Origin of the sequence: Luteimonas sp. 9C, assembly GCF_902506295.1 — a bacterium.
Classification (GTDB): Bacteria; Pseudomonadota; Gammaproteobacteria; order Xanthomonadales; family Xanthomonadaceae; genus Luteimonas.
This window is the reverse complement of sequence record NZ_LR733313.1, coordinates 170534-395231: the sequence shown is the minus strand read 5'-3', so window position 1 is coordinate 395231 and position 224698 is coordinate 170534. Positions and strand designations below refer to the sequence as shown.

At 68.4% G+C, this 224698-nt stretch carries 206 protein-coding genes, 3 tRNA genes, 1 other RNA gene, 2 pseudogenes and 2 riboswitches (2 of these 214 cut by a window edge); of the genes and pseudogenes, 106 read left to right on the top strand and 106 right to left on the bottom strand.

Going from position 1 to position 224698, the window contains the following annotated elements:
• On the bottom strand, positions 1 to 56 hold the 5' end (the start) of the coding sequence (locus tag CURTO8I2_RS14845) for a DNA topoisomerase IB (protein WP_343161360.1). The gene continues 1021 nt to the left of window position 1, outside the view; the window shows 56 of its 1077 coding nt (coding positions 1-56); it begins with the start codon at positions 54 to 56; its stop codon lies off the left edge, out of view.
• Positions 57 to 190: 134 nt separating this feature from the next.
• Between CURTO8I2_RS14845 and CURTO8I2_RS14840 the strand changes: the two genes are divergently transcribed.
• Entirely contained in the window at positions 191 to 544 is a 354-nt protein-coding gene (locus CURTO8I2_RS14840) for a BON domain-containing protein (protein WP_159682012.1), read from the top strand.
• Between the two features lie 207 nt (positions 545 to 751).
• Here CURTO8I2_RS14840 and CURTO8I2_RS14835 read toward each other — a convergent pair whose 3' ends face one another.
• From CURTO8I2_RS14835 to thrA, 5 genes are all read right to left on the bottom strand, one after another.
• Positions 752 to 3901 (bottom strand): efflux RND transporter permease subunit, encoded by a 3150-nt coding sequence (locus CURTO8I2_RS14835; protein ID WP_159682011.1) that lies wholly within the window; start codon positions 3899 to 3901, stop codon positions 752 to 754.
• Positions 3902 to 3904: 3 nt separating this feature from the next.
• On the bottom strand, positions 3905 to 5116 hold the full coding sequence (locus tag CURTO8I2_RS14830) for an efflux RND transporter periplasmic adaptor subunit (protein WP_159682010.1): 1212 nt from the start codon (positions 5114 to 5116) through the stop codon (positions 3905 to 3907).
• Positions 5117 to 5341: 225 nt separating this feature from the next.
• Entirely contained in the window at positions 5342 to 6628 is a 1287-nt protein-coding gene (thrC, locus tag CURTO8I2_RS14825) for a threonine synthase (protein ID WP_159682009.1), read from the bottom strand.
• A complete protein-coding gene (locus CURTO8I2_RS14820) occupies positions 6625 to 7590 on the bottom strand; it encodes a homoserine kinase (RefSeq protein ID WP_159682008.1) in 966 nt (321 codons plus the stop codon). Before CURTO8I2_RS14820 ends, thrC begins: the two co-directional genes overlap by 4 nt.
• Positions 7587 to 10106, bottom strand: a complete 2520-nt coding sequence (gene thrA, locus CURTO8I2_RS14815; RefSeq protein ID WP_159682007.1) for a bifunctional aspartate kinase/homoserine dehydrogenase I — start codon at positions 10104 to 10106, stop codon at positions 7587 to 7589. Before thrA ends, CURTO8I2_RS14820 begins: the two co-directional genes overlap by 4 nt.
• Before the next feature lie 382 nt (positions 10107 to 10488).
• Positions 10489 to 10584, top strand: a riboswitch (TPP riboswitch).
• Positions 10585 to 10699: 115 nt separating this feature from the next.
• On the opposite strand from thrA, the gene thiC reads away from it, so the two are divergent.
• From thiC to CURTO8I2_RS14790, 5 genes are all read left to right on the top strand, one after another.
• The gene (gene thiC / locus CURTO8I2_RS14810; RefSeq protein WP_159682006.1) at positions 10700 to 12577 is read left to right on the top strand and encodes a phosphomethylpyrimidine synthase ThiC; all 1878 of its coding nucleotides are present in this window, start codon (positions 10700 to 10702) and stop codon (positions 12575 to 12577) included.
• Between the two features lie 124 nt (positions 12578 to 12701).
• Positions 12702 to 13298 carry a DUF4136 domain-containing protein gene (locus CURTO8I2_RS14805; protein WP_159682005.1) on the top strand — a complete coding sequence of 199 codons (597 nt, stop codon included), beginning with the start codon at positions 12702 to 12704 and terminating at the stop codon, positions 13296 to 13298.
• Positions 13299 to 13464: 166 nt separating this feature from the next.
• A complete protein-coding gene (locus CURTO8I2_RS14800; RefSeq protein ID WP_236551177.1) occupies positions 13465 to 16089 on the top strand; it encodes a winged helix-turn-helix domain-containing protein in 2625 nt (874 codons plus the stop codon).
• Between the two features lie 113 nt (positions 16090 to 16202).
• Positions 16203 to 17072, top strand: a complete 870-nt coding sequence (locus CURTO8I2_RS14795; RefSeq protein WP_159682004.1) for an AraC family transcriptional regulator — start codon at positions 16203 to 16205, stop codon at positions 17070 to 17072.
• A gap of 230 nt (positions 17073 to 17302) precedes the next feature.
• Positions 17303 to 20143 carry a TonB-dependent receptor gene (locus CURTO8I2_RS14790; protein ID WP_236551193.1) on the top strand — a complete coding sequence of 947 codons (2841 nt, stop codon included), beginning with the start codon at positions 17303 to 17305 and terminating at the stop codon, positions 20141 to 20143.
• Between the two features lie 365 nt (positions 20144 to 20508).
• Here CURTO8I2_RS14790 and CURTO8I2_RS14785 read toward each other — a convergent pair whose 3' ends face one another.
• Entirely contained in the window at positions 20509 to 21654 is a 1146-nt protein-coding gene (locus CURTO8I2_RS14785) for an HDOD domain-containing protein (RefSeq protein ID WP_201295567.1), read from the bottom strand.
• Between the two features lie 85 nt (positions 21655 to 21739).
• On the bottom strand, positions 21740 to 22270 hold the full coding sequence (gene ppa, locus CURTO8I2_RS14780; protein ID WP_159682002.1) for an inorganic diphosphatase: 531 nt from the start codon (positions 22268 to 22270) through the stop codon (positions 21740 to 21742).
• 193 nt (positions 22271 to 22463) lie between these two features.
• On the opposite strand from ppa, the gene CURTO8I2_RS14775 reads away from it, so the two are divergent.
• Together CURTO8I2_RS14775 and CURTO8I2_RS14770 are read left to right on the top strand one after the other, a co-directional pair.
• On the top strand, positions 22464 to 24023 hold the full coding sequence (locus CURTO8I2_RS14775) for a M91 family zinc metallopeptidase (protein ID WP_159682001.1): 1560 nt from the start codon (positions 22464 to 22466) through the stop codon (positions 24021 to 24023).
• Positions 24024 to 24288: 265 nt separating this feature from the next.
• Complete coding sequence (locus CURTO8I2_RS14770; RefSeq protein ID WP_159682000.1) at positions 24289 to 24867, top strand: hypothetical protein; 579 nt, start codon at positions 24289 to 24291, stop codon at positions 24865 to 24867.
• Between the two features lie 231 nt (positions 24868 to 25098).
• On the opposite strand, the gene CURTO8I2_RS14765 is transcribed toward CURTO8I2_RS14770, so the two are convergent.
• Positions 25099 to 27150 carry a sodium-translocating pyrophosphatase gene (locus CURTO8I2_RS14765; protein WP_159681999.1) on the bottom strand — a complete coding sequence of 684 codons (2052 nt, stop codon included), beginning with the start codon at positions 27148 to 27150 and terminating at the stop codon, positions 25099 to 25101.
• Positions 27151 to 27554: 404 nt separating this feature from the next.
• Here CURTO8I2_RS14765 and CURTO8I2_RS14760 point away from each other — a divergent pair, with 404 nt between their 5' ends.
• From CURTO8I2_RS14760 to CURTO8I2_RS14750, 3 genes are all read left to right on the top strand, one after another.
• Entirely contained in the window at positions 27555 to 28790 is a 1236-nt protein-coding gene (locus tag CURTO8I2_RS14760) for a fatty acid desaturase (protein ID WP_201295566.1), read from the top strand.
• A 35-nt stretch (positions 28791 to 28825) separates the two neighbouring features.
• On the top strand, positions 28826 to 29179 hold the full coding sequence (locus CURTO8I2_RS14755) for an EF-hand domain-containing protein (protein WP_159682143.1): 354 nt from the start codon (positions 28826 to 28828) through the stop codon (positions 29177 to 29179).
• Positions 29180 to 29301: 122 nt separating this feature from the next.
• The gene (locus CURTO8I2_RS14750; protein WP_159681997.1) at positions 29302 to 29757 is read left to right on the top strand and encodes a hypothetical protein; all 456 of its coding nucleotides are present in this window, start codon (positions 29302 to 29304) and stop codon (positions 29755 to 29757) included.
• 260 nt (positions 29758 to 30017) lie between these two features.
• Here the strand turns inward: CURTO8I2_RS14750 and CURTO8I2_RS14745 are convergent, their stop codons facing one another.
• From CURTO8I2_RS14745 to CURTO8I2_RS14730, 4 genes are all read right to left on the bottom strand, one after another.
• A complete protein-coding gene (locus tag CURTO8I2_RS14745; RefSeq protein ID WP_159681996.1) occupies positions 30018 to 30536 on the bottom strand; it encodes a hypothetical protein in 519 nt (172 codons plus the stop codon).
• Between the two features lie 138 nt (positions 30537 to 30674).
• A complete protein-coding gene (locus tag CURTO8I2_RS14740; protein ID WP_159681995.1) occupies positions 30675 to 32447 on the bottom strand; it encodes a sodium:solute symporter family protein in 1773 nt (590 codons plus the stop codon).
• Between the two features lie 9 nt (positions 32448 to 32456).
• The gene (locus CURTO8I2_RS14735) at positions 32457 to 32714 is read right to left on the bottom strand and encodes a DUF4212 domain-containing protein (RefSeq protein ID WP_159681994.1); all 258 of its coding nucleotides are present in this window, start codon (positions 32712 to 32714) and stop codon (positions 32457 to 32459) included.
• 203 nt (positions 32715 to 32917) lie between these two features.
• Positions 32918 to 34288: a DcaP family trimeric outer membrane transporter gene (locus tag CURTO8I2_RS14730; protein ID WP_159681993.1), complete on the bottom strand. Its 1371-nt coding sequence runs from the start codon at positions 34286 to 34288 to the stop codon at positions 32918 to 32920.
• 209 nt (positions 34289 to 34497) lie between these two features.
• On the opposite strand from CURTO8I2_RS14730, the pseudogene acs reads away from it, so the two are divergent.
• Positions 34498 to 36426: pseudogene (acs, locus tag CURTO8I2_RS14725) on the top strand (acetate--CoA ligase); the annotation flags it as partial.
• A gap of 217 nt (positions 36427 to 36643) precedes the next feature.
• Positions 36644 to 37309, top strand: a complete 666-nt coding sequence (locus tag CURTO8I2_RS14720) for a response regulator transcription factor (RefSeq protein ID WP_159681991.1) — start codon at positions 36644 to 36646, stop codon at positions 37307 to 37309.
• A gap of 255 nt (positions 37310 to 37564) precedes the next feature.
• Here the strand turns inward: CURTO8I2_RS14720 and CURTO8I2_RS14715 are convergent, their stop codons facing one another.
• Positions 37565 to 38863 (bottom strand): amidohydrolase family protein, encoded by a 1299-nt coding sequence (locus CURTO8I2_RS14715; protein WP_159681990.1) that lies wholly within the window; start codon positions 38861 to 38863, stop codon positions 37565 to 37567.
• Complete coding sequence (locus CURTO8I2_RS14710; RefSeq protein ID WP_159681989.1) at positions 38860 to 40245, bottom strand: amidohydrolase; 1386 nt, start codon at positions 40243 to 40245, stop codon at positions 38860 to 38862. Before CURTO8I2_RS14710 ends, CURTO8I2_RS14715 begins: the two co-directional genes overlap by 4 nt.
• Before the next feature lie 166 nt (positions 40246 to 40411).
• On the opposite strand from CURTO8I2_RS14710, the gene CURTO8I2_RS14705 reads away from it, so the two are divergent.
• Complete coding sequence (locus CURTO8I2_RS14705) at positions 40412 to 41188, top strand: AMP nucleosidase (RefSeq protein WP_159681988.1); 777 nt, start codon at positions 40412 to 40414, stop codon at positions 41186 to 41188.
• Between the two features lie 174 nt (positions 41189 to 41362).
• Here CURTO8I2_RS14705 and CURTO8I2_RS14700 read toward each other — a convergent pair whose 3' ends face one another.
• The gene (locus CURTO8I2_RS14700) at positions 41363 to 41782 is read right to left on the bottom strand and encodes a hypothetical protein (protein WP_159681987.1); all 420 of its coding nucleotides are present in this window, start codon (positions 41780 to 41782) and stop codon (positions 41363 to 41365) included.
• Between the two features lie 104 nt (positions 41783 to 41886).
• Between CURTO8I2_RS14700 and CURTO8I2_RS14695 the strand changes: the two genes are divergently transcribed.
• Positions 41887 to 42429 (top strand): DUF924 family protein, encoded by a 543-nt coding sequence (locus tag CURTO8I2_RS14695; protein ID WP_159681986.1) that lies wholly within the window; start codon positions 41887 to 41889, stop codon positions 42427 to 42429.
• Between the two features lie 28 nt (positions 42430 to 42457).
• Here the strand turns inward: CURTO8I2_RS14695 and cls are convergent, their stop codons facing one another.
• The 7 genes from cls to CURTO8I2_RS14660 form a co-directional block, all read right to left on the bottom strand.
• Positions 42458 to 43882: a cardiolipin synthase gene (gene cls, locus CURTO8I2_RS14690; protein WP_159681985.1), complete on the bottom strand. Its 1425-nt coding sequence runs from the start codon at positions 43880 to 43882 to the stop codon at positions 42458 to 42460.
• 422 nt (positions 43883 to 44304) lie between these two features.
• Positions 44305 to 44469, bottom strand: a complete 165-nt coding sequence (rpmG, locus tag CURTO8I2_RS14685; protein ID WP_096296520.1) for a 50S ribosomal protein L33 — start codon at positions 44467 to 44469, stop codon at positions 44305 to 44307.
• 11 nt (positions 44470 to 44480) lie between these two features.
• Positions 44481 to 44717: a 50S ribosomal protein L28 gene (gene rpmB, locus CURTO8I2_RS14680; RefSeq protein WP_096209782.1), complete on the bottom strand. Its 237-nt coding sequence runs from the start codon at positions 44715 to 44717 to the stop codon at positions 44481 to 44483.
• Positions 44718 to 45034: 317 nt separating this feature from the next.
• The gene (locus CURTO8I2_RS14675; RefSeq protein ID WP_159681984.1) at positions 45035 to 45646 is read right to left on the bottom strand and encodes a DUF2894 domain-containing protein; all 612 of its coding nucleotides are present in this window, start codon (positions 45644 to 45646) and stop codon (positions 45035 to 45037) included.
• Positions 45636 to 46280, bottom strand: coding sequence for an OmpA family protein (locus CURTO8I2_RS14670; RefSeq protein ID WP_159681983.1), 645 nt, complete (start codon positions 46278 to 46280; stop codon positions 45636 to 45638). Before CURTO8I2_RS14670 ends, CURTO8I2_RS14675 begins: the two co-directional genes overlap by 11 nt.
• On the bottom strand, positions 46277 to 48625 hold the full coding sequence (locus tag CURTO8I2_RS14665; RefSeq protein WP_236551176.1) for a DUF802 domain-containing protein: 2349 nt from the start codon (positions 48623 to 48625) through the stop codon (positions 46277 to 46279). Before CURTO8I2_RS14665 ends, CURTO8I2_RS14670 begins: the two co-directional genes overlap by 4 nt.
• A 10-nt stretch (positions 48626 to 48635) precedes the next feature.
• Positions 48636 to 49343, bottom strand: coding sequence for a DUF3348 domain-containing protein (locus CURTO8I2_RS14660; RefSeq protein ID WP_159681981.1), 708 nt, complete (start codon positions 49341 to 49343; stop codon positions 48636 to 48638).
• Positions 49344 to 49640: 297 nt separating this feature from the next.
• Here CURTO8I2_RS14660 and CURTO8I2_RS14655 point away from each other — a divergent pair, with 297 nt between their 5' ends.
• The 5 genes from CURTO8I2_RS14655 to CURTO8I2_RS14635 all read left to right on the top strand — a co-directional run bounded on the left by CURTO8I2_RS14655 (position 49641) and on the right by CURTO8I2_RS14635 (position 55064).
• A complete protein-coding gene (locus tag CURTO8I2_RS14655; protein ID WP_159681980.1) occupies positions 49641 to 50375 on the top strand; it encodes a hypothetical protein in 735 nt (244 codons plus the stop codon).
• Positions 50372 to 51220: a hypothetical protein gene (locus CURTO8I2_RS14650; RefSeq protein WP_159681979.1), complete on the top strand. Its 849-nt coding sequence runs from the start codon at positions 50372 to 50374 to the stop codon at positions 51218 to 51220. Before CURTO8I2_RS14655 ends, CURTO8I2_RS14650 begins: the two co-directional genes overlap by 4 nt.
• A 365-nt stretch (positions 51221 to 51585) precedes the next feature.
• Complete coding sequence (locus CURTO8I2_RS14645; RefSeq protein ID WP_159681978.1) at positions 51586 to 51996, top strand: hypothetical protein; 411 nt, start codon at positions 51586 to 51588, stop codon at positions 51994 to 51996.
• A gap of 271 nt (positions 51997 to 52267) precedes the next feature.
• Positions 52268 to 54100, top strand: a complete 1833-nt coding sequence (locus CURTO8I2_RS14640; RefSeq protein ID WP_159681977.1) for a DUF2207 domain-containing protein — start codon at positions 52268 to 52270, stop codon at positions 54098 to 54100.
• Between the two features lie 160 nt (positions 54101 to 54260).
• Complete coding sequence (locus CURTO8I2_RS14635; protein ID WP_159681976.1) at positions 54261 to 55064, top strand: tRNA threonylcarbamoyladenosine dehydratase; 804 nt, start codon at positions 54261 to 54263, stop codon at positions 55062 to 55064.
• A 9-nt stretch (positions 55065 to 55073) separates the two neighbouring features.
• Here CURTO8I2_RS14635 and CURTO8I2_RS14630 read toward each other — a convergent pair whose 3' ends face one another.
• Together CURTO8I2_RS14630 and CURTO8I2_RS14625 are read right to left on the bottom strand one after the other, a co-directional pair.
• A complete protein-coding gene (locus CURTO8I2_RS14630) occupies positions 55074 to 55841 on the bottom strand; it encodes a TatD family hydrolase (protein WP_236551175.1) in 768 nt (255 codons plus the stop codon).
• Between the two features lie 8 nt (positions 55842 to 55849).
• Positions 55850 to 56089 (bottom strand): DUF6116 family protein, encoded by a 240-nt coding sequence (locus CURTO8I2_RS14625; protein WP_159681975.1) that lies wholly within the window; start codon positions 56087 to 56089, stop codon positions 55850 to 55852.
• A gap of 173 nt (positions 56090 to 56262) precedes the next feature.
• Between CURTO8I2_RS14625 and CURTO8I2_RS14620 the strand changes: the two genes are divergently transcribed.
• The 4 genes from CURTO8I2_RS14620 (at position 56263) to CURTO8I2_RS14605 (ending at position 61306) form a co-directional block, all read left to right on the top strand.
• Complete coding sequence (locus CURTO8I2_RS14620; protein ID WP_159681974.1) at positions 56263 to 57054, top strand: glycine zipper 2TM domain-containing protein; 792 nt, start codon at positions 56263 to 56265, stop codon at positions 57052 to 57054.
• A 126-nt stretch (positions 57055 to 57180) separates the two neighbouring features.
• Positions 57181 to 58344, top strand: coding sequence for an acyl-CoA dehydrogenase family protein (locus CURTO8I2_RS14615; protein WP_159681973.1), 1164 nt, complete (start codon positions 57181 to 57183; stop codon positions 58342 to 58344).
• Positions 58345 to 58413: 69 nt separating this feature from the next.
• Positions 58414 to 59025 (top strand): GNAT family N-acetyltransferase, encoded by a 612-nt coding sequence (locus tag CURTO8I2_RS14610; RefSeq protein WP_159681972.1) that lies wholly within the window; start codon positions 58414 to 58416, stop codon positions 59023 to 59025.
• A 10-nt stretch (positions 59026 to 59035) separates the two neighbouring features.
• Positions 59036 to 61306 carry a thiamine pyrophosphate-dependent enzyme gene (locus CURTO8I2_RS14605; protein ID WP_159681971.1) on the top strand — a complete coding sequence of 757 codons (2271 nt, stop codon included), beginning with the start codon at positions 59036 to 59038 and terminating at the stop codon, positions 61304 to 61306.
• Positions 61307 to 61399: 93 nt separating this feature from the next.
• On the opposite strand, the gene CURTO8I2_RS14600 is transcribed toward CURTO8I2_RS14605, so the two are convergent.
• Together CURTO8I2_RS14600 and CURTO8I2_RS14595 are read right to left on the bottom strand one after the other, a co-directional pair.
• Positions 61400 to 61897 (bottom strand): OmpA family protein, encoded by a 498-nt coding sequence (locus tag CURTO8I2_RS14600; protein ID WP_159681970.1) that lies wholly within the window; start codon positions 61895 to 61897, stop codon positions 61400 to 61402.
• Positions 61898 to 62064: 167 nt separating this feature from the next.
• Positions 62065 to 62817, bottom strand: a complete 753-nt coding sequence (locus CURTO8I2_RS14595) for a folate-binding protein (RefSeq protein ID WP_236551174.1) — start codon at positions 62815 to 62817, stop codon at positions 62065 to 62067.
• On the opposite strand from CURTO8I2_RS14595, the gene CURTO8I2_RS15505 reads away from it, so the two are divergent.
• The 9 genes from CURTO8I2_RS15505 to lolD all read left to right on the top strand — a co-directional run bounded on the left by CURTO8I2_RS15505 (position 62807) and on the right by lolD (position 69369).
• Positions 62807 to 63118 (top strand): succinate dehydrogenase assembly factor 4, encoded by a 312-nt coding sequence (locus CURTO8I2_RS15505; RefSeq protein ID WP_236551173.1) that lies wholly within the window; start codon positions 62807 to 62809, stop codon positions 63116 to 63118. The genes CURTO8I2_RS14595 and CURTO8I2_RS15505 overlap by 11 nt on opposite strands.
• An 81-nt stretch (positions 63119 to 63199) precedes the next feature.
• Complete coding sequence (sdhC, locus tag CURTO8I2_RS14585) at positions 63200 to 63595, top strand: succinate dehydrogenase, cytochrome b556 subunit (protein ID WP_159681968.1); 396 nt, start codon at positions 63200 to 63202, stop codon at positions 63593 to 63595.
• Positions 63592 to 64011 carry a succinate dehydrogenase, hydrophobic membrane anchor protein gene (sdhD, locus tag CURTO8I2_RS14580; RefSeq protein ID WP_159681967.1) on the top strand — a complete coding sequence of 140 codons (420 nt, stop codon included), beginning with the start codon at positions 63592 to 63594 and terminating at the stop codon, positions 64009 to 64011. Before sdhC ends, sdhD begins: the two co-directional genes overlap by 4 nt.
• Positions 64012 to 64018: 7 nt before the next feature.
• Entirely contained in the window at positions 64019 to 65809 is a 1791-nt protein-coding gene (gene sdhA / locus CURTO8I2_RS14575; RefSeq protein ID WP_159681966.1) for a succinate dehydrogenase flavoprotein subunit, read from the top strand.
• Positions 65810 to 65823: 14 nt separating this feature from the next.
• Positions 65824 to 66606 (top strand): succinate dehydrogenase iron-sulfur subunit, encoded by a 783-nt coding sequence (locus CURTO8I2_RS14570; RefSeq protein ID WP_159681965.1) that lies wholly within the window; start codon positions 65824 to 65826, stop codon positions 66604 to 66606.
• A gap of 52 nt (positions 66607 to 66658) precedes the next feature.
• Positions 66659 to 66916, top strand: a complete 258-nt coding sequence (locus tag CURTO8I2_RS14565) for a succinate dehydrogenase assembly factor 2 (RefSeq protein ID WP_159681964.1) — start codon at positions 66659 to 66661, stop codon at positions 66914 to 66916.
• Between the two features lie 40 nt (positions 66917 to 66956).
• Positions 66957 to 67334 (top strand): hypothetical protein, encoded by a 378-nt coding sequence (locus tag CURTO8I2_RS14560; protein ID WP_236551172.1) that lies wholly within the window; start codon positions 66957 to 66959, stop codon positions 67332 to 67334.
• A 69-nt stretch (positions 67335 to 67403) separates the two neighbouring features.
• The gene (locus CURTO8I2_RS14555) at positions 67404 to 68645 is read left to right on the top strand and encodes a lipoprotein-releasing ABC transporter permease subunit (protein WP_159681962.1); all 1242 of its coding nucleotides are present in this window, start codon (positions 67404 to 67406) and stop codon (positions 68643 to 68645) included.
• Between the two features lies 1 nt (position 68646).
• A complete protein-coding gene (lolD, locus tag CURTO8I2_RS14550; protein WP_159681961.1) occupies positions 68647 to 69369 on the top strand; it encodes a lipoprotein-releasing ABC transporter ATP-binding protein LolD in 723 nt (240 codons plus the stop codon).
• Between the two features lie 73 nt (positions 69370 to 69442).
• On the opposite strand, the gene CURTO8I2_RS14545 is transcribed toward lolD, so the two are convergent.
• The 7 genes from CURTO8I2_RS14545 to CURTO8I2_RS15550 all read right to left on the bottom strand — a co-directional run bounded on the left by CURTO8I2_RS14545 (position 69443) and on the right by CURTO8I2_RS15550 (position 76557).
• Entirely contained in the window at positions 69443 to 70309 is an 867-nt protein-coding gene (locus CURTO8I2_RS14545) for a DMT family transporter (protein ID WP_159682140.1), read from the bottom strand.
• Positions 70310 to 70368: 59 nt separating this feature from the next.
• Positions 70369 to 71400 carry a UDP-N-acetylmuramate dehydrogenase gene (gene murB, locus CURTO8I2_RS14540; RefSeq protein WP_159681960.1) on the bottom strand — a complete coding sequence of 344 codons (1032 nt, stop codon included), beginning with the start codon at positions 71398 to 71400 and terminating at the stop codon, positions 70369 to 70371.
• Between the two features lie 8 nt (positions 71401 to 71408).
• Positions 71409 to 72461, bottom strand: coding sequence for a quinone-dependent dihydroorotate dehydrogenase (locus CURTO8I2_RS14535; RefSeq protein WP_159681959.1), 1053 nt, complete (start codon positions 72459 to 72461; stop codon positions 71409 to 71411).
• Positions 72461 to 72751 carry a DUF4190 domain-containing protein gene (locus CURTO8I2_RS14530; protein WP_159681958.1) on the bottom strand — a complete coding sequence of 97 codons (291 nt, stop codon included), beginning with the start codon at positions 72749 to 72751 and terminating at the stop codon, positions 72461 to 72463. Before CURTO8I2_RS14530 ends, CURTO8I2_RS14535 begins: the two co-directional genes overlap by 1 nt.
• A 204-nt stretch (positions 72752 to 72955) precedes the next feature.
• Positions 72956 to 74491, bottom strand: coding sequence for an aldehyde dehydrogenase family protein (locus tag CURTO8I2_RS14525; protein WP_159681957.1), 1536 nt, complete (start codon positions 74489 to 74491; stop codon positions 72956 to 72958).
• Positions 74492 to 74593: 102 nt separating this feature from the next.
• A tRNA-Arg gene (locus CURTO8I2_RS14520) sits at positions 74594 to 74670 on the bottom strand.
• 72 nt (positions 74671 to 74742) lie between these two features.
• On the bottom strand, positions 74743 to 76557 hold the full coding sequence (locus tag CURTO8I2_RS15550; RefSeq protein WP_159681956.1) for a diguanylate cyclase: 1815 nt from the start codon (positions 76555 to 76557) through the stop codon (positions 74743 to 74745).
• A 157-nt stretch (positions 76558 to 76714) separates the two neighbouring features.
• Between CURTO8I2_RS15550 and CURTO8I2_RS14510 the strand changes: the two genes are divergently transcribed.
• Both CURTO8I2_RS14510 and CURTO8I2_RS14505 read left to right on the top strand, forming a co-directional pair.
• A complete protein-coding gene (locus tag CURTO8I2_RS14510) occupies positions 76715 to 78271 on the top strand; it encodes a calcineurin-like phosphoesterase family protein (protein WP_159681955.1) in 1557 nt (518 codons plus the stop codon).
• Complete coding sequence (locus CURTO8I2_RS14505) at positions 78268 to 78852, top strand: YdeI/OmpD-associated family protein (protein WP_159681954.1); 585 nt, start codon at positions 78268 to 78270, stop codon at positions 78850 to 78852. Before CURTO8I2_RS14510 ends, CURTO8I2_RS14505 begins: the two co-directional genes overlap by 4 nt.
• A 363-nt stretch (positions 78853 to 79215) precedes the next feature.
• Here CURTO8I2_RS14505 and CURTO8I2_RS14500 read toward each other — a convergent pair whose 3' ends face one another.
• The 7 genes from CURTO8I2_RS14500 to CURTO8I2_RS14470 form a co-directional block, all read right to left on the bottom strand.
• Positions 79216 to 80109 (bottom strand): C13 family peptidase, encoded by an 894-nt coding sequence (locus CURTO8I2_RS14500; protein WP_159681953.1) that lies wholly within the window; start codon positions 80107 to 80109, stop codon positions 79216 to 79218.
• A gap of 1 nt (position 80110) precedes the next feature.
• Positions 80111 to 80800 (bottom strand): acireductone synthase, encoded by a 690-nt coding sequence (gene mtnC, locus CURTO8I2_RS14495; RefSeq protein ID WP_159681952.1) that lies wholly within the window; start codon positions 80798 to 80800, stop codon positions 80111 to 80113.
• Between the two features lie 88 nt (positions 80801 to 80888).
• Positions 80889 to 81443, bottom strand: coding sequence for an acireductone dioxygenase (locus CURTO8I2_RS14490; RefSeq protein ID WP_159681951.1), 555 nt, complete (start codon positions 81441 to 81443; stop codon positions 80889 to 80891).
• A gap of 109 nt (positions 81444 to 81552) precedes the next feature.
• Entirely contained in the window at positions 81553 to 82200 is a 648-nt protein-coding gene (locus tag CURTO8I2_RS14485) for a methylthioribulose 1-phosphate dehydratase (RefSeq protein WP_159681950.1), read from the bottom strand.
• A gap of 29 nt (positions 82201 to 82229) precedes the next feature.
• On the bottom strand, positions 82230 to 82475 hold the full coding sequence (locus CURTO8I2_RS14480) for a hypothetical protein (protein WP_159681949.1): 246 nt from the start codon (positions 82473 to 82475) through the stop codon (positions 82230 to 82232).
• Positions 82472 to 83779 carry an amino acid permease gene (locus tag CURTO8I2_RS14475; protein WP_159681948.1) on the bottom strand — a complete coding sequence of 436 codons (1308 nt, stop codon included), beginning with the start codon at positions 83777 to 83779 and terminating at the stop codon, positions 82472 to 82474. Before CURTO8I2_RS14475 ends, CURTO8I2_RS14480 begins: the two co-directional genes overlap by 4 nt.
• Positions 83780 to 83871: 92 nt before the next feature.
• Entirely contained in the window at positions 83872 to 85383 is a 1512-nt protein-coding gene (locus CURTO8I2_RS14470; RefSeq protein ID WP_159681947.1) for an amino acid permease, read from the bottom strand.
• A 197-nt stretch (positions 85384 to 85580) separates the two neighbouring features.
• Here CURTO8I2_RS14470 and CURTO8I2_RS14465 point away from each other — a divergent pair, with 197 nt between their 5' ends.
• Positions 85581 to 86177, top strand: a complete 597-nt coding sequence (locus tag CURTO8I2_RS14465) for an NUDIX hydrolase (protein WP_159681946.1) — start codon at positions 85581 to 85583, stop codon at positions 86175 to 86177.
• 63 nt (positions 86178 to 86240) lie between these two features.
• Here the strand turns inward: CURTO8I2_RS14465 and serA are convergent, their stop codons facing one another.
• Positions 86241 to 87482, bottom strand: coding sequence for a phosphoglycerate dehydrogenase (gene serA, locus CURTO8I2_RS14460; protein WP_159682139.1), 1242 nt, complete (start codon positions 87480 to 87482; stop codon positions 86241 to 86243).
• 122 nt (positions 87483 to 87604) lie between these two features.
• On the opposite strand from serA, the gene CURTO8I2_RS14455 reads away from it, so the two are divergent.
• From CURTO8I2_RS14455 to CURTO8I2_RS14445, 3 genes are all read left to right on the top strand, one after another.
• Positions 87605 to 88990 carry an FAD-binding oxidoreductase gene (locus CURTO8I2_RS14455; protein ID WP_159681945.1) on the top strand — a complete coding sequence of 462 codons (1386 nt, stop codon included), beginning with the start codon at positions 87605 to 87607 and terminating at the stop codon, positions 88988 to 88990.
• A 65-nt stretch (positions 88991 to 89055) separates the two neighbouring features.
• Complete coding sequence (locus CURTO8I2_RS14450) at positions 89056 to 89367, top strand: DUF2388 domain-containing protein (RefSeq protein WP_159681944.1); 312 nt, start codon at positions 89056 to 89058, stop codon at positions 89365 to 89367.
• Positions 89368 to 89387: 20 nt separating this feature from the next.
• A complete protein-coding gene (locus tag CURTO8I2_RS14445) occupies positions 89388 to 91178 on the top strand; it encodes a DUF4105 domain-containing protein (RefSeq protein ID WP_159681943.1) in 1791 nt (596 codons plus the stop codon).
• A gap of 156 nt (positions 91179 to 91334) precedes the next feature.
• Here CURTO8I2_RS14445 and yeiP read toward each other — a convergent pair whose 3' ends face one another.
• The 4 genes from yeiP to CURTO8I2_RS14425 all read right to left on the bottom strand — a co-directional run bounded on the left by yeiP (position 91335) and on the right by CURTO8I2_RS14425 (position 95890).
• Entirely contained in the window at positions 91335 to 91901 is a 567-nt protein-coding gene (gene yeiP, locus CURTO8I2_RS14440; RefSeq protein ID WP_159681942.1) for an elongation factor P-like protein YeiP, read from the bottom strand.
• Positions 91898 to 92479, bottom strand: a complete 582-nt coding sequence (locus tag CURTO8I2_RS14435) for a retropepsin-like aspartic protease (RefSeq protein WP_159681941.1) — start codon at positions 92477 to 92479, stop codon at positions 91898 to 91900. Before CURTO8I2_RS14435 ends, yeiP begins: the two co-directional genes overlap by 4 nt.
• Positions 92479 to 93249 (bottom strand): SDR family NAD(P)-dependent oxidoreductase, encoded by a 771-nt coding sequence (locus CURTO8I2_RS14430; protein WP_159681940.1) that lies wholly within the window; start codon positions 93247 to 93249, stop codon positions 92479 to 92481. The genes CURTO8I2_RS14435 and CURTO8I2_RS14430 overlap by 1 nt, the downstream gene beginning before the upstream one ends.
• Positions 93250 to 93313: 64 nt before the next feature.
• The gene (locus tag CURTO8I2_RS14425; protein ID WP_201295564.1) at positions 93314 to 95890 is read right to left on the bottom strand and encodes a bifunctional diguanylate cyclase/phosphodiesterase; all 2577 of its coding nucleotides are present in this window, start codon (positions 95888 to 95890) and stop codon (positions 93314 to 93316) included.
• A gap of 292 nt (positions 95891 to 96182) precedes the next feature.
• On the opposite strand from CURTO8I2_RS14425, the gene CURTO8I2_RS14420 reads away from it, so the two are divergent.
• The 3 genes from CURTO8I2_RS14420 to CURTO8I2_RS14410 are packed head-to-tail and all read left to right on the top strand — an operon-like array spanning position 96183 to position 98534.
• The gene (locus CURTO8I2_RS14420; RefSeq protein ID WP_159681939.1) at positions 96183 to 96428 is read left to right on the top strand and encodes a FeoA family protein; all 246 of its coding nucleotides are present in this window, start codon (positions 96183 to 96185) and stop codon (positions 96426 to 96428) included.
• Positions 96425 to 98281, top strand: coding sequence for a ferrous iron transporter B (locus tag CURTO8I2_RS14415; RefSeq protein WP_159681938.1), 1857 nt, complete (start codon positions 96425 to 96427; stop codon positions 98279 to 98281). The genes CURTO8I2_RS14420 and CURTO8I2_RS14415 overlap by 4 nt, the downstream gene beginning before the upstream one ends.
• A gap of 10 nt (positions 98282 to 98291) precedes the next feature.
• A complete protein-coding gene (locus CURTO8I2_RS14410) occupies positions 98292 to 98534 on the top strand; it encodes a DUF6587 family protein (protein ID WP_159681937.1) in 243 nt (80 codons plus the stop codon).
• 16 nt (positions 98535 to 98550) lie between these two features.
• Here CURTO8I2_RS14410 and CURTO8I2_RS14405 read toward each other — a convergent pair whose 3' ends face one another.
• The 6 genes from CURTO8I2_RS14405 to CURTO8I2_RS14380 form a co-directional block, all read right to left on the bottom strand.
• Entirely contained in the window at positions 98551 to 98850 is a 300-nt protein-coding gene (locus tag CURTO8I2_RS14405; protein ID WP_159681936.1) for a hypothetical protein, read from the bottom strand.
• 318 nt (positions 98851 to 99168) lie between these two features.
• Positions 99169 to 99579: a hypothetical protein gene (locus CURTO8I2_RS14400; RefSeq protein WP_159682137.1), complete on the bottom strand. Its 411-nt coding sequence runs from the start codon at positions 99577 to 99579 to the stop codon at positions 99169 to 99171.
• Positions 99576 to 100154 carry a polymer-forming cytoskeletal protein gene (locus tag CURTO8I2_RS14395; RefSeq protein ID WP_159681935.1) on the bottom strand — a complete coding sequence of 193 codons (579 nt, stop codon included), beginning with the start codon at positions 100152 to 100154 and terminating at the stop codon, positions 99576 to 99578. The genes CURTO8I2_RS14400 and CURTO8I2_RS14395 overlap by 4 nt, the downstream gene beginning before the upstream one ends.
• Before the next feature lie 539 nt (positions 100155 to 100693).
• Complete coding sequence (locus tag CURTO8I2_RS14390; RefSeq protein WP_159681934.1) at positions 100694 to 101053, bottom strand: hypothetical protein; 360 nt, start codon at positions 101051 to 101053, stop codon at positions 100694 to 100696.
• Between the two features lie 204 nt (positions 101054 to 101257).
• Positions 101258 to 101593, bottom strand: a complete 336-nt coding sequence (locus CURTO8I2_RS14385) for a hypothetical protein (RefSeq protein ID WP_159681933.1) — start codon at positions 101591 to 101593, stop codon at positions 101258 to 101260.
• A 126-nt stretch (positions 101594 to 101719) separates the two neighbouring features.
• Positions 101720 to 102895, bottom strand: coding sequence for a thiolase family protein (locus CURTO8I2_RS14380; protein ID WP_159681932.1), 1176 nt, complete (start codon positions 102893 to 102895; stop codon positions 101720 to 101722).
• 173 nt (positions 102896 to 103068) lie between these two features.
• Here CURTO8I2_RS14380 and CURTO8I2_RS14375 point away from each other — a divergent pair, with 173 nt between their 5' ends.
• Entirely contained in the window at positions 103069 to 105906 is a 2838-nt protein-coding gene (locus tag CURTO8I2_RS14375; protein ID WP_159681931.1) for a S8 family serine peptidase, read from the top strand.
• A gap of 154 nt (positions 105907 to 106060) precedes the next feature.
• On the opposite strand, the gene CURTO8I2_RS14370 is transcribed toward CURTO8I2_RS14375, so the two are convergent.
• The 3 genes from CURTO8I2_RS14370 to CURTO8I2_RS14360 all read right to left on the bottom strand — a co-directional run bounded on the left by CURTO8I2_RS14370 (position 106061) and on the right by CURTO8I2_RS14360 (position 110084).
• Positions 106061 to 106783 carry a carbonic anhydrase family protein gene (locus tag CURTO8I2_RS14370; RefSeq protein WP_159681930.1) on the bottom strand — a complete coding sequence of 241 codons (723 nt, stop codon included), beginning with the start codon at positions 106781 to 106783 and terminating at the stop codon, positions 106061 to 106063.
• Positions 106784 to 106955: 172 nt separating this feature from the next.
• Entirely contained in the window at positions 106956 to 108056 is a 1101-nt protein-coding gene (locus CURTO8I2_RS14365; protein ID WP_159681929.1) for a Glu/Leu/Phe/Val dehydrogenase dimerization domain-containing protein, read from the bottom strand.
• A 465-nt stretch (positions 108057 to 108521) separates the two neighbouring features.
• A complete protein-coding gene (locus CURTO8I2_RS14360) occupies positions 108522 to 110084 on the bottom strand; it encodes a phospholipase D family protein (protein ID WP_159681928.1) in 1563 nt (520 codons plus the stop codon).
• 208 nt (positions 110085 to 110292) lie between these two features.
• On the opposite strand from CURTO8I2_RS14360, the gene CURTO8I2_RS14355 reads away from it, so the two are divergent.
• Positions 110293 to 112362 (top strand): C1 family peptidase, encoded by a 2070-nt coding sequence (locus tag CURTO8I2_RS14355; protein ID WP_159681927.1) that lies wholly within the window; start codon positions 110293 to 110295, stop codon positions 112360 to 112362.
• A 112-nt stretch (positions 112363 to 112474) separates the two neighbouring features.
• On the opposite strand, the gene CURTO8I2_RS14350 is transcribed toward CURTO8I2_RS14355, so the two are convergent.
• On the bottom strand, positions 112475 to 112669 hold the full coding sequence (locus CURTO8I2_RS14350; RefSeq protein WP_159681926.1) for a hypothetical protein: 195 nt from the start codon (positions 112667 to 112669) through the stop codon (positions 112475 to 112477).
• A gap of 204 nt (positions 112670 to 112873) precedes the next feature.
• Between CURTO8I2_RS14350 and CURTO8I2_RS14345 the strand changes: the two genes are divergently transcribed.
• The 4 genes and pseudogenes from CURTO8I2_RS14345 to CURTO8I2_RS14330 form a co-directional block, all read left to right on the top strand.
• The gene (locus tag CURTO8I2_RS14345) at positions 112874 to 116632 is read left to right on the top strand and encodes a methylmalonyl-CoA mutase family protein (RefSeq protein WP_159681925.1); all 3759 of its coding nucleotides are present in this window, start codon (positions 112874 to 112876) and stop codon (positions 116630 to 116632) included.
• A gap of 125 nt (positions 116633 to 116757) precedes the next feature.
• On the top strand, positions 116758 to 118320 hold the full coding sequence (locus CURTO8I2_RS14340) for a hypothetical protein (protein ID WP_159681924.1): 1563 nt from the start codon (positions 116758 to 116760) through the stop codon (positions 118318 to 118320).
• A gap of 393 nt (positions 118321 to 118713) precedes the next feature.
• Positions 118714 to 119046, top strand: a complete 333-nt coding sequence (locus CURTO8I2_RS14335) for a ribonuclease E inhibitor RraB (RefSeq protein WP_159681923.1) — start codon at positions 118714 to 118716, stop codon at positions 119044 to 119046.
• An 80-nt stretch (positions 119047 to 119126) separates the two neighbouring features.
• Positions 119127 to 119309: pseudogene (locus CURTO8I2_RS14330) on the top strand (integrase core domain-containing protein); the annotation flags it as partial.
• Between the two features lie 249 nt (positions 119310 to 119558).
• Here CURTO8I2_RS14330 and CURTO8I2_RS14325 read toward each other — a convergent pair.
• On the bottom strand, positions 119559 to 120251 hold the full coding sequence (locus CURTO8I2_RS14325) for a transposase (RefSeq protein ID WP_159681922.1): 693 nt from the start codon (positions 120249 to 120251) through the stop codon (positions 119559 to 119561).
• 538 nt (positions 120252 to 120789) lie between these two features.
• Between CURTO8I2_RS14325 and CURTO8I2_RS14320 the strand changes: the two genes are divergently transcribed.
• Entirely contained in the window at positions 120790 to 121059 is a 270-nt protein-coding gene (locus CURTO8I2_RS14320) for a hypothetical protein (protein WP_159681921.1), read from the top strand.
• 127 nt (positions 121060 to 121186) lie between these two features.
• Positions 121187 to 121840, top strand: a complete 654-nt coding sequence (locus CURTO8I2_RS14315) for a hypothetical protein (protein WP_159682136.1) — start codon at positions 121187 to 121189, stop codon at positions 121838 to 121840.
• A gap of 48 nt (positions 121841 to 121888) precedes the next feature.
• Here CURTO8I2_RS14315 and CURTO8I2_RS14310 read toward each other — a convergent pair whose 3' ends face one another.
• Positions 121889 to 122218: a hypothetical protein gene (locus CURTO8I2_RS14310; RefSeq protein ID WP_159681920.1), complete on the bottom strand. Its 330-nt coding sequence runs from the start codon at positions 122216 to 122218 to the stop codon at positions 121889 to 121891.
• Between the two features lie 529 nt (positions 122219 to 122747).
• On the opposite strand from CURTO8I2_RS14310, the gene CURTO8I2_RS14305 reads away from it, so the two are divergent.
• The 8 genes from CURTO8I2_RS14305 to CURTO8I2_RS14270 all read left to right on the top strand — a co-directional run bounded on the left by CURTO8I2_RS14305 (position 122748) and on the right by CURTO8I2_RS14270 (position 130170).
• Positions 122748 to 123476: a hypothetical protein gene (locus tag CURTO8I2_RS14305; RefSeq protein ID WP_159681919.1), complete on the top strand. Its 729-nt coding sequence runs from the start codon at positions 122748 to 122750 to the stop codon at positions 123474 to 123476.
• A gap of 175 nt (positions 123477 to 123651) precedes the next feature.
• Positions 123652 to 125307 (top strand): sensor domain-containing diguanylate cyclase, encoded by a 1656-nt coding sequence (locus tag CURTO8I2_RS14300; RefSeq protein ID WP_159681918.1) that lies wholly within the window; start codon positions 123652 to 123654, stop codon positions 125305 to 125307.
• Positions 125308 to 125633: 326 nt separating this feature from the next.
• Positions 125634 to 126077, top strand: a complete 444-nt coding sequence (locus tag CURTO8I2_RS14295; protein WP_159681917.1) for a FecR family protein — start codon at positions 125634 to 125636, stop codon at positions 126075 to 126077.
• A 2-nt stretch (positions 126078 to 126079) separates the two neighbouring features.
• Positions 126080 to 126691, top strand: a complete 612-nt coding sequence (locus CURTO8I2_RS14290; protein WP_159681916.1) for an OmpA family protein — start codon at positions 126080 to 126082, stop codon at positions 126689 to 126691.
• 43 nt (positions 126692 to 126734) lie between these two features.
• A complete protein-coding gene (locus CURTO8I2_RS14285) occupies positions 126735 to 128846 on the top strand; it encodes a CHASE2 domain-containing protein (RefSeq protein ID WP_201295563.1) in 2112 nt (703 codons plus the stop codon).
• Between the two features lie 71 nt (positions 128847 to 128917).
• The gene (locus tag CURTO8I2_RS14280) at positions 128918 to 129289 is read left to right on the top strand and encodes a YajD family HNH nuclease (protein WP_159681915.1); all 372 of its coding nucleotides are present in this window, start codon (positions 128918 to 128920) and stop codon (positions 129287 to 129289) included.
• Positions 129290 to 129300: 11 nt separating this feature from the next.
• Complete coding sequence (locus CURTO8I2_RS14275; RefSeq protein ID WP_159681914.1) at positions 129301 to 129702, top strand: hypothetical protein; 402 nt, start codon at positions 129301 to 129303, stop codon at positions 129700 to 129702.
• Positions 129703 to 129891: 189 nt separating this feature from the next.
• Positions 129892 to 130170 (top strand): hypothetical protein, encoded by a 279-nt coding sequence (locus CURTO8I2_RS14270; protein WP_159681913.1) that lies wholly within the window; start codon positions 129892 to 129894, stop codon positions 130168 to 130170.
• 151 nt (positions 130171 to 130321) lie between these two features.
• Here the strand turns inward: CURTO8I2_RS14270 and CURTO8I2_RS14265 are convergent, their stop codons facing one another.
• The 4 genes from CURTO8I2_RS14265 to CURTO8I2_RS14250 all read right to left on the bottom strand — a co-directional run bounded on the left by CURTO8I2_RS14265 (position 130322) and on the right by CURTO8I2_RS14250 (position 135030).
• Positions 130322 to 131467 (bottom strand): DUF1501 domain-containing protein, encoded by a 1146-nt coding sequence (locus tag CURTO8I2_RS14265; protein ID WP_159681912.1) that lies wholly within the window; start codon positions 131465 to 131467, stop codon positions 130322 to 130324.
• 1 nt (position 131468) lies between these two features.
• The gene (locus tag CURTO8I2_RS14260; RefSeq protein ID WP_159681911.1) at positions 131469 to 132890 is read right to left on the bottom strand and encodes a DUF1800 domain-containing protein; all 1422 of its coding nucleotides are present in this window, start codon (positions 132888 to 132890) and stop codon (positions 131469 to 131471) included.
• Positions 132891 to 133079: 189 nt separating this feature from the next.
• Positions 133080 to 133859, bottom strand: a complete 780-nt coding sequence (locus CURTO8I2_RS14255) for an FHA domain-containing protein (protein ID WP_159681910.1) — start codon at positions 133857 to 133859, stop codon at positions 133080 to 133082.
• Positions 133860 to 133992: 133 nt separating this feature from the next.
• Positions 133993 to 135030 (bottom strand): hypothetical protein, encoded by a 1038-nt coding sequence (locus tag CURTO8I2_RS14250; RefSeq protein WP_159681909.1) that lies wholly within the window; start codon positions 135028 to 135030, stop codon positions 133993 to 133995.
• A gap of 218 nt (positions 135031 to 135248) precedes the next feature.
• Here CURTO8I2_RS14250 and CURTO8I2_RS14245 point away from each other — a divergent pair, with 218 nt between their 5' ends.
• Together CURTO8I2_RS14245 and CURTO8I2_RS14240 are read left to right on the top strand one after the other, a co-directional pair.
• Positions 135249 to 136007, top strand: coding sequence for a class I SAM-dependent methyltransferase (locus CURTO8I2_RS14245; protein WP_201295562.1), 759 nt, complete (start codon positions 135249 to 135251; stop codon positions 136005 to 136007).
• Between the two features lie 187 nt (positions 136008 to 136194).
• Positions 136195 to 136785, top strand: a complete 591-nt coding sequence (locus CURTO8I2_RS14240) for an NAD(P)H-dependent oxidoreductase (RefSeq protein WP_159681908.1) — start codon at positions 136195 to 136197, stop codon at positions 136783 to 136785.
• A gap of 91 nt (positions 136786 to 136876) precedes the next feature.
• On the opposite strand, the gene CURTO8I2_RS14235 is transcribed toward CURTO8I2_RS14240, so the two are convergent.
• Positions 136877 to 137317 carry an FKBP-type peptidyl-prolyl cis-trans isomerase gene (locus CURTO8I2_RS14235; RefSeq protein ID WP_159681907.1) on the bottom strand — a complete coding sequence of 147 codons (441 nt, stop codon included), beginning with the start codon at positions 137315 to 137317 and terminating at the stop codon, positions 136877 to 136879.
• Positions 137318 to 137473: 156 nt separating this feature from the next.
• Between CURTO8I2_RS14235 and CURTO8I2_RS14230 the strand changes: the two genes are divergently transcribed.
• Entirely contained in the window at positions 137474 to 138082 is a 609-nt protein-coding gene (locus tag CURTO8I2_RS14230) for a LysE family translocator (RefSeq protein ID WP_159681906.1), read from the top strand.
• 52 nt (positions 138083 to 138134) lie between these two features.
• On the opposite strand, the gene CURTO8I2_RS14225 is transcribed toward CURTO8I2_RS14230, so the two are convergent.
• Entirely contained in the window at positions 138135 to 138998 is an 864-nt protein-coding gene (locus CURTO8I2_RS14225) for a sensor domain-containing diguanylate cyclase (RefSeq protein WP_159681905.1), read from the bottom strand.
• Positions 138999 to 139195: 197 nt separating this feature from the next.
• Here CURTO8I2_RS14225 and CURTO8I2_RS14220 point away from each other — a divergent pair, with 197 nt between their 5' ends.
• The 3 genes from CURTO8I2_RS14220 (at position 139196) to CURTO8I2_RS14210 (ending at position 141751) form a co-directional block, all read left to right on the top strand.
• The gene (locus CURTO8I2_RS14220) at positions 139196 to 139396 is read left to right on the top strand and encodes a hypothetical protein (RefSeq protein ID WP_159681904.1); all 201 of its coding nucleotides are present in this window, start codon (positions 139196 to 139198) and stop codon (positions 139394 to 139396) included.
• A complete protein-coding gene (locus CURTO8I2_RS14215) occupies positions 139396 to 140763 on the top strand; it encodes a PQQ-dependent sugar dehydrogenase (RefSeq protein ID WP_201295561.1) in 1368 nt (455 codons plus the stop codon). Before CURTO8I2_RS14220 ends, CURTO8I2_RS14215 begins: the two co-directional genes overlap by 1 nt.
• Before the next feature lie 112 nt (positions 140764 to 140875).
• On the top strand, positions 140876 to 141751 hold the full coding sequence (locus CURTO8I2_RS14210) for an ABC transporter substrate-binding protein (RefSeq protein ID WP_159681903.1): 876 nt from the start codon (positions 140876 to 140878) through the stop codon (positions 141749 to 141751).
• A 146-nt stretch (positions 141752 to 141897) separates the two neighbouring features.
• Here the strand turns inward: CURTO8I2_RS14210 and CURTO8I2_RS14205 are convergent, their stop codons facing one another.
• The 6 genes from CURTO8I2_RS14205 to CURTO8I2_RS14180 form a co-directional block, all read right to left on the bottom strand.
• Positions 141898 to 142788 (bottom strand): CHAD domain-containing protein, encoded by an 891-nt coding sequence (locus tag CURTO8I2_RS14205; protein ID WP_159681902.1) that lies wholly within the window; start codon positions 142786 to 142788, stop codon positions 141898 to 141900.
• Positions 142789 to 142862: 74 nt separating this feature from the next.
• A complete protein-coding gene (locus CURTO8I2_RS14200) occupies positions 142863 to 143147 on the bottom strand; it encodes a hypothetical protein (RefSeq protein WP_159681901.1) in 285 nt (94 codons plus the stop codon).
• A complete protein-coding gene (locus tag CURTO8I2_RS14195; RefSeq protein WP_159681900.1) occupies positions 143144 to 144460 on the bottom strand; it encodes a TFIIB-type zinc ribbon-containing protein in 1317 nt (438 codons plus the stop codon). Before CURTO8I2_RS14195 ends, CURTO8I2_RS14200 begins: the two co-directional genes overlap by 4 nt.
• A gap of 21 nt (positions 144461 to 144481) precedes the next feature.
• Positions 144482 to 145633 (bottom strand): SPFH domain-containing protein, encoded by a 1152-nt coding sequence (locus CURTO8I2_RS14190; RefSeq protein WP_159682132.1) that lies wholly within the window; start codon positions 145631 to 145633, stop codon positions 144482 to 144484.
• A 130-nt stretch (positions 145634 to 145763) separates the two neighbouring features.
• A complete protein-coding gene (locus tag CURTO8I2_RS14185) occupies positions 145764 to 146444 on the bottom strand; it encodes a hypothetical protein (protein WP_159681899.1) in 681 nt (226 codons plus the stop codon).
• A gap of 354 nt (positions 146445 to 146798) precedes the next feature.
• Positions 146799 to 147278, bottom strand: a complete 480-nt coding sequence (locus tag CURTO8I2_RS14180) for a VOC family protein (protein WP_159681898.1) — start codon at positions 147276 to 147278, stop codon at positions 146799 to 146801.
• Positions 147279 to 147472: 194 nt separating this feature from the next.
• On the opposite strand from CURTO8I2_RS14180, the gene CURTO8I2_RS14175 reads away from it, so the two are divergent.
• Together CURTO8I2_RS14175 and CURTO8I2_RS14170 are read left to right on the top strand one after the other, a co-directional pair.
• Positions 147473 to 148039, top strand: coding sequence for a lipocalin family protein (locus CURTO8I2_RS14175; RefSeq protein WP_159681897.1), 567 nt, complete (start codon positions 147473 to 147475; stop codon positions 148037 to 148039).
• A 52-nt stretch (positions 148040 to 148091) separates the two neighbouring features.
• The gene (locus CURTO8I2_RS14170) at positions 148092 to 148691 is read left to right on the top strand and encodes a hypothetical protein (RefSeq protein WP_236551171.1); all 600 of its coding nucleotides are present in this window, start codon (positions 148092 to 148094) and stop codon (positions 148689 to 148691) included.
• 19 nt (positions 148692 to 148710) lie between these two features.
• On the opposite strand, the gene CURTO8I2_RS14165 is transcribed toward CURTO8I2_RS14170, so the two are convergent.
• Both CURTO8I2_RS14165 and CURTO8I2_RS14160 read right to left on the bottom strand, forming a co-directional pair.
• Positions 148711 to 149052 (bottom strand): nuclear transport factor 2 family protein, encoded by a 342-nt coding sequence (locus CURTO8I2_RS14165; RefSeq protein WP_159681896.1) that lies wholly within the window; start codon positions 149050 to 149052, stop codon positions 148711 to 148713.
• 246 nt (positions 149053 to 149298) lie between these two features.
• The gene (locus CURTO8I2_RS14160; RefSeq protein ID WP_159681895.1) at positions 149299 to 150021 is read right to left on the bottom strand and encodes an rRNA pseudouridine synthase; all 723 of its coding nucleotides are present in this window, start codon (positions 150019 to 150021) and stop codon (positions 149299 to 149301) included.
• 168 nt (positions 150022 to 150189) lie between these two features.
• Between CURTO8I2_RS14160 and CURTO8I2_RS14155 the strand changes: the two genes are divergently transcribed.
• Positions 150190 to 150660 carry a DUF1456 family protein gene (locus tag CURTO8I2_RS14155; protein ID WP_159681894.1) on the top strand — a complete coding sequence of 157 codons (471 nt, stop codon included), beginning with the start codon at positions 150190 to 150192 and terminating at the stop codon, positions 150658 to 150660.
• A 261-nt stretch (positions 150661 to 150921) separates the two neighbouring features.
• Here CURTO8I2_RS14155 and trmY read toward each other — a convergent pair whose 3' ends face one another.
• The 7 genes from trmY to CURTO8I2_RS14120 all read right to left on the bottom strand — a co-directional run bounded on the left by trmY (position 150922) and on the right by CURTO8I2_RS14120 (position 155570).
• The gene (trmY, locus tag CURTO8I2_RS14150) at positions 150922 to 151515 is read right to left on the bottom strand and encodes a tRNA (pseudouridine(54)-N(1))-methyltransferase TrmY (RefSeq protein ID WP_159681893.1); all 594 of its coding nucleotides are present in this window, start codon (positions 151513 to 151515) and stop codon (positions 150922 to 150924) included.
• Positions 151516 to 151691: 176 nt separating this feature from the next.
• On the bottom strand, positions 151692 to 151844 hold the full coding sequence (locus CURTO8I2_RS14145) for a hypothetical protein (RefSeq protein WP_201295560.1): 153 nt from the start codon (positions 151842 to 151844) through the stop codon (positions 151692 to 151694).
• A gap of 119 nt (positions 151845 to 151963) precedes the next feature.
• Complete coding sequence (locus tag CURTO8I2_RS14140; protein ID WP_159681892.1) at positions 151964 to 152791, bottom strand: plasmid replication/partition related protein; 828 nt, start codon at positions 152789 to 152791, stop codon at positions 151964 to 151966.
• A gap of 166 nt (positions 152792 to 152957) precedes the next feature.
• The gene (locus CURTO8I2_RS14135) at positions 152958 to 153437 is read right to left on the bottom strand and encodes a DUF4126 family protein (protein ID WP_159681891.1); all 480 of its coding nucleotides are present in this window, start codon (positions 153435 to 153437) and stop codon (positions 152958 to 152960) included.
• A gap of 98 nt (positions 153438 to 153535) precedes the next feature.
• Complete coding sequence (locus tag CURTO8I2_RS14130; protein WP_159681890.1) at positions 153536 to 153907, bottom strand: hypothetical protein; 372 nt, start codon at positions 153905 to 153907, stop codon at positions 153536 to 153538.
• A gap of 81 nt (positions 153908 to 153988) precedes the next feature.
• A complete protein-coding gene (rlmF, locus tag CURTO8I2_RS14125) occupies positions 153989 to 154951 on the bottom strand; it encodes a 23S rRNA (adenine(1618)-N(6))-methyltransferase RlmF (protein ID WP_201295559.1) in 963 nt (320 codons plus the stop codon).
• A 133-nt stretch (positions 154952 to 155084) separates the two neighbouring features.
• A complete protein-coding gene (locus CURTO8I2_RS14120; RefSeq protein ID WP_159681888.1) occupies positions 155085 to 155570 on the bottom strand; it encodes a YaiI/YqxD family protein in 486 nt (161 codons plus the stop codon).
• Positions 155571 to 155773: 203 nt separating this feature from the next.
• Here CURTO8I2_RS14120 and CURTO8I2_RS14115 point away from each other — a divergent pair, with 203 nt between their 5' ends.
• Together CURTO8I2_RS14115 and CURTO8I2_RS14110 are read left to right on the top strand one after the other, a co-directional pair.
• Positions 155774 to 156247: a peptidylprolyl isomerase gene (locus CURTO8I2_RS14115; protein ID WP_159681887.1), complete on the top strand. Its 474-nt coding sequence runs from the start codon at positions 155774 to 155776 to the stop codon at positions 156245 to 156247.
• 187 nt (positions 156248 to 156434) lie between these two features.
• A complete protein-coding gene (locus tag CURTO8I2_RS14110; protein WP_159681886.1) occupies positions 156435 to 157124 on the top strand; it encodes a glutathione S-transferase family protein in 690 nt (229 codons plus the stop codon).
• A gap of 31 nt (positions 157125 to 157155) precedes the next feature.
• Here the strand turns inward: CURTO8I2_RS14110 and CURTO8I2_RS14105 are convergent, their stop codons facing one another.
• The 8 genes from CURTO8I2_RS14105 to CURTO8I2_RS14070 form a co-directional block, all read right to left on the bottom strand.
• Positions 157156 to 157824 (bottom strand): TenA family protein, encoded by a 669-nt coding sequence (locus CURTO8I2_RS14105; RefSeq protein WP_159681885.1) that lies wholly within the window; start codon positions 157822 to 157824, stop codon positions 157156 to 157158.
• A complete protein-coding gene (locus CURTO8I2_RS14100; RefSeq protein ID WP_159681884.1) occupies positions 157824 to 158474 on the bottom strand; it encodes a TenA family protein in 651 nt (216 codons plus the stop codon). The genes CURTO8I2_RS14105 and CURTO8I2_RS14100 overlap by 1 nt, the downstream gene beginning before the upstream one ends.
• A gap of 130 nt (positions 158475 to 158604) precedes the next feature.
• Positions 158605 to 159702 carry a putative zinc-binding peptidase gene (locus tag CURTO8I2_RS14095; protein WP_159681883.1) on the bottom strand — a complete coding sequence of 366 codons (1098 nt, stop codon included), beginning with the start codon at positions 159700 to 159702 and terminating at the stop codon, positions 158605 to 158607.
• Positions 159703 to 159720: 18 nt separating this feature from the next.
• The gene (locus CURTO8I2_RS14090; RefSeq protein ID WP_159681882.1) at positions 159721 to 160551 is read right to left on the bottom strand and encodes a transglutaminase family protein; all 831 of its coding nucleotides are present in this window, start codon (positions 160549 to 160551) and stop codon (positions 159721 to 159723) included.
• A gap of 210 nt (positions 160552 to 160761) precedes the next feature.
• Positions 160762 to 160836: transfer RNA gene (locus tag CURTO8I2_RS14085), tRNA-Val, on the bottom strand.
• 342 nt (positions 160837 to 161178) lie between these two features.
• Entirely contained in the window at positions 161179 to 162030 is an 852-nt protein-coding gene (locus CURTO8I2_RS14080; RefSeq protein WP_159681881.1) for a hypothetical protein, read from the bottom strand.
• Between the two features lie 31 nt (positions 162031 to 162061).
• Positions 162062 to 162688, bottom strand: coding sequence for a TetR/AcrR family transcriptional regulator (locus CURTO8I2_RS14075; protein ID WP_159681880.1), 627 nt, complete (start codon positions 162686 to 162688; stop codon positions 162062 to 162064).
• Positions 162689 to 162699: 11 nt separating this feature from the next.
• The gene (locus CURTO8I2_RS14070; RefSeq protein ID WP_159681879.1) at positions 162700 to 162957 is read right to left on the bottom strand and encodes an acyl-CoA-binding protein; all 258 of its coding nucleotides are present in this window, start codon (positions 162955 to 162957) and stop codon (positions 162700 to 162702) included.
• 141 nt (positions 162958 to 163098) lie between these two features.
• Between CURTO8I2_RS14070 and CURTO8I2_RS14065 the strand changes: the two genes are divergently transcribed.
• Entirely contained in the window at positions 163099 to 165087 is a 1989-nt protein-coding gene (locus CURTO8I2_RS14065; protein ID WP_159681878.1) for an SDR family oxidoreductase, read from the top strand.
• A 20-nt stretch (positions 165088 to 165107) separates the two neighbouring features.
• Here CURTO8I2_RS14065 and CURTO8I2_RS14060 read toward each other — a convergent pair whose 3' ends face one another.
• The 3 genes from CURTO8I2_RS14060 to CURTO8I2_RS14050 form a co-directional block, all read right to left on the bottom strand.
• Entirely contained in the window at positions 165108 to 166025 is a 918-nt protein-coding gene (locus tag CURTO8I2_RS14060; RefSeq protein ID WP_159681877.1) for a restriction endonuclease, read from the bottom strand.
• A gap of 203 nt (positions 166026 to 166228) precedes the next feature.
• The gene (locus CURTO8I2_RS14055) at positions 166229 to 166816 is read right to left on the bottom strand and encodes a phasin family protein (RefSeq protein ID WP_159681876.1); all 588 of its coding nucleotides are present in this window, start codon (positions 166814 to 166816) and stop codon (positions 166229 to 166231) included.
• 71 nt (positions 166817 to 166887) lie between these two features.
• A complete protein-coding gene (locus CURTO8I2_RS14050; RefSeq protein WP_159681875.1) occupies positions 166888 to 168117 on the bottom strand; it encodes a patatin-like phospholipase family protein in 1230 nt (409 codons plus the stop codon).
• A gap of 86 nt (positions 168118 to 168203) precedes the next feature.
• Here CURTO8I2_RS14050 and CURTO8I2_RS14045 point away from each other — a divergent pair, with 86 nt between their 5' ends.
• Positions 168204 to 168923, top strand: coding sequence for a hypothetical protein (locus tag CURTO8I2_RS14045; protein WP_159681874.1), 720 nt, complete (start codon positions 168204 to 168206; stop codon positions 168921 to 168923).
• Between the two features lies 1 nt (position 168924).
• Here the strand turns inward: CURTO8I2_RS14045 and CURTO8I2_RS14040 are convergent, their stop codons facing one another.
• Complete coding sequence (locus CURTO8I2_RS14040) at positions 168925 to 169197, bottom strand: polyhydroxyalkanoic acid system family protein (RefSeq protein WP_159681873.1); 273 nt, start codon at positions 169195 to 169197, stop codon at positions 168925 to 168927.
• Positions 169198 to 169302: 105 nt separating this feature from the next.
• On the opposite strand from CURTO8I2_RS14040, the gene CURTO8I2_RS14035 reads away from it, so the two are divergent.
• Positions 169303 to 170103 carry an FHA domain-containing protein gene (locus tag CURTO8I2_RS14035; protein ID WP_159681872.1) on the top strand — a complete coding sequence of 267 codons (801 nt, stop codon included), beginning with the start codon at positions 169303 to 169305 and terminating at the stop codon, positions 170101 to 170103.
• Between the two features lie 102 nt (positions 170104 to 170205).
• Here CURTO8I2_RS14035 and CURTO8I2_RS14030 read toward each other — a convergent pair whose 3' ends face one another.
• Both CURTO8I2_RS14030 and msrP read right to left on the bottom strand, forming a co-directional pair.
• Positions 170206 to 170892, bottom strand: coding sequence for a protein-methionine-sulfoxide reductase heme-binding subunit MsrQ (locus tag CURTO8I2_RS14030; RefSeq protein WP_236551190.1), 687 nt, complete (start codon positions 170890 to 170892; stop codon positions 170206 to 170208).
• Positions 170889 to 171857 carry a protein-methionine-sulfoxide reductase catalytic subunit MsrP gene (msrP, locus tag CURTO8I2_RS14025; RefSeq protein ID WP_159681870.1) on the bottom strand — a complete coding sequence of 323 codons (969 nt, stop codon included), beginning with the start codon at positions 171855 to 171857 and terminating at the stop codon, positions 170889 to 170891. Before msrP ends, CURTO8I2_RS14030 begins: the two co-directional genes overlap by 4 nt.
• 134 nt (positions 171858 to 171991) lie before the next feature.
• On the opposite strand from msrP, the gene serC reads away from it, so the two are divergent.
• The 3 genes from serC (at position 171992) to aroA (ending at position 175570) form a co-directional block, all read left to right on the top strand.
• Positions 171992 to 173092, top strand: a complete 1101-nt coding sequence (gene serC / locus CURTO8I2_RS14020; RefSeq protein WP_159681869.1) for a 3-phosphoserine/phosphohydroxythreonine transaminase — start codon at positions 171992 to 171994, stop codon at positions 173090 to 173092.
• 61 nt (positions 173093 to 173153) lie between these two features.
• On the top strand, positions 173154 to 174260 hold the full coding sequence (gene pheA, locus CURTO8I2_RS14015) for a prephenate dehydratase (RefSeq protein ID WP_236551189.1): 1107 nt from the start codon (positions 173154 to 173156) through the stop codon (positions 174258 to 174260).
• Positions 174257 to 175570, top strand: a complete 1314-nt coding sequence (gene aroA / locus CURTO8I2_RS14010; protein WP_159681867.1) for a 3-phosphoshikimate 1-carboxyvinyltransferase — start codon at positions 174257 to 174259, stop codon at positions 175568 to 175570. Before pheA ends, aroA begins: the two co-directional genes overlap by 4 nt.
• Positions 175571 to 175667: 97 nt before the next feature.
• Here the strand turns inward: aroA and CURTO8I2_RS14005 are convergent, their stop codons facing one another.
• Both CURTO8I2_RS14005 and CURTO8I2_RS14000 read right to left on the bottom strand, forming a co-directional pair.
• On the bottom strand, positions 175668 to 176219 hold the full coding sequence (locus tag CURTO8I2_RS14005; protein WP_159681866.1) for an energy transducer TonB: 552 nt from the start codon (positions 176217 to 176219) through the stop codon (positions 175668 to 175670).
• Between the two features lie 78 nt (positions 176220 to 176297).
• Positions 176298 to 176972 carry an energy transducer TonB gene (locus CURTO8I2_RS14000; protein WP_236551169.1) on the bottom strand — a complete coding sequence of 225 codons (675 nt, stop codon included), beginning with the start codon at positions 176970 to 176972 and terminating at the stop codon, positions 176298 to 176300.
• 137 nt (positions 176973 to 177109) lie between these two features.
• Here CURTO8I2_RS14000 and serS point away from each other — a divergent pair, with 137 nt between their 5' ends.
• The 3 genes from serS (at position 177110) to CURTO8I2_RS13985 (ending at position 179742) form a co-directional block, all read left to right on the top strand.
• Complete coding sequence (serS, locus tag CURTO8I2_RS13995; RefSeq protein ID WP_159681865.1) at positions 177110 to 178390, top strand: serine--tRNA ligase; 1281 nt, start codon at positions 177110 to 177112, stop codon at positions 178388 to 178390.
• Positions 178391 to 178535: 145 nt separating this feature from the next.
• Positions 178536 to 179540, top strand: a complete 1005-nt coding sequence (locus tag CURTO8I2_RS13990) for a LysR family transcriptional regulator (RefSeq protein WP_159681864.1) — start codon at positions 178536 to 178538, stop codon at positions 179538 to 179540.
• Between the two features lie 112 nt (positions 179541 to 179652).
• Positions 179653 to 179742 (top strand) — tRNA-Ser (locus tag CURTO8I2_RS13985).
• A 57-nt stretch (positions 179743 to 179799) separates the two neighbouring features.
• Here CURTO8I2_RS13985 and CURTO8I2_RS13980 read toward each other — a convergent pair.
• Both CURTO8I2_RS13980 and mntP read right to left on the bottom strand, forming a co-directional pair.
• Complete coding sequence (locus CURTO8I2_RS13980) at positions 179800 to 180297, bottom strand: hypothetical protein (RefSeq protein ID WP_159681863.1); 498 nt, start codon at positions 180295 to 180297, stop codon at positions 179800 to 179802.
• A gap of 74 nt (positions 180298 to 180371) precedes the next feature.
• A complete protein-coding gene (gene mntP, locus CURTO8I2_RS13975; protein WP_159682130.1) occupies positions 180372 to 180965 on the bottom strand; it encodes a manganese efflux pump MntP in 594 nt (197 codons plus the stop codon).
• A 12-nt stretch (positions 180966 to 180977) separates the two neighbouring features.
• A riboswitch (yybP-ykoY riboswitch) is annotated at positions 180978 to 181148 on the bottom strand.
• A 203-nt stretch (positions 181149 to 181351) separates the two neighbouring features.
• On the opposite strand from mntP, the gene ssrA reads away from it, so the two are divergent.
• Together ssrA and CURTO8I2_RS13965 are read left to right on the top strand one after the other, a co-directional pair.
• Positions 181352 to 181705: a transfer-messenger RNA gene (gene ssrA / locus CURTO8I2_RS13970) on the top strand.
• A 148-nt stretch (positions 181706 to 181853) separates the two neighbouring features.
• Positions 181854 to 183980, top strand: coding sequence for a CHASE domain-containing protein (locus CURTO8I2_RS13965; RefSeq protein WP_236551168.1), 2127 nt, complete (start codon positions 181854 to 181856; stop codon positions 183978 to 183980).
• Between the two features lie 39 nt (positions 183981 to 184019).
• Here the strand turns inward: CURTO8I2_RS13965 and smpB are convergent, their stop codons facing one another.
• Positions 184020 to 184520: an SsrA-binding protein SmpB gene (gene smpB, locus CURTO8I2_RS13960; RefSeq protein ID WP_159681861.1), complete on the bottom strand. Its 501-nt coding sequence runs from the start codon at positions 184518 to 184520 to the stop codon at positions 184020 to 184022.
• A 38-nt stretch (positions 184521 to 184558) separates the two neighbouring features.
• Between smpB and CURTO8I2_RS13955 the strand changes: the two genes are divergently transcribed.
• Positions 184559 to 184993, top strand: coding sequence for a type II toxin-antitoxin system RatA family toxin (locus CURTO8I2_RS13955; RefSeq protein WP_159681860.1), 435 nt, complete (start codon positions 184559 to 184561; stop codon positions 184991 to 184993).
• Entirely contained in the window at positions 184990 to 185268 is a 279-nt protein-coding gene (locus CURTO8I2_RS13950) for an RnfH family protein (protein WP_236551167.1), read from the top strand. The genes CURTO8I2_RS13955 and CURTO8I2_RS13950 overlap by 4 nt, the downstream gene beginning before the upstream one ends.
• 9 nt (positions 185269 to 185277) lie before the next feature.
• Here CURTO8I2_RS13950 and bamE read toward each other — a convergent pair whose 3' ends face one another.
• Positions 185278 to 185664 (bottom strand): outer membrane protein assembly factor BamE, encoded by a 387-nt coding sequence (gene bamE / locus CURTO8I2_RS13945; RefSeq protein WP_159681859.1) that lies wholly within the window; start codon positions 185662 to 185664, stop codon positions 185278 to 185280.
• Positions 185665 to 185783: 119 nt separating this feature from the next.
• Here bamE and fur point away from each other — a divergent pair, with 119 nt between their 5' ends.
• Positions 185784 to 186188, top strand: coding sequence for a ferric iron uptake transcriptional regulator (gene fur / locus CURTO8I2_RS13940; protein WP_159681858.1), 405 nt, complete (start codon positions 185784 to 185786; stop codon positions 186186 to 186188).
• Between the two features lie 121 nt (positions 186189 to 186309).
• Here the strand turns inward: fur and recN are convergent, their stop codons facing one another.
• On the bottom strand, positions 186310 to 187977 hold the full coding sequence (recN, locus tag CURTO8I2_RS13935; protein ID WP_159681857.1) for a DNA repair protein RecN: 1668 nt from the start codon (positions 187975 to 187977) through the stop codon (positions 186310 to 186312).
• A gap of 146 nt (positions 187978 to 188123) precedes the next feature.
• Here recN and hrcA point away from each other — a divergent pair, with 146 nt between their 5' ends.
• From hrcA to CURTO8I2_RS13880, 11 genes are all read left to right on the top strand, one after another.
• Positions 188124 to 189164 carry a heat-inducible transcriptional repressor HrcA gene (hrcA, locus tag CURTO8I2_RS13930; RefSeq protein WP_159681856.1) on the top strand — a complete coding sequence of 347 codons (1041 nt, stop codon included), beginning with the start codon at positions 188124 to 188126 and terminating at the stop codon, positions 189162 to 189164.
• 64 nt (positions 189165 to 189228) lie between these two features.
• The gene (grpE, locus tag CURTO8I2_RS13925) at positions 189229 to 189759 is read left to right on the top strand and encodes a nucleotide exchange factor GrpE (RefSeq protein WP_159681855.1); all 531 of its coding nucleotides are present in this window, start codon (positions 189229 to 189231) and stop codon (positions 189757 to 189759) included.
• Between the two features lie 135 nt (positions 189760 to 189894).
• Positions 189895 to 191811: a molecular chaperone DnaK gene (dnaK, locus tag CURTO8I2_RS13920; protein WP_159681854.1), complete on the top strand. Its 1917-nt coding sequence runs from the start codon at positions 189895 to 189897 to the stop codon at positions 191809 to 191811.
• A gap of 139 nt (positions 191812 to 191950) precedes the next feature.
• Positions 191951 to 193087, top strand: a complete 1137-nt coding sequence (gene dnaJ, locus CURTO8I2_RS13915; protein WP_159681853.1) for a molecular chaperone DnaJ — start codon at positions 191951 to 191953, stop codon at positions 193085 to 193087.
• Positions 193088 to 193818: 731 nt separating this feature from the next.
• Positions 193819 to 194538 carry a 4-hydroxy-tetrahydrodipicolinate reductase gene (gene dapB / locus CURTO8I2_RS13910; RefSeq protein ID WP_159681852.1) on the top strand — a complete coding sequence of 240 codons (720 nt, stop codon included), beginning with the start codon at positions 193819 to 193821 and terminating at the stop codon, positions 194536 to 194538.
• A gap of 156 nt (positions 194539 to 194694) precedes the next feature.
• Entirely contained in the window at positions 194695 to 195831 is a 1137-nt protein-coding gene (gene carA, locus CURTO8I2_RS13905) for a glutamine-hydrolyzing carbamoyl-phosphate synthase small subunit (RefSeq protein ID WP_159681851.1), read from the top strand.
• Between the two features lies 1 nt (position 195832).
• On the top strand, positions 195833 to 199102 hold the full coding sequence (gene carB, locus CURTO8I2_RS13900; RefSeq protein ID WP_159681850.1) for a carbamoyl-phosphate synthase large subunit: 3270 nt from the start codon (positions 195833 to 195835) through the stop codon (positions 199100 to 199102).
• 13 nt (positions 199103 to 199115) lie between these two features.
• Entirely contained in the window at positions 199116 to 199592 is a 477-nt protein-coding gene (gene greA / locus CURTO8I2_RS13895; RefSeq protein WP_159681849.1) for a transcription elongation factor GreA, read from the top strand.
• Positions 199593 to 199609: 17 nt separating this feature from the next.
• The gene (locus CURTO8I2_RS13890; RefSeq protein WP_159681848.1) at positions 199610 to 200569 is read left to right on the top strand and encodes a phosphoglycerate mutase; all 960 of its coding nucleotides are present in this window, start codon (positions 199610 to 199612) and stop codon (positions 200567 to 200569) included.
• Between the two features lie 14 nt (positions 200570 to 200583).
• Positions 200584 to 202296, top strand: coding sequence for a single-stranded-DNA-specific exonuclease RecJ (recJ, locus tag CURTO8I2_RS13885; protein ID WP_236551166.1), 1713 nt, complete (start codon positions 200584 to 200586; stop codon positions 202294 to 202296).
• A 118-nt stretch (positions 202297 to 202414) separates the two neighbouring features.
• Complete coding sequence (locus tag CURTO8I2_RS13880; RefSeq protein ID WP_159681846.1) at positions 202415 to 203758, top strand: hypothetical protein; 1344 nt, start codon at positions 202415 to 202417, stop codon at positions 203756 to 203758.
• A 19-nt stretch (positions 203759 to 203777) separates the two neighbouring features.
• On the opposite strand, the gene CURTO8I2_RS13875 is transcribed toward CURTO8I2_RS13880, so the two are convergent.
• Complete coding sequence (locus tag CURTO8I2_RS13875; RefSeq protein ID WP_159681845.1) at positions 203778 to 205733, bottom strand: GGDEF domain-containing protein; 1956 nt, start codon at positions 205731 to 205733, stop codon at positions 203778 to 203780.
• A gap of 135 nt (positions 205734 to 205868) precedes the next feature.
• Between CURTO8I2_RS13875 and prfB the strand changes: the two genes are divergently transcribed.
• The 4 genes from prfB to CURTO8I2_RS13855 all read left to right on the top strand — a co-directional run bounded on the left by prfB (position 205869) and on the right by CURTO8I2_RS13855 (position 211999).
• Positions 205869 to 206997 (top strand): peptide chain release factor 2 gene (gene prfB / locus CURTO8I2_RS13870; RefSeq protein ID WP_159681844.1). Its coding sequence is split into 2 segments (ribosomal slippage): positions 205869 to 205943 and positions 205945 to 206997, totalling 1128 coding nucleotides; the frame shifts between segments, so codons are not numbered across the junction.
• A gap of 93 nt (positions 206998 to 207090) precedes the next feature.
• Positions 207091 to 208611 (top strand): lysine--tRNA ligase, encoded by a 1521-nt coding sequence (gene lysS, locus CURTO8I2_RS13865; protein WP_159681843.1) that lies wholly within the window; start codon positions 207091 to 207093, stop codon positions 208609 to 208611.
• Positions 208612 to 208773: 162 nt separating this feature from the next.
• A complete protein-coding gene (locus CURTO8I2_RS13860; protein WP_159681842.1) occupies positions 208774 to 209829 on the top strand; it encodes a two-component system response regulator in 1056 nt (351 codons plus the stop codon).
• A 10-nt stretch (positions 209830 to 209839) separates the two neighbouring features.
• Entirely contained in the window at positions 209840 to 211999 is a 2160-nt protein-coding gene (locus CURTO8I2_RS13855; protein ID WP_159681841.1) for an ATP-binding protein, read from the top strand.
• Between the two features lie 19 nt (positions 212000 to 212018).
• Here CURTO8I2_RS13855 and CURTO8I2_RS13850 read toward each other — a convergent pair whose 3' ends face one another.
• Positions 212019 to 212933 carry a crotonase/enoyl-CoA hydratase family protein gene (locus CURTO8I2_RS13850; protein WP_159681840.1) on the bottom strand — a complete coding sequence of 305 codons (915 nt, stop codon included), beginning with the start codon at positions 212931 to 212933 and terminating at the stop codon, positions 212019 to 212021.
• A gap of 164 nt (positions 212934 to 213097) precedes the next feature.
• Positions 213098 to 214777, bottom strand: a complete 1680-nt coding sequence (locus CURTO8I2_RS13845) for a long-chain fatty acid--CoA ligase (protein WP_159681839.1) — start codon at positions 214775 to 214777, stop codon at positions 213098 to 213100.
• 200 nt (positions 214778 to 214977) lie between these two features.
• Between CURTO8I2_RS13845 and CURTO8I2_RS13840 the strand changes: the two genes are divergently transcribed.
• Entirely contained in the window at positions 214978 to 215406 is a 429-nt protein-coding gene (locus CURTO8I2_RS13840) for a nuclear transport factor 2 family protein (RefSeq protein ID WP_159681838.1), read from the top strand.
• 30 nt (positions 215407 to 215436) lie between these two features.
• On the opposite strand, the gene CURTO8I2_RS13835 is transcribed toward CURTO8I2_RS13840, so the two are convergent.
• Complete coding sequence (locus tag CURTO8I2_RS13835) at positions 215437 to 217518, bottom strand: EAL domain-containing protein (RefSeq protein ID WP_159681837.1); 2082 nt, start codon at positions 217516 to 217518, stop codon at positions 215437 to 215439.
• 23 nt (positions 217519 to 217541) lie between these two features.
• On the bottom strand, positions 217542 to 218585 hold the full coding sequence (gene epmB, locus CURTO8I2_RS13830) for an EF-P beta-lysylation protein EpmB (RefSeq protein ID WP_159681836.1): 1044 nt from the start codon (positions 218583 to 218585) through the stop codon (positions 217542 to 217544).
• A gap of 93 nt (positions 218586 to 218678) precedes the next feature.
• Here epmB and efp point away from each other — a divergent pair, with 93 nt between their 5' ends.
• The 7 genes from efp to folE2 all read left to right on the top strand — a co-directional run bounded on the left by efp (position 218679) and on the right by folE2 (position 224548).
• Complete coding sequence (gene efp / locus CURTO8I2_RS13825) at positions 218679 to 219245, top strand: elongation factor P (protein WP_159681835.1); 567 nt, start codon at positions 218679 to 218681, stop codon at positions 219243 to 219245.
• A 2-nt stretch (positions 219246 to 219247) separates the two neighbouring features.
• Positions 219248 to 220078, top strand: coding sequence for a hypothetical protein (locus tag CURTO8I2_RS13820; RefSeq protein ID WP_236551165.1), 831 nt, complete (start codon positions 219248 to 219250; stop codon positions 220076 to 220078).
• A gap of 2 nt (positions 220079 to 220080) precedes the next feature.
• The gene (locus CURTO8I2_RS13815; RefSeq protein WP_159681834.1) at positions 220081 to 221424 is read left to right on the top strand and encodes a TRZ/ATZ family hydrolase; all 1344 of its coding nucleotides are present in this window, start codon (positions 220081 to 220083) and stop codon (positions 221422 to 221424) included.
• Between the two features lie 10 nt (positions 221425 to 221434).
• Positions 221435 to 222145, top strand: a complete 711-nt coding sequence (gene ubiG / locus CURTO8I2_RS13810) for a bifunctional 2-polyprenyl-6-hydroxyphenol methylase/3-demethylubiquinol 3-O-methyltransferase UbiG (RefSeq protein WP_159681833.1) — start codon at positions 221435 to 221437, stop codon at positions 222143 to 222145.
• Complete coding sequence (locus CURTO8I2_RS13805; RefSeq protein WP_159681832.1) at positions 222142 to 222828, top strand: phosphoglycolate phosphatase; 687 nt, start codon at positions 222142 to 222144, stop codon at positions 222826 to 222828. Before ubiG ends, CURTO8I2_RS13805 begins: the two co-directional genes overlap by 4 nt.
• Positions 222825 to 223499: a phytoene/squalene synthase family protein gene (locus CURTO8I2_RS13800; protein WP_159681831.1), complete on the top strand. Its 675-nt coding sequence runs from the start codon at positions 222825 to 222827 to the stop codon at positions 223497 to 223499. Before CURTO8I2_RS13805 ends, CURTO8I2_RS13800 begins: the two co-directional genes overlap by 4 nt.
• Positions 223500 to 223636: 137 nt before the next feature.
• Positions 223637 to 224548 (top strand): GTP cyclohydrolase FolE2, encoded by a 912-nt coding sequence (gene folE2 / locus CURTO8I2_RS13795; RefSeq protein ID WP_159681830.1) that lies wholly within the window; start codon positions 223637 to 223639, stop codon positions 224546 to 224548.
• A gap of 149 nt (positions 224549 to 224697) precedes the next feature.
• Here the strand turns inward: folE2 and CURTO8I2_RS13790 are convergent, their stop codons facing one another.
• Position 224698 carries a 1-nt sliver of a M23 family metallopeptidase gene (locus CURTO8I2_RS13790; RefSeq protein ID WP_159681829.1) on the bottom strand. Its footprint extends 833 nt past the window's final position, so a 1-nt sliver of its 834-nt coding sequence is all that appears in the window; its start codon lies beyond the right edge, outside the window; its stop codon straddles the right edge of the window (only 1 of its three bases is visible, at position 224698).

Below are 224698 nucleotides of genomic sequence, written 5' to 3'. Positions count from 1 at the left end.
CTGACCCAGCGCAAGCCGGCCAGGCGCGCAGCGCGCACGTTGTCGTCGTCGTTCACGGATCTACCCTGCAATGCCATGAGCGGCTGATAACAAGCGCGGGATCAGCGGATCGTGAACGGAACGCGTTTCACCCGTCGGGCACGCGCGGGTTCGCACACTCGCGCCACATCACCGCACGAGGAACACCGCCATGACGATGCACAGGACCCTGTTGGGCGCCGCGATTGCCGGTACGTTGCTGATCTCGGGCACGGCTGTCGCGCAGCAGATGCAGGAACGCGGCGATCGCACCGTCGCTGCGCAGTCCGATTCGAACCAGCCGGTGTCCGATACGTGGATCACGACCAAGGTCAAGGCCGACCTGCTCGCATCGAGCGATGTCGCCGGGCTGGATATCGGCGTCGAAACCACCAACGGCACCGTGAGCCTGTCGGGCGACGTCGAGTCGCAGGCGCAGATCGAGCGCGCCAAGGCGATCGCCGGCGAGATCGAAGGCGTCACCAGCGTCGATGCCAAGCAGTTGAAGCTGAAGCCAGGCATGTAACGCGCTCGCAGCATGCGATGCGTCCCTGACGCCTCCCGCGCCGCAAGGATCGGGGGGCGTCTTCGCGTGTGTGATCGTCGTCGACATGGTCTGCGGAAACGCGTTGGTGATCCGGTGCGATCTGACGCGCTCACAGCAGGGATGGCGCGCGGCGACGCGGGCAGTCTCGGCAGAGCGCACGGGCGCGGCGCACAGGCGCGCCTGCGGCTAACGTGACAGGCGCTTGCCCATCCGCCCGCGCAGGCCGAGTGTCGTCACCAGCAGGCACGGCAGGAAGGTCAGCGTCACCACGGTGGAGCAGGCGAGCCCTGCGAGCACGATCACGCCTAGGCCGCGATACAGCTCGGTGCCGGCGCCGGGGATCAGCACCAGCGGCGCCAGGCCGAAGATCGTGGTGCATGTGGACATCAGGATCGGACGCAGCCGGATGCGCACCGCGTCGACGACGGCCTGCACCGCGTCAACGCCGTCCTCCTCGATCCGCGCAAATGCTTCCGACACGACGAGGATCGGGTTGTTCACCACCGTGCCCAGCAGCACCAGGAAACCCAGCAGCGTGATCATGTCGAACGGTTGCGAGATCCCGCGCAGGCCCAGCATCCCGAGGACGCCGCCGACGCCGTTGAGCAGCGCCAGCCCGAGGATGCCGCCGGCGATGCCCAGCGGCACCGTCGCCATGACGTACAGCGGCCTGCCCCAGTGACGGAAGATCGCGACCAGCAGCAGGTACGACAGCAGCAGCGCGATCGCGAAATTGCCGGCGACGGCCTCGCGGGTCGCGGTCAGCTGGTCGCTGGCACCGGAGATCTCCATCGACACGTCGGGCGGCAGATCGCCGTCGGCGGCCATCGCCTCCAGCAGGTCGCGGGTGACGGTGGCGACGCCGGTCTCCAGCGCGACCTCGCGTGGTGGCACGATATTGAGCGTCACCGTGCGCCGGCCGTCGAGCCGGCGGATGCTGTCGGTGTTGGCGGTCTCGTTGAAATCGGCGAGCGCCGACACCGGCAGCACGGCGCCCGACGGCGTCGCCACCGGCAGGTCGCGCAGGCGCTCCAGCCGCTGGTCGCTGCCGGCGCTGCTGAACAGGTACACGTCGACCTTGTCGTCGCCGAGGATCAGCTCGTCGACGTAGGCGCCGTCGCTGAGCGCGGCGACCGAGAAGCCGAAGCTGTCAGCGTCGAGTCCGGTCTCCGCCAGCCGGTCCCAACGCGGTTCCAGTTCCACCAGCGGCAGGTCGAGGCTCAGCGAGGTCGGGTCGGAGTTGATGCGCGCACCCTCGAACAGCCCTTGGGCGCGCTCGTAGGCGACGCCCGCGACCGCGTACAGCTCGTCGAGGTCGACGCCGGAGATGTCGACATTGATGCTGCGCGTGCCGCCATCGTTGCTGGAGATGATCGAGCCGCGCGACGAGAACGCACGCATGCCGGGATACGCCTGGAAACGCGCGTCGAGCGCGTCCATCACCGCGTCGATGTCGGCGGGTTCCTTGGGCTCGGTGATGATGCGCAGGCCCTGCGGGTTCACCGACAGGTTGAAGTACGCCAGCGCCGGCATGTCGGTGTCGCCGTCGGCGAACTTCTCCGGCGGCTCGTCGAGGTGCGGCAGCAGACCGTCGCTGATCTCGCGTGCGATGCCTTCCATCTCGGTGAGGTTGTAGCCGGCCGGCGCGATCAGCTGCGAAAACGTCTTCGGCTCCTCGCCTTCGGGCAGGTACTCGGCCGGCGGCGTCAGCAGCCACAGCACGAGTCCGGCCGCGACGACCGTGCCGGCGAGCACCACGGTCCGCCGCGCGGGCGCCGCGGTGAGCGACGAGATCCGCGCCGCCCAGCGGTCGAAGAACGCGGCGCCCGGGACCTCGGCATCGTGGTCCGCGGTCGCCAGCCGTGCGCCCAGCGCCGGCACCACGGTGACCGCGATCAGCATCGAGGCGAAGATGGACGCCGAGATCGCGATCGCGATGTCGGAGTACAGCTGGCCGGCTTCTTCCTCGATCAGCAGGATCGGCGCGAACACCAGGATCGTGGTCAGCGTCGAGGCCAGCACCGCCTTCCACACGCGCTGCACGCCCTCGACCGCGGCCTCGAAGCGCTCCAGCCCGCGTCGCCGCGCCTGGTCGATGCTCTCCAGCACCACGATGGTGTTGTCGACGGTCATGCCGATCGCGAACGCGACGCCGGCCATGGAGATCACGTTGAGCGTGCGCCCGGCCAGCAGCAGGCCGACGAACGCGGCGATGGTGCAGATCGGGATCGCGATGACGCCGGTCAGTGTGGCCCGGCCCGAGCGCAGGAACGCGAACATCACCAGCGTCGCCAGCAGGGCGCCGAGCGCGAGGTTGGTCCAGACGTTGGCCACGGAATCCTCGACGTAGCGCACGTCGTCGCTGGACAGCGTCATTTCCAGCCCCAGCGGCGCCAGCAGCTCGGCGTTGATGCGCTCGACCTCGGGCAGCGCGGCGTATTTGATGTCGATGACGTTGGAGCCCGGCTCGCGCCGGATCGACAGGCTCAGCGCGGGCTGGCCGTTGTTGAACGACAGGTCGCGGCGTTCAAAATGATCGAGCGAGACGGTGCCCACGTCGCGCAGCCGCACCAGCGCGCCGTCGCGCTCGGCGATCACCAACTGGTCGACGGCGTCGACCTCGGTGAAGCGGCCCACCGTGCGCACCAGGTAGCGGCGCTTGCCGGCATCGAGGTCGCCGGCGGAGCTGTCGACGTTGCGCAGCCGCATCGCGTCGCGCACGTCGGCCATCGACAGGCCGCGCGCCGCGAGCCGCGCGGGGTCGAGTTCGATGCGCACCTGGCGCTCGCTGCCGCCGCCGACCTCGACCAGCGCCACGCCGTCGACGCGTTCCATCCGCGGGCGGACGTAGTCCTCGACGTAGTCGCGCATCATGTCGAGGTCGAGGTCGAGCGCGCTGTCGGCGCTGCGGCCGATGCGGAAGTACATGAAGGCGTTGTCGGAGAACGAGCTGGTGGTCAACGCCGGGTCGTCGACGTTTTCCGGATAGCCCGAGACCTGGCTGAGCGCGTTGTTGGTGCGCACCAGCGCTTCGTTGATGTCGACCCCGAACGGGAACTCGAGTTCGATCGTCGCGCGTCCGGTCGTGGCCGTGGACACCATGCGTGCGAGGTTGGGCAGCGTGCGCAGCACCTGCTCCTGCTCGATCACGATCTCCTTCTCGACGTCCTGCGGCGTCGCGCCGGCCCAGCGGGTGTCGACCGAGATCGTGCGCACCTCGAGGTCGGGGATCATCTGCACCGGCACGCGCAGCGCCGAGGCGATGCCCATCACGCAGACGATCAGCACCGCGACCGTGATCAGCGTGCCCTGGCGCAGGACCGGCGCGAACCCCACCGGTCAGCGCTCCGGCGCCACGCGCACCGGCTGGCCGTCGACCAGCGCCTCGTTGCCGCGGACCACCACGCGCTCGCCCGGGGAGAGGCCTTCGCTGATCGCGACCTCGTCGCCCTGGTCGCGCAGGACGCGCACCGTGCGCTGACGGGCGACCAGCGTGTCGGGCGTGACTGGCGGTGCTGTGTCGGCGGCATCGCCATCGCCATTGCCGCTCCGCGATGGCTGCGCGTCCGCCGTCGTCTCGTCGTCATCCGGCGTGTCCGTCGTCGCACCGCCGGCGCGGGCGCCGGCCGCCTCGACCACGAACAGGCTGTAGCTGCCGTCGGGCTGGCGCAGCAACGCGTCGCGCGACACCGCCAGCGCGGGTTCGCGCGCCGGCAGCGCGATCTCCGCGCGCGCCGAGGTGCCCGGCAGCAGCCGGTCCTGCGGATCGTCGACCAGTAGCCGCAGCAGGAACGTGCGGGCGCCGGCGTCGGTGACCGGCACGCGCGCGCCGATCGTTGCGCGCAACGGCTCGCCACCCAGCGCATCGGCGTGCACCTGCACGTCCGCGTCGTCGCCGAGATCGGTGTAGCGCTCCTGCGGCACCTGCACATCCAGGCGCACCCGGTCGGTCGCCACCAGCGACAGGACGGGCGTGCCGCGCTGCACCCATTCGCCGGCTTCGGCCAGCTTCTCGGCGACCACGCCGTCGAACGGGGCGGGCAGGACGTGGCGTTCGACCAGTTCGGCCTGCTCGCGTTCGCTGGCGCGTGCGGAATCCAGCGCGGCCCGCGCCAGCCGCAGCTCGGACTCGCGCGCATCGATCTGGCTGGCCGCGATGAACTGGCCTTCGCCCAGCCGTTTCGCCTCGGTGAACAGGCGTTCGGCCTCCTGCGCGGCGGCGGCGGCCTCGGCGGCCTGCGCGCGGACGCGCGCCAGCGCCTGACGGCCCACGGCCGGGTCGAGTTCGACCAGCGCCTGGCCGGCGGTCACGCGGTCGCCCGCATCGACATGGACACGTGCCACCAGTCCGTCGACGCGCGGGGAGAGGCGGGCATCGCGTTCCGCGGTAAGCGTGCCGGTCAGGGAAAAGCGTTCACCGAACGTTGCGGGTTGCGCCACGGCCACGGAGACCTGGGCCGCTGCGTCATCGTCGGATGCGTCGTCGGCACCGGTGTCGCAGGCGGTGAGCAGCAGGAAGGCGGCGGAGAGAATCCCGGTTCTGGCAGTCATGACATCCTGATCGTGGCGGTCGGGCGCGTTACACGAGGTCCGCCTTCACCATACGTGGAGAGGCGGCGTCCGGATCCCCGGCGCGCGCTGCGCCCCTGGCCCTGCAGCGTGAATGCGCCGCGTTGGACAGGCCGGCAATGTGGCGTGCGAGCGCCGTGCGTCCGCCGGCGTCGCCATCCGCCGACGGAGCGCATGCGGCGTGAACGCCACGCCCGCGCGGGCGTCTCAAGCCAGCAGGCGCGCCCGCAGGACGGCGTCGTCGACCGGCAACCTCTCGGATTCGGCCGGTCGCGCCAGGCAGGCCGCCAGTGCATCCGGCAACGGGATCGCGTGGCCGACCAGGGGCTCGACGATCGACTCGAACTTCGCCGCGTGCGCGGTCGCGACGATCGCCCAGTCGTCCGTGTCGCCTGCGGCGCGGCGGGTGTCGAGCACGTGCAACGCAGTGGCGGTGTGGGGGCAGGCGACGATGCCGTGACGAACAGGCGCCGCTGCAATCGTGTCGCGGATCGTCGCATCGTCGATGGTGGTGGCCTGCACCGCGGCGCGCAACGCGGCATCGTCGTCGAACCAGTGGCGCAGGCGCTCGATATTGCTCGGCGCCCCTACATCCATCGCGTTCGCCAGCGTGGCGCGCGTCGCCTGCGGTGCGTAGTCCGCGCCGGCGAGGAAACGCGTCAGGGTGTCGTTGGCATTGCAGGCCAGATGCAGGTCGCCGAGTGGCGCGCCCATGCGTCTGGCGACAAGCGCCGCGCAGGCGTTGCCGAGGTTGCCGGTCGGCACGATCACATTGAGTCGCCGGCCGGTCGCCGCGTGGTGCCGCGCGGCGGCATGCGCGTAGTACGCCGCCTGCGGCAGCAGTCGTCCGAGACTGATGCTGTTGGCCGAGCCCAACGGCCGCGCCGCACGCAGGGACGCATCGGACAACGCCTGCTTGGCGAGGCGCTGGCAGTCGTCGAAGGTTCCCGTGACGCGGAAGGCGCGCACGTTGTCGCCCCAGCATTCGAGACCGTGTGCCTGCAGCGGCGACACCTTGCCGTCCGGGTACAGGATCACGACGCGGAAGCCCGGTCGCCGATGGAAGGCGGCGGCGACCGCGGCGCCGGTGTCGCCCGAGGTCGCGACGAGGATGGTCGTATCCGGCGCATCCGGTGCGCGCAGTGCGCCGAGGGCACCGGCCAGGAAGCGCGCGGCGTAATCCTTGAACGCGGCGGTGGGGCCATGGAACAGCTCGAGCACGTGGTCGCCGGCGCCGCGCAAGGGGCGCAGGGGCGCGTCGAACGCGAACGCCTCGTCGCACAGCGCGGGCAGTTGCGCACGCAGCGCGGAGTCGGCGAGATACGGTGCAAGTACCGCATGGGCGGTGTCTGCCAGGGTGGCGCGCGGCGTCACCAGATCGACCTGCGGCAGGTCGACCGGCACGTACAGCCCCCCGTCGGGCGCGAGACCCGCGACCAGCGCCGCGTCGAAGGCGGTGGGCGGCACGCCGCCCCGGGTGCTGACGAACTTCATGCGACCGCGCCGGGCGCGACCGCGTCGATGACGTCGGCGCGGGGGCCTGCGACCGGCGACACGTAGGCCTGCGCCTCGATGCCGGCCGCAGTGAAGCCGGCACGCATCGCTGGCGCCGCCCGTTCGGCGGCCGCGCGCGATGCAAACCAGGCGAACACGCTGGGGCCGCCGCCGGAAATGCTGGCGCCGATCGCGTCGTGGGCAAGCGCGGCAGCCTTGACGGCTTCGAAGCCGGGAATCAGGGGGGCGCGTCGCGGCTCGACCAGTACGTCGTGCAGGCCGGCGCGGATCAGGTCGCGATCGCCGCGCTGCAGGCCGGTGAGGAACAGGGCGAGATGGGTGCTGTGGGTCACCACGTCGTGCAAGGCATACGGGTTCGCCAGCACGGCGCGCGAGCGGCGCGTTTCCAGTATCTGGTCCGGATGCACGACGACCGCATGCAGCCAGTCGGGCACGTCGAGCGCGATGAGCCGATCGGCGGTCGACAGCGTCACGCCGCCGAGCAGCATCGGCGCGACGTTGTCACCATGGCGACTGCCGCTGGCGACCGCTTCGCCGTCGAGCGCGAAGGGATACAGCGCCTCGCGCGGCAACGGCGCATCGAGCAGTGCATTGGCCGCGACCAGCGCCGCGACGCAGGACGCAGCCGAGCCCCCCAGCCCCGAACCGAGCGGTATGCCCTTCTCCAGCGTCAGCGCGAAGCCGAACGGCAGCGACAACGCCGCGCGCAACGACTGCAATGCGCGACCCGCGGTGTTGTCGTCCGCGGTCAGCGGCAACCGGTCCGCGCCCGCGACCGCGCCGCCGATCGACTCGATACGTACCTCGGGCGTCTCGATGCGGCTGACGTGGGCGATATCGCGCGGCCCGTCGATGACGTGGCCGAGGATGTCGAACCCGACGCCGATGTTGCCGACGCTCGCAGGCGCGAATGCGCGAGCGGATGGCAGACGACCACTCATGCGTGACGCCAGCCGGTGCGCGCACCGAGTGCGTGGGCGATCGCCAGCACGTCGCCGAACACGCCGGCGGCGGTGACCTGCGGGCCGGCGCCGGGGCCCTGCACGACCAGCGGATTCTCGGCGTAGCGGGCCGTGGTGAACTGGACGAGGTTGTCGGTGAGGCGTGTATGCATGCAAGCATGATCGGCGGGAAGTGCGCGCACGCCAACACTGGCGTCGCTGCCGGCACCGAGCCTTGCGATATGGCGCAGCCCGCACCCGTCGGCGCGCGCGGCGTCCAGTCGGGCCTGCATCGGCGCATCGAGCTCGGACAGGCGCGCGAGGAACACGTCGAGCGGCACCTCGCGCAGCGCTTCGGGCACCAGACTTTCGACGTCGACATCCGCCAGCGACAGCGGCCGGCCGGCTTCACGGGCGAGGATCACCAGTTTGCGGGCGACGTCGAGCCCCGACAGGTCGTCGCGCGGATCGGGCTCGGTGTAGCCGAGCGCGCGCGCTTCGCGCACGAGTTCGGAGAACGGCCGGCTGCCGTCGAAGCTGTTGAACAGCCACGCCAGCGTGCCCGACAGCATGCCGTCAATCGCATGCAGTGTGTCGCCGGTATCGAGCAGATTGCGCAGCGTCACGATCACCGGCAGGCCGGCGCCGACCGTGGCTTCGTAGAGGAACCGGCTGTGACCCGAGGCGCGCGCCTCGGCGATCCGTGCATAGCGCTGCCAGTCGCCGCTGCCGGCGTGCTTGTTCGGGGTGACGACGTGGATGCCGGCGGCGAGCCAGTCCGCGTATCTCGCCGCGACCGCGTCGCTGGCACTGCAGTCGACGATCATCGCGTGCGGCAGATGGTCGGCGCGGACGTGGGCGGCGAAGGCGTCGAGATCGCAGGCATCGGCCTCGTCGTCGAGCAACGCACCTGCGGCCTCCGGATCGAGCGCGGCGTCGCTCAGGTGCATGCGCCGGCTGCTGGCGACCGCGCGCAGGCGCAGATCGACACCAGCGCGTGCACGCAGCGCCGGGATCACCTCTGCCAGTTGCGTCAGCAGCGCGCGGCCGACGTTGCCGGGGCCGATGACGCCCACCGACACCGTCTGCGGTGACAGCCAGAACGCGGCGTGCGCGGCCCGCAGGGCGCGGGTGGCGTCTTCCTGCGCGATCGCGACGGAGATGTTGCGCTCGCTCGCGCCCTGGGCGATCGCGCGGATGTTCACCCGGGCCTGCGCCAGGCCGTCGAGCAGGCGCGCCGCGACGCCCTGGGTGCCGACCATGCCGTCGCCGACCGCCGCGAGCACGCACAGATCCCGGGTCACCGCGACGCCCTGCGCCTGGCCTTCGGCGATCGCATCGGCGAAGGCTGCGGTGATCGCGTCGTGTCCGCGCGTCGCCTGCCCGGCGCGCACCACGCAGCAGATCGAGTGCTCGGACGAGCCCTGCGAGATCATCGTCACCGACACGCCGGCGCCGTGCAGCGCGGCGAACATGCGCTCGGCCATGCCGGGCACGCCGACCAGGCCATTGCCGACGAGTTCGAGCACCGCGACGTCGCGCACCAGGCTCAGGCCCTTGACCGGTGACGCCGCGGGCGCTGTGTCCATCGCGATCAGCGTGCCGGGTGCGGCCGGGTTGCGACTGTTGCGGATGCGCACCGGCGTGCCGCGCGCCTGCACCGGCGCCAGCGTCTGCGGATGCAGCACGTCGGCCCCGAAATAGGCGAGTTCGCAGGCCTCGGCATACGACATCGACGCCAGGCAGACGGCGTCGGGCACGAGGCGCGGATCCGCGGACAGCACGCCGTCGACGTCGGTCCAGATCGTCAGGGCATCGGCGTCGAACAGCTGGGCGAAGATCGCCGCGGAATAGTCGCTGCCGTTGCGACCCAGCGTGGTGTCGTGGCCGTCTGCGTCGCGTGCGACGAAGCCGGTGATCACGACATCGCGTGCGCCGTGGGCGAGGCGCCAACTGGCGAGCCGCGCGCGGCTGGCATCCCAGTCGACGACGGCGCCCATTTCGGCGGCGTGGACCACCAGCACCTCGCGCGCGTCGAGACGGCGCCAGTCCGGGCCGAGCGCGGCCTGGACGAGCCGCGACGACAGCTGTTCGCCGCAGCCGTGGATGCGCGCGAGGCGCGCGTCATGCGCGTGCGGATCGACACCGGAGGCGTGGTCCCGCAGATCGCGCGCCAGCGCAGCGAACTCCGCCTCGAGCGCGACGTGCAGCGGTCCACCCGCTTCCGGTTCGAACGCATCCGCTGTCTCGAGGTGGCGCTGGCGCAGCGCGTCCCAGCCGGGCTTCCAGTCTTCGCCGGCAGCGGCCGCATCGCCGAGTGCGACCAGCGCGTTGGTGGTGCCGGCCATGGCCGAGACCACGACCGGTCGCAGGCGTGCATCGGCAGGCACGAGGGCGGCGAGCCGGTCGATGTGCGCGGCATCGGCCAGGCTGCTGCCGCCGAACTTGTGCACGTGGCAGGCGAGCGCGGGCGATGCCGGGGAGACGGGTGAAGCGAGCGGCGCAACGGCGGACATCGGAGAACTCCTCATGGAGCTCCGCAGCCGGCAGGGTCGGGACGTGGCGTCCGCACCCCGGGTCGGGATGCGGAGCGGGCGGTCAGATCAACTGGCGGCGCGCGTCCACATCCCGTGGCCGGTGGTACCGGTGCCGGTCAGGGTGCCGCGCGTGGTAATGGACGCTGCGCCAGCGCGCGCGCCGAGGGTCGCCGGAGCGACGATCGGGCGGAGAGTGCGATGGTTGTTGCGCTGCGTCATTGAGGCAGGGAATCACGGCGTCGCGCGGGGTGTCAACGGTTTTCGCGGTAACGATCCGGCAGCGCGGGCGGGGCGCTGCATGCATGACCGGTCGCGGCGCGGCGCGCGGAGTTGGGCGCGCGCGCGCTTCATGCTCTAATCCGCGCCGAAGCGGGGGTACCGGCATGAGCCGGTTGAGACAGTCCCTTCGAACCTGATCCGGTTGATACCGGCGTAGGGAAGCTTCGCAGAACCTGCCGCAGCACCGTCGTCCGCATTGCATGCGGCGTGGTCGCGTCGGGTCCGCGCCGCCGCTTCGTCCGCGAGAAGGGGAACCCGCTTCGGGTGCCCGTCGCCACCACAGGACGAATGCAATGAATGCCGTGCCCTCCACGCTGCTGCAGCAGACCGACCAGCTCTCCGGATCGGTGACGCGTCCGATCCCGGGCTCGCGCAAGATCCATGTCGAGGGCTCTCGCCCGGACCTGCGCGTGGCGATGCGCGAGATCGTGCAGACGCGCACGCCCACGCTGTTCGGCGGTGAGGAGAATCCACCGGTGACGGTCTACGACCCTTCGGGTCCGTACACCGATCCGGACGTCATGATCGATCTCGCCGCGGGCCTGGCGCCGCTGCGCGCGCGCTGGATCGAGGAACGCGGCGATACCGAAGCGCTGCCGGCATTGAGTTCGGCATTCGGCCGCGGCCGCGAACACGACCCGAAGCTCGCGCACGTGCGCTTTCCGTCGCGCACGCTGCCGCGCGTGGCGAAGGCCGGCGCCAACGTGACCCAGATGCATTACGCGCGCCGCGGCATCGTCACGCCGGAGATGGAATACGTCGCGATCCGCGAGAACCAGCGCCTCGAACTCGTGCGCGATGCGCTGCTGCGCCAGCAGCATCCGGGCGAGGCCTTCGGCGCCAACATCCAGCAGGTGATCACACCGGAATTCGTGCGCGACGAGATCGCCCGCGGCCGCGCGATCCTGCCCAACAACATCAACCATCCGGAAAGCGAGCCGATGATCATCGGCCGCAACTTCCTGACCAAGATCAACGCCAACATCGGCAACAGCGCCGTGTCGTCGGGCATCGCCGAGGAAGTGGAAAAGCTGGTGTGGTCGATCCGCTGGGGCGGCGACACGGTGATGGATCTCTCGACCGGCAAGCACATCCATGAAACGCGCGAGTGGATCATCCGCAACTCGCCGGTGCCGATCGGCACGGTGCCGATCTACCAGGCGCTGGAGAAGGTCGACGGCCGCGCCGAGGAACTGACCTGGGAGATCTTCCGCGACACGCTGATCGAGCAGGCCGAGCAGGGCGTCGACTACTTCACCATCCACGCAGGCGTGCTGCTGCGATACGTGCCGCTGACCGCGAAGCGGGTGACCGGCATCGTCTCGCGCGGCGGCTCGATCATGGCCAAGTGGTGTCTGGCGCATCATCGCGAGAGCTTCCTCTACACGCACTTCGAGGACATCTGCGACATCATGAAAGCCTACGACGTGGCCTTCTCGCTCGGCGACGGGCTGCGCCCGGGCTGCATCGCCGACGCCAATGACGCTGCGCAGTTCGGCGAGCTGGAGACGCTGGGCGAGCTGACCAAGATCGCGTGGAAGCACGACATCCAGACCATGATCGAAGGCCCCGGCCACGTGCCGATGCAGCTGATCAAGGAGAACATGGACAAGCAGCTGCGCGAGTGCGGCGAAGCGCCGTTCTACACGCTCGGGCCACTGACCACCGACATCGCCCCGGGCTACGACCACATCACCAGCGCGATCGGCGCGGCGATGATCGGCTGGTACGGCTGCGCGATGCTCTGCTACGTCACGCCGAAGGAGCATCTCGGCCTGCCGAACCGCGAGGACGTGCGCGACGGGATCATGGCCTACAAGATCGCCGCGCACGCGGCCGATCTCGCCAAGGGCCATCCGGGCGCGCAGGTGCGTGACAACGCGCTCAGCAAGGCACGCTTCGAGTTCCGTTGGCAGGACCAGTTCCATCTCGGCCTGGACCCGGAAAAGGCCGAGGCCTTCCACGACGAGACCCTGCCCAAGGACGCGCACAAGGCCGCGCATTTCTGCTCGATGTGCGGCCCGCACTTCTGCTCGATGAAGATCACCCAGGACGTACGCGACTATGCGGCCGAGCATGGCGTCGGGGCCGAGGACGCGCTGACGGCGGGCATGGCGGAAAAGTCGCTCGAGTTCCGGGCACAGGGCGCGGAGGTCTACCGGCCGGAATGAGGGTGCCGGCCGCCGGATGAACCGTTGCGCGGGCCGTCGCATCCGCGCGACGCTGGGCCGCGTATGTTCAGTATCGGTATCGGGACAGCGCGTCACGATCCGCCAGACAACAGGGAGATCCGACATGAACACTTCGACGTCCCGCGTCGCCGCCTGGCTCGTGGCGCTGTGCGGCATCGCACTGCTCGCCGGCTGTGCCACGGGACCGCGCATCACGACCGAGGCCGATCCGCGCGCGGACTTCTCGGCCTACCGCACCTGGTCCTTCTACACGCCGCTGGCGATCGAGAAGGAGGGCTACGAAACCCAGAGCAGCGAGATCGCCAAGGCGGCCGTACGCGCCGAGATGGAGCGCCGTGGCTACCGCTACGCCGAAACCAATCCCGACCTGTGGGTCAACATCAACGCTTACATGGAACGTCGTACCGACGTCAGCAGCTATCCGACCGTCGACTATGCGTACTACTACAGCTACCGCGCCCGCGGCTACTTCGCGGTGCCGTACTGGAACGAGCGCACCAGCGTCTATCGCTACACCGAGGGCACGATGAATGTGGATCTCGTGGATGCGCGGCAGAAGCGGCTGGTGTGGGAAGGCATTGCAGTGGGGCGCGTGTCCAACCTGAAGCCGGAGCAGCGGGCGCAGCGGATCAACTCGACGATCGCGGAAATCTTCGCGAACTATCCGCACCAGGCAGGCGCACGCGCGCAGGCGATGTGATTCCGAACTGCGAAGCGATGATCAGAAACGGGCCGAAAGGCCCGTTTTTTTTGGCCTTGGACAAGCGGCCGGGACTCGGCCGTCGGCTTGGCCGGTCACGCAGCAGGGTCTTGCCCGGCCGTATGCGGATATCGCACGCAGGATCCCGCAATGTTTCGAAAACATCGTGCGTACCGGACAGGTGCTCTGTCTGCCAGTTCAGCGTTCGCCGAACGCGCGCGCGCGCCTGAGTCGCGGGGATGAAACGCAGACCTGTGGTTGGGCCGCACTCCGCCCGAACGCAAGCGCTCTGTCACACAAGCGTCTTATCCTCTCGCGACGCTCGAACCTGAACAGCTATGGAGCGTTTGGGGTCCCGGCTGATGGCCATGACCTGTGTCACGCGCGCTGTGCTGAGTTCGGCGTCAGGCTGCGCTTCATTCAGCCGGTCTTGGCTAATCTCCCCCGCCTGTCTTTAGGTGCCCCGATGCCAGATTCCTCCCTCTCCGACGCGCCGACGCCGATGCGTCTCCGCGTGGGCGACGGGACGGTCGATCTCGCCACGCGCGAGATCCTGATGCCCGGGGCGCGTGGTCCTCGCCGTGTCACGCCCAAGGCGATCGGCGTGCTCAGGATGCTGGCACGTGCGCCAGGGGCGGTGGTCGGACGCACCGAATTGCTCGCCGAGGTCTGGCCCGACACCCTGCCGACCGACGACGTGCTCACGCAGGCGATCACCCAGCTGCGCAAGGCCTTCGGCGCGGGCAGCGTCGGCGCCGAGGAAGGCAAGCGCTACATCGAGACGATCGCCAAGGGCGGCTACCGTCTGAACGTGCCGGTCGAGGTGCTGGCATCCGGGCCCGCCCCGATGCCGCAGCCCACCGGTGGCTTGACGACCGATCCCGCATTCGCGGCAACGCCGTTGACGCCGATCGCGTCGCAGGTCGATGCCCGCCCGCGCAGCGTCGTATTGCAGCGTGGACTCTGGCTGCTTGCGACGGCAGTGCTGGCGCTCGTATCCCTGGTCGTGGGTGGACTCTGGGCGACATTCGAATCGGCGGGCGGTTCGGAGCCGGCCATGGCGATCGCACCGGGCCCTGCGCCGGTGAGCCGGCCGTACCGTCTGATCACCAGTGCGACCGGCTTCGCGCTGTCGCCGTCGCTGTCGCCGGATGCCTCCATGGTGGCGTACTCCGCATCGGGCCGGGGCGGCGCCGCGCAGCAGTCGGCGATCCTGGTCCAGACCACGTCGAGCGCCGCGCCCCGCGCCTTGTCCCGGCCTCCGCAGGGCGCCCTCGACGACCTGCCGGCGTGGTCGCCGGATGGCCGCGAGATCGCGTTTGCCCGCTGGGAAGTCGACGGCGCCTGCCGCGTGCTGCTGGTATCGGCCAATGGCGTCGGCGACGAGCGTGAGATCGCGCGGTGCGACGGCAGCGATCTCCTGAGCTTCGACTGGCTGCCCGACGGTAGCGGTCTGCTGTTCGGCACCATGACGGGCGAGGGCGACCGGACGCGCCTGCGGATCCTCGATCCGGTGGGCGGGCGCTGGCGGAACATCGATTACGCAGGCGCGCCCGGCGATATCGACTACGCGCCGCAGGTCTCACCCGACGGGCGCTGGATCGGCTTCATCCGGAATCCGCAGATGGGCGACCTGTGGCGGGTGTCGGTCGCCGGCGGTGTGCCGCAGCAGGTGACCCATCTCAATGCCGAAATGCGCGGCTGGTCGTGGGCGCCCGACAGTCGGTCGATGGTGTTCGGATTGCGCGTCGACAGCGAGGCGCGGCTGTACCGCGCCGATGTCGACAGCGGCACGGTCGTCGACCTGGGCATCGAGGATGCGCAGACGCCCTCGGTGTCCGCACGCACCGGGATGATGGCGTTCGTGCATCGCCGCCCGCAGTTCGGCATCTATCGCGTGGACTGGTCCAGCGGCGACTGGGAGCGCCTGTTCATGTCGTCGGGGCGCGATTCGCAGCCGACGCTCGCCCCGGACGGTGCGCAGATGGTGTTCACATCCGATCGCGCCGGGCGTTTCGAACTGTGGTGGGGACGGCTCGGTGCGCCCGACTCGCTACGACCGATCGAGGGCGTACGGCCGGACACCCGGCAGGCACCCGCCTGGTCGCCCGATGCACGCCGCTTCCTGGTGACCGCGCTGGATGCCGCCAACGAACCCATGATCCTCGAGGTCGAGCCCGCGAGCGGTCGCACCGAACGGCTGGCTGTGCCGGGTCTCCGGCCCGCGCAGGCCGTCTATGGGCCGCCTGGCATTCTTTACCTGGTGGAGGAGGACCGCGCCACCGGCGGGACCTCGCTCGTCGCCTACGATCGTGCGACCTGGCAGGCCAAAGGCCGTATCGAAGATGTTTCGCAGGTCCGGTACGACCCGGTGCGTGATCGCGTGCTTTACACCCGGCTCGATGCCAACGGTTTGTGGGATGCGGCACCGTCCCTGGACAGCGCCAGCATCATCCGCTTGAGCGAAGCGGTGCCGTCCCGATGGCGTTACCGCAGCTGGTCCCTCGCCGCCAATGGTCGCCTTGCCTATCTCGATGCCACGCCGGCCTGCTGGACCAGGCTGTCCCGCTACCAGATTGAGAATAGTGCGCTGGTCGAAAGCGGCGTCGAGTGCGTTGATCCGCTCACGCGCAGTACGACGAACGGGTTCTCGGTCGGCGGAACCTATTCCTACGTGTCGCTCGCTTCGGACGACGGCAGTGGCATCGGGTTCATGCCGATGCCGGCCTCACCTGCCGCGCACGACGGAATCGTCAAGTGGTTGATATCCCTTAGAAAAAAGTTTTCGTAAAATCTTCGGAACTCTATTCGCCACGATTTCGGCAAACTCTACGACCGACTTCGGGTAATGCCGGGCCAGACCCGGCACAACAGTCGCCTTCTTGTATTCAAGCGGGTGGCGGAATGTCGAACTGGCTGTGGTCTGCGCGTGGTCAGATGCTTGCGCTCGAGGCGATCGAGACGGCTGCGAAGTGTGTCGGCGTGACGCGCCTCGGGGGTATGCAGGTCTCCGCGCCCGTATTCAACCTTTGGATCCAGGTGCGCGGTGACGGGTGGATCGAGTCGCGGGAAGGGCGGTTCCGGATGCGTCGCGGTGACTGGATGGCGTTCGAGAAAGAGTCCACGCCCTTGATCCAGAGCGGCGCTCAGGGGCTGTGCATCGGTATTGCGCTGGACGGGCACGCGCTCGATTCGCTGCAGTCCTTGAATGACGGCAGCCTGTACGCCGGCCGCGGACGGTTGCCGAAACGGGAGCTGCGTACGCTGCTGCGGCTCTGGCGCGCCGCGGCGCAGGGCGTCGGGGATGCGTTGTCGGTGCGTCCGCTGCTGTTGCAGCTCGCACATGTCCAGCGCGATCTGGCGGCTACCGTGCGCCGGTGTCCTGGTCGCTCACGCAGCCGCAAGCGCCAGGTCTTCGGTCGCATGCAGCGCGCTCGGCTGTATCTGGAAGGCAACTCCGACCGGGTCGTCCGGATCAGTGAGCTTGCAGATCTCACCAGCTTCTCGAGCTGGTACTTCTCCAAGGCGTTCCACGCGCTCTACGACGAAAGCCCGCAGGCACTGTCGGTCCGGTTGCGCCTGGAGCGTGCCGCACAACTGCTGAGCACCACGTCCATGATGGTCGGCGAAGTGGCGGCTGCCAGCGGCTTCGACAATTGCTGCAGTTTTGCCCGGGCCTTCAAGAACCACCATGGCATACCTGCGAGCCGGTATCGCAGCAACCTGCGTCAGAACGCGGTGAGCGAAGCCAACGAAGCCTACGCAACGGCTTAACAGAAGCGCGTGACCGACATCACCGAAGCAGGGTGTCGGTCGCTTAAACGCCAGATTCGGCACAGTCAGTGAGTGGCAGAGGCAAGGCAGTGCAGGTGGTTCCAGACGTAACGTGCGAATGGCGTCTTAACGCCTCAGTAACACACACACTCTGGAGAGAGACTTTGAAGAATTTTCGCACTCCCGCACTGCGGAAGGGCTTGCTGCCAGCCGCGATCCTGACTGCGATCGTGCCGGGTGCCGCTTTCGCGCAGGCGCAGACCACCGACGGCCCGACCACGCTCGACCGTATCGAAGTGACCGGTTCGCGCATCCGTCAGGTCGATCTGGAAACGGCGCAGCCGGTGTTGCAGATCACCCGTCAGGACCTCGAGACCCAGGGCTACAGCTCGGTCGCCGACATCCTGGAGAACATCACCTCGGCCGGTTCGCCGGCGATCAGCCGCGCTTCGCCGCTGAGCTCGGGTGAAGCTGTTGGTGGCACGTACATCGACCTGCGCAACCTCGGCCCGCAGCGCACGCTGGTGCTGGTGAACGGCCGTCGTCTCGGCATCACCACCGGTGGTCTGCAGGACGTCTCCGCGATCCCGACCTCGATGGTCGAGCGCATCGAAATCCTGAAGGACGGCGCGTCGACCATCTACGGTTCGGACGCGGTTGCCGGCGTGATCAACATCATCACCCGCCGCAACTTCGACGGTGCGGAAGCCGGTGCGTATTACGGCCAGTGGGGCGAGGGTGACGGCGCGGTCGAGCGTTACGACATCGTGGTCGGTTCGACCGGCGAGCGCACCTCGCTGACCTTCGGCGCCGAGTATGCGAAGGAAGATCCGGTGTTCGCGCCGGACCGCTGGTTCTCGCGCGACACCTTCCCGACCGGCCCCAAGAGCGCGCCGTTCCCGGGCGGCGCTTCGGGCGCGCGCAAGGAAGGTCAGTTCTCCTTCGGTGGCGTGAACTACACCCTGCGCCGCGACGTCCCGGGTCTGGATCCGACCGATTTCGCGAGCTATCGCCCGGTTGACCCCGCGCTGGATGTGACGTTCCCGTCGCAGCAGTCCACGGTCTACAGCGGTATCGAGCGCAAGTCCGCGTTCCTGAACTCGATTGTCGACATCACCGACAACATTTCGCTGGACACCGATCTCCTGTACTCCGACCGTGATTCCTACGCTCGCAATGCCGGCTATCCGTTCCAGAGTGCTGCGTTCGACAACAGCGCTGGTGGCCTGACCGAAGACAGCTTCTTCAACCCGGTTGGCGAAGCGGTCAGCTACATCCGCCGTGGCTGGGAAGTGCCGCGCGAAGTGCGCAACAACCTGCAGACCTTCCGTATTTCCAACACCCTGAAGGGCTCGTTCGAATTCGGCGACAACCGCTTCTTCGACTGGGACGTCGGCCACCTGTACAACCAGAACAAGGGTGTGCAGATCAGCACGGGTAACCTCAACACGCTGAACGTCGCACGTGCGACGGGCGCGTCGTTCCGCAACGCCGACGGTGTGATCCAGTGCGGCACCCCGGACAACCCGATCACGCTCGGCACGGGCCCCGGCGCTTGCACGCCGTGGAATCCGCTGATTCCCTTCGGCTATGCCGCCGAGAACAGCCTGGGCGATCCGAATGTGCAGGCGTACCTGTACAAGCCGGGTCAGGCGCTGTCCGAGACCGAGACGCGCGCGTATTTCGCAAACCTCAGCGGCACGATCTTCACCCTGCCGGCCGGCGATGTCGGCATGGCCGTCGGTGTGGAACACCGCAAGGAATCGGGCAGCTTCTCGCCTGACGCGCTGGCGCAGACCGGTGACTCCACCGATCTGGCAGCTGGCCCCACGGGCGGCTCCTACAGCCTCGACGAAATCTACGCCGAGCTGCAGATCCCGCTGCTGTCGGACGTGCCGTTCGCGCAGGAACTGAGCATCAACCTCGCGTCGCGCTACTCGGACTACGACACCTTCGGCGACACCACCAACAGCAAGGCGGGCTTCACCTGGAAGCCGATCGAATCGCTGCTGGTCCGTGGTACCTGGTCGCAGGGCTTCCGTGCCCCGACGATCAGCGACCTGTTCGGCGGCGAATCGCAGTCGTTCGAGTTCTACGCCGATCCCTGCGACAGCGTGTACGGTATCGCTGCGGGCAGCGCTCGCTGTCTGGCCGATGTGCCGGCGGATTTCCGCCAGCGCGCCAACACCCCTGACGGCCTGTCGGAAAGCCAGGAAGACCAGTCGGATCGCGCCTTCACCTCGGGTTCGAACCCGGGTCTGACGCCGGAAGAGTCGGTCAGCAAGACGCTGGGCCTCGTGTACAGCCCGTCGCAGGTCGAAGGCCTGAACATCGCGCTCGACTGGTGGAACATCCGCATCGACAACACGATCATCGGTGACTCGCCGACGACCGTGCTCGACGACTGCTATGCCCGCGGTATCGAGTCGCGTTGTAACGACGCCACCGGTTCGCGCTTCACGCGTGACGCCGACGGTGTGATCACCTCGTTCTTCTATGCCGGCGTCAACGCGGGCTTCCAGGAGACCGAGGGCTACGACCTCGACGTCAACTACGCGTTGCAGACCGACTACGGCAACTTCCGTGCGTCGTGGCTCAATACGTATGTTTCGAAGAACGAGCTCAAGCAGGACAGCAACGCGGCAACGCCGCCGGCACAGGCCAATGGTTTCTCGGGTGGCGCGGGCATCAACTTCCGCATCCGCTCGAATGCCAGCCTGTCCTGGGAAATGGGTGATTTCGGCGCGACCTGGACCACCCGTTACTACTCGGGTGTGAAGGAGAGCTGCTTGAACGCCACGCTCTATCCGGGCGTCTGCAGCCTGCCGGACTACACCGCACCTGATCTGGCCGGCAACATCTCGCCGCAGAACGAGATCGGTTCCAACACCTTCCATGACGTGCAGGTCCGTTACACGGCGCCGTGGAATGCAACCATCTCGGTGGGCGCGAACAACGTGTTCGAGCACTATGCTGCCCCGATGTACTCGAACCCGGCATCGGGCTCGGCGTACTACGGCGGTTACGACATCGGTCGCTTCATGTACATGCAGTACAACCAGCGCTTCTGATCCATCGAAGTCCTGCGTGATCCACTACGGCCCCGGAAGGGGCCGTAGTTTTGTGTGGCATCGGCATCTGCGACGGGAAGGCGGAGTTCTGGCGCGGGCCGCGGGTCACGTACCCGTGGCGCATGCGGGCACCAGTGCGGTTCGTCGCTGCCGGTGGCCCCCGCCTCGCGACTGCGGGAGGTCTGTCGGGGCGCACTTGGCGTATATCTGCCGCTCCCGTCTATCTGCCGCTCGGAACGCGTGCGCTCGTCAAAGACAGCGCGCGCGCTCTGGGCGCTCGGTCGGTGTCGCCTCGGGATGGGCGCCGCGCTTCCGGTCGTGCTTCGCGGGCACGAGAAAGGAATGCAGCCGCTGCGTGGGGGGGCTCAGGCGGGTTGTGCGACGTCCAGGCCCCTGAGCTGGGCCGCATGCGCGCGCCAGCCATCCAGCTTGCCCAGCACGCCGGTGCGCTGCAGGTAGTCCTCACGCACGGGTTCGCCGGCGGCGAGCGCGGTGGCGACATGGACGGCGCCGGTGATCCAGAAACTCCGCGTGCCGGCCCGGACCGGATCACGCTGGAAGGCCACGGCCTCGATGATCGGCATCGGCAGGCCCCACAGTCCAAGCAGATACGCACCGGCCTCGGTGTGGCCCGCGGTGTCGTCGGCGTGCGGATCCGGAGGCGTGCGCTCGTCGCGGACGCCGGGCAGCAGCAGTCCGATGTCGGCCAGCAGCGCCGCGGTGGCGCCCAGTTCCAAACTGGATTCGGGCAGTATGCGGCGGGCGAGTTGCGCGGCCATCAGCGCACGTTGCTGCATGGCGGGCCGATCGATGTCCCCGCGGGCCGCGTAGGCGAACACCTCGCTCGCCAGCACCAGGTCACGCATCGTGACCATGCCCAGCCGCGTCACCGCGGACCGCAGGTCGGTGATGCTGCGGCCGAGCGAGAAGTAGGCGGAGTTGCTCAGCTGCAGCACGCGCGCCGCGATCGCCGGATCGCCCGATACCAGCTGCGCGATGTCACCGGCACTGGTGTCGTCGGCCTCGAGCGCCTGCACCAGCGCCAGGTAGGTCTGCGGCGGGGAGGGCAGCTTTTCGATCCGGCCGATGCGGTCGCGGAGCGCGGGATTGTCGAGCAGGTCGCGCAATTCCTCGAGGCTGGCGAGCGTCTCCAGCAGCTGCGCCTCGCTGATCGGCGACGGCAGGAAGCGGTGCGCGAGCGAGAGCAGTCGGACCGAAGGGTGGCCGCTGGCCACGGCGATGCGCGAAACCGCCGGACGCAGGGTGCGGATGCGCTCGAGCAGCGCGTCCGAAGTCATGTCGGGAAGCGCCGGCGCCACCACCACGACGTCCGGTGGCGCGTCGAGAAGTCCCTCGAGTGCGCTGGCAGCGTCCGCGACGCGCTGCACGCGCCAGGCCTCGTCCATGTCCGCAACGAGTGTCAACAGATCGGACGGCAGGCTGTCTTCGCAGCCCACGAACAGGATACGCACGATGTAGATCCCCGGATGGCCGCAGCACCCGTGCTGCATCGGCTCGCGGCGATCCTAGCAAGCACGCCGCCGGAGTTCCGGCGGCGTGTCGCAAACTGTGACGGCAGCTACGCCGTCGGGTGATTCAACCGGCCTTGTAGGCGGCGATGGCGTCGTTGAGGAGCGCCTTGGCCTCGGCCGCGTCACCCCAACCGCTGATCTTGACCCACTTGCCCTTCTCGAGATCCTTGTAGTGCTCGAAGAAGTGGCCGATGCGCTCGAGCCAGTGGGCCGAGACCTTGTCGAGGTCGTCCACGTGCGAATACCCGCCGAACACCTTGTCGACCGGCACGGCCAGGATCTTCTCGTCGCTGCCGGCCTCGTCGGTCATCTTCAGCACACCGACGGGCCGGCAGCGGATCACCGAGCCGGGAATCAGCGGCAGCGGCAGGACCACCAGCACGTCGGCGGGATCGCCATCGCCGCAGACGGTGTTGGGCACGTAGCCGTAATTGCACGGGTAACGCATCGGGGTGGAGAGGATGCGGTCGACGAAGATCGCCCCGCTCTCCTTGTCCACCTCGTACTTGACCGGCTCGGCGTCCTTCGGGATCTCGATGATGACGTTGATTTCGTCCGGCGGGTTCTTGCCGGTGGGGACGGAGTCCAGGCCCATTGCGATGCACTTCCAGTGGTCGATAAGAACGCCCATTTTACGGGCAACGATGCTGCGGCGCAGCGGTGAGGGTGCGGGATGGTTTCGGCCGCAACGTCTGGCAAGCGGGTCGACCAAGGGTACGCCCTAGTATGGTCGGCCCATACGGGGGCGTACATATGGCTCCCGACTTCCGCTACGCAGGCCTGTTCCGATGACGATGCTCGATTCCTTGTCCCCGTCCGCCACGGCCAGCCAGGGCTATTGGCAGAACCCGTTGGCACCGACGCACACGCACGACCATGACGGTCCAGCCGCCGGCGGCGTCGACGACCATGCGGAGATCGGAGCACTGGACGCAGGGCCGGAGGTGTCCGCGATCGATGCGTCCGACCGGGCACCGGACGGCGCGATCGGCATCGACGGCGGCAGCAACAATTCGATCGGACGGACCACCCGCAGCACGCCCGACGGCAAGCCGATCGCGGTCGATCCGCTGCACAGCGATGCCCAGGTGGACGTCACCCGCGAGCGCACCCAGGCGCAGGGCTACATCAGCCGCGACCAGGTGGTATTCACCACCGGTACCGGCGACGACGACGTCGGCGTCAGCCAGCGCGACGACGGCACGCTGGACGTGTCCGTCAACGGCGAGCGCTACGAGGTGCGTCTGGCCGAGGGCCAGGAACTGACCCTGCGCACCGGCGCCGGCAACGACACCATCCAGGTGGCGCCGAATGTGCAGGTCAACGTCGTGGTCGATGCGGGCGACGGCAACAACGACATCAACGTCGAGGGCGACGGCGACAACCGCATCAGCAGCGGCGATGGCGACGACACCATCCGCGCCACCGGCAGCGGTCGCAACGACATCCACACCATCGGCGGCGCGAACGAGATCTTCGGTGGCAGCGGGGTCAACGTCATCTACGGCGGCGACGGCAGCGACACCATCCATGCCGGCAGCGGCACCAACTACATCGAAGCCGGGCGTGGTGACGACGTGGTCCACGGCGGCGGCACGTTCGACATCCTGTCGGCCGGTGGCGGGGATGACGTGGTCAATGTCGGCGAGGGCCGCACGACGGTCTACGCGGGTCTCGGCGGCGACACGATCGAAGGCGCCAGTGCGCAGACCACCGTCTATGCGCAGGCGTCCGATCTCGTCAACGCCGCCACCGGTGCGCGCCCTACCGTGGTCAATGTCGAGATCGACAACACCGTCGGCGATGGCGGCGTGCGCGTGCAGGGCTCCGAGGCTTTCGTGCAGCGCATGCAGTCCGAACTGGATTTCCTGCGCGCGTCCCCGAACGGCCAGCAGATGATGGCGGAGTTCGACAAGGCCGCCGAGGCCAAGGGCAATACCGTGACGATCCAGGAGCTGTCGAACGAGGACAACGGCTATGCCCAGACCTTCAGCAATGACGCCGACATCGTCAACGGCCGTCCGGGCGCCGGTGGTGACGTGACCATCAGCTACAACCCGTCCTTCCACATGGATGCGTTCCCGGCACCGTCGGTGGTGCTGTTCCACGAGATGTCGCATGCCTACAACGGCGTCAACGGCACCTTCCTGCAGGGCACGTATCGCGGCACCGGTCCCGACAACGGCCAGGTGCCCAATGCCGAACGACAGGCCGTGGGACTGGAGACCAGCGCCACGCCGTACGACTTCGACGGCACCGGTGCGATCACCCACAACCCGATCCATCTGACCGAGAACGGCATCCGACGCGAACTGGGCATGCCCGACCGTCCGAGCTACGCGCTCTGACCGATACCCCGCAAACACATGGGGCGGAGCATGCGTGCGACGCCCCATGCACTGTCGAGGCGCCTGCAGCAGGCGTCATGACCTGTTTCGAGGAATCGCCGTGCCGATCAGCGACGCTCCGCGTCCTGTCGTCCGCGCGCCATCCGCACGCCGGCACGACGCTGCGGTGATGCGAATCGGCGTTGCCGTCGCATGCCTCGTCTGTGCCTCGCTGCCGGCGCCAGTGGCGTCCAGCGATGCGTCACCGAACATCTCGAGGTCCGTCATGCCCCCCAGCGATTCCGCGCATGCACACCTCGAGGGCGAAGGCGTCACGCTGGAAGCGGTGTTCGCGCGCGAAGGCGAGGGCGTACGCGTCGACTACCGGATCCGGAACACCGGTACGGTGCCGCTGGTCGTGTTCGATCGCGGCGATCGCCATGCCGTGCTGACACGGCGACAGGCGTCCGGTGCGGTCGGGGTGCCGCTGCTGCGTGAACACGGCGGCACACGCGCGACGTTGTCGCACGTCGCGCGTGCGTTGCCGACGCCTGCACCGACCGTCCCGCCGACGCCGCTCGCACGTCGCATCGCGCCGGGCGCGCATGTCGATGCGAACTTCGGCTTTTCCGACTGGCTCGCGTCGACGCCGGCGCTGGTGCAGTGGTGCGTCGGCATCGGCATCGCGGACGATGCGCGCCTCTTCTCATCCGACGACAGTGGCGAGGTGCAGGTCTGGCAGGTCGATTTCGGCTATGCCGACGATCAGCAGGTGCTGTGTACGCCGTGGTTCGACATGACGCGTGGGACGTTCGAGAAGTCGGTGCGCGTCGAGCGATGGAATCGTGGTGTCCGCGACGCATGACTCGGATGCATCGCCATTGGTCACCGCTGTATTCGTGATCACGCTTCGTCGGATGGGTAGAGCGCAGCGAATCCCGTCGGCGCATCGATCAACAGGCGCGAGGTTTTCAAAAGCTCGCGTGCTTGTTTGGCGCAGTGCCTGCGATAGCCCTCACCCCAACCCCTCTACCCCGGCGGGCACGTAGTCCCGGAGGGAGAGGGGCTAGAAGCAGCCTGCCGTTACGCGCCCCGGCTAGAGCAACGGGACCAGCAGCAACGCGACGATGTTGATGATCTTGATCAGCGGATTGATCGCCGGTCCCGCGGTGTCCTTGTAGGGATCACCCACCGTGTCGCCGGTCACTGCGGCCTTGTGGGCCTCGCTGCCCTTGCCGCCGCAGTGGCCGTCCTCGATGTACTTCTTGGCGTTGTCCCAGGCCCCGCCGCCTGTGGTCATCGAGATCGCGACGAACAGGCCGGTGACGATCGTGCCGATCAACAGGCCGCCGAGCGCGCGGATGCCGGCGCCCGGTCCCATCAGTGCGTTCATGCCGAGCGCGACGACCACCGGCACCAGTACCGGCAGCAGCGAGGGCACGATCATTTCCTTGATCGCGGATTTGGTCAGCATGTCGACCGCGCGCGAGTAATCGGGCTTCGCCGTGCCGGCCATGATCCCGGGAATCTCGCGGAACTGACGGCGCACTTCCTCCACCACCGCGCCTGCCGCGCGACCGACGGCTTCCATCGCCATCGCGCCGAACAGGTACGGAATCAGGCCGCCGATGAAGAGGCCGATGATCACCGCCGGATCGGCGAGGTCAAAGCGGAACTCGGTGCCGGGATATTTCGCTTCCAGGTTGTGGGTGAAGTCGGCGAACAGCACCAGCGCCGCGAGCGCGGCCGAACCGATCGCGTAGCCCTTGGTCACCGCCTTGGTGGTGTTGCCCACCGCGTCGAGCGGATCGGTGACGTCACGGACTTCAGAAGGCAGTTCCGCCATCTCGGCGATGCCGCCTGCGTTGTCGGTGATCGGCCCGTAGGCGTCAAGCGCGACGATCATGCCGGCCATCGACAGCATCGCGGTCGCCGCGATCGCGATGCCGTAGAGCCCCGCGAACGAGAAACACGCCCAGATCGCGAAGCACACCGCGATCACCGGCATCGCGGTCGACTTCATCGAGACACCGAGGCCGGCGATGATGTTGGTGCCGTGCCCGGTGGTGGACGCCTGCGCGATGTGCTGCACCGGCGCGTACTCCGTGCCGGTGTAGTACTCGGTGATCCAGACGATCGCACCGGTTAGCACAAGTCCGATCAGCGCGCACCAGTAGAGGTTCGTCGCGCCGTGCACGTTGTCCGCCATCAGCTGGGTGGTGATCGGCCAGAACAGCGCGGCCGCGATGACCCCCGACACGATGACGCCCTTGTACAGCGCGCCCATGATCGAGCCGCCGGCCTTCACCTTGACGAAGAAGGTGCCGACGATCGAGGCCAGGATGGAGGCGCCGCCGAGCACCAGCGGATACAGCACGCCATTGGCACCGACGGTCGGTGCCATCAGGAAGCCGAGCAGCATCGTCGCGATCACGGTGACCGCGTAGGTTTCGAACAGATCGGCCGCCATGCCCGCGCAGTCGCCGACGTTGTCACCCACGTTGTCGGCGATCACCGCCGGGTTGCGCGGGTCGTCTTCGGGAATGCCGGCTTCGACCTTGCCCACCAGATCCGCGCCGACATCCGCGCCCTTGGTGAAGATGCCGCCGCCCAGGCGCGCGAAGATCGAGATCAGCGAGCTGCCGAAGGCCAGGCCCACCAGTGCGTGCAGCGCGTTCTCGCCGGCGATGCCGAAACGCGGCAGCAGCATCCAGTAACCGGCCACGCCCAGCAGGCCGAGGCCGACGACCAGCATGCCGGTGATCGCGCCGCCGCGGAACGCGACGTCCATGGCCGGACCGATGCCGCGGCGTGCGGCCTCGGCCGTGCGGACGTTGGCCTTCACCGACACGTTCATGCCGATGTAGCCCGCCGCGCCCGACAGCACCGCGCCGAGCAGGAAGCCGATGCCGGTGGCCCACCCCAGGAACACACCGATGAGGACGAACAGCACCGCGCCGACGATGGAGATCGTCAGATACTGTCGATTGAGATACGCGCGGGCGCCTTCCTGGATCGCGCCTGCGATGTCCTGCATCCGTGCGTTCCCGGCAGGTTGCCGGTTGATCCAGCCGGCGGAGACCACGCCGTAGAGAATCGCGATGGCGGCACAGCCCAGTGCCAGCCACAACCCGTGTTGCTCGAGCATGGAAACCCCTCCCAGAGTCGGTATGCCAAGACGGACAGCGGTGATGCGGTGATGCGCGCCGACTATCGCACAGCCCGCGGAGACCGGCATGCCGGTCGAGTGGCCGGCCCGTCGCCCGGGCGCCGCCACCTCGGCTGCCGACTGGGCGTCCGGCGCGTCCGGCGCGTGCGGGTCGTCCGCGTGTGCGCATCGTCACGCGCTTGCGAGCGTGCGCCGCACGGGCCCGATGCACGACGCCGCTTCATGCGAGCGCGTACGCGTGCGGTTGCGCCCCGCGCCCGGCGCGGCATGGGCTGACGCATCGCGTCGACGGCTGAATGCGACGCATGCAACGAGTCTGAATCGCGGGCCCGTCCATACCCGCGCGCAGGGATGGAAAGGGGGCAGGGATGTCGCCATGATGGATGGGTTCACGACTTCTTGACGCGCCCATGTCTGCTTCGATTCTCGAGTTCCTATCCGGTGGCCTGCTGCAGTTCGGTTGGCTCGCGATGCTCGTCTACCTGCTGGCCGCCACGCAGCTGACGATCTTCGCCGTCACCCTGTACCTGCACCGCAGCCAGGCGCATCGCGGCGTGGATTTCCATCCGGTGATCGCGCACGTCTTCCGTTTCTGGACGTGGCTCACCACGTCGATGATCACGCGCGAGTGGGTGGCGATCCATCGCAAGCACCACGCCAAGTGCGAGACCGAGGACGACCCGCACAGCCCGCGCTTCAAGGGCATCAAGACGGTGTTCTGGCAGGGCGTGGAGCTGTACCGCGAAGCGCGTGGCATGCGCGCCGACATCGAGCAGTACGGCAAGGGCGCCCCCAACGACTGGATCGAGCGCAAGGTCTACACACCGTGGGCGACGTTCGGTCCGACCCTGCTGCTGTTCGTCAGTTTCGCGCTGTTCGGCTTCAAGGGGATCGCGGTGTGGGCGATCCAGATGGCGTGGATTCCGTTCTGGGCCGCGGGCGTCGTCAACGGTCTGGGCCACTGGTGGGGCTACCGCAATTTCGAGACCACCGACACGGCGACCAATCTCACGCCGTGGGGCGTGTGGATCGGCGGCGAGGAGCTGCACAACAACCACCACGCATTCCCGTCGTCCGCGAAGTTCGCACTGCGCAAGTGGGAATTCGACATCGGCTGGGCGGTCATCAAGGGTCTGGAAGCGGTCGGCTTGGCGAAGGTGCTGCGCGTGGCGCCGTCGCTCGACATCCGTCCCAACATCCATGTGCCGGACACCGACACCATGCGCGCCCTGCTCGCGCATCGCTTCCAGGCGATGACCGATTTCCAGCGCAACGTGCTCAAGCCGGCGCTGCGCGAAGAGGCGCAGGCTGCCGGTGCGCGCCTGCGCAAGCTGCTGCCGCGGCAGCTGCGCAAGGGACTGGTCGACGACGGTCGCTGGCTGCAGCCCGATGCCCGCCAGCAATTGCAGCAGTGGGTCGACCAGCGTCCGCGCATCCGCACGCTGGTCGAGCATCGCGCGCGCCTGACGGCGCTGCTCGAAGCGCGTTCGCAGAACGCCAGCGAAGCGCTGCACAACCTGCAGGCCTGGTGTCGCGAGGCCGAGGCTAGTGGCATCCGCGCACTGCAGGAGTATTCGGCCCGGCTCAAGGGCTACTCGCTGCAGAGCGCGCACGCCTGAAGGCGCGCGCCGTGCCCACGAAGTCTTGGCGGCCGATGACGCGGCCGCCGATCGGCGGCCGCGTCGCAGGCGCGCTGCTCGCGCTCGCTGCGGCCGGCGGCGCCGGCGCGCAGGTCACGCGCACGTCCGAGTATCTCGAACACATGGACTCCGACGGCGACGGCCGCGTCTCGCTCGCCGAGTACCAGGCGTGGATGCGTTACGGCTTCGACCGGATGGACCGCAACGGCGACGGCGTGCTGACCGCCGACGAGCTGCCCGGCGGCAAGGGGCGCCCGGTGACGCTGGCCGAGCACATGACCAAGCTCGCGGCGACCTTCAACCGCCAGGACACGAACCGCGACGGTTATCTCGACGCGCGCGAGCTCGCGGCGCCGCCGCAGAAGTAGGCTTCGGAACGACCGGCGCAGGGCCGGTACCTGCGCGATATCCACGCGGCGTCGACGTGGCCGGACGTCTGCGTTGTTAGTCTCGGACGTCGGCCGGGCCGATCCGTCTCATGGAGGAAGACATGCCACACCTCGTGCATCTGCGCCGCGCCGTCGGCTGGTGCCTGGTTGCGCTGCTCGCAACCGGTGTCCTGATGAACCTGGTCGGATTCTTCAGCCCGTTCTGGGGGCACCTGCGGCACCCGCGCGACCCCGCGCAGTCTCGCGCGTTGCTGGACGCCGTGGCGCCGTGGGCGGCCGCGCTGTCAGTGCTGTTCCTGCTGCCGGCCTGGCACGTGTCGCGCACGCTTGCGTCGCCGCTCGCACGATGCGTCGTGGTGCTGATGGGTGCACTGGTCCTGGTCGCGGACCTGGTATTTCTGTGGGCCTTCGACGGGCTCGGCGATCCGATGGTCGCGCGGCTGGTGGCCAGCGTCGCAGCGGGCTATCCCTTCGTTGCGTTCATCGTCTTCATCTGGCTGCTCTGGCGTGGACTGCATGTCGCAGCGTCGTCGCAGGACGCGCCCGGCGGCATCTGATCGTCCGGCGTGGTCTGGTTCGGTCGAGATGTCTGCGTGTTCGATCCAGCGCGTCACTTTCTTCCCGGGCCTGTGCGGCGCCGTCGACCGTCTGGGAGCCAACGAGGCTGATCTACGCAATTCAAGGGCGTCGCCTCACGTTTGCCGACCTTCTCACCGGATCGCTGCGGCATGACGCCGACTGGTCCTGTCCCGAAAGACGGCGCGCGCTGCGATGACGTCGCCCCGGATCGGGTGACCCGCCATTCGCGGCATTTTGCTCAGTCGTTGCAGGCCGCGCGCAGGACCGGATCGTCTGCGTCGAGCTGGTTCCACTTCGCGTTCGCGAGCGCACCGTCGTCGGCAAACACCACCTGGTCGAGCAGATCGGCGCGGCGGTGTGCGGCGCAGTCGAACATCGCGCCGAACTGCCGGGTCGGTTCCCAGTGACCGGCCAGCACGACCTGGGTGAGCACCATCTGCGGGTGGGTGGGATTGCGCCGGTCGGCGCGATGGTCGATCGCGATCAGCCGGTTGGTCACGGGCACCAGATAGGTCCAGGGGCGGTACCAGGAATTGGCCTCGTTGGTGGACGCGATCACGACGCCGTCGGGGTAGGCCGAGGTCGTGCGGTCGAACCAGGAATATTCGAACCAGATCGCCATCGCCAGCATGCCCGCGCCCGCCGCAGCGGGCACGATCCACTGCGGCAGGCGCCTGCGCATGGCGATGTTGATCGAGAGCGCGATACCGGCCAGGCCGAAGCCGGCGGCGAGGATGGCGATGAATTCGAGCAGCATGGACGACGGTTCCGGCAACGGGCGAAGACGCCCTCGATTATCGAACAGTCCGGGACTGGGCAGGCATCGGTCCAGGCCGGAAACGAAACGGCCCGCCCCCGGAGGGGCGGGCCGCGTCACGTCAGCATCGCATTGCGGTCAGTGATCGAGCGCCGCGCCTGCACCGCGCGGGACGCGGATGTCCTCGACCATGTGCTCGATGTGCTCGGGCACCGGTGCGGTCATCTTCATCGTGACGTAGGCGGCGATGAAGTTCAGCAGCGCGCCGATCGCGCCGAAGCCCAGCGGCGAGATGCCGAACAGCCAGTTCTCGGGCGAGTCGGCGAGCATGTTCGTGCCCGGGATGAAGAACCAGCCCTTGTAGGTGAACAGGTACACGCTGGTCGACGCCAGACCCACCACCATGCCCACGACGGCGCCGGTGGAGTTCATCTTCTTGGAGAAGATGCCCATCATGATCGCCGGGAACAGCGAGCTTGCCGCCAGTCCGAACGCGAACGCGACGGTCTGGGCCGCGAATCCGGGTGGATTCATGCCCAGCCAGGTGGCGACCACGATCGCGATCGCCATCGAGACGCGTGCGGCCAGCAGCTCGCCCTTGTCGGTGATGTCGGGCTTGAACGTGCGCTTGATCAGGTCATGGCTCACCGCCGACGAGATCGCCAGCAGCAGGCCCGCCGCCGTCGACAGCGCCGCTGCCAGGCCACCGGCCGCGATCAGGGCGATCACCCAGCCGGGCAGACCCGCGATTTCCGGGTTCGCCAGCACCAGGATGTCCTGGTTGAAGGTGACCATCTCGTTGCCCTGCCAGCCACGCTCGGCCGCCACCGTCGCGAACTCGGGGCTGGCTTCGTTGTAGGACTGGATCATGCCGTCGCCGTTCTTGTCCTCGAACGCCAGCAGGCCGGTCTTCTCCCAGTTGTGCATCCAGTCCGGGCGCGCGTCATAGGTGAGCGACGGTGCCTGGGTGCCCTCGGGATAGATCGTGGTCATGATGTTCAGACGCGCCATCGCGCCCACGGCCGGGGCCACGGTGTAGAGCAGCGCGATGAACACCAGTGCCCAGCCCGCCGACTTGCGGGCATCGGACACCTTGGGCACGGTGAAGAAGCGGATGATCACGTGCGGCAGGCCCGCGGTGCCGATCATCAGCGACAGCGTGAACAGCGTCATGTTGAGCGTGGAGTCGTGCAGGCCGGTGTAGTCGTTGAAGCCCAGGTCCACCAGGATCTGGTCGAGCCTGGCCAGCAGCGGCATGCCCGATTCGGTATGGGTGGAGAACAGACCCAGCTGCGGAATCGCATTGCCGGTCAGCTGCATCGAGATGAACACCGCCGGGATGGTGTAGGCGATGATCAGCACGATGTACTGCGCCACCTGGGTGTAGGTGATGCCCTTCATGCCGCCCAGCACCGCGTACACGAACACCACGCCCGACGCGATCAGCAGGCCGGTGTTGGTGTCGACCTCGAGGAAGCGCGAGAACGCGACGCCGGCGCCGGTCATCTGGCCGATGACGTAGGTGATCGAGATCATCAGCAGCGACGCCACCGCCACCAGGCGGGCCGTGCGGCTGTAGTAACGGTCACCGATGAAGTCGGGCACGGTGAAGCGGCCGAACTTGCGCAGGTACGGCGCCAGCAGCATCGCCAGCAGCACATAGCCACCGGTCCAGCCCATCAGATAGGCGGAGTTGCCGTAACCGACGAACGCGATCAGGCCCGCCATCGAAATGAACGATGCCGCCGACATCCAGTCCGCGGCGATCGCCATGCCGTTGGTGACCGGATGGACGCTGCGGCCGGCCGCGTAGAACTCGGACGTGGACGCGGCGCGTGCCCAGATCGCGATCGCGATGTAGACCAGGAACGAGCCGCCGACGAAGATGAGGTTGAGAGTGAACTGATCCATGGCGGCCCCTTATTTCTCGTCCACGTCGTACTCGCGATCGAGCCGGTTCATGTACCAGGTGTAGAAAACGATGATCGCGATGAAGGACAGGATCGAACCCTGCTGCGCGAACCAGAAGCCGAGATCGGTGCCGCCGATGCGGATGCCGCTGAGCAGCGGCCGCAGCAGGATGCCGAATCCGTACGACACCAGCGCCCAGATCCCCATGCAGATGAAGATGATCTTGAGGTTGGCCTTCCAGTAGTTAGTCGCGGTCTTGTCTAGCATGTGCCGTCCCTCCTCGGTCGGGATGTGGAGCCGTCGGTTCGATGCGGTTGCGGTATTCCAGATACAGGTGTCGTCGTGGACATGCGTCGCTTCCCCGGTGTGTCTGTAACGTCGACTGCGACGGTCGCCGGGCGTCGTGCCCGGGACGGCGTCATGTGATGCAGCGCGGATGACGCCGGCGATCGCCGGCGTCATGGATCACGTCAGAACGAATAGCGCGCCATCGTGTGCAGGCGCATCAGCTCACCGTCGGCGCCGGACTCGAGCGTGCGCTCGCCCCAGATCGCCTCGACGCCGAAGTCGAGCTTGGGCACCGGCGACCAGATCATGTTCGCGTGCAGCGAATGCACCTTGCGGGTCACGCCCAGGCCGGTGAAGGCAGTGGTGTTGTCCCACTGCGACTGCGCGTAGAACAGGTTGCCGCGGACCTTGGGCGTGAACACCTGGCGCAGGCCGACATAGCCCGCCCAGCCGCCGAGCGCGTCGATGTCGCCGGCCGCGTCGACCATCGCATCCTGCTGGATCGTGGCCAGGCCGATGTAGCGGCCGATGCCGTCGCCACCGCTGACCTGGTAGCGGATGTCGGTGCTGTCGCCCAGCTTCACCAGACCGCTGACGGTCGCGCCGAAGCCGGTATCGGTGCTCTCGGCGCCGGCGACGGGTTCGTACTTCAGCTGGCGCGCCATGCCGGCGAAGCTGACGTGGCCCCAGTCGCCCTTGTGGGTGTAGCGGGCAATGACGTCCGGAATCGCGCTGTTGTCGCCGGCGATCACGCGCGGGCCGCCGCCGAAGGGCTGCACCGTGGTCTCCGGGCTTTCGACCGAGATCGCCCATGGGCCGTTGGTGTAGCGCAGCTGCGGCTGGCGGACGAACACCACCGCATCGGTCGGGCCGACGAAGTCGACCGCGTCCAGCAGCGCGTTGGTGTCCATGAAGTTGGACCACGTCTGGCCGACCAGCCAGTTGTTGTAGGTCAGGTAGGCGTGGCGCAGCGTCGCGCCGTAGGTGTTGGTCGCCGCCGAGTTGCCGAGCGCGCCGCCGAAGAAGTCGAGTTCGACGCGCGCGCCGAGCTTGTCACCGGAATCGAGCACCGTGCTGGCGTCGAACCACAGGCGCGAGAACTTCAGGTGCGCGTCGGAGTAGGTCTCCGGGCCGTCGCCGCCGACCGGGATCGCACCGGGCACGTAGAAATCGCGGCCCGCCGTGCCCTTGCCGATGTCGCCGTCGGTGGTCTTGGTGACCATGGCGTCGGTGCGGATCATGCCGCCGACGGTGAACTTGGTGCCGGGGTTGGCGCCCGGCGTGATCGTCGTGGCCTGGATCGGCGCGGCGGCCCCGGTGCCGGCAGCGGCAGGCGCGGGCTGCGCGGCCTGCGCCGTGCGGACTTCGGTCACCACGGTCTCGGTCTGCTGCTGTTGCGTCACCAGCTGCTGGACCATGGCCTCGAGCTGGGCGACGCGCGCTTCGAGCTCGCGTTCCTTGGCGGTCTGTGCGAACGCGACACCGGGCAGGGTGAGCGCGGCGAGCACGGCGGCGGCCAACAGGCGCGGTCGTGCCTGGGTCGAATGGTTCATCGGTGTCCCCTCCCACGGGTCTACGGAAAAGCGGTCGCGCACGCAGGCGTCGGCCGGTCCATAGCGGAGACTGCACGCATGCGACCGGCGCGCCCATTCGCCATTGGTCGATACCCGGCCGCGCGTCTGTCCTGCTTAGACGAAGGTCTAGACGCCATCAACGTCGTATCCGGCACACTGGCCGGACGCGTCTGAAAGAGGAGCCCGCCATGTCCCATACCGCTGAAACCTATCCGGCGCCGGCCGGTTTCGCCGGCCCCGACACCCTGACCGCCGAGGCCTACGCGCGCGATTACGCACGCTCGGTGCAGGATCCCGACGGCTTCTGGGGCGAGGCCGCCCAGCGCCTGGACTGGTTCAAGGTGCCGACGAAGATCCGCAACGTGAGCTACGACCTGCAGGACTTCCGCATCCGCTGGTTCGAAGACGGCGAGCTCAATGTCAGCGTCAACTGCATCGACCGCCATCTCGCGAAGAAGGGCGACAAGACCGCGCTGATCTGGGAGGCCGACGGCCCCGACACCGCGTCCCAGCACGTCACCTACGCCGATCTGCACACCCGCGTCTGCAGGCTCGCCAACGCACTGCGCAACCTTGGCGTGGGCAAGGGCGACCGGGTCACGATCTATCTGCCGATGATCGTCGAGGCCGCCGTGGCGATGCTGGCCTGCGCGCGCATCGGCGCGGTGCATTGCGTGGTGTTCGGCGGGTTCTCGCCGAACTCGATCGCCGACCGTGTGTCCGACTGCGGCAGCAAGCTCATCATCACCGCCGACGAAGGCCTGCGCGGCGGCAAGAAGGTGCCGCTGAAGGCGAACGTCGACGCGGCGCTCAAGCTGCCGGGCACCAACACCGTGGAAACCGTGCTGGTGGTCCGCCATACCGGCGGCGCGGTCGACATGCAGATGCCGCGCGACCGCTGGTACGACGCCGTCGTCGACGGGCAGCCCGATGCCTGCGAACCCGAGCGCATGAACGCCGAGGACCCGCTCTTCATCCTCTACACCTCCGGATCCACCGGCAAGCCGAAGGGCGTGCTGCACACGACCGGCGGCTATCTGCTGTTCGCCAGCTACACGCACGAGGCGATCTTCGACCTGCGCGACAGCGACGTGTACTGGTGCACCGCCGATGTCGGCTGGGTCACCGGCCACAGCTACATCGTCTACGGCCCGCTGGCGAACGCCGCGACCTCGCTGATCTTCGAAGGCGTGCCGAACTATCCCGATGCCTCGCGCTTCTGGCAGGTCATCGACAAGCACCAGGTCTCGATCTTCTACACCGCGCCCACCGCGATCCGCGCGCTGATGCGCGAGGGCGAGGCGCTGGTGAAGTCGACCTCGCGCAGCTCGCTGCGCCTGCTCGGCAGTGTCGGCGAGCCGATCAACCCGGAAGCCTGGCGCTGGTATTACGAAGTGGTCGGCGATGCGCGTTGCCCGATCGTCGATACCTGGTGGCAGACCGAGACCGGCGGCATCCTGATCTCGCCACTGCCCGGTGCGATCGATGCGAAACCCGGCTCGGCGACCAAGCCGTTCTTCGGCGTGCAGCCCGCGCTGGTCGATGCCAACGGCGTCGTCCTCGAAGGCGCGGCCGAGGGCAACCTCGTCATCACCGACTCCTGGCCCGGCCAGATGCGCAGCGTCTACGGCGACCATCAGCGCTTCATCGACACCTACTTCAAGGCGTATCCGGGCAGCTACTTCACCGGTGACGGCTGCCGCCGCGACGCGGACGGCTATTACTGGATCACCGGACGCGTCGACGACGTCATCAACGTGTCCGGTCACCGCATCGGCACCGCGGAACTGGAAAGTGCGCTGGTCGCGCATCCGAAGGTCGCCGAGGCGGCGGTCGTCGGCTTCCCGCACGACATCAAGGGCCAGGGCATCTATGCCTACGTCACGCTGAAGGACGGCGTGGACTACAGTGAGGACCTGCGCAAGGAACTCGTGAAGCACGTGCGCAGCGAGATCGGTCCCACCGCGTCGCCGGACCACATCCAGTGGGCGCCGGGCCTGCCGAAGACGCGGTCGGGCAAGATCATGCGTCGCATCCTGCGCAAGATCGCCGAGAACGCGCCCGACCAGCTCGGCGACACCAGCACGCTGGCCGATCCGTCCGTCGTCGATTCACTGGTCAAGGAGCGGTACATCCCGCAGGCGTGACGCTGGCGCAGCTGCAGCGCATGTCGCAGGTGGACGACACTCGCGGTGAAGCCGTGGCAGGCGATGCGTCGTGGTGTATCTGCCGCGTGTCGTCGCCCGGCTCGCCGTTCGCGGCGGCGGTCCCGGCGCTCCGTGCAGCACCGCTGATTCTCCACGCTCCTCTTTTCCCATGGCGTCACACGCACCAATGACCACCCTGCTGATTGCCGACGACCACCCGCTGTTCCGCGAGGCCTTGCGCGGCGCGATTTCCCGCGCCGTGCCGAACGCGCGCCTGCGCGAGGCGCACAACGTGGACGCGCTCTACGCGATGGTCGAATCGGAACCGGACGCCGACCTGCTGATGCTCGACCTCAACATGCCCGGCGTGCACGGTTTCAGCGCGCTGGTGCACCTGCGTGCGCAGTTCCCGCAGCTGCCGGTGCTGATGGTGTCCGCACGCGAGGAACCGGCGGTGATGCGTCGCGCGCTGGACCACGGCGCCTCGGGTTTCGTGCCCAAATCCGCCGATGCCGAAACGCTGGCCCGCGCCGTCGCGCAGGTCCTGGATGGCGACCGTTTCATACCGGAAGCGGCCGCGTCGGCTGCCGGCGTCTCCCCCGGCGAACACGACGTCGCCGCGCGCCTGCGCGACCTCACGCCGCAGCAGTTCCGCGTGCTGCAGATGCTCGGCGACGGCATGCTCAACAAGCAGATCGCCTACGAACTGGGCGTGTCGGAAGCGACCGTCAAGGCGCACATGACCGCGGTGCTGCGCAAGCTGGGCGCCTCGAACCGCACGCAGGCGGTGCTGATCGCCGGCAAGCTCGCGGTGGATCCGGATCCGGACGAGATTCCTGCGGACGCGCGTTGAGTGGATTCGTGCAGTGACCGCTCCTTCCCCCGCGCGCGGGGGAAGGCTGGGATGGGGGCGAACGATCCGATCGCGAGTTGATCGGCTTCCCGAACGACTCCGTGACTTGGGGCCAAGCTCTGCTGGGTTCTGGGGGAGTGCCCCCACCCAACCCGTCCCGCCCGGCGAAGCACGCCAGGCATTCGATCGATCCGCGCGGCATGCCGCGCAAACGGATCGCTCTCATCCCCCGCATGCGGGGGAGGGCTCGCAGCCTCACCGCTTCTGATACGCCCGCGGCAAACCACCTTCGTTCGCCGGCGTTGCCGGACGCAGATAGCGATCGCGCAGATCCGTCTGCCGCGAGCGCATCTCGATCGCGCGGCCGTCGAACCAGACCTGGTCGGCGGTGCTGGTGACATCGAGCGGATCGCCCGACCACAGCACCAGGTCCGCGGTGCGGCCGACCGCGATGGTGCCGATGGAGTCGCCGACGCCGAACGTCTCCGCCGGCACGCGCGTCAGACCGGCAAGGCCCGCATCCCACGGCAGGCCGTGCGCGACGGCGTTGCCCGCGAGCTGGCGCAGCTTGCGCGCGTTGTGCGAGGCATCGCTGGCCTGGGCGAAGCCGACACGCACGCCGGCAGCTTGCAGACGCGCAGCGTTCTCCATCGTCGCGCCGATCTGGTCGAAGTCCGATGGCAGGTTCACCAGCGGATCGACGAACACCGGCACGTTCGCCGCGGCGAGGTCCGACGCGACGCGCCAGCCTTCGGCGCCGCCGCGGATCGCGATGCGCAGGCCGTGACGCTTCGACCAGCGCAACAGCTGGCGGATGTCGGCGGCGCGGTTGACGCCGACGACGATCGTGCCGCGGCCATCGAGATACGGCGCCAGTGCGCGCTTGCCGGCCGGGGTGAGCGCGGCGACGTGCGAGTCGGCCGGCAGGCGGCCACGCGCTTCGTCGATCAGCTGGTCGAGCAGCATCCACTGCGCCGCGCGCGAGGACCCGCTCTGCTCCGCACCATCCGCGCCGAGCGCGAGATACAGCACCTTCGGACCGGCCGGATCGACGCTGCCGTCGAGACGCATCACCGCGCCCTGGCCGCCGATGATCGAACTCGCGCTGCCGGCGGAGATCAGGGTGAAGCCGATGCCCTCGACGCGCGCCACGGGGATGACGATCGAATCGGGATTGAACGCCAGGGTGACGTCGAACTCGGGACGCACCGCCATGTCGCTGGCCTCGCCGAGCGAGAGACGATCGTCGCGCGTGCCGCTTTCGCCCGAGACTTCCTCAATGCCGATGCCGGTCACGCCGCCGAACAGCGTCGGCGTCAGCGGGCGGCCCCTGGCTTCGACGATCTGCGCATCGCCGGCGGCGAGTCCCGCACCGATCGCGGCCACGCGGCCGTTGCGCACCAGCACGTCGGTGTTCTGCAGCGACCCCTGCGGGCCGGCGGTATGCACGGTCGCGCCGCGGATCAGCAGCGATTGCGCGGCGACGGGCAGGGTGGCGGCGAGCAGGGCGCCCACGATCAGCAGACGCGTCATCGCGCGCGGCAGGCGGCTCATCGGGCACCTCCATGGGCGGCGGCGCCCTGGCCGAGCATGAAATCCGAGACCGGCTGACGCGCGGGATCGAAGCGGTCGTAGACGTGCGCGCCGTCGATCCACACCTGTTCGGCCAGCGCGTAGACGGTGAACGGATTGCCGTTCCACAGCACCGCATCGCCCATCTTGCCGGCGGTCAGCGTGCCGGTCTGCTCGAGCACGCCGAGCGACTTCGCCGCGTTCTCGGTGAGCCAGCGGATCGCATGTTCGGGCGTGATCTCGATGCCCGCGCGGCGCGCGCTGGCGATGACTTTCGCCGCTTCCTGGTTGAGGCGCTGGATGCCCTCGTCGGAATCGGAATGCACGATCGCGCAGCCGCCCGGCGCGCGGTCGACGATCGCGATGTTCTCCTGGATGCCGTCGAAGGCTTCCATCTTGAAGCCCCACCAGTCGGCCCACAGTGCGCCGCACACGCCCTCGGCGGCGAGACGGTCGGCGATCTTATAGGCCTCCACGCCGTGATGGAACGCGGTGACCTTGAAGTCGAACTCGTTCGCCAGATCCAGCATCTGCGCCATCTCGTCGGCGCGATAGCAGTGGATGTGCACGAGGATGTCGCCGTCCATCGCGCCGGCCATCGTCTCGACCTTGAGGTCGCGCTTGCCCGGCGAATCGCCGGCCTGCTTGCGCCGGTACTCGGCCGCATCGATCAGCGCCGCCCGATAGCCGGCGACGTTGCCCATGCGCGTCGACGGGCCGCCCTTCTGGCCGTACACGCGCTTCGGGTTCTCGCCGCAGGCCATTTTCAGACCGTAGGGCGCGCCGGGAAACTTCATGTCGGTGACCATCGTCGCGGCGACGTTCTTGAGCGTCACGCCGCGGCCGCCGATCAGGTTCGCCGAGCCGGGCAGGATCTGCAGCGAAGTCACGCCACCGGCGAGCGCCGCGCCGAAGCCCGGGTCCTGCGGCCACACCGAATGTTCGGCCCAGACCTGCGCGGTGTTGGGCGCGGTCGCTTCGTTGCCGTCGCTGTGCGCGCTGGCGCCCGGGCTCGGATACACGCCCAGATGCGAATGCACGTCGATGATGCCCGGCGTGACCCACTTGCCGGTGCCGTCGACGCGCTGGGCGTTCGCCGGTGCGTCCAGACCGGTGCCCACTGCGGCCACGCGCCCGTCCTGCAACAGCACGTCCGCGCCTTCCAGGCGCCGGCCGTCGCCGATCAGCACGGTGGCGTTGGTGATCAGCACCGGCGCCGAGGCGATGGGCGCGTAGGTGCTGGCGTAGGCGGTCGCGCCGACGTGCGAAGCGTCGGACGACGCGGCAGGCGTGCCGGACGAGGACGTGGTGGCGCAGCCACCGAAAAGCGCGACCGCGAGCGCGGCAGACAACAGGCGGGACATCGGCAACTCCCCGAAAACGTGTGGACGGATGGATTTCCCCGGCACGGCGGCGAGGCGCCGTGCGACTGCGCCCGAGTGTACCTGTGGTCGCGCGCCATGGCCGCCGGTGGTCCATGACGCACCGTGGCCGCATGCGAGAATGACCGCGTACACGGAGACCCGGACGATGAAAGAAAAAGAACAGATCGTCGAGAACTGGCTGCCGCGCTATACCGGCGTGCCGCTGGACCAGTTCGGCGAACACATCCTGCTGACCAATTTCGGCGGCTATCTGCACCATTTCGCCCGCCTCACCGGCGCCGAAGTCGTCGGCCTCGACCGGCCGATGCCCAGCGCCACGGCCGATGGCATCACGATGATCAACTTCGGCATGGGCAGCCCCAATGCCGCGACGATGATGGATCTGCTGTCGGCGATCATGCCCAAGGCCGTGCTGTTCCTCGGCAAGTGCGGTGGCCTCAAGCGCAAGAACCAGCTGGGCGATCTGGTCCTGCCGATCGCGGCGATCCGCGGCGAAGGCACCAGCAGCGACTACCTGCTGCCCGAAGTGCCCGCGCTGCCTGCGTTCGCGTTGCAGCGTGCGGTCTCGACGATGATCCGTGACCTCGGCCACGACTACTGGACCGGTACCGTCTACACGACCAACCGCCGGGTCTGGGAACACGATGCCGCGTTCAAAGAACGCCTGCGCGCAATGCGCTGCATGGCCATCGACATGGAAACCGCGACCGTCTTCGCCGCCGGATTCGCGAACCGCATTCCCGCGGGCGCGCTGCTGCTGGTCAGCGACCAGCCGATGATTCCCGAGGGCGTCAAGACCGAAGCCTCCGATGCGCTGGTGAGTGCGGATTTCGTCGAACGGCACATCAACATCGGCATCGAGGCGCTGAAGCTGATCCGCCGGCACGGCAAGTCGGTCCGGCACCTGCGCTTCGACGAATAGCGCGGCGCCGGACGTCGGGGCGCGTCGGAGAAGGGCGGGTCACGAGGCACCGCGCAACGCGCCCGCACCCGGACCTCGTTTCCGCAAGCACGGCGGCCTGGCCGATGATCGAGCGCCCGCCCACGAAAAAGCCCGGCATCCGCCGGGTTTTTTCAGGCCACCACTGCGTCGGAGTCAGTCGGCCGTCGGGCGCTTGACCACGTAGATCAGGCCGTCCGCATGCGCCTGGATCAGATCGGTCTTGGCGATCTGGATCTGCTCGCTTTCATCGAAGACGATCGTCGACAGGTCGCCGCGCAGGTCGCGGCGCGCCACCGACTTCTCGGCCGACGCGGCGTTCTCGGTGATCACCACTACGCCCGCGGTGTCGGCGGACACGACCTTCAGCAGACCGTAGGCCGGATCGATCGGCTTCTGGTCTTCGTCCGTGAACGGATAGTCGGAGAACTCGCTGAGCTGCGCGGCATACAGGTCGCCGACGGCCGGCGATTCGAGCAGCGCCTTGTCGGCGTCGCCACGCTGGCAGGCCGCCAGCAGCAGGACACCGGACACGACGAACAGGGCGGACAGCAGGCGGATCGGGCGACGCGTCATGGAACACTCCGACAGGTGGGATGAATGATCGCGCGGAGTATAGGGCGCGGTCGCGACGAAACGGCGCGGGTGCGCGGGCGGTCCGGCCACGCTAGTCTGCGTCCATGGACAGGATCACACCCGATGAGGTCGTCGCGTTCTGGCGCGAGGCCGGCATGGAGAACTGGTTCCAGGGCGGCGACGCCTTCGACCGGGCATGCGACGCGCGCTTCCGTGATGCGCACTTCACCGCGGGCCGCGGCGAGCTGGAAGACTGGCTCGACACCGCCGAGGGCGGACTCGCAGTGCTGATCCTGCTCGACCAGATACCGCGCAACATCTTCCGCGACAGCGGCCATGCGTTCGCGACCGACGGTCTCGCGCGACACTACGCGCAGCGCATGATCGACGCGGGCCACGATCGCGGATTCGAGGCCGACCTGCGCGGCTTCGTCTATCTGCCGTTCGAGCATTCCGAAGCGCTCGCCGACCAGCGCCGTTCGGTCGAACTGTTCGCCGGTGTCGACAACGAGGTCTACCGCAAGTACGCGCAGGCGCATCTCGACGTCATCGAACGCTTCGGTCGTTTCCCGCATCGCAACCGCGCGCTGGGTCGCATCAACACACCGGACGAGCAGGCCTGGCTCGACGCGGGCGGCGGTTTCTGATGCCGGGCGCGCAGCCGCGCGCCCATCGTCACAGGAACGAATCGGCCAGGCGCGCGATGCCTTCAATGCTGCGTTGCCAGGTCGGTCGCTGTGACCAGGTGTCCGCGTCCAGCATGTCCGACTCGCGCAGATAGTCCTGTTCGATCGCGCGCAGTCGCGCCACCACGCCGGGATCGAAACACAGCAGGCCCGCTTCGGCATTGAGCATGAAGCTGCGGATGTCGAGATTGCTCGATCCGACGAGCGCGATGTCGTCGTCGATGCTCAGATGCTTGGCATGCAGGAAATGCGGCCGGTACAGCGCGATGCGCACGCCGGCGGCAAGCAGTTCGTCGTAGAAGCCGGCCTGCGCCCACGCGGTCAGGCGCTGGTTGTTCGTGGCCGACAGGATCAGCTCTACCGACACGCCGGACAGCGCGGCGACACGCAACGCGCCGAGCGTCGCTTCGTCGGGCACGAAGTAGGGCGTCACCAGCACCGCGCGCCGCCGCGCACGCTGCACGAGCGCGACGAACACATCGCGGGCGTTCTCGAACGGATAGGCCGGCCCGCTGGGCAGCAGCTGCGCAGGTACATGCCCGCTCGGCGCGAGCGGTGGCGCACCGACTTCCAGCACCTCGCCGGTCTCGATGTACCAGTCGCTGGCGAACAACGCCTGCAGTTGCGCGACCACCGGTCCGCGGACGCGCGCGACGACCTCGCGGTTGGGATGGCCGGCCACGAAGTGCGGATCGGCGAGATTCTGCGAGCCCGTCAGCGCGAGGCGGCCGTCGATCACCGCGATCTTGCGATGGTTGCGCAGGTCCATCCGCGCACTGCGCCGCCATGCAAGGCCGCCGGCCAGGGTGGCCTGCACGCTGACGCCCGCGTCGCGCAGCGGGCGCCGGAACGCGCGCAGCCCCGGCTTGGCGCCGACCGCATCGAGCAGCAGGCGGCAACGCACGCCGCGGCGCGCTGCGCGTTCGAGCGCGCCGGCGACCGCCCGGCCTGCCGGGTCGTCGTGCATCAGGTAGTAGAGCAGGTGCACTTCGCGCGTCGCCGCGTCGATGTCCTCGACCAGGCGCTGCAGCGCGCCCGCGTAGTCGTCGAGCAGTTCGACCGCGTTGCCGTTGGTCGGCATGAAGTCGCCGAGCCGCTCGACGAGTCGCGCCGCATCGGCGGGTGCGGAAAACGCATCGGACGGGCGCCAGCGCAGCGCGGTCAACGACGCCTGCCGTTCCCGGATCAGGCGCGACGCCCGTGCCTGCCGCTCGCGCCGCAGCGTCGACAGCCAGGGATGGCCGAACAGCAGGTAGGCCGGCAGCCCGAGCAGGGGCACGAAGCCGATCAGCAGCAACCAGCTGCGCGCGGCCGACGAGCGCGTGCGCGCGGGGATCCACAGCAGGGCCGCGATCCGGATCAGCCAGTCGGCCACGAGGATCCACAGGCCGATGTGCAGGTCGTCGTTCGACATGCATTCGAGTGTGGCATGCGGGTGTGGCGGGGATGGGTGAACCGGTTCGTTTCAGAACTCTGCACGCGCTGCCCAGCAATGCAAACGCTGAAAGTGCGTGATGCGCGCTCGGCAACTCCTTCCCCCGCAAGCAGGGGAGGGCTAAAGCCGAGGACTTGCAGTTCGGGCGTTGTGGAAGCGCTTCCCACCCCACCCTTCCTGGACTACGTGTCCGCGGGGGTAAAAGGATTGGGAGAGGGGCGCGCGCTGCGCGAGCGGAGGCCCTCACGGAATTCCCGCGAGACTTCTGGATTCCAGACACACAAAACCCGCCTTGCGGCGGGTTCCGTGTTGAGGCTGGATCCCAGCCTGACCAGACATTCGTCTGTTGGAAGCCGCTGGGATGATGCAACGTCAGCCGCGCTGAAGCGCGGGTCGTTGCATCACTTGATCTTGCCTTCCTTGTAGATCACGTGCTTCCGGACGACGGGGTCGTACTTCTTGAACTCCATCTTGCCGGGGGTGTTCTTCTTGTTCTTGTCCGTGGTGTAGAAATGCCCGGTGTTGGCCGAGGAAATCAGACGGATCTTGTCGCGCTTGCCTGCCATGTTCTAACTCCTCAGACCTTTTCGCCGCGGGCACGAAGCTCGGCGAGGACGACGTCGATGCCGTTCTTGTCGATGGTGCGCAGGGCCTTGGTGGATACACGCAGCTTGATCCAGCGGTTTTCGCTGGCAACCCAGAAACGACGCTCATGCAGGTTGGGCATGAAGCGGCGACGGGTCTTGTTCATGGCATGCGACACGTTGTTGCCATGCGTCGTACGCTTGCCAGTGACTTGGCAGACTCGGGACATTACGCACCTCGAAGTAATTGATATCGCCCTTAGCCAGGGAGATGGCGGCCCCGATGGCGGTGCCATCGCGCGATACGGGAAGGAAATCCCGCTGCACCACTGCCGGAGAATCGCGCTTCCGGAGGGCAGGTCAGGCCATGTCGCCATGGGCTGGACGCAACGAGCCGGCCATTCTGCTGAAATTCCTCTTGCCGCGCAAGGCCTTGGGGCGACAAGGCATCGAATCGCCTTGTAGGAGCGCCCTTGGGCGCGATGCGCAGTACAGGTGAAGCGCCATCGCGCCCAAGGGCGCTCCTACAGGTCGCGATGTAATCCGCTCAGCCCCGCTTGCGCGCCCGCGGCTTCGCACGGGGCTTCGCGCCCACCGGTGGCGCGGTCTCCTTGCCGGTCAGCACGCCGGCGTCCTGCAGGGTTTCCAGCCAGGACAAGGTGTCCACATACGCCAGGAACTGGCGCAGGTAGTCGGGCGACAGCCCGCCCATCAGGGTCAGCGAGCGGTGGGCGAGGGCGGCAGAGTTCAACGGTCCGGCGCCGGTCGGCACTTCGGCCAGCGACCTGCGGATCTGGCTGCCGGTGCGCAGCGTCGACCACAGCGTGCGGAAGTCGTCGACGGCGGGCAGCTCGGGATAGGCGGCGTCTGCTGGCGACATGTCCGTGCGCGCGGCCATGCCGTCGACCAGCGTGCCCAGCGCGCTGCGCGTTGGCGTCGCATCACGTGCATCGCGCGATCGGCGTTCAAGAACGCGCGCGTACGCGTCGACCAGCGCGACCAGCGTCGCGTCGAGGGCCTGCCGCGCCGCGCCGTCCCGTGCCGACGCACGCCGATGCAAGGCTGCGATGCGGTGGAAGCGCAACGGGTCCACGCGATCGGCGCCGGTGACGCGCCACCCGTCGAGCACCGCGTCGATGTCGATGCCGTCAGCGGCCATCGGGCTGGGCGGCGGCCTGCAGACGCGGCACCGGCGCCATCTCCACGCGGCGGTTCTGCGCGCGGCCCTCTGCATCCGCGTTGGAGCCCACCGGCTGCTGCGCACCGAACGCCGCGGCGAACACCGATTCGGCCGGCACGCCCGCGGTGATCAGACCGCGGGTGACGTTCAACGCGCGCTGCGCGGAGAGCTCGAGGTTGTCGGAGAACCGGTTGCCGTCGCGCACCAGGCGGTCGTCGGTGAAGCCGCTGACCATCAGGATCTCGTCGCGCGACGCCAGGTACTCGGTCAGCGGCCCGGCCAGGCTCTGCAACAGCTCACGGCCTTCCGGCTGGAGCTGGTCGGACGCGTCGGAGAACAGCACGCTGCCGCGGATGCCGATGCGACCGTCGACCAGGGTGATGCGCCCGGCCGCCAGTGGCGCGGCCAGGGCCTGCTCCAGCGTCTGCCGGCGCTGCTCTTCGGCCTCGCGCTGGGCAATTTCCGCATCCAGCTTCATTTCCAGCTGCAGCTGCACGCCGATCACGCCGACCAGGATCAGCACGAACGCGCCCAGCAGCACCGACATCAGGTCGCCGAACGCGGCCCAGATGGGCGCAGACGATTCGTGATCACCTTCCAGCTCGACGCTCATGCCGACGCGGCGCGCGATGCGCCAAGCTGCTGCAGGTCTTCGATGATCTGCTTCTGCGCCAGCACGCTGAGATCCACCACCTCGCGCGCCTGCGCGACGTAGTACGCCAGCTGCTCGTCGCTGCGCGCCAGCGATTTCTCCAGCGCGTCCTCGATGCCCTGCAGGCGCGTCGCGAGCTGCTGGTTCGATTCGCCGAAGACCTCGACCGCGGCGCCGAACGCTTCGCCGAGACTCGCGACGTCCGCCGCACCGACGCTGAGCGTCGTCGCCACGCCGTCGAGCTTGCCGGTCTCGGCAATGATGTGATCGGTGAAGCGCGTGCCCACGCGTTCCAGCAGATCGGCCGACGTCGCGACCAGCGCATCGATCGCCGCGCGTTGTTCGGTCGAGGCGTGATTCACCGCGCGCAGCAGCGTGTCGAGCGTCGACAGCATCTGCGTGCGTTCTTCCAGCATCGCGGTATCGCGCACCATGCTCTCCGACAGCGACCGGCGCAGTTCGGCGATGACCTCGGCCGCCGCGCGCGGCGCTTCCGATGCGGTGTCGACCAGGCGCGAGATCTCGGCGATGGTCTCGCTGGCGTGGGCCTGCGTCTGCGCGCCGATGGTGTCGGCGGTGCTGGCCAGCGTGTCGCAGATCGCCTGCTGCTGGCGCGTGGTTTCAGCGCCGGCCTGCGCCCAGTCTTCGCGCAACGCCGCGCCCATCGCCGTGAGACTGCCGGTCCACGCGGCGAGGCGCTGCGCGTCCTGCGCGGCGAGCGCGGTCTGCAGCGCGGCATGCGAGGTGTCCACCTGCTGCAGCAGCGCCGCCGAGTGCGATTCGAACGTCGCCGCGGCTGCGTCGAGCGCCTGCCGGTGCTGCGCGCTCATCGCCTCGTTGGTGGCGGCCTGCCGGTCGAGCGCATCGCGCCAGGCGGCGCCGACCGTGCCCGCCGTCGCATCGAGACGCGTGGCCACGCCATCGACCAGTGCGGTCGCGCGCTGGCCGAAGGTGTCGCCGATGCCATCGAGCGTGGTGCGCAGATCGGAGGTGAGCGTTTCGTGCGCCGCCTGCTGCGCGGCCAGCACGGTTTCCCAGCGCTCGGCCACGTTCGCCGTCGACGCATCGAAGCCGGTCGTCAACGCCTGCAGCTGCCGGTCGACGGCACCGGTCACCGTGTCGTGCAACGCGGTGGTCTGCGCCGTCGTCGCGTCGAGACGCGTGGTGACCTCGCCGAGCAGGCCGTTCGCGCGCTGCTCGAAGCTCGTGTTGAACCCGTCGAGCGCGCCACGCAGGTCGCGCGCCAGGGTGTCGTTCGACGCCTGCTGGCCATCCACCGCCTGCTGCCAGCGTTGCGTCACGGTCGCGGTCGAAGCCTCGAAACCGGCATTGAGGGCCTGCAGCTGACGTTCGACCGCATCCGACACGGTGGCCTGCAGCGCAGCGGTTTCGCGTGCCAGCGCGGCCATCGTCGTCTCGAACACGGGCTGCAGCGCAGCCGTCGCGGCGCGGGCGCTGTCGGCGACGCTGGTCTGCAGGGCGCGCTCGACCGACGCGGCGAGTTGCGCGTAGACCACTTCGGTGCGGCCGTGGAAGGCGTCCTGGCTGGCCGCATGGCGCTCGCCGGACGCGGCGTGCTGCTGCTCGATCGTCGCCATCATCGCGCCCAGTCGCTCGACCAGCGCCGGCATCACCTCGGTCTGCTGCTGCAGCAGGCGCAGGGTTTCCTCGCGCTGGTGCGCCTGCGAGTGCGTGCGCAGCGTGGTCGCGGCGGCCACGTCCAGCAGCTGCACGGTGTGTGCGCGTTCGCGGCGCAGCAGCGCGGAGGCCAGGCCCAGCATTGCCGAGGTCGCGATGCCCGCGATCGAGGTGCCGAACGCGAAGCCCAGGCCCTTGACCGGCGCCGCCAGCGAATCGCGGATCGCCTGCAGGTCGGTCGCGGTCTCCAGCGCCATGCCGGTGCCGCGCAGCATCACCATCATGCCCAGCAGCGTACCCAGCATGCCCAGCAGCACCAGCATGCCGACCAGATACGGCGTGAGTGCGGGCACCGGCAACGCCACGCGTTCGCCTTCGATGCGCAGGCGAACCGCGTTGCGCAGGCCGGCATCCAGCCCGCCCAGCCAGTCGCCCAGCGATGCCGGCGGCTCGCCGAGTTGCCCGACTGCGTCGGAAAGCGTGGCCGTGGCGCGGTGATAGCGCAGCAGCTCCAGGCCGCCAGCAACATGGCAGGCGCCGATCAGCAGCGTGACGGCGAGCGCCAGCGTGTTCGAGCCGATGTAGCCGAAGGCGATCCAGCCGACGACGGCCAGGCCGAGGGCGAACGCGATGGCGGGAAGCAAGGTGGTGCGACTGCGTGGGGACATAAGGACTGCGTCAGTGGGTGCGCAGCGCTGCGAGCAGCGCTTCGACCGGTTGGAAACGGACATCCAGTTCGGCGATCAGCACGCCCTGCATGTCCCTGCGAAAACCATCGAGCCAGGCCGCGGACGGATCCGTGGCCGCGTCACCTGCAGCGGCGCGCAGCCGCTCGAAGTGCGCTTCAAGCAACGCCGGCACCGCGCCGAGCAGGCTGTGCTCGCGCGGACTCAGCGCGCCCTCCATCACCGCATCCACCTCGGCCAGCCGCGCCATGTCGGCCGAGCGCTGCGCCAGCCGGTCGCGCAGATCGCCGCGCAGCCGGCCGGTCGCGGCCTGCATCGAACGCTGCAGCGTCAGATGGCGCTGGCGGAACGGCGCGAAGTCGATCGCGGGTGCGGCTGCGTCGGTCTCGTCCGGTGATGCCACCGCCTGTGGCTGCGGAATCGCCAGTTCCGGCGCATCGGCGATCGCTGACAGCAGCGTCGCCCGCGCCTTTGCGCAGACGTCGGCATCATCGCGATCAACGACTTGCGCGCCTTGTTCAGCCTCGGGCGCCTTGGCATCGAGCACCTTCGACAGCACCACCGCCCGCGTCCAGTCGATCCACTGCGCCAGACGCTCGGCCGGCGCCGGGCCGCCTTGCGGCAGCGTGTCGTCGGTCAGGCGGGCCAGCAGCCGGACGAAGGTCGGGCCGTGGAAGGCGGTGTGGGGCGGGGAATCCAAGTGGGGAGCGCGCAAAAGACGGCGATTTTAGCGCGTGGCGGGCAGTGGCCGCTGATACAACTCTTATGAGCGGAAGATTGCGTCCAGCTTCTGTTGCGGATTCGACAATCGGCGATCAGCTTTCCTCGATATGGTGCGTCTTGGTGCAGAAGCTTCGAAAGCGGCATCTTGAAGCTCAACCACCGACTCCTGTTCCCACAGTACCGCTTGCGTCATCGTTCCGATCGCTGATACTCGCCGCAGTCTCGTTCGTTGGTGGCCTGAGAGATGACAGAAATCCGAAATGGAGTTCGCGGGATGCATCTGTTGCGTAGTGCGCGATTGATATCAGGGACTGAAACGCCCGCTGGCGATGGGATAACCGGGGCGCTTCGTTGCGTTATCGAGGATGATCAAGGCAAGAAGTTTGCAGCAGTTCTAAAGTCTGGGCCGTTAGGTGAGATTGCTGCGGAAGCTACAGCTTCCCTTCTCCTTAGCGGATGGGGACTTCCGGTGCCGCAGCCCTATTTGGTTAGTAGAGAAGAAGAGATTTGCTTTGCGAGCGCAGACGTGGGCTACCCCAATTTGAAGAAGAGCTTGAGCTGGGATCATGCGAACCCTGAGGCTAAGGCTGCCATTGAAGGTTTGGCGTTCAAGCTCGTGTGTGGCTTTAAGACAATGCCTCTCGCCGCGGCTTGTGATGAGGCGATCGACAACCGCGACAGAAATCTCGGAAACATTCTCTGGGATGGGCAGGAAGAAGTCTGGATCGATCACGCTTTTAGCTTTGGAATTGGTAATTTGCCCGACGCAAACAAGCTTTGTTTCATGGCAATCTCAGCCGGTGCGACCGAGGAAGTCCAGCGTAGCGCTCTCGCTGCTTCTATGACCTTGGACAGAACCCTCAGCCGTAGAGTCGAAGACGAACTTCACGGTTCTGTCGTTGAAATGCCCGAGCTCCTTCTAAATGTCTCAATGAAGTTGAGCTCGATCGGTGCATCTTTGCTTATGAGATTTCCGCAGCCGGAAGATCTTTTCGGGCATATCAAATGACTAATCTGCTCAAAGAAGATGTAGTGCTGAATCCATGGCGGCCGCTCTATTGGGAGCCGGTCACAGGGACAGGAGAGCGACTTATGGTCGGCGTCGTCTACTCCTTCGCAGGAGAGTTCTGCGCCGCAAGAACAATCAGGAAGGATGTTCTCGACTGTCTCTTCGGAAAATCTTCTGCAGGGATTCTGAACCTGATTGATGAATCACTGCGAGCTGCGCAAGCAGCTTCAATGGCCCTTGGAGGGCTCGATAGCCTTTGCTCCCCAATTTTTGGCTTGGTTCCAGGAGAGCTCCGCGCTACTCAATCGAAGTCGCCGCGTGACTTGATCGAAACGGCATGTCTTCTGTACAGCAGTTTGGTAAACCTCGACAAGCTCGATGAGGCCGATGAGAACGATGCTCCGCAACAAGAAGAGGTGAACCGTCGATTCGGAACTGAAGTTCGCCTAGAGGTTTTAAAGATTAGGCCAGCACTTGTTAGTGGATTTGGAAACGGTGCGCAGCTCGTTCCAGGCGGTCAACGCGTGCGATTCGGTTTCTCATCGCCAAAAGCAATAATTCATTTCACCGTTCTTCATCCTGTTCGTCACAGTGGAAGCATGAAGGACGCCAGGGCAAAGATATTTGAACTACAGCAGGCGAGGAAGCTTTCAGGCGTTGGTGTCGCAGCGTTGATTGCTGGAACTCCACGCCTGGACGATCCGACACTAGGTTCGAAGCAAAGAGATCAGCTAAGGGATAATCAGCTTGAAATTGAAAGTGAGGCTGATGCGGTCAACCTGCGCTGGTACTCGGCGCACAGTGCAAGCGAAGGCGCTTTACGAGTTGTCGAACTTGCCGACTGAGTGTAGATCCGACCGCCCACGAAGTGGGTGGCATAGGCAGTTAGTGGTGTCAGGTTAGCTTCTCCGGTCTCGGATTGCTTCTATGCTGAGTCAGAGACCTTTTGGGAGCGCGTGACTGTTTGTAGGCATAGGTCGTCGCGTACTTCAAAGCTCCCGTCGGGGCTAACAGTTCCAGGTTCATTTCTCCACCCAACTTCCAGATTCCGGTGCGTCGGGCATCGCTGCAATGGTCGCGTTGGACGGCTTTCTGGGGGAGCTCGCATTCTGGAGACACTTCTTGGCTTGCGCGCCAGCCGGGCCTTCCGCAGCGGCAATCCGGACAATAGAACGCCCGAGGCTCAGACCTCATCCGTTGGAGCCGTCCGATGCCAGGCGCATTCCGATTCAAGTCGAGCAAGGACACGCTGAGTGCCGGTGATATCGGCGCACTTCGCAGGATCTGCCCGCTTTCTTTCGGCGAGATCCAGCGTCGTGCTGCAGATGGCCTTGTGATGCTCGACGTTCCCGTGTTTTCCGGCGAGTGGCCTGCGTCCAAAACGACGGTGGTCGGACTGCTTGCGGGAATCGAGGACGGCAGCCTTCCGCTGCGGGTGCTGTGGGTCGAAGCGTGCGAGATTCCAGATGCTGATGAAACGCCAGTCACGGTGTCCGAAGCACGCGAGCATCTGCAGCGGTTCCGTGACATCGCACTCGAGCAGGACAGGCAGCAACAGCTCGCGCTCGGGCAGATCGCTTCGCCAAATGACTACGTGCCGCTTCTGGAGCATGAGGCCTGATGTATCGACTGGACGTTGCGATGGTGGGAACACATCCCTGTCCCGTGTCATTCAGACGAGGCTGAAGTCGCGCGGGATCAAGCCAGGGATCGAAGCGCGGTGTCTCCTTGGAAGTGGTCAGCGACCGAGGCGTGAAAGACGAGCGCTTTGACGGGTAGAGCCGATGTCCCGTTGGCAGGCTCAAGTCTTCGCACAAGGCCGTGCGCGGTAGGATCGTCGGCCCAGCGCGGTTGGTCTCATAAGCCGGCTGTCATTTTCTTGGAGTCGTTCGATGATCCGACTGCTGCTGTCGATCCTGCTGGGGCTGTGTGCGACGCCCCTGCTCGCGCAGGAACGCATCCTTTCCTACGACAGCGAACTGCAGGTCAACGCGGACGGCAGTCTCGACGTGACCGAGCGCATTCGCGTGCGCGCCGAAGGGCAGAACATCCGCCGCGGCATCTATCGCGATTTCCCGACGCGTTACAGGGATCGCCACGGCAACCGGGTCGTCGTCGACTTCGAGATGCTCGGCTTGCTGCGCGACGGCCGTACCGAGCCGTACTTCATCGAACAGTTGAACAACGGCGTGCGGGTGAACTTCGGCGGCGACGATTTCCTGCCGGTGCCAGCTGCGTTCACCTATGAGTTGCGCTATCGCACGTCGCGCCAGATCGGCTTCTTCGATGCGCATGACGAGCTGTACTGGAATGCGATCGGCCTGGGCTGGATGTTTCCGATCGAGGCGGGCAGCGTGACCTTGCGTCTGCCGGACGCCGTGCCCGTCGACGCGCTGTTGCCGGAGTGCTGGACCGGCCCGCAGGGTTCGCGTGCGCAGGCCTGCACGGCCGTGGTCACGGGGCCAAGCGAGGCGCGCTGGACGCTGACCGCACCGTTGGACCCGGGCGAAGGGCTGACCACGGTGCTGGCGTTCCCGAAGGGACTGGCGCCGGAGCCGACCACCGCGCAGAAAGCGCACTGGCTGTTGCGCGACAACCGCGCACCGTTGATCGCGCTGGTGGGGTTGCTGTCGCTGCTCGCGTTCGGCTTCCAGCGCTGGTTTGCGGTGGGCCGCGACCCGAAAGCAGGCACGATCATCGTGCTGTACGACCCGCCGGATGATCTGTCGCCTGCGGCGTTGCGACATATCGAGAAGAACCACACGGATACGCGTGCGTTCTCGGCCGATGTGCTGTCGCTGGCGGTGGCGCGCCGGCTGGAGATCCACCGCAACAAGAAGCTGCTCGAAGAAGACTGGCGAGTGGAGCGCAGCGCGGGCGAAGGGCGGCCGGTGTCTGCGGAGCAGGACGCGCTTTTGACTGATCTTTTCAAGGACGGCGACCAGCTTGAACTCGACAACACCCACGCCAGCCGTATGCAGACGATTCTCGCGGCGCACCAGAAGCGCATCAAGGCGGCGATGAAGCTGCGCTTTCCGAAGGGCCTGTACCGCTACAACGGCAAGAGCCTGTTCGGCCTGCTGGCGATCCTGCTGGGTTTCGGTGCCGCGACGTTCACCTTTGGTGGCGGGCAAGGGCTGCTGCCGGCGATCGTCATCGTCGTGCTGATGGTGGTCGCGTTCTTCGTGTTCCTGTTCCTGATTCCGGCAGTCACGCCGGACGGCCGCGCAATGCGCGACCGCATCGATGGCTTCAAGCGTTATCTGACCGTCGCCGACCAGCAGGACCTGGCGCGGCTCAAGGGGCCGGGCGACGACGCGCCACTGCATGCCGACCGCTTCGAATTCCTGCTGCCGTATGCGGTGGCGTTGGAGGTCGAGGATGCGTGGACGCAGAAGTTCACCGCGGCCGTCGGTGCGGCGGCGGTTGCGGGGGCCACTGCGTCGATGACCTGGTATCACGCGACCGGGCACCTCGGCAGCGGCGGCGCCGGCGACATCGCCGGCTTCAGCAAGGCGATCGGCAACAGCTTCAGCGCGCAGATCGCGTCGTCATCGACGCCGCCGGGCAGTGCGTCGGGGAGTTCGTCCGGCGGTGGTGGCGGCGGGTTCTCGGGTGGCGGCGTCGATGACGACGCGATCTGCGCGCTGAAGCTGTTGCCGATCGCCTTGCTGAAGCCGGCGATGTCGCCGGCGCCGCCGCTGCCGAGGTGCCCGGTCGCGTGATACCAGGTCATCGACGCAGTGGCCCCCGCAANCATCGGCACAGTTTAACGGCGGCGTGGCGGAGGCGGGCGGGGTGGACATCGCGGATTCCTGGCGGGGCGCTGTGCGGCGCGACCTTAGCACGCGGCCGTGTGCCGCCCGCCGCCGTTAAACTGTGCCGATGGACGAAGACGCACGCGCACGTTTTTCCGGCATCGAACGCCTCTACGGGCAAGGCAGCGTCACGCGCCTGCTGCAGCGGCACGTCGCGGTCGTCGGTCTGGGCGGTGTGGGCTCATGGGTCGCCGAAGCGCTCGCGCGCACCGGCGTCGGCGCGCTGACCCTGATCGACGCCGACGACATCTGCGTGTCCAACACCAACCGGCAGTTGCCCGCGCTCACCGGGCATTACGGCCGCAACAAGGCCGAAGCCATGGCCGAGCGCTGCCGCGCGATCAACCCGTCGATGACGCTGCATGCCGTCCAGGCGTTCGTGACGCCGGGCAATCTGGAGGAGATGCTGGGCGGCGGTTTCGATCTCGTCATCGACGCCTGCGACAGCTTCCGCAGCAAGGTCGAGCTGATCGCCTGGTGCCGGCGGCGCAAATTGCCGGTGATCACGGTCGGCGCCGCGGGCGGGCGCATCGATCCGACCCTGGTGCGGGTGCGCGACCTGTCGCGCACCGAGCACGATGCGATGCTCGCGCTGATCCGCAAGAAACTGCGCGCGGAATTCAACTTCCCCAAGACGCCCAAGCGCTACTTCGGCGTGTCGGCGATCTACTCGCTGGAGAACGTGCGCTATCCCCAGGCCGACGGGACCGTCTGCGGACTGCGGCCCCAGCTGGGCCCGGACGCGGCGCTGAACCTCGATTGCGGAAGCGGCCTGGGCGCGGCGACGCACATCACCGGCGCCTTCGCGTTCGCGGCGGTCGGCCGCGCGATCGAACTGCTGCTCAAGCCCCCGGCAGACGTCGCCGCCTGAGCGCACGCCTCACGCGGCGGCGATCCTGAAAAGCGACAGTGCATTGCGCGTGGTCTGCGCGGCGACCGCGTCAGGCGTAATCCCGCGCAAGGCCGCCACGACATCGCGGATGCGCGTCAGCCGTGCCGGTTCGTTGCGCTGGCCGCGATGGTCGGCATCGGGCTGGTCGGGGGCGTCGGTCTCGAGCAGCAGTTGTTCGAGCGGCATCCCTTCGACCACGCGATGCAGGCGCTTCGCGCGGTCGAAGGTCAGCGGCCCGCCGAGTCCGATCAGGAACCCGAGTTTCCACAGCTGCGCGGCCTGTTCCGGGCTGCCGCTGAAACTGTGGACCACGCCGCGCAGGCCGTCGAAACGGCGCAGCAGACCGATCGTCTGTTCCACCGCACGCCGCGCATGCACGATCACCGGCAGGTCCTGCGCGTGTGCAAGCCGCAGTTGCCCTTCGAAGTACTGCAACTGCGCATCCGCATCGAGACCGTCGACGAAATGATCCAGCCCGCATTCGCCGATCGCCACCGGGCGCTCGCGTGCCACCCACTCGGCGAGCGCATCGAGATGCGCGGGCCGGTGGTGGGCGAGAAAGGTCGGATGCAGTCCGTAGCTGGCATGCAGGCCGGGCGCCGCGGCGCAGACCGCGCGCAACTTCGGCCAGGCCTCGGCATGCGTCGCCGGCACCACCTGGTGCGCAATCCCGGCCTGTCGGGCGCGCGCGACCACTGCGTCCCGGTCGGGATCAAACTCGGGCGCGTCGAGATGGCAGTGGCTGTCGACCAGCACGGGCGCGGTCAGGAGCGACGGGCCTCGCCGTCGAGCGGCGGTCGGGGCGCCGCATCACCCGACTTGGGCGTGCGCTTGCGCTTGGCCAGCACGACGGTCGCCAGGCCGAGCAGGACCTCGTCGACCAGGATGATCGGATCGGGAATCAGGAGGTTCACGCCGAACAGCACGGCGACGACCATGAAGATGCGCGGATAACTCAGCCGCGACAGCCAGGCGATGAGCGGGGCGGACAATGGGTTGCGCACGGCAGGCTCCAGCGGCGGGATACGTCAGCAGATGGACGCTAGCACGCCGGTTCGCAACCCCGGTTTAGCGGGTCGTCAGCCTGGAGGGCCGTTTTCCGGTGGCTGTTCAGCATGCGGATGCTGCAATCGGCACCAAGAACGAAACAGGCCGTCCAGGTCGAAAGGAGAGAGCGATGAAGAGCAACACGATCGCGATTGCATTGGCATCCCTGCTCGTGGGTGGCGTGGCCGTCGGGGCGTATCACAACAGCCGCGACGCCGCCGATCCGGTTGCGGGCGCGGATGTCCCCGGCGCCATCGATGCCCGGACCGGCGAACCCATCGAGGCTGAGCGCGATGCGCTCGACTACGCGGATGTCGTCGACGTGCGCCCGGTGACCGAGACCGGACAGCTCTACGCGACGGTGCTCGGCAGCGAGCCCATCCGCGAGACCATGACTAGCAGTTCGCCGCGCGAGGTCTGCGAAGACGTGGTCGTGCAGGAGCGTCTGCCCGAGCGCGACGGCAACGTGGGCGGCACCGTGGCCGGAGCGCTGATCGGCGGCCTGGTCGGCAACCAGATCGGCAGCGGCAACGGTCGCAAGCTGGCGACCGCGGCGGGTGCCACCGCCGGTGGCTTCGTGGGCAACCGGGTCGACCGCAACCATGTCGGCGGCCGGGTGACCGAGCGTGTCGATCGCCAGTGCCGCACGGTGCAGGACTCGTCGCAGTCCTCGCGCGTCGTGGCCTACAACGTGAGCTACCGCAATCCGGACGGCACGACCGGTTCGATGCGCACCGATGCCAAGCCGGGCAACCGCATCCTGCTGGGTGACGAAGAGCGCACGGTCGGTTACGACGTGACCTACGTCTACGACGGCACCGAGCGCACGATCCGCATGGACGAGCAGCCGGCGGAGCGTTTGCCGGTCATCAACGGTCGCATCATGACCGCTGCGCTGGAGTCGTCCGCCGACCGCCAGTGATCTGACCGTCTGATCGCGTGACCCGAAGGGCCGGCCATACGCCGGCCCTTCGCGTGTCCGGGCGGTCTCGGCACGCGATCGTTGCCCTCGATACAATCGAGCGATCACCCTCCGGGACGATCCGCCATGGCCCTGCATCCCTACGATCTGTACGACGTGCGTTCGCTGCTGACCGACGAGGAGCGTGCGGTCCAGGATGCGGTCGCGCGCTTCACCGACGAACGCGTGCTGCCGATCATCGGCGACTGTTTCGACCAGGCGCGCTTCCCGCACGATCTCGTTCCCGAGATGGCGGGCCTCGGCCTGCTGGGCGCGACGCTGCCGGAGGCATATGGCTGCGCCGGGCTCAATTCGGTCAGCTACGGGCTGATCTGCCAGGAACTCGAGCGCGGCGACTCGGGTCTGCGCAGCTTCGCCAGCGTGCAGTCCTCGCTGTGCATGTACCCGATCTTCGCCTACGGCAGCGAAGACCAGCGCCGACGCTGGCTGCCGGATATGGCCAAGGGTGAGGTCATCGGCTGCTTCGGATTGACCGAAGCGCACGGCGGCTCGGATCCGGCGAACATGAAGACCCATGCGAAGCGCGACGGCGACGACTGGGTGCTCAATGGCTCGAAGATGTGGATCACCAACGGCAATCTGGCCCACGTGGCGATCGTCTGGGCGCAGACCGAGGACGGCATCCAGGGCTTCCTGGTCGAGAAGGACTTCGCCGGCTTCACCGCGCAGGAAATCAAGCACAAGATGAGCCTGCGGGCGTCGGTGACCAGCGCGCTGTATTTCGACGGCGTGCGCGTGCCGGAGGCGAACCGCCTGCCGAACGTCAAAGGTCTGAAGGGTCCGCTGGGCTGTCTGACGCAGGCGCGTTACGGCATCACCTGGGGACCGATCGGCGCGGCGATCGCCTGTCTCGACGAGGCGCTGAACTATTCGAAGGAGCGCATCCTGTTCGAACGCCCGGTCGCGGCGACGCAAAGCGCGCAGATCAAGATGGCCGACTGGGCGCGCCGCATCACGACCGCGCAGCTGCTGTCGCTGCAGCTCGGTCGCTTGAAGGACGCGGGCAACATGCAGCCCACGCAGGTCAGCCTCGCGAAGTGGAACAACTGCCGCATGGCGATCGACATCGCGCGCGAGGCGCGGGACCTGCTCGGCGGCGCCGGCATCACCACCGAACACAGCCCGATCCGCCACGCGCTCAATCTCGAATCGGTGATCACCTACGAGGGGACGGAAACGGTCCATCAGCTCGTGGTGGGGCGTGAGCTGACCGGCATCAACGCGTTCTGAGATCCGGTCATCCGGACGCCGCGTGCGTCCGGATCCAGCGCCGTTGCAACGACGTTCCAGGAGGCACGCGTGTCGTATCCGGAAGTCCAGCTCGAAACCGAACGGCTGATCCTGCGCCTGCCGCGGATCGGGGATTTCGAGCGCTACGCGGACCTGATGGCCGACGAGGCTGCCTGCCGGTACATCGGCGGCCACCTGCCGCGCGGCGCGGCGTGGCGCAAGTTCCTGCAGATGCCGGGCGCATGGGCGGTGCAGGGCTTCGCGATGTTCTCGGTCATCGACAAGGCCGACGGCCGCTGGCTCGGGCAGATGGGCCCGTGGCAGCCGGACGGCTGGCCGGGCACCGAGATCGGCTACGCGTTCCATCCCGATGCGTGGGGACGCGGCTACGCCCTCGAATCCGCGGTGGCCGCGATCGACTGGGCGTTCGACACGCTCGGGTGGGACGAGATCGTCCATTGCATCGCGCCGGAGAACCGGGCCTCGCAGCACGTCGCCCAGCGATTGGGTTCGACCCTGCGCGGCCCGGTGCGCCTGCCGGCGCCGGCGCACGAGGCGACCGTCGAGCTGTGGGGGCAGACGCGTACGCAGTGGCAGGCGCGCCTCCGAAGCGCGCCAGGCGTCATCGATATGCCGGCGCCCGCGCCGGTCAACGCCGCGAGGACCGCGGCCCCGGACTGAAGGTGATTCGATGTTCGCAGTCGTTCCCGATCTGATTCCTGCCCGCATGAAGGGCCTCAACCGCGCCGAGATCTGCGACGCGAATTTCCAGCAGTTCGTCCGCGACTGGCCGGGTCCGGCCGGTGCGGCACCCGACGATGACGCGCCGGTGCTCGACGGCAGCGCGCTCGATGCGCGCGGTTTCCTGGAGCTGTTCGAATCGCAGCTGATCAGCCGCCATCTCGATCTGATGGCGCGGGTGCTGCGCGTCCAGAACAAGGTTTTCTACACGATCGGCTCCAGCGGCCACGAAGGCAATGCGATGGTGGCGCGCGCCACGCGGCATACCGATCCGGCCTTCCTGCATTACCGCAGCGGCGGCTTCATGGCCGAGCGGTTCCGCAAGGTGCCGGGTATGGATCCGGTGATGGATTCGGCGCTGTCGTTCGCTGCCAGTGCGGACGATCCGGCCAGCGGCGGCCGGCACAAGGTCTGGGGCAGCAAACCGTTGTGGGTGCTGCCGCAGACCTCGACGATCGCCTCGCACCTGCCCAAGGCGCTGGGCACCGCGATCGCGATCGAACACGCGCGTCGGATCGGTCACGCACTGCCGGTGCCGGCCGACAGCATCGTGGTGTGCTCGTTCGGCGATGCGTCGAGCAACCATGCGACCGCGCAGACGGCGTTCAACGCCGCGGCCTACACCGCGTACCAGAAGCTGCCGGCGCCGGTGCTGTTCGTCTGCGAGGACAACGGGATCGGCATTTCGGTGAAGACACCCGATGGCTGGATCGCACGCAACTTCGCGCACCGGCCGGATCTCGATTATTTCGCCGCCGACGGCCTGGATCTGGCGGCGGGCTATGGCGCGGTCGAGCGGGCGGTCGCGCATTGCCGGCGCACGCGCCGGCCGACGTTCCTGCATCTGCGCACGACGCGGCTGATGGGCCATGCGGGTACCGATTTCGAGATCGAATGGCGTGACCTGGCCGAGCTGTGTGCTGTGGAGGCCGGCGATCCCCTGCTGCGCAGCGCGGCGATCGCACTTGAATCCGGTCTGCTGTCCGGCCGCGATCTGCTGGCACTCTATGAAGCGACGCGCCTGCGCTGCTTCGCCGCCGCGGAAGACGCCGACCGCCGTCCACGCCTGACCCGGCTCGATGACGTCATGGCCCCCCTGGCGCCGTATTCGCCCGAGCAGGTGCATGCCGAGGCAACGCGCGTGCCCGACATCGCGGCGCGCGTGGCGGGCTTCGGCAGCGAGGCAGGGCTGCCCGAACGCCAGCCGGCGAAACATCTGGCCGTACAGATCAACCAGGCGCTGCACGACCTGTTCGCCAAATATCCCGAATCCCTGCTGTTCGGCGAGGACGTCGCGAAGAAGGGCGGTGTCTACACGGTGACCAAGGGTCTGCAGAAAACGTTCGGCGGGCGTCGCGTGTTCAACACGCTGCTCGACGAGACGACGATCCTCGGCCTGGCGCAGGGCTTCGCCAACATGGGCATGCTCGCGCTGCCCGAGATCCAGTACCTGGCGTACTTCCACAACGCCGGCGACCAGATCCGCGGCGAGGCGGCGAGCCTGCAATTCTTCAGCAACGGCCAGTACCGCAACCCGATGGTCGTGCGGATCGCGTCGCTGGGTTACCAGCGCGGGTTCGGCGGGCATTTCCACAACGACAATTCGATTGCGGCACTGCGCGACATTCCCGGCATCGTGGTCGGCTGTCCGTCGCGCGGCGACGATGCGGCCACGATGCTGCGCACGCTGGCCGCGATGGCGAAGGTCGACGGGCGCGTCTGCCTGTTCCTGGAGCCGATCGCGCTGTACATGACCAAGGATCTCCACACCGCCGGCGACGGCGGCTGGTCGACCCCGTATCCGGCGCCGGATCAGGCGATGCCCTTCGGCGAGGCCCGGATCTATGACCCGGACGCGACCGATCTGGTCGTGCTGACGTTCGGCAACGGGGTGCCGATGAGCCTGCGCGCGGCGCGTGCGATCGAAGCCGAGCGCGGCTGGCAGGTGCGCGTGGTCGACCTGCGCTGGCTGCTGCCGCTCAACGAGGGCGAGATCGCGCGCCATGTCGGCGCATGTGCGCGGGTCCTGGTGGTCGACGAGGGCCGGCGCAGCGCCGGCGTGGGCGAGGGCATCGTCACCGCGATCGCGGAGGCCGGCTTCGGCGACGTGCCGCTGCGACGCGTGGTGGGCGCCGATACGTTCACGCCGCTGGCAGGCGCGGCGTTCCTGGTGATTCCATCGGAGCGCGATATCGTCGCCGCGGCGCTGACGATGGTGTGAGCGCCGCGCCCGGACCCGCCCGGCGGTGGCGTCCGTCCTCGACAGGCCGCCTCCCGCAACGGGAGGCGGGATCGATCGGAGTGCGGCGGCGTTTCAGTCCGCCAGACGCACCCGGACCTCCACGCGCCGGTTCGGTGCGAGACAGGCGATCAGCGCCTGACCGCGCTCCGAACCGCACTCGGCCACCGGCTCCACGTCGCCGCGACCGACGGCGGTGATGCGGTCGGCCGGTACGCCGTGCTCCACCAGATAACTGCGCACGGCGTCGGCCCGGCGGTTCGACAGGCGCAGGTTGGCCTGCCGGTTGCCGATGCGGTCGCTGTGGCCGATGACGTGCACGATCTCCAGTGGGCGCCCGGACAGTCGGCCGGCAAGCGCGTCGAGCGCGGCGCGTCCAGCGGGACTGATGGCGTCGATGTCGGCCTTGCCGAACGCGAACAGGCCGTCGGCGTCGAGTTGTTCGACGAACGCGGTCGGCTCGGGTGGCGGTGGCGGGGCCTGCGGTGGCGCGGGCGTGGAGCTGACGCAGGCCGCGAGTAGAGATGCGACCACGGATGCGGCCAACGCCGCAGACAGCGAGCTGTGCTTCATGACGTCCCCTTGGCTGGTTCCCCTGACGCGTGCCGCCACGCGGGCGGCGGCCCGTGCGGCGACGGCTTCGACATTCCCCAGGGCGCGTGGCGCCCCCTGTCGCGGCCGAGCATAGCAGCCGGATCACGACCGTCGGATGGCGGCTTGCGCGGTCGATCCGGCGAGCGTCAGCGGGCCAGGCCGTCCAGCAGCGGGAGGTCGCTGACGTCGACGCCGTCGACCTGCAGCGGGGCGTCGGCACGTTCCAGCGGCAGCACGGCGAGCAGCAGGTCTCCCGCGACGGAGACGACCTTGCCCAGGGCCTGGTCCCCGGTGCGCACATCGGCGCCCGCCACGGCATCCGGCGCGCCGCGCAGGACGGCCAGGCCACGTTTGGCCTGGCCGAGGAAGTGGGTGCGCGCGACGATTTCCTGGCCCGGATAGCAGCCCTTGGACACGCTGAAGGCGCGCAGGCGCTCCATCGACAGCTGCTGCGGCGTCCATTGCTCGCTCTGCCCGGCGTCGAGCCGGGGCAGTCCATGGGCGAGGTCGCAGGCGCGCCAGCGCTGTTGCGCATCCGGATCGATGGCGAAGACCGGATCGGTTTCGCGCAGGGACAGGGTGCGCGGATCCGAGGGTGCGCCGAGATCCAGCTCGATCATCGCGCCATCGATGGCGGCACTCGCGCCGCGCGCAACCGATGGCAATGCGAACCGTCCCATCGCAGAAACGCCGCTGCGGACCTCGATCGAGACCTTGCTGCGGAAGACGTAGCGTTTCAACGATGTCGCCAATGCGGCGATATCGGCATCGAGCACGATCAGGTCGAGCCGCTCGGCGCTGTGCCGCAGAACGGCGAACAAGGCAATCACACGCCCCTTCGGCGTCAACCAACCGCTCCACTGCCACGCTCCGTCGCCGAGCGCGGCGATGTCGCTCATGAACTGCGCCTGCGCGAATGCGATGCAGTCGCGTCCGCGCAGCGTCAACGACGCGATGTCCGGCAGCGCGAATGCAGGCGCGGAAGTGGATTGCAGCTTGTCTGACATGCCAGTGGGAACTAAAATTGAATGGATGACCAACCCCGACATCATAGGCGAGCAGGCGGACACACCGCCGTCGACGCCGGCGGAAATGCCTGTTCCGGCATCGCCGCAGACCGAGGAGATCGGGGGCCGTGACGGCCTTGATCCCACGCGCTATGGCGATTGGGAAAAGAACGGTCGTTGCATCGATTTCTGATCCGTCACGTCGCGTCTGGCGCGCGGGTCCGCAGTACCAGCCACGCGGCGAGACGCCGCCAGCGAGGAGAGCACCACAACGATGGCACACCGTAACCGTCCCCTGTCACCGTTCATGCTCGGCACGCTCTATCGCCTGCAGATCACATCGGTGATGTCCCTGATGCACCGGGTGACCGGCATCATCGCCTCGATCGGCGCATTCGGTCTCGCCTGGTGGTTGCTTGCGGTCGCCCAGGGCGGCGACGCCTACGCGAGCGCATCGGCCTGTCTCGCCTCGCCGCTGGGCACGCTCGCACTCGCGGCGTTCTCCTTCGCGCTGGTCTACCACCTGCTCAACGGCATCCGCCACCTGATGTGGGATGCGGGCATGGGCTTCGAACTGCCGGAGGTCTATCGCTCCGGGTACACCGTGATCACCCTGGCCGTCGTGCTGACGGCCGTGATCTGGTTCATTGCATTGCGGGGTGGCGCATGAGCGAGTCGAAGACGCCGGTCGAGGTCGTGCGCCAGCGCGATTTCCGCACGCCGGTCGGTCGCGCACGCGGCCTGGGGTCTGGCAAGACCGGAACCGGTCATTTCTGGTGGCAGCGCGTCACCGCGGTGGCGCTGGTGCCGCTGGTCGCCTGGTTCATCGGCACGCTGGTGTCGCTGGCCGGCGCGGATCTCGTCACCGTGCAGACCGTCATCGCGCGTCCGTTCAACGCGATCGCGTTCGGACTGTTCGCCATCGTGATGTTCTGGCACGCCAAGCTTGGCCTGCAGGTGGTGATCGAGGATTACATCCACCAGCGCGCACTGGAGGTCAGCCTCCAGCTCCTCGTCACATTCGCCTGCGCCGCCGGCGCGCTCGCATCGCTGTACGCGATTGCGCGCATCGCACTGCTGGGCTGAGAACCACATGACCAACGCCTACAAGATCACCGAACACACCTACGACATGATCGTCGTCGGCGCCGGCGGCGCCGGCCTGCGCGCGACCTTCGGACTGGCCCACAAGGGCCTGCAGACCGCATGTCTGACCAAGGTCTTCCCGACGCGCTCGCATACCGTTGCGGCGCAGGGCGGCATCTCCGCCGCGCTCGGCAACATGGGCGACGACGACTGGCGCTACCACTTCTACGACACGATCAAGGGCTCCGACTGGCTGGGCGACCAGGACGCCATCCAGTACATGTGCCGCGAGGCCATCCCCGCGATCATCGAGCTCGAGCACCAGGGCGTGCCGTTCTCGCGCACCGAAGAGGGCAAGATCTACCAGCGTCCGTTCGGTGGCATGACCACCGAATACGGCAAGGGCATCGCCCAGCGCACCTGCGCGGCGGCCGACCGTACCGGCCACGCGATCCTGCACACGCTCTACCAGCAGTCGCTGGCGCACGACGCGCGCTTCTTCATCGAGTACTTCGCGCTCGACCTGATCATGGACGAGGACGGCGCCTGCCGCGGCGTGCTCGCGCTCGACATGGCCGAGGGCACGCTGCATCTGTTCCGCGCCCAGGGCGTGGTGCTGGCGACCGGTGGCTACGGCCGTGCGTATTTCTCCGCGACCTCCGCCCACACCTGCACGGGTGACGGCGGCGGCATGGCGCTGCGCGCGGGCTTGGGCCTGCAGGACATGGAGTTCGTGCAGTTCCACCCGACCGGCATCTACGGCGCGGGCTGCCTGATCACCGAAGGCGTGCGCGGCGAAGGCGGCATCCTGCGCAACGCCAGCGGCGAGCGTTTCATGGAGCGCTACGCGCCGAACGCCAAGGATCTCGCCTCGCGCGACGTCGTCTCGCGTTCGATGACGATGGAAATCCGCGAAGGCCGCGGCGTGGGCGAACACCAGGATCACATCCATCTGGACCTGACCCACCTCGACCCGAAGGAAATCCACGAGAAGCTGCCCGGCATCGCCGAGAGCGCGCGGATCTTCGCCGGCGTCGACGTCGAGAAGCAGCCGATTCCGGTGATTCCGACCGTCCACTACAACATGGGTGGCATTCCGACCAACTACCACGGCGAAGTCGTGCAGTTGAAGGACGGCAATCCGGATGCGGTGGTCCCGGGTCTGTACGCGATCGGCGAGGCTGCCTGCGTGTCGGTGCACGGCGCCAACCGCTTGGGCTCGAACTCGCTGCTCGACTTGGTGGTCTTCGGCCGCGCGGTCGCGAACCGTTGCGCCGAGACGATCACGCCGAACGCGCGCCACAAGCCGCTCGCCAAGGATGCCTGCGACAAGTCGCTGGCGAACCTCGACAAGCTGCGCCACGCGACCGGCGGCACGCCGACCTCGGTGATCCGCGACAAGATGCAGCGCACGATGCAGAACGACGCCGCGGTGTTCCGCACCAGCAAGACGCTGGCCGAGGGCGTCGACAAGATCCGCGAGATCCACGCGTCCTTCGCCGACGTCAAGGTCAGCGACCGGTCGATGGTCTGGAACTCGGACCTGATCGAGACCATGGAACTGCAGAACCTGCTGGGCCAGGCGCTGGTGACCATCGTGTCGGCCGAGAACCGCAAGGAATCCCGGGGCGCGCACGCGCACGAGGACTTCCCGGACCGCGACGACGAGAACTGGCACAAGCACACGCTGTGCTGGGCCGACGATGCCGGCAACACGCAGATCGATTACCGCCCGGTGCACATGTACACGCTCGACGACGAAGTCGAAGTCGTGCCGCCGAAAGCACGCGTTTACTGAGCCGGGGACCCCAGATGGCAGAATTTTCGCTCCCGAAGAATTCCAAGGTGCAGCAGGGCCGGCACTTCCCGGCCACGGGCGCCACGCGCACGCGCACCTTCAAGGTCTATCGCTGGAATCCCGACGACGGCCGCAACCCGTCCACGGACACCTACGAGATCGATCTCGACAAGTGCGGTCCGATGGTTCTCGACGCGCTGATCAAGATCAAGAACGAGATCGACCCGACGCTGACCTTCCGCCGGTCGTGCCGCGAGGGCATCTGCGGTTCATGCGCGATGAACATCGACGGCACGAACACGCTGGCCTGTACCCGTGCGATCGAGGACTGCCAGAAGGCCGAGGTGCCGATCTACCCGCTGCCGCACATGGAAGTGGTCAAGGATCTGGTGCCCGACCTGACCCATTTCTATGCGCAGTACGCCTCGATCCAGCCTTGGATCCGCACCCAGAGTGCGGCGCCTCCGGACCGCGAGCGCCTGCAGTCCAAGGAAGACCGCGCCAAGCTGGACGGTCTGTACGAGTGCATCCTGTGCGCCTGTTGTTCGACCAGCTGCCCGAGCTACTGGTGGAACGGCGAGCGCTACCTCGGCCCGGCGGTCCTGCTGCAGGCCTACCGCTGGATCATCGACAGCCGCGACGAAGACACCGGTGCGCGTCTGGACGATCTGGAAGATCCGTTCAAGCTCTACCGCTGCCACACGATCATGAACTGTGCCCGGACCTGCCCCAAGGGTCTGAATCCGGCCAAGGCGATCGGCGAGATCAAGCAGCTGATGCTGGCGCGACGCGGCTGATCGACGCGTGTCCGGTCGATGCGCCTGCATCGATCGGACACGCCGCACGGCGATGACCTACGACGACGCCACCGAACTCCGTCGCCTGCGCTGGCGCAGCCGTCGGGGCATGCGCGAGCTCGACCGGCTGTTCGAACGCTGGCTCGACCGCTGCTGGTCGACATCCACCGAAGCCGAACGCGAGGTTTTCCGACGGCTGCTGGATTGCGAGGACGATAGGCTCTGGAAATGGTTCCTCGGCCATGAGCGTCCCGACGATGCGCAGCTCGACACCCTCGTCCAGTCGATCCGGCAGCTCCCGCCCGGCTGAACCGCTGCCGCTGCGATTGGCATGGCGGCCCTCGATCCTGTTGCAGAACGCACTCGGTGTCCTCGGCGCCGGTGCCTGCGTGGCGCTCTGGCTGTCGGAACTGCCGCCGCTCGCCGCCGTGTGCGGGATGCCGCCGGTCATCGCCGCCACTGTCTATTGCATCGCCTGCGAGCGGCGTGCCCCGGTGCGCGCACTCGTCATCGATGCCGCAGGTGCCGCCCATCTCGATGGCGTCGTCCTCGACACCCCGCACATCGAATGGCGGGGCCCGCTGGCGATCCTGCGCTGGCGGGAGGGGCGGCGTCGACGGCATCTGCTGTGGTGGCCCGACCGCCTGCCGCCGCCCGCACGACGTGAACTCCGACTGGCCGCATCCGCCCTCGCGACGCGACCGCCGACGGATTCGATGGCACCATAGCGACGCCCCGGGCGGGCGGTGCACCGGCGGAGCTGCCGCAGGCGCCGCGGCCCCCATGACCGGACGTCCATGCTCAGACCCATTCCTGCCGCCATCGGCCTGCGTTATCTCAGGGCCAAACGGCGCAACGGCTTCATCTCCTTCATCTCGCTGGCCTCGATCCTCGGCATCGCCATCGGCGTGACCGTGCTGATCACCACGCTCGCGGTGATGAGCGGCTTCCAGAAGGAAATCCGCGACCGCATGCTCGGCATGGTCGCGCACGCGACGATCAGCGCCGACGGCGACACGCTGTCGAACTGGCAGCGTGCGGTCGACGTGGCGCGCGAGGATGCCCGCGTCGCCGGCGCCGCGCCCTACGTCGACACCCAGGCGCTGCTGCGCGGCCGTCGCAATGAGCCGGCTGCGGTGCGCGCGATCGTGCCCGAGGACGAGTCGCAGGTGTCCGATCTCGCCACGTCGATGGTCATCGGCAAGCTCGAGGATCTGCAGCCGGGCACGTTCAACATCGTGCTCGGGCGCGAACTCGCGCTGTGGCTGGGCGTGGGCGTGGGCGATAGCGTCATCGTGACCACCGATTTCCAGGTCACGCCGATGGGCGCGGTGCCGCAGCTCAAGCGCTTCACCGTCAGCGGCATTTTCGAAGCCGGCTACCAGGATTTCGACCGCCGCCTGGCCGTGGTCAATCTCAGTGATGCGCAACGTCTGCTACGGATCGGCGACGGCGTCACCGGCGTGCGCCTGAAACTGCACGACATGGATCGCGCGCAGGAGGTCACGCGCGATCTGGTGCACAAGCTGGGCGGCGTGTATCGCGTGAGCGACTGGAGCATCGAGAACGCGAACATGTTCCGGGCGCTCAAACTCGAGAAGACGATGATCGGCATCCTGTTGTCGCTGATCATCGTCATGGGCTCGTTCAATCTCGTCGCCTCCCAGGTGAGCCTGGTGACGGACAAGCAGGCCGACATCGCCATCCTGCGCACGCTGGGGCTCACGCCCGGCGGGGTCATGCAGGTGTTCATGGTGCAGGGCACGATGATCGGCGTGATCGGCACGATCCTCGGCATCACCGGGGGCCTGCTGCTCACCTTCAATCTCGAACACATCCTCGGCGCGATCGAACGCCTGTTCGGCGTCGTGCTGATGCCCGAGGACGTCTATTACGTGACCGGCCTGCCGATCGACCTGCAGGTCAGCGACGTGGTGATGATCGCCAGCGTCGCCCTGGTGATGGCCTTCGTCGCGACGATCTATCCGGCGCTGCGCGCGGCGCGCACGGCCCCGGCGGAGGCGCTGCGCTATGAGTGACATGACCACTGCTGCACGCTCCACCGCGCCCGACACCGTCGTGCTGGCCGCCGAGGGCCTGGGCAAGACCTATGCCGAGGGCACGTTGAACACGCCGGTGTTCGACGGTCTGGACTTCGCGGTGCGCGCCGGCGAGACGGTCGCGATCCTCGGCGCGTCCGGCGCCGGCAAGAGCACGCTGCTGCATCTGCTCGGCGGGCTGGATACGCCGACCACGGGCGAGGTATTCGTGTCCGGGCAGAAGATGAGCGCGCTGTCGAACGCCGCGCGCGGCACGCTGCGCAACCGTTCGCTGGGCTTCGTCTACCAGTTCCATCACCTGCTGCCGGAGTTCACGGCGCTGGAGAACGTGATGTTGCCGGCGCTGCTCAACGGCGCCACCGATGCCGACGCGACCCGGCGTTCGCGCGATCTGCTGGAGACCGTCGGTCTCGGCCATCGACTCGCGCACAAGCCGGGCGAACTGTCGGGCGGCGAACGACAGCGGGCGGCCGTGGCGCGTGCGCTGGTCAACAAGCCCGCCTGCGTGCTCGGCGACGAGCCCACCGGCAACCTCGACGAACGCACCGCGGCGACGGTGTTCGAGCTGATGCTCGAGCTCAACCGCGCGCAGCACACCAGCCTGGTGCTGGTGACCCACGACCGCCGTCTCGCGCGCAAGCTCGACCGGGTCATGGAGCTGCACCAGGGCAAGCTGCGCGAGGTCGCCAAGGACGACGTCTGAGGCGTGACCCGTTGAGGGCGCGCTGGGACCGCGAAGAGGCGTTGCCGCTCGGGTCCGGCGCGGGCGTGCAGCGCTATTCGCTCGGCTTGGCCGCTTCCGACGGGCGCTGGCTTGCGGCGCGTCGCGACAGCACCGCTTCGCGATGGGCGATGTAACCGTTCGCGCCGAACACGATGCCGGCGCCGATGGCGGTCCACATGTCGATGACTTCGCCGAACAGCCACCAGCCGAACAGCACGACGATCGGCAGCTGCACGAAGCTGATCGGCTGCAGCGCCGACACCTCGCCCAGCCGCAGTGCCCGTGTCCACAGCCACTGGCCCAGCGTGCCGAGCACGCCGGTGGCGACCAGCCACCACCACACCGTCGGACTCGGCCAGACCCACTGGAACAGGGCGGGGACCAGCGACAGCGGGACCCACAGCAGATACGTGTAGAACACGATCGTGTCGGGTGCGTCCAGCTTCGAGAGCTGCTTCATCTGGATCGCCACCAGGGCCGCGAGCAGCGCACCGATGACCGGCACCAGCATCGCCGTCGTGAACGCCACACCCGGCCGCAGGATGACCAGCACGCCGAGAAACCCGGCCGAAACCGCCATCCAGCGCCGGATGCGCACGACTTCGCCGAGCCAGATCACCGCGGCGATCGTTGCGAACAGCGGCGCCGCGTACGACAGCGATACCGCTTGCGACAGTGGCAGATGACCGATGGCCCAGAACGCGCACAGCATCGAGCCCAGCCCGACCACGGTGCGGACCACGTAGCGGCCCAGGTTGCGCGTGCGCGGCAGCCCGGCGCCGCCGCGCAGCAGGATCGGCAGCAGCGCTAGCAGGCCGAAGAAATTGCGGAAGAACGCCACCTCGGTGGTCGGAATGGTGGCCGAGGCGTAGCGGATCGCGATCGCCATCAAAGCGAACGCCGAGGTGCTGCCGAGCATCAGCAGCGCGGCCTGTCCCTGCACGGTCGCGGGTCGCCAGCGGAGCAGGGCACGCGCGTTCACCACGCCGCCCCGACGATCCTCGGTTCGGGTTCCAGCGCGATGCCGAAGCGCATCTGCACCGAGGCCGCGATGCGTCGCGCCAGACCCAGCAGTTCGTCGCCGCGCGCAGTGCCGTGATTGACCAGCACCAGTGCGTGCCCGTGCGCCACGCCGGCGTCACCGTCGCGGTGGCCTTTCCAGCCGCTGCGGTCGATCAGCCACGCCGCCGAGAGCTTGCGCAGACCGTCGTCGACCGCGAACACCGGGATGCCCGCATGCGCGGTCACCAGCGCGGCCGCCTGTGCGGCGGGCACGATCGGATTCTTGAAGAAGCTGCCCGCGTTGCCGATCACGGCAGGATCGGGCAGTTTGCTGCGGCGGATGTCGATGACCGCTTCGGCCACGTCCAGCGGCCGGGGCGTGCTGACGCCGCGCGCGGCCAGTACGTCGCGCAGGCCCGCGTAGTCGAGCACCGGCTGCGCGAAGCGGTGCAACGCGAACTCGACCGCGGTGACGATCCAGCGATCGGGCGTCTGCTTGAAGACGCTGTCCCGATAGCCGAACCGGCAGGCGGCGGGGTCTAGGCGTACGAAAGCGCGCGTGTCCTGGTCGAACGCGTCGACCGCGACCACGTGTTCGCCGACCTCGACGCCATACGCGCCGATGTTCTGGATCGGCGCCGCGCCGACGGTGCCCGGAATCAGCGCAAGGTTCTCCAGTCCGCCAAGTTCCTGGGCCAGCGTCCACAGCACGAAGCCGTGCCAGTCCGCGCCGGCTGCAGCGCGCACGACGACCCGTTCGCCGTCGTCGTCCATCACGCTGCGGCGGGCGTCGACGATGGTCAGCGCGTCGCCGGCATCCCCCGCGAACAGCAGATTGCTGCCGCCGCCGATGACCAGCGGCCGCGCGTCGGTATCGAGTGCGGCGAGCGCCTGCGGCAGCGCGGCCGCGTCCAGCACTTCGATCAGACGATGCGCGCGCGCCGCGACGCCGAAGGTGTTGCGCGGTCGCAGATCGGCCGGCTGCAGCAGGCGGAAGGTGTCGGGCATCGGACCGATCAGAGGCTGGGCAGGTTGCCGCGACTCGGGGCTTCGCGGCGTCGGCGGATCGCCTCGACGCAATCGCCGATCAGCGCCGGACCGCGGTAGACCAGCCCGGAATACACCTGCACCAGCGATGCGCCTGCGGCCATCTTCTTCACCGCATCGGCGCCGGAGACGATGCCGCCGACGCCGACGAGCGGAATTTCGCTGGCCAAGCGCGTGCGCATCATCCGCAGCACGGTGGTCGACTTGTTCATCAGCGGCTCGCCGGACAGGCCACCGGCCTCGCCGGCGCGCCGGTCGTCCTGCACGCTGATGCGCGAGATCGTGGTGTTGGTGGCGATCACGCCGTCGACGTGCAGATCCGACAGCACGCGCGCCGCGGCCTCGATGTCGTCGTCGCTCAGATCGGGTGCCACCTTGACCAGCAGCGGCACGCGCTTGCCGTGCTTTGCGGCCAGGCGCTCCTGCGCCTCGCGCAATGTGCCGATCAGCCGGCGCAGCGCCTGCTCCTCCTGCAGTTCGCGCAGGCCGGCGGTATTGGGCGAGGAGATGTTGACCGTGATGTAGTCGGCCAGCGGATACACCCGCTCCATGCAGAACAGGTAGTCGTCGGCCGCCGATTCGTTCGGCGTGTCCTTGTTCTTGCCGATGTTGATGCCGAGGATGCCGGCGCGCTTCGCGCGTTCGACATTGGCGACCAGCGCATCGACGCCCTGGTTGTTGAAGCCCAAGCGGTTGATCAGCGCACGGTGGCGGGGCAGCCGGAACATGCGCGGCTTCGGGTTGCCCGCCTGCGGCTTCGGCGTGATCGTGCCGATCTCGACGAAGCCGAACCCCAGCGCGAACAGCGCATCGATGTGGTCGCCATTCTTGTCGAGTCCCGCGGCCAGACCGACCGGGTTCGGGAACTGCAGGCCGAAGGCCTCGGTCGGCAGCGTCTGCGGCGGTGTCGCGACCAGCGACGACAGGCCCATGCGATGCAGCGCGTCCATCGCGGTGAGCGTGACGTCGTGCGCGCGTTCCGGATCGAGCCGGAACAGCAACGGACGGACGCCTGCGTACATCAGGACGCCGCCGCGATGACGGCCAGCAGGCCGCCGAAGAAGAGGATGGCGACCAGCAGTCCGAGGATCGCCATCGCCACCATGAGATAGCCCAGCACGAGGCCGGCTACCGCGAGGCCATCGCCCTCGAGCATGTCGGGACGGCGGCGGATCTCCGCACGGGCCAGATGCCCGGTGATGATCGCGACGACGCTGCCGATCACCGGCAGCAGCGACCAGCCCAGCAGCCCGGCGACGAGACTGACGATCGCCATCGCACTGGACTGGCGGGGGACGGCGGGCGCGTTCATGCGCCGGCACCCCGAACGGATACGGTGGGCATGGCGATGCGCACGACGCGTTCACGCAGTGCGACGGACGAACGGGCCGGAATGCGCGGCGCCATCGGCGGCGGTCCAGGGGAAACGGGGGAAGACACGATTATTCAGACCTCGGGGCGCCGCGTGCAAGCACGAAGACGCCGCGGACCGTGTCCGCGGCGTCCGGAATCGACCTCAGAGATCGAACTTGATGCCCTGCGCGAGCGGCATGGCGTCGGAATAGTTGATCGTGTTGGTCTGGCGGCGCATGTAGGCGCGCCACGCGTCCGAACCCGATTCACGGCCGCCGCCGGTTTCCTTCTCGCCGCCGAACGCGCCGCCGATCTCGGCGCCGGAGGTGCCGATGTTGACGTTGGCGATGCCGCAATCCGAACCCCAGGCGCTGAGGAACCGCTCGGACGCGCGCAGGTCGGTGGTGAACAGCGAGGACGACAGGCCCTGCGGCACGTCGTTCTGCAGGTCGATCGCTTCTTCCAGGTCGCTGTACTTCATGACGTAGAGGATCGGCGCGAAGGTCTCGGTCTGCACGACCTCGGCATCGTTGGTCAGGCCGCTGATCAGCGCCGGCAGCACGAAGTTGCCCGTGTGCTCGGTGAGCGCCTTGCCGCCGCTTTCGATCGTGCCGCCGCTGGCCTTGGCCTTCTCGATCGCGTCGAGATACGCCTGCACGCCGTCGCGGCTGTTGAGCGGGCCCATCAGGTTGGCGGCATCGGTCGGGTCGCCGATCTTCTTCTCGACCTGGCCGTAGGCGGTCTTCAGCTTGGCCAGCACGTCATCGAAGATCGACTCGTGCACGAACAGGCGGCGCGTCGTGGTGCAGCGCTGGCCGGCGGTGCCGACGGCGCCGAAGACGATCGCCGGGATCGCCAGCTTCAGGTCGGCGGTGGGGTCGACGATGATCGCGTTGTTGCCGCCCAGTTCCAGCAAGGACCGGCCCATGCGCTTGGCGACGCGCTCACCGACGTGGCGGCCGACCTTGGTCGAACCGGTGAAGCTGACCAGTGCGATACGCTTGTCGTCGACGAAGTTCTGCGCGAGATCGCTGCCGGCATCGTTGAACAGGAAGAAGATGTCCGGGAAACCGGCCTTGTTCAGCGCTTCGTTGCAGATCTTCATCGACGCGATGGCGGAGAGCGGCGTCTTGGGCGACGGCTTCCAGATCGAGATGTTGCCGCAGACCGCGGCGACCAGCGCGTTCCAGGCCCACACCGCGACCGGGAAATTGAACGCGCTGATGATGCCGATCACGCCCATCGGGTGCCACTGCTCGTACATGCGGTGGCCCGGACGCTCGGAGTGCATGGTCAGGCCGTAGAGCTGGCGCGACAGGCCGACGGCGAACTCGCCGATGTCGATCATCTCCTGCACTTCGCCGTCGCCTTCCGGCTTGGACTTGCCCATTTCCAGTGCGACCAGCGAACCCAGCGCGTCCTTGTGCGTGCGCAGCGCGTCGGCGCACAGGCGCACGGCTTCGCCGCGACGCGGGGCCGGGGTCTTGCGCCAGATCTTGAACGCCGCCTGGGCGCGTTCGACGATCAGGTCGTAGTCGGCCTGCGAGCTGGCCTGCACGCGGGCGAGGACTTCGCCGTCGGTCGGGTTGACGGGTTCGATGACACCGGCGTCGCGGGTCTTCGACCACTCGCCGTTGCCGAGATACGTGCCCGATTCGGCGCCGGACAGGCCGAGCGCGGTGAGGACGGAATGGGTCATGGACGGAACTCCTTGTGAGCGGACGCCGCCGATGGGGCCATCGGCGGACGTACGGTGGGAAGCGGCGCGACGCGGCGCAGGGCCGGCAGGGGAAGTCGCGGTTGGTGACCCCGGCCCGATTCGAACGGGCGACCTTCCCCTTAGGAGGGGGACGCTCTATCCAGCTGAGCTACGGGGCCGTGAAGCCGTACAGGATACCGGACTGCCGCGATCGCACGAAACCACGCCCCTGACCGGACCGCGTTGCTGGCTCAACGGCTCGAAGACAGTTCCACGCAGTCGCGGCCATTGGCCTTGGCCGCATACAGCGCGCCGTCCGCGCCGCCCAGCGCCTCGTCGACCCCGGCATCGGTCCGCGGGTCGAGCACGTGCACGCCGAGGCTCGCGGTGACCCGGATGCGCGTCTCGCCGCTGGTGCAGGCGTCCTCGCCCAGCGCACGGCGGATGGCCTCGGCGACCGCGCCTGCATCCGCCAGGTCGCAGCCTGGAAGCGCGGCGACGAACTCCTCGCCGCCGAACCGGGCAAGCAGGGCGTCGTGCGGGCGCAGGATGCGGCCGATGCAGCGCGCCGCCCAGCGCAGGCAGTCGTCGCCGGCGAGGTGCCCGTGGCGGTCGTTGATCGATTTGAAGTGGTCCAGGTCGATCATCAAGACCGCGAGCGGTGCGCCGGTCTGCCGCGCCTGCTGGACGAGATCGCGGAATGCCTCATGGAACCAGGTGCGGTTGTAGAGCCCGGTCAGGCCGTCGCGCCGGCTCGAATCGCGCAGTCGCGCATGCGCATCCTCCAGTCGCAGCAAGGCGCTGCGGACTTCCTGGGTGCGCTGCGCGACCTTGCGCTCCAGCCGCAGGTTGGCCTCGGCGGTGATGCGCAGGTTCTCCTGCCGCAGCGCCGCATAGCGATGGCCCAGCGCGACCGACAGCAGCAGCATTTCCAGTGCTGATCCGATCTGCACGCCGTACTCGGTGACGAAGTTCTTCGGCAGCAGGCCGAAGGCGAGCAGGGTGAACGCCGCGGTGCCGAGCAGGAACACCGACCAGGCGAGCAGCAGCAGCGAAGCGGGAGCGTATCCCCGACGCAGCACGACGATGGTCGCGATGACGATCCCGATCACACCCGCCAGCACCGCGCGCGAGGCGACGGGGGTGGAGATCCGCACCGGCAGCCAGATCGACGCGATGCCGAACAGGACGAAGAACAGCATCAGCGCGAGCAGCAGCACGTTGCCCGGCGGCCAGCGCCGCGGCAGTTCGAGGAACGTGCGCGAGAACTGCAGCATCGCCACGAGCGCCAGGCAGATCGAGATCGGCACCATGTGGTCGGCCATCCACGGCGCGCCCGGCCACAGATATTCGAATCCCAGACCGTTGAGCGTGAACAGCACCAGCCCGAACGCGGACACGTGGCACAGGTACCAGAAATAGCTCGCATCGCGCAGCCACAGCCACAGCACCAGGTTGTAGACGAACAGCGCCAGCATGATCCCGTAGTACACGCCGATCGCCAGCTGGGCGTCACGCGACACCTCGGTGAACGCTTTCGGCGTGTAGAGCTGCAGCGGCACCTGCATCGAGCTCTGGCTGCGCACCCGGACCAGCAGGTCGACGGGCGCGCCGAGCGGCAGTTCGAAGCTGAAGTTCGGATGCCGGTAGCGCACGCTGCGTGCGGCGAATGGGCGATGGTCACCACCGGCGAAATGCCGCACGCGACCGTCGGCGTAGCGCACGTGCAGATCGACTTCGTCGCTCAGCGGATATTCCTGGACCAGCATCCAGCGCGGCTCGTGCGGATCGCGGTTGACGACGCGGGCGTGGAACCAAAACGTGCCGCGCTGGAACCCGAATGCCTCCGCGCCGCCGGGCAGCGGCGCCATCCGGGCGTCGTCGACCCGGCGCCAGACCATGGCCAGGGTGTCGGCATCTTCCTGGTCGTGGTAGTGGCCGAGCTGGGGTGCCAGCGCGACGCGCGCGATACCCGGCGTCAGCGCGACATCGGTCTGCGCGAATGCCAGGGCCGGCAGCAGACAGACCAGCCATGCCAGCATCCGCCAGCGCCGCCATGTCTGCATCGCCCCGCCGATCCGCGTCATCCCGTCGCCCCATGTCCATGGCTGCCGTCCCCGGCCGCGCCCATGGCCTCACAACGCGTGAACCGCCCACCAGCGGCCGGCCGAAATCGCGTGACGGCATAATCCCGCGATTCCCGTTGTCTGCCAGGTGTTGCTGATGCTCCCCATTCACAATCGCCGGGTCCTGTGGATCGCGCTCGGTCTGTTGCTGTCGAGCGGCGCCACCCTGGCCTGTGATGCCGGCCGCGTGCTGGGCATGCAGGCGGACGGGCCCCTCGTGGGCCTGGCAGGCATCCGCGTCTCCGACGGCCGGCGCATCGTCGAGACGGACGCGGCCGGGCGATACCACGGCCTGTCACGCGCCGCGCCGGTGTTCGTGATCAAACCGGCGGGCTGGACGCTGCCACGCGCCGGGGCGCATCCGGATTTCTGGCGCGCGCCCGGCCGCCGCGGCGGCGCCTGCACGTTCACGCTGCAGCCCGGCGAGGCGGGCGGCCCGCTGGATGTGGCGGTCTTCGCCGACCCGCAGACCGGCACCGCGGAGGAGGTCGGTCATTACGATCGCGCCGTGGTCGACGCCGCGCGTCGCGCGGGTCCGTTCCAGTTGGGCCTGATGCTCGGCGACGTCACCAACGACGTTCCAGCGCTGTATCCGCTGATCGACCGCGCCACCGCGCGCCTCGAGTCGCCGTGGCTGCATGCCCCGGGCAATCACGACCTGGATTTCGACGCGACCGACGACGTGGGGTCGACCGCGTCGTTCCGCGCCGCCTATGGTCCCGAAACCTACGCCTGGGAAACGCCACAGGCGAACATCCTCGTGCTCGACAACGTGATCTGGCAGCCGGACACGCGGCCGGCCTATGTCGGCGGTCTGCGCGAGGATCAGTTCGCGTTTATCGAGACGTATCTCGCATCGGCGCCTGTCGATCGCCTGCTGGTCGTCGCCGCGCACGTGCCGTGGTTCGACACCGCGGCCGAGGGCGCGCCGGAAACCATGCGCAGCGCGGACCGCGCGCGCCTGTTCGCGGCCCTGCAGCGGCATCCGCGCGTGTTGCTGCTGACCGGCCACCGCCACACCCAGCAGCACGTGCGCCACGGCGCGGCGATCGGCTGGCATGGCGCGACGCCGCTGCACGAATACAACGTCGGCGCCGTCAGCGGCGCGTTCTGGAGCGGCGCCCCCGACGCCGCCGGCATCCCCGACGCGACGATGGCCGACGGCACGCCGAACGGCTTTGCGACGCTGCGCATCGAAGCCGACGGGGGCTACCGTCTCGCCTGGCATCCCGCGCGCATGTCCGATGATCCGGCGACCACGCAGGCGATGGCCCTGCATGCGCCACGCGTGTTGCGGCAGGGGGCCTATCCGGCCTGGGGTGTCTACGCCAACGTCTACATGGGCCAGCCCGATACACGCGTCGAATTCCGCGTCGGCGAGGGCGCATGGGCACCGATGCGCCGCGTCGAGCGCGCCGATCCGCGCCTGCTGCTGGAGAACGCACGCGACGACCTCGCCGACGCCTTGCGCGGTCGCGACCGCTCGCCCGAAGCGGTGCCGTCGATGCACCTGTGGCGCGGCGCGCTGCCGACCGATCGCGCCATCGGGGAACACGCGGTCGAAGTGCGCGTGTTCGACGCCTGGCAGGGCGAACAGCGGGCGCGCACGATGTATCGCCTCGACCGCTTCGACGGGGCAGGTCCGGCGCGATGAGCGCGGCGCCCCCTGACGGTTTGCCGATACACGCGTTCGCCGACGAGGCCGCGTGGGACGCCTGGTTGCTCGCGCATGCCGACGCGGCCGGGCTGTGGTTGAAGATCGCCAAGCGGGGCAATGCGACGCCGTCGGTGACCTATGCGCAGGCGCTGGATGTCGCGCTGTGCCATGGCTGGATCGACGGACAGAAGCGCGCTTTCGACGCGGCCTGGTTTCTGCAGCGCTTCACGCCGCGGCGCGCGCGCAGCCTGTGGTCGGCGCGCAACGTCGCGCATGTCGAACGTCTGCAGGCGGCCGGGCGGATCGGGCCGGCCGGTCGACGCGAAATCGACGCGGCGCAGGCGGACGGTCGCTGGGAGGCCGCGTACGCGGGCGCCGCATCGATGGACGCGCCGGACGAACTGTTGGCTGCACTTGCGACGACGCCGGGAGCGCGGCCCGCATTCGACGCCCTCGACCGGGCCAACCGTTACGCGGTGTGTTTCCGGGTGGCGACGCTGAAGACCGCGGCGGGGCGTGTGCGACGGGCGCAGGCCCTGGCGGACATGCTCGCGCGTGGCGAACGTCTGCACGGCTGATCCGCGGAATCGCAGGCGTTGAAGGCTCGCCCGGCGCGAATTCCGACGTCGCCGACGCCTGTCCAGCGGGAGCCGGCCCTGATGGCGGCCAGACGAACCCGCAGCGGGGGTGCTTCGAAGATGACCGGCTGGCGCGCGAAGGCTGGCGGGCGGGTCGTGTGCGTCGCTGGCTGGCGATGGCTGGCGTGCGGCGCGGCGCGATTCTAGCGAGGCACCGCCGGGCGATGACGAAACGAGAATCACTGTCAGGATCGCGTATCGCGCGGTTCTTGCTGACTGGAGGCGCGCGATGGTTTCGGCGAACCGATGCGAGTGCGCGCGGGCGCGTCAGCGACAGGCCGCGTGGCGATCGCCGCGCTGCGCTCAGGGCGTGATCGGGTACGGATACACCGCCGCAACGGGTGCGGCCGGCAGCGTCGCCCGCCAGCGCGACAGTGTTTCGCCGATGCGCGCGCCTGCCGCGATCTGCGGGTTCGAGCGTTCGTAACCCAGCTTGCGTTCGCGCTGTTTGATTGCGCGCGCCGCAAGCCGGTAGGCGTTGACGAAATCGGGATCGGCGTTGAGGCCGTCGAGCAGCCAGGCGTGGCCGAAGAACGTGATGGTCGAATCGCTGCCGCAGCCGAACGACGGTCGGTCGGCACGCGCAGCGGTCAGCACCAGCGTGTCGGGTGTCTGCAGCGCGGGGATGAAACCGCCGGAATAACAGGCCGAGATCACCACCACACGATGCACGATGCCGGCATCGTCGAGCGCGGCACGCAGCGCGTCCGGCGTGATCGTGTCCTCACGGCCATCGGGCAGCACCAGTCCCAGGGCGTGATCGGGCGAGCCGTGCATCGTGAGGTAGAGCAGCAGCACGTCGCGCTCGCGGTCCATGTGTGCACCCAGCGCCGCCAGCGCGTGTCGCAGGTTCGTCGGGGTGGCGAGCGGTGTGCCCGCGCCCGTCAGGCTGTCGGCGTGATTGACGAGCGCGAGCGTGCGCGCGCCCGCGCCGAGTCTCGGCGCGACGCGCTCGCGGAGAAAACGCACTTCGTTGCGGAACACGTCCTCGCCGGCGTCACCGGCCACCCCCACCACGTAGAGCGCCGGCGCGTCGCCGGTGGCGGCCGGCATCGCGGCGACGGTGTGCGCGATCAGCGCGTGGTCGCGTGTTGCCTGCGGGTGCGCCGCCTGCAGCGGTGCGCAGGCGAGCAGGCACAGCAGGGCCGCCGTCCGCGTCCAGGGCTGAAACCAGGGCCGACCGGACGCCGGCCGCATGTCAGCGGACCGCGTCGATCTGGTCGAACGCAGTCACCCGCGTGTGACCCTTCGCGGCTGTCGCGTCGCGCGGCTGCGGGTAGTCGTCGAGCCGGTCGACCAGCACCGTACGCAGGCCGGCCTCGCGCGCGGCGTCGAGTTCCTCGACCACGTCGGACAGGAACAGGATCTCCGCCGGCGCCACATCGAGCGCGTCGGCAATGCGTGCATAGCTCTCGGATTCGCGCTTGCCGCCCACTTCGGTGTCGAACCACGCAGACACCAGCGCGGTCAGGTCGCCGGCGTCGCTGTGGCCGAAAAACAGCTTCTGCGCCGGCACGGAACCCGAGGAATAGACCGCCAGCGTCTCGCCGGCAGCGTGCCAGCGGCGCAGCGCGTCGGCGGCGTCGGGATAGATGTGCGCGGTGAAATCGGCATCCCGGTAACCGGCCGACCAGATCATGCCCTGCAGCGCCTTGAGCGCGGTGTGCTTGCGGTCGGCGTCGATCCAGCCCTGCAGGGTCTCGACGATCACCGCATCGTCGCAGATCGCGCCCTGTTCGGTCGCGACCACGTCGAGCCAGCGGCGCACCTCGGGATCATCGCGATGCGCGGCGACGAAGCCGGGCAGGGCGCGGCGCGCATACGGAAACAGCACATCCTTGACGAAGGAAATGCTGCTGGTGGTGCCTTCGATGTCGGTCAGGATCATCCGCGCGTCAGCCGGTGGTCGGGGGTCCCGAAGTGTACGGCGGAAGCGGTCTGCCTCGGGCGCCCGACCGGGCACATGGCGTCGTGCCTCAGCGCGAACCCGGCTCGTATCGCGGAAATTTCCGCGCGATGTCCGAGCCGGTGAAATGGCCGATCCAGCCGTCGGGCTGTTCGAAGAAGCGGATCGCGACGAAGCGCGGCTCGCTGCCCATGTCGAACCAGTGGGTCACGCCGTCGGGCACGCCGATCAGGTCGTCCTTGACGCACTCGATCTCGTAGACCTTGCCCTCGACGTGCAGGGTGAACAGGCCCGAGCCGTCGACGAAGAAGCGCACCTCGTCTTCCTTGTGGAAATGCTCGTCGAGGAACTTGGCGCGCAGCTCGTCGCGCTTGGGGTTGTCGGGCGCGATGCTGATCACGTCGACGGACTTGAAGCCGCGCTCGGCACTGATGCGGTCGATGTCGGCCTTGTAGGCGGCGATCACCTCGTCCTGCGACGCGCCGGCGCCGACCGGTGCGGCGGCCTGCCAGCGTTCGAAGGTGACGCCGATCGTCTGCAGTTCGCGGGCGATCGCGTCGCCGTCGCGGCTGTCGAACAGCGGCGTGTCGGGGGCGGTGGCATCGAAAATGCGGAGGCGGCTCATGGCGGTCTGGCTCGGCGCGGGCGTGGGCCGGTCAGCCTAGCAAAGCCGCACTGCGCGAACGTTGACCGCGGCGGAACGCTGCCGTTCCACCGGTGGCGGGGCGGCTGCCTCAGTGGGCCGCGCGCAGCCGGCGCAGTTCGAGTTCGCAGTGCAGCAGGAACTCGAAGGCTTCGAGATGGCGACGCGCCTCGGCCATGTCCCGGCCCCAGGCGTAGAGACCGTGGCCGTCGATCAGATAGCCCCACATCGGGCCGGCGTCGAGCAGCGACTCGACCTGCGCCGACAGAATCTGCATGTCCTGGCTGTTGGGCAGTACGGGCACATCGACCGCCATCTCGTGCGTGCGGTTGCCGGCGAAGGCCTTCAGCAGCTCGTAGCCTTCGAGGCGCACGTGGCCCTCGGCGGCGAACAGGCGCGACGCGATGGTCTGCGTGGGCGAATGCGTATGCAGGATGCAGCCGATGTCGGGGAACCGGCGGTAGAGCTGGGTGTGCAGCAGGGTCTCCGCCGAGGGCCGGTGATCGCTGCCGACCGCAGCGCCGTCGAAGTCGACGACCATGATGTCGGCTTCCTTCAGCTTGCCCTTGTCGCGGCCGGAGACGGTGATCGCGGCATGGCGGTCATCGAGGCGGCGCGAGAAGTTGCTGCTGGTGGCGGGCGTCCAGCCGGACTGGGCGAGTTCGCGGATGTTGACGATCAGCTCGCCGGCGAGCTCGCGCAGGCGGTGAACGTCGTAGGGCGTGTGCGTATCGGACATGGCGCGGATTCTAGCGCGCCGCCCGTGGCTCAGCGTGTCCAGCGCCAGCGGGGCGGCTCGCCCTTCAGCGCGCAGACCGCGACCAGCAGCACCGTCGCGACCAGGAGGCACACGCCGAACGCGACCGGCTGCACCGACGGCGGACAGCGCCAGGCGCTGAGCGCGATCGCAGCGAGGTAGACGGCCAGCACCACCCAGCCCGGCCAGCGTCGCGGCAGTCCCCAACCGTAGCCGCGTGTCTTCGCCGGAAACCAGTACGCGTCGTCGCGGCTCATCGTGGTGTCGGGTCCTCGCGTCGGCGCGAGAAGCCGCGGAACGCGGCCAGCGCCAGCAGCGCGATGATCGCCGCGCCCATCAGGGTCTCGATCGGCGTCGACCAGACCAGCAGACCGCAGGCGATCAGCGCGCCCATGCCGAGCAGGCGTTCGCGTCGGCCGGCCGGATGCGCGCGGTTGCCCAGCAACAGGCTCAGGCCGGCGGCCGCGTAGGCCATCACCACCAGCGTCACCGCCATGTTGATGATGGTCTCGAACTGGCTGCCCACCGTGTCAGATACCGTGGTGAAGGCGATCAGCGTCATCGAGATGACCACGATCAGCAGGCCCGGCCCGGCGGCGCCGTTCTTCAGCAGTCGACCGAAGATCGCCGGCAGGAAGCCGCGCTGCGCGGCGCGCGCGCCGGATTCGCCGGTGACGAGCATCCAGCCGCCCAGCGTGCCGGTGGCCTTGAGCGCGGCGGCCGCGGCGATGACGGGGATCGCCCAGACGCCGAACATCTGCCCGGCGACGAGTGCGAACGGTGCACTCGAACTCGCCAGCTGCTCCACCGGCACGATGCCCATCATCAGCACCGAGGACACCATGTAGACCACGCCGGCGAGCAGGATGCCGCCGAGTGTCGCGATCGGCACGTTGCGCTCGGGATTGCGCACCACGCCGGCGACCATCGCGCCGGTTTCCAAGCCGATGAACGCCCAGAACACGGTCGCCAGCGAGCCGATCGCCACCGCCGCATCGGACTCGCCGCTGACGTTCCAGCCGGCCCGGTAGATGTCGGGATCGAAATACGCCCAGCCGGCGATCAGGATCGCCGCGACCGGCAGCAGGCCGAAGACCACGCAGAACGACTGGAAGCGCGCGATGTTGCGCGGGCCCAGCAGGTTGAGCGCGAACATCGACCAGATCAGCAGCACCTGGCCCGCGAGCTGCACGCCGGCGCCGTCGCCGACCGGCAGCAGGATCACCAGATAGCCGACCGCGGCCACGGCGATCGCATTGTTGCCGACCCACGACGACAGCCAGTAGGCCGTGGTGGCGAGAAACCCCATGTCGCGGCCGAGGCTGGGACGGATGTAGTCGTCCGGCGAGTTGAGATCCGGGTACTGGCGCGCGAGGCGGGCGAATGCGCCGCCCAGTGCGACCGCGAGCAGGGTGCCGATCAGCCACGAGAACACGGTGACCGCGCCCGAGCGCGCGAGCGTGGCCGGCAGCAGGAAGAAGCCGGAGCCGATCATGTTGTTGGCGACCATGAAAGTGGCCAGCACCGGACCGATCTTCTTGGCCGTGGCAGTCGTGGACATCGTGCGATTCGCGTGGAGGCGGCGCGCGGCCGCAGGGTGGGAAGCTCAAGGAAACACGGCCCGCTGAAGGCGGGCCGTGCGGTCGGGGCGGGTCAGCGCTTCGGCAGTTGCTGCCGGAGCTTGCTGTGCTTGTAGCCGTAGGTGAAGTAGATCGTGAAGCCGATGAGGGTCCACACCAGCAGCACGATCCAGTTCAGCAGCGGCATCGTCGCGACCAGGCCGAGGCACGCGGCCACGCCGAGGCTGCCGACGATGAACACGGCAGGCACGCGGAACGGGCGATGCAGGTCCGGCTGGGTCCGGCGCAGCACCATCACGCCCAGGCACACGGTGGCGAACGCGACCAGCGTGCCCATCGAGACCACGTCGCCGAGCAGCTGGATCGGCAGGAAGGCCGCCATGACCGCCGCGACCAGCGCGACCACCACCGTGCCCTTGTGCGGGGTACGGAAGCGCGCGTGGATCGCGCCGAAAAAGCGCGGCAGCAGGCCGTCCTGCGCCATCGAGAAGAAGATGCGCGGCTGGCCCATCAGCATCACCAGGATCACCGTGGTGAGGCCTGCGATCGCGCCGATCTCGACCAGCGTCTTGAGCCACGCCAGCGCCGGATAGGCTTCGAGCGCGGTGGCGACCGGCTTGGCCGTGCCCAGCGTGGTGTAGGGCACCATGCCGGTGAGCACCGCGGAGACCGCGATGTAGATCAGCGTGCACAGGAACAGCGAACCGAGGATGCCGATCGGCATGTCGCGCTGCGGATTCTTGACCTCCTGCGCCGCGGTGGAGACCGCGTCGAAGCCGATATAGGCGAAGAACACGATCGACGCGCCACGCAGCACGCCTTCCCAGCCGAAGCGGTCGCCGCCCTGGTTCTCCGGCACGAACGGCAGCCAGTTCTGGGTGTCGACGTACTGCGCGCCGAAGCCCAGCAGCAACAGGATCACCAGCACCTTGATCGACACGATGATCGCGTTGGCGGTCGCCGACTGGGTGATGCCCACGTAACAAAGCACGCCGACCGCGCCGATGATCAGCACCGCCGGCAGGTTGAACAGCGCGCCGGTGGTGACGAACTTGCCGAACTCGCACAGGCCCGCCTGCGCGGCTTCGTGCGTACAGAAGTTGATCGGCGCCTGGGTCAACGCCGCAGGCAGATGCACGCCGAGGCTGTCGAGGAAACTCACCGTGTAGCCCGACCAGCCGACCGCGACCGTCGATGCCGCGAACAGGTATTCGAGCACCAGGCTCCAGCCGACGAACCAGGCGAGCGCCTCGCCGAGCGTCGCGTAGGTGTAGCTGTAGGCGCTGCCCGAGGCCGGGATCATCGCCGCGAATTCCGCGTAGCACAGGCCCGCCATCGCGCAGGCGAAACCGGCGATGACGAAGCTCAGCATGATCGCCGGGCCGGCGTGGTTCGCCGCCGCGGTGCCGGTGATGACGAAGATGCCCGCGCCGATGACCGCACCCAGGCCCAGCATCACCAGATGCTTGGCGGTCAGCGTGCGCTTGAAACCGACTTCGCCGCCGAGGCCGCCTTCGACCGGCTCGCCCGCATCGACATGCGGTTGCGCCGCGATCGGCTTGGTAATCATCAGGTTCTTGAACATCGGTGTCCCCGGTTGGTCGTTCGGTGCGGTCCGCGCTGGCTGACGGACGTGCCGTCGAGTCCCCGCGGCCACGCGGCAATCGCCGTACCATGCCAAACGCTGCGTTCCGGCACAAGCAACGCAATCGCCGCTTGTGCGCACGCGTGCGAACGCCGATGCTGCGGCTCCCGTCACGCCGCGTTGCAGCAAATTTTCCGATGTCGCATTCCGTCGCGCACGACGCCGAACACCTCGCCGGCACGCCCGCCGCACTGCAGACGCTGGCCCGCGCATTCGTCGCGTTCGGCGTACGGCATCCGGCGCAACAGACGCTGGCCTGCGAATTCGTCGATCTGCTCGGCGATGCCGAGGATCCGTTCCAGCGCGCACGGCTGGCCGGCCACTTCACGGCGTCGGCGCTGGTGGTCAGCGGCGACGGCGTGCGGACGCTGCTGACCCATCACCGCAAGCTCGGCATGTGGCTGCAGCCCGGCGGCCACGCGGACGGCGACCGCGACCTCGCGCGCGTGGCGCTGCGCGAAACCGAAGAGGAAACCGGACTGGTGGGCGTGACGGTGGCGCCGTACATCTTCGATCTCGACCGGCACTGGATCCCCGAGCACAAGAGCGTGCCGGGTCACTGGCATTACGACGTGCGCTACGTGGCGCGGGCGGGCCAAGACGAGACGTTCGCCGTCAGCGAGGAATCCCACGCGCTGGCCTGGGTGCCGCTGGACGAGGTCGCCGAAGGTGCGGCCTACGATGCGTCGCTGCGGCGCATGGCACGCCGCTGGCGGGACGTACCGGCGGGCTGAGCGTCGCGTCCGCAGGATCGGCGGTGCGCGGCAAGACCCGGCCGCACGCGCATCGGCCCTCGATCAGTACAGCACGCGCGTGCGCATCGTCCCGTCGATCTTCTGCAGCTCGCTGCGCAGATGCGCGGCCTGCGCTTCGCTCGCGGCGACATCGATGACCACGTAGCCGACGTTCGCGTTCGTGCGCAGGTACTGGCCGTCGATGTTGATCGCTTCGCGCGAGAACACCTCGTTGATCTTCGACAGCACGCCCGGCACGTTGCGGTGCAGATGCAGCAGGCGATGGCTGCCGATGTGTTCGGGCAGCGTGACTTCGGGGAAGTTGACCGCCGACAGCGTGCTGCCGTTGTCGCTGTAGCGCACGAGCTTGGCCGCGACCTCGATGCCGATGTTGTCCTGCGCCTCCAGCGTGCTGCCGCCGACGTGCGGGGTCAGCAGCACGTTGTCGTGGCCGAGCAGCGGCGATTCGAAGGCATCGTCGTTGCCCTTGGGCTCGACCGGGAACACGTCAATCGCGGCGCCCCCGACCTGGCCGCTGCGCAATGCGGCATCGAGCGCGTCGATATCGACCACCGTGCCGCGCGAGGCGTTGATCAGGTGCGCGCCGGGCTTCATCGCCGCCAGTTCCGCGGCGCCGAACATGAGTTTCGTCGCCGGTGTTTCCGGCACGTGCAGGGTCACCACGTCGCTGCGCGCGAGCAGTTCGTCCAGCCCCGTCGCGCTGCGCGCATTGCCCAGCGAGAGTTTGGTCTCGATGTCGTGGAAGAGCACCTGCATGCCCAGCGATTCGGCGAGCACGCCGACCTGGGTGCCGATGTGGCCGTAGCCGATGATGCCCAGCGTCTTGCCGCGCGCCTCATGACTGCCGAGCGCCGATTTGCTCCAGCCGCCCCGGTGGCACTGTGCGTTCTTCTGCGGGATGCCGCGCAGCAGCATGATCGCCTCGGCGACGACGAGTTCGGCGACCGATCGCGTATTGGAGTAGGGCGCGTTGAACACCGGAATGCCGGCCAGCTCCGCGGCCTCGATGTCCACCTGGTTGGTGCCGATGCAGAAACAGCCGATCGCCATCAGCCTGCGCGCGTCGGCCAGGACCTCGGCGCTCAGGTGGGTGCGCGAGCGGATGCCGATGATGTGCGCTTCGGCGATCTTCGCCCGCAGCTGGTCCTCGGGCAGCGACTTGGGATGGACCTCGACCTGCGAATAGCCGGCGGCGTGGAAGGTGTCGACGGCGCTCTGGCTGACGCCTTCGAGCAGCAGGACGCGGATGTCCTGCCGGGGAAACGAGGTCTTCATCGATGGGATTCGCGCGTGGGGGACAGCGCGGGCCATGGTGCCAGAATCGCGACGGACGTGTTGCGCCGCAGCGCTGGACGCGTCCCGGGCACGCTGGCACGCTGGCGGCCCGTTCGTTCCGGCGCCCCACGATGTCCGATTCCCGCATCTCCAGTCTCCAGGCCGCCGTGCCGACCTTGCGGCTGCTGACCGAGCCTGCGGATCTCGCGCATTACGGCGTCGACTGGACCCGGCGCTGGACGCCCGCGCCGATGGCGATCGCGCTGCCGGCCAACGTCGAAGAAGTGCAGGCGACGATGCGCTGGGCGCATGCGCAGGGCGTGGCCGTGGTGCCGTCGGGCGGACGCACCGGCCTGTCGGGCGGCGCGGTCGCGGCGAACGGCGAACTCGTGCTGAGCCTGCAGCGCATGCACAAAGTGCTCGGCTTCGATGCGGCCGACCGGCTGCTGACCGTCGAGGCCGGCATCGCGCTGGAAGCCGTGCAGGAGGCGGCGCGGACGCACGATCTGCAGTACCCGGTGGATTTCGCCGCGCGCGGCTCGTGTTCGATCGGCGGCAACATCGCGACCAACGCCGGCGGTATCCGCGTGGTGCGCTACGGCAATACGCGCGAGTGGGTGGCCGGCGTCAAGCTGGTCACCGCGACCGGCGAACTGCTGGATCTCAATCGCGGCCTGGTCAAGAACTCCAGCGGTTACGACCTGCGGCACCTGGTCGTCGCGTCGGAAGGCACGCTCGGTGTCATCGTCGAGGCGACGCTGCGGCTGGCCGCGCCGCCGCCGGAGACCCGGGTGATGCTGCTCGCGCTGCCGTCGTTCGAGGTGCTGATGGAAGTCTTCAAGGCCCTGCGCGCGCGGCTGCCGCTGGAAGCGTTCGAGTTCTTCACCGATCGCGCGCTGCACCACGTGGTCGCGCACGGCGCGCAGCCGCCGTTCGAGGCGGTGTATCCGTATTACGTGGTGGCCGAGTTCGCCTGCGAAGGCGAGGCCGGCGAGGTGCAGGTGCTGTCGGCCTTCGAGTACTGCATGGAGCAGGGCTTGGTCGAGGACGGCGTGATCAGCCATGGCGACAGCCAGGCCGTCGCACTGTGGCGCCTGCGCGAGGGCATCACCGAAAGTCTCGCCCCGCACGTGCCCTACAAGAACGACGTCTCGGTGCGCATCTCGGCGATGCCGGCGTTCCTCGCCCGCACCCAGGCGCTGCTGCGCGCCGAATATCCGCAGTTCGACGTGGTCTGGTTCGGTCACATCGGCGACGGCAACCTGCACATCAACGTGCTCAAGCCGGCCGACATGGCGAACGCCGATTTCGTCGTCGAATGCGAGCGCGTGACCAAGCTGTTGGCGGCGACGCTGGCCGAACACGGCGGCAGTATCTCGGCCGAGCACGGCATCGGTCTGGTCAAGAAACCCTATCTGGACTCGACGCGCAGCGCGGCGGAGATCGCGGTGATGCGCGGCATCCGCCATGCGCTGGATCCGGCCGGCATCCTCAATCCCGGCAAGCTGTTCGATTGAGCGAGCGGTTCAGGCCGCTGCAATACACCGACGCTAGAGTGTCGGCTGTCGTTCCCGCTCCGGAGATGCCCCGCATGGTGGTCCGTACCGCACTCGTTCTTCTGCTGACCGGCCTGTCCGCGTCGGCCTTCGCCGGCAGTTTCGCTGGTACCAGCGCGGGCGCTTCGTCCGGTGGCTCGTCGGCCTCGTCGGGCAGCACGTCCGGCGACGACAAGGTGATCGCACAGGCGCGCGAGGACGCCGCCGGCTTCGTCGCCAGCGACGGCCGGATCCGTGGCGCGCGACTGGAAGCGGCGATGCGTCATCTGCGCGAAACGCAGAGTGCCGCGCGTGACGCGTCCGATCTCGCACTCGCCCAGGCGATCCTGGCGCGTTGATCCGGCAGGCGCGTGTGCAAGTGCGCGCCGCCCTGTCCGTTGTCGCCTTGCTGCTGGCGCCGATCGCGTCGGCGGCGGGCTGGTCGGTTGCACAACAGGCAGGCGGTGCGCCGCTGACGGCCACCGAGTCGGCGCGTGCCGATGCCGCGATCACCGACGCACAGGCGCGATTGCCACCGAACTGGCGTGACGCGCCGGAACTCGATGTCGTCATCGACTGGCGTGACGACCTGCCCGACGCCGTGCACGGCCGCACGTTCGGCCCTCATTTGCGTCTGCAACGTGCGCTGCTGAAAGACGACGCGGCGACGGAGCCGTTACGGTCCGCATTGCTGCACGAATTCGCCCATCGCTACGATCGCTCGTCCGATGGCGGGCTGTCACGCGATCCACGGTTGCTCGATCTCGCCGGCTGGCCGCAGCGGCCGTTGCGTTTCGGTATGCGCGTGCGCGACAGCGCGATGCGCGATCGCAGCCCGGACCCATACGAGCGCACGTCGCCCGCCGAGTTCGTCGCGGTCAATCTCGAACACTTCCTGCTCGACGCCGAGTACGCCTGCAGGCGCCCCGCGCTCCATGCGTACTTCGCCGCGCACTTCGACTGGGCGCCGCCGCAGGCAAAGTGCGCGCCGACGCTGCCGTTCGTGGAGGCCGAACCCGGCGCCGATGCCGCACCGCTGCTCGCGCTGGATCCGGCGCGCGTGTACGCCGTCGATTACCTGCTCGCCGAGGGCAACGCGCGGCCGATGAGCCGCTGGGGCCACAGCATGCTGCGGCTGGTGGTCTGCGCGCCCGGGCGCGCGCCGGGGCCGGATTGCCGCCTCGATCTCGCCCACCATCGCGTGCTGTCGTTCCGCGCCTTCGTCGACGATGTGCAGATCTCCAGCCTGCGCGGATTGACCGGCCGCTATCCCTCGCGCCTGTTCGTGCTGCCGTTCGACCAGGTCATCGACGAGTACACGCGGATCGAACTGCGCGGCCTGCAGTCGATTCCGCTGCAGCTGTCGACCGGCGAGATCGACGCACTGCTGACCCAGGCCGCGACCCTGCACTGGAGCTACGACGGCCGCTACTACTTCGTCGGCAACAACTGCGCGGTGGAGACCTGGAAGCTGCTGCAGACCGGTGTACCGAGACTGCGCGACGCGCGGCTGCGCAGCATCACGCCGACCGGACTGCTGCGGAAACTCGTACGCAGTGGCGATGCGGATCCGGCGGTGCTCGGCCGCGAGGACGCCGTGCGGGCGGGGTTCTACTTCCCGTCCGCGGATGCGGAATACCAGGCGCTGCTCGATATCGCGCGCGCGGCGCAGCCGTTGCCGGCCTCGCGTGTGGACGACTGGCTGGACCTGCCGCCGGATGCGCGCGCGCCCTGGCTCGCGGACGCGCAGCTGCGCGACGGCGCGGCATTGCTGGTGCTCGAACATGCGGCGCGGCGACGGGAAGCACTTCGGCTGCGTGATGTGCTCAAGCGCCAGCTGCTCGATCCGCGGCACGCGGCGGGAGCGGCGCCGGCCGCCGCGACCCTGCGCGCATTGCTGGCGGCAGGCGACAGCCTCAGTCGGCCGGCGCAGTTGCTGACCGAGGGCTACGGCTTGCCGCAGGCGGCGGAACGCGAGTCGCTGCAGGAAGACGTGGAAGCGCGTGCGCAAGGGCTGCGGGGACTGCGTGGACGGCTCGAGGATGAAGCGCGCGTGGCGTTGGCGCCTGAGGCACGGACACGGATTGTGGCGCTGGACCGGAATGTGGATGCGCTGGGTGCGCGATTGCGCGCGCTGCATCGGGAGGCCGGTGGGCTGCAGCTGGACTGAGCGATCGGCGATGGGTTTCGCTGCGCTCTACCCATCCTACGAAGGCGCATCATGCCGTTTGCAGGGTTGGGTCGCGCTCGCAAACAGCCACGCGCACGCGCGTCGTTCGCGGAACAACGGCGCGCTGTCTCTGCAGCGCGCCGCCGCAGCGCGTCTTCAGTCCGCGCGACCGCCGAACTCGCCGGTACTGGTGCTGACCAGAATCCGCTCGCCGTTGCTGATGTACTCCGGCACCTGGATCTCGATGCCGGTGTTGAGCCTGGCCGGTTTCGGACGCTTGGTCGCGGTTCCACCCTTGAGCTCGGGCGGCGTCTCGATCACTTCCAGCACCACGCTGGGCGGCAGCTGCAGGCCGACGGGCTGTTCGTCGATGATCTGCACGTAGCAGCCCGACAGCGCGTCGGTGATGTAACCGCTGGCCTCGCCCACCACGTCGGCGTCCAGGGTGTAGGGCGTGTAGTCCTCGTCATCCATGAACACGAACGCCTCGCCGTCCTTGTACGAGAACGTCGCCTGCCGGCGCTGCAGCTCGACTTCCTTCAGATCGTCGTCGCCGCCGATGTTGAGGTCGAACTTGTTGCCGCCCGGCACGCTGTAGAGCGTGAAGCGCATCTTGAGCCCGCCGCCGCGACCCTGCGGCGCGCTGCGCTCGATGTCACGCACCTGGTAGACGGTGCCGTTGTGCTCGATCACGTTTCCTTTCTTGACGTCGTAGGCTTTCATCGTTGTTCGTTGCTCGATGGTGAGGACGCTGCCGGTTGCGCGGCAGCCGGAGTGCGGAGATAGAGCCGCAGGTTGGGATAGTCGATCACGGCGCCGCCGCGTTCGAGGATGTCGGCGCCGATCACGCCGTCGACCGGCGCTTCGCCGCGTTGCGAGAACGCCGCGTTGACGTGGTCGAGCGCGAGGAAATGCACGGTGAACGCATCGTCGCGGTAATCGCCGATGCGCAGGCGGTTGCCGGGCAGGGCGCGGATGGCCATGCCGCTGCCACCGGCGCCGGTCGCCCGGCCTCCCGCACGCGTCGCCCGCCCCTGGTCGAAGCGCGATTGCGCGGCGCGATCGATGACCGTGCGGCCGGCGCCGGTGTCGAGAATGAAGGTGCCGGCGACGTCATTGATGCGCACCGACACCGTCAGATGCGCATCGCCGTGTCGCGTCATCGGCACCGCGGTGTAGCCCGCCGGCGCGAGCGCGCGGGCGAGCGCGGTGGGCGCCGTTTCACGCGCGAGCGCGTGCGGGCCGCACAGCAGTGCAGCCAGCGTGCAGGCGATCACCGACGTGGAAACGGCGCGACGCATCACTTCGGCGCGAGACGCACCGCACCGTCGAGACGGATGGTCTCGCCGTTGATGTAGCGGTTGCCGACGATGTAGGCGACGAGATCGGCGAATTCATCGGGACGGCCCAGACGCGACGGGAACGGAATCGAAGCCGACAGCGACTGCTGCACCTCGTCCGGCATGCCATCGACCATCGGCGTCCAGAAGATGCCCGGCGCGATCGTATTGACGCGAATGCCGAAACGCGCGAGTTCGCGCGCCATCGGCAGGGTCATGCCGACCACACCGCCCTTGGACGCCGAATACGCGGCCTGGCCGATCTGGCCGTCATACGCCGCCACCGACGCGGTATTGACGATCACGCCGCGCTCGCCGTCTTCGCCGGGCGCGTTGCCCTGCATGGCGGCCGCTGCGGCCTTGGCCACGTTGAAGCTGCCGACGAGGTTCACCATCACCGTGCGGCTGAAGGTCTCCAGCGGCATCGGCGCCTCGCGGCCCAGCACGCGGCCGGCGCCGAGGATGCCGGCGCAGTTCACGGCGACGTTGAGCCCGCCGAGGAATTCACGCGCGGCGTCGACGTTCGCGACCACGCCCGCTTCGTCGGTGACATCGGTGCGCAGATAGCGCGCATTGGTCTCGCCGAGCGCGGCCACCGCTTCGGCGCCCTTGTCGTCGTTGACGTCGAACAGCGCGACCTTGCCGCCGCCGGCGACGAGGTGGCGGGCGACGGCGAGGCCGAGGCCGGAAACACCACCGGTGATGAGGGCGCGGACGGAATCGGGCGTCATGTGCGGATCCTTGGACGGAAAACCCGCAGTTTAACCGGCCGGCCCCGCGCGCCGGCGCGCGCGTTCAGACCGTTGGGCCCGGCCCGCCCTGCAGGTGTCGCGCGAATTCGTCGGGCGACAGGCCCGGCGCGAACAGGAAGCCCTGGCCGACCGGCACTCCCAGATCCAGCAGGAACCGCCGCTGCGCTTCCGACTCCACGCCTTCGGCCACCAGCCCCAGGCCCAGACTCCGGGCGATGCCAGCGACGGCCTGGCAGACGGCGACGTCGGAGCGGTCGCCGGGCACGCCGCCGACGAACAGCTGGCTGAGCTTGAGCCCGTGGATCGGGAGCCGCCGTAGATAGTTCAGGCCGCTGTAGCCCTCGCCGAAATCGTCGATGCTCAGCAGCACGCCCATGTCGCGCAGCGCGGCGAACGTGCGCACGGTGTCGGGGGCGTCCTCGATCAGCACCCGTTCGGTGAATTCGAGTTCCAGTGCGCTGCCCGGCAAGGCGAACTCGGCGAGCACGGCGCGGACGTTGGCGGCGAGTTCGTCGCCGAGGAACTGCCGGTAGGACACGTTCACCGCCACGCGCACGATGCCCAGCCCGGCATCGCGCCATGCCGCGGTCTGGCGGCAGGCCTCGCGCAACACCCAGGCGCCGATACGGACGATGTCGCCGGTGCTCTCGGCATGGTCGATGAAATGATCGGGCCGCATCTCGCCCAGTTGCCGGTTGCGCCAGCGGATCAGCGCTTCGGCGGCGATCACGCGCCGGCTGCGCAGGTCGACCTGCGGCTGGTAGACGAGATGGAACTCGTCGTTGTCGATCGCGCGGCGCAGGTGCGTCTCCACCCGCAGCCGGTCCTGCTGGCTCTGCGCCAGCGCCGGGGTGAACAGCTGCCAGCCGTTGCGGATGCGCCGCTTGCTCTCGTACATCGCGGCGTCGGCGTTCTGGATCAGCGTCTGCGGCCGGTCGCCGTCCTCGGGTGCACGCGCGATCCCGATGCTGGCGGTGATCGAGAACTCCTCCTTGTCGAAGCGGAACCCGTCGCCGAATCCGTCGAGGATGGCATTCGCCACCCGTTCGGCATGGCTGGCGCCGGCGCCGGCATCGCAGATCACCAGGAACTCGTCGCCGCCGAAGCGCGCAATGTGGCCCGCCGCTCCGACGGCCTGGCGGATGCGATGCGCGGCCGCGATCAGCAGTTCGTCGCCGGCGCCGTGCCCCAGGGCGTCGTTGACGAACTTGAACCGGTCGAGATCGATGTACAGCACGGCCACGCCCGCACGGGCGGGGTCGGCCATCCGCGCTTCCAGCTCGCACAGGATCGCATCGCGGTTGAGCAGGCCGGTCAGCGGATCGGTGCGCGCCTGCGCCCGCAGGATCGCCTCGTCGTGCTTGTCGCGGGCGATGTCCTGCAGCGTGCCGGTCAGCCGGGAGGTCGCTGGATCGCCCTGGCGCGGGCCGCCGATCGCGCGCACCCAGAACGTGCTGCCGTCGCTGCGCACGCCCTGCAGTTCGAGATCGAAGCCGGCCGCGTCGAGCAGGGCCGCGCCGAGCGCGTCGCGCAACCGGCCGCGGTCGGCCGGCAGCAGCAGCGCGACCAGCGCTTCCATCGTCGCGGGAGGCTGTGCGCGATCGAGGATCTGCGCCGCCTCGGCGGTCAGGTACAGCCGGTCGGTGGCGCAGTCGAGTTCCCAGCCCCCGATGTGCGCCAGCGCCTGCACCCGGTCGAACATCGCGCTGTCGCGCTTGAGCGCACTGACGTCGGAGAACAGCGACAGCACCTGGTGCGGCCGATCACCGCCCGGCGGGTATTGCGGCACCGCGGTGACCGTCAGCCAGTACAGCTCGCGGCGCATGCGGTGGTAGAGACCCACCAGCGTGCTCTCGACGATGCGGCCGTCGCGCAGCGCCCGCACCGGCGGCAGCGCATCCCACGGCATCTCGTTGCCGTCGGGCCCGATCGCGACCCAGTCACCGAGGTTGGACGTGTCGCCGAGCGAGGTGCCCTGGCGGATGCCGAGCAGGCGCAGGGCCGCCGGATTGCCGTAGACGAAGCGGCCGGCGACGTCGTGGATCGCGATGCCCCGGTCCATGACGTCCATCAGTTCGCGATAGCGCACCTCGGCCTCGCGGCGCTCGCTCAGATCGCGTGCCACCGCGACGAGGCAGGGCTGGCCGTCGTGTTCGAAGCCTGCGGTGTGTACCTCGACCGGGAAGCGCGAGCCGTCGCCGCGCATGTTGGTGACTTCGATGACGTAGGTGCGGCCGCGGTTGACCGCGTCCCAGACCGGGGCGAGATGGTCGCGCGGGAGATCCGGATTCAGCACCTCGATCGGCTGGCCGACGATGTCCGTGCGCGGCCGGCCGTAGGCCTGCTCGCCGGCGCGGTTGAGGTCGAGCACGATGCCCCCCGCGTCGAGGATGCTGACCGGGTCGGGCACGGCGTCGAACAGGGCGTGATACCGCAACGCCGCGGCGTCGGCCTCTGCGCGCGTCGCCGCCAGCGCATCGCGTGCCCGGGCGAGCAGGGCGCGTACGTCGGCCGGCAGGTCGGAATCGTCCGCGGCCAGGGAGAGCGCGTCGGGCAGCGCCAGCGCTTGCGCCTGGCGCTCCAGCAGTGCGGTGGTACCCGAGCCCGATGGGTGCGTCATGTACGCGGCGCCAGCGCCTGTCCGAAACCGGGAGGAGTGGCCTCCGTTTTAGCGCTGTCGCGTGACGGCGTCCAGACAGGGAACGCCCGGTCCGACGCGCGCGTCTCGCCCAACCGGATGTCGTGGGAGTCCATGTCGTGCAGAGAACGGCCGATCCCGGACCGATCGGCCACCGCGCATCGGCCGGGGCACCGTTGGAACGCACTGGATCCGCAACGCCTCGGCGCACATCCCGCCACCGCACGCCCGTGGGGCGTAGAATTGCGAACCATTCTCGATACCAGATCGCCCCGTGAACCTCAGCCAGTTGCCACGTCGTACGCCCGCCCTCGTCGAAGACATCGAGGCGGTCGGCGCTGTCGATCCCATCGCGCGGCGGCTCGGAGAGCTGGGTTTCGTGCCCGGCGAGGCGGTGGAAGTGATGGCGGCGGGCCCGTTCGGCGGCGATCCCCTGCTGGTGCAGGTGGGCTATACCCGCTTCGCACTGCGCCGCAGCGAGGCCGCGCGCGTGCGGGTCTGCCTGGCGCCGGCCGCATGAGCACTGCGATCGCAACGCCCCGTTTCGCCTTGGTCGGCAGCCCCAATGCGGGCAAGACGGCGCTGTTCAACCTGCTCACCGGCAGCCGGCAGAAGGTCGCCAACTACGCCGGCGTGACCGTGGAACGCAAGGAAGGGCGCATGCACGGGCCCAACGGGGAGGGCTGGGCGCTGCTGGATCTGCCCGGAGCCTACAGCCTGCAGCCGGCGAGCCTGGACGAGGCGATCACCCGTGACCTGTGCCGCGGGTTCTATCCCGGCGAGCCTGCCCCCGACGTGCTGGTGTGCGTGGTCGATGCGACCAACCTGCGGCTGCACCTGCGCTTCGTGCTGGAGCTGCGCACGCTCGGCGTCCCGATGGTGGTGGCGTTGAACATGGCCGACGCCGCCCAGCGCCGCGGCATCGTCATCGATCGCGCGGCACTGGAGGCCAAGCTCGGCGTGCCCGTGGTCGAGACCGTGGCGATCCGGCGCGACGGCGCGCAGGCGCTGCTTGCCCGGCTGGCCGAGATTGCGGCGCATCCGCACGTGCCGCCCGCAGCCAGTGCCGATGGTGACCTGCATGCCGAAACGCGTGCGCTGCTCGCGGGCGCGGTGACGATGCCGCGTCCCACCGCGCGCATCGACGACGCGCTCGACCGCTGGCTGCTGCATCCGGTGTTCGGTCTGCTGGCGCTGGCGACGATCATGTTCCTGATTTTCCAGGCGGTGTACGCGTGGGCTGCGCCGGTGATGGACCTGATCGATGCCGGCACGTCCGCGCTCGGCGCGTGGGTCTCGACGACGCTGCCGCCGGGTCCGCTGACCAGCCTGCTGGCCGACGGCATCATCGCCGGCCTCGGCGGCGTGATCGTGTTCCTGCCACAGATCCTGATCCTGTTCCTCTTCATCCTGGCGCTCGAAGAGTCGGGATATCTGCCGCGCGCGGCCTTCCTGCTGGACCGGGTGATGAAGGGCGCGGGGCTGTCGGGGCGTTCCTTCATCCCGCTGCTGTCGAGCTTCGCCTGCGCGATCCCCGGCATCATGGCGACGCGTTCGATCCAGGATCCCCGCGACCGGCTGGCGACGATCATGGTCGCGCCGCTGATGACCTGCTCGGCGCGTCTGCCGGTGTACGCGCTGCTGATCGGCGCGTTCATCCCGCAGCAACAGGTCTGGGGCGCGTTGAACCTGCAGGGACTGGTGCTGTTCGCGCTGTATGCGGCCGGTATTCTCAGTGCGCTGGCGGTGTCGTACGTGATGAAGAAGTGGCGCCGCGACACGCGCGAACATGCGCTGCTGCTCGAGCTCCCTTCGTACCGCATGCCGCACCCGCGCGACCTCGCGATCGGGCTCAAGGAACGCGCGATGATTTTCCTCAAGCGCGTGGGCGGCATCATCCTCGCGCTGACGGTGCTGCTGTGGTTCCTGCTGTCGTATCCGGCGCCGCCCGACGGCGCGACGGGTGCTGCGATCCAGTACAGCTTCGGTGGCCGGATCGGCCACGCGCTGGCCGTGCTGTTCGCGCCGCTGGGATTCAACTGGCAGATCTGCATCGCATTGATTCCGGGACTCGCCGCGCGCGAGGTCGCGGTCGCATCGCTGGCCACCGTCTACGCCCTGTCGGCCGCGGACGACACCGCCGCCGCGCAGGCGCTCACCCCGATCATCAGCGACGGCTGGTCACTCGCGACGGGTCTGTCGCTGCTCGTGTGGTTCATCTATGCGCCGCAGTGTCTCTCCACCTGGGCGACGATCAAGCGCGAAACGGGTTCGTGGCGACTGATGGCGATCAACGCCGGTTATCTGTTCGCACTGGCGTATCTCGCATCGCTGGTGACCTACCAGGTCGCCCGCGCGCTGGGCGCAGGCTGAGCGGACGACGATGACCGCCGGGCTGTTCCTGCAGTACATCGTCGTCGCGCTGGCCGTGCTGCTCAGCGCGTGGGTCGTACTGAAGCAGCAGGCGCCGAATGCGGCGCGACGGCTGCGCATCGCGTTCGCGTTGCCGCTGCTGCGCGACGGTCGGCCGGCGTGGATACGCGCAGTGGGCCGGCGCATCGCACCGGTGCCGATCGCGGCGAACACATGCGGCGGTTGCGACAGCTGCGGCCCGCCCAGGCGCTGAGCGGCCGGCTGGGTTCTCAGGCGGGCGGCAGCACCACTACGCCACCGCCGACATCGCGACCTCCTTCGACCAGCACGAACGCGCTCCCGTCTTCGAGTGCAACCGGCGCCTCGCATTTCAGGTGCGCGGCGACCGTGCTGCCCGGCTCGACCGGGCCTTCCGCATCGAATCGCAACGCACACAGCGCCGTCGCCACGGCCTCGCCATCCGTGCCGAGGAAGCGGACGTTGGGGCGATAGTGATTGAAGACCGCGCTGCGGCGACCGCCCTCCGACTGCGCGCGCAGGTGCACGCAGGCGCGGATGTCGGCGCGCAACGCGAATGCATGCGAGCGGGGCGGCGTATCTGCAGCGCGCGCGGTGCCGTTTTCGAGAGAGGCGCACGGTGCGTCATATGTGGGCGCGACAGTCGATCCGGTCGACGACGTCTCGGCAGCAGCCCTGGTCGACGCGGCACGGTCTGCACGGGTCGATGACTCGACCGATGCGTCGGTTGAAGGCGCAGAAGGCGCGCAGGCGGCAAGTGCGGACGCAACTGCGAGCAGGCAGACGGAAGAAACGGAGTGGGTGGAAAAACGCATCGGGCATCCTTGTCTTAGCGGCGCGCGTCATTGCGCGGTGTCGAACCGGAGGCGCTAGTGACGTCCCCGGCTCAGGGGCGACCGTGTGGGTCGGCGGACATCGCTGGTCGGTGTGACTTCCACCGCCAGACTGAAAGTGCGTTCGTCACCCACCAGCAATGCACCGACACCAACGACCTGGCGATTGAGTTCCTTGCCGTCTTCGTCGCGGATCACCAGCACGACGGAATATTCCCACGCGCCGCCTTCCGAAGGATGCCGGATGCACCCCTCGACCTGCAGCGCGGTGGTGGTGTCCTCACGCTTGACCGTGTTGCGCGCCACGATCGGCGAGCCGGGCGCGGCATCGATCTTGAGCGAATGCTGGCACGCCGGACAGCGCAACGCGCTCTCCAGGATCAGGGTTCTGCAGTGCGGGCAGGTGCGCGTGGCACCTGCCGCGCCCGGGCGACTGCTCACGGTCAGTCGCTGGACTTGTCGTTGGCGGCCTTGTCCTTGGCATTGCCCGCAACGGCCGGTTTGACGTCGCCCCAGCCGCATTCGATATGGCCCCGGATCTTCGAGCCGGACGCGACTGTCAGCGAGCCCGCCTTGAGATCACCGGTGAGCACTGCCGAGTCGCGCAGCTCGACCAGCGAGGCCGATTCGATATTGCCCTCCAGCTCGCCGGACACCAGCACCTGCTGGGCACGCACGCCGCCATTGAGCTTGGCGCCGTGTTCGATGGTCAGGTTGCCCTGTACGTTGACGTCGCCCTTGAAGCGGCCGGCGATCCGAACGTCGCCGGTACCCTCGATCTTGCCCTCGATGGTGAGGTCGGCCGCGATGATCGATTCCTTGGCGGTCGGCGTCGCAGGACGCGGCGCGGGCGAGGCAGCCGGCGCAGGCGTGGTCGCAGCGGACGCGGGCGGAGTCGCGGTCTGGAAATCGGCGATCGCGGGCGTCGGCGTGTCACGCGCCGGTGCGGGCGGCGGGGGAGCGTCGGCGCCAAACGAGGGGGTGTCTTTCTTGGCGGTGCCGGACTGCTGGAAAATGGCCATGTCGCGCGTTACCTCGGAAATGACAGGAGAGCGGAAGGGACCGCTCGAACAGGGGATTTCCACGCCGCCGCGATGGGGCAAACGCGGACACCGAGCCTAGCACGCAACCGCCGGCATCCAACTGTGACCGCCGGAGCGGATTCGAGACACGGCAAGGACTTGCCGCATGTTCAAGAAGCGTTACGCGAGATGTCGAGCTTCGGACATGGCAGCGACGCAGCCTGTCCCGGTCTCGCGATCGGACGGACACGTCGCTGCGCGGGCCGGCGCCCCGTCGGGCGTTGGATGTGCTGACGACGCAGTGCGCAAACGGGGCGGCGAATGTGCGTCTTCCAGACAGACTTGCAGATGGACAGCGCCGCCGCGTGGGTGCAGAGCCTGCGCACTGGGCGTGCGCGCCGTAGCGACGCCGGCCGTTCTGCAGCACGGCCGCGCGGGTCCGCGTTCGCCAACGTTTCGTCGGGTCGTTGGATCGCCGCGCTCACGCCCAACAGAAAGCCCGCCATGGGGCGGGCTTTGTGGTCGATCAGATGACGCGATCAGCGGTCGGCGCTTTCTTCCACGCGCTCGCCGGCATTCTCGATGGCCTGGCCAGCGTCCTGGGTCGCCTGGCCGGTAGCACGGGCGGCTTCGTCGGCCGCAATGTCGGCCCGGCGCGCGGCGTCCTGCGCGGCGACCTCGGCTTCCTGGACAGCCTCGCGGGTTTCCTGGCCGGCTGCATCGGCGGTGGCGCGGGCGGCATCGGCCGTGGCAGACGCGGCATCGGAAATCGCCTGGCCCGCGCTCTCGGTGGCAGCAGCGGCTTCGGCGCGCTCGCGCTCCGCGTCGTTGGAGTTGCTGCAGGCGGCCAGCGCCAGCAGGGATGCGGCGGCGATTGCGGTCATCGGCTTGAAACGCATGTCGTGTCTCCTGTGAGCGTTGAGGACGGCGAAGATTGAATGCGCGCGTGTGAGGATCGCGAAAAAGCGCGGACGTTGGCCGGGCGCAGGTGCATCCAGCGTTCTCCTGTCGTGGCGACCAGAACCTGGCGCATTAAAAAAGGCCGCCGGGAAACCCGGCGGCCTTCGAATCCACTCACGATGGCGCAAGGCCATCGAAGCAAATTACGGCGTCACTTCTTCAGCAGCGTCCGCGGCGTCTTCGGCCTTGGTCTCTGCGTGGTCAGCGGCGTCAGCAGCGTGCTCGGCGGCAGCGTCGGTACCGGCGGCACCAGCCTGGGCAGCAGCGTCGGCAGCGGCGTCGGCAGCAGCAGCGGCGTCGTCAGCAGCAGCCTGCGCGGTGCCGGCAACGGCCGGATCCTGCGCTTCGTTGGCAGCAGCCTGCGCGTCGGCAGCTGCGTCAGCAGCGCCTTCAGCCGAGCTGTTGGCCTGGTCGGCGTTGCTGCAAGCAGCCAGAGCCATACCCAGAGCCAGGGCAAGCAGAGCCTTGTTGATCGTCATTGTGTCTTCCTCGTCTGAAAGTTTGGGCAACGCGCTTAATGCGCGCCGCCGACATGATGACAAGCCTCTGACGGCTGTCAAGCGGGACGTGCGTGGTATTTTCGTAAAAAACACGTTATCCGAAGTTCACGCCATTTCCACGGCAATTGCCGTCGCTTCGCCACCCCCGATGCAAAGCGTGGCCACACCGCGTTTCAGGCCACGTGCCTTGAGTGCGTGGATCAGCGTGACGATGAGCCGCGCGCCGCTCGCGCCGATCGGATGACCGAGCGCCAGTGCGCCCCCATTCACGTTCAAACGGTCGTGGGGGATGCCCAGATCCTTCATCGGCGCCATCGCGACGTTCGCGAACGCCTCGTTGACCTCAAACAGGTCGACGTCGCCGATCGACCATCCGGCCTTGTCGAGCACGTTGCGGATCGCCGTGACCGGGGCCGTGGTGAACCACTCCGGCTCGTGCGAATGGCGGGCGTGGGCGACGATCCGGGCCAGCGGCTTGAGGCCGTGGGCGGTCGCGCTCTCGGCCGAGGTCAGCACCAGCGCCGCGGCGCCGTCGGAAATGCTCGAAGAGCTGGCAGCGGTCAGTACGCCGTCCTTGCCGAACGCCGCGCGCAGGGTCGGGATCTTGTCGGTCTGGATGCGGCCGGGCTGCTCGTCGGTGTCGTAGGACACCTCGCCCTTGCGCGAGGCGACCGTCACCGGGGCGATCTCGTCCTTGAATGCGCCGGATTCGATCGCGTGCTTGGCGCGCGTGGCGCTTTCGACGGCGTAGGCATCGAGGTCTTCGCGGCTGAAGCCGTACTTGTGGCTGGCGACATCGCCGAACACGCCCATCGACTTGCCGTCGTCAGGGTTGGTCAGGCCGTCCCACGCCATGTGGTCGAGCATCTCGGCGCTGCCGTAGCGGATGCCGGTGCGCGAGCCGTTGAGCAGGTGCGGCGCATTGGTCATCGACTCCATGCCACCGGCGACGACGAACTTCGCGGTGCCGGCCTTGATGAGGTCGTGGCCGAACATCACCGCCTGCATGCCCGAGCCGCAGACCTTGTTGATGGTCACGCAACCGGCCTTGTCGGGAATGCCCGCCGCGCGTGATGCCTGGCGCGCCGGCGCCTGGCCCAGACCGGCCGGCAGCACGCAGCCGATGATGGCTTCGTCGATGAGATCGGGCGACACGCCGGCGTGCTCGAGCGCCGCGGTGATCGCGGTCGCGCCGAGGGTCGTCGTGGGAACGCCGGTGAACTGGCCGAGCATGGAACCGATGGCGGTGCGCTTGGCGCCGACGATGACGATGTCAGTCATGGGGGAGGTGACTCCAATTGGGTGAACTGCACAGTCCGTCGATTATCGCACCCGGGGCCTCGATGTGCGGTACGGGCCAACGCCCGATGGCACGGTCCGGCGATTGCGGGTATAGATGCGGCGACAGGGGTACAGGCGGACGCGGCGCGTCCGCATCCAAGAGGGAAGACATGATGTCGAGAGCGAAGATCGTGCGCGGCGGCGCGCATGCATTGCCTTGCACGCTGCTGGCCTGCGCGCTGGGGACGGTCCTTGCGGGCTGCGGCGGCGGCGGGTCTGGCGGGGGTCTGGTGATGCCGACGCCGCCACCACCGCTCGCGCCGCCACCCACGTCGCCACCGCCGACGGTCGTCCAACCGCCCAATCCCGCCTACAGCCGCCATCTGGTCGATACCAATGCCATCGCGGCCCAGGAAGCCGGGTTCACCGGCCGCGGCGTCCGCATCGGGTTCCTCGACAGCGGCGTCAACCGCAACCATCCCGCGCTGCGCGGCCGTGTGGTGGCCAATCTGACCTATGTCGGATCCGGCAACGATCTGTCGGTGGACGATGCGGACGGGCACGGCACCGCGATCGCCCAGACGGCGGCCGGCCAGCCGTTCGGCACCTGGCCGGGCGGCGTGGCCCAGAACGCGGAGATCGTGTCGGCGCGCATCATCAACGACAAGCCGCCGGTCGATGACGGCACCGGAAACGGCAATCCCGTGACCGGGCGGATCGGCGTGGAAGCGATCCATGCCGACCTGATCCGTCGCGACGTGCGGGTCATGAACAACTCCTGGGGCGGCCTGTATCTGACCGGCGATGCCGCCGCGGGCGCGATCGCCGGCGAGTACCGGCCGTTCGTGATCAACCACGGCGGACTGGTGGTGTTCGCGTCCGGCAACTCGAGTCGTCCGGATCCTTCCGACCTCGCCGCATTGCCGAGCCAGCGCGGCCCCGGCGGCAGTCTGCCCGCCGCCGATCTGGAACGCGGCTGGCTGACCGTCTCGGCGCTGGCGGAGAACAGCACGACGACGCTCGCGAGCTACTCGAACGCGTGCGGCATCGCGATGCGCTACTGCCTGGCCGCGCCGGGCACGGTCATCGTCACCGGTACCAACGATGCACCGAACGCGCCGACCTACTTCCGCTACAGCGGCACCTCGCTGGCTGCGCCGCTGGTCTCGGGCGCGGCGGCGCTGGTCTGGGAAGCGTTCCCGTATTTCGACAACGATCTCGTGCGGCAGACCCTGCTCGGGACCGCGACCGACATCGGCGCGCCGGGGGTCGATCCGGTGTTCGGCTACGGCGCACTCAATGTCGGCAAGGCCGTCCTTGGGCCGGCGAAGTTCGACTGGGGCGATGTCACCGCCAACATCGGCAGCGGCAGCTCGACATGGGCCAACGACATCCGCGGCGCAGGCGGATTGATCAAGCGCGGCGCCGGTACGCTGCAGGTGACGGGCACGTCCACCTACGGCGGCGCGACACGGGCCGAGGGCGGCACGCTCGCGTTCGCTTCAGCGATTCCCGGGCCGGCGACAGTTGCCTCCGGCGCGGTGCTGCAGTTCGCCGGTGTGCGCGTGGGCGGCAATCTGGTCAACAACGGCACGTTCGCGGTGACCGGCAACACGCCCGCCCGCACGATCGCCGGCAATTTCCAGCAGGGGACCGGCGGCCGCCTGGCATGGCAGATGGGCGCGCCGCTGCAGGTGAGCGGCACCGCCAGTCTGGCCGGTGAGCTGCAGGTCACCGGCGTCATCAGTGGCTATACGACCCAGCGCCGCGAGAATGTCATCGAGGCCGCCGGCGGCATCAGCGGCGTCTTCGGCAGTCTGACCAGCGGCCCCGGTGTGTTTCTCGAAGGCAATCTCCGCTACGACACGAATCTCGCCTGGATCGACGTGATCCGCCTCAACGTGACGGCCGCCGCGGCGTCGTTCTCGGCCATCACCGCGCAGTCCCTGGGCGCCGCGACGCGTGTCGAAGGGGCCTTCGAGCAGATCGATGGACAGACTTCGGTGGCCGACGGTCCCATCGCCGATGGATTCATCCGCTTCGCCGGCGAGCTCCAGCGCATCCAGAGCGAGGCGGCAGCGGTCGCCGCGCTCGAGAGCCTGTCGGGTGCGCAGCATGCGGCAGCGCTGACGGCGACGTTCGACAACGTCGACATGGGGCGTCGTGCGATCGCGTCCCGCGTGGGCGCATTGGCGGCGCGCGATGCGGCGGCCGGCGTGTGGAAGACTGCGCTGGGGCAGGGCGGCAATGGCGGCTTCGCGCGCGACGGCTTCAGCGTCGATGGCTGGAGCATCGGACGCGACCATCTGCTCGGCGAGGGACTCGTCGCCGGCTTCGCGTTCGGTGAATTGCGTGGCGACGGGATCGCCGCAGCCGGCGGGGACCGCAATCGCGACCGGCAGACGCAGGCACAGGCGTATCTGGCGCGCAGCATCGGCAACAGCTACGTCATGGCCCAGCTCGGCAGCGGGCGGTACGACCGCGACGTGCAGCGCCAGTTGTTCGCCGGTGCCGGCCGGCAGGGCGTGTCCGCGCGCTACGCCGGCCGCTACACCCAGGCCGCGGTCGAAGCGGGGCACCAGTGGCGCTTGGGCGCGACGGCGTTCGGCCCCTATGTCGGCGCGGAACAGGTGCGCCTGCGCAGCGACGGATTCGACGAGCGTGGCGGCGACGGGTTCGCGCTGCGCAGTGCAGGCTGGGATGTCGCACGCAGCCAGGCCATCGCCGGCCTGCGCGCACGCTGGGATGCCCCCGGGTTCTCGCTGCACGGCTATGGCGAGTGGCAGCACACACTCTCGTCGCGCGGATTCGATCTGCAGGCAAGCTTCACCGGCATCGACAGCTGGGCGCCGATCGCAGGCTTCGCGCCCGAACGATCGGGCGGACTGCTGGGGGTCGGTTTCGAATCCTGGCTGACACCGCGCGCACGCATGCTGCTGGGCGTCGACCAGCGCTTCGGTCCGCGTGGCAATGACCGGATGGCATCGATGCAGGTCGCGGTCGGCTTCTGAGCGTCACTGCGTCGAAAAAGCGGCCACCCTCGGGTGGCCGTTCTTTCGCGAATGCGGTGATCTGGAATTCCGCAGCACACTTGGCGGTCTGCAGCACCGCGCCCGCCGGGAGAAGTGCTGCGCGAGAAGCGAGGCCGCCTGGTCGATCCCGCACTCAATGCGCCGCGTAATGGATCAACGGGCGCTCGTTGAGCGGCTGGACCTTGCGGTTGTTGTGGCTGTAGCGGGCGTTGAAGCCGGCGATCTGCGCGGGCGACAGCGTCACCGGGGTGTCGAGCACGTACCACTCGACGTTCTCGGTCAGCGGCGGCGTGGTGAGTGAGCCCAGATAGTGGTGATAGCTCTTGTCGCGCGGCAGCATGATGGCGATGTCCTCACGTTCGATCTCGCCTTCGCGTGCATCGCCCAGTGCGTCCAGCACTTCGCCGGCAAGGGTGTTGGCATCGCCTTCGCGATACATCACGCCGACCACGGCGAGGCGGCCGTCCTTCGCCTTGAACACGAAATGGCCTTCGAGCGGAAACGATTCGCCGTCGATCGTATGTTCGCTGGCGGCGTGGAAATGGAACTGCATCAGTTCGAAATGACGTCCGCGGATCAGCGCGTCCGGACCGTGCGCTTCCACTTCGACCGAATGCCCGTTGTCGACGACCCGCAGTGCGGCTTCGGTGTCACGCAGTTCGATCGCCTGCGCTTCCTCCATGTCGCCTTCGCTCGCCGCGGTCCGCTGGATATCGATCGGGGACTGGCCCAGGGACGCGGGGTACTGCCACGTCTCCTGTCGCTCGTAGTCGTACTGCTGGGCGAACGCGAGCGTCGGCGCGAGCAATGCGGCCATGGCGACGACAAGTACGCGGGAACGGGACGAACGCAGCATGGAACTCTCCGGATGGGTGACGTCGTGCGACGTCGACGCGCCAGCCTACCGCTGCAGTCCCCGTGCGGCGGATGCCTCGCGCGAAACCGCCAGATCCGGCAAGCAACGCGAGCGCTGCAACGCACAACGCCACCCGGAGGTGGCGTTTTCGTGACAGCGTCGGGCGGGTGGATCAGCCGCCGCGCACACGGCCCTGGAAGCGGGGCTGGGCCCGGCCCAGCGGCAGCTTGAGCTTGCCCATGGTCTCGATGCGCTCCTCGGCGAGGCGGTCGGCGGCCATGTAGGTCGGCACGCCGTCGCGGTCGGAGATCTCGAAGATGCGCGTGAGGTTGTGGTAGATCGTGCGCATCATGCGCATCGCGCGCTCGCGGTTGTAGCCGTCGATTTCCAGCGAGATGTTCATCACGCCGCCCGCGTTGACCGCGTAGTCCGGCGCGTAGAGGATGCCGCGCTTCTCCACTTCGTCGCCGATCGCGTTGTTGGCCAGCTGGTTGTTCGCCGCGCCGCAGATGATCTTGGCTTTCAGGCGCGGCAGCGTCTTTTCGTTGACCGTGCCGCCGAGCGCGCACGGCGAATAGACGTCGGCGTTGACGTCGTAAATCTCGTCCAGCCCCACGGCCTCGGCGCCGTACTCGTCCACCGCGCGTGCCACGCGGTCCTTGTTGATGTCGGTGACGAACACCTTGGCGCCGCGCTCGGCCAGCAGCTTCACGAACTCGATGCCGACGTGGCCCAGGCCCTGCACGGCGTAGCTGTAGTTGCCCACGTCCTCGTTGCCGAACTTGCGGTTCAGCGCGGCCAGCAGGCCCTGCATGGTGCCGTAGGCGGTGAACGGCGACGGATCGCCCGAGCCGCCGTGCACCTGGTGCACGCCGGTGACGAACTGCGTCTCGCGGTAGACCAGTTCCATGTCGTTGACGTCGATGCCGACGTCCTCGGCGGTGATGTAGCGGCCGCCCAGCGATTCGACGCACTGGCCGAACGCGCGGAACAGGCCTTCCGACTTGTCGGCCGCCGGGTCACCGATGATCACGGCCTTGCCGCCGCCGAGATTCAGGCCGGCGACCGCGTTCTTGTAGGTCATGCCGCGCGACAGGCGCAGCACGTCGTTGAGCGCATCCTGCTCGGAGTCGTACGGCCACATGCGGGTGCCGCCCAGCGCCGGACCCAGCACGGTGTTGTGGATCGCGATGATCGCCTTCAGACCCACGTCCTTGTTGTGGCAGAACACGACCTGCTCGTGGCCGTAGGTGTCGAGGTGCTCGAAAATCATTCAAAACTCCGTCACGGGCGATAAGCCCGACGTCTGGTGGCAGAAGGCGGCGTGGGGGCTGTGCGGGTCGGTCGAGGCGACCGGAGGGGTCCGGCAGGGCCGCTGGGTAGGGTGACCGCGGCATTTTACGCCCCTGTCCGGGGAATTGGTTGAAGATGCAACTGCCGGGTCGAAAGGGCTTCAGGATCAGGTGGTTGGGGGATTTCGGAACTGCGCGGCCTGCCAGGTATCCGGGCGCTGGCCCACTTCAGCCGCTCCGCGGTTCGCCCGGGAACGGCCTCCCGGCGATGCCGGGCGCCCCCGAGCGACACGGCCCATTGCGGTCGTCTGGTTCGAGCGCTGCACCGTCGCACCGTGCGCTTCCACCCAATGCGTCGGCCCGGTGCCGCGCCGGTTGTTCGATCGATGCGCACGGCGGCAGTGCAAGCAGGCCGCTTCAACCCTCGAGAGCAGGAACGCCTCAGCTCAAAGCTGCGATTCCACCGGCAGCCAGCGCACCACGTTCGCGCCCACGCGCTGCAGGCGCGTGCTGTCGGGTTCCACCTTCAGCGGCGCCGGCGGATCCCGGGCGCGGTCGAGCCAGCGGGTGTCGCCTTCGCCATTGAGATAGACCCAGTAGCTCATGCCCGGGCCGGTCAGGTGCCGGTACTCCTCGAACAGCGCCGCGCCCAGCGCGGGGTCGTTGAACAGCACGCCCATTTCGGTGTTGAGGTTGGCCGAGCGCGGATCGAGGTTGAACGAGCCCACGAACCCGCGCTGGCCGTCGACCAGGATCGCCTTGGTGTGCAGGCTGGCGCCGCTGCTGCCGAACAGGCTGCTGGCCGCCTTGGTCTCCGCGCGGCTGCGGGCTTCGAACAGGTGGACGCCGCCTTCGAGGAGCGTCGTGCGATACCGCACGTAGCCGCCGTGTACCGCGACCACGTCGTTGGCCGCCAGCGAATTCGTCACCACCGCCACGTGCACGCCGCGGCCCGCCAGATGGACCAGCCCGCTGGTGCCCTGCTCGCCGGGGACGAAGTAGGGCGAGATCAGCAGCGCGGAGCGGTCGGCCGCCACGATGTCGCCGACCAGACGTTCCACCAGCCAGTCCTCGCGATTGTCGCCGCGCCACTTGATCGGCGGGTCGGAGAGGATCTGGATGTGCTCGCTCCAGATCGGCGTCAGCGCCTGCGAGAAGTAGCCGCGTACGCTGGGCGACAGCTCCATCGCATCCAGATACCGGCCCGCTTCCTCGCTGCCCGCTTCCTCCTGGATCTGCGCCAGCACCGCGCGGATCGTGGACCGGGGCTTGCGGTTCAGCGCCTCGATCGGAATCGCCGCCTCGCTGTTCCAGAAGTCGTCGAAGATTGCGCTGGCATCGGCCACCGCCGGTCCGAACAGCACCATGTCCAGATCGTGGAAGTTGAACTCCTCGGCCGCGCTGAAGTACTCCACGCCCACGTTGCGCCCGCCGACCACCGCCACGCGGCCATCGGCGATCCACGCCTTGTTGTGCATGCGGTGGTTCACGCCCCACGCGCGCTGCACCATTTCCAGCACACGCATCACGCCGGTGCGGTTGCGGAACGGGTTGTAGACGCGCAGCTCGATGTTCTCGTGCGAGTCCATCGCCAGCAGCGTGGCGTCCATCTTCCCGATGCCCATGTCGTCGAGCAGGATGCGCACGCGCACGCCGCGCTCGGCGGCCTTCCAGGCTTCGTTGGCGAGCATCCGGCCGGTCAGGTCGTCGTGCCAGATGTAGTACTGAAGATCGAGGCTGCGCCCGGCCTGGCGCGCGGAGATCGCACGCGCGGCGTAGGCGTCCACGCCATCGGGCAGCATGATCGCGCCGGTCTTGCCCGGGTGGCGCGCCAGCAGCGGCACCAGTTCGCGGTCCAGCGACGTGGCGGTATCGGACAGCGGCAGCGTCTGGCTGGGCCGGCCGCTGGCCGGCGGCAGCAGGTGGTCGGCCACGAAGATGCTGCTCACCGCCATCACCAGCAGCGTGAACAGGCCCCAGCCGATCAGTCTCTTGACGCGTGTCTTCATGGGCGCAGGCCGGTGGTCATCCGCACAAGCATCGCAGATGCGCGGCGCGCGCGCCTTCGCACTTAGGGTCGCGGCGCCTGCGACCGCCGGCGCGCAGGCTCGCCGCCAGCGCGACGGTCATGGATCCGTTGCACACTGCGGCGGGGGGATCCGTCGCTGTCCGTCCGGCAGGCCCGGGCGCGTTCGATAGGCGGACCACGGAGGCTTCATGGCGACCAGGAAGACCACGCGCAGCACCGCGCGCACGGCAGCGGACCGGCGACTGCTGGACGCGCGCCCCGACACCGCGGATTTCCGCGACCGCATGTTCGAACCCACGCTGGTCGACGTGCCCAGCGAGATGCCGCTGGCGCACTTCGTCGCGCTGCGCGTGCCGGTGCTCGACCAGGGCGAGGAGGGGGCGTGCACCGCCTACGGCCTGGCGACGGTGGCGCACACGCTGCTGCGCCGACGGCGACCCGACCCAGTCACGCAGCGCATCAGCACCCGCATGTTCTACGACATGGCCCGCCGCTACGACGAGTGGGAAGGCGAGGACTACGACGGGTCCAGCTGCCGCGGCGCGATGAAGGGCTGGCACCGCCACGGCGTGTGCGCCGAGGACTGCTGGCCCGACACCACAGGTCCGCTGGACGAGGTCTATACCGAGGAACGCGCCCGCGCCGCGCAGGCACATCCGCTCGGCGCCTATTACCGCGTCAACCACAAGGATCTGGTGGCGATGCACGCCGCGTTCGCGGAAGTCGGCGTGCTCTATGCATCCGCCGCCGTCCATGCCGGCTGGATGGCGCCGCCGAAGTCGGGCGTCATCGATTGGCGCGAACAGCCGGTCGCCGGCTATCACGCCTTCGCCATCGTCGGCTACGACCAGGGCGGGTTCTGGATCCAGAATTCCTGGGGCACGCGCTGGGGCAAGCGCGGCTTCGGCTGGATCAGTTACGACGAGTGGCTGCAGCGCGGCACCGACGTCTGGGTGGCGCGGCTCGCCGTGCCGGTGCACCTGCAGCGCGTGCAGGCCGTGGCCGCCAGCAACTCGGCACTGGCGCGGCAGTCGAACGGCTACTCGCAGGCCGACCTGCGCCCGCATATCGTCAGTCTCGGCAACGACGGGCGCCTGCGCACCGGCGGCCGCTTCGGCACCAGCCAGGAGGCGGTGCGCAACCTCGTGCGCCAGGACCTGCCGCGCATCACGCAGGACTGGCCGACGAAGCGCGTGATGCTCTATGCCCATGGCGGCCTCGTGCCGGAACAGGCCGCGATCCAGCGCGTCGCCGATCTGCGCGAACTGATGCTGCCGCAGCAGATCTATCCGCTGTGCTTCATCTGGAAGACCGACTTCTGGAGCACGCTCGGCAACATCCTGCGCGACGCCGTGCGCCCGCGCAGCGAGGGCCTGATGGACAAGGCCAAGAGCGTGCTGCTCGACCGCATCGACGACACCATCGAGCCGCTGGCACGCGCGCTCGGCGGCAAGGCGATGTGGAGCGAGATGAAGGAGAACGCGTTGCTCGCGACGACCGCCGTCATCCGCAACGGCGACCGGCTCACCGAAGCCGGCGGCGCCGCGCAGGTCGCACGCCTGCTCGGCGAATGGAGGCAGGCCGATCCCACCGTCGAACTGCATCTCGTCGGCCACAGCGCCGGTTCGATCCTGCTCGCGCCGCTGGCGCAACTGCTGACCACCGACGGCCCCGTCACCGCGGGCCCGGCTGCCGGCATGCAGGGCATCGGCCAGCGCATCGCCAGCCTCAACCTGTGGGCGCCGGCGATGACCCTGGCGCTGTTCGAGCAGAGCTTCGCGCCCGCGCTGGCCAGTGGTGCCATCGCCCGCGCCGGGCTGTTCACGCTGAGCGATCGCGCCGAGCAGGATGACCACGTCGCCCGCGTCTACAACAAGTCGCTGCTCTACCTCGTTGCCCACGCATTCGAGGCACGCGCCCGCAGCTGGGTGCGCCCCGAAGACCGCCACGGCACGCCGCTGTTGGGCATGGCGCGTTTCATCGAATCCAACGGCGCCCTCCGCGATCTGCTGGCGGCCGGCACGCTCGACTGGATCCAGGCGCCGGTACAGGGCGACCCCGCCCGCGACACCGATGGCAGCGCGGCGACGAGCCACGGCGGGTTCGACGATGACGCCGCCACCCTGCAGGCCACGCTGTGCCGCATCCTCGGCCAGCGCAGCACCCAGGCGCCGGTGCGCATCCACCGCTCGGAATCCGGACTGGCCGATTGCCGCGCCCGCCTGCACGAGGCGCTGGACCCGTCCGGGCAGCGTTGAGCACGCCTGGCGGGGTCGCCTTGCGCGCGACCTCGCCGGGTCCGAGCCCGAGACGGGGCAACCGCGCGCTGTCCGCCCATGCGGGCCAGCGGTGCCGCGCCGGACGCTGCGATCAGCGCGACGCCAGCGATGCCTGCAGCGCAGTCGCCAGCGCGGCATCGCCGCTGGCCAGATCGGTCCAGCGCAGCGCCAGCCCCTTGCGCTTGCCCTTGGGCACCAGCTTGAGGCCGTCGGGATCGAGGGTCAGCGAGTAGAGGTCCTCGCCGATGCGCACTTCGCGCTTGAGCGGCTTGTCGAGTGGAGTCATGGGCGGCGGTCCGGCGGGCAGGCCTGCAGGCTGCGCCACACGTTGTGGAGACCAGGCAAGGGCCACCGCCGCGACCAGTCCCGCGATGCGCGCACCGGGTGCGACACCGCCCGTGTTTGTCGCACCGCAGCATATTTTCAGGCGAAACAGCTCTGCGCCTCGCCGCTACAATCGACGCATCTTTTTCCCCCGCAGGAGCGCGCCATGAGCACGCCGGCCAGCCAGATCGATTCCACCGCCACCGACCGTCAGCCAGAGTCCTCGCCGCTGCGCTTCGTCACCGCCGCCAGCCTGTTCGACGGGCACGACGCGGCCATCAACATCATGCGGCGGCTCATCCAGTCGCAGGGCGCGGAGGTCATCCACCTCGGCCACAACCGCAGCGTCGAGGACGTCGTGCGCGCCGCGCTGCAGGAAGACGCCGACGGCATCGCGCTGTCGAGCTACCAGGGCGGGCACGTCGAGTACTTCAAGTACATGGTCGACATGCTCAAGGAACGCGGCGCCGGCCATATCCGCGTGTTCGGCGGCGGTGGCGGCACGATCACGCCCGAGGAGATCCGCGAGCTGCAGGGCTACGGCGTCGAGCGCATCTATCACCCGAACGACGGCATGAAGATGGGCCTCGTCGAAATGATCGAGGACGTCGTCCACCGCGCCGCATCCGCGCGCGATGCCGCCGTCCGTGACGACTCCGGTCACGCGCCCGACATCGACGACGAAATCGGCCTGGGCCGCGTGCTGTCCGCGCTCGAAGACGGCAGCATCAGCGAGGCCGAACTCGGCACGCTGCGCAAGACCTGGCAGCTGGCCGGCGGCAAGACGCCCGTCATCGGCATCACCGGCACCGGCGGCGCGGGCAAGTCCTCGGTCACCGACGAACTGCTTAACCGCTTCCTCGCCAGCTTCCCGCAGATGCGCATCGCGGTGATCTCGGTCGATCCCACGCGTCGCCGCAGCGGCGGCGCGCTCCTCGGCGATCGCATCCGCATGAATTCGCTGCGCAGCCACCGCGTCTACATGCGCTCGATGGCCACACGCCGTCAGAACGTCGCCACCAATGCGGTGCTCAAGGACTGCATCGGCTTTCTCAAGAGCCTCGCCTACGACCTCGTCATCGTGGAGACCGCCGGTATCGGCCAGTCGGATTCGGAGATCGTCGATCTGGTCGATTTCCCGATGTACGTCATGACCAGCGATTACGGCGCGGCCAGCCAGCTCGAGAAGATCGACATGATCGATTACGCCGAGCTGATCGTGCTCAACAAGTACGACAAGCGCGGCGCCGAGGACGCGCTGCGCGACATCCGCAAGCAGTGGAAGCGCAACCGCGTCGCCTTCCAGACCGCCGATGCCGACGTGCCGGTGTATCCCACCATCGCCAGCCAGTTCAACGATCCCGGCGTGACCTGGATGTTCGACAACCTGTGCCGCCTGCTGCGCGAGAAGACCGGCGCCGGGAAGAAGAAAGGGGGTCAGAGTCACTTTTCCCCCGATCAGTCCGCACCGGGCGAGGGCGCAGCGGGGAAAAGTGACTCTGACCCCCTTTCTTTCTCTTCCCCCCACTGCGACTTCCGCCCCCACCTCGACACCTCGCTCAAGGAACCGCGCGCCACCGTGCTGATCCCAGGCGCGCGCGTGCGCTATCTGGCCGAGATCGCCGAATCCGGCCGCCGCATCAACAGCGACATCGAGCGCCAGGCCGAAGCCGCCGACCGCGCCCAGGCCATGTGGCAGGCGCTGCAGGAACTGGGCGACGACAAGCTGCCGAAGGCGTTGGACCTGTACCACTCCGATGCGTTGCTCACCTCTCCCCCCGCGGGAGAGGTCGGCGCGCAACGCGCGCCGGGAGAGGGGGCGGGGATGGCCACCGTCGTCGATAGCCCGTCTCCGGCCGTGCCCGCCGAACCCGAGCAGGCCGGCGTCGTCGCGTCCAGCGCGGTCGACCGCTCCCTCCTCACCCTGCGCCAGCGCTACAACGACGCCATCCAGGCCCTCAGCAGCGAATCGCTGAAACTCCTGCGCGACTGGCCGCAGCGCCTGAAGTCGATCACCGACGAGTTCACCGAGTACCAGGTGCGCGACAAGTCGATCAAGGTCGACAACTACCGCGATTCGCTGAGCCACCAGAAGATTCCCAAGATCGCCGCGCCCACCTACAAGAGCTGGGGCGAGCTGCTGACCTTCCTGGGCAAGGAAAACCTGCCGGGCAGCTATCCCTACACCGGCGGCGTATACCCGTACCGCCGCACCGGCGAAGACCCGATCCGCATGTTCGCGGGCGAGGGCACGCCCGAGCGCACCAACCGCCGCTTCCATTACCTGTCCGTCGGCCAGCCGGCCGCGCGCCTGTCCACCGCCTTCGACAGCGTCACCCTGTACGGCGAAGACCCGGCGCCGCGCCCGGACATCTACGGCAAGATCGGCAACTCGGGCGTCAACATCCCCACGCTCGACGACATGAAGAAGCTCTATTCCGGCTTCGACCTGTGCGCGCCCACCACGTCGGTGTCGATGACGATCAACGGCCCCGCGCCGATGATCCTGGCGATGTTCATGAACTGCGCCATCGACCAGCAGATCGAGAAGTACCTCAAAGCCGACGACGCCCGCTGGAAGGATGCCGAAGCCAAACTCGCCAAGCTCTTCGAGGGCCGCGAGCGCCCGCGTTACCACGGCGAACTGCCGCCCACCAATGACGGCCTCGGCCTGAGCCTGCTGGGCGTGTCCGGCGACCAGATGGTGGACGCCGACACCTACGCCGACATCAAGGCCCGCACGCTCGCCACCGTGCGCGGCACCGTGCAGGCCGACATCCTCAAAGAGGACCAGGCCCAGAACACCTGCATCTTCAGCACCGAGTTCGCGCTGCGGATGATGGGCGACATCCAGCAGTACTTCGTCGACCGCAAGGTCCGCAATTTCTACTCGGTCAGCATCTCCGGCTATCACATCGCCGAAGCCGGCGCGAACCCGATCAGCCAGCTCGCTTTCACCCTGAGCAACGGCTTCACCATCGTCGAGTACTACCTCGCGCGCGGGATGCGTGTGGACGACTTCGCGCCCAACCTGTCGTTCTTCTTCTCCAACGGCATGGACCCCGAGTACACCGTCATCGGCCGCGTCGCCCGCCGCATCTGGGCAAGAGCGATGCGTGAGCGCTACGGCGCCAACGAACGCAGCCAGATGATGAAGTACCACATCCAGACCAGCGGCCGGTCCCTGCACGCGCAGGAGATCCAGTTCAACGACATCCGCACCACGCTGCAGGCGCTCTACGCCCTGTTCGACAACTGCAATAGCCTGCACACCAACGCCTACGACGAAGCCATCACCACGCCCACGGAAGAAAGCGTGCGCCGCGCCGTCGCCATCCAGATGATCATCAACAAGGAAATGGGGCTCAACTTCATCGAGAATCCCTGGCAGGGCAGCTTTGCCGTCGACTACCTCACCGACATCGTGGAGGAGGCCGTCTACAAGGAGTTCGAAGCCATCAGCGAGCGCGGCGGCGTGCTGGGCGCCATGGACACCATGTACCAGCGCGGCAAGATCCAGGAGGAGTCCATGTACTACGAGCACAAGAAGCACGACGGCTCGTTGCCCCTGGTGGGCGTGAACATGTTCCTGCCCAAGGAACACGCCGGCGAGATCGCCACCGAGATCGAACTGATTCGCAGCACCGAAGAAGAGAAGGGCCAGCAGATCGAGAACGTCCGCAACTGGCAGCAAGGCCGCAATGCCCTCGCGCCGAAGGGCGAGACCTCACACGCCCATCAGGCCGACGCCGACGAGCAGGCGCCGATGGTCCACGACGGGCATGGTCTCGCGTATCTTCAGAACGCGGCGCGGGAACGGCGCAATGTGTTCGAAGCGCTGATGGAAGCGGTGAAGACGCATAGCCTGGGACAGATCAGCCATGCGTTGTATGACGTGGGTGGGGAATATCGAAGGAATATGTGATGAATGTTTGGCACGCCGTAATGCCTAGTGCCTACTTACGCGTGAAAACGCATCGATCAGGACAGATGGCGCGCGAAGTTCTACTGAGCGACGGCTCCGAAAAGGAATTGAACTAGGGGGGTTTCATGAGCTTGTCAAGCATTTTTACAAAAGGTGGCGCAAAAATCCCCAAGCTTTTCTTGGGCTGCGCGGAGGCAGAAGGAGAGGCCGATAATCGACGGATGCCGATATCTGAAGTCTACGAAGATTATCAGAGAATAGCCGAACAGCTTGATCACGAAAAGTTCATTCTTATAGGCAGGAAGGGGTCCGGCAAAAGCGCGTTTGGAACTTTTGTGTGCGAGCATTCGAAAAGTCACCCAACCATTTTTGCAAAGTTCGTAAGGCGGCATGACTACGATATTGAGCTAATAACTCGCGGCGCGGCGGAGGCTGGGGTCGAATTCAATGCTTCCGTCTTTGTAAAATGGCTGGCACTGACGCAGGTAATAAAACTATTTCTGGATAATGAGGCGGCTAGATCGAGCAATAAGTTTAACTTGCTTGAGCAGTTTCTCCGAAAGAATTCTGGGTATATAGATATAAATCGCGCTAATGTTGTTAGCGAGATTAAAAAGCACCAATTCACAGTGTCGACGGACATTTTTAAAAGATTTCTAAAAAATCACTACGGGAAAAATTTAGAGATTAAAGAGGAGCGCGCGCACTATTCGCGACTTCTTCCGCACTTGGAGGAGGTGGTCCGCGACGTGCTAAATAGCAGATATGTGCGCGAAAATCAAAACTCATTCTACCTATTTTTTGACGATCTCGATCTCGGTTATGTGGGTGACGACGCATCAAAGCTAACGGTGGTCGAGCTGCTTAGAACTTTAAAATCTCTTAATCTTGATACGTTTGCAGGGACGGGCGCAAAAGCCGTTATGCTGCTTCGAGATGATATTGCTCTGCAGTTAAAAGATTTTGCCGATACCGCAAAAATTATCGATACGTATAGTTATCGAATTTCTTGGATTCGAGAGCGCGAGCTGAAGGACTCCGGGGAAAGCGAAATTTTCTTGAAGCAAATGATCAATCGAAGGATATCTTTCGCGTTTAAGTATGCAGGGATTCCATGTCAAGTGGATGATCCATGGAAGTCACTGGTGTCCTATGTTCCGGAAAATAGGTCCAAAAGTACTTTCCGAGAAATCCTTGAACATACTCTATTCAGGCCTCGGGATTTGATTGTTTTCTTTTCTCCGCTTAACGATTTCGAATATACAATACCACTCGGCTACCAGGACGTTAGGCGGCTTAAGGAGCAGTATCAAGCTGCATTATACTTGGAAGTATGTAATGAGATGTCTGCGACCTACTCCTCTTTAGAGGTAGATCATATATTCGATGTTCTTTCAGGCGTTAGGCAATACATCTCATACGTTGACCTGCGTAATAGTCTGCGCAAAGTTTTGCCTACGCTAGATGTAGACGCTCTTATAGAATTCCTTTACTCAAGATCCCTGTTGGGAAATGTGGACAAGGGCGGGCGCTATTGGTTCTCTTGCAGGTCAGTTCCCGGGGCCGAAGGGTATGAGATTGATAAGAATCTGCCGTTGCTCGTGCAGACTGCAGTCCGTAATCACTTGCGCGCTCGACGCGGAGCTCACGGGCTCGCTAGGCCAAAGAATAGAGATAAGGGGAGATAGAGGAATAACGGCTAACGGGGTCAGGTTCTAAGGTTTCCCCACGTTTTCATGGCGCCAGCGCCATCTGATCGAGGACGGCTGGCGGCAGAGATCAAAGGGGACGGAGGGAATTAACCCCCCCCCTAGATAGTCTCCATCCCATTCTGGTCCTTTTGGTCCATGAGAAAGATGGAGGCGAAACCTCAGGGTCAGGTTCACTTAGTCGCGCGGTCGCGAGTCAGCCTCGTTTGCCGGGCTTGCAGGGATGTTGAACCTGACGCGGTCGCGAGCTTGTAAGTGGACCCCGTTACCCGTTACGTCCCCGGTAGGCAGGCGGCAGCCGATGCCCGATACTCGCTCTGCGCCAGATCCAGGCGCCAGCACGCGGTGCCCGGTTTCATGATGACAGTGGAAATGATGCAGACGTTCTTCTCCGACACGCGGCAGAAGAACATCGAGGCGGGCAAGGACTGGAGCATCGACGAGGTCTGCCGCTGGTCGTTCTTCTTCGTCGACGAGGATGGCGATGCGCTGCTTCCGGTGGCGCAGCACATGGAGTCGCTGGGCTATACGGTGGTCGGCGTCACCGAGCCGGTCGACGAAGAGGATCCGTTCTTCTACCTGCAGGTGGACAAGCTGGAGCAGCACACCCCGGAATCGCTGCAGGCACGGGTTGAAGCGCTTTACGCCATCGCCGAGCAGTTCGAGATCGCCGACTACGATGGCATGAACGTGGTCGCTGCCTGAGGGTGCCGGCTGTGCGCGTTTGTGTCCGTGTTCACCTGGTCCGATATCAGAGAAGTGAACTTGGCACCGTTTTTCGCTCCACCTACTGCGAAGAAGTGCTGGATCAACATCTGTTCGCCCGCCTCGACGACGTCCGCGAAGCCACCCACTGGCGGATGATCGACTACAACGAAGCACGACCCCGCGACTCACTCGGCGGGCCGACGCCCGTCGAGTACCGCCGCCAACACGCCCGAAGTTCTACTTTTGATGTGTCTGCTTGACGGTGGAGCTTACGGGTTCAGGGTTTGTCTAGTCTGCCCTGTTCCAGAGAGAAAATGAGACACCATCATGTGGAAGTAAGGTGGCCGCATGGGTCTTCATCTTATCCACGAGGCGGGAAGCGAGCTCGCAAGCTGGTAACCCTTGGCCTTGCAGTGCTGCGAATTCATCTATTCTGTATAAGAGGTCTGATTCATCCGGGCTCTTACCCAGATTGATCTTTGCCAATCGAGAAGATAACGGTGCCAGGTTCACTTATCCCGCTTTGAAGGGCGATGCGCAGGACGCGTGCCTGCGAAGCGGCGGGTCTTGGCTTCGACCATTGCGCGGAAATCGTCCCGTCCCCAGGCGCGCTGTTGTTGGAGGTAGGCCCGGATCTCGACAAGCTGCTCATCGGTGAGTGCTTCATCCAACAGGTCGCGCCAAATCTTCGATCGGCTGACCGGATTGGCATCGAGCGCGAGCCAGGCGGGGTGGGGCGTCAGCATCGAGCCAATGCGCTGTCCCAGATGGGCGGCGCAGCTCGACCAGCGATAGGCGAGGGGATCGTCAGTGATGCGAGCGCGCACCGGGTTGAGTTCGATGTAACGCTGGCAGGCGAGGAGGTAGCGCTCGTCGCCGATCAGACAGGCTTTGTACCGGCCTTCCCACAACGTGTCGGTGCGGCGATGCCGCGCGTTGAACAGGCCGACGTACTGCCGTCCGAACTTCTGCATCATCCGGCTCAGGTCGCCGGGGCCACCGGGCGTCGCCAGCAGGTGGACGTGGTTGTCCATCAGCGCATAGGCGTGCAACCGCACGCCCGTCGCCGTCAGCGCTTCCCGCAACAGGTGGAGATAGTCCAGCCGGTCGCGGTCATCGAGAAAGCACGGCAGGCGGTTGTTGCCGCGCTGCACGATGTGCTGCGGAACGCCCGGCAGATCGAATCGCGGTGTGCGGCCCATGCTGACAGCATCGCTCGGCAATGAGAACGCATGTGGTCAGCCTTTGACGCGCGCAGGCCCTCTTCGAAGCCCGCCGCGATCTCGGGAAAGTGAACCTGGCACCGTTCTGCCGTTGTTTCCACGCTGCACGATGTGCTGCGGAACGCCCGGCAGATCGAATCGCGGTGTGCGGCCCATGCCGACAGCATCGCTCGGCAATGAGAACGCATGTGGTCAGCTTTTGACGCGCCTAGGCCCCCGTCGAAGCCCGCCGCGATCTCGGGAAAGTGAACCTGGCACCGTTCTGCCTCCGGCTGAAACTGCAGCCCGCTGGCGGATCGAACGATCGCCGCGTCGGCGAAGCGGGCCTGACCTCATCAGAAGGCTGTCCGAAATTCGCATCACAACCCGTTATTCCCGGCATCTAGGGCACGCCCTAGGTCGGCCATCCGGTGAATTTCACATCTCGTTTATGTACTCCAATTTCGCCTGAAGGCGCACGAAATCCGCGGCAAAAACGCCGCTATATTCCGGACTCCCCCGAAGCAGGAGAACTGAAATGTCGCTCATCCAACAGCATAAGAAGACGGCACAAATGGTCGGCGTGGCGCTGGTCGCGGCCGTGGGACTTGGTGGCTGTGCCACCTACAAGGACGACTTCGCCCGCATCGACACGCGCCTCGACACCCTCGACTCGCGGGTGCAGGGCGCGGCCCAGAGCGCGGAATCCGCCAACCAGTCCGCGACGCAGGCCAACCAGCGCCTGGATCAGATGGAACGTCGCGTCCAGCAGCTGGAAACGGCGCCGCGCCGCACGCCGCGCGGTTGATCTGATCGGACCGGGACCCGTGGGCCTTCGGGCCACGGGTCCCGGTGTATTGCCCGTTCTTTCGAGGAGTTGTCCCATCGCCAGGTCCACACACCCTGCCATGCGGGTTTTCCACGGTGCGCTGCTGCTGGCGCTGGCCAGTGCGAGCGTTGGCGTCGCTGCAGCCCAGGAGGACGCCGCCAAAACCGTGATCGCCTCGGACCAGCTGCCGTCCGGCCAGGACGTGTCCGACGCGGTGATCGAGCTTGCCGGCTGGGTCATCGCCGCCAATGACAACCAGGGCTATCCGTTTGCGGTGATCGACAAGGCCGCCGCGCAGGTGCTGGTGTTCGGCGGCGACGGCAAGCTGCGGGGCGCTGCCCCCGGGCTGTTCGGGTCGGCGGTCGGCGACCATGCAGCGCCCGGTATCGCCGGTCTTGCGCTGCGCGAGATTCCGGGCCGGGATCGCACCACGCCGGCCGGTCGTTTCGTCGGCGGATACGGTCCATCGATCGACGCCGGGCGCGTGCTCTGGGTGGACTACGATTCCGCCGTCTCGATGCACCCCACGGCCAGCGGCCTTCCGGCCGAGCGACGCGACGAGCGCCTGGCATCGCCCACGCCCGACGACAATCGCGTGACCCACGGGTGCATCAACGTCGCGCCCACGTTCTACGAGCAGGTCGTCAGCACGACGTTCGAGAAGGGCGGCGTGTTCTATATCCTGCCGGACAAGGATTCGATGGCCGAGACCTTCCCGGAATTCGCGCAGGCCCGAGAGGCGGCGAAGAACGACGACTGATTCGAGCAAGGCCCACGGACGTCGCGTGGGCCCACCTGCAATGGCGGATCAGTACAGGATTTCCTTGATCACGTAGGCAGCGAAGACCAGCGGCAGCACCGGCTCCCCGGGTGCGATGTCCACCGCCAGTTGCGTGCGCAGGGTGAAGCGATGGGGGTGGAACACGGTGGCGACCGGGCGATGCGCCGAACGCAGTGCGTACCGCCGGTTCCACATGCGGCCCTGGGGTTCGCACTCCGCCTGGATCGGCAGCCGCACGCGCACGTCCGGGAACCGTCGCCACGGCATCGGGAGCACGTCCACGCTGGCCAGGATCTCGCCCTGGCGCTCCAGTGTGTAGCGGACCTCGGGATGCCGGCTTCTGCGCAGCAGTTCCACGCAGGCCTGGTAATCGACGCCGTCGAACGCGAACCCAACGTTGCCCGCCGTCGAGCCGGGCGGATGCCACCTAAGCGCGCGTTCTTGTACTGGAACACGGTCGGCGAGCGGATCTCGCCCATCTTGCGACCGTGCCCGTCGACGATGTCGAGGACGAACGCACTCCACATCGATGTCTGGACCAGCGTGTATCGCATCGCCCGAGCTTGCCGCCTGGGCGAGAACCCGGTCAATCCACCGAGGGATCGGCACGGTGCGCGCGATGGACCGGCAGTGGGCCGGCACCATTCGGTCGATGCATCGCCTTTCGTTCGGGGCTGGTGGCCCGCCTGCTTTCCCCATAGAGTCGGGGCGTCGTCGGATTGGGGCCGGCGTGGGGGCACACATGCAAACGCGGCACGCTGCAAGGCAGCAGGCTTCAGCCTGCGTGGATGAGACGACTGCGACGGCCTCGCCGCGCGCCTGGTGTCCGGTTGCACAGGCCTGTGCCTCCGTCAGCCGACACGCGTGCAGGGCGGTGCTGGTCAGCGTGCTGCTGATCGCCGGGCCGGCGCTTGCCCGCGATGATTCAACGATCAGCGACGCGGATGCCAATGCAACGGCCGAAGTGTCAGGCCGGACGATCCACACGCACTACCGCGCGATCGAAGCGGTGCGTGCGGCCATGGCGGCCGACCCGGCCATGCGCGCGGACGACCGCGTGGCAGGCGAGATCACCCTGGGGTATGGCGGTCAGATCCACGTCACCGTGCTGGACGACGCGTCCGCTGCGCTCTATCGCGCGCCGGTCTCGGCCGAAGGCGTCCTTAACGCGCCGGTCGAAGCGCTGCCGGAGCCGGCCAAGCTGTCCCCGAACGAGCGGGCGGCCGCACAGGCCCGAACGACCGCATTGGGCTTCGAATCGCCGCGCTGCGGCGAGGCCTACGACACGGTGGTGTTGCCGTCGAGCGTGGAGGCGCAGTGGGTCGTCTTTCTGATTCCGCGGCCCTCCAAAGGCCTGGTGCGGCTTGGGGGCTCGAATCGCGTGGAAACCGAAGGCGATGTCGTGACCGCGTGGCGCCCCTATACGCGCAGCTGCATCGATCTGAATCCGGCACCCGACTCGGTCGGCATGATCGTGACGCATCTGCTCGATCCGACGCCGACCGAGATCCATGTGTTCTGGAGTCTCTGGAAAAGCAAGCCGTTCTATGTCTCCACCATGGAGAACGGTCTCTGGAAAATCGAAGACGGCCGCATCAGCGCTGTCGAAGACTGACGGATGCGACGCCGCGCACGCGTCGCATCGCGCCGGACACGACTGCCGGCGCAGACATCGAGCTGGACGCGCATCGGAACGCGCAACCATCGATGTGGGGTTGCGGGCAGTTGCGCTCCGGTCTGCACGCCGAGGCTGGACCGGCCGCTCGCGCTTCGGTGACCATATCGCCCTCATGCCCGCCGTCCCCACACCCGCCGCACACCTGCTGCAGCTGCTGCCCGATGCGGTGGTGCAGACGGACGCGGTCTGGACGATCACCTATCTCAATCCCGCGTGGCAGACGCGCACGGGCCACACGGTGGGCGAGTCGGTCGGGCAGTCGCTGCTGGGGTTCGTGCATCCCGACGACGTGGGCACGCTGCGCTCCGGCATGCCGGTGTTCCGGCTGCGGTTCGCCGAGGGTGACTACCGCTGGATGCGGCTGCAGCTGCAACCCGAGACCGATGCGGCGGACCGGGTGCTCAGCCGCCAGGGCGTGCTGATCGAGATCACCGATGTCACCGAGCAAGTGCTGGTGGAGGTGCGGCAGCGCTTCCTGCGACTGCTGGAGACGATCGACGGCGTGGTCTGGGAAGCCGAGCGCGGCGTGGGCAACACCTTCCTGAGCCCACAGGTGGAACGCCTGTTCGGCTTCACGGTGGAGCAGTGGCGCGCCGATCCGGGGTTCTGGCGCTCGCGCGTGCATCCCGACGATCTGCCGGCGGCGCTGGCGATCGACGATGCCGCCTACGACGCCACGCACAGCTACGCCTACGAAATGAGTTACCGGTTGATCACGCGCACCGGCGAGGTCGTGTGGGTGCGCGATCTGTGCCGCACGGTGGTCGAGGCGGGGCGGCCGAACCGCATGATCGGCCTGATGATCGACGTCACCCGGCAGAAGACCGCCGAACTCGAACTGCTGCGCTCCGACGAGCGCTACGCGCTGGCGACGCGCGGGTCCAACGACGGCATCTGGGATTGGGACCTGCGCACGGACGTGCTGCATGTGTCGGCGCGCTTCCACGAGATTCTCGGATTCGACGACGCCGGGCACGTGCACGCCGACGGCTGGCGCTTTCTGCGACAGATCATCGACCCCGACGACCGCGACCGCGTGCAGTCGGCGTGCCGCAGACATCTGTCGGGCGAGCGTCCCAACTTTTCCGTCGACTTCCGCGCCTGGCACGGCTCGGGCCGGCTGGTCTGGGTGAACTGGCGCGGCGTGGCCCGGTTCGAGGACGGCGTCGCGGTGCGGATGGCGGGCTCGCTGAGCGATCTGGCCGAGCGCGGCAGTTCCTATGACGCGCTGACGAACCTGCCGGGCCGGCCGCTGTTCCGTGCCCGGCTGGAGCACGCGATTGCGCTGCACGCCGATGGCGCGTCCGCAGGCGGTGTCGACACGCGCTTCGCCGTGTTGATGCTCGACCTCGACGGCTTCAAGGCGGTCAACGACACCCACGGCCACCACGTCGGCGACCAGTTGCTGCAACAGGTCGCACGCCGGCTGGAACGCTGCGTGCGCGCGGTCGATCTGGTGGCGCGCATGAGCGGCGACGAGTTCAACGTGCTGCTGGAATCGGTCGACCCCGTCGATGCCGCCGCGCGCGGTCAGCAGATCGCCGCCGCCCTGGCGGCGCCCTATGCGATCGAGACGTTGACGGTGCGTGCCGGCGCAAGCGTCGGTCTGGTGTGCAGCGATGCCGGTCTGGTGACCGGCGACGACTACCTGCGCGCGGCGGATGCGGCCATGTACCAGGCCAAACGTCAGTCGAGCGGGCTCAGCGTCTTCGTGGCGGGGACGTCACCGCGCGATGCCGCTGCGCCGGGTGCGCGGATCGCGTCCTGACCGGAGCGGCGCGGTGCGCCTGATTGCGAAACGATGGACGCCAGATGGCGCGTTCTGTCGTGGCAATCGCGCGCGGTCGTGCTCGGGCGCCGTGCAGATCGGCGCACTGCATTTGGCTTCGGAAATCGTCTCGCGGCGTGGTGACCGGGTTGTGCCTGAACGTGCATGACGGTGTGAAGCGATCTTCACAAATCGCCGCTGTAGCATCCGCTCTCGCAGCCGTTAACGTTTTCATAAGGTCTTTGCAGGGCGTCGGACATCCGGCACTGCGGGACTGCTGGACGCGCTGCCGCAGGGCGGGCGCACACATGAACAGGGGAACTTCGATGTCGAAGATATGGGCGTTGCTGGCCGCGGTCGGGCTGGCGTGCAGCGCGTGGACGGTTGCGGCGGCGGATCAGCACGTGGGATTGATGAAGGCCGTTTCCGGCGGCGTCAGCATCGTGCAGGCCAGCGCCACGCGCGCGGCGGAAGCAGGCACGCAGTTGCAGATCGCCGATCGCATCGTGACGGCGCCGGGCGCGACGGCATCGATCGTGTTCCGCGACGGCACCATGCTCACGCTCGGCGGCGGTGCGGATGTCCACGTGCGCGACTACGTGTTCGAGCCGAAGGCCAACCGGTATGCGTTCTCGGTCTACATGGGGCAGGGCTCGGCGATCTACGAGTCCGGCAAGATCGGCCGCCTGGCGCCGGAATCGGTGCAGGTGGAAACGCCGCAGGCCACGGTGGGCGTGCGCGGCACGCGCTTCCTGATCGAGGCGAACTGAGCATGCGGCATGTCTGTCGTGGTCGCTGGCGCGCACTGGCGCTGCTGTCGCTGGCCGCCGTGCTGTCGGCGTGTTCCGCCGCGCCCACGCGCGTGACCCTGCTGCCCGACCAGGACGGCAACGTGGGCGCGGTGGTGGTGCGCAACGCACAGGGCGAACAGCGGCTCGACCAGGCCTACGGCCGTGTCGACGCCGGCACGTCGGGAGCGCCGGCGCAGGCCAGGGCCGAGACGCGCGAGGCCTTCGAGGCGAAACATCGCGCCTTGCTCGATGCGCAGCCCACGCCGCCGCTGAGTTTCGTGCTGAATTTCCGCTTCGACAGCATGGAGCTCACGCCCGAATCCCGGCGGATGCTGCCCGAGGTGCTGGCCGCGGTGCGCAACCGCCTGCCGACGGAAGTGACGGTGTTCGGCTATGCGGATTCCGCTGGCGCGCCTGCGTACAACCTGCAGCTTTCGGCGGAACGCGCGCGCGCGGTGGCTGCGCTGCTGCGCCAGATCGATCCGGCGTTGCCGATGCAGCTGGACTGGTTTGGCGACAAGTCGCCGCTGGTGCCCACGCCGCCCGGCAAGCCCGAGCCGCGCAACCGGCGCGCGGAGATCCTGATCCTGTGAGCGTGACGGCCCTTCGGCTCTGCCGTCGCGCGGCGTGCGTCCGATGCGCCGCATAGACGCACGCGCGCAGCCGCCGGGCATCGGGGCCGCGCAGAGTCGCCGGCAGGACCTGCTGTTGCTGGTGCTGGGTGTGTCGATGGCGCTGGCAATCGGTGTCGCCGGGCTGCTGCGCGCTGCGCCGGTCGCGCGGCTCGACAACGCGCTGCTCGACACGATGATGCGCGCCACGGCGACCGCGTCGCCGGCGCCGAGCAGCACCGTCGTCGTCGATATCGACGACGTGAGCCTGTCGGCCGTGGGGCAGTGGCCGTGGCCACGGTATCGACTGGCGGCACTGGTCGAGCGCATCGCCGCCGAACGCCCGTCGGCGATCGCGCTCGACGTGCTGCTGCCCGAGGCGGACCGGGTGTCGCTGGCCGATATCCAGAAGACCTTCCAGCGCGATTTCGGCCTCGATGTCGCGATCACCGGCGTACCCGATGGCCTGCTCGACAACGACGGCTACCTGGGCCAGGCGATGGCCGATGCCGGCGTCGTCGGCGCGCGCTATTTCTATTTCGACCACGCCACCCGCGAGACCGCGCCCACGCGGCCCGGCGTGGGCTTCGAGGGTGCGCTGGACGCACTGGATCTCGACAGCGCGCGTGGCGTTCTCGACAACGTCGACGCGATCGGCGCGCAGACCCGCGTCAGCGGGTTCGTCAACATGCAGGTCGATGGCGACGGTGTGCTGCGGCGCCTGCCGCTGCTGATCGAATACCGCGGTGTGCTGCAGCCCAGTCTGGCACTGGCGACGACGATGCAGGCGCTGGGCGTGTCGTCCGGACAGGTGGTGCGCGGTCGCGATGGCGCGTCGCTCGTCATCGGCCCGCACGTGGTGCCGATCGATCGCCGGGGGCATGCGCTGCTGCGGTTCGACGGTCCGCCGGCGCGCTATGCCAGCGTGCCGGCGGTGGACGTGCTCGCGGGCCGGCTTGCGCCGCAGGCGCTGCGCGACAAGATCGTGGTGATCGGCTCGTCGGCGGTGGGGCTCGGCGACCGGCACGTGACCGCGTTGAGCCGCACGTTCTCGGGCTCGAAAGTGCAATCGGCGCTGATGCAGAACATCGTCGACGGACGCGTCCTGCGATCGCCGACCTGGGGCGCCGGCGCGGCGCTGGCCTTCGGACTGTTGATCGCGTTGCTGCAGGGCGGTCTGCTCGTCGCAGGGCGCAATCTGCTGACGGTGGCGATCGTGACGCTCGGTGTGATGCTCGCGCTCGGTGCGCTGGCGTTCGTGGGCTTCGACATGCTGGGCCTGGTGCTGCCGGTCGCGGCGCCGGCACTCGTGGCGGCGACGGTGTTGCTGACCGCTTCCGCGATCCGCGTCTGGGCGCAGCAGCGACATGCGCGCCGCTGGCGCCGGCAGCTCGAGAATGCGCGGCAGGTGACCATCGAATCGATGTCGGCGGTCGCCGAAACGCGCGATCCCGAGACCGGCGCGCACATCAAGCGCACCCAGCATTACGTGCGCGCCATCGCGCAGCGCCTGCGCGACACCGGCCGCTACGTCGACGTGCTGACCGACGCCTACATCGACCTGCTGTTCCTGTCGGCGCCGCTGCACGACATCGGCAAGGTCGGCGTGCCCGACCACATCCTGCTCAAGCCGGGTCCGCTGACCGAGGCGGAATGGGTGCTGATGCGCCGGCATGCGGAGTTCGGCCGCACCATCATCCTCAGCACGTCGCGCCACATCGAAGGCGACAACTTCCTGTCGGTGGCGGCCGAGATCGCCGCCACGCATCACGAGAAGTGGGACGGCTCGGGGTACCCGGCCGGCCTGAAAGGCCCGGCGATTCCGCTGTCGGGCCGGATCATGGCGGTGGCCGACGTCTACGACGCGCTGGTCAACCGGCGCTGCTACAAACCGCCGTTCCCGCACGCACAGGCGATGGCGATGATGCACGCGCTGCGCGGGACGACGTTCGACCCGGTGGTGCTCGACGCGTTCTTCGAAATAGAGGAGACGATTGTCCGCATCGCCGGCGAGTTCCGTGACGACGCCGCGGCAGCCGCGGCGGGCGGCGGCGCCCATGTCGGCAGTGACGCGTTCTACGACGGCATCGAAGCAGGCGCGGGCTTCGCGTCGCCGGCGCTCGCGGTCCAGGACTAGGCACCAGGCGCGGCGCCCGGTGCGGGAACACCGCATCTGCGCGTCGATGCAGGTGCGAATAGACTCCGGCCATGACGACCATCGACCAGACCCGACTCGACCGCATCGTCGCCGAAGCCCGGCGCAGCGCCGAGCAGCGCAATGCCGGCTACCGCGAGCGCGCGCTGCGGATGTACCCGTGGATCTGTGGCCGCTGCACGCGCGAGTTCACCCGCGCCAACCTGCGTGAACTGACCGTGCATCACCGCAACCACAACCACGACGACAACCCGGCCGACGGCAGCAACTGGGAGTTGCTGTGCGTGTACTGCCACGACAACGAACACGCCCGCCAGCTCGACTACACCGGCGTCAGTGCCGGCAACGCGGAGGACGCGCCCGCCGCGGCCACGTCCAACCCGTTCGCGGATCTGAAGGCGCGGCTCCAGAAGCGCGGCGCCTGAAGAGCACACACATGGCACTCGGCAATCCACGCGCGATCTTCCCGTACCCGGCCCATCTGGCGCGCGGACTCGCACTCACGGCGGCGTCCTGCGTGGTGGCGTGTACGACATCGAGCGATCCCGCAAGAGCGGAATGCGGCCTGATCCAGACGACGGGCGTCGTCGCGTCCATCGACACGCAGCCCTGGACCTACGACGGCAGCGCCATCGTGGAAGTGGACACCGTCGACCGGGAACGGCTGCAGGTGCAGCTGCCGGCGCGCTGGAACCTGTGCCAGGCCGCGCCGGTCGATGTCGAAGCCCTCGCGGTGGGCACGCGTGTCGAGCTCGTGGCCGCTGCTACGGACGAAGAGGACGTCGTGGTGGTCTGCGCGGACGCCGCGCATCGTCTGGCGCCGGTGGCGGCCGGCTGAGGCGAGGCGTCGGCAAGGGCATGCGCGCCGGCGCCGCCGTCGCGGCGCCTGGACGATGCGGATCCAGGACGATTGCGCAACTGCAGCGGGTGGCGCGGCAGGTGCCGGAAAGTGCACGCCGGCCCCGGTTTGCCGCCTCGTGTTTGCGTAGCCTGTGCGTCCTTCCACAACGCTTACAGGGTCGAACGCATGAGAGCCACCGTCGTCGGTCTGGTGACGCCGCATCTGATGCGCGTCGTCGATCTCGCCAACGAGGCCCAGAAGGGCATCAACGTGCACTTCCATCTGCAGGATGCCGTGGCCCGGTCCATGGCCGAGATGGCCGACCAGTACAACGCTTCGAACCTGGTGTCCGCCTATGTGGGGGGCCTGGACACCCTGGCGGCGCAGGCACCGAAGGCCCGCGCGGATTATCTCCGCGTGGTGCAGGATGCGGCGGCGGCTGCGCGACGTCTCGGCCGTGACTGAGCGCCCGAAGCGCGATCAGACGCACGCGGCCACGTGTGGACCTGCGTGCGACGGCGAAGGACGCGCGAGCCCGCGTGGCCATGCGCTTCAGGCTATGACCAGAGAACAGCTGTGTCTCCGGACCGGTGCCCAGGGAACATGCATTGCGCGCTCAGGCGAGCAGGCCGTCGATCGCGCGCACGCTGCGGCTGTCGGGGAACACCCGGGTTTCGAGCGCGGATTCCGTCAGTTGCAGGTGGCCGGCCAGCAGTGACTTGAACAGTGCACGCAGGTCGGTCGTCGCCTGGAGGTCCCGGCCTTCGTTGAGTGCATGGTTCGCCAGTCCCGGCCAGTCGCCGGCCACGCGGCCGCCACTTACCGCGCCGCCCGCCAGCAGGGCCATGCCGCCGGTGCCGTGATCGGTGCCGCCGGTGCCATTGACCGCGGCGGTGCGGCCGAATTCGGTCACCACCGCGATCACCGTGCGGCCCCAGATCGCGCCGGCGCCGGCGTGGAATGCCCGCAGGCCCGCGTCGAGTTCGGCCAGCTTGCGCTGCAGCACCTGCGCCTGACCGGCGTGGGTGTCCCAGCCCGAATCCTCGACGAAGCCGATGCGCGGGCCGTCCGCTTTGGCCATGAAGCCGGCGGCCGCGGTCATCGCCTGCGGCAGTCGCGCTCCGCGCGGGCTCGTTTCGCCGGCTTGTCCCTGCATTGCGACGGCACGTTCGAAGGCGGGCGCGAGCACGGGATCGTCCGCGTACAAGCTCTGCAGCCGCTGCAGCAGGATGGGATTGACGTCTTCGGGCAGCGGCGGCGACCACGTGGTGGCAGGCCCCGGCCCGCGCATGATCAGCGGCATCACCGTACTGACCGCCAACGCATCGCCACCGTGCAGCGCGGCTGCGCACCGGTTGAGCCAGCCGGTGGACGCGCCGCCGGGACGGCCGGTGCCGTTTTCCACGCAGTCCTGCGCGTCGAAATGCGAACGCTCCCGGTAGGGCGGTGCGATCGCCACCACCGGCAGCAGCTGTCCCTGTGCATACAGGCCGTGGGCGAATGCCAACGCAGGATGCAGCGCGAAGCTGCCATCGAGTGGCAGCGTTGCCTCCGGCGCCAGTGCGCCGCGCAGACGCGCGTAATCGGCGTCACCGCGTGGCACCACCATGTGCAGGCCATCCAGTCCGCCGCGCAGCAGGACCACGAGCAGTCGCGTCTCGCCGGGGCTCGCCTGTGCCAGCGCGGGCCACAGGGTCAGCGTGGTGGCCGTGCCGGCTGCGGCCAGCGCACTGCCGAGGAAATGGCGTCGGGTGATCGGCATCTCAGCTTCTCCACTGGAAGGCGGGACTCGCGAACAGCAGCGCCAGTCCGTCGCGTGCGGATTCGGCGCGACGCAGCGCATCGAGCGTGGCCGGGTCGACGCGGTCACCGAAGACGGTGCGCGCGGCCGCCAGCGGATCGATGCGATCCTCCGGCAGCGTCTCGGACAACGCTTCGGCCGCCTGCACCCGTTTCCACAGCGCATCCGGTCCACTCCATTCGTCGGCCGCATCGGCGAATCCCGCCGGCGAGCGCGGCGTGAACGGCGGCTGCCCCATACGCGTGAGCAGATTGAACAGGGCGCGCGGTTGCGCCCGGCGCAGCGTGCCACCGGCGCGGATCGCCGAGACGACGAAGTCGTCGGGTGTCTTGAATTTGCGTGCCTGCGCGCCCCACGCGGCAGGGTGCAATACCAGCGTGCGGTAGACCGCGGCCAGGGCGCCGCCGGTCTCGCGCCAGGTGCGGGCCATCGCATCCACCAGCGCGGGTGGTGGCGTGTCGCTGACCAGGTGACGCGCCAGCTTCCACGAGACGTGGTGGGCGGTGGCGGGATGCACGGCCAGCGCCGCTAGCATGCGTTGCCCCTGTTCCAGCCCGCCATCGGCATAGGACTGCCCCAGCAGCGTGCGGGTGCCGCCTTCGTGGGCGAGCGGGCGGAAGGCGAACGCGGCGTCGACACCGCTTTGCGCCAACTCCTGCGGACGCGGCACGCCCCAGCCGGTGATCGCGAGCGCCAGTTCGGTCACATCGGCCTGCGTGTAGCCGCCGTCGACGCCGACCGTGTGCAGTTCCAGGACTTCCCGCGCCAGGTTTTCGTTGAGGCCCGGTGCCCGCTTGGCCTGCCGCCTGCGCGCACGCTGCGCGAGCGTCGAACCGGTGCCGACCGACTGCACGTTGTCGAGGTATCGCAACATGCCCGGATGCGTTTCCACTGCAAGCAGCATGTCGCCGAAGCGGCCCGTCAGATGCGGACGGATCGCCTCGCGCTCCATTGGCGCGGCGTAGAGGGCCGCGGTGCGCTTGTCGACGGAAATGGCGAAGTGATTCGACCAGAAGTGCACCAGCCGTTCCGCGAACGCGCGCTCGCTATCGACGGCGGCGGCATAGCGCGCCGCCAGTTCGCGTGATTGTGCCTGCTGGTACAGGCGGCGGTTCTGCTGTTGCACTGCCTGCGCGTCGCCAGGCGCATCGCTGCCAGCGCCGGCGCGCTTCGCCTGTCGCGTTTGCGCACGTTGTCGCTGCAGCCTGGCTTCTTCGCGCAGGTAGTCGAGGCTGGCAGGCAAGGCGGCGAGGACGTCGGCCATGGGCCGTGGCTCGAGCTGGGAGAGCAGCCAGTCCTGTGGCGCGCGAATCTGCTCAAGCTCGCCCGGGCGTGCACCGAGACCGAACCTGTTGGCAGCGCTGACTGCATCGGCGGTGGGCATGCCGTACTCCGGGATGTTCTGCGTCGACGGACTGACAACGCGGGCGCGGGCCTGCGGTTGACGCCACCGGGGCCGCGTTCAGCCCGCGGCCCTGCGGTCCGGGTCGCTGGGCGGTCCGGGCTCGCTGCATGCATCCCCAGGCCGCTGCGTTCGTGGGCCGGCAATCGCTGCCGCGGGGCCGCGCCGGCGTCAGCCCGGGGCGAGTGTCAGCGCAGCGATCACCAGCACCGTCACCACGGTCAGCACGACCGGCCCCCAGGTTCGCAGCGCGGAGCGCGGACGCGGCGTTGCATCGATGGAGGTAGGCGAAGGTGACGCATCCATGCCCGCCGCGACGAGCACGAAGCGCACGGCGTCGAGCCGGAGCTCGTCGCCGGGGCCGAGAAACCCCTGCTGCACGCGGCCCGCATTGATATAGGTGCCATTGGAGGAGTCGAGATCCTCGACCGACAGGCCGTCGCCGACCGGCTTGACCCGCGCGTGGCGCCGGGAAATCTCGTCGACGTGGACCGTGATGTCGCACTCGGGCGCGCGGCCGATGACCACGGCGCCGGTGACCGGGAACAGCTTGCCCGCCACGGCCTCGGATTCGCCGCGCAGCACGAAACGGGGCAGCGCGGCGCGCACGCGCGTGGCGCCGATGTCGTCGTCGCCGCGTGGCGCTGCGTCCGTGGTGACCTGCGCGGGCGCGAGCGGGGCGAAGGTCGCCATGACGCCGCCGATGTCGATGTCGTCACCCGCGCGCAGCGCCATCAGATCGGAGACGGGTCGCCCGTTGATCGACACCGGTCCGCCGCCGGCGGGCACCTGCAGGTTGGCGCCGGCATCGGTGACGTGGATCTCGCAGTGCAGCGGACGGATGCCGTCGTCGGTGAGGTGCACGGCGCTGCCGGGCAGGGCGCCGATCCGGTTGACGCCTGCGCGCAACAGGATCTGGCCATGCGCGCCATTGGAAAACACCAGTTTCATCGTCGCCCCCCGCGAACGGATGCGGGCGGGAGCGCCGACATCGGCGCGTATTCTGCCACCGGTGCGGGCGTGTCGATGTGGTCGACGCGCAGGTCCGTGGCACGCGCAGCCATCGATCATCGATACATGCCGCTCAGGCGTCGGGCGGATCCCCCGCCGCAGGCGCGAGACTGCGCCAGATCGCCATCACCGTCGGCAGTGCCGCGTCCTCGACGCGCGCCGTGAGCACGACCGTGTGCGCTTGCAGATGCGTGCGGGCGAGGACGTGAGACATCCCACCGGTCCCGCGCACGATGCGTACGCCGTCGTCGGTCGCGATGGTCGGGGTCGCGCGCGTCTCCATCTCACGTTCCAGTGTCTCGATCCTTGCAGCGCCCGGATCCACCAGCAGGTCGATCGTGCCGGGCGCGCCGACGACGCGATAGCCACCGTCCTGCGCGCGCAGCTGCCACCCGGGGGGCAGGGCGATGATCAGCTGCCCGGCTGCAAGCGTGGCGCGCGCGGTCAGCGTGCGCGGCGCGCGGCGCAGGGTGTCGAGAGGGGCCTGATGGGATGCGTCCGACGCGCGCACCGACGCCTGGGCCGCGTCGCGCAGCCGACGGACGTCCGCCAGCGCCGCACTGTCCGCGTCCACCCGGCGCCAGGTCAGGCGGTGCGTCGCGAACGCGCGCACCCGCATCCCGAAGCGATCCGCGTCGACGTGCTCGATGCGCATCGGTGCGGTGTCCGGCTCCTGCGGCACCAGACAGCTGAAATCCGGGGTGAAGACCGCGCGGCGCGGCCCGGACTTCGCAGTGCCGACGACGACGACGGTGCGCGCGTCGGCGTCTACCTCCACCCAGCTCAGCCGCGAGCTGGCCTCGATCTCGGCTTCGATGTCGCGGGCGATCCGATGTCCGAGGGTGGACAGCGCGGCCTGGCCCAGCGCGGCCGGATCCAGCGCCTCGTCCGGTGACAGCGGCGATGCGACGGGCTGTGCGGTCACGTCGTCGAGCGTTTCGAAGCGCTCGAGAATATAGATCCCGGTGGCGGGACGGATGGCCGCGGGTGCGCGTTCGGCCGCAGCGGCGCAGTCTTCGGCAATGGCGTGCCGGCTCGGCATGCGGGCCTGCGCGGGCAGAAGGATGAGCGGCACCAGCACGGCGGACAGCAGCAGACGCGTTGCGGGCATGACATCTCCTCGCGGAAAACCGGTCATGGTGGCAAGTGCGCGCACGCCGCGGCAACTCGTGCCGCGACCAGCGGTGTCATGCGGGCCGCGCCGGGACCTGTGCGGCCCGGTGCACGGCGGCAACGCAATGCGCATCGAGACGGCGATGGCGTCACACGCCGACGGGCGTACGGTGGCTAGGCTTGCGTGTCGATCACGGCCCACGCCAGGAACCTGCCATGCACCAGCGCCCGACCGCCGTCGTCTTCATGCTGCTGCTGGGTGTCGGCACGGCCTGCTCGCAGCCGCCCGCTCCGCCGGTGCCGGTCGCGCCGGCCACCGCGCAATCGGACGCTGCGCCGGTCTATGGCGCGGTTCGTCCCAGCGCAGACGGCATCGGCAAGACCTACCAGGGCCGCGAGATCTCGGCGGTGATGGGCTGGCAGGGCGCGGCCTGGCTTGAGCGCGAGGCACGCGAGCGCGAGGAGCGCGGCAGTCTGCTGCTGCAGGAACTGGCCTTGGAACCGGGGATGGATGTCGCCGATGTCGGGGCGGGCACCGGTTACTACGCGCGTCGCATCGCGCCGCGGGTGGCACCCGGCGGAACGGTCTATGCGGTCGACGTGCAGCCGCAGATGGTGGCGATGCTCACGCAGGCCGCTGCCCGAACGGGACTCGCCAACCTGAAGCCGGTCCAGGCCAGCGTGACCGACCCGGGCCTCGCGCCCGAATCGGTGGATGTGGCGCTGATGGTCGATGTCTATCACGAGCTGGAATACCCGCACGAGGTGCTCGACGCACTGGTGCGTGCGCTGCGGCCGGGCGGGCGTCTGGTCTTCGTCGAATACCGCGCCGAGGACGACGCCGTGCCGATCAAGCCGCTGCACAAGATGAGTGAAGCGCAGATCCGCCGCGAGGCCGCACTGCATGCGCTGGAATGGACGCGCACTGCCGAGACCCTGCCATGGCAGCACGTCGTGGTGTTCCGCAAGCGCTGAGCGGCGCCATCCGGTCAGCGCGTCACAGCGCACTACCGGGCTCCACCACGCGATCACGACATGCCGAAGCCACGATGCGTGCATGGCGTCGCGGCCCGACGCGCCGACGCGACGCCTGCACACGGCATCCGGACCGTGATGCGATGATCGGCGCAACCGCTTTCCGTCCCGCTTCCGGAGCACTGCCATGGCCGAACGCATCCTCGTCTTCTACGGGTCCTATCGTGCCGATCGCATGGGGATCCGCCTGGCCGACTACTGCGTGCGGGCGCTGCAGGCGCGCGGCTGCGATGCGGAACTCGTGGATGCGAAGGCGGTCGACCTGCCGATGCTGGACCGCATGTACAAGGAATACGCCGATGGCGAAGCGCCGGACGCGATGGAGACGCTGGCGCGCAAGATCCGCGATGCGGACGGTTTCGTGTTCGTCACCGGCGAATACAACTGGGGCGTGCAGCCGGGGCTCAAGAACCTCACCGATCACTTCCTCGAAGAATGGTTCTGGCGGCCCGCCGGCGTGGTCAGTTACTCGGCCGGACGGCTGGCCGGTGCGCGCGCGAACGTCGCCTGGCACGGCACGCTGTCGGAGATGGGCATGGTGGTGATTTCCAGCACCGTCACCGTCGGGCCGATCGGCGACACGCTCGACACCGACGGGCAGCCGGTCGGACCGGCGGGCAAGTCGCTCGAGAGAAGCTTTGCCCGGTTCGCGGATGACCTCACCTGGTGGAGCGAGGCGACGCGCGCGCAGAAGACACGCCGGCCGCCGCCTTACTGAGACGGCGGCCGCGCGATGATGCGCCGGGCACGCTCGCACCGCCGGCGCGCCACGAGACCGGACGCGCGCAGCCGGCGATCCGCCCGCGCCGTTACTGCCGGATCTCCAGCAACTCCACCTCGAACACCAGCGACGCGCCGGGTGGAATCGCCCGGCCGGCGCCGGCATCGCCGTAGCCCAGCCATGCGGGAATGTGCAGCTCGCGCGTGCCGCCCGGTTGCATGCCGGCCACGCCTTCGTCCCAGCCGCGGATGACGCGGCCCGCGCCGAGCTCGAACGTGAAGGGCTGTCCGCGATCGCGTGAACTGTCGAACTGCGCGCCGCGCCTGTCGGGCGCGTTCTGGTCGTAGAGCCAGCCGGTGTAGTGCACGCTGACCGCGTCACCCACCGTCGCCGGCGTGCCCGCACCCACCGTCCGATCGATACGCTGCAGCTCGGCCACGTCACCGCCGGTGTAGGGCGGCGGACCGCCGCACGCGGCGAGCAGCAGAACGGACAGCAGGGCGATGCGGCGGAGCGGTGTGCGGATCATGGCGTGCAGCCTTGGCAACGGGATCGAAGCTGCAGGATAGAGCCTCGGTGCCTGCGTCGATCGGGCCGGGCGGCTGGTCGCGAATTGCGGCGGGCCAGCGCCGCGGGAGCGGTTACGCTGGCGTCGCCGGACGGGTCCGGCCCCGGGAGACGTGCGGTGGACTGGCTGGGCTTCACGCTTGCGGTTCTGCTGGTGGAGATCACGCCCGGCCCGAACATGGCCTGGCTGGTCTCGCTGACGCTGGCGGAAGGCCGACGCGCGGGCCTCATGGCGATTGCGGGTGTCGCGATCGGACTGACGCTCAACGCCGCGCTTTCCAGCCTGGGTCTCAATGCGCTGCTGGTGAATGTCCCGGCGATCGGCACCTGGGTCGGCGTGGCCGCGGGCCTGATGATGCTCTGGCTAGCCTGGCGCGGCTGGCAGGCCAGTACCGACGCGTCGGCCGCACACGTCGCCGGGCTCGCACCGCAGCGGATCCTGTGGGCGGGCGTGGCGATCAATCTGTTCAACGCCAAGGCGGCGCTGTTCTTTCTCACCGTGGTGCCGCGCTTCCTGTCCGGACCCGACGCCCCGCTGCGCGAGATCCTGCTGCTGGGCCTGATCAGCGTGGGCGTGGCGACGGCGGTGCATCTGGGCCTGGTGCTCGGTGCCGGACGTCTGCGCCACGCGCTGTCCCGGCCCGAGCGGATGCAGCCCGTCCGCCGTGTGCTGGCACTGGGCATGATCGGGGTGGCGGGCTGGTTCTTCTATGCCGCGTTTGCCTAGGACACCGGCCACCTGATCCGGCGCGTCCGCATCCGGACCGCCCGGCGGGTGATCACGCTGCGTCGGGACGTGTCACGCGGCGCTTGACCGCGTACATCTCGCGATCGGCGTGGGCGAGCAGGGTCGCGGCGTCGCTGCCGTCGCGCGGGCACCAGGCGATGCCGACGCTCGCGTCGAGCTGGAACGGCCGCTCCGCCAGCCGGTAGACCATGCGCAAGCGGGTGCGCAGGGCGTCGGCGACATGGCGTGCCGCCTCCGCGTCGCGACACGCGGGCAGCACGATCACGAACTCGTCGCCGCCGACACGCGCGGCCGTGTCGCCATGCCGCAGCGATTCCGTCAGGCGCGCCGCGACGTCCTGCAGCAGGCGATCGCCCGCTTCGTGCCCGCCCAGATCGTTCGCGGTCTTGAAGCCGTCCAGATCGACGTACAGCAGCGCCAGGCCGTCGCCCGAGACGCGCGCCTGCGCGAGCGCACGCTCCAGCGTCTGCTGGAGTCGATAGCGGTTCGGCAATCCGGTCAGCGCGTCGTGCGCGGCCAGGTGTTCGAGTTCGCGTTCGACCCGCCGCAGCTCGGTGACTTCGCGTCCCACGCCGATGCGGACGCCATGCGCCGGATGCCAGTTGGCCGACCACAGCATGTCCACCGCATGCCCGTCGCGGTGCAGATACCGGTTGCGGAAGTGACGCTGGGCGATGCCCGACATCACCTGCACCGCCTGCTGCCGGGTGTCGTCGCGATCGTCGGGGTGGATGAACTCGAAGGTCCGACGGCCGAGGACCTCGTCGGGGCGGTAGCCGAGAATGCGCTCGAAGCCCTGGCTGACGAACAGGTAGTGCCCGTCCTGGTCGACCACGCACACCGCATCGGGCAGCAGGTCGAGGATTTCGGCGGGTATCGGCAGAGTCGGCGTCATCGCGGGTGGGCAGGCAGTCGGCGGCGGCCAGAGTGCCAGAGTGCACGCACTGGCGGAACGCGACACGTCGGTCCGCCGCGACCGCCGGTCGGCCGCGCGCGCGCCGCCGGCCGGGTTCGGGACGCGTGCGTCGCGCGTATCCTGTGCGCCGCGCGCGCACTGCCGGCACGCGCGGACCAGACACGAGGATGCGGAACATGGCCCGAATGAAACGCGACCCGACCCGGGAGCGGAACCTGACACACGACTACGCCAAGTGGCTGTTGACCGAGAAGCGCGAGCGGACGGATGCCAACGGCAAACTGTTCGCGCGCACGCACACCACGCGCGGTCGTCGCTTCCACGGTTACAACGAGGAAGAAGTCTGCAGGATCATCGGCGTGGATTTCTACGGCTGATGCGCACGCGGCGCAGCGGCATGCCGACGATGTGGCCGCGGCGGACGACCGGCCTGCCACGTGGCCGGTGGCTGCGCGCTTGTCTTCTGACCTGCCTGGTGCTGCTGCCGGTGGCGCAGGGCGCCGCGCGCGAGCGCTACCGGGTGGGCGGTGAGACTTGCGGCGGCTATCCGCGGCTGTCGATCGGCACGATGCGCGGCATGTGCGCAGGCCTGGTAACCGGTCCGACCACGGCCGATCCGGCACGGACGCTGCGGCTGCCGCGCGCGCTGCTGCAGCTCGATGCGGCGACGTGGCTGGTTACCGACCTGGGCGCCTGGGACGGCACGCGCGGCGCGGTCTGGCGGCTGCGCACCGCTGACGACGGCAGCGTGGATGTGCAGCGCGTGCTCGACGGCCTGCATCTGCCGCACGCGATCGCACGCGGACCGGACGGGCGCGTGTACGTCGGCGAGATGAGCCGGATCTTCCGTTTTGACCCGGACGCGCAGACACCCGCCGGGACCATTGAGACGGTGGTCGACCAGTTGCCCGACAACCGTCTGCATACGCACCGCCATCCGCTGTCGATGTTCGTGTTCCTGCCCGGTGGCGACCTGCTGGTGAACGTCGGCGCGCCGAGCGACCAGTGCACGGGCGACGACGCGCGCAGTGGCGCCGGTCTGTGCGCGCAGAGCGAAGGCGACGCGGACGCGGCGAGCCTGCGCCGCTACCGCTATGACGGCGACGGCCGCTGGGCGCCGGACCATACCGTCTTCGCGCGCGGCTTGCGCAACTCGCTGGCGCTGGCGGTGCATGCCTCCGGCACCGTGCTGCAGGGTGAGAACAGTTACGACTTCGACAGCCGCTGGTCGCCCTTCGAGGAGCTCAACGTCATCGAAGCGGGCCGTCACTACGGCTGGCCCTACTGCGCCGATGCCGCGCAGGCCACGCCGGCGTGGCCGGAGAAGGCGGACTGGTGCCGCTCCGATGCGCACACCGCGCCCGCGCTGCTGCTGCCGCCGCATGCCGCGCCGCTCGACATGCGCTGGTACGACGGCGCGATGTTTCCCGCGTTGCAGAGTCGCCTGCTGATGAGCTGGCATGGCCACCGCTCGGTCGGCGGCCACATCGCGAGCTTCGCGGTCGATGCGCGCGGTGTGCCGCGCGCCGATGCGGACGCGCGGTTCCCGGTCTACGGCCAGGGCATGCGGGCCTACGGCGCGGGTCCTGCGGCGACGCCGGTTACGCTGACGCCGGGCTGGGGACTGCAGCGCGGCGCCCGCCCGCAGGGTTCACCGGTGGGCCTGGCGGTCGCGCGCGACGGCGCGATCTGGGCGACGGACGATCGCGCGGGACTGGTGATCCGCTTCGCCAAGGACGATTGATCCTGCGCGCGGTCGCCCGCGTGTCGGGCGTCCGGCGCGACGTGATGCCTGGCGTGCCGCGTAGCGCAGCGTCGACTAGTCTGTGCACCCGCATCCGACCGAGTCGTGCCCGATGAAGCTGCAGCTGTCCCTGGAATGGTTCCTCAATCCCGACCATCTGCCGCTGATCGCCGGGATCCAGCTGGGCTGGTATCGCGAGGCGGGCCTTGAACTCGAACTGCAGGTGCCCGACGACCATTACGACGGACTGGCGGCGACGGTCAGCGGCGAGATCGCGTTCGCGTGCAACGAACCGCTGCACATGATCGATGCGGACCGGCCGGGCCTTAAGGCGCTGGGGTGCTTCTTCGAAACCGACGGCGGCATCCTGCTGCAGCGCGCAGCGGGCGCGCGCCTGCTGGCAGGCGACGCGGTGCGTCTGGCATCGCCGGTCGCCGGCGGCGTCACCGATGCGATCGCGGTCGAGATCCTGTCGCGCTGGTGCACGCAGCAGGGCGCTGCGTTCGACCCGGCGCAGGTGGTGATCGAAAGCGCGGGCTTCGAGCATCTCGCCAATCTGCGCGCGGGCTTCGACGGTGCGTGGCTGTGTTTCGCCAATTTCGAGGGTGTGGAAGCGCGGCTCGACGGCATGGACGCGCACTTCATCGCCACCCACGAGGTCGGCCTGCACAACTTCTCGGCGCTGGAACTCTTCACCTCGCAGGCGTTCCTGGTCGAGCACCCCGACGTGGTGGACACCGTGACCCGCCTGATCGGGCAGGGCGCACAGTTGTGCCGCGATGACCCCGAGCAGGCGGCCGCGCTGTGGTACGCCTACAGCGGCACGACCCCGGCGCCGTTGATGGACGCGATCATCGCCGATACCTGTCCGCGCCTGGTCGCGCCGGTGCGGCGTGATGCCGCGCGCTGGCACGGCATGTGGGCGCAGTTCGATCACCTGGGCCTGCGCCAGGTCGATGCCGCGGGCTACGCTGCGCTGTACACCTGAGCCGTCCGTCGGCCATGGCGTGCGGTACGGCCGCGCGCGTGCGCCGAGCGCAGGATCCGACGACGGACCGGATGCAGCCCGAAGTCTCGCGGGTACGGCGCGACACGCAGCGCGCCGCTGAACGCCGCAACTGCGTGCGTACGCGCTCAGCGCCCGTCGCGCCAGGCGGCGTGACGCCGACGCCAGCTGCGCGCCAGTGCAGCGGGTGATTCCGCATACAGCCGTACACCGAGCGCATGCGCCCGCGCCTCGGACAGGCGTTGCGCCTGCGCGATGCGGGTCCGCAGTGCGGCGATCACGGCCTCGTCCACGTCGCGCATGCACTGCAGATGCGTGTCCAGTACCGCCAGGTCGTGGTGCAGCCCGAGCGTATCGCCCAGCTGCGCGGCGCAGACGTGGATCGCGCGCATCGGGCCGGGCCAGACGGGTTGCAGCAGCCGCAGATGGAAACCGTGATCCTTGGTGCGCTTGCGCCAGGTGTGGAAGGCGTCGTCCTTGCCGGTCTCGCGCGCGGCGCGCATCGCCTTGCGGGCGCGGCGGTAGCTCGCCTCCAGTCCCTGCGCGAACGCCGCGAATCCGTCTTCGGCCAGCCGCCATGTCGCGATGCGCCCCAGTGCAGCCTCGAGCCCGACGCGCGCGTCGGCGCGCAGGGCGGTGGGATCGTGCGCCCTTCCGATCGTCCTGCCGTGCTGCACGAGTCGCTGCCGGACCTGCGCGACCGAATCCGGCACCCCGGGACCGGCCGGGTCGAGCACGCTGTCGAAGGTCTCGATCAGCACGTCGGCATCGCGCTGCGGTCCGAGCGGGGCGGCGATCGCCCGGAAGGCCACGTTCTCGTCGCGGTAGCCGTCGAACGACGGACCCACCAGGCGCAGCAGGCTGCGGATCTTCTTGATGCGCTTGCGGACGTCGTGGATGGCGTCCGCGGTGCTCGCGTTGGTGTCGAGGGACCGGATGGCGGCGTGGACCTGTTCGCGCGCGATGCGGCGCAGCGCGATCTGCGCCTTCGAATCCTTGCGTCTGATGCGATACGCCATGTCGCCGCTTCCCGTCGTCCGGTTCCGAGACCCGCCGCCGCCGCGCGTGCGCGGGGCCGCGCCGACGTGGCCCGCTAGGAGCCGCCGGTGTCGGCCTCGTGTGCGCCGTCGCGCGTGACCCGCCGCACGCGTGCGCGGTAGGCGCCCACGTTGTCGCCCTGGATCCGCGTGGCCTGCGTGCCGGTGATCTTGCCGACCTTCGATTCGCTGCCGGTCACCGGCTTGGCATCGATCTGCGTCTCGCGCTCGAAGGCGTGCGATTTGTCGGTGTTGCGGTAGAACCGGTACAGCGCCCAGTACATCGCCGTCGCACCCGCCGGGCCGGCGAGCAGCAGCCAGAGTCCGTTTTCGTCGCTCATGACATGCCCACCAGGATCGCGATCGCGATGGCTTCGAGGAAGGTGCCTACGGTCATCGCGGCCAGCAGCAGCTTCCACTGCTGCACCGGGACACTGCCCATGGTCTCGCCGGTGCGGCCGTTGACCGCGATGTAGTGCAGCAGTCCGCCATTCCTGCCGGGCTGGTGATACGAATACAGCCACACCGGCAGGTACATCGAGACCCAGCGCGTGCCGTGCACGTCAAGCGCTTCCTGTTCCCAGCGCACGCCGCGATCGAAGCGGCGCGTCGAGTCCGCCACCTGCGCGCGGGCGATCGACAGCAGTTGGTCCTCCAGCCGCGGCTGCAGATGCGCGACGTTGCTGTTGCGCTTCTCGGACGTGAAGCCGTTGAGATAGGACGCGTTCCACTGCACCGCGTTCTTGGTGTCGAACGGCAGGATGGTGTTGATGATGTTGTTGGTGTTGACGTTGACGTCCAGGTTGCCGCGCTCGGTGGACGATTCCAGCGGCAGGTCGTCGACGGTGAACGCGACGTGGCGTTCGATCTGGTACACGTCGGCGTCGTAATACGTCTTCCTGTTGTTGTTCGTGCCGCGCGTGTACTGGCGTGTCTTGATTTCGCCCTTGCCGGCCACCGACGCGCTCGCGCTGCCGTCGACGATCATGTAGGGCAGGTAGACGCCGACGACGTTCTCCGGCGTGAATTCGTCCTTGAACGCCTTGAGCGCGAACAGCCGGCGCTTGTCGACGAACTGGCGGATGCGCGCGACGGCGTCGTCCTTGCGGATGTGGAACGGCAGCACCGCGTCGGGCACCGCGCCATTGGCGATCTGTTCGTTGACGCCGAACACGTGGCGGCACCAGTGGCAGCGCGCCGTCATCGTGCTCTCGGTGTTGACCGTCACTTCCGCACCGCAGCCGGCACATTTGAAGGTCATCAGGCTGGCGGCGTCGGCCTCGATGTCGCGCGCGCCCGACGCGATGACGGTGCCGCGCAGGTCTGCGATGCCGTCACCGAAGCCGAAGGCTTCCTCGACGCGCGTCCCGTGCCATTCGTTGCGGCAGTACAGGCACACGAGGAGGTCGGTGCCTGCGCGCTGCCGGATATCGGTCGCGCCGCATTTCGGACAGCGGTTGAGGCCGTCCTTCAGTGCATCGGCGGACGTGTCGATCGCCAGCGGATCGGGCGCTTGGAGCTCGTCGCGGATCGGGCCGGGCAGCGTGGCCGGATCGACCGGCACCGTGCCCGGCAACGGCGGCACGTCACGCGGCGACCCCGGGCCGTCGACGGGACGCACCGGCAACGGCGGCGGCAACTTGGTGTCGGACATGGTCGACGGACTTCGGGTGGCTTACAGGCCGAGCGCCTTGGCCTTGAGCGCGTCGTAATCGTCCTGGGTGATCAGGCCGAGGTCGAGCATTTCCTTGGCCTTCTTGAGCTTGGCCACCGGATCGTCCGCCGCAGGCGCGGCAGGCGTGGCCGGCTGCTGCAGGCTGCCGATGCCGCCGGCCATGCCCGAGGCCATGCCCAGGCCCACGAGACCCGCCGCGCCGCTGTGTTCGCCGGCCGATTGCATGCCCTGGGCGACGCTCGCCTGCAGGTTGGAATTGCCGCGCGAGCCGGCGAGGGCGTCGGCGCGCTGCACGGTCTTGAGCAGTTCGCGGGTATTGGCGTCGTACTCGATCGAGACGATGGCGGTCTTGACGATGGCCAGGCCGCGATCGGACTTCCACTGGTACCCCTGTTCGACGGCTGCCGACAGGCTCTGCGCGAAGCCCAGCGAATCCTGCTGGATCTTGGTGATGCGATTGCCCTTGGCCGGATCGTTCGTGTACAGGCTGAACGCCGGGGCGAGCGAACCCACCACTTCGTTGAAGAGCTGGCTCGCTGCGGCATTGTCGATGTCGGTGAAATCGAACACCTGGCCCGGCGCGAGATACGTGGCGGGCACGAAGTTCTTCACGAACAGGATCGGATCGACGATCTTCAGCGTGTACGTGCCGCGCGTCAGCGCACCGACCTGGGTGTTGAGAAAGCCGTCGTCCCAGTAGATCTCCGACTGGGTGCCGAAGCGGTTGTCCGGCAGTTCCTTGAGCGAGACGAAGAACGCCGCCTGCTGCGAGCCCGGTTGGCCGCCGAACTTGAAGCGCTCCCAGCTCTGGGTGATGAAGGTCGAGACCAGGCCGTCGCCGGCGAAGATCGACTTGGAGTTGAGGTCGTCCGAGCGCCACTCGTAGCCGCCGGGTTCGGCGACGAACGCGGTGATCGCACCGTCCTGCATCAGCAGCAGGCCGTAGCCCTCGGGCACGACGATCTTCGAGCCGTTGGTGATGATGTTCGACGAGCCGCGCGTGTTCGAACCGCGTCCGGCGTTGGTGCCCTGCGGCACCGCCGCGAACAGTGCCGCCGTGGACGGCAGTCCCGCGGGCACCGTGTAGAAATCCTGCCACTGGTCCGCCAGCACGCCGCTGACCGCACCCGCCACCGCCTGTACGAGACCCATGACCATGCCCTTTTCGTTCGTGGCCCGGCACCATGCCCGCCATGCCGACGGATCATAGCGTCGCGACCGTAAGACGTTGCGAGTGCTGGTCGTCATGTCCGGCGTGGCACGGACCCGATGACCGGATACGCTACCAGAGCACCGCGAGCAGCCACGTGTCCGCCGCGGTGCCCGGCATCAGAAACGCCGGCGCCAGATGGACGACGAGGAAGAACGGTACGCCCCACAGCGTTTCGTGATGGATTCGGCGCAGCGTGGCCAGGTCGTGGACCACCACTGCGATCACTAGGGCCAGCAGGCCGCCGATCGTCACAAATACGCCGTCGAGTCGGCCGAAGACTGGCAGATCGGCGAGGCGGATCAGCGCAGGCGAGATGATCGCCAGCGAGGCCAGCAGCATCAGGCGCCGGTGCGCGTCGGATCGACGGCGCAGCCACAGGCCGCGCACGAGCAACACGCCGTAGGCAGTCAGCGCGCCAAGATCGCCCCAAAGAATCAGGCTGAGCAGCGAACGCTGCGCCGCCACATCGACGCCCTGTGCGCGCCAGCTCTGCACGAGCTGCGCGAGCGTCCCCAGCGAAGTCACCACGACGCAGAGCGCGAGCACAGCACCGAGGACGCCGAGCCTGCGGTGCAGGGCGATACGGGCATTCGCGACCAGCAGGCTCTGGACGGCGAACAGCGCGAACCACGCCGTCACCACACCGCCGTGGATCTGCAGATGCAAGGCGAGCGGTCCGCTGGCTGCATCGCGGAAGAAGAACGTGTTCCAGAAGCCGGCGAGCACGGCCGCGAGCAACAGCAATGCCATCGCAGGAAAAAACGCACTGCGGTTGGGCGCTGGCGCGTCCCGCATGAGAGTCGGACGCAGATCGGGTTGAGACACGCAGCACTCCAGGACAGGCGGGCAGAGCATTGCCGCATCCCGGAGGACAACGGATAAACCGATGCGAACCTGCCAGGCGAGGCCTGGCGCAATGCACGTGGCGGCATTGGGGCGCGTTCCGGCTGCGCTCCGACGCGTAACGCGGCATCGCGCCAGGCGGCTGGAACCGCGAGCGGATCGCGCATTGCACGCTGCTGCGATCAGCGGCGCCGCCGCGCGTGCAGAGGGCGGCTCATCGTGCGGCAACCGCAACCCGTCACGATCGGCCGTGCGCCCGCGTCAGCCGCGAACGGCAGCCTCGATCGCCGCGATGTCGATCTTGCGCATCGTCATCATCGCGTCGAAGGCCCGCGCCGCCGCTGCGCGGTCGTCGTGCGTGATGGCCTCGATGAGTACCCTGGGGGTGATCTGCCAGTTCACGCCCCAGCGGTCCTTGCACCAGCCGCATTCGCTTTCCGCGCCGCCGTTGTCGACGATCGCATGCCACAGCCGGTCGGTCTCGGCCTGGTCGTCGGTGGCGATCTGGAACGAGAACGCTTCGGTCTGCGGGAAATGCGGTCCGCCATTGAGGCCGATGCACGGCACCCCGCAGACGGTGAACTCGACGGTGATGGGATCGCCCGCCTTGCCGTCGGGGTAGTCGCCCGGTGCGGCGTGCACGGCGTGGACCGCGCTGTCGGGAAACGTCGCCGCGTAGAACGTGGCCGCGTCGAGCGCGGTGCCGTCGAACCACAGGCAGATCGTGTTCTTCGCGGTCATGGGCGGCGCTCTCGTGAACGGTGCCGACAGCAGGCCACCGGAGCGGTGAAAACCGCGTGGCGGGCGCAATACGTCGCGCTGGCGTCTCCGCGGCGGGTCCAGGGCGTCAGCGCCCCATGGGTCGAAACGCCGGCAGCTCACGCCGTCCGCACGCCGCGCGGCGGGAGAATCGCGTCTTTGATCCGGAGTGGACCATGCGCCTTCTGACCTTGCTGATCGCGGCCGGCCTGTCGGCACCCGCTGCGGGCGCCGATGTGCCTGCGCGTCCGAACACCCCAGTGGCGGCCGTCGATCTCGCGCGCTACGCCGGCACCTGGTACGAGCAGGCGCATCTGCCGATGTTCTTCCAGCGCAAGTGCGTGGCCGACACCACCGCCGAATACAGCGTCAATGCCGATGGCACGGTGGCCGTGGTCAACCGGTGCCGCCACAAGGACGGCAGTTTCGACGAGGCGCGCGGCGTGGCACGCGTGGTCGATGGCAGAACGTCGACGCTGAAGGTCCGGTTCGCGCCGCAATGGCTGTCGTGGTTGCCGATGGTCTGGGGCGATTACTGGGTGATCGCGCTCGACGAGGCGGACTACCGCTGGGCGATGGTCGGGTCACCCGGCCGCGACTATCTGTGGATCCTCTCGCGCGAGCCGCAGCTCGATCCGCAGATCCGCGGCCGGCTCATCGATCAGGCCCGCGCGATGGCGTATCCCGTCGACAAGCTGGTCGACACGCCGCAGCGCTCGCAGGATCCGATGCCCCGCAGCTGACCCGCAGAGGCCGTCGCCGGCCCCGTTCGTCCACCCCCGAGAGTCGCCGCCCATGACGCGCCTGATCGAACGCCTGTTTGCCGCCGGCTATCTCGCCGTGATCGTCCTGTTCCTGTGTGCGGGCGCCGCGCTGGTCGGCTTGGCGGCGGTCGAGATGTGGGGCGCGCTCGCCCCGTCCCGGACGCTGGATCTGCGTGCACGCTTCGACTCGGTGCTCGACGCGATCGGCATCGTCACGATCGCGCTGGTGGCCTTCGAACTGGCGCAGACGGTGTTCGAGGAAGAGGTGCGGCGCGAGGTCAAGATCAGCGGGCCGACGCGCGTGCGCCGCTTCCTGTCGCGTTTCATGGTGGTGCTGGTGGTGGCGCTGTCGATCGAAACCTTGGTCGCCGTGTTCCGCCTGCTGCACGAGGCCCCCGAACAGTTGCCCTACGCCGCTGCGATCGGCGCGACCGCCGCGCTGCTGCTGGTCGGCTGGGGCGTGTTCCTGCGGCTCAACCGCAGCGTCGAGGAACTCGAACCCGAAGCGATGGCGGCCGCCAAGGACGAGGACGGCGAAGTCGCGGCGGATGCCGATGCCGACGCCGCGAGCCCGCCACCGAAGGCCGCGCGTCGACGGCGGCCGGCCAGGAAAGTGCCTGCGGCGGAGTAGCGCGCGACGCGGTCGCGCGTCAGATCACGAAGGCGCGCAGCTCGGCCATCCTGCCGTCGTGGAAGCGCCAGACGTCGGAATAGGCATAGCGCGTCTCGACGCCATCCGCCTGCCGCACGGTGAGGCTGCCCAGCGCGATGACGAAATCGTCCTCGGCGATCAGATGGTCGACCGTGAACTGCGGCGGCTCGACGTAGGCGTCGACCATCCACGCACGTACGGCGGCCTTGCCGTCGAGGGTGGATGCACCGACCGTCGTCCACTGGATGTCGTCGGTGCAGTACGCGAGAAATCCGTCGATATCGCCCCGGGTGAGCGCCGCGTTGGCCTGGCGCAGGGTGGTCTTGTGCTGGTGGGACATGGGGGGCGGTTCGGTCGATCGGGACGCCAGACGATACCGGCAGCCGGACCGGCGCGGGTGAAGCCATGCGCGGTCCGCGATGCAGGATTCAGGCTGCGCCCGCAGCGGGCCGCGCAACCGCAACACGGTGTGCCGCGGGGCGCAGGCTCGACCCCGTGTCCGCGGCAGTCCGCCACGCATCCGACGCGCCGCGCGGCGGCGGATCCCACCGGGGCCGCGCGGCGGCCGTGGCGGCGTGCGCGGCGCTCAGAATCGGTCTTCCACCGGCAGGTAACGCCACGCACCGACCGGCATCTTCGAAAGTGCCACGCGCCCGATACGCAGTCGGCGGATCCAGACCACACCCAGTCCGACCTGCGCGCACATGTCGCGCAGCTGTCCCGGCCGCACGCCCTTGATGGCGAAGCGCAGGCGCACCTCGTTCTGCCAGCTGACCTTGCAGGGCGGCAGCGTGTGGCCGTCGTACTGCAGGCCGTGCTTGAGCCGCTGCAGGCCATAGAACGGCATCTCGCCGGTCACTTCGACCACGTATTCCTGTTCGATGCCGTCGAGATCTTCGGTCAGGCGCCGCCACACGCGACCGTCCTGGCTCAGCACGATCAGGCCACTGGCTTCGGGTTCCAGCGGCGCGAGCGGTGTCAGCCGGTGGAAGTGCCGCTGCAGCAGACGCACCTCGGTGGGGTCCTCGCTCCAGCGCGTGGTGGCATCGACGTAGGCGAGGGCGGCGTCGGAGGTAGCGAACGCATCGAGGCCGGCCGGCTTGTGGAACAGGATCGTCGCCGGTTCGGCGACCGCGAGGCGCGCGGCGGCGTCGAGCTCGACGGCTTCGGTGGTCACCATGTGCTGCGGCATGTCCACGACGCGGCCATCGACCGACACCCAGCCGCCCTCGATGTACTGCTCGGCTTCGCTGCGCGAGCAGCGGACGAGTTCGGAGACGCGTTTGGCCAGTCGGACGGGGGCGGACATCGGGGAGTGCCGTGCATCGGGCCGGGCAGTGTAGCGAGCGGGGCGAAGCGGCGCGTGCCGCGATCGGCAGGCGTGATCGTCCATCGCGGGCATGCGCGCGGCGATTCCGGGAGCAGATGCACCGGCAGCGGTAGAATCGCGGCTCTTTCCGAACCCTCTGCTGGATCGATGATCACCAACGACGTCCTGCGCAGCATCCGTTACATGCTCGACCTGAGCGACCAGATGGTCGTCGATCTTGCGAGGCTGGTGGACCCGGCATTCCCGCTCGAGAAGGACGACGTGCGTCCGTTGCTGCTGAAGGAAGACGAGCCCGGCTACGTGGCGTGCAGCGACAGCGTGCTCGCGCACGTGCTCGACGGGCTGATCGTGCACCGCCGCGGCCGCGACGAGCGCCAGGCCGCGCGCCCGGTCGAGTCGCGCATCAGCAACAACGTGGTACTGAAGAAACTGCGTGTGGCGTTCGAGCTGACCGACGTCGACATGCACCAGATCTTCGCCGACGCCGGCTTTCCGATTTCGAAGCCGGAGATGTCGGCGCTGTTCCGCCAGGCCGGGCACCGGAACTTCCGCCCGTGCGGCGACCAGTTGCTGCGCAACTTCCTCAAGGGGCTGACGATGCGGGTGCGCGGAGGCTGATTCCGCGGCCTTCGGTCGGCAGCCGAAGCGTCAACTAGGACCCGACGTGTGCCTTCTCTAGTAGGAAGCAAGCACGGTTTCGTCTCGCAGGACGTAGGCACCGCTCCTTTCGGGAAAGTGCCCGCCCCGGACTCGATCCGGGGTCGATGCTGGAGGCGCGTCGGGTGAGGTCAGGAGTTCTACCTGGAACGGCCCGGCAGACGCACGCTATCCGCCCTTGAAGCGCCTCGGCCCGGAAGGCAAGACAGGCCGGATCGCGCCTCAGACATGGTCGAGTTCGTAGTGGATCAGCACCACGCACTGCGAGGCGAACAGCATCTTCGGTCCGAGTGCGATCTTCTGCGCGCCCAGACGCTCGAGGCCGGGAATCGACTTCTTCGGCATCGGAATGTGGTCGGTCAGCAGGAAGCAGGGGTTGTCCGCGAAGACCTGCGCGCGGATCGGCGTGCCCTTGCGGTCCATCAGGAACAGCTGGTGATCTTCGGAAAGGATCTGCACCAGCCGCTCGAAGCTGGTCGTGCGGACTTCGACACCCGATTCCACCGGGCGCGTCTCGTCCTTGCCCATGCCGCGCGAGGCATCCAGTGCCCGGGCGACCTTGCCCAGCAACGCCCGCTCGTCGAAGCCGCCGATGTCGTGCATGGCGTTGACGTCGAAACGGATGGTGCGGGAGAAGTCCCGGGTGCTCTCGAGCACCAGATAGACCGTGACATCGGGCCGGTGCGACTGCGCGACGAACATGGCGTTCATCAGCGTGTGCGCCAGGATCTCGGTATGCGCGTCCTGGCCGACGGCGGCCAGCAGCGCCTGGCTGTCCGTGGGCGCGGCGCGTGCCCGGAGTACGAAAGTTCGCATGCGTGTCGTGCCGTCCGTCGTCCGGTGGGGCCCCGGCGATTGCCCGCGCAGTGTCGGTGGAAACGGTCTGACGGGTGGGATCACCACATCACGGGTGCGCGCGGCAAGACGCGCAAACGACGGCGTGTGGCGGCGGTCAGACGCGGTGCGGGCGGCGCAGGCCGCCCGGCACCCGCTCAGGCCGGCTCGGAACCGGCGTCCTGCTCCGGCGCCGCGTTGCCCTTGGCGGCCTCGCGTTCGGCACGCTTCTTCGCGTCCTTCTCATCCTGCTTCTTCTTCTTGGCGAGTTCGCGCTGACGCTTTTCGAACGAATAATTGGGCTTGGCCACGGAGACTCCCTTGGATTGAGCGGCCTAGTGTCGCATCCGGGGGGCGATCACAGCCAGTTGCGCCGTTCAGGTTCGCCGGCGGCGCGCGACCCGCCATCCGGGCGGCTCACGCCCACGGCTCAGCCGCGCAGGCGCACGATCTGGTTCTGCAGCGTTTCGATCTGACCGCGCAGGTCCGCGTTCTCGCGTTCCAGCTCGGTGACGCGGCGCTGCAGCGCTTTCGCATCGGGCGCGCGTGTCGCGTCGCCTTCGGCTGCGTCGGTCTCGCCGCCGGGCTTCGGACGCTTCTTCGCATCGCGCGCGCGCTTTGCCGCCTGCTTGAGTTCTGCCGCGCCGGCCTGTGCGGCGCTGCGCTGCTCGTCTTCCGGCAGGCTGGCGACGGCGGCGGCCGCGCTCATGGAGATCGCGCCGGACTTGAGCGCTTCGACCAGCTCGGGTGTGGCCTGGGCGTGGATGCGCTCGATCATCGCCACCTGGTTGCTGCTGAGCTTGGCCTCGCGCGCGAGCTCGGCGCGGCTGACCTGCGACGGCGCGTCGTCCCACGGCGGACGGTCGTCGGTGTCCTCGACCGGTGCGCCGGCCGCCGAAGGTGTCTCCAGCGCCGCGATGCGCTGCGCCTGCTGCCGCGCCGCGACGATGTCGCGCTTGCGCAACGCCAGCACGCCACGCTGGTAATCGGACACGCTGCGACGGCCGAGATGCTGCTCGATCATCCACAGATGCACGTCTTCCATCGACTGGAAACGCGTGTTCTGGATCGTGTTGAACGGGATGCCGTGCTTCTGGCAGATGCCGTAGCGGTTGTGGCCGTCGACCAGGACGTCGCCCCACAACACCAGCGCATCGCGGCAGCCTTCGGCGAGCAGGCTGCGCTCCAGCGCTTCGTACTCGTCGGGCGTCAACGGATCGATGTAGGCCTTGAGTGCTTCGAGTACCACGATGTCCATGCAATGCGACCGCGACAGGGGGCGCGCATTGTAGGGGCGCGCGTTCGCGGATGTTGAGACTTGCGCCGGGTCGCGGGGCGTGCGTCTTCGTCAACGCGGTGACGCGACAGGCATCGACTGCAGTGGCGGCGCGGTCCGGTGCGGACTGCGCCGCGCGGGCCCGGGATCAGCGCAGGAATCTACGCCGCTTCGGCGCGGCGCTGCGTGCGATCAGCGTGGCGCTGCCGACCGCGATCGCATCCTCGACGGCGCCGGTCGCCTTCTGCCCGAACCGGCGCATGGCGCGGACGCGCAGGCTGAACGTGAGGTAGGCCATGCCGACCGCGGCACCGGCGCCCAGGACCGCGGCCAGCGGCCGCTGCTCGCGCGGCGCCAGCGCCATGCCGACGATCGCGCCGGTGGCGACCCGCGCCAGCATGCCCGCCGGCACGATGCGGTCCGGCGCGTGCTCCATCTTGTCGCCGGCCAGTTCACCGGCCGCCAGCAATTTCGCCCCGGTCGAGGTCAGGCGGTTCGACATCAGTGGCGGCGCGCCATTGTTCCGGGGCAGGGTGCCGTTGCAGGCGGCGTTGGTGATCGTCGCCAATGGCGTCATCGCGCGCATGCCGGCGACGGCGCCCATCAGGATCGAGTGGATCAGTGCCATCGGGCGTATCCGTATGATGCCCGCGACTGCGGACCGAACCGGATCAATGCCAGTCCGGTGGTGAATCCGGCGTCGTCAGACGCGCCGCCGCCGTCATGTCAGTGCGAGAACGGCGCCTGCGTGCCGTCGCCCGGGCCTTGCCAGCGACCGGAACGCTCGGCTTGCGGGCAGATGCGCAGATAGGTGAAGAACGCGGCGATCTCCTCCATCGTCCAGCCACGTTGATACTGGCAATAGAGGGTCGGCCACGGGCAGTAGCCCGGCGTCGGACGGGGAATCGACGTGGCGTAGTCGGGCACGGTGTACCAGGCCTTCGGACTGTGTTGCATGCCGTGCCGGCAGAACACGAACGGATCGCCGGACCGCCACAACAGACCCTGCTCGCCGGTCTGCGTCTGGGCGTCGGACCGGCCGGACGCCGCCACTGCGAGCATGAAGACGAGTGCGACAGGGGCGCTGCGATGGGCCATCGATCCGGTGCTCCGGCAACGGGAGCACCAGCGTAGGCAGCCGCGGCCGGGTGCCGTGCCGGGACTCGCCCGGCGCACGTGTCAGGGCTTGCCGTGGCCCGGCGTCGGGCGTGCCGGGTGGCGCCACCAGTCGCGGCGGGCCTCGGGTCCCTGGAAACTCCAGGCCAGGAACCGGCTCTGCTTGTTGCCCTGCGCCATCGCCACTTCGCGCACGTCCACCGCTCCGGCCTTGCGTACCTCGGCACGCAGGCCCGGCAGATGCGCCGACTTCGAAACCAGGCTGCTGAACCACAACACCTGGGCGCCGAAGTCCACGCTCTCGCGGATCATCTTGCGCACGAAGCGTGCTTCACCCCCCTGGCACCAGAGTTCACCGTCGCGGCCACTGAAGTTCAGTGGCAGCTTGCGCGACGCGCGCGGCGGACCGTCCGAACGCGCAGCCAGATTGCGGCGCTTGTCGCGACCGCTGCGGTTGGCTTCCGCCGCGGACGCGTGGAAGGGCGGGTTGCACAGTGTGGCGGCGTACCGCTCTCCCGGACGCAGGACGCCGTGGAACAGATGGCCGCGGAGTGTCTGTGCGCGGACTTCGATCGCGTTGCCGAGCTGGTTGCCGCGCACAATGGAATCGGCGATGCGCACCGCGGTCTCGTCGATGTCGGATCCGACGAAGTGCCAGCCGTATTCGGTGTGTCCGAGCAGCGGGTAGATCACGTTCGCGCCCGTGCCGAGATCGAACAGCCGCACCTCGTCGCCACGCGGCAGGTCGCCGTCACGGTCGCCCGCGAGCAGGTCGGCGAGTCCATGGACGTAGTCGGCGCGGCCCGGCACCGGCGGGCACAGGTAGGACTCCGGAATCTCCCAGTGCGCGATGCCGTAGTCGGCCTTCAGCAGCGCCTGGTTGAGAAAGCGCACCGCGCGCGGATTGGAGAAGTCCACGCTGGTGTCGCCGGCGGGCGTACGCACCAGAAAAGGCTGCAGTGCAGGGGTGACCCGGGAGAGCCGCTTGAGGTCGTACCGACCCTGGTGGCGGTTGCGCGGATGCATCAGCTGCGGTTCTGTGGGGGGATGGGGACGTGACATGCCGTCATTGTGGACCGCACGGGCGGCCTGCGGGAGGGTGCGTGTCCCGCGTGGCGTGCCGTCAGCGCCGGTCCGGCCGAGGCGACGATGCGGCGTGTCAACCCCGCTTGCGCGCCGCGATCCACTGGTCCAGTCGGCTGGCGAACGCCTGCCGGTCGCGCGCATGCAGCGCTGCAGGACCGCCGGTCTGCACCCCGGCGCCGCGCAGTTCGTCCATGAAATTCCGCATCGACAGCCGTTCGGCGATGTTGTCGGGCGTGAAGCGTTGGCCACGCGGGTCGATCGCATCGGCGCCGCGTTCGACCACGCGTGCGGCTAGGGGGATGTCCTGGGTGACGACGAGATCGTCCGGGCGCGCGCGTTCGGCGATCGCGTCGTCGGCGACGTCGTAGCCGCCCGCGACCTGCAGCGCGCGCAGGTAGCGCGAAGCCGGTGTGCGCACCCACTGGTTGGCGACGAACGTGACGTGGACCTGCGCCCGCTCGGCAGCGCGGAACAGGATGTCGCGGATCACCACGGGACAGGCGTCGGCATCGACCCAGACCTGCGGCGGGGGATCGGTGTCGGACACGTCTGCGTGCATCGCAACTCCAGCGAAAGTGGGACGGATGCGCGCGTCGGCCGCGCGCCGTCGAAGTGTACAAACGTCGAATGCGCACGACCGCAGGTTTGCGCCGACGTGCCCCGGCCGGTATCGTGACCGGCGTTCCATCGCTGCTGCACCGTGCGTTCTACCGGTGCCTTCTGCTGCATTCCCTTCATTCTGTCCATCCAAGGAGTTCGTCCATGGAGATCGTCGCTGCGCGCGTCGCCTCGTTCCATTACACCCTCACCGACGACGACGGCACCGTCATCGACAAGTCGGCCGAAGGCAATCCGCTGCCGTACTTCCATGGTGGCGGTAACATCGTCCCGGGCCTGGAGCAGGCGCTGGAAGGCCGCAAGGCCGGCGACACGCTCAAGGTCGACGTGAAGCCCGAAGAGGGCTATGGCCTGCGCAACGACAGCCTGGTCCAGGCGGTCCCGCGCCAGGCATTCCAGGGCATCGACACGATCGAGCCGGGCATGCAGTTCCAGGCCCAGGGCGGCGCCGGCCCGATGCTGGTGACCGTGGTCGAGGTCGGCGAGACCGAGGTCAAGATCGACGGCAATCATCCGCTTGCCGGCAAGACCCTGCATTTCGCGATCGAGATCGTCGACGTGCGCGATGCGACCGAAGCGGAAAAGGAAGTCGGCCAGGTCGTCCAGCAGGCTGCCTGATCGTGTGACCCGTCCCGGCCCAGATGCCGGGACGGTGCGGGCGGTCCACGCGGATGACGCGTGCGCACGTCCACTCGACGATGCGGCGACCCGCCGCAGCGATGCCGAGTCGCCACGCCGCGGCGTTCACTGGGCGCTACAGCCCCACGTCGCAGCCTCCGTGCTTCAGACAGACGGAGAGGCGAGCATGATCCGGATCACGGCGATGAAATGGGCACCGCCCTTCGCGGCCGGGCAGGTGCGCGACCACCGCGCACGCTGGGTGCTGCGGGAAGTCGGTTGGCCCTACGACGTGCGTCTGCTCGATGCACCGGCCATGAAGTCTGCGGACTACCGGCGCGAACAGCCGTTCGGCCAGGTACCGGTGCTCGAGGAGGACGGCCGGCCGGCGCTGTTCGAATCGGGCGCGATGGTGCTGGATGTGGCCACCCGCGCAGGCATGTTGTTGCCGGATGATGCCGGCGAGCGCGCGCTTGCGATCTGCTGGGTGATCGCGGCGCTGAACTCGATCGAGCCGTCGCTGATGAACGTCGCCGAGGTCGCGTATTTTATGAAGGACCCGGCGCAGAAGGCTGCGCGTCGTCCGGTGGTCGAGACCGCGGCGTGCAGGCGGCTGGGCGAACTGCAGGATGCGCTCGGCGCGCGGACGTGGATCGTCGGCGACGCGTTTTCGGTCGCCGATCTGATGCTCGCTTCGGTGTTGAAGATCGCCCATCGGCTGGATCTGCTCGACGGCTTCGACGCCCTGCAGGCCTACGCCGCGCGCTGCTGGGCGCGACCTGCGCATCGCGAGGCGATCGCCGAGCAATGCGCGACGATCGATGCGCACCGGATGGAAGACATGCACTACAACGCGCTGAAACAGTCACGGACCTGAGCCTGGACGGCCGCGCTGGTCAGCGATGCGATCAGCGCCCGGCCGCGTCCAGGCCCATCTGCCAGAAGTCGGCTTCCAGACGCGAGGCCTTGGCGAACAACGCGGCCAGTTCTTCGAAGCGGCCGGGACCGAGATACCGTGCGCCGAGATCGTCGAGATGGCGCGAGGCATTCGCAGCGATCGTCTGGTAGGCGTCGCCGGCGTATTCGGCGATCCAGTCGCGGTACGGATGCCCGTCGAGTGCAGGCACGCCGGCCGACGCCAGCGCGCGGCCGATCTCCGCATAGCCCAGCACGCATGGCGCCAGCGCGACGTGCAGGTCGAGCAGATCGCCGGACATGCCGCAGTCGAGCACGAAGCGGGTGTAGGCCACCGTGGCCTGATGCTCGGGCGCGGCTTCGATGTCGGCCGGCGCCAGATCCCAGCGCGCGCAAAGCCGCACGTGCAGATCCAGCTCCACATCCACGATCGCCGACAGCCCGTCTTTCGCTGCGCGCAGGTCGGCGAGCGTGCGGCTCTTGTAGGCAGCCAGCGCATTGGCGCGCGCGAACTGGATCAGGAACAGGTAGTCCTGCACCAGGTACGTGCGGAACGCGGCTTCGGGCAGCGTGCCGTCGCCCATGCCGCGCACGAATGCGTGATCGACATAGCTGCGCCATTCGGTCGGGGCGGCGGCCTTGAGGCGTTCGAACAGCGCCATCAGGCGTGGCCGTCCGCATAGGCCGCATCGAAGAATGCGAGCTCGAGATCGACCGCGCGCCTGAAGAAGTCGTCCGCGCGGGCGGCATCCCCCGGTCCCACGCGATCGAGTTCGGCCCGCAGGAACGCGACGAAGTCCACGAACATCGGGTTGTCGTGCAGCGTGACCCACTCGGCAAGAACGAAATTGTCGGGCAGGGGACGCGGCACGCGCTGCGCCCAGTCGAGATAGAGCCCCTCGGCGACATTGAGCACGGCCAGCGTCGCGGCATAGGATCGCGTGGCCGCGGCTTCGCGCATGAGTGCCTTGAAGCCTGCGGTCGGTGCGGTATCGGGCACGTGGGCCCGGGCGTCGACGTCCACGCCCAGCGCATCGAATGCGCGCAGGAAATAGGTGTTCTCCTCGCCGCACACCACGCCGAGGAAGCGGCCCAGTACCAGTCTGGATTCGAAGCGGTCGCTGCTGGCGATCGCCGCGCCCAGCAGCACCAGAAAGCTGTCGATGAAGCGGTGGTCCTGGATCAGGTAGCCGGCCATCACGTCGTCGCCGATGCTGCCGTCGCCGAGTTCGCGGACGAAGCGGTGCTCGACCGCGCGCGTCCAGTGGACCGCGCAGGCCTGGCGCAGGGATTCGCTGAAACGCAGGGTCATGCGCACTCCGGGGCAACGCGCGGCAGGCAGGGCGCCGGCCGCTGGGGAGGCGTGATTGTGGTGCAGCGCGGCGCGTGCGTCCAAGGCGACACCAGGGACGCGGCGGTTCATCACCGCGTGGACACTGCGCTCAGGACGTGGCGGACGATGCCGGTCGCGTCGCCGCCGAGCGGCGCGCGCGACGGATCAGGCCGTGAATGTAGGCCATCTTCTCGACCACCGGTGGTGCGATCACGAACGGATAGATGTCGGGATGACCCATCGTGCGGTTGAGACTGTTGATTGCCCAGGTCAGCGGCAACCAGGCGTCGACCAGACGCTGAATGTCGGCGACGCGATGCGGATCGAACGACAGGTCGGTTTCCATCGACGGATCGTCCGCCACGTCGGGCGCGATGCGGATGCCGAAGGCCGAGGCCATCTCCAGCGTGTCGACGATGTGCAGGTAGTGCGCCCAGGTCTCGGCCCAGTCCTCCCAGGGATGCATCGTCGCGTAGGGGCTGACATGCGCGGTCTGCCAGTCATCCGGCGCACCGTGCGCGTAGTAGTGCTGCAGCGCGTCGCTGTAGCTGCGCCGGTCGTCGCCGAACAGCGCGCGGCACCGCGCGAGCTCGTCCTCGCCCGCATCGCGCACCAGCCGGTCCCAGTAGTAGTGGCCGATCTCGTGACGGAAATGGCCCAGCAGCGTGCGGTACAGCTCGCCCATCGCGATGCGCGTGGCCTCGCGCGCGGCGTCGTCGGCTTCGGCGAGCGCGATCGTGATGTGGCCGTTGTCGTGCCCGGTCATCACCTTCGGGCCGGTTTTCGGATCGGCGAGGAAATCGAACGACAGCGGCTGCGGATCCCCGCTGCCCGGCGCAGGCGTCGGCAGTTGCAGGCGCAGCAGCGTGTAGAACAGCCGGCGCTTGGCCACCTCGATCTTCTGCCAGTCGGCCAGCCGTTCGGCATCGCCCAGATTGGGGATCGTTCGGTTGTGCCGGCAGGCGAGGCAGAAGCCGTGCGGATCGCTGGTCGGCAGCAGCCAGTTGCACGCCGAATGCGAGGCGTTGCGACAGAACTTGAACCGCGCGCCCGGCCGCGCCGGCGTGACCCACTCGCCGGCATCGAGATCGAGGGCCTCGAGCGTCAGCGTCTGCGGCAGGAAACCCAGTGTCTTGCCGCAACGCAGGCATGCGGTGTTCTCGAAATACAGCACCTGCTCGCAGTGCGAGCATTTGAACAGTTGCATGGCAAGGTCGCTCCGGGATCAGGCCGCGTGGCCGAGATCATCGTCGAACGTCGAAGCGGCGGATGATTCGAGATCGGCCCAGACGCGCAGCGACAGTGTACGCAGCGGGCGGTAGCTGGTCAGGAACGCGACATCCGCCGCATCGCGACCGTGTGCGATCACCACGCGTCCGCCCCGCGGGGCGGACTGGGTGGCGTCGAAGGTGTACCAGGCACCGCCGAGGTAGGCCTCGAACCAGGCGTGCATGTCCATCGGCTTGAGGTCGTGCAGCCAGCCCACGACCATGCGCGCCGGAATGTCGAGCGCCCGGCACAGGGTGATGCCCACATGCGCGAAATCGCGGCAGACGCCGGCGCCGTGCGCCAGGGTGTCCTGGGCGTCGGTGCTGGCGTTGCTGACGCCGTAGCGGTAATCGAGATGCGCGGCGATCCAGCGCCGGATCGCCTCGGCCTGCGCGTAGCCGGGCGTGGCGTCGCCGACCACCTTGCGCGCCTGTTCCCACATCGCGCCGCGGTCGGACGGGCAGTAGCGGCTCGGCAGCAGGAACTGCAGGGTGTCGGACGGCAGCGATCCCGGATCGACGGCCGGTGCATCGGGCGTCACCCGGATGTCGGGCGTGGTATCGACGGTCGCGTCGATCCGCACGCGGGTCAGTCCCCTGGGCACCACGAAACGCTGGCAGCGGTTGCCGAAGCTGTCGACGTGCTCGTCGAAACCGTGGCTGCGGTCGAACCCCGAACGGTCGTTGATGCGCCAGCGTGCCACACCGTCGCGCGGATGCAGCATGGCGACGACCGGGCTGTCGATGTCGGTTTCGATCGAGAGTTCGCAGCCGGCCTGGACACGCATTGCAGAGGGATCTCCCTTCGAGGTGCGCCACCGTAGGCGCGGGTTCGTGCAGCGGACGTGGAGGACGCCGGTTCAACCGGCGCACGCCACGGAGAGGGGGTCGGCCGCGACCGTCGAGGACGGGCGCGCCGGATCGGGCATCGGTCTGGATCGACGCGCGTACGAAAAAGCCGGCGCTCGGGCCGGCTTTCTCGCACACGCGATGGTGTCTGGTGGGCGGTACAGGGATTGAACCTGTGACCCTTGCCGTGTGAAGGCAATGCTCTACCGCTGAGCTAACCGCCCGGATCGTTCGGAGGGGCGGGCAAACTGCCTGGGCCGTCTCCGCAGCGCTGGACCCGCAAGGGGTGGCGCGATCGGGACGCGAATTCTACGGGTGATTCGCGTTGCCGACAAGCGGGTGGTGCGGATGGATTGCGGGACGACGTGCCGAGCATTCGGTGGCGTGACGAAAACCGGAGCCGTCATCCCGGCGTAGGCGGGGAGCCAGCGCCTCAACGCGGTCAGCGAAACCAGTCGTGTCCCTGAAGGGCGTCGCCTGGCCCCGGCCTGCGCCGGGACGACGGGCTGTGGCTGCCGGGTGGGAGCGATCGCGGTCTTCGACCGCTCGTTCAAGCGCCGGGGGCATCACTCGATCTGTTCCGCCGCATACGCCGCGTCCAGCGCTTCCATCGCATCGGCCGGTTTCAGACCCGCGGCCTTCTCGTATGCCGCTGCCGCGGCGGTTTCCTTCTTCTCGCCGTGGAGCAGCATCAGCACATTGCCGTGTTCGATATGGGCGATCGGGGACTGCGGCGTGAGCTTGAGTGCGGTCGTGATGTGCGATTCCGCTTCGGCGGCTTTCGCGCCGTAGGTCAGACCGCCGATCATCGCGCCGATCTTGCCGATAATCTCGGCGTGGTAGAGCGCCAGCGCGGTATGCGCTTCTGCATGTCTGGGCGCGAGTTCGAGCGCGGTGTGCAGCGAGTCGCGGACCTTGCCGGCGATGCCCTGCTTGAGCGCCTTGGCGATGCTCAGGCCCTGGCTGTAGCGGCCCAGCGCATAGGCGCGGCGGTAGTGGCTGTTGGCTTCATCGGGCAATGCGGCGATCGCGGCCTCTGCCAGCGCGGCGGCCTGCTCGTAGCGCTTGAGCTGTTCGGACTCCGAGGTCACCAGGTGCGTGGCGTGGATGCCCAGCGCCTTCACCGCGACGGTGGCGCCGACCGGTCCGAGCGCGCTGCCGGCATCGAACGCGGTCTTGAAGTCGCCGGCATGGAACGCCCGCCAGGCGTCCTGCAGCGCGGTCGCCAGTGCAGTGGCATCGAGCCCTTTGGGCGCCGCCTTGCCGGCGGCATCGATCAGCGCCTGCGCACGTTTCGCATCGGGAAACGGCTCGACGTCACCGGCATGCAGGCGCGGCCAGGCCTTCTTCAGGGCGTCACCGGGATAGGCGAAGTTGGCGGACGGGTGGGGACAGGGCGCCCATGTGGACTTGGCCATCGTGGTCTCTCGAAAAGGCGCGGCGGCGCCGTCAGTGGGTGTAGGCCTGGACCAGCGCGTTGAGGTGCACGCGCTCGGCATCGCGCAACGCGGGGGAGAGCAGCATCATCACCTGCACGATGCCCTCGCGGATCGCGACCTGTTCGTCGCGGTCGCCGCGCGCGGCGCTGTAGTTGAGCCAGAACGTGGCGACGACGATGAGGTTCGTGGCCGCTGCATCGATTTCCGCGGGGGACGCGCGCAGGACCCCGGCCCGCGCCAGCCCTGCGATCACCGCATGCGCGCGTTCGCTGGCGCGGCGCAGAATGCGCGAGAAGCGCACGCGCAGCCGCCGGTTGCGGCTGAGAATCTCGAGCAGGTCGCGGTAGAGGAAGCGGTAGTCCCAGATGCACTCGAACACCAGGTGCAACTGCAGCCAGATGTCCTCCAGCTCCGGCAGCCGGCCGTCGGGCACCACGAGCGCTGCATCCATGCGTGCATCGAAGCCCGCGAACAGCTGCTCGATGATGTCGTCCTTGTTGCGGAAGTGGTAGTAGAGATTGCCCGGACTGATGTCGAGTTCGTCGGCGATGTGGTTGGTCGTCACCCGCGGCTCCCCCTGGGTGTTGAACATCACGAGTGCGCAGTCGAGGATCCGTTGCCGGGTATCGCGTGCCATCGAGGCGCCGGTCAGCCGGCGAGCGTGTCGACCAGCGCGATGTACTGCTGCATCGCAGCAGTCCTGTCCGTGCCCGACAGCTTCGCCCAGGCCTCGTACTTGGCCGTGCCGACGAAATCGAAGAAGCCCGGCTTCGGCCCCTGCACATCGCCCTCCGACCCCTGCTTGTACAGCCCGTAGAGCCGCAGCAGCGTGTCGTTGTCGGGTCGCGCCTCGAGTGCCTGCACGCGTTGCGCGGCCGCTTCGAACGCCTGCGTCGGATCGGACATCGTGAAGCCTCCCGGGAGCCGGCCGTCATCACAGCATCGTCGCCGCGGGGAATCAACCGGGGCCGATTGTCGGCCGTCGCCCGCTCTGGCACCGTAGCCGCGGGAACGACGCCCGGCACCGTGGCGCCGTGGAGGGATGCGATGGCTTACTTCGTGACCGGTGCGACCGGCTTCATCGGGCGTCACCTCGTGGGCAACCTGCTCAGGCGCAAGGGCACGATCCATGTGCTGATCCGCAAGGATTCGCGCAGGAAATTCGACGCACTCACGCGCGAGCTCGGCTGGGACGCCAAGCGCTTCGTCGTCGTCGAGGGCGACATGACCGCCGAACGTTGCGGGGTGTCCACCGCGCAGCTGCGCGCGCTCAAGGGCAAGGTGAAGCACTTCTTCCACCTGGCCGCAATCTACGACCTGGCCGCGTCGCTGGACGCGCAGCGCACCGCCAACATCGACGGCACCCGCCATGCGCTCGATCTCGCTGCCGCGCTCGAGGCCGGCTGCTTCCACCACACGAGTTCCATCGCCGCCGCGGGCCTGTATCCGGGCATCTTCCGCGAGGACATGTACGCCGAAGCCGAAGGGCTCGACGATCCCTACCTGCGCACCAAGCATGAGTCCGAAGGACTGGTGCGCCGCGAGACGCGCATCAAATGGCGCATCTACCGGCCGGCGATGGTGGTCGGCCATTCGAAGACCGGCGCCATCGACAAGATCGACGGGCCGTACTACTTCTTCACCCTGATCAAGAAGCTGCGCGACGTGTTTCCGCCATGGATGCCGATGCTCGGCGTCGAGGGCGGGCGCATCAATATCGTGCCGGTGGATTTCGTCGCCGATGCGATGGACCACATCGCGCACAAGCCGCGGCTCGACGGGCACACCTTCCACCTCACCGATCCCGAGCCGCTGCGCGTGGGCGAGGTGCTGAACCTGTTCTGCCGCGCCGGCCACGCGCCCGAGATGACGATGCGTCTCGATGCACGCATGTTCGCGTTCGTGCCGCCGTCGATCCGCGGCGCGGTCGGCGCGCTGCCGCCGGTGCGGCGCTTCGTCGGCATGCTGCTGCGCGATTTCCGCATTCCCAAGCAGGTGATGAAGTTCATCACCTATCCCACGCGCTTCGACAACCGCGAGGCCGAACGCGCGCTGCGCGGCAGCGGCATCGAAGTGCCGAAGCTCGAGGACTACGCCTGGCGGCTGTGGGATTACTGGGAGCGCCATCTCGACCCGGACCTGTTCATCGACCGCACGCTCAAGGGCAAGGTCCGCAACAAGGTCGTGGTGATCACCGGCGGTTCGTCGGGCATCGGACTGGCGACCGCGCAGCGTGTGGCCGAGGCCGGCGCGGTGACGGTGATCGTCGCGCGCCGCGAGGAGGAACTTTTCGCCGCGCGCGATGCGATGCGCGAGGCGGGCGGCAAGGTGTTCGCGTACACGGCCGACCTGGCGGATCTCGCCGATTGCGACCGCCTCGTGCAGCAGGTGCTGGACGAACACGGCCACGTCGACATCCTCGTCAACAATGCCGGTCGCTCGATCCGGCGATCGATCGAACTGAGCTACGACCGCTTCCACGATTTCGAACGCACCATGCAGCTGAACTATTTCGGCAGCCTGCGCCTGATCATGGGGTTCATGCCGTCGATGACGAAGCGCCGCAAGGGCCACATCATCAACATCAGTTCGATCGGCGTGCTGGCGAACTCGCCGCGCTTCTCGGCCTACGTGGCGTCGAAGGCGGCGCTGGATGCGTTCAGCCGGTGCGCGCAGGGCGAGCTGTCAGGCAAGGGCATCAGTTTCACCACCATCAACATGCCGCTGGTCGCCACGCCCATGATCGCGCCGACCAAGATGTACGACAGCGTGCCGACACTCACCCCGGACGAGGCGGCCGGGTTGCTGGTCAAGGCGATCATCGAGAAGCCCAGCCGCATCACCACGCGCCTGGGCGTGTTCGCCGCACTGGTCAACGCGGTCGCGCCCAAGGCCTACGAGATCGTCATGAGCACGGCGTTCGAGCTGTTCCCCGATTCGGCCGCGTCGAAGGGCGACCGCTCGGCGCTGCGCGACGAGACACCGAGCCAGGAGCAGATCGCTTTTGCCGCGATGATGCGCGGCGTGCACTGGTAGCCCAAGCAGGTGCCGGCGCGTTAGAAGCTCCGGCACTGCAGGAAACGGGTGGGCTGACCACTGTTCGCGGGCGGCGTGAGCTGCAGGCGGGACGAGGTCAGGTCGGGGTGACGCAGCACCAGCGCGCAGATCGCGTCCACGCTGGCCTGATCGTCCACGCGGGCGACGAAGACCTGCAGCGTCGAGCCGGTCGCCCAGATCGCGCGGTCGACGTCGGGCAGGGTGCCGAGCGCGCGCGCCAGATCGCTGCGCTGGGTCTCGATGGGGGCGGGTGGCGGCGCTTCGATCCGGACCGGCGCAGTCGGCGCGGGAGGAGCCGTGGATGTCGCCACGGTCGCGCTGGCCGCCGGCGCGGCGTCGGGCATCGCCAGATACGTCGCCACACCGGCCAGCAGTGCGAACAGCCAGGCCAGCAGGACGCGCTGGCGGGCCGCGTCACCGGTCTTCGCGCGGATCGCTTCGAGTTCGCCGGCCGGCATCAGGTCGCGCAGCTCCGGCCACAGCGTCGCGCCGTCGAGCAGCTCGATGCGCTGCTTGCCGGCCGCGCCGCGCGCGTCGGCGTCGATCCTCCCCTGGGTCACCAGCAGGCCACCGGCCGCGCTCTTGAGCAGCACTTCGCTCGACAGGGCCTGGACCGCATTGCGGCCCAGCACGTACGTCGACGCATGCTTGCAGGACAGCAGCCAGCGCGCGCCATCGCGCTCGAGCATGTAGTCGCGGTCCCCGGAGACGTCCTGCAGATCCACCACCTGCACGTACCCCCGGCGACGCAAGGCCTGCAGCACCATGCCGATGAACCCGCGCCAGGAGATCGCCGACAGCGCGACGATGCCGGCGGCGGCCTCGTCGCGGCGGCGCTGGAAGGTGAGGAAATAGAACGATGCCGCAGATCCGATGGCGATCGCCACTCCGATTGCGGCGATCCACTGCGTGGTCATGCCGGTGTCCGTGTCCGCTTGCTGGGCGGCAGGATACCCGAGCGCGACGCCCGGTCAGTATCGGACCGCACTGACCTCGGACGCCGAAGCCCTCCCGCGTAAACGGGGAGGGCGGGGTGGGGTGATCCGCCGGTGGTCGGGACACACGACGCCGCCAAGACCGCGCCAACGCGCGCCACTCCGACCATCGGACGGTTCGACGATCAGGCCGCCGTCGACGCCTTCTGCGTCGCCCGCTTGGCCGGCGCCTTCGCAGTCCGCGTCGCCGCCTTGCGCGGTGCCGACTTCTTTGCGGTGGTCTTCTTCGCCGGCGCCTTCGCCGCCTTGCGCGCCGGGGCGGCCTTCCTGGCCTGCAGGGCCGCGGTCAGCGCATCGACGCGCCTGCTGAGCGACTGCACGTCGTCGCGGCCCGGCACGCCGAGCTTGACGAGTGCGCGCTGCACGCGGTCCTCGAACACCTTCTCCAGGCGATCCCAGGTGTCGGCCGCGCGATCACGGGTCTGGCCGACGCCGGTCTCGACCACGTTGCGGACCGTGCCCGCGCGCGTGTTGGCGTAGGCGCGCGCGGTCTTCTCCAGGCTCGCGCCTTCCTTCATCAGGCCATCGAACAGGCGCGTGCCTTCCGCCTGCGCGCGGCCGAAGGCGCCGACGCCCGCCAGCCAGATCTGCTGCGCGGATTCGCTGATCGACTTCGACAGCGCCTCGCCGCCGGCAGCGTCGCTCTTGGCGGACCTCGAACGCGGCGCGGTCTTCTTGGTGGCTTTCTTGGCGGTCTTCTTGAACGTGGCCATCGGTGTCTCCGGACGTGGTGGACAGGACGATCGCAGCCTCGTGCCGCGATCTAGAGTTTTCACACCATCGCTCAGCGCGGTGGCGTGTCGATCAGGCGCTCGACGTCGTCGAGCGCGCGGTGCAGGCGGGCCGTGGTTTCGGTCCGCCGGGTGCGTCGCGGCGGCAGGCCGTCGAGCAGGGTGCGTTCGAGGTCGGCGACGATGTCCGGGCGCAGGCGGATGCCGTGCGCGCCCAGTACCGGCGCGAGCTCGGCTTCGCGCGCGTGCAGATCATCGAGTGTCTGCCGGTAGCCGAGCGCGCACACCCGGTGCCGGGTGGAAAAGCTGAAGGCGTTGAGGAAGAACAGTTCCGAGGCCCCTTCGCCGGGTTCGAACACCAGCTGGTCCACGTCCGGGTATTGCTGCGCGTACTTCGCCAGCCCGACCTGCATGCGGGATTGCAGCAGGGTGCGGAAGGTCTGCGAGAGCACCGCCGGCAGCCCGCCATCGGCAAGGGGACGACTGCGGCGCCTGCGCGGTGCGGCGCCGTCCGGACGGTCGCTGTAGGGCACCAGCGGATTGAGGCCCAGCATGAGGTCGATGTCGCGCTCCAGCACGACGGACGCATGCATTGTCCGCCGCAGCGCGCCATCGACATAGTCGCGGCCGTCGATGCGCACCGGCGGATACAGGCCGGGCAGGGCAGCGCTGGCCTGCACCGCGCGCGAGATCGGTACTTTCGCGTGATCCTCGCTGCCGAACACCGTGGCCTCGCCACTGTCGAGGTCCACCGCCACCACGTGCAACGCGGCCTCGAGTGCGCGGAAATCGTTGCTGCGCCCGCGGCGCGAGAACACGTCGGCCAGGAAGCGCTCGACGCCGCGGTTGTCGAACACGCCGGTCGGCACGGCGCCACCGAACAGCGCCGGCCGGGTCGCGCCCGGCAGCAGCGCACGGCTCCAGTCCAGCGCCAACCGCGGCAACCCGCCGATGCGGCGCGCGTACTCGCCGAAGGCCGGACGCAGGAAATCCTCGGCCCGGAACGCCAGATCGTCGCTGTCGCCGGTGATGAACGCGCGGCACATCTCTTCGACATCGAGGCGGTTGGCGAGCCCCGCGGCGAGAAATGCGCCGCTGCTGATGCCCACGTAGCTGTCGAGCCGGGTCAGGTCGAGGCCGTCGAGCGCTTCGTCGAGCGCCCGCAGCGCGCCGAGTTCGTACATGGCGCCGATGGGACCGCCGCCAGCGATGGCCAGGCCGATCTTCGGCGCGCGGGTCGACGTGCGTGTGCGACGGTGCCGGGCGGGATGCAACGACAGCATGGCGTGGCCTGCAGATGGGTCCGCCGAGTCTAGCGAGCCGGTGTTGAAGGATTGCTCCAGACGCGGCGAGCACCGAAGATGCGCCGATGACGGCATCCGACATTTCCGCCCGCCTCGCGCGACGGCTGGCGTGGCACCAGGCCCTGCACGATCCGGACTTCGACCCGCGTGCCCGCTCGCACTGGCTGGCCGAACTGCGCCGCTGGCAAGCCGCGCGGCTGCGGGTCAGTTTCGCGCATTTTCTCGAGGACCCCGCGCGTGCGCCGGCGGCGAACTTCTTCCTCGGCGACGTCTACGGCGATCGCGATTTCACCCGGCGTGATGCGGACATCGCGCGCGTCCTGCCGACGATGCGCCGACTGCTGCCCGCGCCCCTGCTCGCCACGGTGGCGGATGCGATCGAACTCGGAGCGCTGAGCCAGGCGCTGGACCTGCACATGGTCGATGCGTTGCAGCGGCTGGCGCCACGCCGGCGCAGGCTCGACGATGCGCTGTACGCCGAGGCGTATCGGGCGGTCGGCCGTGCAGGGTTGCGCAGACGTCAGGTGCGCCTGATCGGGCGCGTGGGGCGCGGCTTCGGCAAGGCTCTGAAGATGCGCGGCGTCTCCGCGCTGCTCGCGTTCTCGCGAGGCCCGGCCCGGCTGGCGGGCCTGACCGAGCTGCAGGGATTTCTGGAGCGCGGCTACGCCGCGTTCGAGGCGCTGGGCGACCCGGATGCGTTCGTCGCGGAGATCGAGCGGGACGAGGGCGAAGTGTCGCGGCGTCTGCTCGCCGGACACCCCGCGCCGTACGCGCTCGACGACTAGCTCAGAACTTCTCGGACAACACTCGGCGGATCTCCGCCTCGATGGGGCCCTGCATCGCCGACAGCAGGAAGCCGAGCTTGGCGGTGACGTGCAGGCTCTGCGGCAGCAGCGCGATCGCGCCGTCCACGCCCGAGCGGCTGAAGTTCAGCGTGTCGCCGTCCCAGCTGTACTGCATGTCGAAGCGCTCGGAGAGCTTCTTCGCGACGGCCTCGACCGCGGTGCGGGCCTTGGCCGGCGGCAGCGAGTGGGGATGGGTGATGTCGATACCAGCCATGCAGGGCTCCGCGCGTTGTCGTGAGCGCGCATTGTGCGTCCACCGCGCGCGGTGACCAAGTGATGGCGCGTGCAGCCGCGCGGGCTCGTGCTAGATTGCCGCCGCATGACTGCGCTCAAGCTGCGATTCCCCACGCCCGACGAACCCGAACTGCCGCTCGACATCGGCGTGCACGGCATCGGTCGTGGACGCGCGGGCGCTCTGGCCCCGGTAACGGACGGCGGAGCGCCGAGCGTGCGTTTCTGTGTCGATCGCCGCGGCGTGTGGCTGACGGTCGCCGAGGGCGTGCAGGGCGTGCACGTCAACGGCCGCCAGGTGCGGCGCATGGCGATGCTGCGGACCGGCGACGCGATCTTCGTCGACGGGCAGGAACTCCGGCTGGTGTCGACGGCACCGCTCGCGTCGATCACGGCCGCCGACGCGACCGACGGCACTGACGGCGACGCGGATCCCCGGATCGTGCTGCGTGGGGTCGGCGGCCGCTATCACGGCCGCAGTTTCACGCTCGATCGCCCGCGTCTGGTCGGCCGTCATGCCGACGCCGACATCCGCATCGACGAACCGGGCTTCGCCGACCGGCATGCACGCCTGGAGCGCGTCGGCAGCATGGTGCAGCTGACCGATCTCGGCTCGGCCGACGGCAGCGTGGTCAATGGCGAATCGACACGTGATGGCGTGCTGCAGGCCGGTGACCAGGTCGTGTTCGATGCCCACCATCGCTTCGTCGTCGAGGCCCCCGCGCGCGCCGGACGCAGCGCGGGCTACGACCGCACGCCCGAACCCCTGCCGCTGGCCGACGCCACGTCCGATTCGAGCAGCGGCGGCCTGCCGCTGCCCTGGCTGCTGTTCGCGGCGGTCGTGCTCGCGGGTCTGCTCAGCGTACTGTTGCTGTTCGGCGCCGCCTGAGGCATCACGACACTGGAGGTCACACCATGGGAAGTTTCAGCATCTGGCACTTGATCATTCTGCTCGGCGTCGTCGCGCTGCCGATGATCGCTGTGATCGGGCTCATCGTGTGGGCGGCGCGGCGCGGACGTTCGCGCTGACCAGGCGCTTCTTCTGGACGGCCTTCCAGACACGCCAGCCCAGCAGGGCTGCGAGGATGGCCGCATACAGCGCGGGCTCGCGCCAGTCGGATTTCACGATCCACCAGAAATGCAAGACGGCCAGCGCGGCGATCGCGTAGATCGCCTTGTGCAGCTGGCCCCACCTGCGGCCCAGACGGCGCATCCAGCCCTTGGTCGAGGTGGCCGCGAGCGGCACCAGCAGCAGCCATGCGAGGAAGCCCACCGTGATGAAGGGGCGGCGCGCGATCTCGGTTGCCACCTGTGACAGATCACCGACCAGATCCAGCGCCAGCCACACGCCGAAATGCAGGCTCGCATAGACGAACGCGTACAGCCCGAGCATGCGCCGGAACCGCAGCGCCGTCGCCCAGCCGGTGAGCTGGCGCAGCGGCGTGATCGCCAGGGTGATGAGCAGCAGGCGCAGCGCACCGATGCCGAGCTCGTGTTCGATCGTGACCACGGGCTCGGCGCCCAGCACGTCGAAGTTCGTGCCGCCCAGCACCTGCCACACCCGCCAGCCCAGCCACGCCAGCGGCGCCAGGCACAGCAGATGCACCAGCGCTTTCGCGGCAACAACGCCGGCCGGCGTCGAGGGCCGCGCCGGGCGTGCCGCAGGTCCGGCCTTCAGTACCACTTGCGCAGATCCATGCCCGAATAGAGCGAAGCGACCTGGTCCGCATAGCCGTTGAACGGCTGTGTGTCGATGCGATTGGCGCGCAGACGGTTGACGGTGCCTGCGATACGCCGCTCGGTCTTCTGGCTCCAGCGCGGATGATCGACCGCCGGATTGACGTTGCTGAAGAAGCCGTACTCCGACGGCTGCAGATCGTTCCACGCGGTGCTGGGCATGCGTTCGACAAAACGGATCGCGACAATCGACTTGATGCTCTTGAAGCCGTACTTCCACGGCACGACCAGTCGCAGCGGTGCCCCGTTCTGCTGCGGCAGCGGCTTGCCGTACAGGCCGGTGGCGAGGAAGGCGAGGGGGTTCATCGCTTCGTCGATGCGCAGCCCCTCGCGATAGGGCCAGTTGATCGAGCGGAAGCGCAGGCCGGGCATCTGCTCGCGGTCGGCCAGCGTGGTGAAGGCGACGAACTTGGCCTTCGAATTCGGTTCGAACTTCCGCAGCACCGACGCCAGCGGCACGCCGCTCCACGGAATCACCATCGACCAGCCCTCCACGCAGCGCAGGCGGTAGATGCGTTCCTCGCTGGCGACGCCGCGCAGCAGATCCTCGAAGGACACGCGGCCCGGCTTGGCGCACTCGCCACCGACCTCGACCGTCCACGGCGAGGTGCGCAGTGTCTTCGCCGCGCTCGACGGATCGCCCTTGCCGGTGCCGAACTCGTAGAAGTTGTTGTAGCTGGTGATGTCCTCGAAGCGCGTCAGCGGCTCGTCGGTGCGGAAACCGCTACGTGCCTGCGCGGGCGTGACCCGCGTGGTCGACGCCGGCGGCGGCTCGGCTTCGGCGCATCCCGCCAGCGACAACGCAGGCGCGGCGGCCATCAGGGCCAGCAGGCGTCGCCGGTCGCGATAGACGGCTTCGTCGGTGATTTCGGACTCCCGTATCCGCAACGCATCGCGCAATGACATGTGGAGCTCCTCGGCGCGACGCGCCTGTTGTAGACCAGTGACATACGTTGCCAGCGCAACCATCGGATGCACGTCAAACTGTTGCGCTGCGGCATACTGGCCGCCTCCGAAATCCGTTCCGTGGAGTGATCAGAATGGCGCGTGCGTACAACTTTGCCCCGGGACCGGCCGCCCTGCCTGAAAGCGTGCTGAAACAGGCACAGGCGGACATGCTGGAGTGGGGAAGCGCGGGCGCGTCGATCGTCGAGATGAGCCACCGCGGACCGGAGTTCATGGAGGTCGCCACACGCGCCGAAGCCGATCTTCGCACGCTGCTCGGTGTGCCGGATGACTATGCCGTCCTGTTCCTGCCCGGCGGTGCGACGACGGCGCAGGCACTGCTGCCGCTGAACTTCGCGAACCAGGGCGACACCGTCGATTACGTCGTCACCGGCCACTGGGGCAAGACCGCGCTCAAGCAGCTCACACCGGCGGTGTCGGTGAATGTCGCCGCGAGCGGCGAGGCCGACGGCTACCGCATGATTCCCGCCCGCGAATCCTGGCGACTGACGCCGGGCGCGGCGTACGTGCACATCACCGCGAACGAGACGATCCACGGCGTCGAGTATCGGCCGGCGTGGGGCGAGCCCGCGCCCGATACCGGCAACGTGCCGCTGTTCGCCGATTTCAGTTCCAGCATCGCGTCCGAACCGATCGACATCTCGCGCTACGGCGTGATCTACGCCGGTGCGCAGAAGAATCTCGGGCCGGTCGGCATTTCGGTCGTCATCGTGCGCCGCGATCTGCTCGAGCGCGCCGGCCAGCCGCGTGCCGAGATCTTCAATTACGGCGCGCAGCTCGCCAACGACTCGATGCTCAACACGCCGCCGACCTGGAACTGGTACGTGGCCGGCCTGGTATTCCGCTGGATGCTCGACGAAGGCGGCACCGCGGAATTCAACCGCCGCAGCGACCAGAAGTCCGCCTTGCTCTATGCCGCGATCGACGAGTCCGGCGGCTTCTACCGCAACGACATCGACGCCGCCGTGCGTTCGCGCATGAACGTGCCGTTCTTCCTCGCCGACGAAGCGCGCAATGCCGCGTTCCTCGACGGCGCGCGCGAGGCGGGCCTGATCGGCCTCAAGGGCCATCGCGTGCTCGGCGGCATGCGCGCGTCCATCTACAACGCGATGCCGGTCGACGGTGTCCGTGCTCTCGTGGCGTACATGCAGGATTTCCAGAAGACCCATGGTTGATTCGAAGAAGAAGGTGTCGGCCGCGCGGACGAAGAAGCCGCCCGCCCAGCAGGTCGACGCGGTGAAGGCCGCTGCAACGGCAGGCGTCGCCAAGCCGAACCTCGATGCGGTGCGCGCGCAGATCGACGGCATCGACCACCAGATCCAGACGCTGATCGCCGAGCGCGCGCAGTTCGCGCGCCAGGTCGGCAAGGCCAAGGGCAAGCTCGCCGCGGCAGTCGATTACTACCGGCCCGAGCGCGAAGCACAGGTGCTGCGGCGCGTCGTCGACCGCAACGACGGTCCGCTGTCGGACACCGAGCTCGTACGCCTGTTCCGCGAGATCATGTCGGCCTGTCTCGCCCAGCAGGAGCCGCTGAAAATCGGCTACCTCGGCCCGGAAGGCACGTTCTCCCAGCAGGCCGTGCACAAGCAGTTCGGCCACTCGGCCAAGGGTCTGCCACTGGCGAGCATCGAGGAAGTCTTCGACGAGGTGGCGGCCGGCAATGCCGACTTCGGCGTGGTGCCGGTCGAGAACTCGGGGCAGGGCACGATCCAGTCGACCCTCGACATGTTCCTGACCTCGCCGCTGAAGATATGCGGCGAGGTCGAGTTGCGCGTGCACCAGTACCTGCTGTCGCGCACGGGTCGTATCGAGGACATCGAGCGCGTGTATTCGCACGGCCTGTCGCTGGCGCAGTGCAAGCAGTGGCTGCGCGAGAACCTGCCGGGCGTGGAGAAACACGCGGTGGTTAGCAATGCCGAGGCCGTGCGCCGGGCGAAGAAGTCCGATGACGCGGCGGCGATCGCCGGCGAGAACGCTGCGCACGTCTACGGCATGCAGGTGCTGGCCGGCCCGATCGAGGACCGCAGCGACAACACCACGCGCTTCCTGGTGATCGGCCGCGGCGCGTTCCCGACGTCGGGCAACGACCGCACCTCGCTGATGGTGTTCATCCGCGACCAGCCGGGCGCGCTGTACCGCATTCTCGAGCCGCTGGCGCGTCGCGACATCAGCATGAACCGCATCGAATCGCGCCCCGCGCACGGTGCGCTTTGGCAGTACGCGTTCTTCATCGAGGTCAACGGCCACGTCGACGAATCGCCGCTGAAGGATGCACTGGGCGAGATCGATGCGTTCGCCGGCGAGGTCCGCGTGCTCGGGTCCTACCCGGTCGCCGTGCCGTGAGCGCGGCGTCCTGGATCGCGGCGCCGGGGGTGCCGCTGCGCGGTGACATACGGGTGCCGGGCGACAAGTCGGTGTCGCACCGCGCGATCATGCTGGCCGCGCTCGCCGACGGCACCTCGCGCATCGAGGGGTTTCTCGAAGGCGAGGACGCGCGTGCGACCGAAGCCATCTTCAGGCGGCTGGGCGTGGACATCGAGACGCCGGCGCCGGGCGTACGCATCGTGCACGGTGTCGGCATCGACGGCCTGCGCGCGGCCGACGGTCCGCTCGACTGCGGCAATGCTGGCACCGGCATGCGGCTGATCGCGGGCTTGCTCGCAGGACAGGCATTCGACAGCACGCTCGTTGGCGATGCGTCGTTGTCGAAGCGACCGATGCGCCGGGTCACCGAGCCGCTGGCGCGAATGGGCGCGCGTATCGAGACCGGCGAGGGCGGCGTGCCGCCGCTGCATGTGCATGGCGGCGCCCCGCTGACCGGCATCGCGTTCGACAACGTGCTCGCCAGTGCGCAGGTGAAGTCCTGCCTGCTGCTCGCCGGCCTGTATGCCGATGGCGAGACCGTCGTGCATGAAGCCCGTCCGACACGCGACTACACCGAGCGCATGCTCGCCGCGTTCGGCTGGCCGATCGACTTCGCGCCGGGCATCGCGCGCCTGCGCGGCGGACACCGTCTGCGTGCGACCGACGTGCGGGTGCCGGCGGATTTCTCGTCGGCGGCGTTTTTCCTGGTCGCTGCGTCGATCGTGCCGGGTTCCGACCTGCTGCTGCGCCGTGTCGGCATGAACCCGCGCCGCACCGGTCTGCTGCACGTGTTGCGCCTGATGGGCGCGGATATCGTCGAATCCGATGCGGGCGAGGAGGGCGGCGAGCCGGTGGCCGACCTGCGCGTGCGTTACGCACCGCTGCACGGCATCGACGTGCCCGAGCAGCACGTGCCGGACATGATCGACGAGTTTCCGGCGCTGTTCATTGCGGCCGCCTGCGCGCATGGCGCGACCCGGGTGACCGGCGCGCACGAACTGCGCGTCAAGGAATCGGACCGCATCGCGACGATGGCGGCCGGCCTGCGCGCGCTCGATGTCGACATCGAGGAAGCGCCGGATGGCGCGACGATCACCGGACGCGCGGATGGCGTCGGTGGCGGGCGCGTCGACAGCCACGGCGACCATCGCATCGCGATGGCGTTCGCGATCGCCGGCCAACGCTCGCGCGGCGAGGTGGTCATCGACGACACCGCGAATGTCGCGACCTCGTTCCCCGGATTTCTGGAGCTGGCGCAAACCGCAGGGTTTTCGCTGCGCAACGGCTGACCGGCACGCGCGTTCGCGCACCACATCGCCGATACGAAAACGCCCGCATCCGAAAGATGCGGGCGTTCTGCGTTCAGCGCATTTCGAGTTGGCTGGATCAGCCCGGGTCCTGGAGCGTGAACTCGATCGGCACGCGCACCGCACTCGCGGTCGGCTTGCCGCCCTGGATCGCCGGCTCGAACTTCCAGTCGCGCACGGCCTGCTGCGCGGCGCGGTCGAGATCACGTGAGCCGCTGCGCTTTTCCACCGTCACATCCGTGGCATTGCCGTTCGCATCCACCTGCACCAGCAGGATCAGCGAACCCTCTTCCCGGCTGCGCGCCGCGGCAGGCGGATACGGAATCTCCGGCTGCGCGACCGGGCGTGCTTCACGATCTGCCGGACGTGCGGACGCTGCATCGGAACGTGGCGCGGTGCGCGCGGTGGGTTCGCGCTCCGCCGGCGGCGCAGCCGGATCATCGATGACCGGTGTGGGCGGCAATGTGGTGGTCTCGCTGGTGCCGCGCTGGGTCAGTGCGTACCAGCCGAGCGCGACGAGCACGACCAGCAGCAGAATCCAGACCAGCGGGCTCGACCCCTTATGCGGCGGCTCCTGCGGCGGCGGATCCTGCAAAGGTGGGGCAACGGGACGATGCAAGGGGTCGTTCATGGGCCGCACTCCTTCCTGAATGGGAGTGGCGAGACTCCCACGCGGGATGTGGACGCGACGTGCAGCGCGGCAGGCCGGTCAGCCGCCCTCGGGCGCGAACGAAAACGGGATGCGCAACTCGCCGGCCACGGGCTGGCCGTCGCGCATGGCAGGCTCGAACCGCCACCTGCGGACCGCGGACATCGCGGCGCGATCGAGGCGCCGGTGCTGGCTGCTGCTGACGACGTCGACTGCATCCACACGGCCGTCGGCGCCGACCTGGACCCGCAGCACCACGTCGCCGCGTTCACCACGCCGCATCGAAGCCCGCGGATAGTCGGGCTGTTGCGTGGACACCGGGCGCGGCACGCTGGTCGGCAGATCGGAGGCGGCAGTCGTGACCGGCGATGGCACCGGCTGATCCACGGGCGCAGCGACCGGCGCGGGTGCCGGTACGGCCTGCGGCACGTGTGCATCGATCCGCACCGGGGTGCGCGTGTCCTGGGGACTCGCATAGTCGAAGCCCCGGTCCGCGCTGCCGGCAGCAGGGAGCGGCGCGGGCAGTGGGGCCATCGACGGGTCGCCCGCCACGGCCGGCAGATCGGGTCCGCCGGACGCAACCGGAGACGATGGACGCAGCAGCCACACCGACAGGAACAGCAGAACGCCCATCACACAGCTGCCGGCCACCCACCACCAAGCGCGTCCGCGCGGCATGGCACTGCGCGCGCCGCGGCGCAGGCGCGCGGCGAAGGGTGTGGACGACGCGGACATGGCGGGCTCCTCGATGTGGCGCCGCATTCTTGCACACGCCTCTGTGCGCGCCGTCCGGCGCGTGGACGCAGCGGACGCGTCCTGCGGAAATCCGGGCGATAATGCCGATTCCGTTATCGATAAGCCGAAGCCCCGTCATGCTCGATCCCAGCCTCCTGCGCCAGCACCTCACCGATACCGCCGCGCGCCTGCGCGAGACCCGCGGGTTCGAGTTGCCGGTGTCGCGGATCGAATCGCTGGAAGCCGAGCGCAAGCAGCTCCAGGTCCGCACGCAGGAACTGCAGAACCTGCGCAACACGCGCAGCAAGGCGATCGGCCAGGCCAAGGCCAAGGGCGAAGATGTCGCGCCGCTGCTGGCCGAGGTGGCCGGATTCGCCGATGCGCTCAAGGCTAGCGAGTTGCGACTGGTGGAGATTCAGGCCGATATCGAGGCGATCGTGCTCGGTGTGCCGAACCTGCCCGATGCCGGTGTGCCGGTGGGCCGCGACGAGGCCGACAACGTCGAACAGTCGCGTTGGGGCACGCCTCGCAGTTTCGATTTCGAGGTTCGCGATCACGTCGCGCTCGGCGAACGTCACGGCTGGCTGGACGCCGAAACCGCCGCCAGGCTCAGCGGCGCGCGCTTCACCGTGCTGCGCGGCAAGCTCGCGCGCCTGCATCGTGCGCTCGCGCAGTTCATGCTCGACCTGCACACCGTCGAACACGGATACGAAGAAACCAGCGTCCCGCTGATCGTCAATGCCGACACCATGCGCGGTACCGGCCAGCTGCCGAAGTTCGAGGACGACCTGTTCGCCACACCGTTCGGCGACGAGACGCGCTACCTGATCCCGACCGCCGAAGTGCCGCTGACCAACATCGTGCGCGACACGATCGTCGAGGCCGAGCGTCTGCCGCTGCGCATGAGCGCGCACTCGCTGTGCTTCCGTGCCGAGGCCGGCAGTCACGGCCGCGACACGCGCGGCATGATTCGCCAGCACCAGTTCGAGAAGGTCGAGATGGTGTCGATCGTGCGGCCCGAGGACAGCGACGCGGAGCTGGAGCGCATGACCCGCTGCGCCGAGACCGTGCTCGAGAAGCTCGGCCTGCCGTACCGCAAGTTGCTGTTGTGCACCGGCGACATGGGATTCGCCGCACGTCGCACCTATGACCTCGAGGTCTGGCTGCCGTCGCAGGACACGTATCGCGAGATCTCCTCGTGCTCGAACACAGGCGACTTCCAGGCGCGGCGCATGCAGGCCCGCTGGCGCAATCCGGAGACGGGCAAGCCCGAACCGGTGCACACCCTCAACGGCTCGGGGCTTGCGGTCGGCCGCACGCTGATCGCGGTGATGGAGAACTATCAACAGGCGGACGGCACGATCGAGGTGCCGGAAGTCCTGCGCCCCTATCTGGGTGGACTGACCCGTCTGGACTGACCGCGGCGAGGCGTGACGGCGGCACACGTCCGCGCACGCCGGCGTTCCATCGGTGCAACCTATCGCAGCCATTGACCCTCTGTGTTGCGTATTTGGAATGTAAGTGGTGGAATACGCCGCATTGTTCCGATAGTGAGGCCGCCCCATGCAGGATCTCAACGATCTCTATTACTTCGCGATGGTTGTCGAACACGGCGGCTTCGCGGCCGCGGAACGCGCCCTGGGCATTCCGAAGTCCCGACTGAGCCGACGTATCAGCCAGTTGGAGACGGAACTGGGCGTGCGTCTGCTGCAACGCTCGACACGCCGCTTCGCGGTGACCGATGTCGGACAGAGCGTGTTTCGGCATTCGCAATCGATGCTCGCCGAGGCCACGGCCGCGCGCGAAGTGGTCGATCGCCTGAGCGCGGAACCGCGCGGACTGGTGCGGGTCAGCGTGCCGGTCAGCATCGCCCAGCAGTCGATTCCACAGATGCTGCCCGAATTCCTCGCGCGCTATCCGCAGGTGCGCGTGCAGCTGCACGTCAGCAATCGCCGCGTCGACGTGATCAACGAAGGCTTCGACGTCGCGGTGCGCGTGCGTTCCAAGCTCGACGACGACGGCAGCCTGGTGATGCGCAGCTTCGGCCAGATCCAGGAACTGCTGGTCGCCAGTCCCGCCTATCTCGATCGCATGGGACGTCCGAAGGATCCCGATGAACTCGACCAGCACACCACGATGAGCATGGGCGAGGACGAGGTGAAGCAGCGCTGGGACCTGCAGGCCAATGACGGCACCACGCGCCGCGTGGAGCTCAAGCCGCGTGTCGCCGGCTTTGATTTTCCGATGCTGATGGCGCTGGCCAAGCAGGGCCTCGGCATCACGATGCTGCCTGAAACCCTGTGCGCGGAAGCCGTGCGCAATGGCGAGCTCGAGGTCGTGTTGCCCGACTGGCATCTGCCGCAGGGCATCGCCCACGCCGTGTTCGCCTCGCGGCGCGGCCTGCTGCCGGCCGTCCGCGTCTTCATCGACTTCCTCGCCGAAAAGCTGCCGCCGCTGATCGAGGCCTCCAGCCTCGACTGCCGCAACTGCGAGAAGAAGCCGATGCCGGGCGCGATCGCGCCACCGCCGCGTATCTCCACCGCTGCGGTGCGTGCGACAATGGCGTGACGTCGCAAGCGTGACGTCGCAAGCGTGACGTCACCGGCGTCATCCGCGCATTGGGCGGCATCGCCGGTCATCCGCAGGTCCGCGCGCTGCACGTCGGCGGATGTGACACATCGGAGAGATGGCCGAGTGGTTTAAGGCAGCGGTCTTGAAAACCGCCGAAGGGTCAAACCTTCCGTGGGTTCGAATCCCACTCTCTCCGCCAATACGCGCAGCTCGAGTTGTACGCCGCGTCCTTCAGCCCGCTTCGGCGGATGCCTGCTCAGCCCAGCGCCGTTGATTCGTCGTACGGCAGATGGATCGCGCCCGCGGCGCGCAACGCGGTTTCCGCGGCCGCCAAGGCATCGCCTTCGCCGTCGATGACGACCAGGATGCGCCCGGCCTCGATTTCGCGGTCGAACTTCTGCCGGACCGGATCCGGCAACGACGCGCCCACCAGCGAGGACGCCCAGGTTCCCACGGCGGCGCCGCCGAGCGTCGTCAGCGCGACGCCGGCCAGCGTCAGTCCCAGTGGCGGTACCGCGACTGCGACGAGTCCGGCCAGCAGGCCCGTCGCACCGCCGATGCCCGCACCACGCACCGCGGCATGCTTGAAGTCGGTCGGCGCGTCCTTCTGGTGTTCGGGGACGGTATCCAATTCGATGTCGCCACGCGCCACGAGCGAGATGTCGTCCTCGGGAATGCCGGCTTCCCGGACCGCCCGGACCGCGGCTTCGGCGTCGGGCAGGGCGGGGGTGCTGTAAACGCGGCGGACTTTCACGGGCGGCTCCTTGCCGGGCAGATGCCACGAGCTTCCGTCGCGTTTCGTCAGGCGGCCGTGAACCCCGCGGACACTCATCCGATTCCGATGCCACCGCCCTTGCCGGCGAGGTGTTCATAGAGGATCACGATGCCGATGACGATCAGGATCAGGCCGCCGATGATTTCCGCGCGCTTGCCGACGATCGCGCCCAGCGCCCGGCCCAGCATGATGCCCGTGGTCACCATCACCAGGGTGCAGAGACCGATGACGGTTGCGACCAGCAGGATGTTGACGTCGAGAAATGCAAGACCGACGCCGACCGCCATCGCGTCGATGCTGGTGGCGAAACCGGTGGCGGCGAGATTCCAAAACCCGTGGGGACGCGCGGCGGCATCGGCGTCTTCGGGTGCGTCCTTGCGGACGCCGGCTGCGATCATGCGGGCGCCCAGCACGCTGAGCAGGACGAAGGCGATCCAGTGATCCCAGGCGGTGACGTACGCGGCGGCTGCAAGACCGAGTGCCCAGCCGATGATGGGTGTGACGGCTTCGATCACGCCGAAGATCGCGCCTGCGCGCAGTGCTTCGGGAAATCGCGGGCGTTGCATCGCCGCGCCCTTGCCGATAGCGGCGGCAAAGGCGTCGGTGGACATGGCGAAGCCGATCAGAAGGATCGAGAGAAGGGACATGCGAAAGACTGCTTCGGGTCGGGCCTGGACCATGCACGGCACGCCGGCACGCCCAACCGCTGTTGCGCCGATATGCCGCTGGTCTCGCCAACCCTGACTGGTTGCCTGCACCACGATCGCAACGGATCGAGTGTGTTGATACAGGCGCTTCCGCATCACGGAAGCCGGCTACTCCCCAAGGGGACGCGCATGCTAGCAGCGCCCTTGCGGCAACGCACACGTATAGCCGATGACATGACCGGTGCGCGTGCACCTGCCTATCCGGGTGTCGCGTCGACACCGCTCCACACGCTGCCTGTGAACCGCGGTTGCCTGCACGCCGGCTAGCGCTTGAGATACGGCGCACCGGCCCTATACTGCTCGGGTCAGAGCGACTTCTGACTCCCGGGGGTGCCCAGGCTTCGACGGGGGTTGCGAAATTGCCTGGTGCATGCCGAGGGGGCGACTTTCCTCGTTAATCCAGTAGCAAACTTTTAGTTGCCAACGACGACAACTACGCTCTCGCCGCTTAAGGCGTAAGCCCCGAACCTACTTGTGCCCGTGCTCGTAGATGTAGGGTCATTATCACGGAACCGGCTGTGATGGCTGTCTGTCAGTCACGGCTTGAACAAAACAGACTGGTCCTGGGGTGCGCTTTGCACACCGTGCTGCCACAGGGCGAGATCCAACGGTGAGCTAAGCATGTAGTACCGGGGATGGAGTGCCTTCGGACGCGGGTTCGATTCCCGCCACCTCCACCAATTGTTGAAAGACCGGACCTTCGGGCCCGGTTTTTTTTTTGGTCGATGCGGGCGCGCTCGTTATGCTGTCGTGATGGCCGCGAACCCGCCGCATTCCACGAGTCCTCCGAGTCCGGTGCAGTCCGCCTGGCGGCTTCGCCGGAGCCATGTGCTGGCAGGCCTGGTGCTGCTCGGTTCCCTGCTGATGGTGACGCTCTACGCGCGTGGCGCGGGCGAGCGCGAACGTCGTCTCGCGGAGGCGAGCTTCGTGGCCGATGCCGACCAGCTTGCGGAGGCGGTCCGCCAGCGGCTGCTGCAGTACGAACTCAGTCTGCGGGGCGGGGTAGCCCTGCACAGCGCCGCGGTCGAGACGCCGACCGCGCGGCAGTGGCGCGGCTATGTCGAAGGGCTGGATATCCGTCGCCAGCTGCCCGGCATGATGGGCATCGGCTACGTCGCCTATCTAGATCCGCAGTCGCTGGCCGAGTTGCAGCTGCGCCAGCGGGCGGCCGGCGAGGGGCTGTTCACGCTGACCCCGCGCGGCGTGCGTCCGCATTACGGCGCGATTCTCTACTTCGAGCCCGAGATCGATTCCAGCCGGCTGGCCATCGGCTACGACCAGTACAGCGATCCGACGCGGCGCGCCGCGATGGACGCCGCCCGCGACAGCGGTGAAGTCCGGTTGAGCGCGCCGGTGCGCCTGCGGCAGTTCGGTCGGGAGGGGCAGGCGGGCGTGCTGCTATTCTCGGCGGTGTACCGAACCGCACGTCTGCCGATGTCGCGCGCCGGTCGCGAAACCGCGCTGGTCGGCTGGGTGTATGCGCCATTTCGCACGGCGGAGTTCATCGACCGCTCGATGATTCCGGTCGACCACGCGTTGGCGTTCCGGATCGTCGACGTCAGCGACGGGGTCGAGGCGCCGCTGCTCGCGTCCGACGGCTGGACCGAGGGAGATGGCCCGGGTTCGGAGGTGCTGCACACGGTGACCCAGCAGCTCTACGGCCGCAGCTGGCGCTACGATTTTCAGCACGTCGGTCCGCTGGCATCGGCGGGCATGCGCGAGCTGCAGGCCACCTTGATCACGGGCGTCGTGGCATCGCTGCTGCTGTTCGCGGTGGTGATGACGCTCGCGCAGACCCAGTCGCGCGCCGAGACGCTCGCACACCGCCTGAGCGATTCGTACCGGCGCAGCGAACAGCGTTTCCGGAATGCGATGCAGTACTCCGCGATCGGCATGGTGCTGCTCGACCGCAACGGCACGATTCTCGAGAGCAATCCGGCGATGGCCGATATCGCCGGTGTCAGCGGGACCGCCCTGACCGGGACGTTGTTCAATGGCTACTTCGTGGACGGCAACGACGATGTGTCGCGCTCGCGAGAGATGGAAGCGCTGCGCGAAGGCGTGCACCGCAGCACACGCCGGCTGCGCCGGGACGACGGCGACATCCGCGAGGTGCACCTCGCGTCCACCCTGATGCCCGGCGACGGGGGCAGCGACGTGGCGCGGCTGGTGCAGGTCGACGACGTGACGGAGCGTCTGCGTGCCGAGGCCCAGGTGCATGCGCTGAACCGGACGCTCGAGTCACGCGTGGAGCAGCGCACGCGTGAACTCACCCAGGCCAACCAGGAGCTCGAGTCGTTCGCCTACATCGTCTCCCACGATCTGCGCGCGCCGCTGCGCAGCATCGACGGGTTCGGACGCATCCTCGCCGAGCGCTACGGCGCCGTGATCGATGCGCAGGGGCAGGACTACCTCGCGCGCGTGCGCAATGCCGCCGCCCGCATGGACCAACTGATCGACGCGCTGCTGAAGATGTCGCGGATCAGTCGCGGCGAGTTCAAACGCGTGCCGCTCGATCTCAGCCGCATGGCCAGCGAGGTACTGTCCGAGCTCCGCCAGACCGATGCCGGACGCGAGGTCGCGGTGCGCGTGGCCCCGGACCTGCAGGCGGACGGGGATCCGGCCCTGGTGCGCAACCTGCTCGAGAACCTGCTGGGCAACGCCTGGAAGTTCACGGCGAACACGGCGCGCGCGACGATCGAGTTCGGCGCCGAGCCGGGTGGGGTGTTCTACGTCGCCGACAACGGGGCGGGATTCAATGCCGAGTACGCGGGCAAGCTGTTCCGGCCGTTCCAGCGCCTGCATCGCGACGACGAATTCAAGGGCCACGGCGTGGGGCTGGCCTCGGTGCGTCGCATCGTCGAACGCCATGGCGGCACGATCGACGCGGTCGGCCGGCCCGATGGCGGCGCCACGTTCCGGTTCTCGCTGGCCCCGTCCGCGCAGCGCCGCTGAGGTCGGCATTGCCGCCAAGGCGTGCGGGAACGGCGCCCGTCAGGCGTTCTTGTTGTGCGCCCGCATCGCGCGCTGCTTGTCACGCGCCCAGTCCCGGTCGCGCGCGACGTCGCGCTTGTCGTGACTCTGCTTGCCTTTCGCCAGCACCACTTCGGCCTTGACCTTGTTGCCCTTCCAGTAGAGCGCCGTGGGCACCACGGTGTAGCCGTCGCGCTGCACGCGTCCGATCAGCGTGTCGATCTCGCGCCGGTGCAGCAGCAGCTTGCGCGTGCGATGCGGATCGGCGATCACGTGCGACGAGGCCTGGCTGAGAGGCGTGATCTGCGCGCCGATCAGGAACAGCTCGTTGTGGAGGACCATCGCGTAGCTCTCGCCGATGATGGCGCGGCCTGCGCGGATCGCCTTCAGCTCCCAGCCCTGCAGCGCCAGGCCTGCTTCGAAGCGGTCTTCGAAGTAGTACTCGTGGCGCGCGCGCTTGTTCAGCGCGATGGTGCCGGTGCTGTTTGCCTTATCCTTGTCCTTGCCGCTTTTCTTGCTCATCCGTCCATTGTCCTCGAAGCAGGTCCCCCAGGCGAGTCATGCCCAAGATTGAACGTAGTGCCCTCGTCGGGCAGCCCGCCGAGCGCATGTACGCGCTGGTCAACGATGTCGCCGCCTATCCGCGCCGTTTCGCCTGGTGCGATGCGGCGCAGATCCAGGAGTCGACCGAGTCGCGCATGGTCGCGCGTCTGGATCTGGGGCTCGGCGCCCTGCGGACGTGGTTCACGACCGAAAACACGCTGTCGCCCTTCGACAGCATCGACATGCAGCTGCGCGACGGTCCCTTCAAGTCGCTGCACGGCCGATGGACCTTCGCCACGCTCGGTGACGGGGCCTGCAAGGTCACGCTGCTGCTGGAGTTCGAACCCAAGAGCCGTCTGATGCTGCCCGCGCTCACCATCGGCTTCAAAGGGCTCGCCGATCGCATGGTGGACGACTTCGTGCGGGTGGCCGAACACGAGCCCGTGCCGTGAAATCCGTGCGGGTGGTCCGCGCCTGGCCCGGCCGCCACGCGCACTGGACGCTCCAGCTCGACGACACTGCGACCGTGGCCGAGGCGGTGGACGCGATCCGGCGAACGGCGCCGCACGTGCTGGATGCAGTCGCCGGTTATGCGGTCTTCGGTGTGCGCGTGCAGGAGGCGTCTCAGCTGCACGACGGCGATCGCCTGGAACTGCTGGAAGCGCTGCAGGCCGATCCGAAGGAAGCGCGTCGACGCCGGGCGGCGGCGAGCCGGACCCCGGGCTGACGCGCGCGCTCAGCGGCGCTGGTTGCCCTTCTCGCGCGGGAGGTTGCCGAACTTGCGCATCTCCGCGGCCAGTTCTTCGTCGCGCTTCGGGAAATACTCGCCTTCCCAGCGTGCGAGCTGGTCGTTCTCGAAGAACACGGTGAAGTTCTTGATCTCGGTGCGGCCACGACGGTCCACGCGCTGCGAGGCCGTGTAGTCCCAGCGCTGGTGGTGGAACGGGTCGGCGATCGACGGCGTTCCCAGCAGCGCTTCGACCTGCGCCTTGCCCATGCCGACCTGCAGCTGTTCGACCGCGGAACCGTCGATCAGGTTGCCCTGGTAGATCGGCTGCTTGTACAGCAGGCCGCAACCACTGGTGGCGAGTGCGAGAAGCGGAACGAGCAGAAGCTTGTGCATGGCGTGGATGACGGCCTGGAATGACCGCCCGATGATACACTGCGCGCCACGCCGCAACCGCGATCCAGGCAGCTGGCGTTCAACCCCCAGTGGCATGCCTGCCTGTATTCGGAGACACCATGGAATCGCTCGACCTGCGCAAGGCCGGATTGAAAGTCACCCATCCGCGGATGCGGATCCTGCAGTTGCTCGAGCAGCGCACGCCGCGCCAGCACCTCACGGCCGAAGACATCTACCGCCAGTTGCTGGACCAGGGCGACGAGATCGGCCTGGCCACGGTCTATCGCGTGCTGACCCAGTTCGAGGCCGCCGGCCTGGTGCTCAAACACAATTTCGAAGGCGGTCATGCCGTCTATGAACTCGATCGCGGCGGCCACCACGACCACATGGTGGATGTGGACACCGGCAAGATCATCGAGTTCGAAAGCGACGAGATCGAAGCCCTGCAGCGGCAGATCGCCGAGCAGTACGGTTACATCCTCGAAGAACACTCGCTGGTGCTCTACGTCCGCAAGAAGCGCTGAAGCCTCGCTGCTCGCTCGACGCGCCTGGCGCGCCGTGAAGTGAGCAGCCGCGGGCTCGAGCGCTCGCTATTCCTCGATTTCCGGACGACCGCAGGCGCAGCAGGCAGCGCAGTGGCTGCCGTCAGACCATGCCCTGCAGCAGTTTCCGCGCCGCAGCACGGGCTTCCTTGCTGACGTCGACACCGCCGAGCATGCGCGCGAGTTCCTCGGTGCGTTCGCCGGTGTCGAGCAGGCTGACCTGGCTTTCGGTCGCACCGTCGGCGCTGGACTTGTGTACGCGGTAGTGCGTATGGCCCTTCGAGGCCACCTGCGGCAGATGGGTCACGCACAACACCTGACGGCTTTCGCCCAATGCGCGCAGCTTGCGGCCGACGATATCGGCGACGGCGCCGCCGATGCCCGAATCGACCTCGTCGAACACCATCGTCGGCACCGCATCGTGGCCGAGCGCGGCGACTTCGATCGCCAGCGAAATGCGCGACAGTTCGCCGCCCGACGCGACTTTTCGCAGCGCACGCGGTGGCTGGCCGGCGTTGGCCGACACCATGAACTCGACGCGCTCCGCGCCCTGCGGATCGGGTCGTGAAGTCTCGACCGGTTCGATCGCCACCTCGAACACGCCGCCGCCCATGCCGAGCTCGTGGATCAGCGTGGTGGTGGCCTTCGACAGCGCCTTGGCCGCCTGGCGGCGTGCCGCACCGAGGCGATCGGCGGCCGCCCGCCAGCGACCCATCGCGGCGTCGATCTCGCCGTCGAGCTGCTTCAGGCGTTCACCGGCGCCCTCGAGCTGATCGTGCTCGCCAGCCAGACGTGTCTGCACGTCGATCAGTTCCTCCGGCGTCACGCGGTGCTTGCGCGCGAGTTCGTGCAATCGCGCCAGGCGCTGTTCGAGCGTCTCCAGTTGTTCCGGGTCGATGTCGAGATCGTCGCGCACCTGGCTCAGCAGCAGCGTGGCTTCGTCGAGCTGGATCGCCGCGGCGTCGAGCATCGCGTCCACCTCACCCAGTCGCGGCTCGTGGGCGCGCATCCGCGACAGATCGTGGCGCAGCGCCTGCAGCGCCTGCGGCAGGCCGAGATCGTCGTCGCCGCGCATACGCTCCAGCGCGGTGTCGCAGGTCTGGATGAGGCCTGCGGCATTCGCGTGCCGGCGGTGGCTGGCGAACAGCTCGGCCACCGCATCGGCGGCGAGCGATTCGCCGTCGAGTTCTTCGAGTTGATGACGCAGCCAGTCGCGGCGCTCGGCCACATCGCCGATGCCGACCAGCGCGTCGCGCTCGTCGTGCAGCGCGCGCCACGCCTGCGCGGTCGCGCGCACCTCGGCCAGCAGCGCGCCGTTGCCGGCCTGCGCGTCGAGCAGCGCGAGCTGGCTGCCGCGGGCCAGCAGGGCCTGGTGCTCGTGCTGGCCGTGGATCTCGACCAGATGCCCGGCCAGTTCGCCCAGCTGGGTGATCGTCGCCGGTCGCCCGTTGATCCAGGCGCGCGAGCCGCCGTCTGCACGCAGGGTGCGCCGCAGCTGGCAGGTGTCGCCGTCGTCGAGCTCGTGTTCGCGCAACCAGCGCAGCGCAGGCGCGGCATCGTCGAGTGCGAATTCGGCGTGCAGTTCGGCGCGCTCGGCGCCATGGCGCACGATGCCGCTGTCGGCGCGCTGGCCGGACAGGAAGCCCAGCGCATCGACCAGCAGCGACTTGCCGGCGCCGGTTTCGCCGGAGATGACGGTCAGGCCGGCGCCGAACTCCAGATCCGACTGGCTGGCGACGGCGAAATTGCGGATGGCGAGATGGGTCAGCATGGGTGCGGATTGTGCCTTGGCGCGTCTCGCGCGAGTAGATCGCCGAGCGAATCGGCCTGCGTGGAAACGCTGGATACCGTGCATCCGTCTCACGGGCGGAGACGCCGGCGCTTGCATCACGGGTAGGCGCACCGTATACCGCCCGCATGTCCTCCGATCCCCGCCATCCGCTCGATCCACGCGCCCGGCACCTGCTGCGCACGCTGATCGCGCGGCACATCCAGGAGGGTGGGCCGGTCGGATCGCAGACGCTCGCGCGGCACGCCGGTCTCGATGTCAGCGCCGCGACCATCCGCAACATCCTGTCCGATCTGGAGGAAGCGGGACTGCTGGCCTCGCCGCACACGTCGGCAGGCCGCGTGCCCACGGCGCAGGGCTATCGCGTGTTCGTGGACTCGCTGCTGCAGGTCAAGCCGCTGCGCGCGCAGGAGATGGAGCGGCTGCGCGGCGAACTGGGCGGTGGTGGGCAACAGTCCTTGCTGGGCAGCGCGTCGGAGCTGATGTCGGCGATGACGCATTTCGTCGGCGTGGTGTCGGTGCCGCGGCGTGAACAGCTGGCGTTCCGGCACATCGACTTCGTGCCGCTCGACGGCCAGCGGGTCATGGCGATCATCGTCTTCGCCGACCATGAAGTGCAGAACCGCATCATCCAGACCCGGCGCAGCTTCGAGACCGGGGAGCTGGAACGGGTGGCCAACTATCTCAACCAGCAGTTCGCCGGTCGCCCGCTGGGTGACATCCGCGCGGCGCTGGTCGAGGAACTGCGCCACGCCCGCGACGAGATGGAGGCCTTGCTGTCGCAGACGATGGAGCTGGCCGAGCAGGCGCTGGTGCCGGGCGACGACGACATGCTGCTGGCCGGGCAGAACCGGCTGATCGGTGTCCAGGACCTGTCGGATCTCGATCGCCTGCGCGAGCTCTTCGACGCCTTTTCCCGCAAGCGCGAGATCCTGCAACTGCTGGAGCGCACGATCCGCGCGCCGGGTGTGCGCATCTTCATCGGCGAGGAGACCGGCCTGGCGCCGCTGGAAGGCATGTCGCTGGTGACGGCGCCCTACGGGGCCGGCGGCCGCACCCTGGGCGTGCTGGGCGTGATCGGCCCCACGCGCATGGCCTACGAGCGGGTCATCCCGGTGGTACAGGCCACCGCCAGCGTGCTGGGCGCAGCGCTGCATCCCGAGCCTTGAATCGCGGGACCGCGGCCCCATAGCTGGTGCCGTCGGCGGCCAGACGACCGCCCCGGAACCCGACATGACCCAGCAGCACGATTCGCAGTCCCCCGTTTCCCACGAGACCGATGGCCCGGACGCGGCTCCGGTGGAGCAGCAACTGGCCGAGCAGGTCGAGCGTCTGAGCGCCGAGCTCGAGCAGCTCCGCGGGCAGGTCCTGCTGGAGCGCGCCGACCTGGAGAACCAGCGCAAGCGCCTGGCCCGCGAGGTCGAGAGTGCCCGTCGCTTCGCCAACGAACGCCTGCTGGCCGCGCTGGTCCCGGTGTTCGACGCGCTGGAAGCCGGTCTCGCCAATGCATCCGACAGCGATCCGCTGCGCAGCGGCGTCGAACTGACCCTGCGCGAGCTGACCAAGGCCACCGAGTCCAACGGACTGGCCACGCTGGCGCCGGCCCCGGGCGATCCGTTCAATCCCGAGCATCACCAGGCGATGAGCATCGTCGAGGTGCCGGGCGTGCCGCCGGGCGCCGTCGCCCAGGTGTTCCAGAAGGGCTATCTGCTCAACGAGCGCCTGCTGCGACCGGCCATGGTCGTCGTCGCCAAGGCTGACTGAACGCCGCGGGCCCCGGTCCGATCGCGAATTCGGATGCGTCTCACCGCTTGAACGCTGTGTTGCGTGTCCCCAGATCACGGGCATCGACGGCACCGGCCGTCACCCAGACACACATCTTCTAGAGGAAGCACTGCAATGGCAAAGATCATCGGCATCGACCTCGGCACGACGAACTCGTGCGTGGCGATCATGGACGGCGGCAAGGCCAAGGTCATCGAGAACAGCGAGGGCGACCGCACCACGCCGTCGATCGTTGCCTACACCAAGGACGGCGAAGTGCTGGTGGGCGCGTCGGCCAAGCGCCAGGCGGTCACCAATCCGAACAACACCTTCTTCGCGGTCAAGCGCCTGATCGGCCGCAAGTTCAAGGACGCCGAAGTCCAGAAGGACATCGGCCTGGTGCCGTACAAGATCCTCGAGCACGACAACGGCGACGCCTGGGTGTCGACCAGCGACGGCAAGCGCCTGTCCGCGCAGGAAGTCTCGGCGCGCATTCTCGAGAAGATGAAGAAGACCGCCGAGGACTACCTGGGCGAGAAGGTCACCGAAGCCGTGATCACGGTGCCGGCCTACTTCAACGACAGCCAGCGCCAGGCGACCAAGGACGCCGGCCGCATCGCTGGTCTGGACGTGAAGCGCATAATCAACGAACCCACCGCGGCCGCACTGGCCTACGGCCTCGACAAGTCCGGCGGCGACCGCAAGATCGCCGTGTATGACCTCGGCGGCGGCACCTTCGACGTGTCGATCATCGAGATCGCGGAAGTCGACGGCGAAAAGCAGTTCGAAGTGCTGGCCACCAATGGCGACACCTTCCTTGGCGGCGAGGACTTCGACGCGCGCGTCATCGATTACCTCGTCGACGAGTTCAACAAGGACCAGGGCATCGACCTGCGCAAGGATCCGCTGGCGCTGCAGCGCCTGAAGGATGCGGCCGAGCGCGCGAAGATCGAGCTCTCGTCCTCGCAGCAGACCGAAGTGAACCTGCCGTACGTCACGGCCGATGCGTCGGGCCCGAAGCACCTCAACATCAAGCTGACCCGCGCCAAGCTCGAGTCGCTTGTCGAGGAACTCGTGCGCAAGACGATCGAGCCCTGCCGCACCGCGCTCAATGACGCCGGCTTGCGTGCGTCCGACATCAACGAGGTCATCCTCGTCGGTGGCCAGACCCGCATGCCCAAGGTGCAGGCGGCGGTCGCCGAGTTCTTTGGCAAGGAGCCGCGCAAGGACGTGAACCCCGACGAGGCTGTGGCGATCGGCGCTGCGGTGCAGGGTGGCGTGCTGGCTGGTGACGTCAAGGACGTGCTGCTGCTCGACGTGACCCCGCTGAGCCTCGGCATCGAGACCCTGGGCGGTGTGTTCACCAAGATCATCGAGAAGAACACGACCATCCCGACCAAGGCCTCGCAGACGTTCTCCACCGCCGACGACAACCAGTCGGCCGTGACCGTGCACGTGCTGCAGGGCGAGCGCGAGCAGGCCCGCTTCAACAAGTCGCTGGCCCGCTTCGACCTGACCGGCATCGACGCCGCGCCGCGCGGCATGCCGCAGGTCGAGGTGTCGTTCGACATCGACGCCAACGGCATCCTGCATGTGTCGGCCAAGGACAAGAAGACCAACAAGGAGCAGAAGGTCGAGATCAAGGCCGGTTCGGGCCTGTCGGACGACGAGATCGCCCGGATGGTCGCCGACGCCGAAGCGCACCGCGAGGACGACAAGAAGTTCCAGGAGCTGGTCGGCGCGCGCAACCAGGCCGATGCGCTGGTGCACGCCACGCGCAGTGCGATCAAGGACAACGGTGACAAGGTGCCGGGCGACGTGATCGGCAATGCCGAAGCCGCGATCGCCGAGGTCGAGACCGCCATGAAGGGCGACGACAAGGCGCAGATCGAAGCCAAGTCCAAGCACCTCGAGGAAGTCGCGCAGCAGCTGTTCGCCGCCGCCGGTGCGGCCGGCCAGGGCGACGCCGGTGCGGCGTCGGGCGAGGCGCCGAAGTCCGACGACGTCGTCGACGCCGAGTTCACCGAGGTCAAGGACGACGAGAAGAAGTAAGTCGGTACCGCCGCGGCCCTGCCGCGGCGTTTCGGCCGGAACCCCGGCATCGTGCGCGCCCTCGGCGTGGCGGTGTCGGGCGACCGGCTTCCGTTTTTAACGAGACCGTCGCCACGACGGTCCCTGCGACCGGTTTTCCATGAGCAAACGCGATTACTACGAAGTGCTGGGCGTCACCCGCAGTGCCACCGAAGACGAACTGAAGAAGGCCTATCGCCGTTGCGCGATGAAGTACCACCCTGACCGCAACCCCGGCGATGCGAGTGCCGAGGCGGCGTTCAAGGAGTGCAAGGAGGCCTACGAAGTCCTGTCGGACGGCGGCAAGCGTCGCATGTACGACCAGCACGGACACGCCGCGTTCGAGCACGGCATGGGCGGCGGCAACGCCGGCCCGGGCTTCGGCGGCGGCGCGGACATGGGCGACATCTTCGGCGACATCTTCGGCAACATCTTCGGCGGTGGTGGCGGTCGCGGTGGTCCGCGTCGCGGCGCCGACATCGGCTACGTGATGGAGCTCGATCTCGAGGATGCGGTCGGCGGCGTGGAGAAGCGCGTCGAACTGCCGACACTCGCCGCATGCGACGAGTGCGACGGCAGCGGTTCGGAAGACGGCAAGCGCGAAACCTGCTCGACCTGCGCCGGTCGCGGCCAGGTGCGCATGCAGCGCGGCATCTTCACGATGCAGCAGGCGTGTCCGCATTGCGGCGGCCAGGGCCAGATCATCGCCAACCCCTGCAAGACCTGTCACGGCGCCGGTCGCGTCGAGGAAGAGAAGGTGCTGTCGGTGAAGGTGCCGGCGGGCGTCGACACCGGCGACCGCATCCGTCTCGCGGGCGAAGGCGAAGCCGGTCCCGCGGGTTCGCCGCCAGGCGATCTGTATGTCGAAGTGCGCGTGCGACCGCATACCATCTTCCAGCGTGACGGCGATGATCTGCACTGCGAAGTACCGGTGCGCATTTCGCAGGCCGCGCTGGGTGACATCGTGCGCGTGCCCACGCTCGGCGGCGAGGCGGAGATCCGTGTGCCGGCGGAAACGCAGACCGGCAAGGTGTTCCGCCTGCGCGACAAGGGCGTCAAGTCCGTGCGCAGCCGCAGCCCGGGCGATCTGTATTGCAAGGTGGTCGTGGAGACGCCGGTCAATCTGACCAAGGAGCAGCGCGAGCTGCTCGCCCAGTTCGAGACCACTTTCACCGGCGAGAACGCGCACCGGCATTCGCCCAAGTCCAGCACCTTCATCGACGGGGTCAAGGGCTTCTGGGACCGCATGACGTCCTGATGGGAGATACCGCTTCGATCGACACGCCCGGCCCAGCGCCGGGCGTCGTCGTTTACGGCGTCGGGACAGCGCGGGGAGAGGGGGCGCGCCAGGCAGATCGGCGGTCCGGGGACTGCCGGCAATGATCCACAGGCAGTGTGGATCGACGGTAGACAAAGCTGTGGATAAGCACGCCAAGTGTCCGTCCGCATTAGGCGGAGCCGGCCTGGTCACGGCATCGCCACTGTGATGCACGACACGGGACGCCGTCACCCATGCCGCATGCCGCGCGAGGCGCCATGGCGGGCTTGGAGGCAGGGCGGGCGCAGAAAACGCTTGACGCGCGCACCGGATACGCCTAGCGGGACGGCTGTCCACAGGTGATGTGGACGAGCTGTGGGTCAAGGTGTGGATAAGCGCGCGGAAGGGCGTCGCACCGGGCGCGCAGAATCGTGGCCAATTTCTCGTCAGCGCCGTGGCAACGTCGTCCCGCCGCGCTTGACCTGCGCGGCCCGGAATGCAGTCCGGCCCCGCGCCGCACCGTGCGGGACCCGGCCTGCACAAGTCGGGTGCCCGGCGCACGGACGATGGGCACGGGTTCGCATCCGGTTCGCGGCCCGCGGCGGTCGGGCGCGCGCGTCTTCCTGACGTGCGGCGCGTCGCTAGAATGCAGGCATGGACATCTCCCGACCCTATTCCAATCCATCCGTCGCGCCGCGCACAGATGACGCCGGTCTGCCGGGCGCGCAGGCATGAGCGCCCGACCGCGGGTGCTGGTGCATGGTGCGTCCGGCCGTATGGGCCAGGCGCTGCTGCGGCTGGCGGCGGGACGCGAGGACCTCGACGTCGTGGCGGCTGTGTCGGGCCGCGCGCCGAAGCAGCGCGTCATCGACGGCGTGCCGTACTTCGGCGCTTCGGAGCTCGGCGGCGCGCCGACGTTCGACGTCGCGGTCGATTTCAGTCTGCCCGGCGGCTTCGATCCGCTGCTCGCGTTGTGCGTCAAGCGTGGCGCGGGACTGGTGTCGGGCACGACCGGGCTCGACGACGCGCAACGCGGCGCACTCGACGCGGCCGCCGCGACGATTCCGGTCGTCTGGGCGTCGAACTTCAGCCTCGGCGTCGCCGTGCTGCAGGACCTGGTTGCACGCGCGGCGGCGGTGCTGCCGGGCTGGGACTGCGACATCGTCGAATCGCACCACACGCGCAAGCTCGATGCGCCGTCGGGCACTGCGCTCACGCTGGGCGAAGCGGCCGCCGGGCAGGGGGCCACACCGCATTACGCGTCGATCCGCGCCGGCGATATCGTCGGTGAGCATCTGGTGCAGTTCACCAGTCATGGCGAGCGCGTCGAGCTGGTGCACCGGGCGACGAACCGCGACATCTTCGCCGGCGGCGCGCTGCACGTCGCCGCGCGTCTGGCCGGTCGCGCGCCGGGACGCTACGCGATCGCCGACCTGCTGGGCGCGTCGTAGCGCCGACGCCACCGCGGGTCCGCTGAACGTGTCCTGCGCGTCGCTGGCGCGACGGGGGTCGCATCGGTACAATTCCCGCTCGCCTGAACCCCAAACCTCCGGACCGGTTTCCACCGCTCTGGCGGTTTCCTGCAACCTGACGTAGGCGAAGACCTCGTGACAGATTCCGCAATCCTCGTCCTTGAAGACGGCACCGTATTCGAGGGCGTTTCCGTGGGCGCCCCCGGGCTTTCCGTCGGCGAAGTGGTGTTCAACACCGCCATGACCGGCTACCAGGAAGTGCTGAGCGATCCCTCGTACGCGCGCCAGCTGGTGACGCTGACCTATCCGCATATCGGCAACACCGGGTGCACCGATCAGGACGACGAAGCGTCGAAGATCTGGTCGGCTGGTTTGATCGTGCGCAACGTGCCGCGCCGTCCGAGCAGCTGGCGCAGCGAACTGTCGCTCCCCGAGTGGCTGCGCGCGCGCGGCATCGTGGCGATTTCCGAGATCGACACCCGCAAGCTGACGCGCCTGCTGCGCGACCGCGGATCGATGAACGGTGCGGTGATGGCCGGCGACGTCGACGTCGAGCAGGCGCTCGAGGCCGCGCGCAAGTTTCCCGGCCTCAAGGGCATGGACCTGGCGAAGGTCGTCAGCACCACCGAGCGCTACGGCTGGACCGATGGTCAGCTCGATCTCGACAGCAACGCCTTCGTCACCGCGCCGGCGAAGTTCAAGGTCGTGGCCTACGACTACGGCGTGAAGACCAACATCCTGCGCATGCTGGCCGAGCGCGGCTGCGAACTGACGGTGGTGCCGGCGCAGACGCCTGCAGCCGACGTACTGGCGCTGAAGCCCGACGGCGTGTTCCTGTCGAACGGTCCCGGCGATCCGGAACCCTGCGATTACGCGATCGACGCGATCCGCGCACTGCTCGACGCCAAGCTGCCGGTCTTCGGCATCTGCCTCGGCCACCAGCTCCTGGCGCTCGCCGCCGGCGCGAAGACGCTGAAGATGCCGCACGGCCATCACGGCGCGAACCATCCGGTGCAGGACCTCGACTCTGGCAAGGTGCTGATCACCTCGCAGAACCACGGCTTCGCCGTCGACGAGGCCTCGCTGCCGGCCAGCGTGCGCGTGACGCATCGTTCGCTCTTCGATGGCACCAACCAGGGCATCGAGCTCACCGATGCGCCTGCCTTCAGCTTCCAGGGTCATCCGGAAGCCTCGCCCGGTCCCCACGATGTCGCGCCGCTGTTCGACCGGTTCGTGGCCCTGATGCACAACAAGAACGCCGGGAGCCGCTGACATGCCCAAGCGCACTGATATCCAGACCGTCCTCATCATCGGCGCCGGCCCGATCGTCATCGGCCAGGCCTGCGAGTTCGACTATTCCGGCGCCCAGGCCTGCAAGGCCCTGCGCGACGAGGGCTACCGCGTGGTGCTGGTCAACAGCAACCCCGCGACGATCATGACCGACCCGGAGATGGCCGACGCCGTCTACATCGAGCCGATCAACTGGCAGACGGTCGAGAAGATCATCGCCAAGGAAAAGCCCGACGCACTGCTGCCGACGATGGGCGGCCAGACTGCGCTCAACTGCGCGCTGGACCTCGCCGACCACGGCGTGCTCGAGAAGTACGGCGTCGAGCTGATCGGTGCCAAGCGCGACGCGATCCGCATGGCCGAAGATCGTGAGCTGTTCCGCGTGGCGATGGGCGAGATCGGTCTCGAATGTCCGCGCGCCGAAGTGGCGCACACGCTCGAGGAAGCGCTCGACATCCAGACGCGCGTCGGCTATCCGACGATCATCCGGCCGAGCTTCACCCTCGGCGGTTCAGGCGGCGGCATCGCCTACAACCGCGAGGAACTGGTCGACATCGTGACCCGCGGTCTCGAGCTGTCGCCGACGACCGAAGTGCTGGTCGAGGAATCGGTGCTGGGCTGGAAGGAATTCGAGATGGAAGTGGTCCGCGATACCGCGGACAACTGCATCATCGTCTGCTCGATCGAGAACCTCGATCCGATGGGCGTGCATACCGGCGACTCGATCACCGTCGCGCCGGCGCAGACACTGACCGACAAGGAATACCAGCGCCTGCGCAATGCATCGGTCGCGGTGCTGCGCAAGATCGGCGTCGACACCGGCGGCTCGAACGTGCAGTTCGGCATCAATCCGAAGGACGGCCGCGTGGTCGTCATCGAGATGAATCCGCGCGTGTCGCGGTCGTCGGCGCTGGCGTCGAAGGCCACGGGCTTTCCGATCGCCAAGGTCGCGGCCAAGCTCGCCGTCGGCTACACGCTCGACGAACTCAAGAACGAGATCACCGGCGGCAAGACCCCGGCCTCGTTCGAGCCGTCGATCGACTACGTGGTCACCAAGATTCCGCGCTTCGCATTCGAGAAGTTCCCGCAGGCCGATGCGCGCCTGACCACGCAGATGAAGTCGGTCGGCGAAGTCATGGCGATGGGCCGCACCTTCCAGGAATCGATGCAGAAGGCGCTGCGCGGGCTGGAAACCGGCAAGGTCGGTTTCGATCCCACCGGGCTCGATCTCACCGATGAAGACGACATGGCCACGCTGCGCCGCGAAGTGCGCGAACCGGGCCCCGAGCGTCTGTTCTTCCTGGCCGATGCGTTCCGCGCCGGTCTGTCGGTCGAGGACGTCTATGCGCTGTCCTACGTCGACCACTGGTTCCTCGACCAGATCGAAGAACTGATCACGACCGAAGCCGAAGTCGCCGCGGCCGGCATCGACGCGCTCGACAAGGCGCGCGTGCGTGCGCTCAAGCGCATGGGCTTTTCCGATGCGCGCCTGTCGCAGCTGCTGGGCACCGACGAGCAGGCTGTGCGGGCGCTGCGCCGTGCGTTCGGCGTGCGCCCGGTCTACAAGCGCGTCGACTCCTGCGCGGCCGAGTTCGCCACTGACACCGCCTACCTGTATTCGACCTACGAGGACGAGTGCGAGGCGCAGCCGACCAGCCGCGACAAGATCATGGTGCTCGGCGGCGGTCCCAACCGCATCGGCCAGGGCATCGAGTTCGACTACTGCTGCGTGCACGCGGCGCTCGCGCTGCGCGAGGACGGGTACGAGACCATCATGGTCAACTGCAACCCGGAAACCGTGTCGACCGATTACGACACGTCCGATCGTCTGTACTTCGAGCCGCTCACCCTCGAAGACGTGCTGGAGATCGTCGAGGTCGAGAAGCCCAAGGGCGTGATCGTGCAGTACGGCGGCCAGACCCCGCTCAAGCTCGCGCGTGCACTCGAAGCCAACGGCGTGCCGATCATCGGCACCTCGCCGGACTCGATCGATCTGGCCGAGGACCGCGAGCGCTTCCAGAAGCTGGTCGACGAGCTGGGCCTCAAGCAGCCGCCGAACCGCACTGCGCGCAATCCCGAGGAAGCGCTGGTGCTGGCGCGCGAGATCGGCTACCCGCTGGTCGTGCGTCCGAGCTACGTGCTCGGCGGCCGTGCGATGGAAGTGGTGCATGCCGACAGCGATCTCGCGCGCTACATGCGCGATGCGGTCAAGGTCTCGAACGATTCGCCGGTGCTGCTCGACCGCTTCCTCGACAACGCGGTCGAGGTCGACATCGACGTCATTGCCGATCGTGCAGGCAACGTGCTGATCGGCGGCGTCATGGAGCACATCGAGGAAGCCGGCGTGCATTCGGGCGACTCCTCGTGCTCGCTGCCGCCGTACTCGCTGTCGGCGGAGGTGCAGGCGCGCCTGCGCGAGCAGGTCGTGGCCCTGGCGCGCAAGCTCAAGGTCATCGGCCTGATGAACACCCAGTTCGCGGTGCAGACCGACGACGACGGCGTGGATACGATCTTCCTGCTGGAAGTGAATCCGCGTGCCTCGCGCACGGTGCCGTTCGTGTCCAAGGCGATCGGTCTGCCGCTGGCCAAGATCTCGGCGCGCTGCATGGCCGGCAAGACCCTGGCCGAGCAGGGCGCGACGACCGAGATCGTGCCGTCGTACTACTCGGTCAAGGAAGCGATCTTCCCCTTCGCCAAGTTCCAGGGTGTCGATCCGATCCTCGGGCCGGAGATGCGCTCCACCGGTGAGGTCATGGGCGTGGGCGAAAGCTTCGGCGCGGCCTTCGCCCGTGCGCAGGAAGCGGCGAGCATCCGCACGCCGCCGACCAGCGGCAAGGTGTTCGTGTCCGTGCGCGACCCCGACAAGAAGCGCGTGTTGCCCGTCGCCCGCGACATCATCGCGCGCGGCTACACGATCGTCGCGACCGCCGGCACCACGAAGTGGCTGCGCGAGCACGACATCGCCTGCGAGCAGATCAACAAGGTCGTCGAAGGTCGCCCGCACGTCGTCGACCTGATCAAGAACGGCGAGATCGCGTACATCGTCAATACGACCGAGGGCAAGCAGGCGATCGCCGACTCGTTCTCGATCCGCCGCGAGGCCCTGCAGCACCGCGTGACCTATTCGACCACCGTCGCCGGTGCGAAGGCGTTGCTGCACTCGCTGGAATTCCGCGGCAGCGGCCCGGTCTGGGCGCTGCAGGAACTGCACGCGCAGCTCAAGGGCGACGCGGCAGCCATCTCAACACACTGACGGAGGCACGCCCATGCGCGCACCCATGACACTGCGCGGCGCCCAGCGCCTGCGCGAAGAACTCGAAGAACTGAAGTCGGTCAAGCGCCCGGCGGTGATCGAAGCGATCTCCGAAGCGCGTGCCCACGGTGATCTCAAGGAGAACGCCGAGTACCACGCCGCCCGCGAGCAGCAGAGCTTCATCGAAGGCCGCATCAAGCAGCTCGAAGGCGAGCTGTCGCACGCCGACCTGATCGACGTCGCCAAGCTCAATGCCGGCGACAAGGTGGTGTTCGGTGCGACGGTGGTGATCGCCGACACCGAGACCGACGAAGAGAAGCGCTACCAGATCGTCGGCGACCTCGAAGCCGACATCAAACAGGGCCTGATCGCGATTTCCTCGCCGGTGGCGCGCGCGATGATCGGCAAGCACGAGGGCGACAGCATCAGCATCGATGCGCCTGGCGGCTCGCGCGAGTACGACATCGTCAGCGTCGAGTACGTCGGCTGAACCCAGGCCGCGCCCGGGTGGACTCGGCCACGTTCCTGTTGCCCGCCGCGGCACGCTTCGGCGCGCAGCGCTGGCACCCGGACGTGTCGCGCGCGCTCGGCCGTGCCGACAGCGCGTCACGGGCAGCCGGTCGGCGCGCGCAGCTCGCCCGGCACATCGAACTGCCGGGTGGCACCTGGCCGCTCGCGGCCCTGTCGCGGCAGGTCGACGTGGGCGATGCCGGCGGATCGGACAGTGCCTGGTTGCGCGCCGATCCCGCCTGGCTGCGGCCCGACATCAACGGCGTGCGCCTGATGGCCCACGGCGACACGCTGGGCCTGACCCGCGCAGACTGCGACGCATTGCTGCCCGCACTGCAGCCGGTGTTCGGCGATGCAGGCTTCGCGCTCGATGCACCCGATCCGGCGCGCTGGTACCTGCGTGTGCCGCGCGCGAGTCCCTTGCCCGAATTCCCGGATCCGTCCGAGGCCCTGGGCACCGATCTCGCCGATCACGACGACGACAGCGCCGCGGCGCGCCGCTGGCGTGCGCTCGCGACCGAGGCGCAGATCACCCTGCACAACCATCCGTGGAACGCGCGCCGTGTCGCGGCTGGTATGCCTCCGGTCAATGCCCTGTGGTTCTGGGGCGGCGGACCGCTGCCGGACGCGCGCGTGCACGTACGTAGCGTGCAGGCACAGGTCCACACCGACGATCCCACCCTGCGTGCCCTCGCGGCGAGTGCGACGACGGTCGCGGCCCTGCCGCAGGCGTTCCCGCAACCGCACGACGCGATGCTGTTCGATCTGGTCGGCGAGCGCGATCTGCGTCGCCTGCAGACCCACTGGCTGCAGCCGGCACTCGCCGCGCTCGCACGCGGGCAACTGCGCACGCTCTCGATCGACGACGAGGACGGCCGGGTGCTGACGTTGCGGCGCTGGCATCGTCTGCGCGTCTGGCGTCGCCTGCGCGCCGCATCGCCGGCGGCCGCGTCTTGAGCGTGCAGGCGCCCGTGATCCGCCGCCGCGAGGCCACGGTCGGTGCGGACTGGCCGTCGAGCGTGCCGGCGCTGCTGCGGCGGATCTACGCCGCGCGCGGCGCGCATGATCTCGATGCCGCGCAGCCGAAGCTCGCCGGCCTGCTGCCCCCCGACGGGCTGTCGAACATCGACGCCGCCACCGTGTTGCTCGCCGATGCCATCGCCAGCGGCGAACGCATCCTCGTCGTCGGTGATTTCGACTGCGACGGCGCGACGGCGTGCGCGGTCGCGGTACGCGGGCTGCGCATGCTCGGCGCACGCGACATCGTGCACGCGGTGCCCAATCGGGTGACGCATGGCTACGGCCTGTCGCCGGCGCTGGTCGAATCGCTGGCGCCCCTGGCGCCGTCGCTGCTGGTGACCGTCGACCACGGCATCGCCTGCCACGCCGGCATCGAAGCTGCGAAAGCGCTGGGCTGGCGCGTGCTGGTGACCGATCACCATCTGCCCGGCACCGGGCTGCCGCCGGCCGATGCGATCGTCAATCCGAACCTGCCGGGCGACACCTTCCCCAGCAAGATGCTCGCCGGCGTGGGCGTGATCTTCTACGTGCTGATGGCGCTGCGCGCGCGGCTGCGGGGTCAGGGCGATGCACACGCCGCCGCTGCGGATCTGGGCAGCCTGCTCGATCTCGTCGCGGTGGGCACGGTCGCCGATCTGGTGCCGCTAGACGCCAACAACCGCGCGCTCGTCTCCGCCGGGCTCCGCCGCCTGCGCGCGCGCCGCGGCTGCGCCGGGCTCCATGCGCTGATCGAGATCGCCGGTCGCGACGCCGCGCGCCTGACCGCGGCCGACATCGGGTTCGCGGTCGGCCCGCGCATCAACGCGGCCGGCCGGCTCGAGGACATGGCGATCGGCATCGAGTGCCTGCTCAGCGACGACGGCGCGCACGCGCGCGATCTCGCCGACACGCTGCACCAGATCAATGCCGAGCGCCGCGCGGTGCAGCAGTCGATGCTCGACGACGCCGAGAACGCCGTCGCCGGTCAGCCGCCGGTCGATCCGGCCAGCGCCGGCGTGTGCCTGTTCGATGCGGACTGGCATCCGGGGGTCGTCGGTCTGGTGGCGTCGAAGATGAAGGACGCGCTGCATCGTCCGGTGATCGCGTTCGCGCCGGCCGAACCCGACAGCGACCAGCTGCGCGGCTCGGCGCGTTCGATTCCGGGGCTGCACATCCGCGACGTGCTCGCCGCGGTCGACGTGGCGCATCCGGGTCTCGTCGAACGGTTCGGCGGGCACGCGATGGCGGCGGGACTCACCCTGCAGCGCGATCGCCTCGACGCGTTCACCGAAGCCTTCCGCGCGACGGTCGAACGGATGCTCGATCCCGCGCTGCTGCGCGCGGAGATACTCACCGACGGCGCCCTGCGCGGCGAGGAATTCGACATCGTGCATGCCGCGCATCTGCGCGATGCCGGGCCGTGGGGGCAGGGCTTTCCCGAGCCGCAGTTCGATGGCGAGTTCGCGGTCGTCGACTGGCGCGTGGTCGGCACCCGCCATCTCAAGTTGACCCTGCGCGCGGACGGGCATCCGAAGCCGCTGTCGGCGATCCACTTCGGCGGCTGGCGCGAGATCGCACCGGCCGCGCGCGAACGCGTCGTCTATCGGCTCGCCCCGGACGACTACCGCGGCGGCGATGCGGTGCAGCTGGTCGTGGAGCACCGCGAGCCGCTCGCCCGGGACTGAGTCCGCGGCGCACCGCGTGCGCAATCGTGAATGGGGGTGCAAAATGGGCTGCCGCGCATGCGGCGCGCCCGCGGCCGCTGCCATGCAATGCCGCCCACTTCTGTACAGGGAGACGTTCTTGAAGACTGTCCACACGCTGGCCCTTGCCATCGCACTGGTCCTGGCACCGCCCATCGCCGCGCACGCCGCCGGCCCCGGCGACGCCGCCGAATCCGTGACCCTGGGAACCGAACGTCGCGGCGAGATCACCAGCCGGTCCAGCCTCAACCACCAGGACGGCTCGCGCAGCCAGCTCTACCGCATCGACCTGCGCGAAGGCCAGGTGGCCTCGTTCAAGCTCGAAGGCGCGCTGCGCGGGCGGCTGACCGCGTTCCACGGCGGCGACCTGGTCGCCACCTCGAATCCGGACAACGAGGCGGCTGCCCTGGTCGTCCGCGCCAAGCGCGCCGGCAGCTACACGATCGCCGTCAGCGGCGTCGACGCCAGCGCCTACGGGCCGTTCACGCTGCAGGCGGCGGCGATCGACGCCTACAACGGGGAAACCCTGCGTGTGGGCGCGGCGATCAACGACTGGACCGATGCCAGGCGCCAGCTGCCGCTGCGCATCGACGAAGCCGGTTTCTACACGATCGACATGCTGTCCGACGATTTCGATTCGGTGCTCAAGCTCGACGGTCCCGGCGTGTCGCTCAGCAACGATGACGGCGGCGACGGCAGCAATGCGCGCATCAGCGCACGCCTCGCGCCCGGCACCTACACGTTGACGGCCGAGGGCTACGGCAGCGACCGCATCAACGGCATGTACCAGATCCGCGTGGCCGCGCGTCCGCTGCCGGAAGGCGGTCTGCGCGAGGGCGGCGCCCTGGAAGTGGGCAGCACGGTGACCGGCCTCTACGAGGGCACTGCGCACGCGTACACGTTCACGCTGCCGGCGCGCCGCGTCGTCCGCATCGACATGCGCAGCGAGGAGATCGATCCGCTGCTGCACCTGGCGGGCCAGGGCGTGGAGAAAACCGACGACGACGGCGGCGACAATCTCGACTCGCGCATCTCGATGCTGCTCGAGCCGGGCGCGTACACGGTGCGCGCGGATGCCGCATCCGCCGGCGCCGGTCTGTACACCTTGGCATTCGCCGCGTCGGAAGCGCCCGACAACGTGGGTGGCGGCACGCTGGCGGCGGGCCGTCCGGCCGAGGCGATGCTGTTGCCCGGCATGACCGACCGCTGGACGCTCAGCCTGCGCAGCGCGGGCGAATACGCCATCACGATGCAATCCGACGATCTCGACAGCTACCTGCGCCTGAGCCGTGACGGGCAGGACGTGGCGACCGACGACGACGGCGGTGGCGGCCTCAACGCACGCATCGCGCAGCGGCTCGATGCGGGCACCTATGTCGTCGAGGCGTCGTCGGTCGACGGTGACACCGGCGGCAGCTACCGCATCTCGCTCGAGCGTCGCTGACCCGGATCTCCGGCGCCGCTCAAACAGGCGCCGGGGACTCCCGTCCACCATCCGCCGCGGTGCCGCGCGCCTGCCAGCCGGGGGCGGCATTGCCGGGTTCGCTGGCCCGCCATTCGATCGGCGCCCGGCTGCTCACCGCGGTGACGTGCCCGGCGCGGATCGCGGCCTCCGGATCACGCAGTACGGCCTTGACGTCCAGCACGTCGGCATCGCACCACAGTCCGGTCCAGGCGTCGCGGCCGCCGCGCTTGGATGCATAGAGGGCGCGGTCGGCCAGGTCCACGGCCTCGCGCCACCGGTCCTTCTTCGCGAGGCCGACCGGCGGCGCCGTCGGCCAGCACGCGAATCCGATCGAGACCGACAGCACGGCCTGGCCGCCATCGAAGTCGAAGGGCGCATTCGCGACGACCGCGCGCAGGCGCTCGGCGACGTCGCAGGCGCGACGCAGATCCAGGGCGGGGCAGGCCACCAGGAACTCCTCGCCGCCCCAGCGCGCGACCAGATCACCCGGCCGGCAGCACTGGCCCAGTCGCGCCGCGATCTCGACCAGGATCGCGTCGCCGGTGCTGTGCCCGTGCTGGTCGTTGCTGTGCTTGAAGTAATCGACGTCGAGCAGGAACACCACCTGCCGCCCCGCGCCGGCCGCCGCGCCCGACATCACGCGCAACGCATGCGTGGCCGCGCCCCGGTTGAGCAGACGGGTCAGGCTGTCGACCGAACTGAGCCGGTACAGACGACGGTTCACCCGGCGCTGGTACCCGGCGAAGGCCAGCATCAGCACGACGAGAATCGCGAGACCCGCGATCGCGGCACTGCGCAGCCTGCGCGCATGCTGCGCGTTGAGCACGTCGACGCGGCGCTGGTCGTGCAGGCGCGCCAGCTCGTTCGCACTGTGCCGATCCTCCAGCCGTGCCTGCAGGCCGGCCAGCGTACCGAGGTTCTGGCTGCGCAAGGCGCGCACCTCGACGTCCCGCAGTGTCTGCTGCACGTCGAGCGCGGCCTCGAACGCGCCGAGCGCGCGCAGGGCCGCGACTTCGTTGCGCATCGCATCGCGGTACTCGATGCGGAACGCGCCGAGCCGGGCGATCTCGACCGCATCACGCGCATGGGCGAGGGCCTGCGTCGCGTCGCCCGCCTCCAGCGCCAGGCGCGACATGCGCATCAGGGTGACCGCGGCCCCGGAGGGATCGTCGCGGCGCTGCGCATCGGCGATGCGCGCCAGCGTGGGCAGCGCGGCGAGGCCGGCGCCGTCGAGCGCGGCCAGTTCGGCGCGCGACCGTTGTTCGATCACGCCCAGCGCGATGGCCTCGGCCTGGGGCAGGGCGACGGCGAATGCGTCGCGCGCGTCCGCCACGCGTCCTGCACGCAGATGGTTCAGGCCCTGGTTGTACAGCAGCACCGGCTCGGCCAGTCCGCCGGCGTCGGCGATCGCCTGTGCCCGCGCGAAGAGGCGCGTGGCGTCGTCGAACGCTTCCAGCTCCTCGCTGTGGATGTTGCCCACGTTGTTGAGCATCTTGACCTGGGCGATCGCCGAATCGCCGGTCTCGGCTGCTTCGAGCGCGCGCGTGTACAGCGCCAGCGCGCGCGGCACGTCGCCGGCCAGCTGCAACGCCGCGCCGGCATTGGAGAGCGCACGCAGCGCGAATTCGGGCGGTTGCGGCGACACGGCGAGCAGGCGTTCGATCCGGTCGACCGCATCGATGGCGGTCAGCGCATCGCCGGTCAGCGCCGCGGCGCGCGCGAGACAGGCCTGCAGCTTGATCGCCTCGGGCGCAGGCAGATCCTCGCCCGACAGCGCGGCATGGGCGATCGCGACCGCTTCGACCGGCCGCCGCTCGCGCAGCTCGAAGCAGCGCTCGACCTGCGCCGCCAGGGCGTGGCCGGGCTCGGCGTTCGGTCCTGCCGCCTGCGCGGCCGTCCAGCCGAACATCATCGCGCCGGCCAGTAGCCAGCGGCGCGCGTCGCGCGTCCTCATTCCGGTCGATCCCCTTGCCAGTGCCCCCAATGGCGTCGGCGATTCTAGCGGCAAAGCGGCGTGCCGGGCGCGCGCTGCGGGGACGCCGCGGGGCGGACTTGCTAGAATCGTGGGTTTCCCCGGACGTCATCGGCCATGCTTGAACTCAATCCCGTTCGCCAGCGCATCGTCGACCTTCGCGGTCGGCTGGATGCGCTCAGGGGGTTTCTTTGACTACGACGCCCGTCGCGAGCGTCTGGAAGAAGTCGAGCGCGAGCTCGAAGACCCGACCATCTGGAACGACCCCGAGCGCGCGCAGGCGCTGGGGCGTGAGCGCTCGACGCTCGACAAGACCGTCAACGGCATCCGCAATCTGACCGAGGGTCTGGAAGGCGCGAACGAACTGCTCGAGCTGGCCGAGTCGGAACAGGATGCGGACACCGCACAGGCGGTCGTCGACGACGTCGAAGGCTTCGCCGTCGAGGTCGACAAGCTGGAATTCCAGCGCATGTTCTCCGGCGAACTCGACTCGGCGAACTGCTTCGTCGACATCCAGGCCGGCGCCGGCGGCACCGAGGCCCAGGACTGGGCCGAGATGATGCTGCGCATGTATCTGCGCTGGGCCGAGAACCGCGGCTGGAAGACCGAACTGATGGAAGTGTCGGGCGGCGAAGTCGCGGGCATCAAGTCGGCGACCGTGCGCGTCGAGGGCGAGTTCGCCTACGGCTGGCTGAAGACCGAGATCGGCGTGCACCGTCTGGTGCGCAAGTCGCCGTTCGACTCGGACAACCGCCGGCATACGAGCTTCACCTCGGTGTTCGTCTCGCCGGAAGTCGACGACAACATCGAGATCGACATCAATCCGGCCGACCTGCGCACCGACGTGTACCGCTCGTCCGGCGCCGGTGGCCAGCACGTCAACAAGACCGAGTCGGCGGTGCGCATCACGCACATCCCGACCAACACCGTCGTCGCCTGCCAGACCGGCCGCAGCCAGCACCAGAACCGCGACACGGCGATGAAGATGCTGGCCGCCAAGCTCTACGAGCTGGAAGTGCAGAAGCGCAACGTCGAGAAGGACGCGCTGGAAGCCACCAAGTCCGACATCGGCTGGGGCAGCCAGATCCGCAATTACGTGCTCGACCAGAGCCGCATCAAGGATCTGCGCACCGGCGTGGAGCGCAGCGATACGCAGAAGGTGCTCGACGGTGATCTCGACGAATTCGTCGAGGCCAGCCTGAAATCGGGTCTTGCGGCGGGTTCCAAACGCACTGACGCCGTCTGATCGCTCCATTCGCCGACGCGCCGCGTCGGCCCGGCGCGACCGGCCGCTCCGGTCGCGCATGATTTCCCCTTCGAAGACCAACGAACCGCACCCATGACCGACGCTCCCGCACCGCAGACGCCCGCCGACGAGAACGCCCTGATCGCCGAGCGTCGCGGCAAACTGTCCGCGCTGCGCGGGCAGGGCGTGGCGTTTCCGAACGACTTCCGTCGCCGCGACGAAGCCGGTGCGCTGCAGGCCTCGCGTGGCGATGCCGAGCGCTGGACCGGCGAGGCACTGGAGGCCGAAGGGGTGCAGGTCGCCGTCGCCGGCCGCCTGATGGCGAAGCGGGTCATGGGCAAGGCCGCGTTCGCGACCGTCCAGGACGTCAGCGGCCGCATCCAGCTGTTCCTGCAGTCGGCGACGCTCGGCGAGCGCTACGACACATTCAAGGGCTGGGACGTCGGCGACATCGTCGCGGCCGAAGGCACGCTGATGCGCACCAAGACCGGCGAACTGTCGGTCAAGGCGTCTTCGCTGCGCCTGCTGACCAAGTCACTGCGCCCGCTGCCCGACAAGTGGCACGGCCTGAGCGACGTCGAGCAGCGCTATCGCCAGCGTTACGTCGATCTGATCGTCTCACCGGACGCGCGCGCGGTCTTCGTCAAGCGCTCGCGCATCATCGCCGCGATCCGCCAGTGGCTCGACACCCGCGACTTCCTCGAAGTCGAGACGCCGATGATGCATTACATCGCCGGCGGCGCTGCGGCCAAGCCGTTCACCACGCACCACAACGCGCTCGACCTCGATCTGTTCCTGCGCGTCGCGCCCGAGCTGTATCTCAAGCGGCTGGTCGTCGGCGGCTTCGAGCGCGTCTACGAGATCAACCGCAATTTCCGCAATGAGGGCGTGTCGACCCGGCACAACCCCGAGTTCACGATGCTTGAGCTCTACGAGGCCTACGTGGCCTACGAAGAGGTCATGGACCTGACCGAGACCCTGATCCGCGATGTCGCGGCGCAGGCGGTCGGCACCACCGCGCTGGAATGGGACGGTAACGCGATCGACGTCGGCCCTGCATTCCGGCGCTGGAAGCTCGAAGAAGCCGTACGTGAGCTCAATCCAGAGATCAGCGTCGCCGACTGCCGTGACCGCGAGGCACTCGCCGCGCATTGCGCGCGCCTGGGCGTGCACGTCAAGACCGGATACGGTTGGGGCAAGCTGCTGCTGGAGATCTTCGAGAAGACCGTCGAGACCGGTCTGATCCAGCCGACCTTCATCACCCATTACCCGGTCGAGGTGTCGCCGCTGGCCCGCGAGTCCGACAGCGAGGCCGGCATCACCGACCGCTTCGAACTGTTCATCGGCGGCAAGGAGATCGCCAACGGCTTCTCCGAGCTCAACGATCCCGAGGACCAGGCCGCGCGCTTCCGCGCCCAGGTCGACGCCCGCGAGGGCGGCGACGACGAGGCCATGCACTACGACGCCGACTACATCCGCGCGCTCGAGGTCGGCCTGCCGCCGACCGGCGGGCTGGGGATCGGCATCGATCGTCTGGTGATGCTGCTGACCGGTTCGTCGTCGATCCGCGACGTGCTGCTGTTCCCGTACATGCGCCCGCAGGCCGACGCCTGAGGGCAGTTGCTGCCGTCCGGCGGCAAGCGCTCCGGCCGTTGTTAACATCGGATCGGGCCCCGTCGGCGCGTAGGAATTTTCCTGGCGCTGGCGCGGGACTTGCTTCGGATGGAGATGGCCCGCGATGATGCGGGCCAGGGCAACCGGGAGGAGACCCGCCGCATGAACATTGTCATCGTCGATGACCAGACGTCCGCACGGACGATGCTGCGGCACATCCTCGAGGACATCAGCCCGGAGCTCGAGGTCTTCGACTTCGGCGATCCCGAGCACGCGCTGCGCTGGTGCGACGATCACCGTCCCGACCTGCTGCTGCTCGACTACCGCATGCCGGTCGTCGATGGCCTGGAGTTCGCGCGCCGCTTCCGTCGTCCGCTGATGCACCGCGACGTGCCGATCGTGCTGGTCACCGTGGTCGGCGACGAGCCGATCCGGCAGGCTGCGCTGGAAGCGGGCGTCATCGATTTCCTGGTCAAGCCGGTGCGTCCGCGCGAACTGCGCGCGCGCTGCCGCAACCTGCTGCAGCTGCGCCAGCAGTCCGAGTCGGTCAAGCAACGGGCGCTGTCGCTCGAACAGCGGCTGCTCAAGAGCATGCATGAGGTCGAGGAGCGCGAGCGCGAGACGCTCACCCGGCTGGCGCGCGCGATCGCGTATCGCGATGCCAGCACCAGTGCCAATCTCGAGCGTGTGGCGGCCGTCGCCGGCATGGTCGCCGAAGCGATGGGCCTGTTCGAAGACGAAGTGCGGATGATCGAGCTTGCCGCGCCGTTGCACGACATCGGCAAGATCGCGATTCCCGATGCCATCCTGATGAAGCCCGGCCCGCTGACGGCCGAGGAAACGGCGGAGATGCGCCAGCACCCGCAGATCGGCTACGAACTGCTGAGCAACAGCCAGAACCGCTTCATCCAGCTCAGTGCATTGATCGCGCTGCGCCACCAGGAACGCTACGACGGCAGCGGGTATCCCGACGGCTTGGCCGGCGAGCAGATCCCGCTGGAAGCGCGCATCGTCGCGATCGCCGACGTGTTCGACGCCCTGATGTCCAAGCGCCCCTACAAGCGTGCCTGGTCGATCGAGGAAGCGCTGGCCTACATCGGCGAGAACAGCGGCCGTCATTTCGATCCGCGGTGCGTCGAGGCGATGCTCGCCAACGTGCCGCGCCTGCAGCTCATCTGCGCCCAGTTCGGCGGTCGGCCCGTCGGGCCGCTGCAGTAAGACGCCTGCGATGAACGCCGCGATCGGCTGGCTGCGCGCGCGTCTGTCGGACCGCTCTGACAGCGAACACGGCCAGGCCACCGTGCGCCTGGTCATGCTGGTCGTGATCTACGCCTATCTGCAGCTCTTCGTCGGCGGCAAGCCCGAGGTCGCCCGCGCGCTGTGGCTGTCGGAGGCCTATCTCGCGATCGAGTACGCGGTCGCGCTCGGCATCTTCGGCTGGCTGCTGTGGCGTCCGGGCGTGTCGCATCCGCGGCGTGTGCTGGGCATGGTGGCGGACTACAGCCTGATGGGCGTGGGTCTGTTCCTGCTCGGCGACCTGCTGGCCTGGCTGTACGTGGTGATCATGTGGGTCACCGTCGGCAACGGCCTGCGCTTCGGACCGCGCTATCTCTACGCCGCGATCGGTTTCGCCGTGGTCACGTTCGGCACTGCAGTGGCGATCACACCGTACTGGCAGCAGAACCTGTCGCTCGCGATCGGCCTGCTGGTGGGGCTGGTCGCGGTACCGCTGTATCTGAGTTCGCTGCTGCGTGCGCTCACCGAGGCGACGCGCGCGGCAAAGGCGGCGAGCGAGGCGAAAAGCCGGTTCCTGGCCAACATGAGCCACGAATTCCGCACGCCGCTCAACGGCATCATCGGCATGTCGGACCTGCTGGTGACGACGCCGCTGACCGCCGAGCAGCGCGACAGCGCGCACGTCATCCAGACCTCGGCCAAGGCGCTGCAGGTGCTGGTCGACGATGTGCTCGACATCTTCAAGATCGAGGCCGGCAAGTTCCGCAGCAGCCACGCGGACTTCTCGCTGCCCGAACTGGTCCGCGGCATCCAGGTGATGCTGATGCCCAGCGCACTGGCCAAGGGCCTGCAGTTCGAGGCCCAGGTCGCCGACAAGGTGCCGACGCTGCTGCACGGTGACAGCAACCAGCTGCGCCAGGTGCTGGTGAACCTGTTGTCGAATGCGATCAAGTTCACCGACCAAGGCAAGGTCACGCTGTCGATCGAGGCCATCGACGGCGAACAGTCGCCATCTCGCGTGCAGTTGCGGTTCTCGGTGCGCGATACCGGCATCGGCATGCCGCCTGAAGCGCTGGACGGCATCTTCGATGCGTTCGAGCAGGTCGAGACGGGTCTGGGCAGGCGCTTCGGTGGAACCGGCCTCGGCACCACGATCGCCAAGGGGCTGACCGAGCAGATGGGCGGGCAGATCCACGTCGAGAGTCGACAGGGCGAGGGCTCGCACTTCTGGATCGAGATTCCGCTGGGCGTGGTCGAGCGCGACGCCGCGGCGCCCGCGTCGGCCAGCAACGTCATCTCCTTCGACGATCCGTTCGTGCGTCACCGCGCACGCGTGGAGCCGATGCGGATCCTCGTCGCCGACGACCAGCCGGCCAATCGCATGGTGCTCAGGCGCCTGCTCGAGAAGGCGGGGCATCGCCCGCACATCGTCAACGACGGCGACGACGTGCTGACCGCGCTCGAGGCGCAGACGTTCGATGCGGTGATCACCGATCTGCACATGCCTGGCGCGGACGGCCTGGACATCATCCGTCAGACCCGTTTCATGGAAGCCGGCAGCGGTCGCCGCACACCGTTCATCGTGTTGACCGCCGATGCGACCGCAGAGGCGCGCGAGGCCTGCATCCGGGCAGGCGCGATGGCCTACCTCACCAAGCCGATTGTCATCGAGCGGATGCTCGAGAAGCTCGCCGAGATCGCACTCGGGACAGCGGCGGCGCCGGCGACTCCCGCGTCGTCGCAACCGTCCGCGCGCGTCCCGCAGGCACCCGAAGGCGGCGTGATCTCGCAGGACATCCTCGACGAGCTGCGCGAGATGGGGCTGGGCGAACAGTTCGTGCAGCGGTTCCTGGGCGAGTGCACGCGCGATGCCCGCAAGTGCCTCGTCGACTTCGAGGAAGCCGCGCAGCTCGGCAACTGGGATGCGGCCCGCGACGCCTGTCACGCGCTCAAGGGCGCGGCCGGCAACATGGGCGCGGTTCGCCTGGCCGACAGCGCGTCGAGCGGCATGCGCATGCAATCGGCCGAACTGCAGAAGGCGTGGCAGGCCCTGCTGCAGACGCTGGGCCAACAGCTCGACGAGGCACTGGTCGCGTTGCGCGAGCGCGGCGACCTGCCGCGCGCCGGCATGCCCGGGTCCGAGAAAGCCTGACCCGGGCGTCGCGCCGCCGTCAGCCGACGTCGGCCGCCTTGTCGTCGTCCACCGCATCCGGCCGGCGCAGCTGCGCGCGCACCAGGCGCTCCATCGTGCGCAACTGGCGCTCGCCCAGCTGCAGCGCGGTATCGACCCAGATGCGGGTGATGCGCATCAGTTCCTCGTGCGTGACGGGGTGCGCGCCCTCGCGTACGTCGTGCAGGGCCAGACGCGCGGCGGCGATGCGACGGTTCTGGCGGATGACCTCATGCACCGCGCGCGTGCCTTCGCCCTTCGGTACCAGCACATCGACGATGCCCATCCTGTAGAGCTCGTCGCTGTTGTACATCACGCCGTTGAGCATCATCTGCTCGGCGACCTTCGGGCTGACCTTCTGCGCGAGCAGCGAATAGGCGCCCATGCCCGGGAACAGACCGAACAGCACTTCCGGGAATCCCATCTGCACGCCGCTCTCGGCGACGATCGTCTGGCAGGCCAGCGCCAGCTCGAAGCCGCCGCCGAGGGCATCCCCTTCGACCAGCGCGACCGTGTGCGCGTTGCGATGCAGGCGCGTGTGCAGCAGATGGATGTTGTCGACGCACTCGGTCGCATAGCGCAGCAGCCCGTCACGGTTGCGGTCGCGGATCAGCGATGCGAAGAGCTTGAGATCGCCGCCGAGGTTGAAGACATGGCTGTCGGCGCCGAGGACGATATGCGAGACATGGGCCGGTTCGGCTTCCGCGCGGCTGGCGATGCGGTCGATCGTCTGCTGGGCGAACAGGCGCAACTCGCGCAGCAGGGCGGGGGAGAAGCAGGCCCGATAGGTGGGATCGGAGAACGCCTGCTGCGCATGCATGAAGCACCAATGCGAGTCATTGGAGGTGTCATGTTCGATACGGATGGTGGACAGTGCGGCGGTTGCGTCACCGTGCAGCAGCTCGACGTTGTGCATTGAAATCCCCTGAAGCGGACTTCCCGCCGGTCGGGCGCCGGCAGGCGTCCCGTAGAAAATATTCGCCCGATGCGGGCTCTATGCGCGCATCGGGCGAAAAGGGCAAGAATTTCAATGGTCTAAAAGCTGAATGCCAATTCCGTCACCCGGAATTGGGAACTGCGTCACACTTGTGGCGCTTTGTCTCGCAGTTCGCGGCGCAGGATCTTGCCGACGTTCGTCTTGGGCAGTTCGGTCCGGAACTCGACGATCCGCGGGTGCTTGTAACCGGTCAGATGCTCGCGCGCATGCGCCTTGACCTGGTCCGCGGTCAGCGCGGGATCCTTGCGCACGATGACGACCTTGACCGCCTCGCCGGACTTGTCGTCGGGCACGCCGATCGCGGCGACTTCGAGCACGCCCGGCATCATGGCGATGACGTCCTCGACTTCATTCGGATAGACGTTGAATCCGGACACCAGAATCATGTCCTTCTTGCGGTCGACGATGTAGAAGAAGCCCTTCTCGTCCATCTTCGCCATGTCGCCGGTGTGCAGCCAGCCGTCGGCATCGATCGCTTCCGCGGTGTCTTCGGCCCGCTGCCAGTACCCCTTCATGACCTGCGGCCCGCGGATGCACAGCTCGCCGACCTCGCCGACCGGCAACTGCGCGCCGTCCTCACCCTTGACGCAGGCTTCGGTCGACGGAACGGGCAGGCCGATCGCGCCGTTGTACTCGGCCAGGTCCATCGGATTGATGCAGGCGGCGGGCGAGGTCTCGGTCAGGCCATAGGCTTCGACGAGCGTGACGCCGGTGGTCTGCTTCCAGCGCTCGGCGACCGAACGCTGCACTGCCATGCCGCCACCGAGGGTCAGCCGCAGCGGACTGAAGTCGATGTCGGAAAACCCCGGCGTGTTGAGCAGGCCGTTGAACAGCGTGTTGACGCCGGTGATCGCGGTGAACGGTTCGCGCTTGAGCTCCTTGACGAAACCGGGCATGTCGCGCGGATTGGTGATCAGGATGTTCTTCGCGCCCAAGCGCATGAAGACCAGGCCGTTCGCCGTCAACGCGAAGATGTGGTACAGCGGCAGCGCCGTGATGATCGTCTCCTGGCCTTCGCGCGCCAGTGGCCCGATCCAGGCCGAGGCCTGCTGCATGTTCGCCACCAGGTTGCGGTGGGTGAGCATCGCGCCCTTGGCTACGCCAGTGGTGCCGCCGGTGTACTGCAGGAACGCGATGTCGTCGTGCGTGATCGAGACCTTCGGCAGCTCGTGCTTCGCGCCCGCGGCAATCGCCTCGCGGAAGCGGACGGCGCCGCGGATCGCATAGTCCGGCACCATCTTCTTGACGTGCTTGAGCACGAAATTGACGATCGCGCCCTTCGGGAAACCGAGCAGGTCGCCCAGGCCCGTCGTGATGACCTGCTTGACCTGGGTATCGGCCAGCACGTCCTGCACGGTCCTGCCGAAGTTGTCCATCACCAGCACCGCGGCGGCGCCGGAATCGACCAGTTGATGACGCAGCTCGCGCGGCGTGTACATCGGGTTGGTGTTCACCACCGTCAGGCCCGCGCGCAGGATGCCGAACGTCGCGATCGGGTACTGCAGGCAGTTGGGCATCATGATCGCGACGCGATCGCCTTTCTTGAGTTTCAGTTCGCCGAGCAGGTAGGCAGCGAAATCACGGCTGCGCGCGTCCAGTTCGCCATAGGTGATCGTCTGTCCCATGTTCGAGAACGCGGGCCGGTCGCGGAATTTCGCGATGGCTTCGTCCAGAACCGCCGGCACCGAGCTGTACTGCCCGGGATCGATTTCCGCAGGCACGCCTGCAGGGTAGTTCGCCAGCCACGGACGTTGATCGGTCATGCAATCCTCTCCCTGATTGAAGGCCGTCACTCGAACTGGTGACCGTACCTGTGCAATTCGCTCGATTGGAGCATAGGCTCTAGGGGGAGGCAAGGCGCGATGCGGCGGAGTCCACGCCGCTTGCGCGCCCGTGCTTCGGGCCAGTCACGGGGAGTGGAGACATGCGGCGAACGCACGGCGACGCGCGTCGGATACGGGGCATGATCGGGCTGCTGCTCGCGTGCGTGCTGGCGATGACAGGCTGCAAGCGGGCGGCGCCCGAAGAGGCGATCCGCGAGCAGGTCGCGGCGCTGCAATCGGCGATCGAGGCGCGCAGCGCGTCGGATGTCGCGGCGGTGCTCGACGACGATTTCATCGGGCCGCAGAACATGGACCGCCGCGCCGCGCGGCAGCTGGCGGCCGTGATGATGCTCCGGCACCAGCGCATCGGCGTGCTCACCGGCCCGCTCGACATCACGCTGCAGGGCGAGGACCGCGCGATGGTGCGCACGCGCGCCGCGGTGAGCGGGGCCGACGGCAGCGCCCGGCTGCCCGACAGCGCGCAGGCGTGGCGCGTGGAAAGCGGCTGGCGTCTGCGCGACGGGGTCTGGCGGATCAACCGCCTCGACTGGACGCCGGTCCTCGAGTGAGGCGCGGCGCCAGGCGGCGCCACGCACGCTTCATTCGAAGTCGTAGTGCATGCCGGGGCTGGCGGCTGCGAGAAAGTTGCCCTGCACGTAATCGATGTCGGCGCCGAACAGGATCGACATACTGGCCGCGTCCTGCACGAATTCCGCGATCGTGCGGATCCCGACCTGGCGCGCCCGCCGTGCGATCTCGCCGATCCGCGCCTGGTTCTCGCCGTTGCCCGGCAGATCGTCGGTGAAGCTGCGGTCGAGCTTGAGCAGGTGCGGCTGCAGATGACTGAGCAACTGGAACGAGTCCAGTCCGACACCGAACTGTTCGAGCGCGAAACGTCCGTCGAAGCGGGCGATGCGTGCGGCGAACGCCTGCGTCGCCTTGAGGTGGGTGAACACCTTGGCCTCGGGCAGCTGCAGGACCAGGTACTCGCCGGGCACCTGGTGCTGCGCGAGCTGTTCGCCGACGAAATCCGCGAATGCGTCACCATCGAGCGAGGCCTGGCTGACCTTGACCAGCAACGTCGTCGGATGTCCGGCGCGCAGCCGCTCGCCGATCGCCGCGATGGCGCGGGCCGCGACGTGGCGATCGATCTCGCCGAGCATGCCGTTGTCTTCGGCGATCTGCAGGAAGGTGCCCGGCGCGATCAGTTCGCCATCGCCGCCGTCGAGCCGCAGCAGCACGTCGTAGACGGCCGCGTTGTCGCCCTGCAGATTGATGACCGGCTGGTAGTGCAGCACGAAGCCGTCGCTGTCGAGCGCGCCGCGCAGACGTGTCACCCAGGCCTGGATGCGCTCTTCCTCGACGCGATCGACCGCGCTCGGATCGAACACCTCGCAACGGTTGCCACCGGTGCCCGACGCCGATTCCAGCGCCGCCGTCGCGCGGGCCAGCACCTGGGCGACATTGGCGATCTTCTCGCCGACCTGGACGCCCCCGATGCTGACGGTGATGACGCTCGAGCGTTCGCCGACGTCGAAGACGTGATCGGCGAACCCGGCCCGGATGCGTTCGGCCGTCGCCGCCGTGGCGTGATAGTCGTGACCGCGCAACAGGATCGCGAGCGTGTGGCCGGCATACCGGGCCACGGTGGCAGTGTCGTCGACGAGCGTCTGCAGACGTCCGGCGACGGCAGCGAGCAGGTCGTCGGCGTGATCGAGGCCGATATCGGACAACAGCTGCTGGTGATGATCGGGCTCGAGCATCAGGAAGCCGTACTGGCCGTCGGACTGCGCGGTGTCGTCGACGGCGTCTTCGATCGCGCGCAGGAACGTCGGCCGGTTCAGCAGGCCGGTGACCTGGTCGCGATGGCGCAGTTCCTCGAGTTCCAGCGCCAGACCGGCGTCCAGTTCCTCGCGGCGGCGGAACACCACCTGCAGGCAGGGCTCGCCCTCGTACTGCGCGGTGGTGAACTCCATCGCGGCCGGGAACGCGTTGCCGTCGATGTCGCGCGCTTCGATCTCGTGGCGCGGCGGCGGTGCTTCGCCCTTGCTCATGGACTTCAGCAGCGCCTTGAAGGCTTCCACGTGCTGCGGCGCGACCATGTCCAGCAGCGAGATGCCTTCGATGTCCTCGAAGCTGTCGTAGCCGAACATTTCCAGGTACGCCGCATTCGCGCGGATGTGCATGCCTTCGTGGATGTAGGCGATCGGATCGCGCGAGGAATCGATCAGGGCGTCGCACCGGCGCTCGGTCTCGCGCACACGCGCTTCCAGGCGGCGCAGGCCGCGTCGCGCGTCGCGATCGGCCCAGGCCTCGCGCACGCAGGCCAGCACCTGCTGCGAAGCGTGGCGCAGGGCGACGGCGCGGGCGCCGGACTGGATGGCGTCGATGTAGTCTGCTTCGACCAGCGTGTCGACCAGCGCGATGACCGGCAGGTCGCGTCCGCTGTCGGCGACGCGCTGCATGACCTGCGCGAACGGCAGCGTGGACGCGCTGCGCGCCGCGATCACCACGTCGGGCGACTGGCTGCCGATCATGCGGCCCAGATCGTCATCGGATTCGGGCCGCAGCGGGCGCACGGCGATGCCGGCGTTGCGCAAGCCGCTGGCAAGCGCCTCGGCATCCTCGACGCGGTCGTCGACGATCAGCAGGCGCAGGGCGGTGTCGGCTTGTGTCGACATTCGGGTCTCCAGGGCAGACCGCGTTATGCCATGGAGGGGTTGATCCGTCCATCGCTGCGGCCGGTCATCGGGCGCTTGGATGCGTCGCCTGCGACCTCGCGCACAAGACGCGGGACGAGATAGCCGGACTGGCGAGCGACGAGGGCGGCGTGCAGATCGAGTGCGGTCGCGTCGTCGACCTCGAAGTGTGCCGTGCCCGACACCCGGTCGAGCTGGTGCAGGTAGTAGGGCAGCACGCCGGCGGCGAATCCCCGTTCGGCCAGCGCGGCCAGCCGGTCGACATCGTCGTTGACACCGCGCAGCAGGACGGCCTGGTTCAGCAGCACCGCACCGGTGTCGCGCAGGGCGCGCATCGCACGGTCGACGTCGGCGTCGAACTCGTGGGCGTGGTTGGCGTGGACCACGATCGCGACCGGCCACGGCAACGACGCCAGCCAGTCGCACAGTTCGGCATCCACCCGTTCGGGCAGGACGATCGGCAGGCGGGTGTGGATGCGCAGGCGGCGCACGTGGGGAATGGCGCGCAGGGTCTCGGTGAGTTCGACGAGTTTGGCCGTCGCGAGCGACAGTGGATCGCCCCCCGACAGCAGCACTTCCTCGATGCTCGGATCGGCCGCGATCGCGGCCGTCGCCTCGCGCCAGCCGTTCGCGGCCGCGGTTTCCTCGGCGTAGGGGAAATGCCGGCGGAAACAATAGCGGCAGTGCACGGCGCAGCTGCCGGTGGTGACGAGCAGGGCGCGGCCTTCATATTTATGGATCACGCCGTGACCGGCCTTGGCAGCGCCATCGCCGACCGCATCCAGACCGAAGCCGGGCACCGGGCGCATCTCCGCATCCAGCGGCAGCACCTGGCGCAGCAGGGGGTCGTGCGGATCGCCGTGGCGCATGCGCGCGACGAAGCTGCGCGGCACCCGCAGCGGGAACTGGGCGGCCGCGGCGTCGGACAGGCCCAGCGCGGCCTCTTGCAGTCCGAGCAGGGCCAGCAGTTCTCGGGGATCCCGGACGGCCTCGCGCCAGGCCTGCTGCCAGCGCCGCGGCTGCATCGGAAGGGGGGCAGCGGGTATCATGTGCGATTGAATCCGTAGAGCCGTCCGCGCGTGTCGCGGCCCGGGAACCCCACATTGTAGCCGCCGGCGCGCCCGGCCCAGCAGGAGCGAAAGATGGCCAGTTATGGCATGAACGACGTCAAGAACGGCCAGAAGATCCTGGTCAACGGCGAGCCTTGCGTCATCATCGACACCGAGTACGTGAAGCCGGGCAAGGGCCAGGCGTTCACGCGCATGAAGTACCGCAACATCAAGTCGGGCCGCGTCGTGGAACTGACGATGAAGGCGACCGACTCGGTGGAAGTGGCCGATGTCATGGACACCGACATGCAGTACCTCTACAGCGACGGCGAGTACTGGCACTTCATGAATCCCGAGTCCTTCGAGCAGGTCCAGGCCGACAAGGCCGGCATGGGCGGCGCGGAGAAGTGGCTCAAGGGCGAGGAGCAGTGCGTGGTGACGCTGTGGAACGGCACGCCGATCCAGGTCACGCCGCCGAACTTCGTCGAGCTGCAGATCACCGAGACCGATCCGGGCGTGCGCGGTGACACCTCGGGTGGTGGCGGCAAGCCGGCGACGCTGGAAACCGGCGCCGTGGTGCGCGTGCCGCTGTTCGTCGGCCAGGAAGAAGTGATCAAGGTCGACACCCGTTCGGGCGAGTACGTCAGCCGGGTGAAGTGAGCATGCGGTGTGTGCGCCTGCGGCTGTGGGCGGGTGCGCTTGCGCTGCTGTCGGTGGCGACCGGCGCACATGCGGTGGAGACGGGCGCGCCCCGCGATGCCTGTCCGCTGCAGACGATCTATGCCTTGAGTACGGCGGGCCTGCTGCCTGCCGGAGGCGACGCGCCGATCGTTGCACAGGCCTGCCGGGTATGGCCCTACGACGATGCGCTCGCGCTCGCTGCGGTCGCGTATGCGCCCAGCGGGCAGGCGCCGGTCGGCGAGCGGGCCCTTCGCTTGGTGGTCGCGGTACTCGACGCGCAATCGTCCGAGGTGCTGGCGATCCACGAGCGCGAGATCGGCGAAGACGCGGCGTTCGCGCTGCTCGACGGCGGCGTGCTGCTCGACACCGCGCGTTACGACCTGGCCGAAGGCACCCGTGCATTCGGCGTCGTGCTGCGCAGCTCGGCGCCGGGGCCCAGCTGCCCGGACGGCCGATTCAACGACGCACTCACGCTGTACGTGCGCGAAGGTCGCGTGCTCCGGCCGGTCTTCGCATCGCACATGGATTTCTGGTCCCGGGTGCTCGGCGAGCCCTGCAGCTGGGCGCGTGACCAGCGTCTGGTGACCGAGGAAGCGGCGTTCACCATCGGCGTGGAGCGGAGCACGCACCACGGGTTCGCCGACCTGCGCGTGACCGCGAACGTGACGCGGACCGAAAGCGCCGCCGACCGCGAAGACGAGAAGACCGTGCGCCGCCGCGACAGCCGGGTCGTGCGCTACGACGGCACCCGATACGACGTGGCCGCGCTGGAGAACGGATTCTTCTGGACCCTGTCCCCCGAGGAGAACTGAACATGCATGACGCGACCCCGCAAGCCATCGACCTGCTGATCGAAGCCGCGCACGTGGTGCCGGTGGAGCCGCACGCGGTGGTGCTCGACGACCACGCGGTCGCGGTGCATCGCGGCGAGATCGTCGCGGTGCTGCCCATCGCCGAGGCGCGGCAGCGGTTCGCACCGGCCGAGACGGTCTCGCGACCGCAGTCGGCGCTGTTGCCCGGCCTGGTCAACGCGCACACCCACAACCCGATGACGCTGCTGCGCGGCATCGCCGACGACCTGCCGCTCAAGGTCTGGCTGCAGGAGCACATCTGGCCGATCGAGGGTGCGGTGATCGGACCGGAATTCGTCGCCGACGGCGTCACCCTGGCGCTGGCGGAGATGATTCGCGGCGGCACCACGTGCGTCAACGAGAACTACTTCTTCCCCGACGTGCAGGCCGCGGTCTACAAGCGTCACGGGTTCCGCGCGCGCGTCGGTCTGCCGGTGATCGATTTCCCCACCGCGTGGGCGAAGAGCGACGACGAGTACTTCAACCGGGCCGGCGAAGTGCACGACCAGTGGCGCGACGATCCGCTGATCGCGATGGCGTTCGCGCCGCATGCGCCCTATACGGTCAACGATGCGAACTTCGAGCGCATCCGCATGCTTGCCGACCAGCTTGATCTGCCGGTGCACCTGCATCTGCACGAGACCGCGCAGGAAGTGCAGCAGTCGATCGACGAACACGGCCAGCGCCCGCTCGCGCGTCTGGAGCGTCTGGGCCTGGTCAACGACCGCCTGATCGCGGTGCACATGACCCAGTTGACCGAGGCCGAGATCCACCTGTGCGCCGAACGCGGCGTCAGCGTGGTGCACTGCCCCGAATCCAATCTCAAGCTGGCCTCGGGTTTCTGCCCGGCCTGCGCCCTGGAACGCGCCGGCGTGAACCTGGCGATCGGCACCGACGGCGTGGCCAGCAACAACGATCTCGACATGTTCGGCGAGACCCGCACCGCGGCGATCCTGGCCAAGGCAGTCGCCAACGATGCCGCGGGTTTCGATGCGTTCACCGCACTTCGCGCGGCGACGCTGGGGGGCGCGAAGGCGGTCGGCTTCGGCGATCGCATCGGTTCGATCGAGCCGGGCAAACAGGCCGACCTGATCTGCGTCGATCTGTCGCCGATCGAGACCCAGCCGCTGCACCACGTGGTCTCCCAGCTGGTGTACGCGACCGGCCGCCACCAGGTGGGCGATGTCTGGATCGCCGGGCAGCCCAAGCTGCAGTCGCGCACCCTGGTCGGATTCGATCTCGAGGCCATCACCGCGAACGCGCGTCAATGGCGCGAACGCATCGCCACCCTGCGCAACGGCGCATGAGGACCCCGCAATGACGGCAGCACGCGACAACTTCCACCAGGCCGAACTCGACAAGTTCGGCGCGCTCGCCAACCGCTGGTGGGATGCCGACGGCCCGCAGAAGGCGCTGCACGCGCTCAATCCGGTGCGTCTGGACTACGTGCGCGAGCGCACCCGCCTCGACGGCGCACGCGTCCTCGATGTCGGATGCGGCGGCGGCCTGCTCAGCGAGGCATTGGCGCAGCGCCATGCGCACGTCACGGCGATCGATCTGGCCGAGGATCTGGTCAAGGTCGCGAAGCTGCACGGGCTGGAGAGCGGCGTACAGGTCGATTACCGCGTGCAGTCGGTCGAAGCGCTGGCCGCCGAGCAGCCGGGCAGTTTCGATGCGGTGACCTGCATGGAAATGCTCGAGCACGTGCCGGACCCGGGCGCGATCCTGCAAGCCTGCGCCACGCTGCTCAAGCCGGGCGGCTCGCTGTTCGTGTCCACGCTCAACCGCACGCCGGCCGCATTCGCGCTGGCCATCGTCGGCGCGGAATACGTGGCGCGCCTGCTGCCGCGCGGCACGCACCAGTACGCGGCTTTCATCAAGCCCTCCGAACTCGGTGGCTGGCTGCGCGAGGCCGGTCTGGAGCTGCAGGACGTCACCGGTCTGATGTACGAGCCGTGGCGCAACGGCGCGCGGCTGATCCCGCGCACCGACGTGAACTATTTGGCCTGGGCGCGGAAGCCGCAGTGAGCGATTCGACGTCCGCAGCCCGCTTTCCTGCCGGCGCCCTGTTCGATCTCGACGGCACGCTGCTCGACAGCGCGCCCGACATGCTCGCGACCGTCAACCGGATGCTCGCCAGCCGCGATCGTCCGCCGCTGGCGCTGGCCGACATCCGTCCCGTGGTCTCGCGCGGTGCACGCGCCATGGCCTCGGTCGCGTTCCCCGAGCTTGATGCCGACGGCGTGGCGGCGCTGGTGCCGGAGTTTCTCGCCGTCTACGACGAGGAACTCGGCCGCCACAGCGTGCTGTTCGACGGCGTCGAGCCGATGCTGGCCGCGCTGGAATCGGCGGGCACGCCCTGGGGCATCGTCACGAACAAACCGGAATATCTGGCGGTGCAGATCCTGCCGCAGCTCGGCTGGCAGACGCGCTGCGCCGTGCTGATCGGCGGCGACACGCTCGCCGAACGCAAACCGCATCCCATGCCGTTGCTGCACGCCGCCAACGCGATCGGCATCGCGCCGGAGGCATGCGTTTACGTCGGTGACGACGCGCGCGACATCGCCGCGGCGCGTGCAGCGGGCATGCCCTCGATCGTCGCCCTGTGGGGGTACCGGCTCGATGACGACGACCCGATCGCCTGGCAGGGTGACGTGATGCATGACGCAGTCCAGGCGCTGTCCGATCCGGCTGGCTGGCCGCAGCCTTGAGCACGCAGATGCAGTCGTGCGACGAGGATTTCGTCGGCAAATGGCAGGCACGCTGGCCGGAATGGCGCATCGGCATGGCCTTCGTCGCACCCGCGCAGCGTGAGCGCGCAGCGCCCTGGTTCTCGCTGCTCGACGAACTGTGCGATGCCGCCTGGGCAGGCACCGATGCCACGCCGGGTCTTGCCAAGCTCGCGTGGTGGCAGGACGAGCTGCAGGGCTGGGCCAAGGGCGCACGCCGGCATCCGCTCGGCGCGCAGTTGCAGCGCGTGGATGCGCCGTGGCAAACGCTCGCCCTGGCGCTGCGTCTGTTGCCCGCCACCCGCGAACATCCTGCCGATACCGCGCGCAATCTCGCCCAGCTGCAGGATCTCGCACTTGCGATCGCGGCCTGCGAGTCGCGCCTGTTCGGCGACGGCAGCCGCGACAGCGGCGATGGCCGGATCGACGCCGCGCCGCTGCTGGCGATGCAGGCGTTCGTGCGCACGGACCAGCCGCTCGCCGCGCAGCTGTTGGCCGACTGGCCTGCATCCGCAGCGGGCACGCGGCCGCGCCGGATTGCGAATGCGATCCTCGGCGCACGTCTGCGCGTGCTCGCGCGTGAGGGCGTGAGCCGTCCGGTGCCGGGCCCGCGGGTGCTGTGGTCGAGCTGGCGCGCCGCGCGTCCGCGCTGAACATCGCCTGCGGGGACGGGCGCGGAAACGCAGCGTTGCGAGGATCGATGCGGTCGAGCCGGTAGACTGGAACCCTCGACGGGCGCCGGACACCAGCGCCCGTCGCGTCATTCCCGCCCAACGCCACGAGTTCCGTCTTGAGCACCGCATCTTCCACCGACCGCCTTCCCGATGTCGCCGGCGACCAGGCCCAGGCCGCGCGCCTGCTGGACTGGGTGGGCATGGGCAACATCGCATTGCCGCTGCGCATCGAGGATGCCGATGGCGGCGCGGTGACGGTGCCGGCATCCGCCGACATCGGCGTGAACCTGGTCGATCCCGACGCGCGCGGCATCCATATGTCGCGCCTGTACCTGCATCTGCAGGATGCGCTGTCGCGCCAGGTGCTGGATCGCGGAACCATCGCGGGCGTGCTGCGCGACTGCATCGATTCGCAACGCGGCCTCGCCGATCGCGTGCAGCTCACCCTGTGCTACGGCCAGCTGCTGCGTCGCCCCGCGCTCGCCAGTGCGCACAGCGGCTGGAAAACCTATCCGGTCGAGATCGACGCCGTGCTCGGCCCGGATGGTCTGGCGCTGACGCTGTCGCTGTCGGTCGAGTATTCCAGCACCTGTCCGGCGTCGGCCGCGCTGTCGCGCCAGCTCAATGCCGCGCGCTTCGCCGGGGATTTCACGCCCGAGACCAGCGGTTACGACGCCGTACGCGACTGGCTGGCATCCCCGCGCGGACTGGCCGCGACGCCGCATGCCCAGCGCAGCCGCGCCGACGTGCGTCTGACCCTGGGTGCGGACGTCGACACGTTTCCGATCCTCGCGATCGTCGATGCGCTGGAACACGCGCTCGGCACGCCGGTGCAGACCGCGGTCAAGCGCGAGGACGAACAGGCCTTCGCCAGCCTCAATGCCGAGAACCTGATGTTCTGCGAAGACGCCGCCCGCCGCGTCGCCGCGGCGCTGTCGGCCGATCCGCGCGTGGCGCGTTTCGAGGCCAAGGTGTCGCACTTCGAAAGCCTGCACGCCCACGACGCGGTGGCGCGCGTGCGCGGCTGAGCGCGCGCATCCGGACGCCTGCCGGCTCCCCGCGGCGGCGCGATCGAAACACGGAGCGGTCGGAACGCTCCTTTTTTATGCCGGCAGTGTTATGCCGGCAGTGATCGAACCGGGACTGTGCGACGACGGCGCTCGCGGGCGCCGTCGACT

What these genes read in the sequence shown, in the direction of transcription:
- CURTO8I2_RS14830 (WP_159682010.1), bottom strand. Translation starts at nt 5,116, where the DNA reads ATGACTGCCAGAACCGGGATTCTCTCCGCCGCCTTCCTGCTGCTCACC.
- CURTO8I2_RS14345 (WP_159681925.1), top strand. Translation starts at nt 112,874, where the DNA reads ATGAGCACGCCGGCCAGCCAGATCGATTCCACCGCCACCGACCGTCAG.
- CURTO8I2_RS14490 (WP_159681951.1), bottom strand. Translation starts at nt 81,443, where the DNA reads ATGAGCCGCCTCCGCATTTTCGATGCCACCGCCCCCGACACGCCGCTG.
- CURTO8I2_RS14615 (WP_159681973.1), top strand. Translation starts at nt 57,181, where the DNA reads ATGGCCCTGCATCCCTACGATCTGTACGACGTGCGTTCGCTGCTGACC.
- CURTO8I2_RS14480 (WP_159681949.1), bottom strand. Translation starts at nt 82,475, where the DNA reads ATGAGCCGCGACGACGCGTACTGGTTTCCGGCGAAGACACGCGGCTAC.
- CURTO8I2_RS14745 (WP_159681996.1), bottom strand. Translation starts at nt 30,536, where the DNA reads ATGCTGCTCGAATTCATCGCCATCCTCGCCGCCGGCTTCGGCCTGGCC.
- CURTO8I2_RS14760 (WP_201295566.1), top strand. Translation starts at nt 27,555, where the DNA reads ATGGGTTCACGACTTCTTGACGCGCCCATGTCTGCTTCGATTCTCGAG.
- CURTO8I2_RS14600 (WP_159681970.1), bottom strand. Translation starts at nt 61,897, where the DNA reads ATGAAGCACAGCTCGCTGTCTGCGGCGTTGGCCGCATCCGTGGTCGCA.
- CURTO8I2_RS14155 (WP_159681894.1), top strand. Translation starts at nt 150,190, where the DNA reads ATGATCACCAACGACGTCCTGCGCAGCATCCGTTACATGCTCGACCTG.
- cls (WP_159681985.1), bottom strand. Translation starts at nt 43,882, where the DNA reads ATGTCGAACGACGACCTGCACATCGGCCTGTGGATCCTCGTGGCCGAC.
- CURTO8I2_RS14840 (WP_159682012.1), top strand. Translation starts at nt 191, where the DNA reads ATGACGATGCACAGGACCCTGTTGGGCGCCGCGATTGCCGGTACGTTG.
- lysS (WP_159681843.1), top strand. Translation starts at nt 207,091, where the DNA reads ATGACCGACGCTCCCGCACCGCAGACGCCCGCCGACGAGAACGCCCTG.
- CURTO8I2_RS14775 (WP_159682001.1), top strand. Translation starts at nt 22,464, where the DNA reads ATGACGATGCTCGATTCCTTGTCCCCGTCCGCCACGGCCAGCCAGGGC.
- CURTO8I2_RS14055 (WP_159681876.1), bottom strand. Translation starts at nt 166,816, where the DNA reads ATGGCCACGTTCAAGAAGACCGCCAAGAAAGCCACCAAGAAGACCGCG.
- ubiG (WP_159681833.1), top strand. Translation starts at nt 221,435, where the DNA reads ATGACGGCAGCACGCGACAACTTCCACCAGGCCGAACTCGACAAGTTC.
- CURTO8I2_RS14325 (WP_159681922.1), bottom strand. Translation starts at nt 120,251, where the DNA reads ATGGGCCGCACACCGCGATTCGATCTGCCGGGCGTTCCGCAGCACATC.
- CURTO8I2_RS14135 (WP_159681891.1), bottom strand. Translation starts at nt 153,437, where the DNA reads ATGGCACTGATCCACTCGATCCTGATGGGCGCCGTCGCCGGCATGCGC.
- CURTO8I2_RS14415 (WP_159681938.1), top strand. Translation starts at nt 96,425, where the DNA reads ATGAGCACTGCGATCGCAACGCCCCGTTTCGCCTTGGTCGGCAGCCCC.
- CURTO8I2_RS14160 (WP_159681895.1), bottom strand. Translation starts at nt 150,021, where the DNA reads ATGTCCGCCCCCGTCCGACTGGCCAAACGCGTCTCCGAACTCGTCCGC.
- CURTO8I2_RS14640 (WP_159681977.1), top strand. Translation starts at nt 52,268, where the DNA reads ATGATCCGACTGCTGCTGTCGATCCTGCTGGGGCTGTGTGCGACGCCC.
- CURTO8I2_RS14260 (WP_159681911.1), bottom strand. Translation starts at nt 132,890, where the DNA reads ATGCCCACCGCCGATGCAGTCAGCGCTGCCAACAGGTTCGGTCTCGGT.
- recN (WP_159681857.1), bottom strand. Translation starts at nt 187,977, where the DNA reads ATGCTGACCCATCTCGCCATCCGCAATTTCGCCGTCGCCAGCCAGTCG.
- CURTO8I2_RS14215 (WP_201295561.1), top strand. Translation starts at nt 139,396, where the DNA reads ATGCGCACGCGGCGCAGCGGCATGCCGACGATGTGGCCGCGGCGGACG.
- CURTO8I2_RS14570 (WP_159681965.1), top strand. Translation starts at nt 65,824, where the DNA reads ATGGCAGAATTTTCGCTCCCGAAGAATTCCAAGGTGCAGCAGGGCCGG.
- CURTO8I2_RS14115 (WP_159681887.1), top strand. Translation starts at nt 155,774, where the DNA reads ATGGAGATCGTCGCTGCGCGCGTCGCCTCGTTCCATTACACCCTCACC.
- CURTO8I2_RS13955 (WP_159681860.1), top strand. Translation starts at nt 184,559, where the DNA reads ATGCCCAAGATTGAACGTAGTGCCCTCGTCGGGCAGCCCGCCGAGCGC.
- CURTO8I2_RS14435 (WP_159681941.1), bottom strand. Translation starts at nt 92,479, where the DNA reads ATGCGTCGCGCCGTTTCCACGTCGGTGATCGCCTGCACGCTGGCTGCA.
- CURTO8I2_RS14095 (WP_159681883.1), bottom strand. Translation starts at nt 159,702, where the DNA reads ATGCAACTGTTCAAATGCTCGCACTGCGAGCAGGTGCTGTATTTCGAG.
- CURTO8I2_RS13875 (WP_159681845.1), bottom strand. Translation starts at nt 205,733, where the DNA reads ATGAGGACGCGCGACGCGCGCCGCTGGCTACTGGCCGGCGCGATGATG.
- sdhD (WP_159681967.1), top strand. Translation starts at nt 63,592, where the DNA reads ATGAGCGAGTCGAAGACGCCGGTCGAGGTCGTGCGCCAGCGCGATTTC.
- rpmG (WP_096296520.1), bottom strand. Translation starts at nt 44,469, where the DNA reads ATGGCAGGCAAGCGCGACAAGATCCGTCTGATTTCCTCGGCCAACACC.
- CURTO8I2_RS14605 (WP_159681971.1), top strand. Translation starts at nt 59,036, where the DNA reads ATGTTCGCAGTCGTTCCCGATCTGATTCCTGCCCGCATGAAGGGCCTC.
- serS (WP_159681865.1), top strand. Translation starts at nt 177,110, where the DNA reads ATGCTCGATCCCAGCCTCCTGCGCCAGCACCTCACCGATACCGCCGCG.
- epmB (WP_159681836.1), bottom strand. Translation starts at nt 218,585, where the DNA reads ATGATACCCGCTGCCCCCCTTCCGATGCAGCCGCGGCGCTGGCAGCAG.
- fur (WP_159681858.1), top strand. Translation starts at nt 185,784, where the DNA reads ATGGAATCGCTCGACCTGCGCAAGGCCGGATTGAAAGTCACCCATCCG.
- CURTO8I2_RS14455 (WP_159681945.1), top strand. Translation starts at nt 87,605, where the DNA reads ATGTCCGATTCCCGCATCTCCAGTCTCCAGGCCGCCGTGCCGACCTTG.
- CURTO8I2_RS14530 (WP_159681958.1), bottom strand. Translation starts at nt 72,751, where the DNA reads ATGAACGCGCCCGCCGTCCCCCGCCAGTCCAGTGCGATGGCGATCGTC.
- CURTO8I2_RS14040 (WP_159681873.1), bottom strand. Translation starts at nt 169,197, where the DNA reads ATGGCTGGTATCGACATCACCCATCCCCACTCGCTGCCGCCGGCCAAG.
- CURTO8I2_RS14060 (WP_159681877.1), bottom strand. Translation starts at nt 166,025, where the DNA reads ATGACCACGCAGTGGATCGCCGCAATCGGAGTGGCGATCGCCATCGGA.
- CURTO8I2_RS14545 (WP_159682140.1), bottom strand. Translation starts at nt 70,309, where the DNA reads ATGCTCGGCAGCACCTCGGCGTTCGCTTTGATGGCGATCGCGATCCGC.
- CURTO8I2_RS14735 (WP_159681994.1), bottom strand. Translation starts at nt 32,714, where the DNA reads ATGCTAGACAAGACCGCGACTAACTACTGGAAGGCCAACCTCAAGATC.
- serC (WP_159681869.1), top strand. Translation starts at nt 171,992, where the DNA reads ATGGCGCGTGCGTACAACTTTGCCCCGGGACCGGCCGCCCTGCCTGAA.
- CURTO8I2_RS15550 (WP_159681956.1), bottom strand. Translation starts at nt 76,557, where the DNA reads ATGCAGACATGGCGGCGCTGGCGGATGCTGGCATGGCTGGTCTGTCTG.
- CURTO8I2_RS14730 (WP_159681993.1), bottom strand. Translation starts at nt 34,288, where the DNA reads ATGAACCATTCGACCCAGGCACGACCGCGCCTGTTGGCCGCCGCCGTG.
- CURTO8I2_RS14770 (WP_159682000.1), top strand. Translation starts at nt 24,289, where the DNA reads ATGCCCCCCAGCGATTCCGCGCATGCACACCTCGAGGGCGAAGGCGTC.
- CURTO8I2_RS14595 (WP_236551174.1), bottom strand. Translation starts at nt 62,817, where the DNA reads ATGAGCGACATCGCCGCGCTCGGCGACGGAGCGTGGCAGTGGAGCGGT.
- CURTO8I2_RS14350 (WP_159681926.1), bottom strand. Translation starts at nt 112,669, where the DNA reads ATGACTCCACTCGACAAGCCGCTCAAGCGCGAAGTGCGCATCGGCGAG.
- CURTO8I2_RS14765 (WP_159681999.1), bottom strand. Translation starts at nt 27,150, where the DNA reads ATGCTCGAGCAACACGGGTTGTGGCTGGCACTGGGCTGTGCCGCCATC.
- CURTO8I2_RS13845 (WP_159681839.1), bottom strand. Translation starts at nt 214,777, where the DNA reads ATGACCGATCAACGTCCGTGGCTGGCGAACTACCCTGCAGGCGTGCCT.
- CURTO8I2_RS14795 (WP_159682004.1), top strand. Translation starts at nt 16,203, where the DNA reads ATGTCGAACTGGCTGTGGTCTGCGCGTGGTCAGATGCTTGCGCTCGAG.
- CURTO8I2_RS14285 (WP_201295563.1), top strand. Translation starts at nt 126,735, where the DNA reads ATGCGCCGCATAGACGCACGCGCGCAGCCGCCGGGCATCGGGGCCGCG.
- CURTO8I2_RS14375 (WP_159681931.1), top strand. Translation starts at nt 103,069, where the DNA reads ATGTCGAGAGCGAAGATCGTGCGCGGCGGCGCGCATGCATTGCCTTGC.
- CURTO8I2_RS14820 (WP_159682008.1), bottom strand. Translation starts at nt 7,590, where the DNA reads ATGAGTGGTCGTCTGCCATCCGCTCGCGCATTCGCGCCTGCGAGCGTC.
- CURTO8I2_RS14265 (WP_159681912.1), bottom strand. Translation starts at nt 131,467, where the DNA reads ATGCCGATCACCCGACGCCATTTCCTCGGCAGTGCGCTGGCCGCAGCC.
- ppa (WP_159682002.1), bottom strand. Translation starts at nt 22,270, where the DNA reads ATGGGCCTGGACTCCGTCCCCACCGGCAAGAACCCGCCGGACGAAATC.
- CURTO8I2_RS14555 (WP_159681962.1), top strand. Translation starts at nt 67,404, where the DNA reads ATGCTCAGACCCATTCCTGCCGCCATCGGCCTGCGTTATCTCAGGGCC.
- CURTO8I2_RS14650 (WP_159681979.1), top strand. Translation starts at nt 50,372, where the DNA reads ATGACTAATCTGCTCAAAGAAGATGTAGTGCTGAATCCATGGCGGCCG.
- CURTO8I2_RS14450 (WP_159681944.1), top strand. Translation starts at nt 89,056, where the DNA reads ATGCCCCGCATGGTGGTCCGTACCGCACTCGTTCTTCTGCTGACCGGC.
- CURTO8I2_RS14240 (WP_159681908.1), top strand. Translation starts at nt 136,195, where the DNA reads ATGGCCGAACGCATCCTCGTCTTCTACGGGTCCTATCGTGCCGATCGC.
- smpB (WP_159681861.1), bottom strand. Translation starts at nt 184,520, where the DNA reads ATGAGCAAGAAAAGCGGCAAGGACAAGGATAAGGCAAACAGCACCGGC.
- CURTO8I2_RS14335 (WP_159681923.1), top strand. Translation starts at nt 118,714, where the DNA reads ATGATGCAGACGTTCTTCTCCGACACGCGGCAGAAGAACATCGAGGCG.
- thiC (WP_159682006.1), top strand. Translation starts at nt 10,700, where the DNA reads ATGAATGCCGTGCCCTCCACGCTGCTGCAGCAGACCGACCAGCTCTCC.
- CURTO8I2_RS14045 (WP_159681874.1), top strand. Translation starts at nt 168,204, where the DNA reads ATGACGGCATCCGACATTTCCGCCCGCCTCGCGCGACGGCTGGCGTGG.
- mtnC (WP_159681952.1), bottom strand. Translation starts at nt 80,800, where the DNA reads ATGATCCTGACCGACATCGAAGGCACCACCAGCAGCATTTCCTTCGTC.
- msrP (WP_159681870.1), bottom strand. Translation starts at nt 171,857, where the DNA reads ATGTCATTGCGCGATGCGTTGCGGATACGGGAGTCCGAAATCACCGAC.
- CURTO8I2_RS14355 (WP_159681927.1), top strand. Translation starts at nt 110,293, where the DNA reads ATGGCGACCAGGAAGACCACGCGCAGCACCGCGCGCACGGCAGCGGAC.
- CURTO8I2_RS14475 (WP_159681948.1), bottom strand. Translation starts at nt 83,779, where the DNA reads ATGTCCACGACTGCCACGGCCAAGAAGATCGGTCCGGTGCTGGCCACT.
- CURTO8I2_RS14785 (WP_201295567.1), bottom strand. Translation starts at nt 21,654, where the DNA reads ATGCAGCACGGGTGCTGCGGCCATCCGGGGATCTACATCGTGCGTATC.
- CURTO8I2_RS14340 (WP_159681924.1), top strand. Translation starts at nt 116,758, where the DNA reads ATGAGCTTGTCAAGCATTTTTACAAAAGGTGGCGCAAAAATCCCCAAG.
- CURTO8I2_RS14500 (WP_159681953.1), bottom strand. Translation starts at nt 80,109, where the DNA reads ATGCGGCCGGCGTCCGGTCGGCCCTGGTTTCAGCCCTGGACGCGGACG.
- CURTO8I2_RS13840 (WP_159681838.1), top strand. Translation starts at nt 214,978, where the DNA reads ATGATCGGGCTGCTGCTCGCGTGCGTGCTGGCGATGACAGGCTGCAAG.
- CURTO8I2_RS14485 (WP_159681950.1), bottom strand. Translation starts at nt 82,200, where the DNA reads ATGTCCGATACGCACACGCCCTACGACGTTCACCGCCTGCGCGAGCTC.
- CURTO8I2_RS14715 (WP_159681990.1), bottom strand. Translation starts at nt 38,863, where the DNA reads ATGAGCCGCCTGCCGCGCGCGATGACGCGTCTGCTGATCGTGGGCGCC.
- CURTO8I2_RS14130 (WP_159681890.1), bottom strand. Translation starts at nt 153,907, where the DNA reads ATGGCCCATCGCAGCGCCCCTGTCGCACTCGTCTTCATGCTCGCAGTG.
- CURTO8I2_RS14635 (WP_159681976.1), top strand. Translation starts at nt 54,261, where the DNA reads ATGGACGAAGACGCACGCGCACGTTTTTCCGGCATCGAACGCCTCTAC.
- CURTO8I2_RS14360 (WP_159681928.1), bottom strand. Translation starts at nt 110,084, where the DNA reads ATGAAGACACGCGTCAAGAGACTGATCGGCTGGGGCCTGTTCACGCTG.
- CURTO8I2_RS14195 (WP_159681900.1), bottom strand. Translation starts at nt 144,460, where the DNA reads ATGTCCGACACCAAGTTGCCGCCGCCGTTGCCGGTGCGTCCCGTCGAC.
- CURTO8I2_RS14295 (WP_159681917.1), top strand. Translation starts at nt 125,634, where the DNA reads ATGTCGAAGATATGGGCGTTGCTGGCCGCGGTCGGGCTGGCGTGCAGC.
- CURTO8I2_RS14050 (WP_159681875.1), bottom strand. Translation starts at nt 168,117, where the DNA reads ATGCTGTCGTTGCATCCCGCCCGGCACCGTCGCACACGCACGTCGACC.
- CURTO8I2_RS14290 (WP_159681916.1), top strand. Translation starts at nt 126,080, where the DNA reads ATGCGGCATGTCTGTCGTGGTCGCTGGCGCGCACTGGCGCTGCTGTCG.
- CURTO8I2_RS13860 (WP_159681842.1), top strand. Translation starts at nt 208,774, where the DNA reads ATGAACATTGTCATCGTCGATGACCAGACGTCCGCACGGACGATGCTG.
- CURTO8I2_RS14720 (WP_159681991.1), top strand. Translation starts at nt 36,644, where the DNA reads ATGACCACCCTGCTGATTGCCGACGACCACCCGCTGTTCCGCGAGGCC.
- rlmF (WP_201295559.1), bottom strand. Translation starts at nt 154,951, where the DNA reads ATGCATCCGCGCAACCGCCACCAGGGTCGGTACGACCTCAAGCGGCTC.
- CURTO8I2_RS14220 (WP_159681904.1), top strand. Translation starts at nt 139,196, where the DNA reads ATGGCCCGAATGAAACGCGACCCGACCCGGGAGCGGAACCTGACACAC.
- CURTO8I2_RS14245 (WP_201295562.1), top strand. Translation starts at nt 135,249, where the DNA reads ATGCACCAGCGCCCGACCGCCGTCGTCTTCATGCTGCTGCTGGGTGTC.
- bamE (WP_159681859.1), bottom strand. Translation starts at nt 185,664, where the DNA reads ATGCACAAGCTTCTGCTCGTTCCGCTTCTCGCACTCGCCACCAGTGGT.
- CURTO8I2_RS14740 (WP_159681995.1), bottom strand. Translation starts at nt 32,447, where the DNA reads ATGGATCAGTTCACTCTCAACCTCATCTTCGTCGGCGGCTCGTTCCTG.
- CURTO8I2_RS14645 (WP_159681978.1), top strand. Translation starts at nt 51,586, where the DNA reads ATGCCAGGCGCATTCCGATTCAAGTCGAGCAAGGACACGCTGAGTGCC.
- CURTO8I2_RS14370 (WP_159681930.1), bottom strand. Translation starts at nt 106,783, where the DNA reads ATGCTGCGTTCGTCCCGTTCCCGCGTACTTGTCGTCGCCATGGCCGCA.
- CURTO8I2_RS14065 (WP_159681878.1), top strand. Translation starts at nt 163,099, where the DNA reads ATGGCTTACTTCGTGACCGGTGCGACCGGCTTCATCGGGCGTCACCTC.
- CURTO8I2_RS14470 (WP_159681947.1), bottom strand. Translation starts at nt 85,383, where the DNA reads ATGTTCAAGAACCTGATGATTACCAAGCCGATCGCGGCGCAACCGCAT.
- sdhC (WP_159681968.1), top strand. Translation starts at nt 63,200, where the DNA reads ATGGCACACCGTAACCGTCCCCTGTCACCGTTCATGCTCGGCACGCTC.
- trmY (WP_159681893.1), bottom strand. Translation starts at nt 151,515, where the DNA reads ATGCGAACTTTCGTACTCCGGGCACGCGCCGCGCCCACGGACAGCCAG.
- CURTO8I2_RS14365 (WP_159681929.1), bottom strand. Translation starts at nt 108,056, where the DNA reads ATGATTTTCGAGCACCTCGACACCTACGGCCACGAGCAGGTCGTGTTC.
- CURTO8I2_RS14700 (WP_159681987.1), bottom strand. Translation starts at nt 41,782, where the DNA reads ATGACGCGTCGCCCGATCCGCCTGCTGTCCGCCCTGTTCGTCGTGTCC.
- CURTO8I2_RS14235 (WP_159681907.1), bottom strand. Translation starts at nt 137,317, where the DNA reads ATGATCCGCACACCGCTCCGCCGCATCGCCCTGCTGTCCGTTCTGCTG.
- CURTO8I2_RS14280 (WP_159681915.1), top strand. Translation starts at nt 128,918, where the DNA reads ATGACGACCATCGACCAGACCCGACTCGACCGCATCGTCGCCGAAGCC.
- CURTO8I2_RS14465 (WP_159681946.1), top strand. Translation starts at nt 85,581, where the DNA reads ATGTCGCATTCCGTCGCGCACGACGCCGAACACCTCGCCGGCACGCCC.
- CURTO8I2_RS14805 (WP_159682005.1), top strand. Translation starts at nt 12,702, where the DNA reads ATGAACACTTCGACGTCCCGCGTCGCCGCCTGGCTCGTGGCGCTGTGC.
- greA (WP_159681849.1), top strand. Translation starts at nt 199,116, where the DNA reads ATGCGCGCACCCATGACACTGCGCGGCGCCCAGCGCCTGCGCGAAGAA.
- yeiP (WP_159681942.1), bottom strand. Translation starts at nt 91,901, where the DNA reads ATGAAAGCCTACGACGTCAAGAAAGGAAACGTGATCGAGCACAACGGC.
- CURTO8I2_RS14255 (WP_159681910.1), bottom strand. Translation starts at nt 133,859, where the DNA reads ATGAAACTGGTGTTTTCCAATGGCGCGCATGGCCAGATCCTGTTGCGC.
- CURTO8I2_RS14655 (WP_159681980.1), top strand. Translation starts at nt 49,641, where the DNA reads ATGCATCTGTTGCGTAGTGCGCGATTGATATCAGGGACTGAAACGCCC.
- CURTO8I2_RS14410 (WP_159681937.1), top strand. Translation starts at nt 98,292, where the DNA reads ATGACCGCCGGGCTGTTCCTGCAGTACATCGTCGTCGCGCTGGCCGTG.
- CURTO8I2_RS14205 (WP_159681902.1), bottom strand. Translation starts at nt 142,788, where the DNA reads ATGGCGTATCGCATCAGACGCAAGGATTCGAAGGCGCAGATCGCGCTG.
- CURTO8I2_RS14705 (WP_159681988.1), top strand. Translation starts at nt 40,412, where the DNA reads ATGAAAGAAAAAGAACAGATCGTCGAGAACTGGCTGCCGCGCTATACC.
- CURTO8I2_RS14110 (WP_159681886.1), top strand. Translation starts at nt 156,435, where the DNA reads ATGATCCGGATCACGGCGATGAAATGGGCACCGCCCTTCGCGGCCGGG.
- CURTO8I2_RS14035 (WP_159681872.1), top strand. Translation starts at nt 169,303, where the DNA reads ATGACTGCGCTCAAGCTGCGATTCCCCACGCCCGACGAACCCGAACTG.
- CURTO8I2_RS14670 (WP_159681983.1), bottom strand. Translation starts at nt 46,280, where the DNA reads ATGAGCGTCGAGCTGGAAGGTGATCACGAATCGTCTGCGCCCATCTGG.
- CURTO8I2_RS14120 (WP_159681888.1), bottom strand. Translation starts at nt 155,570, where the DNA reads ATGCACGCAGACGTGTCCGACACCGATCCCCCGCCGCAGGTCTGGGTC.
- CURTO8I2_RS14100 (WP_159681884.1), bottom strand. Translation starts at nt 158,474, where the DNA reads ATGACCCTGCGTTTCAGCGAATCCCTGCGCCAGGCCTGCGCGGTCCAC.
- CURTO8I2_RS14675 (WP_159681984.1), bottom strand. Translation starts at nt 45,646, where the DNA reads ATGGCCGCTGACGGCATCGACATCGACGCGGTGCTCGACGGGTGGCGC.
- carB (WP_159681850.1), top strand. Translation starts at nt 195,833, where the DNA reads ATGCCCAAGCGCACTGATATCCAGACCGTCCTCATCATCGGCGCCGGC.
- CURTO8I2_RS14710 (WP_159681989.1), bottom strand. Translation starts at nt 40,245, where the DNA reads ATGTCCCGCCTGTTGTCTGCCGCGCTCGCGGTCGCGCTTTTCGGTGGC.
- rpmB (WP_096209782.1), bottom strand. Translation starts at nt 44,717, where the DNA reads ATGTCCCGAGTCTGCCAAGTCACTGGCAAGCGTACGACGCATGGCAAC.
- CURTO8I2_RS14175 (WP_159681897.1), top strand. Translation starts at nt 147,473, where the DNA reads ATGCGCCTTCTGACCTTGCTGATCGCGGCCGGCCTGTCGGCACCCGCT.
- CURTO8I2_RS14620 (WP_159681974.1), top strand. Translation starts at nt 56,263, where the DNA reads ATGAAGAGCAACACGATCGCGATTGCATTGGCATCCCTGCTCGTGGGT.
- CURTO8I2_RS14510 (WP_159681955.1), top strand. Translation starts at nt 76,715, where the DNA reads ATGCTCCCCATTCACAATCGCCGGGTCCTGTGGATCGCGCTCGGTCTG.
- CURTO8I2_RS14525 (WP_159681957.1), bottom strand. Translation starts at nt 74,491, where the DNA reads ATGACCCATTCCGTCCTCACCGCGCTCGGCCTGTCCGGCGCCGAATCG.
- CURTO8I2_RS14200 (WP_159681901.1), bottom strand. Translation starts at nt 143,147, where the DNA reads ATGAGCGACGAAAACGGACTCTGGCTGCTGCTCGCCGGCCCGGCGGGT.
- dnaK (WP_159681854.1), top strand. Translation starts at nt 189,895, where the DNA reads ATGGCAAAGATCATCGGCATCGACCTCGGCACGACGAACTCGTGCGTG.
- CURTO8I2_RS14000 (WP_236551169.1), bottom strand. Translation starts at nt 176,972, where the DNA reads ATGTCCGCGTCGTCCACACCCTTCGCCGCGCGCCTGCGCCGCGGCGCG.
- CURTO8I2_RS14225 (WP_159681905.1), bottom strand. Translation starts at nt 138,998, where the DNA reads ATGACGCCGACTCTGCCGATACCCGCCGAAATCCTCGACCTGCTGCCC.
- CURTO8I2_RS14395 (WP_159681935.1), bottom strand. Translation starts at nt 100,154, where the DNA reads ATGGCCATTTTCCAGCAGTCCGGCACCGCCAAGAAAGACACCCCCTCG.
- sdhA (WP_159681966.1), top strand. Translation starts at nt 64,019, where the DNA reads ATGACCAACGCCTACAAGATCACCGAACACACCTACGACATGATCGTC.
- CURTO8I2_RS14380 (WP_159681932.1), bottom strand. Translation starts at nt 102,895, where the DNA reads ATGACTGACATCGTCATCGTCGGCGCCAAGCGCACCGCCATCGGTTCC.
- CURTO8I2_RS14190 (WP_159682132.1), bottom strand. Translation starts at nt 145,633, where the DNA reads ATGGGTCTCGTACAGGCGGTGGCGGGTGCGGTCAGCGGCGTGCTGGCG.
- mntP (WP_159682130.1), bottom strand. Translation starts at nt 180,965, where the DNA reads ATGTCCCTTCTCTCGATCCTTCTGATCGGCTTCGCCATGTCCACCGAC.
- CURTO8I2_RS14070 (WP_159681879.1), bottom strand. Translation starts at nt 162,957, where the DNA reads ATGTCCGATCCGACGCAGGCGTTCGAAGCGGCCGCGCAACGCGTGCAG.
- grpE (WP_159681855.1), top strand. Translation starts at nt 189,229, where the DNA reads ATGACCCAGCAGCACGATTCGCAGTCCCCCGTTTCCCACGAGACCGAT.
- CURTO8I2_RS14425 (WP_201295564.1), bottom strand. Translation starts at nt 95,890, where the DNA reads ATGACGCACCCATCGGGCTCGGGTACCACCGCACTGCTGGAGCGCCAG.
- CURTO8I2_RS14430 (WP_159681940.1), bottom strand. Translation starts at nt 93,249, where the DNA reads ATGACGCCCGATTCCGTCCGCGCCCTCATCACCGGTGGTGTTTCCGGC.
- CURTO8I2_RS14185 (WP_159681899.1), bottom strand. Translation starts at nt 146,444, where the DNA reads ATGGCATTGCTGTTGCTCGCGGCCGTGCTCGCCGGCTTCTGGAACACG.
- CURTO8I2_RS14080 (WP_159681881.1), bottom strand. Translation starts at nt 162,030, where the DNA reads ATGGCCAAGTCCACATGGGCGCCCTGTCCCCACCCGTCCGCCAACTTC.
- thrC (WP_159682009.1), bottom strand. Translation starts at nt 6,628, where the DNA reads ATGAAGTTCGTCAGCACCCGGGGCGGCGTGCCGCCCACCGCCTTCGAC.
- CURTO8I2_RS14170 (WP_236551171.1), top strand. Translation starts at nt 148,092, where the DNA reads ATGACGCGCCTGATCGAACGCCTGTTTGCCGCCGGCTATCTCGCCGTG.
- CURTO8I2_RS14140 (WP_159681892.1), bottom strand. Translation starts at nt 152,791, where the DNA reads ATGGACATCGTGGTACTCGAAGCACTCAAGGCCTACATCGATCCGTTG.
- efp (WP_159681835.1), top strand. Translation starts at nt 218,679, where the DNA reads ATGGCCAGTTATGGCATGAACGACGTCAAGAACGGCCAGAAGATCCTG.
- hrcA (WP_159681856.1), top strand. Translation starts at nt 188,124, where the DNA reads ATGTCCTCCGATCCCCGCCATCCGCTCGATCCACGCGCCCGGCACCTG.
- dnaJ (WP_159681853.1), top strand. Translation starts at nt 191,951, where the DNA reads ATGAGCAAACGCGATTACTACGAAGTGCTGGGCGTCACCCGCAGTGCC.
- CURTO8I2_RS14090 (WP_159681882.1), bottom strand. Translation starts at nt 160,551, where the DNA reads ATGCGTGTCCAGGCCGGCTGCGAACTCTCGATCGAAACCGACATCGAC.
- CURTO8I2_RS13855 (WP_159681841.1), top strand. Translation starts at nt 209,840, where the DNA reads ATGAACGCCGCGATCGGCTGGCTGCGCGCGCGTCTGTCGGACCGCTCT.
- lolD (WP_159681961.1), top strand. Translation starts at nt 68,647, where the DNA reads ATGACCACTGCTGCACGCTCCACCGCGCCCGACACCGTCGTGCTGGCC.
- CURTO8I2_RS14300 (WP_159681918.1), top strand. Translation starts at nt 123,652, where the DNA reads ATGCCCGCCGTCCCCACACCCGCCGCACACCTGCTGCAGCTGCTGCCC.
- CURTO8I2_RS15505 (WP_236551173.1), top strand. Translation starts at nt 62,807, where the DNA reads ATGTCGCTCATGAACTGCGCCTGCGCGAATGCGATGCAGTCGCGTCCG.
- CURTO8I2_RS14750 (WP_159681997.1), top strand. Translation starts at nt 29,302, where the DNA reads ATGCCACACCTCGTGCATCTGCGCCGCGCCGTCGGCTGGTGCCTGGTT.
- thrA (WP_159682007.1), bottom strand. Translation starts at nt 10,106, where the DNA reads ATGTCCGCCGTTGCGCCGCTCGCTTCACCCGTCTCCCCGGCATCGCCC.
- CURTO8I2_RS13835 (WP_159681837.1), bottom strand. Translation starts at nt 217,518, where the DNA reads ATGTCGACACAAGCCGACACCGCCCTGCGCCTGCTGATCGTCGACGAC.
- CURTO8I2_RS14390 (WP_159681934.1), bottom strand. Translation starts at nt 101,053, where the DNA reads ATGCGTTTCAAGCCGATGACCGCAATCGCCGCCGCATCCCTGCTGGCG.
- CURTO8I2_RS14210 (WP_159681903.1), top strand. Translation starts at nt 140,876, where the DNA reads ATGAAGCTGCAGCTGTCCCTGGAATGGTTCCTCAATCCCGACCATCTG.
- CURTO8I2_RS14320 (WP_159681921.1), top strand. Translation starts at nt 120,790, where the DNA reads ATGTCGCTCATCCAACAGCATAAGAAGACGGCACAAATGGTCGGCGTG.
- dapB (WP_159681852.1), top strand. Translation starts at nt 193,819, where the DNA reads ATGAGCGCCCGACCGCGGGTGCTGGTGCATGGTGCGTCCGGCCGTATG.
- murB (WP_159681960.1), bottom strand. Translation starts at nt 71,400, where the DNA reads ATGCCCGACACCTTCCGCCTGCTGCAGCCGGCCGATCTGCGACCGCGC.
- CURTO8I2_RS14180 (WP_159681898.1), bottom strand. Translation starts at nt 147,278, where the DNA reads ATGACCGCGAAGAACACGATCTGCCTGTGGTTCGACGGCACCGCGCTC.
- CURTO8I2_RS14535 (WP_159681959.1), bottom strand. Translation starts at nt 72,461, where the DNA reads ATGTACGCAGGCGTCCGTCCGTTGCTGTTCCGGCTCGATCCGGAACGC.
- CURTO8I2_RS14505 (WP_159681954.1), top strand. Translation starts at nt 78,268, where the DNA reads ATGAGCGCGGCGCCCCCTGACGGTTTGCCGATACACGCGTTCGCCGAC.
- CURTO8I2_RS14565 (WP_159681964.1), top strand. Translation starts at nt 66,659, where the DNA reads ATGACCTACGACGACGCCACCGAACTCCGTCGCCTGCGCTGGCGCAGC.
- CURTO8I2_RS14250 (WP_159681909.1), bottom strand. Translation starts at nt 135,030, where the DNA reads ATGCCCGCAACGCGTCTGCTGCTGTCCGCCGTGCTGGTGCCGCTCATC.
- CURTO8I2_RS13815 (WP_159681834.1), top strand. Translation starts at nt 220,081, where the DNA reads ATGCATGACGCGACCCCGCAAGCCATCGACCTGCTGATCGAAGCCGCG.
- CURTO8I2_RS14385 (WP_159681933.1), bottom strand. Translation starts at nt 101,593, where the DNA reads ATGACGATCAACAAGGCTCTGCTTGCCCTGGCTCTGGGTATGGCTCTG.
- CURTO8I2_RS14105 (WP_159681885.1), bottom strand. Translation starts at nt 157,824, where the DNA reads ATGGCGCTGTTCGAACGCCTCAAGGCCGCCGCCCCGACCGAATGGCGC.
- CURTO8I2_RS14665 (WP_236551176.1), bottom strand. Translation starts at nt 48,625, where the DNA reads ATGTCCCCACGCAGTCGCACCACCTTGCTTCCCGCCATCGCGTTCGCC.
- CURTO8I2_RS14005 (WP_159681866.1), bottom strand. Translation starts at nt 176,219, where the DNA reads ATGAACGACCCCTTGCATCGTCCCGTTGCCCCACCTTTGCAGGATCCG.
- CURTO8I2_RS14695 (WP_159681986.1), top strand. Translation starts at nt 41,887, where the DNA reads ATGGACAGGATCACACCCGATGAGGTCGTCGCGTTCTGGCGCGAGGCC.
- CURTO8I2_RS14075 (WP_159681880.1), bottom strand. Translation starts at nt 162,688, where the DNA reads ATGGCACGCGATACCCGGCAACGGATCCTCGACTGCGCACTCGTGATG.
- CURTO8I2_RS14755 (WP_159682143.1), top strand. Translation starts at nt 28,826, where the DNA reads ATGACGCGGCCGCCGATCGGCGGCCGCGTCGCAGGCGCGCTGCTCGCG.
- CURTO8I2_RS13850 (WP_159681840.1), bottom strand. Translation starts at nt 212,933, where the DNA reads ATGCACAACGTCGAGCTGCTGCACGGTGACGCAACCGCCGCACTGTCC.
- CURTO8I2_RS13820 (WP_236551165.1), top strand. Translation starts at nt 219,248, where the DNA reads ATGCGGTGTGTGCGCCTGCGGCTGTGGGCGGGTGCGCTTGCGCTGCTG.
- CURTO8I2_RS14270 (WP_159681913.1), top strand. Translation starts at nt 129,892, where the DNA reads ATGAGAGCCACCGTCGTCGGTCTGGTGACGCCGCATCTGATGCGCGTC.
- CURTO8I2_RS14165 (WP_159681896.1), bottom strand. Translation starts at nt 149,052, where the DNA reads ATGTCCCACCAGCACAAGACCACCCTGCGCCAGGCCAACGCGGCGCTC.
- CURTO8I2_RS13990 (WP_159681864.1), top strand. Translation starts at nt 178,536, where the DNA reads ATGCAGGATCTCAACGATCTCTATTACTTCGCGATGGTTGTCGAACAC.
- CURTO8I2_RS14275 (WP_159681914.1), top strand. Translation starts at nt 129,301, where the DNA reads ATGGCACTCGGCAATCCACGCGCGATCTTCCCGTACCCGGCCCATCTG.